Source organism: Maridesulfovibrio ferrireducens, from assembly GCF_016342405.1.
Classification (GTDB): domain Bacteria; phylum Desulfobacterota; class Desulfovibrionia; order Desulfovibrionales; family Desulfovibrionaceae; genus Maridesulfovibrio; species Maridesulfovibrio ferrireducens_A.
The window spans coordinates 173,014-371,403 of record NZ_JAEINN010000003.1 but is presented as its reverse complement, the minus strand read 5'-3'; the positions used below and the strand labels follow the sequence as shown (position 1 = coordinate 371,403).

Sequence of the window (198,390 nt, the reverse complement as noted above, 5' to 3'; positions counted from 1 at the left end):
GGAGCGTTAGCAGTAGAGTACAAAGACCGATGTTACATCTTTGGTTCTTATTCCAATACAGCAGCAGGGGAAATCGGGAAATTTAATTATTCTGATAACTCCGTTTCAATCCTGACTACTGCGGCAATACCTAACGGTACAGTTGGTATGGCTGGTTGTTTGGGGAATGATGGAAAAATATATCTATTTGGCGGCAGGACTTCACTTGATGTAGTCACAGTACGTCAAGATATATTGAGATTTGACCCCGAGACTGAAACAATTGAAACAATAAAAACAGGTGTAGCCGATTTTAGGGATTATTCGTCGGCATGCACGCATAAGGCCACCGGAGATATATACATATTTGGTAAAGATAATAAACTGTTAAGATATATACTATCATCTAATACATTAACTACAGCAAGCGTCGTAACTGTTGGGGGGTACGGGCAACCTGTTTGTGTTGGTGACACTGTTTATTACTTTGACATGAATACTGTCACTAAAAAAGTTGTTCCAGACGGGGCAAGCGAAACAATAACACTTGTAGGGTTGGACTCTACTAAGGTTTCTTCGGCAGGTATCTCTGAGAAGGGCGATATCTATGTAGTAAACACAACAAAGGTATTTAAGTTTGATCCAAGTGCCGATACGGTTGAAGATACTGGACTTGTTTTTGGAATTGCTCCTCAGTACGGAAAATTATCATCGGGTAAAAGACTCTGCATGTTCGGTCATTACGGTGGGGATACTCTGGATGATATCTCATATATATCCAGTGGAAACAGCATCGTAGACATAACCGCTCTTAATCTTACCGAAGCTCCGCAAAATATCTCACGTAAGAATAATATTAGTCTTGTATTAGCGGCTGGGGCTGTAGATCAAGTTTTCACAGAGGTAGATTTTAACATATCTCCTACTGATTGCTCGTTCGTAACACCCGACGGCAAGTTGATATGTTCTGCGGCTAAAATAGATCTCGAAGAAGACGCAAATCTAAAGCAGCTCGCAATGGCTGTGCGCGGGCCGGAAGATATGCGCTTTATTGGCGGTAAAATTTATATTCAGGAGAAAACATCGTGAGTAATATTAAACATAAAGTTGAACAGCAACCGGGCGTGTCTGTGCATCGTGAAATTCCCGCTGCGCGGCCTGCTGATGAATTTGACGTTAGCAAAATGAGTGTTGAAACCCGTGCGGCATGGAAAAGGGTATGTGTTGACGGCAATGCAACTGCGGACGATTTTAAACATGTTTTTTCATCAATTATGAGTAGTCGCGTTGTTGATGATGTGTTGAAATAATACAATAATTTTATTTTACGGGGCACTTATTTAAGTGTCCCGTTTTTTTATGATAAAAACAGGGTTGCCATTCTACGCTATGAAATATATTTTTCTTTTCCCAGTTCGACTTTTTTGAAGAGAATCGACTTATTTCCTTACCCTGTCCGAGTGGTCGGAGTCCGGTTTTTTTATGACATCAAAATGGTTTTATCATCAAATTAAGACAGAGCTTGCAGAACTTGAAGAAGCTTCTCTCCTCAGACGGATTCCTGCTGTTGATAACGGGGCAGAGAAAGAACTCCTGTTTAAGGGACAAAAATTCTTAAATCTTGCCTCTAATGATTATCTTGGGCTTGCCTGCGACGAGCGGCTTAAACTCGCCTCGATTCAGGCTGTTCGGGATTACGGAACAGGTTCTGCTGCTTCACGTCTTGTAACTGGTAATTTCAAATTGTATGATACTTTGGAACAGGAGTTTGCAGCGTTCAAAGAGCAGGAAGATGCTATGCTCTTTTCATCCGGCTATGCCGCAAATCTTGCTATCATGGATTCTTTTGCTGACCGTCATTCCGTCATTTTTTCGGATAAGCTTAATCATGCCAGTATCATCGACGGTATTAAAATGTCAGGCGCTAAGCATGTCCGCTATCAGCATAATGATATTGAACATTTAAAAAAACGTCTGGAATCTTTCAAAAATATTTCTGCTAAGATTTTAATTACTGATACTATTTTCAGCATGGACGGTGATCTTGCTCATATTGAAGAGATTGCTCAGCTTTGTGAATTTTATGATGTTATGCTCGTGGTGGATGAAGCTCATGCGGAAGGAATTTTCGGCGGCGGGAAAGGACTTTGTTTTGAACGTAAGATTTCAAAACTTGTTGATTTGCATATGGGAGCCTTTTCAAAGGGGTTCGGTTCACTTGGTGGAATTGTTTCAGGAAGTTCGGATTTAATATCGTTTCTTAGAAATAAAGGGCGCTCGTTCGTTTTTTCAACAGCTTTGCCTCCTGCTGTCGTCGGGGCAAATCTGGCTTCACTCCGTTTGGTTTTATCTGATCCTTCTATAGGTGAAAAACTTCTCGATAAGAGTCTTGATTTAAAACGGTTTCTTGAAAGTGAAGGGTTTGACTGCGGCAACTCTGAAAGTCAGATTATTCCGGTTATTCTGGGTGAAAATAAGTTAGCGTTGCAGGCGCAGGCTTTTTTATTGGAAGCGGGGATTTATACGGCTGCAATTCGTCCTCCGACTGTTCCTATGAATACGGCCCGCCTTAGACTCTCTTTGCGTGCGGACCTGACGAGCGACGATATTGAAAAAATTAAGCATGCTTTTGCTTTGTTAAAAAAAGAGATTCTGTAGTGAGCTCTGTCTTCATTGGCGGATGGGCAACCGCAAAAGAGCAATATCCTGTCTTTGCTGAATCAGGGGACTTTTTAATACCTTTTATAGATTTCAGTCCTGCAGAATTGTCTGATTACCTTACGGGTGGAAAAATACTTGTGGGATGGTCTACAGGGGCGCATGTTTTATTGAAGGAATGCCGCCATTTATTTTCAAGGTATGATCAAGTTGTTTTAATCGCCCCTTTTTTGTCATTTACTGATTCTTTTCCTGAAAGAACGCTTAGACGTATGATTTCCGGGTTGCGTAAAAAACCAGCTATTGTAGTCACTTCTTTTCATAAAAATTGCGGTGAAAATATAGAAATCCCTTTTAATGCACTTCAGGTGGATGCGCTGGTGGAAGGATTGGAATATCTTATTGCTTCCCGTATCAGTTTTGAAGAAGATCTTTCTTTGGTGAATTTGACTTTGGTGCATGGGGATAACGATAAAATAGTTAGAGAATCCGCTTTTGAGTCCGTTGTGAAGTTAGTCCCGCGGGCGAATATTTTGCGATTAGAAAGTGGTCATAAAATTTCTGAAAATGAAATAATAAATTTGATTAAGGGGCTTTAAGAGCGTGAAAAAGAGGATTCGACAATGTTTCGGTAAAGCCGCGACCTGTTATAGTGATGCTGCATCTGTTCAAAAGAAGGTTGCTTTTCAATGCGCTCAGTATTGCCCGAAGGGACACTATAAAAAGGTGTTGGATGTCGGTTCGGGGGTAGGTTTTTTATTCAACGAACTGGAAAAACGAATTACATATGATAACTATGTTTCGCTGGATTTAGTTCACCCCATGCTGATGGAACAGAAAGAATTGTCCGTGCCATTATTGGTTGCGGCTGACGGTGAAAATATTCCTTTCAAAGAAGGGCAGTTTGATTTGCTTGTCAGTTCATCCGCAATGCAGTGGTATGCAAATCCTGAAGAATCTATTCCTGAAAGTTTTAAAATGTTGAAACGGGGAGGGAAGTTTACAATTGCGATTTTTGTTAAGGGAACGCTTTGTGAGCTTGCAGATGTCAGTTCAAGAACAGGGTTCGGGTCGGTTAAGGATTTGAAAGATTCTAAATTTTATATAGATGTTCTTTCGGGAATTTCAAATGTCCGGGTAAACTTCAATAACCAGCGGCACGAAGTCTATTTTCCTTCTGTCGCGGGTTTTTTAAAAAATCATAAAATGACTGGAGCAGTGGCTTCAAGCGGGAATATTTCCTGGGGGAAGGAAAAATATTTACGTTTTGTTAAAGAGTATGAAAATTTATATGGTGGAGATCAGGGAATAAGAGTTTCTTATGAAGTTTTATTTGCTTCGGGGGAAGTTTTATAATTCCGGAGTAATAAAGATTAAGAGCTGTTTTTTTTGACTTTTTAGTCGCTTAGGAAGAGTATTTATCAAGTTTGAGGGTAATGAATTTTTAGGAGTTACATATGCTAGTAGGGGATTGGATGACGGAAGAGGTTTTAACCCTCTTTCCTGGTGCGCCTATAAGTGACGCAGTTGAAATGATGCGAGAAGCCGGGATTAGGCAAATACCTGTAACTGAAGCTTCCGGTCTTGTTATCGGGATAGTTTCAGATAGAGATATCCGTGATGCTATGCCTTCAAAGTATCTGGCAGGAGACGGAGCTTCTGTTAAAAGTGTTGGTTTGAAGGGGCTTAAGATTAAAGACATAATGACTCATGATCCATTCATTGTTGCTCCTGATACATGTATGGAAATCGCAGCCGAAACTCTGCTTGAAAATAAAATCGGAGGACTGCCGGTTGTCGACGAGTTCGGGCTTGTCGGTATTATTACCGATGTTGATATTTATAGATTTTTGACAACTGTTACCGGGGTAAATCGCGGAAGTTCACAATTCGCATTTTTGTTGGAAGATTCAGCTCCCGCTCTGGAAGAATTGCTGAGTGACTTGTGGGCAAGAGGCGTTAGACTTTCAACCGTGTTTACATCTTATGAAGGAGTTGAGCACGGGCTTAGAAGAGTTTTTGTTTGGGTTCAACGGCTTGATGACGGGACAATTGATTCGTTAGTCACACACCTAAAAAAAAATTACGGGTTAAAGTATCATGTGCATAAAGGTGAAACCTTTAAAACTGAATTTTAATGTTTACGATTTAAGATGTTTAACAAAGCCGGCTTTTATAAAAGCCGGCTTTGTTTTTTTTGAGCAGAGAATAAGTACTGATTAAAAAGTTTTTGAGCCGGTTGAACAAATCAAGGCGGTGGGGTAAGTAAATTTTTATAATTAGATTAATTAACTTGTGAGGTTTGAGGTCTATGGATACTTCAGAGTTAATACGTATTATGCAGGGGTCGATTGCTCCGGTTATTTTGATTTCCGGTGTGGGTTTAATTTTATTGTCCATGACTAATCGTTTGGCTCGCCCATTGGATCAAATTAGAAAAATTCTTCTACTTTTAAATAGTCATTCTGATGTAGAGGTTGATTATCTTCATCGTGAACTTAAAATTCTTTATAAAAGGTGTAGAATATTACGAAGCGCAATTGCTATGTGCGTCATTAGTATATTTTTTGTCAGTCTTGTTATTTTGATGTTGTTTTCTACTTTTCTTTTCGAGCTTGGAATAGGTTTGGTAATTAAGATATGCTTTGCGCTCTGCATAGTCAGTCTCATCAGTTCTTTGATGTTATTTTTGTGGGATATCAGTTTGACTCTGCATGGAGTGAGAATTGAGATACGTGAACATTATTTAAGAGATCAAAGAAATTAAAGGCTGATAATTAAAAACGTCCGCATCAGGGTTATCTGATGCGGACGTTTTAATTGTGATTTATTAAGAAAAGTTAAGCTTTTAATTTTAGTTTTTTAGCTTCTTCATAAGTTTCTACACTTATTATGTTCAGAGTCAGCATTGCAGATAAAAGGTTCATGTTTTTTTCATCTGCAAATTGTGATGCTGTTGAATATTGGTTGGAATCTAAAGATTGTCTTTTTTCAAGCCAGTCTTTTAAATTTAATGATGTTGGTGTATTAGAAGGTTCTTTTTCATCTGATTTAACTTCTTTAGCACTTTTTTTCAATTCTGCCAGTTGTCTTTTGATATTTCGTCTTTTTTTTCTAAGTTCTTCTTGTTCAGAATATAATTTTTTTTCTTTTTCAACTAAAATTTCATTTCTTTTATCGAAATTAGCAGCAACAGTTTTACATAGAAATATTGTAACTATTGTAGCTAGAACAAGAAGTATTGCGGTTATAATCATCATGATGGGTACCGTGCTAAGACTTTTTGGGTGCAGACAACTTACTTAATGTCATCAAAAGATTCAGTTATTTGAAATTCTGTTTTTTTGATTTCATCTTCAATTAAAGATATCTCAGATCTTAAGCGATCCATTGATCTGTTCATGTGTGCTTCTTTAAGTTCAAAAGCTCTTTTTCTCTGAGAGTATTTTGCAGTACGTCCCGCATAAACAGAGTAGACAATGAAAGCGAAAATTATGAGAGCAATAAGAATTATTAGCATTTCCATTTGGTTCATCCTTCAGGGAGATTAACTTTTGGGACCTTAGTGGATATGGTTTGTATTTACAAGGTAAATCAGTTTGTACATATGAAATAGTCTGTGACGACAGGTAAAATTTTTAAATATTAAATCTTGTTATTTTTGCAACAAAATATTTAAATTTAGTGTGAAGTGAGTTATCTTATAAGAACGGTGGGAAAAAATGCAGTTGTTGTCTTATGAGGTTCAGGATGCAGGATACTGAGTTATTTGCTGATGACGAGCTTCTTTTTACGGGAGAAGAGGTTGAAGAACGTCCGGTCAAAAAGGCGAAGCCTTGGCGTGTCCTTGTTGTTGATGATGAGCCGGATATTCACACTATGACTCAAATGGTACTTGGGGATTATTCTTTCGAGGGGCGTAAGCTTGAATTTATTAGTGCTTTTACAGGGGAAGAGTCTTTAAATATTCTTAAAAAAGATCATGATATAGCTGTAGTCCTTTTAGATGTTGTAATGGAGACGAGTACTGCCGGTCTTGATGTTGCCAGACGCATAAGGACTTTTGTAAATAATCAGTTTGTAAGAATAATTTTAAGAACAGGACAGCCGGGAGTTGCGCCGGAGCATAAAGTTATTACTGAACTTGATATCAACGATTACTGGCAGAAAGCTGAACTTACATCACAACGGCTGACAACTTCTATTACGACTGCTTTGAGGTCCTATAGGGATTTACGCAAGATTGAGCAAAACCGCGTTAGTCTTGCCCAGCTCGCAATGTCTGTTGCGCATCAGATCAGAAATAGAACAATGACAATTACCGGTTTTGCCAATTTGGCAACGCGTAAACTTGATCAAGAGTCTGACATCGCAAAGTATCTGGAAACTATTTCTGAGGAATCCGGCAGACTGGAAGAAGTTGTCGGTAGTGTTTCCGATTATGCTTCCATTGATAATTGCGATCATCAAAATTCTGAAATTTTTCCGCTTCTGGAAGAAGTTGTTATTGAGATTAAAAAATTTGCAGCAAACCTTGATAAGAATGTCGAGTTTGATATCAGTCTGAAGCATGCTGTTATAGATGGAAGGCCAGACCTTTTTAAGAAGGCTATTGAAGAATTGATGAAGAATGCTGTTATATTCAGTGATGAGTCTTCACCTCGGGTCGAGCTTAGCGTTCAGGTTGATTCTGAATTGTGTCAGATAAAAGTTATCGATAACGGTTCAGGAATTGATGATGCGGATCTTCCATATATTTATGATCCTTTTTTTACCAAGAGACCTGAAGCGGTAGGTATGGGGTTAAGCATCGTCAGGAGAGTTATTGACGGTTATAACTGGATTTTGGATTATTCAAAGGAAGGTCGTAACGGGGCTGTTTTTACGTTGATAATTCCTATTTGATTTAGTCAGATAAGTCATAAGTGAGGTTGCAATGGTTGTTGGCAAAGGTTCTGTTGATAATGATGAACTTCTTTTTGCGGAAGAATCAGCTGAAGAACGTTGTGACCATTTTTGTGATCACGGTAGAAAGTGGAAAATACTTATTGTTGACGATGAAGAGGATGTGCACAGCACCACACGTCTTGTTCTTGATGATGTTACTTTTGAAGGTGGACAGCTTGAATTTATAAGTGCCTATACTGGTGATGAAGCTTTGCAAATAATGCGCGAGCAGTCCGATATCGCAGTTATTCTTCTCGATGTTGTGATGGAAACTACTCATGCGGGACTTGATGTTGCCCGGATAATCCGGGAAGAAATGAAAAATAAAATGGTCCGCATAATTCTTCGGACCGGACAACCGGGGCAAGCTCCTGAGCGTAAAGTTATTATCGAATATGATATTAATGACTATAAGCATAAAGGGGAACTTACAGCCCAGCGTCTTTTTACTTCTGTGCTCTCCGCCTTGCGTTCCTATAGAGATATACTTGTAATTGATCAGAATAGAAAAGGTTTGAAGTATATAATTGAAGCTTCAGGAAGTCTTTTTCAGCAGCAATCCATAAGCCGTCTTGCTCAGGGCGTGCTTACACAGGTTATTTCACTTCTGGGTCTTCGTGACTCTGTATATATGGAAGGAAGCGGTATGGCTGTTTCCAGTTCTGATTCGGAAAATATGCGTATAATAGCTTCAACCGGTCGATATGCGGAGTGTCATGATATTGTGGAAAATTGTCAGGAAATATCAGATGATACTAAGAAAAAATTTGATAAAATATGTTGTATCGGTCATGGCCGTTTTATCGGTGACGACTATGTCGGCTATCTTCCTACACGGCAGTATGGTTCACATTTGTTGTATGTTGAAGGTTGCGGTGTAAAGCACAGTGAGCAGGATGAAGATTTATTGCGAATTTATTCCGATAATGTCGGCGTAGCTTTCGATAATATTTATTTGAATCAGGAAATACTGGATACTCAGAAAGAGATTGTGCGTATGCTTGGAGAGGTTGTTGAAAACCGCTCAAAAGAGACAGCTTGTCACGTTGTACGCGTTTCAGAGATGACTAAAATTTTAGGAGCTGCCCTTGCACTTGATTCTGAATATGTAGATGAATTGTATTATGCTTCACCTATGCACGATGTCGGCAAAATCGGGATACCGGATTCTATTTTATTAAAACCCGGTAAACTTACACCTGAAGAATTTGAGATTGTGAAGACTCATACCGACATAGGGTATAAAATATTGGCCGCAAGCAACAGGAAGCTTTTAAAGACGGCAGCGATTATTGCGTATCAGCACCATGAATATTGGAACGGTTCCGGTTATCCCAGAGGGCTTAAAGCGGAAAATATTGATATTGCCGGAAGAATAACCTGCATAACCGATGTATTTGATGCTCTTTGTAGTCGCCGTACATATAAAGAACCATGGGATGTGGACAAGGCTCTCGAATTTATTAAAAAGAATCGGGAGATTATGTTTGATCCTGCTTTGGTTGATGTCTTTTTTGAAAAGTTGGAATTTGTTTTGGCTATTCAAGAAAAATATAAAGATTAATTTTATATTATTTTTTAAGTAAAAACAGCAAAGAAGAAGCCCGAAATCATTCGTCATCAATAGTGGATGATTTCGGGCTTTAAATTTTTAGTGACTTATCGACTTTTTTTGTCTGGAATAATTTCAGGTTATTTTTTCTTCCATGAATTTTCATCGCCTGTTGCAAGGCGCCGAATGTTTTCTCTATGTGTCCAGAACAGAATTATTGTTAAAACACATCCTAGAAGGACCGCTCCGAAGCTTCCGGTAAACAAAGCCAGAACAGGTAGAGCAACTGCAAGAGTCAATGATCCCATTGATACATATCCTGACAGCATAATTACAGCTACACAGAAAATTACAGCCCAGAGAGTTGCAGCAGGTGCAAGGACTAGAAAAGCTCCAATTGTTGTTGCAACCGCTTTGCCGCCGCGCATATCCAAAAAGATGGAAAATACATGACCGAGGACTGCGGAGAGTGCAACCAGAGATAAAAACATCCAGTTATGACTGTATTGAGAAGCCATGAGGACCGGGATAAATCCTTTAGCTATATCTAATAACAGAGCCGCGACTCCATATTTAAATCCACATAGTCGTGCAACATTTGTAGCACCTGTGTTTTTGCTTCCTTCTGTGCGTGGGTCAATTCCACAACCGATTTTAGCAATAAAAAGTCCGAAGGGGAGTGATCCCAGAAAATAGGCGAATACTAACCAGAAGATCCAAAGCATGGACAAACTCCTTTAAGTCTTATTTGTTAAAAAAAACTATTCTTCCAGGGCTTCGACAACTCTGATCTCGTTTGTAAGCGGATCAATTTTGTTGAATCTGATTTGAAATAATTGTCCGGGGTAAAGTTTATCACCAAGCATGGGGCGTGGAACTCTTACGTTAATCTGAATCTCAGGCATTGCAAGAGAAGTCAACGGGCCGTTGTCATCAACAACTGTCGCGGACTGCCATTGTTTTTTGTTTTGTGCGAGATAAAGAAGTTTCCAATATCTAGGCCGGAATCTCTGAATTTTAATTACCGCTTGCAGTCTGGTTTGAAGTGTTGCCGCCAGAGTAGTAAGCTCATCGCTGGTCCAGAGAGGTTGTTCTGTTTGTAAATAGTGGCAAAGCTGAGCCATATTTATGAAATCCGCATATCTTCTAAGCGGAGACGAAATAGGGCTGTACCCCTTAACCGCAAGAGTCGCGTGTTTTTTGGGAGTGGTCTCCATTTGCGGAGGAACCATCTGTCTGACCCTCTGAAAAATTTCATGAGGTTTGGTTACAATCCCGCTTGAATCAGAGGGCAGAGCTATATCCTGAGTTCTATAAAGAAGCGGGAATCCCTGTTCATCTGCGAATTTCCCCAGTCCTGAATTTGCGAGAATCATAAATTCACTTATAATCTGGTCAGCTCGTGTTGTATCATCTTTGGAACTGATACTTACTGAAACTTTTTCAGGCCATCCTGTCAGCGAAATTTCAGGTTCGGGTCTGCGGATTACTACCGCGCCGTTTTTTATTCTGCGGGTGATAAGTTTTTCCGACAGCTCGAAAGCTAAAGCCATCTCATCATCTGTGCCATCTTCAAGCATTTGTTCAACGGCTACATATGTGCTGTTATCGGTTAATTTTACCCATCCGGTTTTCGGAGAAATGGATATCAACTCACCGCAGGTATCGAGCTCAAAAGTGGTAATCAGCGCAGGTCTTAATTCTCCTGAAAATAAGCTGAAAGCACCGATACCGAGCTTTTCAGGAAGCATGTGGCTGGTTCCTTCGGGAAGATATATGCTGGTTCCTCTGTCAAGGACTGCGAGGTCAAGCTTGCCGCCGAAATTCCAGTCCATGCAGGGACGGGCAAGGGCTATCGTAAGAGTGTAGCCGCCATCGCTGTTTTTTTTCAGATTAAAAGCATCGTCAATGTCGCGGGTTGTTGCCGCGTCAATGCTTCGCATAGGCAGAGGGTATGGGGCTGTAGCTTTTGTTTCTACAGCAGTGACCAGTCTGTCTATTTCTTCTGTATGATCTGCGGTCCAGCTGTCGTCCGGTGAATAGTCGGCTTCATTAAACAGAAAATTGTGATGTGGATAAACAATTCCCCAGCCTTGAGCCAGCAGCAGGGCTAAATGAGGATGGTCAGGTAGTCCTTTTTTTAATGCAATCCACATTTTGTGAGATTTTTCATCGTTAACTCCTGCAATGCGATCAATCAGGAACGATTTTAAATAATCAGCTGTTTCATCGGACATGACCGGAATTTGGTCTGTATTAATTTTGCTGCCGGATTCCCGTGCAACCCAGATCTTTTTGAAAAGATCTTGACCGGCTGTCATTGCTTCTTCTTGCCGCTTCTCTTCCGATTGTTGATTCAGGCGCTGTTCAACTTTGTCTTCGGTGTAAATTATGAATTCAGGCGGCTGAAATTTGAAATGAGTTTTGGCCGCAAGCATAGCGCGTCCCATCGCAGATATCTGGTCAGCATCTGGAGCTTCCCATAACAATCCTGCAAACCATGTCAGGGGGGCTTTTTCCAGTTCTCCCTGCGCAAGGTCCCAGATGTCCATGACATTGAGTCCAGCTTGGATTTCACCGCGTTTTTCTTGATGACTGAGCATCAAATCAAGCATTTCCTGACGAGTTGACTCGGCAGAATATTGAGGCCCGACCCAAGGTAGAACTCGGACCGCAGGCATTTTAGTTTCTCTTTTATTGATGGTGTAGAGTTTTAGTTTACCAGCTTGTTCTTCCATTACAAATGCAAGCTGAGGCTGGTTTCCGTGCATAAACTCTACGATATTTCCGGGCGCGACATAACGCCCATCCTTGAATAGGGACATGTAATTCCTTATTTAATATGAAATCCCGGAACCCTCTGACAAGGGTTCCGGGATATTTTATAAAGTATATTCTAGTGCTTGAAGGAACGCTGTCCAGTGAAGACCATGGCAACCTGAGGGCTTGCTTCGTTTACAGCCTGAATGATTTCATTATCTCTAATGGAACCGCCGGGCTGAGCGATTGCTGTTATTCCTTGCGCCATGCAGAGGTCCACGCCGTCGCGGAACGGGAAGAAACCGTCGGAAACCAGTACGGAGCCAGTGAGTCCGCCTTTGTCTTCAGCCGCTTTCTTTTCGATTGCTGCAAGGTTTGCTGCTGCCTCTTCGTCTTTCAGAGCTTTCAACTTGAGCTCAAAAATAGACATCTTGAACTGGTCGAATGCCAGAAGATCTGCATATTTTGTGCGGGCTTTGGTCACAGCCAGCTCAACACAGCCAACGCGGTCCTGCTCGCCTGTTCCGATGGCGGTTGTTACACCGTCGCGTGCGAAAATGACAGAGTTTGAAGTTACGCCTGCTTCAACAGCCCATGCGAAGAGCAGATCGTCTGCTTCTTTTGTTGTGGGGGTACGAGCGGTGTAGCTTGATCCGTCTTTATCTGCCACAGCAGGAATGAAATCGTCCGCGCTGAGAATTCTGTTACGGAATGAGAACTGAACAACCATGCCGCCGTCCATCAGTGATTTGATATCAAGGAAGGGCTGGCCGATGAGTTTTTCAAGATCCATGATTCCAGGAATCTGGAGAATACGCAGATTTTTGCGTTTCTTGAGAATTTCGAGTGTGCCTTCTTCGAAAGCCGGAGCGGCAACAACTTCAAAATATGCGCTGTCGATTACTTCCACAGCTTCCATTGTCAAAGGGCGGTTAACAACGATAGCTCCACCGAAGGCGGCTATGCGGTCAGCTTGAAATGCGTTGCTGAGCGCGGTTCCTACACCTTCTTCGGACCATGATGCGCCGCATGGATTGTTATGTTTTAAAATAACAGCTGCGGGTTTTGCATAAAGATATTGCAGAATGTTCAGTGCATTATCAACATCAGTGAGATTTGTTTTTCCCGGATGTTTGCCTGCCTGTAACATATGTTCTTCGGTCAGAGCAGAAACAAGTCCTTGTCCTTCTCCACGAAATTTAACACCGTCGAATTCGAGTCCGCCGGAAACAAGTTCATATAGGGCTGCAGGCTGGTCGGGGTTTTCGCCGTAACGCAGTCCTTTAGTTTCGCCTTCGATTTCCCAGGTTCTTTTTTTGAAGGTTAATTCCTGTTCACCTAAACGAACAGTCATGTCTGCTGGAAAAGGGTCCTGCGAAAGGGTATTGTACATTTTTTTGAGATCGCTCATGGGTATTCTCCTGAATAATTGCCTTGTGGATGAACGCTAATAGCACAGCCTTACCCGACGGGCAATTTTGAATTGCGGTATTACCCCGGTTTTTGTTAGGCTTGCCTAGCCGCAAGAGATTAAAACTCTATATTTTTTTAATAACTTCGGTCACTACTTTAATCTGGAGAGAATATGTCTGAAGGTTATATGGAAAAAGCTCTGCTAAAACTTGCAAAGCAGCTTAACGCTTATGATGAAGCTTCTTTGACAGGGCTTTGGAACAAATATGAAGCCATTGTTGCTGAGTTCGAACCTACTCGAAAGTGGGAAGAAGCAGCAGTTGTTTTTGGCATGATACAGGCTATCCGGCTTAAAAATCAGCTTTTTAATTATCATTGGGCAGAATCTTGCGGGCCGGAATCTATGTCGCCGAGGCCGGATTTCATCCCCATGAAGCAAGAAGAAGATAAAGGTTTAAAGTCTGAATCAGGGGCCGACAGCGGGGGAGGCGACAGTAAAAGGCGCAAGGTACTCAGCTTCGAGCCCAGGAAGGATAGCTAGTCCTTTCATTGTATAATAATAGTAGCGGATGCTGTCTACGTAATCGACGCCTTCGTACCCGCGGGTGTATCCGTAGCGGGTTTGCGAGTGATATTTAGGCATGGTCAGTAATGGGAATATCTGTTTCAAAGACCGCCATGTCCCAGATGATTTGCCTAGGTAGCCGGATATTTCAATTGCATCATAAACGTGTCCTAATCCTTGATTATATGCCGCAAGAGTGAATAACCAACGGTTCCACCCATCAACATCGCGGCTGCTCAGTTTATCCCATAGAAATCTTAAATATTTGGCCCCGCCAGTAATTGACTGTTCGGGGTCAAGTCTGCTTGTAAGCCCCATAAGGTCCGCTGTATTTTCAGTTAACTGCATAAGACCTCTGACTCCTGTTTTACTTCGGGCAAGAGGGTCAAAACGCGATTCCTGATACATAACGGCAGCTAAAAGTAGTGGATCTATATTATACTTTTTTGCGGCTTTAAGTATATATTTACGATAGAAAGGGAGTTTTTCCCGGATATCTTTACGTAAAGAGTAAAGGTCATAGAAATCTGTTTCGTCGGGAAGGAACCCGAAATATATTTCCCGTTTATTTTCAAGAGTGCCGTTTGTTGAAATTAAGTGCCAGTAATCTTCAGTTACTTCGGTCAAACCTTGAATGTCATCTCGCCAATACCATCGGTATTCAAGATCGTCTCCGAAGTTGTCGGTGACCCTTAGTTTATGTAAAAAAGGCTGTAAGGGCTTGAATGCTCCGGCTTCAACCAGATGAAATCTGAAGTTTTTATCTTCATTTAATTCAAGTAGAGGGTCTAAGTGGTTTGAATCGTTGCTTGTAATAAGGGTTGGAGCACAGACTAAATAGTCTGAAAGGTCTTTGAAAGTTTTTATAAGTCCGGAATGTTTGGGTGCAAAAATAGTTTGATCACAAAGCTCGAAAGGAGTTCTAAGTTCGAATCTTCGTATATTATGTAATAACAGTGCTGGGCTTTGCTCGTAGACAGGGCCGGCTTTAATCGAAGTAAATTTTTTAAAATTTTCTGGATTATACCCGCTTGCAAGCATCAGGTCAGCTTTTCCTTTTTGGAGAGCCTCAAAAGCCTTGTTGTGTGTAGGGTAGGGTGTTATTAAAAGCTTTACATCTGTGTAATTACCGAATTCATCAAGGATTTCACGGTCAAAGCCCGGTCCCCACGGTGAAAGCTTGGGAAAATTACGCTCGATGTCGACCGCTGCAACGCGTATGATGTGCGGAAGCGGGATTTCATATTTAAATGAATATAAATTAATTATTGCGTAAAAGCATGCTAAGTATACAATAATATTGGATATATGTTGTGAAAAAAGTGTCAGAGTGCCCTTTTCTGGGCGATTTAATTTGCTTAAGTGTATTGACATTGTCCTAAAAGATTTTTTACGCAAAAAACCCGTCTGCCGTTCAAAATACTTTATTTTCCTTTTCAAGGGGAGAAATAAGATGACGGTAAAACGAATTGTTTTTATATCTATACGTCAGACGCAGTGTCACTATCAAGTCATCAAATTGCAGAAAAATTCTCACGGGCCGGATTTCCGTTTGAGAAAACTGCCCAAGGAGTACTTTAGGAATGTCGAATACGGTAATTGTTGGAACCCAATGGGGCGATGAAGGTAAGGGTAAAATCGTGGATATGCTCGCTCAAGAAGCTGGCGCGATTGTTCGTTTTCAGGGCGGAAACAACGCGGGTCATACTCTCGTGGTCGCTGGCGAACAATGTATCCTGCACCTTATTCCTTCCGGAGTTTTACATCCCGGAAAGAAATGCCTCATCGGGAACGGAGTCGTTTTAGACCCCGAAGTTTTCCTTAAGGAGATCGACGGCCTTAACGCAAAGGGCATTGATGTTTCTCCTGAACGCATGATGATCAGTAAAAAAACACAGATTATCATGTCTTACCACAGAATGATGGACAACTGTAGAGAATCTGTCAAATCTGATGAAAGTAAAATCGGAACAACCGGTCGCGGTATCGGTCCTTGTTATGAAGACAAGATGAACCGTATAGGTATTCGTGCCGCAGATTTAGCTGATCCTGAACTGCTTCGTGCCAAGATAGTTGAAGCTCTTATTGAAAAAAATGTTTTATTTGAAAAACTTTTCAATGTTGAAGCCCTTGATCCTGAAAAAGTATATCAGGACATTCTTCCTGTCGCTGAGAGAATTAAACCTTTTCTCGGAGATGTTTCTTCCGTTATTCAGGAAGTTAACAAAGAAGGCGGAATGGTCCTTTTTGAAGGTGCACAGGGTATTCATCTCGATATCGATCACGGAACATATCCTTTTGTTACTTCCTCCAACACTGTTGCAGGTAATGCTGCCGCCGGCGCAGGGTGCGGACCCCGCTGTCTTGAACGTATCATCGGTATCCTGAAAGCTTATACAACCAGAGTCGGTAGCGGTCCTTTTGCTACAGAACTGCTTGATGAAACCGGCGATACTTTGCAGGCAAACGGACATGAGTTCGGTGCAACTACCGGCAGAAAACGCCGTTGCGGATGGCTCGATCTGGTTATCATTCGTGAAACTGCACGTCTGTGTGACCTCACTGAATTTGCTCTTACTAAACTGGATGTTTTGTCCGGTCTCAAAGAACTCAAAATTTGTGTTTCTTATGAGTACCGCGGTGAAAAGATTTCTTATCCTCCGCAGGAGCAGAACGGTATGGCATTTGTCAAACCTGTTTATGAAACCATGCCCGGCTGGGATGAAGACATCACCGGCGCACGTACTTATGATGAGCTTCCTGAAGCTGCTAAAAATTATATTGCCCGTATTGAAGAATTATCCGGTGTTAAAGTCGGAATCGTTTCCGTCGGTCCTGACAGAGCTCAGACCATAGTACGATAATTATGTTTACAGGTATTCAAGAGACTGTTTCGCGGCAGAAAATAGTTCTGCCCAGATTTGCCAAGCTGGCTTTGCAGCCTCCTCAGTGCCTGTTGATTGAAGGCGGATCCGCCGAAGACAGACGCGATATGGCCCGTTATTGGGCTTGCCTGCTTAATTGTGAAAGCGGGGGAACTCCCTGCGGCACTTGCAAGCCATGTTTGCAGATTGCGGATAACGCTTTTAACGATTTCTTGATAATTGACCGTGTCGATGAAGACGGTGTCGAAAAACAGGATATTCCAGTAGATAATGTTCGCAAGTATTTCTCGGTCTGGGGCCAACCGCCCCATGGCCGGGGTACTCGCGTAACCGTTATTGAAGAAGCTCAGCACTTAAACGGTAATTCTGCGAATGCTCTCCTTAAGACTCTCGAAGAACCACGTCCCGGAAATGTCTTTGTTCTCACCGCTCCTCAGCGGGAGAGACTGCTCGGAACTTTAGTCTCGCGCAGTTGGGTTATCACTCTTGCGTGGCCTACGGAAACACAGAACAGTCCTGAAGTTGCCGACTGGGTAAGTGGCATGCTGGGTTTTTGGCGTTCTGGACAGGGCTGGTTTGCAAGAACTTCCGCAAAAGGTGCTCTTAATAAAGAGCAAGCCCTGAAAGTCGTTTTAGGCTGTCAGCGTGAACTTCGTAATACTCTCATGAATCCGCAACTGACTCCTGCTGCAAATGCTCTTTCTGGTCTTTTCGACCCCAAGGGGTTGCGCAGGCTTGATCTTGTTTTGAGCAAGGCTCAGGAATCTCTGAACTACAACGTAAATCCCGCATTAGTTCTCGACTGGGTTTGCACCGCCGCAATGCCTCGCAAAAGAAGATAATTCAGGCTTGATTGCCCTTCGGGCTTTTTAATAGAAATTTTGCCTTCGGCTGGACCAGAAGGCCGGCGGCCCTCTGGACTTCCGTTTATCCTCCAAGATTGTTGCAATTGATTCGTGGCTTGAATCTTTTATCAGATTTATGTCATGGTATTGCTATGTCCTTTTTATGGGGGCTAACGGTTGCAAATGAGCGGGGATAATCATGGATTTACTCAGTAAAGATTTTTGGAGCAAAACTTCTAATTCGGTTTTACATGACTTAAAAACTTGCACCGCCGGACTCAGTCAGGAAGAAGCTGAACTGAGGCTTAAGCAATTCGGGCCGAATACTCTAAAAAAAGAAGCTCATCATACCTCTTTTGCGTTATTTCTGGATCAGTTCAAGAGCCCGATTATAATTATACTTATTTGTGCCGCAATCCTTTCTATCGCTCTTGGTGACAGTTCCGATGCGATTATTATTATGGTGATTGTTTTTGTCAGTGGTTTCCTTGGGTTTTGGCAGGAAAAAGGGGCCGCAGGTGCTGTCGAGTCTTTGCTTGAAACCGTTGAAACAAAGGTTGATGTTTTGCGGGGCGGAAAGCAGGTTCAAATCCCTGTTGATGAAATCGTTCCCGGTGATATTATAACACTTCATGCTGGCAAGGGTATACCCGGAGACTGCCGCATCCTTGAATCACGAGACTTGTTTGTTAATGAAGCTGCTCTGACAGGTGAAACTTTCCCGGTTGAAAAAGATATTGAGTCTCATGCTGTTGATGCCCCCCTTGCCGCAAGGTCGAACAGCCTTTTTATGGGAACGCATGTTATGAGCGGCGAAGGGAAAGCTATTGTCGCTGCAACTGCTCTCAATACTGAATTCGGTAAAATTTCAAAACGGCTCAAACTGCGCCCGGCAGAAACTGAGTTTGAAAGGGGAATCAAAAAATTCGGTTATCTTCTGATGGAAGTCACATTGGTTCTGGTTGTTTTGATTTTTGCTTTTAACGTCTATTTTGCAAAGCCCATTCTGGATTCACTTCTTTTTTCATTAGCTCTCGCTGTTGGACTTACTCCACAACTTCTACCCGTTATTATCAGCGTGAACCTTGCCAATGGAGCCAAGCGCATGGCTCAGCATAAGGTGATTGTACGCAGACTCTCGTCTATTGAGAATTTCGGGAGCATGAATGTCTTATGTTCGGATAAGACAGGGACTCTCACTGATGGAACCGTAAGGCTCAAGGGAGCATATGATCTTTACGGTGAAGAAAGTGAAGAAGTCCTTCATCAGGCTTATATGAATTCTTATTTTGAAACAGGTTTTATCAGTCCGATTGATGAAGCTATTCGTGGGATGGAGTCTTTTGATGTCTCTGATTTTACTAAAACGGATGAAGTTCCTTATGATTTTATTCGTAAAAGGCTGAGTGTACTGGTCCGGCGCGAAAAAGAATCGCACGCAATGATGATCACTAAAGGAGCTTTGAGTAATATTCTGGATTCATGCACCAAGGCTGTTACTTCTGACGGTAGTATTGTGAATGTGGCGGATGTTGTAAATGATGTTCAGGCAAAATTTGAGGAATTCAGCGGGCAGGGATTTCGTGTTTTGGGTGTTTCAAAGCGGGAATTTCCAGTTGATGCTGAAATAAATAAAGATGATGAAGTTGATATGACCTTTATCGGATTTCTTGCTTTCTGGGATCCTCCGAAGGAAGGGATAGTAGAAAATATAGCTAAATTGAAGGCGCTGGGTGTGAGTCTAAAAGTTATCACCGGGGATAACAGACATATTGCCGCAAAAGTGGGGCATGAAATAGGGCTTACCGAGCCTGTGATCCTGACGGGGGCGGAAATTAATCAAATGCGGGATGAAGCCCTTGTTCAGCGAGTGCGAGGAGTAAATATTTTTGCTGAAATTGAGCCGAATCAGAAAGAAGATATCGTGCTTGCTTTAAAACAGGCTGGACAGGTTGTCGGATACATGGGCGACGGAATTAATGATGCGTCCGCACTCAGGGCCGCAGATGTGGGTATTTCCGTTGATAGTGCTGTTGATGTAGCCAAGGAAACCGCTGATATAGTGCTTCTTGAAAAAGATCTCGGTGTGCTTGAACACGGGGTGATAGAAGGGCGTAAAACTTTTGCCAATACGCTTAAATATGTATTCATGGCTACCAGCGCCAATTTCGGGAATATGTTTTCCATGGCCGGAGCAAGTTTGTTTTTACCATTTCTGCCTTTGCTGCCTAAGCAAGTCCTGCTTACCAATCTATTTACTGATTTACCGGAAATGACCATTGCCACCGATAATGTTGATCAGAGCAACATTGATAGACCTAAGCGTTGGGATATTAAATTTATCAAAAAATTTATGATTGTTTTCGGAATCGTTAGCTCTGTCTTTGATTTTATGACGTTCGGAGTGTTGCTTTATATTCTTGATGCGTCACCTGAGGAATTCAGAACAGGCTGGTTTTTGGAATCAATTGTTTCCGCAACAATGATTGTGCTGGTTATCCGCACGAGACTTCCGTTTTATAAAAGTAAGCCGGGCAAATATCTTGTCTTTGCGACTCTGGCTGTAATTGCGTTTGTTCATGTGCTTCCTTACAGTCCTATTGCTCTTATTTTAGGGTTTAAACCCCTTCCAATAAGTTTCTTGGTGGCAATGTGGATAATAGTGGCCTTGTATGTCGTGGGCGCAGAATATGCGAAGAAGCTGTTTTATAGAAATATAAGTGAGTAGAAGTGGAAGAATGGAAAAGTTAAACTTGCGCAAAATAAAACCCCGATCCGGCAAATGGGCCTGATCGGGGGTTAACAAAACGTTCTTTTTAAAGTTACTTAATTACGCGTTTTAAACTCTTAAATCGTTTTAAATCTGTTGTTTTCCGAGTTATTCAGAATCCGATTTTCAACCACTTAAACTGTTTAAATCTGTTGTTTTTCTAGTTATCCAGATACGCGCTATAACCGTTTTGAGGGGTTCCATTTCAATCGCTGTGCCGGATTGCCCGGCCGTTTCCAGTCTCTCCGTGGGCCCGAAGAGGAGATTCTAACAGAACTCTCGCAGTAAGGATTACCCCTCAGCTTGAGCCTCTAATAAAGGCTTGTTATGGGAATGTGATTTCAACGCTAGGTTCACTCCCGTTGGGGTTAAGTAGAAATGCCTTCTTTAAGGGCCTTTCCTACCGTTGATTAAAAAATACTCTTGTTGAGGGATGTCGTCAACAAATAATATGTTATTTGTTGATTATTTGTTGATTATTTTAGGTGGTAATTAAAAAAACATTTAATATAAGTATGTTAAGATTTTAATTGAAACTGTGATTAATAGCTGAAGTTGGTTTTTACCGTGCTAAAAAATCCAAAACAAAACCCCGACCGAAATATAAAATTTCGATCGGGGGTTTAAAATCTGTTTTTCCAAGTTGACTCAGAAGACGCGTTTTTTACCGTTTTTGAGGGGTTCCGTTTCAGCTAGGCCGGATACCCGGCAGTTTCCAATCTCTCCACGGGCCCACAAAAGGAGAGATTAACAGAACTCTCGCGCTTGGTTTTACCCCTCAAGTTGAGCCTCTACGTCAGGCTCGTTATGGGATTGTGATATCAACGCTAAGTTCACTCCCGTTGGGGGTTGGATAAAAAGCCATTTTTGATGGCTGCCTTTACCTTTGATTTAAATATACCCCTCTGAAAAGGTGGCGTCAATACATTCTGAATTTTTAATACAGTACTTTTTGTAATAATTTAAGTTAGATAATTGTTAATAATATAACGCTGATAAATTTACAGAATCAGCTCTTGCTGTGCCGGTAAGAACCATTGCCTGAGTGAATTCAGATTTCAGCTGATCAATATATTTTTCAGCTCCGTCTTGTAATCCGCCTATGGTGGCAATGGAGAACGGGCGTCCGATCATTACTGCGTCGGCACCGAGAGCCAGCATTTTAAGAACATCGATTCCGGTTCTGACTCCGCCGTCAACCATGATGGCGCATTGTCCTGCAACAGCTTTTGATATTTCGCGCAAAACTTCGGCAGTACCGGGGCAGGAGTCGAGAACGCGTCCTCCATGATTGGAAACGACAATTCCTTTTGCTCCGGCATCAATAGCCATTTTAGCTTCATCGGGGGTCATGATTCCTTTAAGGATGAAGTCCGCATTTACTGATTCAATTATGGAGCGCAGTTTGCTGATAGGTTTCGGTGTAACCGGGCGGCCCATTTTTTTCAGTGTAATGAGTCCTGCCGCGTCGATGTCCATGCCTATGATTTTAGCGCCTGTTTTTTCTGCTTTTTCAAGCTTCATATACAGTTCAGATTCTTCCCACGGTTTGATAAATGGAATTCCGTGTCCTTTAACTTCTTCAATGGCAGTAAATCCGCTTTGATGAATGAAGTCCGGCACGCCGTCTCCGGTGCAACCGATAATCCCTTTTGCGGCGCAAGCTTTAAGTTTAGCTGAAATGTAATCAATTTCTTCTATTTTTCCGCCCATATTGAATGAAACTCCGCCGATAGGTGCGGCTATTACTGGAATATCAAGCTTCATGCCCATGATGTTTAGGCTGGTATCGGGTTCGCAAAAATCGTGAATGGTGCGCATATTCAGTTTAATATCTGCCAGAGCTTTAAAGTTATTTTTAAAGCTTGATCCAGTGCCTAATCCGCCCATTCCCGGAACTTCACCTACACAACCGTTTCCGTTGCAGACAGGACAGACTTTGCAATATCCTTTCATTAATTCTCTGGCGTTGTCGCGAGTTGATTTCATGGTAATTACTCCTGAATTTGAGTGTAATAAATAGATTAAAGTAATTTAAAAAAGGCTGATCAGCATTTTTGTTGCGACTACTAGAAGAAGAATCGCAAAAATCATTTTCAGTTTTGCAACAGGCAGGCTGTGAGCGAGTTTTGCACCAAAAGGAGCTGTCAGCATGCTTGTTGAAACAATTCCGATAAGTGCGGGAAGATATATAAAACCTATAGTCCAGTCCGGTAGCCCTTGTACTCCGATTCCTGTCCAGATGAATCCGGCAGTTCCTGCCAATGCGATAGGAAGTCCTATGGCCGCAGCAGTGCCGATTGCGGTATGAATCGGGATGTTGCACATGGTCAGAAAAGGAACTGAAAGTGTTCCGCCGCCGATGCCAACAAGGCTGGACATTGCACCGATAGCATTGCCTGCTCCGAACATTCCCCATGTTCCCGGAACTTGACGCGAAGCTTTAGGTTTGAGTCCAAGCAGCATCTGTGAAGCAACATAGTAGAGAAAAATAACAAAGATGATTTTCAGGATGGTCGTGTTTAAATATGCTGCAAAGCATGATCCAAGAAACGTTCCTATTAATATACCGGGGGTGATAGTCTTAAATATGTCCCAGCGGATGGCTCCGCGTGAGTTGTGAGCACGCATGCTGGAGATGGACGTGAAGATAATAGTCGCCAGTGATGTTCCGAGAGCTACATGCATTAATTGAGCTTCAGTTATGCCGAGCTGGGGAAGTGCAAAATATAAAATTGGAACAATGACCAGTCCTCCGCCAATACCAAGGAGTCCGGCAAGTATTCCGGCAATAACCCCTAGAACTACAAAAATCAGCAATGTTGAAATCATGTTTAAATCCTCTTTTTAGGTCTTTTTATAGTGAATCAGATCCGGTTGCCGCAGATTCAATTTCTTCAATATGTTGTCTCATTATTTTCTGCGCCAAGGCCGAATCATGGTTTTCAAATGCTTTTAGAAGATCAAAGTGTGCTGTTATAGATTTTTGCTTTCGCGTTGTGTTTTGCAACGATTGCGAACGGCTTTCCTTTATAATTTTACTGAGAGCTTCCATCATATCCGGAAAGATGCTGTTACCGCTGGCTTTTGCAATTTCAAGATGAAACTCGGCATCAAGGTCACCAGTGTCTTTGCCTGACCTGATCCGTATCTCTTGATTACATACGATTATTTTCATGCGGTTTAAAGTTTCATCATCTATTGAAATTGCAGCTAACCCCGCAATTTGAGGTTCGATTACTTTTCTGAATTGAAAAATGTCACTCAGTCGTTTTTTTTGATCAGCGAAGGCTTCGGTGAATGCTTCAATAATGTCGGCATCGATGTGAGCACAGATGTAGGTTCCATCTCCTCGTTTACTTTCAACTAAATTTTTATGGATCAGTGCTTTGATGGCTTCCCGCACGGAACTGCGCGAAACTTTAAATTTTTCAGCTAAGTTACGCTCCGAAGGAAGCTTGTCACCTTGCTGTAATTCACCGGATTTAATCAATTCGGTGATCTGTTTTGCAACAGCTTCATAAACAGGATTTTGCGGCTTTTTTATATCCATAAGAGGTCCTACCAATTTTATTATTAAGCAATTGGTCAGACCAATATCATTGTTTCACTGATCAATCAATAAAAACCCCCCGCAGAATCAATATTCTACGGGGGGTCAAAAGCTAATTAGTTAGCTAGTATAGCGTGTGATGTTTTCTAGGGCTGGACTGTCAGCGTATATTTTTTGTTCCAGTCCAGATATTTGTTAATAAGGATTCTGACATCTGCCGCATTCATTTTTCCGGCTTTTTCAATGAGCTTGAGATCAAGGTCAGGTTCGAATCCTTTTACAATTAAGCTTGCAGATTCTCTGCTTCGTGAAAGTAGACTTTGATGTTCCTGATAGTACTCACCGTTCAGAATGTTTTTAGCTCTCTGGATTTCTTTTTCCGGTAGATCATCTTTTTGCAGCATGGCGACTGTTTTTTCAAATCCCGCCATTGCCTGTTCCACCTGTTCCGGCTTGGTGCCAATGTAGAAGGCCATGAATCCGGTTTTGGGAGCCTGCCATAGGAATGCGGTTACTGTGTAGCCGAGGCCCTGCTTATCGCGTAGATCGCGGAACAGAAGTCCGCTCTGTCCGGCAAGGGCGGCTCTGAGTAGAGACAGTCCTGCTGTCGCTTCTTCGTCTTCCATACCCGGGATAGGGAAAATGGCCATGAGATGCGCCTGATTCCGGTCGGGCAGGGTGAGTTTTAGCTTGTTTTCAGTTCCCCAGTCAGGGACGGGAATTTCGACAGGCTTGTCTTTGAGAACGAGTTTTGCGTCAAGTTCTTTGGCGAAATTCATGAGAGCTTCGCGGTCATAATCTCCGCACACTGCGATGACAAATGGACGGGATGATTGCTTGGCCCAGAAATCACGGATATTCTCTTCAGTGAAGTTCTCAACGTTTGCAGGCACACCGAGGTGGTAATATGAGTAGGTTCCGTTTTTAAACAGGAAGGGAAAGATGTTTCTGAAAGCTAAGCTTACAGGTCGATCTTCTTTGCGTTTAATGGACGAAATCTGATCTTGTTTAGCGCGGTCTATTTCTTCGGCTGCAAAGCGTGGAGCAGTCAGAATTTCTTTGATGAGCGGGAACATGTCGGCAGTGAAACGGGAAGGGAACTTGGACGTTATGGCGAAAACTTCGCGTCCGGCAGAGGCTCCTATGGAGGCGGCTCTGTCAGAAACATAATCTTCAAGTTCAGTTGCGTTCATGCTTGCGGTTCCGCGAGTCAAACTCTGGGAAACCAGCGCGGACAGCCCCTGATCTTCTACTGTCAAATCTGCATCACCGCCGGACCAGTACATGGACATTGCAGTGTAGGGCAGTGTCGTATCAGGAATGAAAACCAGTTTGCTACCGTTCGCAAGCTCAATGGTGGAAGCTTCACCGGGACCGGATACGCTGCTTTCATTGGCGGTCACTTTCTTTGCAGGCCAGTTGTCCGCTACAATTTTTTCAAGATCTTGTTCTGTCGTTTTGAACCCTTCGGGCGTGAGCATGCATGATGCAAGCTTTTCAGGCACAAAGTATTCATCATAAAGCTTTTGAAGCTGCTGACGGGTAATGTTTTTTACATCGTAAAGGTAGTTTTCTTCGGCCTGCTGTCCATTTTCAAAGAACTGAAAATAGCCGAGCTTTGAAGCGAGTCCCGAAAGGGTTTCCTTGGTCAGGAATAATGAATCTTCAAGATTCAGGGAAACTCGCTCCATTTCACGGTCGGTAAACTGATTGAAATCAATGGAAGACAATTCAATTATAAGTTCTTTCCAGAACTCTTCTACCTTGTCCGCATCAAGAGTTGCAAAGATATATAGCATGCCGGAGCGCTGAAGTGTCAGCGACGAAACGGAAATGCTGTCGACCATTCTTTTTTCATATTTAAATTTGCGGTAGAGTTTGGAAGTTTCTCCGCCGCCGAGCAATTCACATAGAGTCTCAAGCCCTGCAACTTTCGCTGAGGTGATACCGGGAATAGGGAAAGCTGCTCCGATGTAAACTTTGTTCCACTTACCGGGAATTATCTTAATAGTAGTTTTTCCGTTCTCAGGAGTAGCAAATTTTACGGGAGGCACTACCGGCTGGGTAGCTTCTAATGATCCGCAAAGTTTTTCAGCTTCAAGAGCAACCTGCTGCGGATCAATTTTACCGACAACGCTCAGCAGCATTGATTGAGGCTGATACAGCCTGTCTATGTATGCGTGGATGTCTTCGGAAGAAATTTTTTCGACAGTTTCGCGGTAGCCGATAATAGGCCACTGATAGCTGCTATCTTTCCAGACAATTGATTGCAGCGTTTTGAATATCCTGCTTCCGGGATTGTCTTCGCCTCTTTCAAGTTCGGAAAGCACAACATCGCGTTCAGATTTGAGTTCTTCGGGATCTATTTTGGCGTTGAAAGCCATATCCGTGACGATATCCATGCCGAGCTTCCACTCATTTTCAGGCACTTCAACGTAGTAGACTGTATAGTCAAAGCTTGTCGCGGCGTTCATGTCACCGCCGACAGATTCGATTTCAAGAGCTGTCTGCCCGGGAGCGCGTTTGTCGGTTCCTTTAAAAACCATATGCTCCAGAAGGTGACTTATACCTGCTTGATCAGGAGTTTCATATGATGAACCGGCATGAACAAACAGACGGACATTAACCAGAGGAAATCTGGTGTCTTCCTTAATAAGAAGATTCATTCCGTTTTTGAGTTTTATAATGTGCGGACCGTCACCTGAAGACAAGGCTTCTGAAATTTCTTTTTTCAGTTCCTTGATGGCGGAATCTTCAGCAGAGGTTTTCTGTGAAACTTTCAGTTTATCGCTTTGTTCTGTTCTCTCTATCTTGCATCCGGCAGTCATTAGGAGTGCTCCGAGAAGAAGGAGAATGATGGGTAGCTTTTCAATTCTGAATCCTTTTGCGGCTGATACCGCCGCGTTTTTTTGATGTGGGAACATGTCTTTAAAACTCCCGTGTGTCAATCCGTTTTGCATATAAGCTAAACCCAAAATGTAGGGCTAACCCCGTTTGTAATAATTGGTAAAAATGTAAGTAAGCACGAGAGAGAAATAGGTCAACGGAAGTTTAGCCGGGTGAATTTTTAAATTAGAATTTTAATTTTACTCAGGCGTTGATCTTACTGAGATTTAACATATTTTCAGTTTAATTAGAAAAAAAATAAAATGCAGTTATTGCTCAATGAGCAGTTGTTTTGCCTATTCAGAGGGTAAAACAAGGCTGATAAATGTGTAGTTTTACGAAATACGTAAAAAAGAAGCTTTGCAGGGAGAAAAAAAGCTAGAAAATTAATTAGTTGTCAATATTGATTGATTGACAAAACAGTTGATGAGAGACATTATCGCTCTCCCAAAATACCAGTTGCGAGGTATCTTTTTTTCTTTAATTAAACGGAGGTGCTGATGTCTTTCGATTCTAAAGTCACGACTGCCAAGTCGGGCAAAAGTGATGCAATTTTGGATTGGCTCCAGATGTGTTCCGGTGTGGCTCTTATCATTTTTGTATTTATGCATATGAGTCTTGTTTCAAGCGTAATTATCAATACGAGTATTATGGATACTATTGCGCACACGTATGAAAAAAACTACATGGCTCAGATCGGCGGGCCGATTCTTTTTCTGCTTTTTCTCTTCCATTTTTATCTTGCTGCACGCAAAATTCCATTCAGGTTTGAAGGTCAGAAAACAATCTGGGCACATGCTAAAATGATGCATCACAGGGACACCTGGCTTTGGATTGTTCAGGTTATTTCCGCAATGCTCATTCTTGTCATGGGTTCAATTCACATGTGGGCTGTCTTAAGTGATCTTCCTATCACAGCAGCTCGTTCAGCGGCCCGGGTTCAGTCCGGTCCATGGTTGTATTTCTATCTCGTACTTGCTCCGCTTGTTGTTCTGCATGTTGTTGCAGGGCTTTATCGTATTGCGGTTAAGTGGGGATTTATCAGAGATTATCAGCGCAGCAAACTTAACAGGTTTGCAACAGGTCTTGCAGTTGTTTTCATCTGTATAGGTCTGGCTACTCTTGTCCGTTTCATGACCCTGACTGCGTAAGGGGGATTGATGCAGACTATATATAAGGACGTACTGATTATCGGTGCCGGACTTGCGGGGGAACGTGCAGCTGCTGAAGCTGCGGGTGCTGGACTTTCTGCTGTCTGTTTAAGTATTGTTCCAGCCAGACGTTCTCACTCTGCTGCGGCAATGGGTGGAATGCAGGCGGCACTTGCCAATAGCATAATGGGCGAAGGTGACAGCACTGATGTTCACTTTTCAGATACCGTAAAAGGTTCTGACTGGGGATGTGATCAGGAAGTTGCACGCTTATTTGCAGACACTGCTCCTGTAGAAATGCGCCGTCTCTGTGATTGGGGAGTGCCATGGAACCGTGTTGTTCCCGGTAAGTCAAAATACTTCAAGGGCGGAAAACAGTTCGACAAAGAAGAAAAAGAAGAGAAGCGCGGTCTGATTACTGCCAGAAACTTCGGTGGTACAGCCAAATGGCGTACTTGTTATGTTTCTGATGGAACAGGTCATTCTGTTCTTTATACTATGGACAACCGCTGTGCTCAGCTTGGTGTGGAAGTTCATGATAAAGTTGAAGCAATTGCCCTGATTCAGGACGGCGAAACCTGTTATGGCGCAATTGCCCGTTCTTTGCGTACCGGTGAGCTTGTAGCCTATATTGCTAAAGCTACTATGGTTGCTTCCGGCGGTTTCGGTAAAATCTACAAAGCTTCCACAAACGCTGTCATCTGTGACGGCGGGGTGCATGGCGCTGTGCTTGATACCGGCGTTGTTCCTCTCGGAAACATGGAAGCTGTACAGTTTCATCCCACAGGGATCGTTCCTACCGATATCCTCGTAACTGAAGGATGTCGCGGTGACGGCGGAACTCTGCTTGATGTGAACGAAGAACGTTTCATGCATATTTATGAGCCTGAAAAAGCCGAACTTGCCTCCCGTGATGTTGTCGCCCGCTGGATGACTCATCATATGCGTGAAGGTAAGGGCGTTCCTTCTCCTTATGGTGAACATCTCTGGCTTGATATCCGTCACCTCGGCGAAAAGCACATAACTGGAAAACTTCGTGAAGTTTACGAAATCTGTACTTCATTCCTCGGAGTTGATCCGATTCACCAGTTGATTCCTGTTCGTCCTACACAGCATTACAGCATGGGTGGAGTCCGTACTAATAAAGACGGAGCTGCTTACGGACTTAAGGGACTTTTTTCAGCCGGAGAATCTGCTTGTTGGGATATGCATGGGTTTAACCGTCTTGGCGGTAACTCTCTTGCAGAAACCGTAGTAGCCGGCGGAATTGTCGGTCATAAGATTGTTGAGTTTCTCGAAAATTATGAATGTTCTATTCCGACTGCCGTTATATCACGCACTGCCGCTAAACAGCAGCAGCGCATTGATGATATTATCAGCGGAGCGAACGGTAAAGAGAATGTCTACAGAGTACGTGAAGCAATGCAGGACGCACTTGATAAAGGCGCGCATGTCTTCCGTACCGAAGAAGGATTGACCAAGTGTGTTGAAACACTTCAGGAAACCTTGCAGCGGGCCAGAAAAGTCGGTCTTCAGACTGATGGATATGGCGCAAGTCCTGAACTTTCAGCAGCACTTAAGATTGAAGGACAGGTTAAACTTGCCCTTTGTGTTGCCTACGGAGCATTGCAGCGTAAGGAATCTCGCGGAAGTCATAACCGTGAAGATTATCCTGCACGTAATGACCGTGACTGGCTCACCCGTACTCTTGCTTACTGGAAGAACCCTGATGATGATCTTCCTACTCTTGAATATGAAGATGCAACTCCTAGCTACGAGATTCCTCCGGGAGATCGCGGATATGGTAAAATGCAGATTATCAGCGCAGACAGCAAGGAGGAAAGCTAGCCGTGGCAAGACAGCTTAAATTTAATATATTCAGATTTAATCCTCAGAATCCTGAATCCATACCTCATATGGAATCATACATTCTGGAAGAAACTGACAGCATGACCCTTTTTATTGCTCTGAATCGTATCCGTGAAGAACAGGACGGTTCATTGCAGTTTGATTTCTGTTGCCGTGCAGGTATTTGCGGTTCCTGTGCAATGGTTATCAACGGTAGACCGGGACTTGCTTGTCATACCAAGACTAAAGACCTTCCTCTGGAAATAACTCTTACACCTCTTCCGGTTTTTAAATTGGTCGGAGATTTGTCAGTTGATACCGGAACCTGGTTCAGGTCTATGTATAATAAGGTTGAATCATGGATTCATACAGATAAAGTTTTTGATGCCAACGCAATTGAAGATCCTATGGAAAATGATATTGCGGAAGATGTTTATGAACTTGATCGTTGTATCGAATGCGGATGTTGTGTTGCTGCTTGCGGTACCGCCCGTCTGCGTGATGACTTTATGGGGGCGGCGGCTCTCAATCGTTTAGGACGTTTTGTTGTAGATCCCCGCGATAAGCGTACGGATAAACAATACTTTGATGTTATCGGTTCCGACGAAGGTATTTTCGGATGTATGGGGCTGCTTGCCTGTGAAGATGTCTGCCCGAAAAATCTGCCACTTATGAATCAGCTTAGCTATCTCCGTCGTAAGATGGGGATTGTAGCAATTAAGCAGATGTTTAAAAAATAGAAGTAAGCGCTACAATTTGAATGAAAAAACTCCCGGCAGGTTGCTCCTGTCGGGAGTTTTTTCATTTTTTAAAAAAAATAAATTTGCAAAAATCGGCTCTTGACCTGATCTGATAAGTCTATTAGGTGGTTCTCGAAATAGAAGTTTTTATAAGTAACTTTCAAGTTACGGGAGTTCATTATGGAAAATCTAGCTACGGCAGATATGCAGAAAAATAAAGATGAGAGCGACGGCACCGTGTACGTTCCTTATCCCGGTGCAGATACCAAATATAAAGATAATCACCGCGACTGGCGTATTTATAATCCAGACAAATACCTTGATCCTAACTGGTCACCGGACAAAGAATAGCAGTCTATAGTTTGATTTGGATATATAGGCCGTGGGAGTAACCTCATGCGGTCTTTTTTTTTAATGACTATTTTTGCCAGATGTAAAAATTATCTCTATGTTCTATCCAGTGTTGTAATCCGAATTCTTGTATTTTCTTGATATTGTTCTTTGGCATCTGACCGCATCGGGGTGCCAGAAAATCAAATTTATCACATCCTTCCACTTCAGGACAATTCCAGCATCCTTCGTATTTATTAGAAAAACAGCATTCCATTATTTTACACGGAACGCCGGAACATCCACCGCCTACTCGGCAAGCCCAATTGCATTCTGTGCCGGCAAGCGCATTCAAAACTTCTTCAAATTCATCATATTTTTGGAATTGTTCACCGAAGGGGCTTTTTATTTTTGCGTATTTATCGAAGTTAATCTCTATAAGGTGCTCTTTCAGCAGAAGGGCATATACGCTGTATTTGTTTTTGTAATGAATACAGTCAGGGCAGTATATCCCGCAGCAAGCAGTATTTTTTTTGGATTTCATTTTATATATTGAGCCTATTTAATGACGCATATTTTGTTGAATCTGTGATGTCTGCTTATGAACGTAATCATAAAATCGTGTTAGAGTAAAGAATGAGGCTCTTTCAGGGTAAATTAAATCCAAATATCTTCATCTTCGATTAAAAGCTCAGCAGTTCCGTTTGTTTCTTCAATGATAGTTTTTGCAAATTCTTCCACCCGGTTTGATGGCATAATTAAAGTAAAAGTAATGTCTGTTCCGAAGGTTTGTTCCTCTATTTTTGCTGTAAAGCCGTCAAGCATGCGGCGCAGCATTCCTTCCTGCGCATAACTTATTTCAAGTGTTACAATCCGCATGGGGACTTTCATCACAATTTCGAGTGATTCAAGTCCTTGTTGTACTGCTCCTGAATAAGCCCTGACCAGACCTCCTGTGCCCAGCAGGATTCCTCCGAAGTACCTTGTCACAACAGTGGCAATATCTCCGATTCCGCTGCCTTGCAGAACTTGCAGCATCGGTTTTCCTGCTGTTCCCTGCGGTTCTCCGTCATCGCTCATACCCATGTCTCCGGTTTGCGAGGGGCCGGCGATAAAAGCGGAGCAGTGATGTCTGGCATCCGGGAATTCTTTTTTTACGGCAGCAATGAACGCTTTTGCTTCATCTTTATTTTGTACGCGGCAGATATCGCAAATGAATTTACTCTTCTTAATTATACTTTCAGTTCTTTGTGCCTCTTTAGGTACGGGGTAAGCTTTATTTTTCATAATTTGAGATAAGTCTGGTTTATTCATTAATTATAAGTGGTAAACACAATATTTATACTGTTTCCCAGCTGTTACTTTAAGAAAGCTTTAAACTAAAGTTCTTTTTATTCTTGACTTACTAATAGTAATTGTTACTATTTAATCAAGGTTGATGGAAAAAGAGCTAACAGTTTAATAAGGAGACGGTTATGGGAAGCCTAAGAGAATACAGAAATTGGGACATTGATTGGGACATGACTCCGGAAGATGCCGTGATGTTATATTTGGAGTGGGGTAACCACCCATGGGATAGCAAGTTTCCTCCGGTAACTTCAAAGAACGATTACACAAATTATTTCACAGTTTATATGTGGGATGACAAGCCGAGAGTGCTTTTTGTCCGCAGAAATTCGGAAGAAGCACGCGAGTTGCTTAGTATTGATCTGCCTAAGGATATCGCAGAACGATTCAGAAAGTCAGTGGGCGGACTAAAGGGAAATTATCCCGTAAATGAAGAAGTCAGAGAATGGATTGAAACTCAAATGGATAATTAGCTCCCATCTCCTTATTACTCAGCCTTTGAAAGGGAGGGCGGTTCTGCCGCTCTCCCTTTCCTTTTGTAATATTACTATTTTTATAATGCTAAAGTTTTTTCTTCCGGGGATTGCCTGTGGTTATAATAAGCCTGTCTAATTATCATAAATGCTTGACTTTTCAGACTGCTTAGTTTTCAACACTGTCATATTATAAAAATAAAAATCATTAACAATAAAGTAATTTATGTCAGACACTGTTGATCCCCTAATTAATAAGCCTTATTACCACCTAATTACAGCCGTATTAAGTTTTCAGCATGTGATTGTTCTTTTTGTTGGAATTATAATCGCGCCTGCGATGGTAGCCCAGCTTTATGGGCTAGATTCTGGTGAAACACACTATCTCATATTCATGACAACAATCGGGGCTGGAATTTCGACACTTCTTCAGCCTTATAAATTCAAATATTTCGGACTTGGAATGCCCATGTTCATGGGGACATCCGGTGTGTTCATGTCATGCTCCGGCGCTGCTATAGGCTTGGGTGGGTTATCACTTTTTTCGTCATTGGCTCTTATGTCTGTTCCGTTTCAGATTCTGTTCAGTTATGGGATAAGATTCATGCGTCATATCCTTACTCCTACTGTCGGTGGTGTAATAATCATGCTCGCTATGGCCGGGTTGTTGAAAGATTCAGTGATGATATGGATAGGTTCAGGCATGGCAGAAGGAGAGACTGGCCTTTTGAGTATTATGGTAGGTGTGATGATCATAGTAATAATGATTTTTGTTGAGTGGTTCGGCAAAGACAAACTAAGGCCTTGGGGACTGTTTATGGGCCTTTCGGCAGGCATTCTTGTTGAAGTTTTAATAGACGGTATTGATTTTTCACAGGTTCAGGCTGTCCCTTGGATTGGTTTTCCTCCTATGCATTGGCCTAAATTCAGTTTTGATATTTCCAATCTAGGACATTGGGCTACATACTTTACTTTTATAGTTTCAGTGCAGGTTGCAAGTATCAAGTATGTGGGGGATGCTATGGCACTCCAAAGAGTGATTGATCAAAGACAGAGAAGAACTAATTTTAATGCCATTCAAGGTGGTCTATATTCACATAGCTTAGGTATAACTTTAACTTCTATTCTTGGCGGCATGCCATCCTCATCACATTCTTCTAATATACCGCTTATGGAAATTACCGGAATTGCCAGCAGAAAAGTTGCAACAGTATCAGCACTGATGCTTATAACCTTAATTCTATCGCCTAAAACCGCATACCTTTTTAATTCAATTCCCGGCGAAGTTATGGGGCCGGTAGGTGTTGTATTGGTGGCTCATCTTTTTTCAACAGGTATACGCATACTTGCTACAGATCTTGATTACCGAAATGGTGTAATAGCCGGACTGTCACTCTGCTTTGGTCTCATAGCCGAAAATGATTTGTTTTATCCTGAGGCTTTTCCGATATTTTTACGTCCTCTGACTACAAATGGTTTTGCTGTAGGTGGGTTGACTGCAATTGGATTAACAATACTTACACTCTTTAGTGTAAAACATTTTATCGTTTTTTTTGTAAAACCATCCTTTGAAGAAGTTGTGACCATGCGTAATAAAATTACATCATTTTCTGCGCGTGTCGGAATGAGTATTAAGCGTTCAAATTACCTTGAAATTGCCTGTGAAGAAATATTTGTCTATGCTCTTTCAGAGCTGGAACAGCTAGAAAATCAAGGTCTGATCAGATATAGAGTCCGTAACTTAAATACGAAAATAAGCGTAGAAATCTCTTTTGGAACTCGACTAGATGTTAATCTAGGACAACCGCAAAAAGCTACTTGCAACATTTATAAGATGAATGAAGAAGAACTTAAAAGTCTTGGCCTTATACTGCTCAGCAAAGTCGTAAATAATATAACTCATCAAAATATGGGTAATTATACATATATATGTTTTGACATACCAATAAAGTAGTTTGTTTTTACAAGCACAAAAGTGGGTACTTGTTGATATATATAAACCCTTAAAAAGGGAGAGCGGATATACCGCTCTCCCTTTTTTTTATGTAAGAGAGTGTCTTTTTTTATTATGGGTAGCCGTATGTGTTGTATTTGGGTTATAACCCTTGAGTCGGTTGTTATATCGCTGAAATTTCCCTCTATTTAAAGGAGAAGTATTATGCCTCGTGATAAAAGCTGGTATTGTAGCAGATTAGTTTTAATCGCTGTTATGTTTTGTTTTTTATTTGTAGCAGGTTGTTCAAAAAATGAAGTAACGATTCAAGATTCGATCTCAGTTGCGGAAGTTGAAAATGCGCAAAAGCAATGGGCGGATATGCTGATAAATGTCGGAGCGGTTCACTCTGATGGCGGAGATTATAAAAAAGCTGCGCAAAATCTGATTAATCAACTTTATGCGTATAATTATGAAGATGGAGTGGTGCTATTTAAGCCGACTAAGGCCAAAAAAAATCCATTTCGTAATTCAAAGGAAAGTGCTCTTTCCTATTTTGTAGGTGATAATTCAGAATATCTGGAAGATAAGGGATTTGCCTTGGCACCTTGGGTTGATATTAAATTTCATAATGATGAAATGTATATGCACGGTGATATGGCTATTGCCATGGGGGAATATATTTTTACTGACACAAAAGGGAATAGCGCAAAGGTTGAGTATACTTTTGGATATGTAAGGGATGAATCCGGGGTCTTAAAGATTGTTTTACATCACTCATCACTTCCGTATCAGGGCTGATTTTTTTTTAATAAGCTGATTATAAGTCGTATTTGAAGCTTGTAACTATTTATTATCATGGGTTAATAAGAAAAATGCACCTGTATTCTATATATAGGTGCATTTTGTTGCTTGTGTTCCCTAAAAAAATAAGTAGGATGTTCTTTCTTTTGATTGTTAAATCGAAATGTCCCTTTAAATGCACCAACTTGCTGACAATTCTTTCGGGAACAGTTTCTGAAAGGCATGAACTGGATTTCTGGAATACATGCTTTAGATTGTGGCGTTATGGTTTTCAAGGAGGCTCGGATGCCTGTTAAGTTTGCCGATCGGATGTCTACTGTCCACAGATCTTTCATTCGTGAAATACTCAAAGTCACTGAAGATACATCTATTATTTCTTTTGCTGGCGGTTTACCTAATCCGGAATTATTTCCTGTTGCTGATCTTGAAGCTGCCGCAGTTGGTGTTTTTCAAGATTCAGGACCACAGTCTCTACAGTACTCAACGACTGAAGGTTATCTTCCGCTGCGTGAATATATCGCTGCTCGCTATAAAGAAAAGAAGGGAATTGATGTCAGCCCTGATGAAATTCTCATTACTTCCGGTTCACAGCAGTGTCTAGATTTGCTTGGTAAAGTTCTTCTTAATGCCGGAGACAAGGTCATTATTGAGCGTCCCGGTTATCTTGGAGCAATTCAGTCTTTTTCAATGTTTCAGGCAGATTTTATTACTGTCAGCCTTGAAGAGGACGGCCCTGATCTTGCGGAACTGGAAGCTGCTTTAGATCAAGATAAGGTTAAAATGTTTTATGCTGTAACAAATTTCCAGAATCCTTCGGGATTGACCTATAGCGCCGAGAAAAGAGCAGGCGTCGCTAAGCTTATGAAAGGACGCGATACTCTGTTTATTGAAGATGATCCATACGGTGAACTCCGATTCAGGGGAGAATCTCATCCTCCTGTTGTTAGAGGGTACCTTGACGAAGGTGGAGTTTTACTTGGATCTTTCTCTAAGGTCGCGGCCCCCGGATTCAGGCTCGGCTGGATGGTTTGCGGCGGCGAAATGCGTGATAAACTGATTATTGCCAAGCAGGCTTCGGACTTGCACACCAGCACCTTTGCTCAGCGTGTAATGCATCGCTATCTTACTGATAATGTTTTGGATGATCATATAGAAAAGATCAAAGAACGTTATGGTAAACAGAGAGATGTTATGGTTGATAGTATCAAAAAATACTTTCCTGCCGAGGTTAAAATAACCGAGCCTGAAGGCGGAATGTTTTTGTGGGCGACTCTACCGGAATCTCTGTCTGCTATGGACTTTTTTGATGAGGCCATAAAAAATAAAGTTGCTTTTGTTCCCGGTCGTCCTTTCTATGTTGATGACAGCGGTGAAAATACTCTACGTCTTAATTTTTCAAATTCAGATGAAGAACGAATAGTTGAAGGAATTAAACGTTTAGGCGCAGGTTTAAAGGATTTTATTGCCAGAGCCTAATATGATGCTTAGTTTATTGGGGTAGTTATTAATGAGGTACAGGTTTTATAGTCTGTACCTCTTTTTTCAAGCAAGAAATAAAGTGATTACCCCCTTATTTTGAAAGTAATACCATTCTTCTAATTCTTTTTAGAAGTTAATTGCAAATCAGAGGTACGATCATGTCAGAACATGTAGTTGTCATAGGTGCTGTAGCCCTTGGGCCTAAAGCGGCTTGCCGTTTTAAACGACTCAGACAGGATGCCAAAGTAACACTCATCGATAGAGATGATGTTTTTTCTTACGGCGGTTGCGGAATTCCTTACTTTGTCTCAGGTGATGTTTCGGAAGCAAGTGCTCTCCGTGCCACTGCCTTTCATATGGTGAGGGATGAACCATTTTTCAGAGATATCAAAGGTGTTGATGTTCTTTCCAGCACGGAAGCCACCAAAATTGATCGCGATAAAAAGCAGGTTCATATCACGAACTTGAAAACGGGCGATAAGAGTGTGCTTGATTATGATCAATTAGTAATCGGTACCGGAGCTACTCCCCGTAAATTAAATCTTCCGGGTGAAAATCTGGAAAATGTATATTACGTCGGTAATATGCACGATGCCGAAATGATTAAACAAGGCATCACTCAGGGCAAGTTCGGTAAAGCCGTTGTTGTCGGTGCTGGATTTATCGGCCTTGAGATGGCGGATGCTTTTTCTGATATGTGGGGAATTGAAACAACCGTTGTTGAAATTTTCGATCAAATTCTACCCCGCATGGTCAGTCCTGTGCTTGCTAAGATGGGTCAGAATCATATGCAGGAGCAGGGCGTTGAATTTAAACTCGGACAGACAGTAACCCGTATTGAGGGTGACGGCAAAGTTGAGCGGGTTGTAACTTCTGACGGTACGATAGAAGCTGATATAGTAATTATTTCAGCCGGCGTTCTTCCTAATGACAAACTTGCACGCGAGTGTGGACTTGATTGCAGCGAGCGCGGTGGAATTCTTGTTGATGAAACTATGCGCACTTCCGATCCTGATATTTTTTCAGGCGGTGACTGTGTTATAATTAAAAATGCTGTTGATGATTCTCCTTTCTATCTGCCCATGGGGTCCATGGCTAACAGACAGGGACGTGTTATCGGTGGTAATCTTGCGGGACGCAATGAAGCTTTTCCTGCCGCTGCCGGATCGTTTGTTGTTAAACTTTTCGAAAAATCTATCGCGGGTACCGGTTTAAGTCTTGCTTCTGCTAAACAGGCTGGCTTTGATGCTGTCAGTGTAATGCTGATCATGGCTGACAGAGCTCATTTTTATCCTGTTAAGGATATGATGATTCTGGAAATGACAGTTGATAAATCCACTCGCCGGGTACTTGGATTGCAAGGTTATGCCTCCAGCGGAGATGCAATGGTCGGACGTATCAATGCTGTGGCCGGTATGATGAAATTTAAGCCTACCATCGAAGATGTAAGCAATCTTGAAGTAGCTTATTCTCCGCCTTTCGCTTCAGCAATGGACGTGCTTAACGCCATCGCAAATATGGCGGATAACGCTCTTGCCGGCATGAATTACGGACATGGCCCTGATGTTTTTGCTAAGTACTGGGCTGAACGAGAATGCAGTGATTACTGTTTCCTTGATGTTCGCGAACACGCAGACGCGGAACCGTTTCTCGAGAAGTATCCCGAGTATTGGCACAATATCCCTCAGGGTGAAATTCCTGCCCGCTTCAAAGAACTTCCAAAAGATAAGAAGATTGTTCTTGTCTGTAATACGGGTGGTCGCTCATACGAAGCTCAAGTTATGCTTCATGGGCTGGGTTTTGATGAAGTTCTGAATACTCAGGGCGGCATGGCTGTAATTAAAGCTTGGGGTGTCGATATCTAGTTGTCTTCTTGAATTAAATTCTATCAAAAAAAAATTAATTCGTTATTAATCAGGTTCAAGGCTTAAGTGTCACTATTTGACGCTTCTGTCTTGAACCTTTTTTATATTAAAAATTAAAATCGCTCAATTAATGAGTGCCTTGAAAAGTATTGTACAGTTGTTTGTTTAGGATTCATTATTGCTATACAAATCTATTTGCTATAATATAAGAAAAATTTAAGTGATTTTTGGTATTTTTTATAAATTAATTCAAAAACGGGAACGGTTGAAGCGAGGGGTTATGAGGTTTCTTATTATTGATGACGATGAAACCGTCCATATGTATCTGACGCAACTTTTGTCACCATATGCTCGTTGTGAAGCTGTGTTTAACGGAACAGAAGCTCTGGATATCTTTAAGAAAGCTGTTGAGGATAATGATCCGTTTGATACGGTTTTTATGGATATCCTGATGCCGGAAATGGATGGACACGCTGCGACAAAAAAACTTCGCGATTTTGAGGTCCAACTGGGGATTGAAGGGCCTGATGAATTCAAACTTGTTATGATTACTTGTCTTAACGATACTAAAAATGTGAGTCAGGCCTTTTTTAAGGGTTACGCAAGCTGTTATATAGTGAAGCCTTTCAGCAAGGTTAGAGTTTTAAATGAACTACGCGAAAATAATATTTTATAATTTAAAATGTATTTAATATATAAGTGCGGTCGGTATTTTTGATCGTATTTTTTTTGTGTTGATTATAGTTGTTTTTGTTAAGCCTTCGGCACATTGTCTATCTGCGGATGACTGGAACAATGTCGTAATACATATTTGTTCTTAAGTTGATTGTAATAAAAAATATGAATTCAAAATTAGGAGATTAATAATGATTGCAAAGAAGATCACCACATTTTTTCTGTGTACCTTGATGGCCTTGTCTCTTTCAGGTTGCGGCGCGGTTTTACTCGGCGGAGCAGCAGCAGGTGGAACTTACGCCTATGTAGCAGGTCAGGCAAAACGCCAATATAATGCCAATTTAAGCTCTACTTATCAGGCGACATTGAAAGCTTGTCAGGGACTCGGTTTAAAAATTGAGAGTAATGAAAAGAGGATAAGTGACGCATCTATTAAAGCTATTGATGTTGACACTACAATATACATTGACATGAAGAGCATTTCTTCCAGAGTTACTGAAGTTTCAGTCAGGTATGGTATGTTAGGTGATGAGCAGGCTTCATCAAGAATTCTTTCAAGGATTAAGAGTAATTTGTAGGTTTATTTATTTTTTGTAATAATTAAAGCACACTTGAGTACATCAAGTGTGCTTTTTTTTATGTAGATCGAATAATATTGGCAAAAGAAATCCCCCTTCTTGATCAGCAAATTCAAAAGGGGGGACTTTTTATCAGCTCTAATAGCTTAATGTTTTTTTGTTGTCGATTTTTTTTCATGCTGATTTAGTGTTCCTTGCAGATTCCATCTGATGAAAATCAGCATTCATAATATTTGCCCTGTCATCCTGATGAACATTCCAGTTTTCATTTGTGAGTACGAATATTTCACATTTTTTCTGAATTGTTTTGACCTTTGGGTCAACCTTGGTGCTAATCTTTTTCTGTGGAGTTGGGATTAGTGTTGTTTTTTTCATAAGTCCTCCCTTTGCTGAATGGTTATATCTTTATATTTAGAATATAACTCTTCTGAGGTTGCAAGACAATGCCTATTTAAAATAAAATAGCATGAAAGCAAAATCTATCTGTAATACTTAGCAATATAATAATTTAGTTAATGTGCTAAAATAATGTGATAAATTTAAAAACAGATAATAAAGATTAGTAATTACAACGAGTTTTAATTGTCATTTTTAGCATTATCTTTACTAATGGCTGCATAGGACTTGTTATTTGTTTTTCGGATTTTTTTAAGCTGTTGGGGTACTCTAAGGTATTAGGATGGCTATTGCGGTATAGTTTTTGTATGGTAGTAAAAGTTGAAATTAATTTTCAGCTGCTTCTAATATTTAAATAAACCGGAGAGCAATACAAGTGAGATATTTAGTCACTGCATTTGCACTATTTATACTGATTTTTTCAGCGACGTTATCCATAGCGGAAAGTGAGAAAAGAAATGTTCTTTTTCTCAATTCTTATCAGAATGGCTACGCATGGTCAGATGATATTCTGGATGGTGTCAGAGAAGTTTTAAATGATAGCAATCTGAATATTGATCTGCATATTGAATATATGGATACAAAGCGGTTTAAGGGTGAAGAATTTATGGAAATTCTGCATTCTTATTATGCTTTCAAGTATAAAGGTTACAATTTGTCGGCGATTATTGTTTCGGATAATGCGGCGTTGAATTTTATGCTTAAATATCAGGATACTTTTTTTTCTGATGTTCCGGTTCTTTTTTGCGGTATTAATGATTTTAAACCCGATCTTATCAAAGGAAAGAATAACTATGGCGGAGTTCTCGAAAATCCGGATATTGAAGCCAATGTAAACCTTGCTCTGACGTTTAATCATGACATTAAGAAAGTTACAGTTGTCGGAGATAATTCCGTAACATCACGGGCAATAGTTCATCAGATAGAAACAGCTGCACCGCTGTTCGCCGGCCGGTTAACCTTTGAATATTGGAATGATCTCACCTTGGCTGAACTGCTCAAAAGGTCTCGTGGCATGGATCGCAATGAGATTCTTCTTTTTACTCCTTTTTATAAAGGAGCTCACGGTGAATTATACACAGCGGAAGAAGTCCTTCAAATTATATCAGATAACTCTCCGGTTATGGTTTTCAGCGTATGGGAGTTTCTTCTTGGACATGGCATAGTGGGGGGGAAACTTCTTTCGGGGCAGGATCAAGGACGGCAGGCCGCTAAAATGGCTGTCGAGGTCTTGCAGACAGGTCAGATGCCTGGACAGAAAGTTGTTTTGGGTACGAATGAATATTATATGTTCGATTATAATGTCCTGAAAAAGTTCAATATAGATCAAAAACTTTTGCCCGAAGACAGCATTATTATTAATGGGCCAGACTATTTCTATAAGCTGAACAAACAGGTGTTCTGGACAATTATAGTTTCCTTGTTTGTGCTCAGTATTATTTTAATTTTTCTGGTTATTTCTATTTTACAGCGCAGAAGGGTTGAAAAAAGAATTAAGGCACAGTTGTCTTTTCAGGAAATTCTTATGGATACCATACCTCTACAAATTTGCTGGAAAGATAAAAGTCAGCGGTATCTCGGGGCAAACAGCTCCTTTACTGATTTCTTTGAAATGGGTTCTCCCTCGGCAATCATCGGTTTGGATGATTCCGTACTCAAGCCTGACAAAGAGTTTGCAGAGGAAGCCGCGAAATGGGATAAGCAAGTTATTGAAACAGGGAAACAGCGTTTACGCATCAGCTGGGCAATGATGCGTGAAGGTGGTGATGCTGTTTGGTTGGATATTAATAAGGTTCCACTTTATAATGAAAAAGGGGATGTTGTAGGAACTCTTTCAACGGCTCAGGATGTTACGCGCAGAGTTAATCTTGAAAAGCAACTTCTTCAATCGCAAAAGATGGAAGCAATCGGGACTCTTGCCGGTGGTATTGCTCATGATTTCAATAACATCCTTACCTCCATCATAAATTCGGTTGAACTTGCGATGAATGACGTGAAAGAAGGCACCATCACTTGGAAAGATTTAGATCGAGCTGTAAAAGCCGCTCAGCGCGGAAGCCGTGTTGTTAAGCAGATTTTGACGTTCAGCCGTCCTTCACAGGAAGGCTTTAAACCTACAGATATTAGCGATGTAGTTCGCGAAACTGTCGATTTTATTAAAGCTTCCCTGCCAAGAAATATTCGTGTCACCGCGAATGTTTCTGAGGATGTCCCGTTAATCATGGCTGATCCTACTCAGATTCATCAGGTAATAATGAATCTGTGTACCAATTCCTTTCAGTCTATCAGGGATAGTGGGGGGCAAATTGAGGTTTCTCTTAAAACTGTAGATGTTGATGATGAACAGGGACAGTTTATGCGAGTTAAATCAGGTAAATATCTTAAACTCGCAATTTCAGATAATGGTCCGGGAATTCCTGTGGAAATACTGGATAAGATTTTTGATCCATTTTTTACGACCAAAGGTAAAGCTGAGGGAACCGGGCTTGGACTCGCAGTTGTTCACGGGTTAATAAAGGGACATGGTGGCGGTACAAGTGTACACAGTTCTCCTAATGTTAAAACAAGTTTCGAAATATATCTGCCTGTTACAAGTCAAATTAGAAATTTGGATAATAAAAGTTATGGCCCTTTGCACTTAGGGCAGGAAAGTATACTTTTTGTTGAAGATGATGAAGATCAGCTCGAAACGACACCTAGGATATTGGAAAGTCTCGGATATACCGTTAAAGCTCTATCTTCACCTGCTGAGGCGTTCAAACTAATCAGTGCTGATCCTCATAAATTTGATTTGGTCATAACTGATTATGATATGCCGGAAACTAACGGTTTGGAGCTTGCCAAAGATATTCAGAATGTTGCACCGTTTGTTCCGGTTCTCATTGTCTCAGGGAGAAGGAACTTCTTAAACTTCGCGTCTGAAGTAAAAAATGTCAGGAAAGTTCTAATGAAACCATACAGTAAGAACATAATTGCGGATGCTATTAGAGAAGTTCTATTGTCCACGGAGAAAAATGATGGGTAGAATTCTTATAATAGATGACGATGTGCAGGTTTGCGAAACAATTGAAAGTCTTATTGTCCGATCGGGTCACGAAGGAAATTATGCTCATACTTTGTCCAGCGGTATGGATAAAGTTGAGAGAGTTGCCTTTGATCTCGTTTTTTTAGATATTTCTTTACCGGATGGAAACGGGCTGGATTTTCTGCCGCGCATAAAGGGCTCATCAGGTTCTCCGGAAGTTATTATTCTTACCGGAAAGGGTGATGATGACGGTGCGGAACTCGCTATACAGGGCGGGGCATGGGATTTCCTTGTTAAACCCTCATCAATTAAGCAGATATCTCTTTCCATGAGCAGGGCTTTGGCTTTTCACAACGAGAAGAAAAATAAAGCTCAACGGGTCGCCCTTAATTTAGACAATATTGTCGGTAAAAGTCCCGAAATAAAAAGTTGTTATGACCTTGTAGCCCATGCGGCAGGCTCTGATGCAAACGTGCTGGTAACGGGTGAAACCGGTACAGGTAAAGAGCTTTTCGCCCGTACAATTCATGATAACTCCAGACGCGCACAAAATAATTTTATTGTTGTGGATTGTGCTTCGCTTACCGAAAATCTTGTTGAAAGCACTTTGTTTGGACATAAGCGGGGATCGTTCACAGGAGCGCAGGCAGACCGTAAAGGGCTAGTTCCTTTAGCAGATAAAGGCACTCTGGTTCTTGACGAAGTAGGGGAGATGTCTCTTTCCGTGCAGAAATCTTTTTTGAGGGTTTTGCAGGAAAGAACGTATCGTCCAGTCGGAGAAAATAGAGAATTTAAAAGTGATTTCAGGTTGATAGCTGCTACCAATAGAGATCTTGAGGCGATGGTTGCCAAGGGCGAATTTCGTCAGGATCTTTTATACCGCATCCAGACTATTCATATCACTTTGCCGCCGTTAAGGGATAGAAGCGGTGACATACTGGAACTTACTGATTTTCATTTGAGAAGGCTCCGCACTCAGTATGGAGTCCCTCCCAAAGTTGCCAATTCTGATTTTTATGATGTTTTAGAAAATTATGATTGGCCCGGTAACGTCCGCCAATTGTTCAATGTGGTAGAGCAGGCTTTTATTGCATGTGGTAGTGGGAATACTATTTATGCCATGCATTTATCAGATAATTTACGAATTAAAATGGCAAAATCTAATCTGAAAAAAATTGAATCCGTTGTAACTAGTGATCAAGGACGACTGGATTACGAAACAATGGAAGAGTCTGAAAAAGTGGACAAGTCAATTGATTCTGCTGTTTCAGCGACGGTTTCAGATCTTTTTTTGAGTGAATTGCCATCTTTAAAAGTTTTTAAGGGACTTGCGGAGAAAAGGTATCTTGAAGAACTATTAACTAGATATAGTGGAGAAACGTCTGTTATATTGGGTGTTTCTGGTCTTTCTCGTTCGCATTTTTATGCTTTGCTTAAAAAATATGAGATTAGTTATTAGTTAATAAAATATAATGTGAGCATTGGTCCGTTTTTTAGGACAAGCCCTGTCTGGTTTTTAAGACAGGGCTTTTTTTGTTTCTTTATAGGTGGTTACAGATTTATTAGGTAGATAGATGTGATTATATGGCAGTTTATAAATGTTTTTTTTCGTTATTAATCATTTTCTTGTCTTGTTTTTAGGACTGAGAACGGGTGGCTATTCTCGGTATAAGCTAATTTGTATTTTAACTATCTGTTTATATTGACTTTTGTTGAATATTTCATATTTGGCATAAAATTTGAGTAGGGGTTAGTTGAGTATTCAATCTTATGCCTGCATTCAGGCTCAAAACAAAGTCTAAACTCGATGAGGTTGTTTCATCAAATCTCTAAGGAGCGAAATTAATGGCTAAAATTATGAAGACAATGGATGGAAACACTGCAACTGCACACGTAGCATATGCTATGAGTGATACCGCAGCCATCTATCCCATTACCCCATCATCCACCATGGGTGAAGTTGCTGAAGAATGGGCAGCACAGGGCCGCAAAAACATTTTCGGTCAGGTTTTAAATGTAAAGCAGCTTCAGTCTGAAGCAGGTGCCGCCGGAGCTGTTCATGGCGCTCTTGCTGCAGGGGCTCTTACATCAACTTACACAGCGTCGCAGGGTCTCCTGCTGATGATTCCTAACATGTACAAGATTTCCGGTGAGCTTCTCCCCGGTGTTTTTCATGTTTCTGCCCGTGCTCTTGCAGCGCAGGCCCTTTCTATTTTCGGGGATCATCAAGACGTAATGGCTTGTCGTCAGACAGGTTTTGCAATGTTGGCATCAAGTTCTGTACAGGAATGTATGGACATTGCACTTATTTCTCATCTTGCTTCAATTGAGTCCAGTGTACCTTTCATGCATTTCTTTGACGGATTCCGTACTTCTCATGAAATCCAGAAGGTTGAAGTCATTGATTATGAAGATATGGCAGCACTCATGGACTGGGAAGCTGTTGCGAATTTCCGCGCCAGAGGTATGAGTCCTGAGAATCCGTCTATTCGCGGAACAGCTCAGAACCCGGATATTTATTACCAGACACGTGAAGCTTGTAATCCTTACTACGAGCAGGTTCCTTCAGTAGTCGTTAAGTGCATGAAGAGAGTCGGTGATCTCACCGGTCGTTACTACAAGCCTTTCGATTATGTAGGACATCCTGAAGCTGAAAGAGTTATTGTTGCAATGGGTTCCGGTTGTGAAGCAATCGAAGAAGTCATCAACCACCTGATTGCTCAGGGCGAAAGAATCGGACTTGTTAAAGTTCGCATGTATCGTCCTTTCATTTCTGAATACTTCATGCAGGTTCTTCCTGCTACTACCACAAATATCACTGTTCTTGATCGTACAAAAGAGCCTGGCGCTCTTGGTGATCCTTTGTATCAGGATATTTGTACTGCTTTCATGGAACGCGGTGAAGCTCCTGTTATTACTGCCGGTCGTTACGGTCTCGGTTCTAAGGAATTCACTCCTAGCATGGTCAAGGCTGTTTTCGACAACATGAAAGCAACCGGTCCTAAGAACCACTTCAACGTTGGAATCGAAGATGACGTAGCTCACACATCACTTGATATGGGTGCTTCTCTCGATACAACTCCTGAAGGAACTGTACAGTGTAAGTTCTGGGGACTCGGAGCTGACGGAACTGTCGGTGCTAATAAGCAGGCTATTAAAATCATCGGTGACAACACTGATATGTACGCACAGGGATACTTCGCTTACGACTCTAAGAAGTCCGGCGGTATCACCATGTCTCACTTGCGTTTCGGTGACAAACCGATTCAGTCCACCTACTTGGTAACAAGCGCGGACTTCATTGCTTGTCATAACTCAAGCTATGTTCACCTTTATGACCTTCTTGAAGGCATTAAAGATGGCGGAACTTTCCTTATCAACTCACCTTGGTCCGCAGAAGATATGGAAAAAGAACTTCCAGCTTCCATGCGCCGCACCATTGCTGAAAAGAACCTTAAGTTCTTCACAATAGACGCTGTTAAAATCGCTGCGGCTGCAGGTCTTGGTGGTCGTATTAATATGATCATGCAGACTGCATTCTTCAAGCTTTCCAGCGTAATTCCTTTTGAGCAGGCTGTTGCTTTGCTTAAGGAATCCATCAAAAAAGCTTACGGTAAGAAAGGCGACAAGATTGTTAATATGAACAATGCCGCAGTCGATCAGGCTGTCGCAAACCTTGTCGAAGTTACCTATCCTGATTCTTGGAAAGACCTCACTGATACAGAAGAGACCGTCACAGATGAACCAGACTTCATTACTGATGTTGTTCGTCCTATATTGGGCCAAAAAGGGGATAACCTGCCTGTTTCCGCTTTTGAGCCAGACGGTCTCTTCCCTCTTTCCACTTCTCAGTTTGAAAAACGCGGCGTAGCAGTTAATGTTCCGCAGTGGCTTCCTGAAAACTGTATTCAGTGTAACCAGTGTGCATTTGTTTGTCCGCACGCTGCAATCCGTCCTGTTCTTGCTGCTGAGGAAGAGCTGGAAGGAGCACCTGAAAGTTTTGTAACTATTGCTGCCAAAGGTAAAGAACTCAGCGGCCTTAAGTATCGCATGCAGATTTATTCTCAGGATTGTCTGGGTTGCGGTAACTGTGTTGATATCTGTCCTGCAAAGGAAACAGCATTGGTTATGAAACCTCTTGCAACTCAGACTCCGACTGAAATTCCTAACCTTACTTTTGCTCAGACTATTCCTGAAAAAGATGACCTGGTCAGCAGATCTTCCGTTAAAGGAAGTCAGTTCCAGCGTCCTCTTATGGAATTCTCCGGTGCATGCGCCGGTTGTGGTGAGACTCCCTACGTTAAAGCTCTCACCCAGCTGTTCGGCGAACGTATGATCATTGCAAACGCAACAGGTTGTTCTTCAATCTGGGGTGCATCTGCTCCGACTACTCCTTACTGCACAAACAAGAACGGTCATGGTCCTGCATGGGGCAACTCACTGTTTGAAGATGCTGCAGAGTTCGGTTTCGGTATCGAAATGGGTATTTCGCATCGCCGCGAAAAACTTGCAGACCTCGTAACTGAAGCTATCAGCGAAGGAGTTCCTGCCGAGCTGGAAGAAGCAATGCAGGGATGGTTGGACAACCGCAAGAACGCTGCTCTCTCAGAAGAGTTCGGTAAAAAGGTTCTTCAAAATCTTTTCGCTGCTCCTCAGACAGATCTTCTATTCGAAATTGCTGACATGGAAGAATTGTTCACTAAGAAGTCCTTCTGGGTCTTCGGTGGTGACGGTTGGGCATATGACATCGGTTTCGGCGGCGTGGATCACGTCCTTGCATCCGGTGAAGATATCAATATCTTCGTAATGGATACCGAAGTTTACTCAAACACCGGTGGTCAGGCTTCTAAAGCAACACCGCTCGGATCCATCGCTAAGTTTGCCGCTTCCGGTAAAAGCACAGGTAAAAAAGACCTTGGTCGCATCGCGATGACCTACGGTTATGTATATGTTGCCTGCGTTTCCATGGGAGCTAACAAACAGCAGTTCCTGAAAGCTGTTCAGGAAGCTGAAGCATACCCTGGTCCTTCTTTGATCATCGCGTACGCGCCTTGTATCAACCAGGGAATCAGAAAGGGTATGGGTAAAACTCAGCTTGAAATGAAGTTGGCTGTAGATAGCGGTTACTGGCCTCTATATCGCTACAATCCGCTTCTTGCTGATGAAGGTAAGAATCCTTTTATACTTGAATCTAAAGCTCCTGACGGAACAATGCAGGAATTCATGGCTGGTGAAAACCGTTACGGATTGTTGGAACGTACCAACCCAGAAGCATCAAAAGAATATCGTGCGAAAATTGAGAAAGATTACAACGAACGCTACGGTATTTTAAAATATATGGCTGACGCTGGTTCCAGCGAAAGCAAATAAAAACCCTACCGTTTGCAGGCGGGCAACTCTTAGTCCGCCTGCAAACACCCCTTTTTCTGAGTCATTGAAGGTGTTTCGTAGAAGGTTGGGGGGAGTCATTTAAAAGACTTTAAAAAAATGAGATTTTATTATGCATATGTGGTACGATGAAGCTGTTTCATCAAAGCATAGTAACAAACTTCGATTTTTTCTGCTTAAGGAGGAAACATGACTGTAGGAATTCTAGCTCTTGTAGCACTCGTTCCGATTGCTCTTGCCTTGGTTTTAATGGTTGGTATGCGTTGGCCTGCAACTAAAGCAATGCCGGTTGCATGGTTATCCTGTGCTGTTGGCGCAATCGCTGTCTGGAATCTTCCAGCTGCTTATGTTGCTGCGCTTACTTTGCAAGGTTTTGTAACTGCAACTGGTATTTTGATCATTGTTTTCGGTGCTATTATCATTCTGTATACGCTGAAATATAGTGGTGGTATGGAAACCATTCAGTATGGTTTTCAGGGAATCACTCGTGACCCGCGTATTCAGGTTTTGATTATCGGTTACATGTTTGCCGCATTTATTGAAGGCGCAGCAGGGTTCGGTACTCCGGCAGCTCTCGCCGCACCGCTCCTTTTAAGTCTCGGCTTCCCGCCACTCGCAGCTGTTGTTATGTGTCTGGTTTTCAACTCCTTCCCGGTAACGTTCGGAGCTGTTGGAACACCTGTTATCATTGGTTTCAAGTACCTCACCGGACTTGTAGACACAGCAGTCGCTACCGGCGCTCCCGGTGTTAATTTCAGCTCAATGGAAATGTTTGATAAGTTGGTCAGTCAGTGGGCAACTTTGATGCATCTTCCTATGATCTACATCCTGCCTATCTTTATGCTCGGTTTTATGACCAGATACTTCGGTAAGAATCGTTGCTGGAGTGAAGGTTTCGGAGCATGGAAATTCTGTTTGTTCTCTTCAACTGCATTCTCAGTTCCCTACCTTTTGACTGCATGGCTTGTAGGACCAGAATTCCCATCTCTCATCGGTGGTCTTGTCGGTCTTGGTGTTATCATTGTCGGAGCTAAAAACGGTTTCTGTATGCCTTCCACTTCATGGTCTTTCGGACCGATGTCTGAGTGGGATGCTGAATGGACCGGTTCTGTTTCTGCTGAAAACGGCGGAGAATTCAAAGCTCACATGAGCCAGTTCCGTGCATGGATTCCGTATGTTCTTATCGGTTTGATCCTTGTTGTTACCCGTATTCCTGAACTCGGTCTTAAGGGCATGCTTGCCGGTGTATCTATTCCTTTCAAAAACATTCTTGGTTTTGAAAGTGTAAATGCTTCTATTAAATATCTATATCTCCCAGGTACTATTCCTTTTGCTCTTGTAGCTATCCTTACTATCTTCATTCACAGAATTCCCGGTGATAAAGCTGCTCTTGCTTGGAAAGAAGCTATCGCTAAGATGAAGAGCCCTACAATTGCATTGTTCTTCGCTGTCTCAATCGTTTCCATCTTTAAGGGTTCCGGTATTGTTGATGCGGCTCTTAATCCTAACAACTACTTGTCCATGCCTCTTGCATTGGCAGAAACTGTTTCCGGTCTTGCCGGTCAGACATGGCCTATGTTTGCATCCTTTGTTGGTGGACTCGGTTCTTTCATCACAGGTTCAAACACTGTTTCCGATCTTCTGTTTGCAGAATTCCAGTGGGGCGTAGCTTCAACTCTGAATCTGCCTCATCAGATTATCGTTGCAGCACAGGGCGTCGGTGGAGCAATGGGTAACATGATTTGTATCCATAACATCGTTGCCGGTTGTGCGGTTGTCGGATTGTCCGGCATGGAAGGCGCTATTCTTAGACGTACTGTATGGCCTTTCCTGCTTTACGGTCTTGTTGTCGGCATCGTTGCATGTCTCATGTCCTTCGTGTTTTTACCTCACCTGTTCTAGTTTGATTTAATATCCCGGCCGGAGCCATCGCCGGCCGGGATATTAAAAAAGTGTAGAAGGGTGTTAAATATATATTCATAATGAGTTCATTTTTAAGACAGGAGTAAATATAATGTCCAATGCAAAACTGGCAAAAGAATTTGAAAAAATAGTCGGAGCTGAAGGTGTTCTGCATACAGAAGCAGACCTGCATTCATACTCCTACGATTCAGCTGTTCTTGATCCTGCTGTTCCATCTCTTGTGATTAAGCCTACTACCACTGCACAGCTTGGACCGATTACAAAGCTTTGTAATGAAAACGGTCTTCCTTTAACTGTTCGCGGTGCTGGGACCAATCTTTCCGGTGGAACTATTCCTCATCCCGGTGGAATTGTAGTTTTGACCAACGGCCTTAATAAAATTTTAGAAATCAACGAAGAAGATCTTTATGCAGTAGTTGAGCCGGGTGTTGTTACAGCTCAATTTGCAGCAGAAGTCGCAAAACGCGGCCTTTTTTATCCTCCAGATCCAGGCAGTCAGGCTGTTTCCACACTCGGTGGTAACGTTGCTGAAAATGCTGGCGGTCTTCGCGGCCTTAAATACGGCGTTACTAAAGATTACGTTATGGGAATTGATTTCTTTGACGTTAACGGTGACCTCATCAAGGCCGGTTCACGCACAGTTAAATGTGTAACAGGTTACAACCTTGGCGGACTCATGGTTGCTTCTGAAGGCACTCTCGGTGTTTTCAGTAATATTATTTTCAAGCTTGTTCCTCCTCCTAAAGCTTCGAAAGCTATGATGGCTGTCTTTGACAATATTGATAAAGCCTCTGAAACAGTTTCTGCTATTATCGCAAATCATATCGTTCCCTGTACTCTCGAATTGCTTGATCATGTTACCATTAAATATGTTGAAGCTTTCACTAAAGCGGGTCTTCCAACCGAAGCTCAAGCTATTCTTTTGATCGAAGTTGATGGTCATCCTGCTGAAGTTGCTGATGATGCTCAAAAAATTGTTGATATTTGTAATAAAATAGGTGCTACCTCTGTTCGCGCGGCTGAAACAGCAGCAGAACGTGAAAGCCTCTGGTTTGCTCGTCGTAACGCACTTCCTGCTCTTGCACGCGCACGGCCTACAACAGTTCTTGAAGATGCAACTGTTCCCCGCAGTCAGATTCCTGCAATGATTCGCGGAGTTAATAAGATTGCTGAGAAGTATAACATTTCTATCGGAACTTTCGGACATGCCGGTGACGGTAATCTTCATCCGACAATTCTTTGTGATAAAAGAGATGAAGCTGAGTTCCATCGCGTAGAAGAAGCAGTTAATGAGATCTTTGATGTGGCGCTTTCTCTTAAAGGAACACTCTCCGGTGAACACGGAATCGGAATGGCCAAATCCAAATGGATGATAAAGGAAACTAATCAGGCAACTCTTGATTATTCTCTCCGTATGAAGAAAGCCATTGACCCTAAGGGTATTCTTAATCCCGGCAAAATCATTGAGGCTAGCTAAATGTCTGACGTCAAAAAATTAGCTCAACAACTTATGGAGCTGGACGACCAGATGGTCGCCTGTATGAAGTGCGGTATGTGTCAGGCTGTTTGTCCTGTCTTTGCCGAAACTATGCAGGAAGCTGATGTTACTCGCGGTAAGATTGCTCTTCTTGAGAAGCTTGCTCATGAATTAGTTAAAGATCCTGATCAGGTTAACGAGAAGCTTAATAGATGTCTGCTTTGCGGGTCATGCGCTGCGAACTGTCCAAGTGGTGTTAATATCATGGACATCTTCATTAAGGCTCGTGTTATTGTAACAACCTATAAGGGGTTGTCTTCTGCTAAAAAGTTTATTTTTAAGGGACTTCTGACTCGTCCGAAATTGTTTAACTTTCTGACTGACATGAGCGCCAAGTTTCAGGGGCCTTTTGAGAAAGTCGCTGATGAAGCCGCCGGAACAGCAAGCTGTGCTCTTTTGAATCCGTTGCTTGGTGAGCGTCATTTTATGCCGCTTGCAAAGCGTCCGTTCAGAAAAGATTATCCCAGCGCTGATACTCCTCGCGGCACAAGCGGCCTTAAAGTTGCTTTTTTCCCGGGATGTGTCGTTGATAAAATGTATCCTCATGTAGGACATGCCGCAATGGATGTTCTAAAGTATCATGGTGTGGGTGTTTTTCTGCCTAAGGGACAGGCATGTTGCGGAATCCCGACTCTGGCTTCCGGAGATCAGGAATCATTCATCACGCTCATGAAACAGAATATAAAAGCTTTTGAAGAAGGCAACTTTGATTATCTTGTTACTCCATGTGCAACTTGTACTTCAACTATTAAAGAAACATGGATTAAGATGATCGAGGATGAGAATCTTGTCTTTATAGAAAAAGTTAAAGATCTAGCTGACAAGACTATGGATATCACTGAATTTTTAGTTGATGTTGTGGGAGTGACCTTACCTGCAGAACCTAAGAAAAGTGACAGGATTGTGACGTATCACGATCCTTGTCATCTTGCAAAATCTCTTGGAGTTACTGAGCAGCCCCGTGCATTGCTTAAAAAAAGTGATAAATATGAGTTTAAAGAGATGAATGAAGCCAACCGTTGCTGTGGTTGCGGTGGTAGTTTCAATCTATTCCATTACGATTTATCGAAAAGTATAGGTCAGCGTAAAGCTGATAATGTAAGAGCCGTCGGTGCAGAAGTTGTTGCCACCTCATGTCCTGCATGTATGATGCAACTTGGTGACATGCTTTCGCAGTCCGGTGGTGGAATTGAAGTACGGCATGTGTTAGAAATTTATGCCGATGCAATAAAAAAATAGTGTAAAATGGTCCAGATCGTAATTACGGTCTGGACTACTTTACGAAAAACCGCTTTTATGTAAGCGGTTGGTTTTTTAGCGGGTAGTAGGAAAGTAAAGTTACTTCCGGCCCGTTTGGTTATCAATTTGAACAGCGTGGGATTTGTCTGATCCGGAAACCAGATATCCAACCTCCCCGCACGTCAAACAGGAGTTTTTTAGTGTCTATAAATTTGTATATTACAGCCACCGAAGAGAAAAGCGGAAAATCTGCAATCGCTTTGGGCGTAATGCAATTGTTACTTAGAGACATACAGAATGTCGCTATTTTCAGGCCTATTATTAATGATAATCAGACAGGTTCCCGCGACCATGATATCAATCTTTTAATGAATTATTTTAATCTTGATATCAGTTATGAAGATACTTACGCTTACACTCTTAAAGAGGCTAGAGAGCTTATCAACAACGGCAAGCACTCACTGTTACTCGAAAATATTCTGAATAAATACAGTAAGCTTGAAGAAAAATTTGATTTTGTTCTCTGTGAAGGAACCGATTTTCAGGGTAAAGACCAGAATTTTGAATTTGATATCAATGCGGAGATCGCCGCCAACCTCAGTTGTCCTGTTTTGCTTGTTGCAAACGGCAGAGGAAAAACAACAGAAGATATCATTGCTTCGACTCAGCTCGTAATTGATGCTTTGGAAGACAAGGGTGTAGACACCGTGGCTGCTGTAATCAATAGAATTACAGCTCCGCCTTCTGAAATGGCTGAAATTCTTTCCAGCATCAAATGTAAAACAAGATGTGCACAAGAGTTGCTCGTTTACGGTATTGCAGAAGATGAAAGTCTCGGTAACCCCAGCATGAATGATGTGCGCAAATGGCTCGACGCTTCTGTTCTTTATGGACACGGAAGACTTGATACTCTCGTAGACGACTATGTAATCGCCGCAATGCGCATTGGTAACTTCCTTGAGTATATTGAAGCCGGAAGCTTGATTATCACTCCCGGTGACCGTTCAGATATCATTTTGAGCAGTCTTGCATCCAGATTATCCACTTCTTTCCCTGATATTTCCGGGATTCTTCTTACCGGTGGGTTGCAGCCAAGTGCCAGCGTGCACAGGTTGATTGAAGGGTGGACCGGTGTACCGATTCCTATTCTGTCGGTAGATACCAATACTTATCGTACTACTCAGGTTCTTAGCGAACTCTACGGACGCATTGACCCTGAAGATCAGCGTAAAACTGCTTCCGCTCTGGGAACTTTTGAATCGCATGTTAATATTGATGAACTCAGACAGCGTCTTGTTTCTACAAAATCTGACAAAGTTACTCCTAAGATGTTTGAGTATAAGCTGGTTCAGAAGGCAAAAGCTAATAAGCAAATTATTGTCCTTCCTGAAGGAACAGCTGAAAGAGTTCTTCGTGCCGCTGATATGCTTACCCGTCGCGGTGTAGCTGATATCGTTCTGCTTGGTAAAGCTGATGAAGTCGGTTCCAAGATTTCTGCACTCGGTCTTGATATGCACAATGTCAGAATACTTGATCCTGAATCTTCTCCGCAGTTTGAAAGCTATTGCGAAATTTATTTTAAGCTTCGCGAACACAAAGGTATCCGCATGTCGGATGCCAGAGACAGAATGCTGGACCCAACTTACTTCGGTTCCATGATGGTCTATACGGGTGATGCAGATGGAATGGTTTCAGGCTCTGTTACTACAACTGCGCAGACAATTCGTCCCGCATTTGAGTTTATCAAGACAAAGCCCGGAGCTTCTATTGTATCCAGTGTTTTCCTGATGTGCCTGAAGGACCGCGTTCTTGTATTCGGAGACTGCGCGGTTAACCCTAATCCTAATGCAGAACAGCTTGCAGAAATTGCTCTCAGTTCCGCTCAGACCGCTCGTATTTTCGGTGTAGAGCCGAGAATTGCGTTACTTTCATACTCAACAGGACAGTCTGGTAAAGGTGCTGATGTTGAAAAAGTTAAGGAAGCCGTCCGTATTGCAAAAGAGCGTGCTCCTGACCTGCTGATTGAAGGGCCTTTGCAGTATGATGCTGCAATTGATCCTTCGGTAGCTAAAACAAAACTTCCGGACAGTCAGGTGGCAGGACGAGCAACAGTGTTCATCTTCCCTGATCTAAATACCGGAAATAATACTTATAAAGCAGTGCAGCGTTCAGCTGAACAGTCCGTTGCAATCGGACCTATTCTGCAGGGACTTAACAAACCGGTAAACGACCTTTCCAGAGGTTGTACGGTTCCCGATATTGTAAACACCGTAGCGATAACCGCAATTCAAGCACAGGCAGAAAAGGGACTTATTTAATGAAAATATTAGTAATCAACGCTGGAAGCTCATCAATTAAATATCAACTTCTTGATATGACTTCAGGCAATCCTCTTGCTTCCGGCATTGTCGAACGTATCGGCGAAGAGATGGGCAGTCTTACTCACAAAGCATTTCTTGGAACTCCTAAAGAGTTTAAAGAAGCTATTGAATGTGCATTTCCTACACATAAAGAAGGAATGCATGAGGTAGTTCGCCTTTTAACCGACCCTGAAAAAGGTGTTATTAAAGATAGTTCAGAAATAGCCGGTATCGGTCATAGAATCGTGCACGGCGGAGAACTTTTTTCTAAGCCTGTTGAAGTCGATGCAGATGTACTTCAGGGAATCAGAGACGTTATTCCTTTGGCTCCTTTGCACAATCCAGGACATGTTATCGGGATTGAAGTTGCAACGGAATTGTTCCCCGGAGTAAGACAGGTTGTAGTGTTTGACACTGCTTTCCATCAGACAATGGAACCTAAAGCATTCATGTACGGTATCCCTTACGAATATTACGAAGAGTTTGGTCTTCGTCGTTACGGAGCACATGGAACTTCACATAAATATGTAGCTCGCGAAGCTGCTAAAGTTCTCGGTAAACCTCTTGAAGAGTGCAATCTTGTTACTGTTCATTTGGGTAACGGAGCTTCTCTTTCCGCTGTTAAAAACGGAAAATGTATCGATACTTCAATGGGACTGACACCTCTTGGCGGGATCATAATGGGAACCCGTTGTGGAGATCTTGATCCAGCTATTGTCGGTTTTATTTCTGAGAAAAAGGGCATGAGTGCAGCTGAAGTTGTAACAATGTTTACCAATGAAAGCGGCTTGAAGGGTATTTGCGGTTCCAATGATCTTCGCGATATCCATTCCCGTATTGAAAAGGGTGATGAGCGTGCAGAATTGGCTCTTGAAATGGCAACTCTTAGAGTACGTCAGTTTATAGGTTCTTATTTCTTCGAACTTGGCAAAGTTGATGCTATCGTCTTCACTGCCGGAATCGGTGAGAATGATCCTGAATACAGAGCTAGAACCTGTTCAGATCTCGAAAATTTCGGAATTATCATGGATTCTGACAAAAACTGGAACTGGGATAGAACTCCATCAGCAATCAGTGCCGATGATAGTCCTGTAAAAGTTTTTGTTATAGCGACAAATGAAGAGCTTGAAATTGCTAACGACACTGTTGCAGTTCTTGGATTGTAGCAGATAGTTACTAGGATAAATTCGGTTCGGGGAGTGGAAGTTTCCGTGCCGGAATAAAAGGATGGTTTGGGTCGTTCCTGTTATGGAACGACCCGAAGAAATGTACCCAGATCAGACTGTGTAAGGGCTGAAGTAACTGTATTCGAGTGGAAGTCGAAGCGGTATTACACTGGGAATTACCAACGAATATTGCATTAAAGAGTTTACCCCTTTGACCGTGGAGAAAAAATGGCAGTCAATAGCGAAAATGTCAAACTTTTCACTGAAAAGGCCGGATTAGTGTCGGCCATAGTTTCAGAAGTGTCTTCTTTAGACGAAGCTTTCCAGTACACAATAGACCTTTGCGGCAAAAAAGAAGCTTGTAAATTACTTGTTTCCGGTTGTGAAGAAGGTCTTTCCGCTAAAGCCGGTGCTCTTTGTGAGACCAAGACCGGAAAAACTATAGCCGCGCCCGCCCTCAATAAAAAACAGTTTTCATCATTAGGCAAATTCTGTTCTGAGAATGGTTTTGACCTTTTGAAAGATGGTCTTCGTAATTATCTAGGTGGAATTGATATCGGTTTTACCGTTGTCGACCATGGAATTGCGGAAACCGGAACTCTTGTACTTAAGTCCCGCAGTGAAGAATTAAGAATTGCTACAATGATCAGTGAAGTTCATGTCGCTGTACTTCCAAAGTCTAAGATCGTCGGTACTTCTTATGAACTGGAATCATTCTTGGAAGAGTGTATGCGCGCTGCTGATTATACAGCGTTTATCACTGGTGCCAGCCGAACTGCTGATATTGAGCGAGTGCTTGCTATTGGAGTGCACGGCCCACTCGAACTTCATATTCTTCTTCTGGAGGACAAATAATGCAGGATGCCAAAAATTTTAAAGAGTACAAAGGCCAAGTTAGAGAAGCTTTAGGTAATGATTTCCTGCGGACTGCTATGGATAATTTCGCCATTGCTTACCGCACAAGCAGAGCGAATGCTTTTAAAGAAATTGATGATAAAGCTTTGATAAAAGATATTGCAAAAGCGAAAGCTTGTTCTACTGCAAATATAGACGAACTTTTTGTTAAGTTTAAAGAAGAAGCTGAAAAAAATGGTGCAGTTGTTCATTTGGCTGCAACAGCTAAAGAAGCGAATGAAATTATCGGTCGTATTGCTCAGGAAGAAAAATGTACAAAGATTGTTAAGTCTAAATCCATGACGGCTGAGGAAACACTTCTCAATCATCATTTGGAAGATCTCAATCTGGATGTTGTTGAAACTGACCTCGGTGAGTGGATTATTCAGTTGCGTCATGAAGGCCCGAGTCACATGGTTATGCCTGCGATTCATCTTTCCCGCCATCAGGTCAGCGAGACTTTTACTGAAGCTACTGGCAAAAAGCAGGATGATGATATTCAGAAGCTTGTTAAAGTTGCCCGCCGAGAACTTCGCCAGAAATTTACTGAAGCTGATATGGGTATTTCCGGTTGTAACTTTGCAATTGCAGAGACTGGAACCATTGGTATTGTAACCAATGAAGGTAACGCCAGATTGGTTACCACTTTACCTAGAGTTCATGTTGCTCTGATGGGGCTTGATAAGCTTACACCTAATTTACATGACGCATTACGCGTTCTCAGAGCTTTGCCTCGGAATGCTACAGGGCAGGCGATCACTTCTTATGTTACCTGGATCACCGGGTCTAACGAGTGTGCCGTGGCTGAGGATGACAGGAAGAAAGTGCACTTCGTGTTTTTGGACAATGGAAGACGCGCTCTCGCTAAAGACCCGGTGTTCGCTGAAGTTCTTCAATGCGTTCGTTGCGGAGCATGTGCCAATGTCTGTCCTGTTTATCGCATGGTCGGCGGCCACAAGATGGGCCATATTTATATAGGGGCTATCGGCCTCATTCTCACTTACTTCTTCCACGGAACGGATAAAGCTAAAAACCTTGTTCAGAACTGTATCAACTGTGGTGCATGTAAGGAAATCTGTGCAGGCGGTATTGATCTTCCTGCTCTGATTAAAGAAATTCATGCCCGAATTCAGGACGAAGAAGGGCATCCGCTTACTTCTGCTCTGCTGGGCAAGATGATGAAAAACCGTAAACTGTTTCACAAATTTCTGCGTATAGCAAAATATGCTCAGAAACCTGTGGCAGGCAATGACGGTTTCCTTCGCCATCTGCCTATGATTTTTGCTCCTGATCATGACTTCAGATCATTACCGGTGGTTGCTGAAGTTCCTTTCCGCGATATGTGGTCTAAAGTTAAGCCTGCGAAGATTGCAAATCCAAAACACAAAGTCGCGATTTTCTCCGGCTGTGTTCAAGATTTCGTTTACCCTGAGCAGTCTGTAGCCACCGTGGAAAGTATGCGCGGTAAGGATATTGCTCTTGAATTCCCTATGGATCAGTCTTGTTGCGGTCTTCCATTGCAGATGATGGGAGAAAAACAAGCGTGCAGAGACGTAGCAATTCAGAATATGGAAGCTTTTGAAAATTCAGATTGTGAATATATTCTGACCATGTGTGCTTCTTGTGCGTCACATCTCAAACATAATTATCCGAAAATGCTTGGCCATGATCCTAAATATGCAATTCGTGTTCAAGAATTTGCAGACAAGGTTATCGATTACAGTTCCTTTATGAACGATGTGGTCGGAATTAAAGAAGAAGACTTCCTTGATTCAAAGGGTAAAAAAGTTACTTATCATGCTCCTTGTCACCTTTGCAGAGGATTGGACGTAAAAGCCGCTCCTCGTGAGTTGATGGTTAAAGCAGGACTCGACTACGTAGAATGTGCTGAAGAAGAAGTATGTTGCGGATTCGGAGGAACTTACTCAGTTAAGTTCCCTAAAATATCTGAACAGTTGCTTTCTAAGAAAATGCACAACGTAGAAGAAACTGGTGCAGCTGTTCTGCTTACCGATTGCCCCGGTTGTGTTATGCAGCTTCGCGGCGGTGCTAAGAAGAAAGGCCTTGATATAGAAGTCCGTCATGTTGCGGAACTTTTATCCGAGCGCAGAAAATAGTTAAATGGTAGAATCAGCTGTCTCGCATAAGGCGTGACAGCTGATTCTGTTTAAATATTTATCGTCGCGGCATGTAAACAGCATTGCCTCCATGTCCGGTACCTTCACCTCGCAACTGAAAATATATCGGTTACTTGCCGCACAATCCAGGCTTTTCCATTCGCTCGCCCGGTGGAAAAGCCTTTTTTTGAATCTAATTTTTTAGAATGATTGTCTATATAGTTTAATTCTTGCTTGTGAAAGGAGAGTGCTATGTTTAAAAATTTATCGATTGGCGGCAGATTTTTTGTACTGTTGCTGGTGATGTTTTTGTTTCTAATTCTTAGTGGAACGATGTTTATGATGCAAAATCAGGAACTTGCTGACTACGGAATGAGTGAGATTCAAAAAGTCATGTTCCAAGAGGAGAAAGGCAAAATTGAGGTTGCGACTAAAACGATTGCACTTTCTCTCGGAGAAGAACTGAAAGACGTTCATGATCAGGATGATAAAGTTGAATTTATAAGAAAAGCAGTTGATAAAATCAGGTTCGAAAAAGACAAGTCAGGATATTTCTTTGTATACAGGGGTACTGTTAACGTTGCACTGCCTACGAAAAAAGCTGTTCAGGGTAAAGATTTAAAGAACGCCAAGGATAAAAATGGTGTATATTTTGTTCAGGATCTTGCACGTGCAGCTCTAAGTGGCGGCGGATTTGTTTCTTACGTTTTTGATAAGCCTGGTAAAGGGATTCAGCCTAAACTCGGCTACGCAGAAATGATACCCGGCACGGATATGTGGATTGGAACAGGGGTTTACATTGATAATATCGATGAAGTTAAAGCCCGGATCAATGGTGAGATGATAAGCAATGCTAAGTCCGGTACTATTAAGATTGGGATAATAGTCGGGGCTGTTTTAATTTTTTTAGTTTTACCACTTTGTCTGTATATGATCCGGACGATTGTTCGTCCTTTGCATGAATCGACTGAAGCTGCCAGTAAAGTTGCTTCAGGTGATCTTGATGTAAAGCTTAATCCGCAGGGACGAAATGAAATTTCTACTTTGCAAAGTGCTTTAAATTCAATGGTTGTCACTTTGTCGTCTAATCTTGAAAATATAAAAGCGAAAAGTGCGGAGGCTGAAGAGCAGACCCGTGTTGCCAAGTTGGCCGCTAAGCAAGCAGATGAAGCGCTTCGTCAGGCCGAAGGGGCTAAGAAAGAAGGTATGCAGACTGCTGCGGATAAACTTGAGTCTGTTTTAAAAAATATAGTTGATATTTCTAAAAATGTTGAACAGAGCACTGAAGAAATAATGACCGGAAGTGATTTTCAGAAACAGCGCATAGCAGAAACTGCCACAGCAATGGAAGAGATGACAGCGACTGTTCTTGAAGTTGCTCAGAATGCTTCTGAAACGAACAAAGACACGGAACAAACAAGAAATAAAGCTACCGAAGGACATCAAGTTGTTCAAAGGACCATTGAGTCGATGCTGGGTATTCAAAAGCAGACTAATGATCTTGAAGAACTTATGGATAAGCTTAATACTCAATCAACTGATATCGGAAAGGTTATCGGCGTAATTAATGACATTGCCGATCAGACAAATCTATTGGCTCTTAATGCTGCAATTGAAGCTGCCAGAGCAGGGGAAGCCGGTCGAGGTTTTGCGGTTGTTGCTGATGAAGTCCGCAAGCTCGCAGAAAAAACAATCGGTGCAACAGATGAAGTTGAAAAGAGCATTGCTTTGATTCAGAGCCTCGCAAAACAGAATATATCGGGTATGCAGAGCGCTGTTAAAGCGATTAGCGGTGCTACCGAGTATTCAAGGACGTCTGGTGATGTTCTTGCTGAAATTGTTGAGCTTGCAGGAAATGCTGCGGGGCAGGTTCAGTCCATTGCCACAGCCGCAGAGGAGCAGTCGGCAACATCGGAAGAGATTAATCGCAGTATCGCCGAAATAGATTCTATGACTGAAGATAATGCGAAAAACAGTATGCGTGCTGCAGAGGGCGCAAAAGATCTCTCCGGTGAGGTTGATGCGCTTGTTGCTCTGGTTGAAGAACTACGTAGATAATAAATTTATTAATGATTGTGTGTTATTGGGGTTTTATGCCGATTTAACCGGCATTACAAATAATTAGGCAAAGGAGAAAGTAATGATTAAGCATATCGTTATGTGGACGTTGAAGGATGAAGCTGAAGGTGGAACTGCTGTTCAAAATGGGCTGAAAATTAAAGAAATTCTTGAAAATCTGGCTGGAAAGATCGAAACCCTTAAACATATTGAAGTAAGTGTAGACGTTTTCGAAGCATCTCCGGCCTGCAATGTTGTACTTTATTCCGAATTTGATACAAAAGAAGATCTTGATGGTTATCAGATTCATCCTTTGCATCAGGAATGTGTTGCTTTTGTCAAACAGGTCGCATCATCCCGAAGTGTTATTGATTACGTGATATAGTAACTCCATAATTATTATTTTTAGAGAGCTGGAAGTTTAACTACTTCCAGCTCTTTTTTTTGTTTCAACTTTTTTTACAAAATACTTTTATTAAAATTATATGTCGTGTATATTGGGATTAGGTTTTAGTAACTGGTTCAGGAATTGTCTTCTGAATTGATGCGTTCAATGTGTGTAATATCTTATAGGGGAGGATCCTATGTTTAAAAATTTATCAATCGGATCCAGATTTTTCTTTTTGTTAGCTCTGATGGTTCTATTTTTGATTGTAACCGGAGTGCTTTTTTTAGGAGCTATCCGCGATATTACGGCATATGGCGTAAGCGAGACTGAAAAGGTCATGCTTGCAGATCAGAAAGATAAGATACATGTAGCTACTAAGAGCATGGCCCTTTCTATTGGTGAAGAGTTAAAGGCTATTACGGGTGAAGACGCGAAGCTAAAGTTTATACGTAATGCTTTGGACCCGATCAGATATGAAAAGGACAATTCCGGGTACTTTTTTGTATATAAGGGTACTGTAAATATGGTTATGCCTACCAAGAAGTCCTTACAAGGACAGGATCTTGGCGGGCTCAAGGATGATAAGGGTCTTTTGTTTGTTCAGGAACTAGATAATGTTGCACACGATGGTGGTGGTTTTGTTACCTATGATTTTGATAAACCTGGAGCTGGGATTCAGCCGAAGGTTAGTTATGCACAGATGATTCCCGGAACTGATATGTGGATAGGAACCGGTGTTTATATTGATAATATTGATCGTGAAAAGGCTCGTATCAGTGGTGCTATGAATGAAAGTGCAGATTCTATTACTATGAAGATTCTGCTCGGAGCCGGCGGAGTTTTTCTCATTTTCATATTACCTTTAAGTCTCTATCTTATAAGAACAATTGTAACACCTTTACGTGAATCAACCGAAGCTGCAACATCTGTAGCTGAAGGTAACCTTGATGTAAGTCTTGATCCGCAGGGTAGAAATGAAATTTCCACGCTGCAACAAGCTTTGAATTCAATGGTTTCTACTTTGTCTCAGAATATTGAGAGTATTAAGCTAAAGGAAGCAGAAGCTCAGGAAGCAACTAAGATTGCTCAGAAGGCTGCAGCTGAAGCTCAGGAAGCAACTAAGCGTGCGGAAGGGGCAAAGAAGGAAGGTATGCTGGCTGCTGCTGAAAAGTTGCAGGCCGTTATTGATCGTGTTTCTACAATTACTGATGAAGTTACCGCCAGCGCTGAAGAAATTCTGAGGGGAAGTGAATTCCAGAAGCAGAGAGTGGCCGAGACTGCAACAGCAATGGAAGAAATGAATGTTACTGTTCTTGAAGTTGCCCGAAATGCTTCCGAAACAAGTGAAAGCTCTGAGATGTCTATGGAAAAGGCCGGTGAAGGCGCTGAAATGGTTCAAGATACTATTGTTGCTATGACGGACATTCAGGATAGAACAGCTAATCTCAAGGAAACAATGGAACAACTCGGCAGGCAGTCTGTTGAAATCGGAAATGTACTTGGTGTCATTAATGATATTGCCGATCAGACAAACCTTCTTGCTCTGAATGCTGCTATCGAAGCAGCAAGGGCCGGAGATGCCGGAAGGGGATTCGCAGTTGTCGCCGATGAAGTACGTAAGCTTGCAGAAAAGACAATTGGTGCAACAGAAGAAGTTGAAAGCAGCATCAATTCTATTCAGCAGTTGGCGCGCGAAAATGTTAAGGGCATGGATGCAACAGTCAGTGCTGTTGAAAAGGCCACTGACCTTTCTCGCACTTCAGGAAATATGCTTACTGAAATTGTTGAATTGGCTAGGAATTCAGCGGATCAGGTTCGCTCTATTGCAACAGCCGCGGAGGAGCAGTCTGCAACTTCTGAAGAGATTAATCGTAGCGTCGGAGAAATTGATTCCATGACTGAAGAAAATTCCAGAAACAGTCAAAAGGCATCTGATGGAACCCGTAATTTGTCGGAAGAAGTTCGAGAATTGCTTGATCTGGTTGAAGAATTAAGGCGTGGCGACTAATACGTTTTTGCTGAAAGCATTATTTAATCAGCTTCTACAAAAAAAATCAAGGCCGGGACCGTAAAAGGCTCGGCCCTTTTTTATTATTTACAGGCCATTTGGGCGGAGGTTTTTGTGAGTTACAAACAATTGTCAATTGCTCGAGAGTTTCTGTCAAAAGAATTGAATTTACATCCTGATAAATTGGATGAATTTATAAAAGAAGTAGCTGATTCTTTGCGTTTGCAACTGGATAAACTGGATGAATCAATTGATAATGGCGATTTCGAGTCAATAATTATCCATGCGGATACGCTTAAAGAAAGTCTTGGCAAATTAGGGCTGGTAGATATGAGTTTGGTTGCTGATAATATCGGAAAAGACGCTAAAAGTACTACGCCTCTATATTTAGGATGTTCTTTTATGCGGCTTAAAAAAGAGTTGTCATGTCTATTTTAATTATAAAATTTAATCGTAAAAATAAGGCCCGGCAGAAATATCTGTCGGGCCTTATTTTTTTATGTGTTTAAAAACCTTACAGCTCGGCTTTCCGACCAGAGCTGTTTTTCTTGCGGTAAGTCTGTGAAACCGACATGCCCGCCATATTGGGGTATTTGAAGGGAAAGGTAACTGTTGTTCTGAGCTTCTTCAATGGGGTAGCATTCAGGCGCTAAAAAAGGATCATCTTGCGCGTTTATAATAAGCGTAGGGATTTTAATCCGATGTAAAAACTGTTTGCATGATGCTTTGCTGTAGTAATCGGAAGCGTCTTTAAAGTCATTAAGCGGTGCGGTATATTTGTTGTCGAAATCTATAAGATTTTTAACGGATGACAGTGCTTCAAGCGGAAAGAGAGTCGGAAATAGTCTGTTTTTGGTGATGACCTTTTTTTTGAGCGATCGTAAAAAATACTGGCTGTAAATGAAGTTTGATTTTTTACAAAGTTGTTGTGCTGCTGAAGTAAGATCGCATGGAACGGATATTCCTATTGCCCGTGTAACATTTTCAGGAACTTGTTCGGGATTTTCACCTAAGTACTTTAGAACCTGATTTCCACCCATACTGAATCCGATAAGAGCCGCGTCATCATAGATGCCGTGGTTTAATCCGTATTGCAGAACTGTGTTGATGTCTTGGGTGTCGCCGCTGTGGTACATTTGCGGCCTTCTGTTCATTTCTTTGCTGCATCCTCGAAAATTGTAGGTGATGCAATCCCATCCGGAAAGAACCATGGCTCGTGCCATTCCAAGCACATAGTGTCGTCTTGAATTGCCTTCAAGCCCGTGCGCAATTACAGCCAGTCTTGTGCTGCCGGCCAGATGCCAGTCGATGTCCAGAAAATCTCCGTCAGGAGTGTTGATTCTTCTTCTTATAACAGGAGGGAGATTAACTTTTCGGAAAAGTCTCGGGAAAATTGTTTGAAGATGGCCGGACTGGAGAGGAAATTTAGGTTTATAGGGTGGGGGCTGCAATAAGGGCATTTGGTAAAAATATCCGTCCTTGGCTTACGTTTGCAAACCGGATTTTGATGTTTGTTAAATAATAAACGACACTATTCAAATCAGAGTATACCTTGGATTGTTTACTGTCAAAACTAGAAATGAGGATTTCGTGATTATTTATGCTTAATTTTTTTTATTGAAGCAAAAGCTTAAGCCCGATGAGGATCAGAATAATGCCGCCAACCAGTTCTGCGATATGACTGTAGCGCGAAGCTTTGGAGAATTTTTTGCCAATTTGCATCCCTATTGCTGTTAATACAAAGGCTGTAATACCAATTAAAACAGATGGCATGGCAATGGGATAGTTCATAATCGAAAAGGACAACCCGACAGCAAGAGCATCAAGGCTTGTAGCAATTGACAGGAAAATAAGTGAAAATCCTTTCGTCGGGTCTTTTTTTGTGTCGCACGATTCGTCCTGCTGAAACGAGTCATAAATCATTTTCCCGCCCACAAATGAGAGCAGAACAAATGAAATCCAGGGAGCGTATGTCTCCACCATGGCTTTTACAGTAAGACCTGCAGCCCAGCCTATCACCGGCATGAGGGCTTGAAAAAGGCCAAAATGAAACGCGAGTCTGAAAGTATGGCGTTTTGTAACTTCAGGCATGCAGAGACCGCATGCAACCGCTATGGTAAAGGCATCCATGGCAAGAGCTATGGATATGATTATTATTTCATATAAGGTCATAAGTCTTTTTTGTTTTTAAGATTCGAGTTTATGATTGTCACTTCTGAAAAGGTCTACATAGGAAGGCTTGATTTGTTAAGTAAATATTAAACGATTTTGTGGCGGATATGGATTAATTTTGATTTATAAAAATGATATTTTATTTAAAATATTGAGGATATATTATTAGTAGGTTATTAAAAAATAATAATTTTAAGATTCTGTTAGCCAACTTTTGTGTTGTGTATTTATTATATAGTAGGCTATTGAAGTGCCCTTCGTTATTATAAAATATTTTTTTTATGGGGGAAAATAAATGTCTGACTGGATGAAATATATTACAGATAGAGATCATTGCAAGAAACGTTTGTACGAACGGTTTGGAAATTATTTAAGTTATTTAAAAAAGCCTACTAGTTTATATTATAGATATATTGCTGGGGAAAAATCTGTAGAGTTGTGCAAAACTCCGGAAATTAAAAGAATTGCAGAAACCGTTAGTAGTTATTCTGGTGATTATGAAAAGTATAAAGACTTCAATAGATATTTCAAAATAAATTTACGACGAATTTATTCATTGGGTCTGCATAAGGGAGAAAAATTAGAGATATTAGATATAGGCTCCGGGGCGGGTTTTTTTTCTTATTTAGCTAAATCTTTCGGGCATAATCCGCAGGGATTAGACCTTGATTCTGTTGGTATTTTTAATATTTTGATTAAGGAATTTAATATTCCCCGATGGATATATAGAATTGAGCCTCAAACTCATATTCCTTATGAAACAAAGAAATTTGATTTAATCGTTTGTTATGCAATTTGTTTTCATAATGCTGGAACATACAATTGGTCGTCAGAAGATTGGAATTTCTTTTTAAACGATATCAAAAAATATTATGCAAAGCCCGGTGCCCGGATGCATTTATGGTTTAATAATTATCCACACGGAGATTATGAGGATATCAAACAAAAGGTTGCACAAACAGATTTTAAGATGAAGTTAGGACACAAAACGATTGATATCTTTTTTTAATATAAGTTAATTTTGTAGGATTTTTATGAATATCCGTAACTCTCAAGGTAAGAGACTTACGGATATTCTTTTGTGTTTTAATAAATTTTAAATTCCAGGAACCGGAAAATTTGAGCAGAAAGATTCAATCTCGTGTTTAGTATGTCTCGCCAGTTCTAATTTATCTGGATTTTTCAGAGTCTTTATCATCCAGCCTGCAAGTTGAACCATATCCTTTTCTTTCATACCGCGAGTTGTGGCGGCGGGGGTTCCGATTCTGATCCCACTCGGTTTCAGCGGAGGATTTGGGTCGTCTGGGATAATTTGTTTATTGGTTGTGATAGACACCGAATCAAGAAGTTCTTCTGCTACTTTACCGTTTATACCAAAGCTTTTTTCCGTATCAATAACCATCATGTGGTTATCAGTGCCACCCGTGACAAGGCTTACTCCGGATTTTGTGAGTTCTGTTGCAAGTGTTTTTGCATTATTAAGGATTTGCAATCCATATTTATGAAAATCAAGTTCTGCTGCTTTTTTCAAAGTGATAGCTATTCCGGCAATAGTGTTCATATGCGGGCCACCTTGTAAACCGGGGAAAACTGCTTTATCGATTTTCGACGCAAACTCTTTTTTACACAAAATGATTCCGCCGCGCGGCCCCCTGAGCGACTTGTGGGAAGTGGTTGTAACTATGTCGAAGCCGAAATCAAAAGGGTTCAGCATGACATCAGCTGCAACCAGTCCTCCATAATGTGAGGCGTCGGTCATCGTTATGGCACCGACTTCATCCGCGATTTTTTTGAATGAAGCATAATCAAGATCTCGTGGATATGAAGTATAACCGCATAAAATCATTTTAGGTTTATGCTTTAGAGCTGTCTTGCGGAGTTCTTCGAAATCAATGCTTCCATCGACAGGATCGGTTTTATAGCGGATAAAATTGAACAATTTACCCATAAAGGAAACAGGCGCACCGTGAGTCAGGTGCCCACCGTGGGAAAGGTCCATTGCCAGAATGGTATCGCCGGGTTCGAGAAGGCCGAGGTATACAGCCTGATTCATGGGCGAACCGGAGAGCGGCTGTACATTGGCGTGTTCACATCTGAAAACTTCTTTGGCTCTTTCGCGGGCAATATTCTCGATTTTATCGGTAAATTCTTGACCGCCGTAGTAGCGTTTACTTGGATAACCCTCAGAATATTTGTTGGTAAAAACACTACCTAATGCACAAAGAACTTCGGGATAAGTATAGTTTTCGGAAGGAATAAGTTCGATGCCGACTCGTTGTCTGCGTTCTTCACCCTCGAGGGCGGAAAAAATGTCGGGGTCGGAATTTTTGAGAAGGTCACGGTAATAATTCATGGGCAACTCCTTTGTTTGTTCCCTTGTTAAGGGGAAAGGATGCACGTCGTGTGACGTGGCCCAGGCGAGCGGCAGAAAGCAGATTCCGTGTTTCCTCGTGGTTTATTCCACTTAAGATCGCCAGTTGCACGGAATGATATAATTAAACAGCAGGCTTAAAAACTATCAACAGAATTTTATCCTGTAAACAATTTTTAAGCCTGCAATTTATTATGCTTCGCCTAATTTGTATCTGATGCGTAAAACGCCATCGTCAAAACTGTGTGAAACCATCTTGAATTCGCCAATTTCGCTGGTGTTATCAACATGTTCACCAATACAAGGGCAGGTGTCAAAGTCTCCGATTTTAATGACTCTTACGCTGTCCACTCCGTCAGGGAGTCTTTCCAGATTATATTTTTCTTCAGCTTCTTCAAGGGTGATCAGGTCGTCGGTGACAGGAAGTTTAGCAGAAATTGCTGCATTAACAGTCATTTCAATTTCTCTGGCTTCTTCGTCAGTCATGCCGCGTTTGTATTTATAATCACATTTAGATTTTTTTTTATTAATATGTGCGCTGAAACAACGACCGCAGTTGAATTTGCGATCCATTGCTGAATTCAGCATATGTTCCGCAGAGTGCATTCTTGGCTGATAATCTTTTGCCATGATAAAATCCTTCTACTAACTAGCTGTTAGTTTGTACTTTTTATGTGATGAGTAAATATTCATTAATGATGGAGAGATAAAGCAAGTGTGATTTTTTTGCTTTCACCGGATATTCAACAGGTCAAGATACTATTTAAAATAGGGTGGTATTACAAGTTGAATTATTTTTATTTTTTAAATTAGATTCGCGTGGGATCAGAAGGCTGGGCAAAGAGAAATCGGAGGCGCTGACAGCGTGTGCGCCTCCGTATTCTCTTTTACAGGGAGGAAGAAAACAGATCTTCTGCAATGTTTATGGGCATTGCAGAGGGAGGTAGAACCCGTCTCTTCATGTTCATTTAAGGGGATGCCCTTTTAGAAATATAAAATCTTATTAAAATGACTGAGTTTGTTCGAAAGAAGGAATCTGTATGTTCGAACTAAGAAGATGTGTATACGAATTTAAAAAAAGTGTCAAAAAAAAGATAATAATAAAATTAAGATGTACTCTTGAAGTGGTCAACAAGCGCCTTGCTAAGCCCATTCAGCAAAGGAGTATCCACACTCCAGGACTGCCAATACATTGGAACTAATACACGTACGTCGGGAAGCAGATCTATAAGCTTTCCGGATTTTAGGTCGTCGTAAACCTGAGCCTCGGCAACCATGCCGTATGCAAATTCGCGGCGGATGGCTTCCACAAACGGTTCTGATGAGGGTACATAAAAAATGGGATGGGTGACGGTTGTTTTAGGGAAAACGATATTCAGTAGCCGGCCATGTGCCTCATCTTTGCGATTGAATATGGCAGCCGGAGCTTTGGAAGCATTCTTCAAAGTAAATCCGTCCTTAAACCACTTGTCCCGGAATGAAGGAGTGCAAACGCATAAATATTCTAAGGTTGCGAGGTATTCTTTCTTACAGCTTTTCAGTGTCTTAGAACCGGTACCGATACATCCGACTACTTCCCCTCGTTTAAGTAATTCATGAGTCTGGTTTTCGTCGTCAATATAGATATCAAGAAGCACCCGATTTTCATGTAAAAAATCATCCAGCGCGTCAAATAGCCATGTTGCCAGACTGTCCGCATTCACACCAAGCGGTATTATAATAAAATCATCGGGATGATTAAGTCCTGTTTCATCCGCCAATTCATGTTCCATAAGCCGTACTTGCCGCAAATGTTTTATCAGTTTGCGTCCTGCTTCCGTGGGTTCCGGTGGAACTGAGCGAACTATCAGCACTTGGCCTGATTGTTCTTCAAGGTTTCTTATGCGCTGAGATACCGCCGATTGAGTAAGGTTCAGCTTGGCGGATGCTTTATCGAATCCGCCTTCCTCTATTACCGCAGTGAGAGCTTCCAGAAATTTATAATCGAGCATGTCATCAATATAAGCAAAATTAATAACAAATGAAAATATTTAATTTTACTAATTCAGATTGAATGTTTAAGATCGCTTCAACTTAAACAACGGAGATAATAAATGTCTATGATTCTACCATATATGCAGGGATTCGGGACCGGGGCAGGGCTGATTGTTGCTATTGGTGCTCAGAATGCCTTTGTACTGACTCAGAGCATCAAAAAGAATCATCATCTCAAAGTTTGTTTGGTGTGTGCGCTGTGCGACGCGGTGTTGATTACACTTGGTGTGCTTGGAACAGGGGATATTGTCGCTTCTCATCCTATGCTGCTTAAACCGGCCGCGTGGGGCGGGGCTGCATTTCTTGTGTGGTACGGCTTTGGATCTTTCCGGTCAGCAATAAAGGGCGGCAAACTTGAAAGTGAGGAGGAGACTGTCTCGGGAGTCCGCCCAATTATTATGCTGACTCTTGCGATAACCTTACTCAACCCGCATGTATACTTGGATACGGTCGTCATGCTTGGTTCCATCAGCGGCCAGTATTCAGGCGAAGCTCGATATTTCTTCGGTTTTGGAGCAGTGACAGCATCATTTATCTGGTTTTACACCCTTGGATTTGGAGGCCGCGCATTAGCTCCTCTATTTAAAAAGCCTGTGACTTGGCGCATACTGGATAGTGTTGTAGGTGTGACTATGTGGGCGATAGCGTTTAGTCTCGGTGCAAAAGCGATGAGTGTGTAGGGACAATAAACAATTATAAGATAATTCATTTCCACATTCCGTAAAATGAGCTAAAACAAAAAGAATATTCATAGTGCGGATGCTCCGTCATGAACATTAGTGATGACTAACAAAAAGGAGTTCATATGAAAAAACTTTTGTTTAAAATCGGCATTTTTGCAGTTTTTCTAGCAACTTTGTTTATTTTTTCGGCGCAGCCTTCTTTTGCTGATGTGTCGAAAAAGACAGCTCCTTACCGGGTGGGCAAGTGGCTGCCTTCTGATCAGCAAATATTGAATGACTGGCGGGCTGATATTATCAGTCAGACGGATGGTTCGGGCAAAGTTGCTTTGCTTCCTGTTATTCAGGAATTTAAAGATTTGATTGAGAGCGACCCGGAACTTTTCATGCTCTTTACTGAAATGTTCAAGCAGGTTCCCCTTAAGCCGCCTTATGACAAAGATCCTACCGGCAAACCGCAGGTCAGAGATTATAACCATATGCTGCAACTTATAAACGCCATTATGACGCGTGCTCCTGAATTTAACAAAACAGGGCTGGTTGGATTCCCGATCAATGCTATTTTAGACTGGCCTATGGGAACTTCTGCCGGGACTGCTGCTTTTTTGAATGATAAGGTCAACCGGCAGCTTAAGAAAATTTTGACTCAGTGGGCTGTATTTCTTGGTTCACCGGATTCACGTTACGTTTTGAGTGCTGATTCTAAAAATGGCTGGTTCGGACGTGATGCAAAAAAAGCTATGCCGACTTTTGTAAAGGACTTTATTTGCGATCCGAAGAAACCGTATTACGGTTTTACTTCATGGGATGATTTTTTTACACGTGTTTTTCGTGAAGGCCGCCGTCCAGTGGCAGACCCTGACGATGATAATGTCATAAGTAATTCCTGTGAATCCGCACCGTATAGACTTGTTGAAAATGTGAAGTTGCGCGATAATTTCTGGATTAAAGCGCAGCCTTATTCCCTTACACATATGATGGGGGATGAGGAACTTGCCAAGCAGTTTGCCGGAGGAACAGTCTATCAGGCTTTTTTGAGTGCTCTCAGCTACCACCGCTGGCATAGCCCTGTGAGTGGTAAAATCGTGAAAGTTCAGAATATAGACGGTTCATATTACGCAGAAGCTCAGAGTCTGGGTTTTGATCCTTCCGGTCCTAATGAATCTCAAGGATATATTACGCAGGTTGCTGCCAGAGCTTTGCTCCTGATAGAAGCTGACAATCCGGATATCGGCTTGATGGGAGTAATGTTTGTCGGCATGGCAGAGGTCTCATCTAATGAAGTTACTGTCTATGAAGGGCAGCATGTGAAAAAGGGTGATGAGCTGGGTATGTTCCATTTTGGAGGTTCAACTCATACTCTTATTTTCAGGCCGGGTGTGAAACTTGATTTTGATTTGCACGGTCAGAAACCGGGACTGCATTCTAGTAATATTCCTGTAAGATCAAAAATTGCGACGGTTAAGAAGACGAAGAAGTAATACATAATAAAAAAGGGTTTACATCGTACTTGATGTAAACCCTTTTTTTTTAGTGGTGTTCTTTGAATTCTTGGATTCTTTATCTTCTAATAGTTTCCGACACGTCGAGCAGTCGCTCTCTGACTGTGAACATATAGCGAGCCATCTTGCCCCGGTGGTCAGCGAACATAGAATCTTCTTTGCCGCGCAAGACAACCGCAGGGTTGAATGTGCAGATCTTGTTCATGGCTGCCATAGCTTCCTCAAGGTTCTGAGTTCCGCCCTTGTCCACATTGGTAATCTTTTCAGGATACAGTTCTTGCAGCACGGTGATTACATCACGAAGAACCAACGTCATGCCTTGCGCGAAGTACACACGGTCATCCAGTTCAGACCCCGTCAGAGAATCTCCAGGTGCAGAGAGCCAGCCCAGTGGAACATCAATAAAGTTTTTGGAAAGGATGAAGGTCAACATTTCATAAATCTCGCTGGCCTTGATGTTGACGATAGCACGGGTATCTTTCTTTTGCTTGCCGGCCACTTTCATACCAATCAGCTTATCGGCGTATTTGTGGACGTTAGCCACACCGTCATCATATGCGGAAGAGGAAGACCTCTCGAAGAATCCCCACGTCCGGGGACCGTAGGTGAAGTCACGCTCACGAGCTTCTTGCATCCATGGATTTTCAGGGTCCATGGAACCGTACTTTGCCATGGTGGTGGAGAAAAATTTCTGCAAAAGAGTTGTAGCTGTGAGAACTCCAAGCTTACGATTGACCGCATTATCGAAATGAGATTTGGGATTCACAAACAAATACTGGGGGGTCCACCCATCAGCCAGTTCGGCTTCCAATCGGGAAACAATTGCTAGAACAAGAACCCGGCCTTTCAAATTCTCAAGCTCTTCTTTGCTCGAATCAGAGGCATCCGGGTTGTTGAAGGCAGGATGAGCCTTAACCTCTACGATCTCCGTACGGACAGGGGAGGATATTTCAGGCCACTCAGTAGTGGAGAACATATATCCCATTCCAGAATATGCCCACCAAAGTCCCCACAGGACCAAGGGAATAAAGAAGGCCAACACTTTGCCACTAGTCGGGACCATTTTATGTAATTTTTTTATAATGCTCATAATAATACCTATTTTTTTTGTTATTCATACGTTCATCTTTTCTTTAATCATTCTAACTATCTTGAATTCAAATCGCAAGTGTAACTGAAACAAACTTTGCATATAAGATAAGCGGCGTTACCTAGAGCTTCTCCCAGCAGTTAAGTTAGAGGAGTATAAATGAGTTATTATACAATGCATACTGGAGAAGAAAGATATCAGAATTATGCATTAAAGACAGCAGATCATGTTTAAGTAAAAAACCTTAAATTACTGATGCTTATAAAACACTGTAAAGTTAGCAAGAAGTTGTATGTTTGTTTTGTAGATAGAGATAATGGTTGGTTACTTAAACAAGAAAAGGCTTAATCTTACGATTAAGCCTTTTCTATTAAACTATATGGTTGCGGGGGCAGGATTTGAACCTACGACCTTCGGGTTATGAGCCCGACGAGCTACCAAACTGCTCCACCCCGCGTCACTGAGAATGCTTCTACACATTCTGGTATTTGCTGTCAACTGAAATTTTGACATTTGCAAATTATTTCAAATATTATCAGGTCCTTAAATAATAACGTCCATGTTAGAAGTGGACTTAACCCTGAAAAAAAAGAACCCGTCATAAGATCAGGTTCATCTCAGAATATATGTGGTTGCGGGGGCAGGATTTGAACCTACGACCTTCGGGTTATGAGCCCGACGAGCTACCAAACTGCTCCACCCCGCGTCACTGTGAAAAGGGAACTACATGCTCAGGTATAAGGTGTCAACTAAAAGAATGACGGTCTTAAATGATTTCTTATAACATATGTCTGCCTATGGCGACAACAAGTACACCTGCCAGCATCGCAATAAAAACATTTTTGGTTTTGAATGCGACTGCAATGGTTATCAAACCGCCCGTAAACCCTACAATTCCTTCTGAAAAAAAACCGGGAGCAGCAAGAGATATGAGTATAGTTCCGGGGAGGGCGGTTAAGGCTCTTCCTGTGCGTCCTCCGGTGGGTAGATACCCGGCAAGAAGCAATCCTCCGGCGCGCATTAAATATGTTGCCAGCGAGGCGAGTCCTATTGCGAGAAAAGCATTTTCAGAGGTTAAAGAGATCAAGCTTTCTCCCTTTGTGGAGCTGTGAAAGCAGCACATGCTGCTCCTGATATGCCGCCCACCAGTATGTACCATTTGCCGGGCACGAAGTGTTCGGTGAGAACTGAGGCTGTTATGGCAACTATCCATGGGAGTACATCCTGTCTACCTTGCCAGAGGGAAACAGCCAGAGCGGTGAATACTGCTGTGAATGCGAAATCCAGAGCAAGTACTTGCGGGTCGGGTATAATTCCTCCCAGAGACATGCCCGCCATGGTTCCGCAGCTCCAGACCAGCATCAGAAACATTCCGCCTCCGAGGAGGTGGAAAATGTCAGCTTGGCCTTTGCGCGCTGCAACCATGGTCATAGCCCAGTTTTCGTCGGCCACAAAATGCATGATGCTCATCCGGCGCAGCAATCCTTGTCCGGCAAATAAATCTTTAAGCGAGGCTGCAATGAGTATGTAGCGCATGTTTACAATTGTTGCTGCGATAGCCATTTCCGTTAGGGGGAGCGGGTCCGCCCACATGTCCACCATTACGAATTGGGCAGATCCAGCAAACATGAAAACATTAAGTGCCATTATATAGGTCCAGGCAATGGATTTTTGTGCAGCTAGAACGCCGAGTACACAGCTGTATGCAATAACGCTGGGTGTAAGAGGTATATTCGCTCGGACTCCCTTAATAAAGCCGTTCATTCTTATCTCCCTTTTTCGAAAAAAAATTGATCGGCTGGGGCAAGGTGGTGCTTATCTCACATTTATGATGAGTTCAAATTTTGTGGTGTGTCGTTTTTATCAGAAAGAAGTATAATGATTTGTCTGTCAGAGTCAGGTCTTTTTTTATTAGGCAAAAAAATAACCCATTTAAAAAAAATGGGTTATTTAAATAATCTATGTGGTTGCGGGGGCAGGATTTGAACCTACGACCTTCGGGTTATGAGCCCGACGAGCTACCAAACTGCTCCACCCCGCGTCACTGAGAGCATGTCTACAGTTGGACCCTTTCATTGTCAACAGCTATTTACAAAATTATTAATTTTTCTTATCTCATCTCTCGATATGACAAAAAACTATGACCTATCCCTCGTAATCCCCGTTTATAACGAACAGGATAACTTACGAAAACTAATGCAGGAAATTGATTCGGCCCTAGAGCCGCTTAATATTCCATATGAAGTTGTGTTTGTGGATGACGGCAGTAAAGACGCAAGTCTCTCTGTTTTGAATGAAATTTCCAAGACCTATCAAGCTGCCAGATATATTTCATTTGAAGAAAACAGAGGGCAGTCAGCTGCATTTTGTGCAGGTTTTGATGAAGCTCTTGCACCGCGCGTCGCCACTATGGACGCTGACCTTCAAAATGATCCCGCAGATCTTCCGGCCATGTTAGCCCTTTATAACGAAGGATATGACATGGTTATCGGTTGGCGCATGAAGCGTAAGGATGTGTGGATTAAAAGAGTCGGCTCTAAAATTGCTAACGCTATAAGAAATAAACTGACCAAGGAATCGGTCAAAGATACCGGATGTTCCTTAAAAATTATGCGTACCGAAATGGTTCGTTCAATTCCCCGTTTTAACGGAATGCACCGTTTTCTGCCTACACTTATGAAGATGCGGGGCGCGAGTGTTTCTGAAATTAAAGTGAATCATCGTCCGCGTCATCAAGGTGAATCCAAGTATGGAACTTTGGATCGTGCCATGGCCGGAGGTTATGATCTTTTAGGTGTGCGTTGGTTGCAAAGCCGCCATTTTTCTTATTCTGTTAAAGAACGCAGCGGCGAAAAAGATAATTTATGACATCTCCTCGAAGTGATTCAAAAGTAAAAGCCAAAGCCCTGATTAAAGGGCTTGCAATGCTCGGTGTGCTTGCTTTAGCTGTTTATTTAGTCAGATATGCAGGGCTTTCTGAAGCGTTGGATACTAAGTGGATAGATGAGCATGTCAGCTCGCGCGGAATGACTGGCGTAATTTTATATGTCGGTATAGCTGCATTCTTTTCTGCTATCGGGTTTCCGCGTCAGTTAATTTGTTTCATGGGTGGATACGCTTACGGATTTGCGTTTGGAGCCTTGCTCGGGACTATCGGAACAGGGCTTGGGTGCGCTTGTGCATTTATTTATGCACGGCTTGTGGCCCGTTCATTTATTCAAAATAAATTTGGAGCCCGCATTCAAAAAGTGGATAATTTCTTAAGTCGCAGTCCGTTTAATATGGCTCTGACAATTCGCTTTTTCCCGTTGGGGAGCAATGTTATTACAAACCTCCTTGCCGGAGTAACCGGGATTCCCGCGATTCCTTTTATTCTCGGTTCCACAATTGGTTATCTGCCGCAGAATATAGTTTTCGCACTTTTTGGTAGCGGAGTGAATGTTTCTTCTACCACTCAAATGGCTATGGCGGTAATTTTGTTTATTGTTTCAACTTTATTAGGTTTTAAACTTTATAAAAAATATCGTAATCAGGCCGAAGCTATGGTTGAATAAAAATAAACCCCGTCGATTTTATCTGACGGGGTTTATTTTTTTATAATTATTTATTTTAATTTTAAATTAGATTCTTAATTTGTCGGGAATTTTATTTTTGATAAAATTACTCCAGATCAGCCAGACTGAAATTGCGACACATATTCCGACAATCCACCCGGCTAACACATCGGTCGGGAAGTGTTTTCCCAGATATAAACGTGAATAGCCCACTGCAAGCGGCAGCAAGATCATCCAAGGTCTCAGCTTACGGAAAAAGAACATACACATCAGCGCAAAGGCCATAGAATTGGCGGCATGTGCTGAAGGGTAGGAGTTGCCTTTTTCTTTGAGCGGTTTAAAATCAAGCGGTCTGCGTTGCCACTGTCCGTCTTCTCTAAAATAAGTGAGAGGGAGTGAATTTACAGGGCGAACTCTGCCGATGGTTTTTTTTATCAGTCCTGTGGAGAAATCGGCGATTCCCATAGAGGCAATGATGACAAGCATTACAATTAGAATTTTCGGCCCTTTTTTATAAATGCCGTATGCTGTAGCAGCGAGAATAATCACCCATAAAAGAGCTGCGGATGAAATCAGCGGCATTATTTGATCCAGCCAGCTTTTTCTGAAAATCTGGTTGGCAAAAATAAATAATTTCATATCTAAAGGCTGTGTTGCGAAAAACACGTATTTCTCCTGATTGACCGTTTATCTTGGCAAATGAGCTGTTTCCGACTAACATCTTCGCGCGGTAGTTTGTACGTATCGCTTCAGTTGGCAGGTATCAATTAAAACGACAGCCCGCAAGGGTACAGTTTTATTGCTGATTGAACATGATATTAACGTTTTTATGTTTACTTGTTATATTCCTTAAGGTTATAGATTAAAAATATGATTAAAATTGCAATAATGCTACCGCGTTTCAGTCGATACGGGGGAGTAGAGCGCTTTGGATATAATCTCAGTAAGGGGTTGGCTGAGCAAGGGTACAGTGTCGATTTTATCTGTTCCCGGGCTGAGGAAAAACCTCCGCAGGATGTAACTGTTATTGGTGTAGGGCGATATGGTTTGTGCCGCGCCGGAAAGTTGTTGTGGTTTATCCTTGCTGCCGAAAAGGTGCGTAAAGATGGAGACTATGATCTTTGTATAAGTCTCGGCAAATCTCTCAATCAGGATATATTGCGCGTTGGTGGCGGTCCTCTTGAATCATTCTGGAAACTTTCACGTCGGGCATGGCCTGCGGGATTCGCTCGTTTATTTAAGATGTTTCGCAGGCGTACCGCACTCGTAAATATACTTATTAAATATATTGAGAAGCGTCAGGTTCGTTCAGGTTGCCGCATGGTCTGTGTTTCACACCGTGTTAAGGAATGGATGATTGAATCGCATCCTGCCATGAGTGAACGCGAAATAGACGTGGTTTACAACAAGCCGGACTTATCTCTTTTCTTTAAACCAACCGAAGATGATAGAATTAAGAGTCGCGCTGAATTTTATTTGACTGATAATGATGTCGTAATATCAACCGCCACTACGAATTTTGCCTTAAAAGGTGTTTCAAGTCTGATTAAGGTCTTGGCAGAATTACCGGATAATTATTATCTGCACGTAGCGGGGGGCCGTAACCCTGCAAAATATCAGGCGCTGGCAGAAAAACTCGGTGTAGCAAAGCGTGTCCGGTTCTTAGGTAAGGTCACAGATATGCCTGATTTTTACGGAAGATCAGATATTTTTGTTCTTCCTTCATACTATGATGCGTGTTCAAATTCAGTGCTTGAAGCTCTGGCTTGCGGCTTACCTGTATTAAGTTCCCGCGATAATGGAAGCAGTTATTTTCTGCCATCCGATAGAGTTTTTGATGATCCGTCAGATTTTATGAAGATTAAAGAGATGATTGTGACGGCATTAGAAGAGCGTGATGAGACTCCATTTGAATGGCCTGAAAAAATTTCATGCGGAATTGAACCATATTTGAAAATGGTAAAGGAAATGGTTTTACAAAAATAAAGAAAGGCCCTCAAAATAAATTTTGAGGGCCTTTCTAATTAACAAATATCAGCTATAAATCTGCTACCAAGTGGAGCGGGTTTTAACCCCTTTTGAAGCCATGTGCTCTTTCAGCTGAGGAATAGTATACTCACCGTAATGAACGATGGAAGCTATAAGAGCTGCGGTTGCGCGGCCTTCAGTAACGGCATCAACCATGTGCTGAGGGTGTCCTGCTCCGCCTGATGCGATGACAGGAACGGTTACGCTTTCAGCTATCAGTTTGGTCAGTTCAAGGTCGTATCCGTCTTTTGTTCCGTCTGCGTCAATTGAGTTGAGGCAGATTTCACCGGCTCCGAGAGCTTCACAGGTTTTGGCCCAGTCGAGAGCATCGATGCCCATGAACTTGCGTCCGCCGTTGATGACTATTTCAAAACCCGAAGGGATTTGTTCAGATTTAGGTACTCTTTTAACGTCCATTCCTAAAACAATGCACTGTGATCCGAAAGCTGCCGCGCCCTGACTGATAATGTCGGGATTTTTAACAGCGCCGGAGTTCACGGATACTTTTTCTGCACCAGCCATAAGTACTGCGCGCATATCTTCGACAGAGTTTATTCCTCCGCCGACAGAGAAGGGAATGAATATTTCAGAAGCAACACGTTCTACAACATCCAGAAAAATTCCGCGTCCTTCAGACGAAGCTGTGATGTCGTAAAATACGATTTCATCAGCACCTTGTTCGTAATACATCTTTGCTGTTGCAACGGGGTCACCGATATCAACGTTGTCTTTAAATTTAACACCCTTAGTAAGGATTCCGTTGCGCACGTCCAGACAGGGTATGACTCGTTTGCTAAGCATCGGAAGCCTCCTTGCAGTATTCGTAGAAATTGGAAAGCATTTTCAGGCCGGGGTTACCGCTTTTTTCCGGATGGAATTGAACGGCCCAGAGTCCTTCGCGTCCGTGAAGGGAGCAGAAAGGGCGGCCATAAATTGTTTCGCCGATAATAAATTTTTCTTCGGGAGCTGGATAATAGCTGTGGACAAAATAAAAGTATGCTTCAGGATCAATATCTTTAAAAAGAATACAGTCCTGTTTCAGCTCAATCTGGTTCCAGCCCATATGAGGCACGCGGATAGGAACTCCTTCATAATCTACCCATGAAGGATTGAAGAGTCTGCATTCTCCGGGGATAACTGAAAGAGCTTTGGTGTCATTTTCTTCGCTGTAGTCCAGTAGAATCTGACAACCTACGCAAATGCCGAGCAGAGGCTTTTTCTGCGAAACTAAGTCTTTTAATAGTGCGTCAAGACCGCCGGCTATAAGCTCGTCCATAGCCTGACCCGCAGCTCCGACGCCTGGAAAAATTATGCCGGTTGCTTTGGATAGCACGTCCGGATCAGATGTGATTACGTTTGGAATGTCTAATTTGTTCAGAGCGCGCTGAACACTGGTTTGATTCCCAGCCTTGTAGTCAAGAATGGCCAGCATGAGTTGAACTCCCTTATTTTTTTATGTATCTTTTGGTCCGCTTGAAAGTCACAGTCAATATATCTGAGCGTGAAAACATCCTAAAAGGGATAAAACGGTTCTTCCTTATCTTAGGGGCTAGTAAAAAAAGCGAAGGAAAACAAGAAAAAAGATGAATAGAATATATATTTTTAAAATTCTATTTAGCAAGAATTCGTAAATAAAGGTCACCTTTCAGCGGGCCGAGTTTTCTGCCTTGGCCTTTAAGACGTATCGGTCTGCCGATGATAAAATCTCGCGGTAGCGTAATATCGAGAATTTTTGAACTTTTTTTGAAACCTTGCTGGATGGTTATGCGAATGTTTCGACCGGGGATAAGTGTTGAAGCAGGAAAGAAGACGGTCTGTTCATCGTCCATCTGTCCGCTCACCCACGACTTAATTCCTCCGAAAATTCCACGCGAAACATCAACTGATACGGATTTATCACCCCAGTTCATGTTTATTTTACGCTCTTTAGCCGAGCCGGAAGTCGTATAAGGTTTATCTTTGCTTATCTGGCGGTAAATATCTTCGAATACCTGTTTTGCAAACGGATCATTAAGAATATCTTTGAGGACATCTTCCTCTTTTTGATAAAAAGATCTGCTTTGCTGGGCAGAAGCTGAACGGTTATTGTTCTGGGCATCCGTTCGTGCGGTTTTTTGTTGTTGCTGGTAAGCTTTTGCACCTTGAGATGCTGTTTTCTGATCGGCTCGAGAAGTGAATGTTGCTTTTCTTTTGGTATACGAGGCTCTTCCGGCTGAGGTCGGTTTTTCAGAATCGTTACGCATTTCGTTTCTAAGAAAAACGTACGCTTCATTCACTTCTCTGAATTTACGGGCAGCATCAGGGCTGGGATTAAGGTCAGGGTGCATGGTAAAGGCCAGTTTACGAAATGCCTTTTTCACATCTGCAATTTTTGCATCTGAATCTATCTTTAATATTCGCCGTGCGTCCTGAAAATTCATATAACTAGTCGTCTTCGGTAATGAGTGCGTTGGGACCCACTTCAGGATCGTGCTGACGCAATCCTTCCGCGCGAATGTATTCTTTGCCTTGAATTACAAATTGTTCATGTCCGGCTTCGTTGTTAATACCCGGACAGTAATCCTGAACCATTTCCCAGCTCAGTTTGTCAACGAGATTTCCTCTGAAAAATGGCCATGCTCTGCAAACGTCAGGTCTGCCGGGGTGAACTCCGCAGCCTTCGTTGAAAAATACGCAGTATCCGTCTTCTCTGCTTTGGAGACGGATTTTACCGTTTACAGTCTCGCTGTATTTTAAAATCATTTCTTCTTCTGGCAAGCCGAGATGTTCAGCCAGTCTTTTTCTATCTTTTTTGGTCATTATGATGCCGCCTTCGCCTTGACAGCAGTGGCCGCATCTTTGACATTCAAAAGCTTTAATCATAATTTTTTGCCTACGAGTCTTTTATGGTCAACCATTATACATCGGTCTTCAATGACAGTAATTTTTTTTACGCTTAGAATTTCCCGGGATTCAGGGCTGTATATGCCTTGCTGCATCCAGAAAACTTTTGGAATTGTATTCAGTTTTAAACATTCTTCAGCATGGTCCGGGCAAAATCCCGGTGCTCTGAAAACATCTACAAGGTCAATATGTTCAGGGATATCAAGAATGGACTTATAGGTTTTCAGTCCCCATACATCCTGTCTTTTAGGATGAACAGGAATAACTTTAAATCCGGCTTCAATCAGATAGCGGCCCACCATATCAACGGGTCTGCCCGGTTTATCGACAGCACCGATTACGGCTATGACCTTGACCTCATTCAGAAGTGCGGCTAACTTTTTTTCATCAAGCAACAACATATTACTTTTCTCCTCGTGGTGCACAAACTCGTGCATGCTACAGTAAAGCACTATGACTTGCAAAGAGCTCTTTTTATGTATTTTGATTAAGATTAATATTTTATTTAAATTACTCATTCAGTTTAAAAAAGTATATATTTTTCAAAGTAATTTGGAATTTAATTAAGAATAGCAAGGAGATTTTAACACATGAGCAACATAGAACAAAATATAGCCGTTCCCAGAGAGGAACTTGAAATGCGCTGGGCTAAGGTAAGAAGATTTTTAGCTGAAACAGCTCCTGAAGCAGGGGGATTGCTGGCTTTTTCAAGATTGCAGGTTTTTTATTTATCAGGAACGTTTGTGAACGGAGCGTTGTGGCTGCCGGTTGAAGGGGAGCCTGTTCTTTTCGTTCGTAAGTCTGTTGAAAGGGCGCGTCTTGAAAGCTCAATAAAAAATATATGTTCATTCAAGTCTTTTAAAGATCTTGCTCCGCTGGCTAAAAATGTATGTCAGCCCTTATCGGCTATTATCGGCGCTGAAACCGCCGGACTTACCTGGCAACTTGGAGAAATGCTTGCTGCCCGTATGCCGGATACTAAATTTGTCCCTTGTGATAAAGCACTGGCTCTTTCCCGTGCAGTGAAGTCGGAATGGGAACTTAAAAGAATGCGCAAGGCCGGAGAACTTCATAACCTCGCGCTTGTTGATATTCTGCCCGAGATATTAATGGCCGGAATGACTGAACGTGAGATTTCGCACTTTATCTGGAATATCTTTTTTGAATTAGGCCATCAAGGAAACATGCGGATGCAGGCATTCGGTGAAGAAATTTTTCTGGGTCATGTCTCTGCCGGTGATTCCGGTATATATCCGAGTTCGTTTAATGGTCCTTTGGGAATGCGCGGTGAGCATCCGGCATCTCCGTTTATGGGTAACGCATGTAAAAAATGGCAGAAAGAAAGCTTGCTTGCTGCGGATGTTGGGTTTGTTCTTGAGGGATATCATACTGATAAAACACAGGTTTACTGGTCTGGTGCAAAAGAATCAGTGCCCTGCAGTATTATGAATGCACAAGCTTTCTGTAAAGATATGCAGGATCTGGCGGCTGATAATTTAAAACCCGGTACACTTCCGAGCGATATCTACGCAATGCTGGTTAACGAAGCTGAAAAGAGTGGATATTCAGAAGGTTTTATGGGGCTTGGTGAAAGCAAAGTTCCGTTTATCGGGCATGGAATCGGCCTGACTGTGGATGGATTTCCGCCTATTGCAAAAGGTTTTAATAATCCAATCGAAGAAGGGATGGTCTTCGCTCTTGAACCCAAAATAGGTATTCCGGGAGTGGGCATGGTCGGCGTGGAAAATACTTTTGAAGTCACAAAAGACGGAGCAAAATCCATCACCGGTGATGTTTTTGATATGATTTATATCGGCTGATTTAAGTTTTTACATCTAAAGAATAATCCCCTGAAACGGACATTCAATGTCCGTTTCAGGGGATTTGTTTTGATTAATATCTATAAAACTTTATTTGCTATTTTACATCAATATTTAGACCCGTGTCAGTCTTCATAATTGTCGGAGCCGGAGTGTCACCTTTGAGGTCCATTACCATGCGTAATTTATTCTCATAAATTCCGATTCTGAATTTGGAAAAAATCGGATTTTCAGGTTTCAAAGTGGTCGGTCCGAAATATTCCCAGCTGCCGTGAATATCGACAACCAGTCTGTCCGGAGTACGCAGGAAAAAGGAAGTGTAGGAGAGCGGAGAACCACCCATATCAAGGTTGATCCGCGTTTTCCCTCCGATATTTTTGAAGTATATCGAATTAAGTCTTCCGCCTTGTAAGGCTGTTTTGGCTGTAATTTTGGGTACAGTCGCATTCTGTTCTGTTGCATTGAAACTTACTTCAGAAGTGTCAACATCTACTTGCATTGTCTCGACAGTGTCGTTTGATGTACCATTATATACATCCAGAACCGTGGCGTTATCTAACTTTTTTGGTTTGTAGGCCAGAGTTGCGTTAAATTTCCCTGTCGCATTTGCCGTAGCTGCAATTCCGTTGTCTGTGAATTGATCTTCGGGCAAAGTTTCAGCGCTTTGTGGTTTCAACTGAATAGGTTTTTCAGGCTGAGTAACTTGTTCCTGCATCAACCAGTTTCCGGGATTAATCAGGCTGGGGCGGGTAAAAGCGACGAGAGCAAGTATTATCAGAATGTGAACAAGAGCCTGTTTGCTGGTAAAGTAGTTGTTGTATTTTCTGAAACTTCGGCTGCACGAACCACAGGTAAATGATTTTACTGGTGTCAGTAGTGAAATGAATGCGTCAGAAACTAATCCGCGTCTGAGATAGAGACGGTTACTGTTGCAAAAAGGGCACTGAATAATTTTTTTATTTTTGACGGGCATACTGCACTATATTTTCGGTTACGTTAAACTGCTCAAAGCCTATGCGAAATAAACACCTTTTGCCAAGGGGATTCGGTTATTTGTTCAGAATCGATTCGACTAGCCTGCAATAGCTTCCGAGACAATACATTCAAGGTCATCCTGATCCATTTCTGTCGGGGTGAATTCGAAAAGTTTGCCCATTGTGGCCATAGCTATTTCTACAAGTTGTGGAACATCTTCTTCTTTTGCACCATAATTTTTCAGTGATTCCTGAGCTAGCCCTGTGCGATCGAGCAGGACACGTAATCCTTCCAGAAAAACTGACGCGCGCTGATTTTCATCAAAGCTTGAAGTGTCGTAGCCCATTGCCATCGCAAGATCTTCAAAACGGTCAGGGCTGCCGGGGATAAGGCGTTTAAAGTATGGAAGTGAAAGTTTAGCAAGTCCCAGACCGTGCGGGAGTTCGGGGTACATTGCGCTTAAGGCATGTTCCAAAGAATGGTGAGATATGCAGCGTGAAAGTGTTTCGCACATTCCGGCTGCTGTGCTGGCCCATGCCATTACAGTGCGGGCTTCAATATTGTCGCCCTGCTCAATCGCCATAGGCAGATAGTTGGTGATGAGATGTACTGATTCAAGTGCCAGCATATCACTCATGGGCTGATGCTCGGTTGAAACAAAAGTTTCAACAGCGTGGAAAAACGCATCAATGCCGGTGTATGCAGTCGTGCGCGGAGGGACGGACAGCATTAACTCGGGGTCAATGATCGACATGTACGGGAATGTTGAATCTGAGCCGAGGCTGATTTTTTCAGTACCGCCGCTTTTGCTGATAACTGCCCACGGGTCAGCTTCTGTGCCTGTTCCTGCTGTGGTCGGGATGGCAATCAGGGGCGCGGAAGGATTTTCAGCAACAATGCCTCCGCCTGAACCGGCCTGAATGAAATCCCAGCATTTACCAACATTTGTGGTCAGCAGGGCAATTGCTTTAGCTGCGTCGATAGTGGAACCTCCACCAAGTGCGACGATAAAATCTATATTTTTTTCACGGGCAAGTTTCGCCGCTTCATCAATTTGATCAGATTTCGGATTGGGAGATATATTATCAAAAACCATCGTGGCAACATTTTGTTTGCCGAGGGCAGCTTGAACTTTATCAAGATAGCCGTTGGTGATCATCGCCCCGGATTCACCTATAATTATAAGGGCTTTATCTCCTTTAGGAAGATTTGGAGTAGTGCCAAGTTCAGCAAGTTTGCCGGGGCCGAAAATGAGTCGTGTCGGGATGAAGAATTGAAAGTTTAGCATGTTGATCCTTAATTATTTATCATTATGAAATAATAAGCGTGTTAGTTCAGCCAAGGTATTTAACTGACACAGACCCTCTCGTAAAGGGGCAGAGTGCAATAATAAAACAGTCCGTGAACCGAGGCCTTATTACTTAGTCGCCGATGAGTGTCCGGCTTAGTGCTTCTTCCAGTTGTCCGGTGGTATAAAGATCACGGATGACTGTTGGCGAAGTGCTGTTGTTCCCTTTTCGGAAAATAGCCGCAAGCGGGATTGATCTGCTGCCCATAGCGCGCAGAAAGTCGTCCGCTGTTTTATCCGGCGCGGTCAGATCGACTTTGATATAACGCAGGTTATATTTTTTCTGCCAGCGATTGAGGTTGCTGGAGGTCAGTACTGTCTGTTCAAGGATTTTGCAGGATGGGCACCAGTCCGCAGTGAACTCAACAAACATGGGTTCTTTTCCGATTCGTGAAGCGAAATCAGCCTGTTTAAAGCTTATCCAGTGAGCAGTCGGCACGGATGGAGTTTCGGCCCAGAATCCGGCGGCAATACATATGGTAAGAGCTGCGGCCCTTAAAGCTATCATACTCGTTTTAGTATCACAGCCGGATGACAGCCCCCACATCCATGCTGCAACTCCTGTGAACCATAAGAAAATCAGCGTCGGTATAAGCATGTCTTCCGGTAGAATGCTTATTAAATAGATGCACGTTGCCGCGAGGAAGAATCCTGCCGCACGCTCTACCCAGACTGTCCATGCTCCCGGTTTCGGGAATTTTTTTACAAGGCCGGGAAATATCGACATTGCAATATATGGAAGGGCCATCCCGGCTCCAACACTCATAAAGACACTGCCGATTACATAATGCGGTTGAATCATGGCCCAGCCGAGAACTCCGCCTAGAAACGGTCCACTGCATGGGGTTGCCAGAAGAGTTGCAAGTATGCCTGTAAATAAAGCCTGCCTGCGTGGTCCTGAATTTTCCGTGTTTATCTTAAGGTCTACGATCGGGAGATTGTACAATCCGAACAGGCTCAAACTGAGGGCGAATACGATTCCGGTCAGTACTATGACAACAGATGGTTTTTGAAAAATCTGTCCCCACGCCAGTCCAGTGAATCCTAAAATACCACTGAGCACACCGAAGTAGAGCATTATCCCGAGAGCAAAATATAGGTTGTGTTCTCTGAAACTTCTTCTGCGTTCTCTTTCCTCGACATGCTGTGAACCGGCCAGCAGAGCTGAAAGTTTCAAGCTGATCACTGGAAGGACGCAAGGCATAAAATTCAGCAGAAATCCGGCAAGAATCCCGAAAAGAATGGCTGTGGTCAGGTCTGCCACTTCGAGGCCGGGTGTAAAAGATTGCGGTTTTAAAGATTCAAACGAAAAAGCTGCCTCTGCATCCTTTTGCACAGGAGCGGATTTCAGTTTCGTAGTTTCTGAAATTTTGTCCGCAACAGGGGCTGGTTTAAGTAGTGTTTCTGGTTCGGCAGATATGTCTTTAAGAGAAATATTACCCTTGTTTGCGGTCTGAGTCGCTTTCAAAAAAAGAGGCCACCATGGTTCTCCGTTGGCAGAAGGAAGCTTTTCTGGAACAACTCCTATGCCGAAGAAATTTAAATCCGTTTTAAATGGCAGGCATGCTGTCTTTGAACACATAAGAAGAGAAAGCCGTGCTTGCAGAGTGAAAGATTTTGACTCTGACGTAACAGGCACAAGTATTGGGGTGGGGGAGGGATAAATTTCTATTTTGCTCCTTTTATTGAAGGGATCGTCTTTAAGTTTACCGGCAAGGTAAATAGGCGAAAGTTCTGCTTTACGCGGAAGAAGTGTCACCTTTAGTTTCGTCGGCTGCCCCATTTTGCCGGGGTTATGCGAATATGTGTACCAGCCGTTCTTGGTTTCAAGAATAAGGGCGGCTAAAATTTTAGTCTGCAGTCCCGTTTTGGCTTGGTCTTCAGTACTCAGTTTGTAGAGTTTCCATTTGGTGCTCAGATTGGGATTTTGATTTTGAGCGCTGTAAGCCTGATTAGGGCAGGTAGCGCCCATCAGAAATAAAATGCTGATAAATATCACGAAATAGGTCTTAAAACTCATTAATTAGCCTTTTTTAGAAAAAAATATAAAAATATTATTGACAACTTGCGCTATCCACTCTAAATCACTTTTCACACGCGGGTCACTAGCTCAATTGGTAGAGCACCGGACTCTTAATCCGTTGGTTGAAGGTTCAAGTCCTTCGTGGCCTACCACGCAAGTTCAGGGGTTTAGACAAATAGTCTAAGCCCCTTTTTCTTTTCAATAAATTCTTCCCCATACTCTTCCCCGTAAAATTACAAAAGTTTGTGTAAGCCCATCTTTTTAACTTTGTTTTATTGTTATGCCCTAATTTTGCTTGATTAAACCCAATTTAACCAAGTTGTAGAATAGGCATGCCTAACTCCAAAAAGTATAAATCCGTAGGGGTTCAAAGTACAGAAGTAAAGCCCGTTAAGAGTGAAATAAATAAAAATGATAAGGATAAAACCAAAGTAGAACGAGAAGTTATTATTCAGTCCTTTTTTTAATAAAAGAGCTTTGAAGATAGGTTGATAGAGGTTCCAGTTTTGTTTTTAAGTATGTTGGTTCCTGTAATACTTGTTAATTGTTTGTCTCGTCGTGTTTGTGATAATTTAATTAAAATAGTATGTTGCAACTTATTTCACTGGGATTCACGTGGAAATGTTTTGACAATTTTCGTTAGTGTAATGCTATATCAAATAGTATTTTATGCTTGAGAGTATGTACTCCAGACTATTCGAATAATTATTCAAATACCTATGATAAGGCAAATTTATGTTCCATCGTTCAGTTATCTCCGCTGTCTTGATAGAGTATTTTTTCTGTAGGCTATTGATTCCGCTTGGTGTGTCGTTTGTGTTTCTTTTTATTTGCCCTCTCTCCAGTGCCGATGCTGCCGATATTTTTGTCACCAATCTGAATGATTCAGGTGCAGGATCTCTTCGGCAGGCCATTCTTGACTCCAGTGACGCGGATAGAATCGTCTTCAATTCTGGAGCTTCCGGCACCATTACTTTGGCGTCCGTCTTGCCTGAGCTTAATTCTATTACATTTGTAAATGCTAAAGGCATTACTCTATCCCATAGTGATGCAGCTCTAGCTACAGCTATACTTAATATTGGTTCCGGGAAAACTATCGGTGGAATACTCCCGGGTGCTTTGCTCGTTGATGGAGTTAATCAACCCATGGGAGTCACGGGGCGAGGCTCCATCACTTTTGATGAAGACTTATCAGGTTCTATTGTTTCCGTTGCTGACAAGGCTGCTTTGGGATTTTTGGTGTCCGGGATTAGACTCAATAAAGGAATATCCGGTTCCATTTCCAGCACAGCAAGCAGCGGCGTAGCTAGCGGGATAATCTCACGGGATATTCTAGAATTAAATGGAGATTTGTCTGGATCAATTGATGTGCGCGGCGCAACCAGTGTTACAGGGCTGGATTGTGAAGAAGACATTAATTTAAATGGAGGCTTGTCTGGCTTGGTTAGTAGCGTCGCTGGTGGGGATAGGGCCTACGGATTGAATAGCGATTGGGGGGAGATCTTTATTAATGGATTGTCCGGTTCTGTTGTCGCAACAGCAGGAGGGAATGATGCCTGGGGGGTGTACACCCGCTCTGGTAGCATGATCCTTAATGGATTGTCCGGTTCTGTTGTTGCAACCGCAGGAGGGGATGATGCTTGGGGGGTGTACTCCAGTTTGCGTGGAATGACCATTGGTGGCTTGTCCGGTTCGGTGAAAGTTAAAGCGGGGGGAGCCAGAGGGGGGGGATTATTCTCAGGTAATGGCATGACTATCAATGGAGATTTGTCTGGCTCAGTCATTGTTACCGCAGGGGGGATTGTGGCTGTGGGACTTTATGCAGGCGATAATTTTGTTCTTAATGGAGATATGTCTGGCTTGATCCAAGTCTCTGGGGGAGGTGGTTTTGTCAAAGGGATAGAGGTCGGAGACACATTGTCGCTCAACGGGAAGCTTTCCGGTTCCGTCACTGCTACTGGAGGAGGGTCGAAGGTGTACGGGTTATTGGCAGGTGATAGCTTAATTGTTCGTGATGACCTGTCCGGCTCGGTTTCCGCCATTGGGGGCGGAGATAAAGTTTATGGATTGATGAGTGAAGAAGATAATATTTCTCTCAATGATGTTTCCGGTAGCATTACCGCCAAAGCCGGTGGGAACACTGCATATGGAATTTATTCTTATAAAAATGGACTCGATATCACTGGCGATTTGTCTGGAACCGTCTCAGCTATTGCAGGTGGTAACACCGCCATGGGGTTGTATTCTCTAGAAGGCGGCATAAGCAATGGGGCGGGAGGGGCTGCAAATATTTCGGGTTCCGTGTTGGCAGAAGCTAATGGTTTGGCTGTGGGGGCGGGCGGCGATGGCGGAATCAATCTCAATGTTACTGGAACACTTCAGGCTGTTGATTCGTCCGGGGACGATGAAGCGTATGCTGTAAGAGCAGGAATGATAGACTGGAGAACCGGTAACTGGATTGACGGCGGAGCTGATGACTCCATTACGCTGGGAAATGGTGCGAGTGTAACCGGACGGATTGAGCTTGGAGGCGGGACCAACCTGTTGACTTTGGATGGGGCAGGAAACTTGAATGGAGCGGTGAACAACATCACCACCATGACTAAGACCGGGGCCGGTGTATGGAATATTTCCGGTGGTATCAATACCAAGGATCTCACGGTTCAGGATGGAACTTTAAATATTCAAATAACGCAATTCTCCACACCTGCCGTAGAGGTTGCCAATACCTTTACTAACAATGGTGAAGTTTCATTCTCAGTGAGTGGACTCATTGCAAGTGGTACGACATTTACAGCCCTGACCAGCAATAATCTAACAGGGACCGGGACATACACATCCAACTCGGCATTGATGGCTGCCAATATAGTTGGTGACAATATTAATCTCACTAAGAAAAGTTATATGGATCTGGTAGATAATAAAAATCCTAATGGTTATGCAACTGCGCTATATTTGGACCCATTCACTGCAACGGCCACTGGAGATTTGGCGGCCGTTCTGGAAAAGCTCGATAGCTCATCTTCAAAGACAGAATTTAACGAATGCCTGAATCAACTTGGTGGATCGGGGCTTATGGGAATAACGGCCATGAGTGTGGATACTTCTCACATTGTGTCCCATGCTACCCAGACCCGCATGGCAGAAATGCGTGACTATCAGATCTTGATGGCTAAAAAAGATAAGACTCCCACTCCTGATGACCCTGCATCCTGGCCTATGGTGGCTTCCAATGGTGATTTGGCTGGAATTATGGGGCGTAAGCCTGATGTTAAGTCAAACGGCATGCATCTTCGGGTGCTGGGCCGCACAGGCAGTATGGACACTCATGGCGGATATGACGGTTATGATTACGATAGTATCATTATGTCAGGCGGATATGACAAGGTTATCAACGATGGTTTTTTGATCGGGATTAGTGGCGGTTATGCAAAGACCGACGCGGATTACAAGGACACAGGTAGCAGTAGCTCCGATATGAAAAGCTATACTATGGGGCTGTATGGAACCTTGTTCACAGACGCTTGGTATGTAGATACAACTATTGCCGGGGCATACAACAAGTATGAGCTGAACAGGCGTATCTCGTTTCTGGGGCGAACAGCCACAGCTGACCCGAACGGGTATACTATGACTGCCAAGAGTTCTGGCGGCTATAAATATGAGCTCGATGGATATGGCATAACTCCCATGGTTTCCATGGAATATACTCGGTTTCATCAGGATGGATACACTGAGTCCGGAGCCGGATCAGCTAATCTTGTCATGGAAAATATTGACAGTAATTTTCTAGAGAGCGGGCTAGGAGTCAAATTCGATCGCGCATGGGACACCGATTTTGGTCAGATTATCCCCGAAATTTCGGCTATGTGGATTCACGAATGGCTCAGTCAGGACCGGAATATTACAACGTCAATGACTGGAATGCCGGGGACAGGTTTTTCTCAACTCACAGCTGAAACAGCAAAGGATTCCTGTCGGTTCGGGGTTGGTGTTCGAGCTGTTCATGAAAAGGGCATGAGTCTCACCTTGCGTTATCAAGGTGATGTTGAGGAACATGCTGTCAGTCAGAGTTTGATGTGTGAAGCACAGTTGGCCTTTTGATTCAGGTAGGCGCGTTGACTTCTCTATTACAAGCTTAGTGAATCCTTACAAGGTTTTTTTACCAATCCCTCCTCTTATGGCTTTTATTGCTGTGAGAGGGTTTTTGTTTTTCAAGCTTGGAATCTTTTTTGAGTTGCGGGGAATTCCTAATTATAGCTGACGAATAGGCATGTCTTACGGCTAAAATTATAAATGCTTATGACATTAAAGCTTCATAAATAAGGGCACTTAAGAACAATGTGATTAATTATTTTTTTTATCACATTTTTTTAATTTATAGCTAAACACAGACAAAAATGTGTGTTATGGAAAGGTAAGATCCTCTTCGGTATGTGATTGTCGAGTGGCCGGTCAATACATGCAAGCGCATTGTTTTTCCTATTTTAAGACAAAGGAGAGCTGAATATGTCTACTGAAAAAGAATTCCGCGAAGTTGAAAAGAAGTTGCAGGATATTATTGGTGGCAGTATTTCGGCGCGCGTGTTGGCAGATCAGTTTATGCGTTTAAAAAAAGGATTTCCGGCAACAAATCTGGAACGTTCCTGTACCTTGCAAGATGGAATTTCAATTATTCCTGAAGAAGATAAAGATGGTTTGATTAATATATTTAATGACGCTGTTGATATCGGGCGCATAACTAAATTTGTGCCTGCATCCGGCGCTGCGACACGTATGTTTAAATTTTTGCTTGAGTTTCTGAAAACTGATCATAAAAATTTTGAATCAAACGATGATTGCGATGAAGCCTCTCTTCAAATGGCTCGTACTTTTATAAATTCACTTTCTAAGTTTGCTTTTTATGGAGATCTTAAAGAATCCATGAAGCAGGGTGGTGAAGATTTGGATGAATGTCTGGCACAAAATGATTGCCGGACAATTTTAGAATATTTGCTTACCGAAAAAGGATTGAACTATTCACAGTATCCGAAGGGATTGATTCCGTTTCATGTTTATGGGGATGGTTTTCGCACACCTTTTGAGGAACACATCTTAGAAGCAATAGAATATGCGAAAGATGAAGAGGGAAAGATTCGTCTGCATTTCACTATTGCTCCCGATAATGAAAAGAAGGCGAAAAAACATATAGCTGAAGCTCTCAGTAAATTTCCGGAGTTTGACTTTGATATTTCTTATTCTGAGCAGAGTCGCAAGACAGACACTATTGCTGTTGATTTAAATAATGAAATATTCCGCACTGATGATAATAAGGTTCTTTTCAGGCCGGCCGGTCATGGTGCATTGCTTGTTAATTTAAATGAAATAAAGGGTGATATTGTTTTCCTTAAAAACATCGATAACGTAGTTCCCGATGGCCTTAAGGCGGATACTATTGAATATAAAAAATTGCTCGGCGGTCTTTTAGTTTTGCTTCAAAGTCAGATTTTTGATTGTATAAAAATGCTGAAGAAGCCTTCTCTGACAGAGTTTGAAGTAGCGGTTACTTCTCTTTTTGTTGTGACAAGGCTGCATATGACCTTACCTGTTGATTTCGGTAACATGCCTTTGGTACTAAAAGCTGAGATACTTATTTCCAAGCTTAATAAACCGATTCGTGTTTGTGGTATGGTAAAAAATCAAGGTGAACCGGGTGGCGGACCGTTTTGGGTAGTCGGTTCTGATGGGATTATTTCACCACAAATTGTTGAGAAAAGTCAGGTTGATATGGATAGTCCTAAGCAGATGGAGATTTTAAACTCTTCAACTCACTTTAATCCGGTTGATATTGTTTGCGGATTGCGTGATTACCGGGGAAGATCGTTTGATCTGATGAAGTATACTGATCCTGAAACAGGTTTTATTTCTCATAAGTCCGAGCAAGGCCGGAAACTTAAGGCTTTGGAATTACCCGGGCTTTGGAACGGGGCGATGGCAGAATGGCTTACTGTTTTTGTAGAGGTTCCGCTGAGTACTTTTTCACCTGTTAAAACAGTTAACGACCTTTTAAAGGATGAACATCAAGTTTAGTTAATTCTTCTTGTTCTTGAGATGTTATGTATAGATGTTTATAGCGTTGGTCGTATTGGAGTCTGGCACTAAATCTGTTTCGTAGATTTTATACGCTAAGATAACATTTGTACTGTTTATATTGGAAAAGCCCGTCACGACTCTGACGGGCTTTTCTCTTTTTTATAAAAAATAAATTTGTTTTCATGTTAAACGAATGTCGATACACTTCAATAAGTACATATTTAATTGGAGTTAGCTAGAATAATATTAATTTTTTGAATGATATTTAGTTTTTATCTTTTTCGGAGGCAGGAATGAAAGAGGTTATGGCGATGCGCAAATTCGTTGCACCCGAACTGGTTTTTGGTGCCGGTTCTGCTCTACTTGCCGGGCAATATGCTGAAAATTTCGGAGCTAGAAGAGCGCTGATGGTTACTGATCCCGGAGTGCTTCATTGCCGTTGGATTGCTGATGTAAAAGATAGTTTGAATAGGGCGGGAATTGAAACCTTTGTGTTTAGTGATGTCTCGGAAAATCCAAGAGATGTTGAAGTCATGAAGGGTGCTGAATTTTACAAGGAAAATAATTGTGATTGTATTGTAGCAGTTGGGGGTGGAAGCCCTATGGACTGTGCGAAAGCTATCGGCATAGTCACAACTAACAACGCTCATATTCTTTCTTTCGAGGGAGTCGACATGGTTGATTCTCCCGGACCTCCGTTAATTTGTATACCTTCCACAGCTGGCAGTTCTGCCGATGTTTCGCAGTTTGCAATAATAACTGACACTGTTCGTCATGTTAAAATCAGTATTGTCAGCAAGGCTATGGTTCCTGATGCCGCCCTTGTTGATCCTAGTCTCACAACAACAATGGGCTCGCAACTGACTGCGGCTACAGGGCTCGATGCTTTGACTCATGCTATTGAGGCATACGTATCCAATGCAAATTCCGCTTTGACCGATCTTTTTGCTCTTGACGCTATAAAATTGGTCAGTAAAAATCTGGTTTCAGCCATTAAAAATCCTGATAATATTGAACTTCGCGGCTTTGTTATGCTGGGTAGCATGGAGGCTGGGCTTGCTTTTTCGAACGCAATACTCGGAGCTGTTCATGCAATGGCTCATAGTCTCGGCGGGCATTTGAATCTTCCGCATGGTGAGTGCAACGCCATACTTCTCCCTTATGTTATTAAAACTAATTTTTCTTCTGCGGAAGACAGGTATACGGATATTGCTAAAGCGATGTCCGTTGATGTTGAAGGTAAAACTGCTGATCAGATATGCGGATCCCTTATAGATGTTATTGTTGCGCTTAGAAAGGATGCAGGAATAACAAAGACCCTTAAAGATTTCGGTCTAAAAAGAGAAGATATTCCTAAGTTGGCAGAACTGGCTTTGAAAGATGCGTGTATGGTCACCAATCCTGTCGAATTAAACAGCGAAGATGTAGAGAAGATTTATGAAGCGGCGTTCTAGATCAGATAGTAATGATAATGTTCGCAACAAGCTTATCGGGCTTGGTGAGAACTCAATGCGCAAAAGCTATTATCCTGAACTGCGTGACCGGATCAATGAGCTTGAGCGGTTTAGAGCTTTGGTCGAGCATGCGAATGACGCTCTGTTTGTTCTGGATGCTTTTTCGTGGAGTTTTGCAGATGTTAACGCAACTGCTTTGAAAAAAACTAATTATTCTCGTGAAGAACTGGTCGAAAGCCCTCCCGAATCCATATTTCCTAAAAAGACATGTATCCTTATGCGCACTGTGATTGCTAACAGTGATGCAGGTCCTTCTCATGATGATGAAGATATTTCTATCACTGAGCTTTTAGGGAAAGACGGAGTAAGTGTTCCTGTAGAGATCACTGTACGAGTTCATTTTGTCGCAGGCAGGCTTTATCTCGTAATGGTTGCCCGTGATGTCACTCGCAGGCTTGCTGATCAGAGGGAATTGCAAAAAACGCGCAACTACCTTGGTAACGTAATTGATTCTATGCAGTCTATTCTTGTCGGAGTGAATGAGGATTCGAGTGTTGTTCTTTGGAATGCTTATGCTGTCGCTGAAACAGGCGTTGTTGAGAAAGATGCGTTAGGAAATTATCTTTTTGATGTGATGCCTGAAGTTAGAAAATTTAAGAATTTAATTGAGCGGACTATTCGAAATGAAGAAGCTGGGGGAACAGAAATTTTTACGGTTGACCACTCCGGAGAAACCGTTTTCTTTGAGATAGTAGTTTTTCCCTTTGAAGGTGAAGGGGAGTCCGGAGCTGTTATTCGTATTGATGACATTACAGCTAGAACCAGAATGGAAGAAGTTATGGTTCAAACTGAAAAAATGATGACTGTTGGCGGGTTGGCTGCCGGTATGGCTCATGAAATAAATAATCCTCTGGGGGGAATTCTTCAGGGCAGTCAAAATATTTTGCGCAGGCTTTCAACAGAATTTCAAAAGAATCATGAAGTTGCCCGTGAGTGCGGGGTAACATTTGAAGCCGTTCATGCCTATTGTGAACGGAGAGGAATCATCTCTAAAGTTGAATCTATCCAGCAGCTTGGGAAGCGTTCGGCTAAAATTGTTGCGAATATGCTTCAATTTAGCAGGCAGACGGGAGGACAGCAATTTTGCACAAGTCTTGTTGAAATTATGAATACAGCGATTGAACTTTCTTCAAGCGGATATGATCTTTACCAAAAGCAAGGACGTGCCGGTTTAGAGGTTATTCGAGAGTTTGAGGAGAGTGTCCCTGATATTTTTTGTGCTCCGTCTGAAATTGAGCAGGTTTTAATTAATCTGATTAAAAATTCTGTGCAGGCGATCACATCTGTAAGAAAAGAAGACCCAAATAAAGTAGGTAAAATTTATGTCAGAATCGGGAGAGAAGGGAATAATGTAAGGCTTGAGATTGAAGACAATGGGCCGGGAATGGATGCAGATACTAAAAAGAAAGCTTTGGAGCCTTTTTTCACAACAAAAGGAATCGGCGAGGGAACCGGCCTCGGTCTTTTTGTTTCGTACTTTATTATCACCCAAAAGCATAAAGGAAGTTTTGTAATTGAAACCAGCCCGATGTTAGGAACAAAGATTGTAATTAAACTCCCTGTTGCTCCCGATTGTATCGGGCTGGATTAGGTCGTTACATATTATTTTTGATAGCTTCAGCTCTGTCTTCCATTTGTTTTGCAAGCTTAGAAAGAAGTTTGCTGCCTGATAAAATTGATTCTATTCTGTTGTGATCCGCTTTTACCCGTCTGAAAACCCACTGAGCTATATAGAACGCGTCATTTGGAGTGTCACATGGGCCAGTGCAGAAGGTTTTAATCTTGTCAGAAATGCCATTCTTGATTTTTTCTCTGACGATGATTGCATCTTTTAAAATTTTACCTGCATGGGAAGCCTTGTTTTTTGCTATTACGGATTGAGAATAATTAGAATCAGTCAGTTCTTTCTGAAAGACGGCGTTAGCTCTTTCAACTCTTTTTTCGGCTTTAATATACCCGTCCATAGCTTGAACAAGATCAGGATTTTCTGCAATTGAAGTAAGAACAGCTGCTACGTGCCGTAAAGGTGCTGCGCTGACTTTAAACATATCCGCCCGTTCTTTAGCTGTGAACGCGCGAATCTCGGATGCATCTCCCTTCACCGCGAATTTCTTTTCCGCAGTAATACCTTTTTCTTCAACCAGATCAAGGAATGAGCTGTAGTATTTTTCATATGCCTTCGAAAGTGTTCCGGGATAAAGAAGATTTTCCCATATGGATTTTCTAGCTGAAATAATGTTTTCGGCTTCCGGCATAAGGCCCATTAAATTTAAACCGAAATATGTATTTATACCCTTAAAGGAAGCGGAACTATATCCACTTTTAGGTTTAAAAGGAAGAGAGCCAGCCGGCTGATAGTTATCAGCTACATATCCTGCAAGGTTTTCAAGAAAAACATCTGTTACTATATCATTTTTAAATTTGTTTACGGTTTCAGCGATATTCGAGGTTGCTGTCTCAGCTGATTTATTCGAACCAGATTTCGCTTTTTTTACGGCAATTTTTTCAGATGCAGTTTTCTTTGCTGTTTCATTTCTTTCTGTGGCTGAAGGAGACTTTGCAACCTTTGATGTAATAGGAAGTCTGCCGCTCGATCCGGTTTCATGAATCCATGAGGGAGCTTCAACTCGTTTAGTTGTGTCTTTTTCAGTGTCTTTGTTAATAAAGAATATTAATGCAGCAGCGGAAATAATAAAAACTACAGCGAAAATGATAATAGGAAGTTTGAATTTATTCATTAATATGCTCCATGATCTTACCAGTGACGGTTCCATGCAAATTTTATTGAGCCGGTTCCGGGGCAGCACGCGCCTGAACCGGGTTTCATAGCCATAAGGTAAATTGACCCTTTGGCTGATTGTTTAGCTATTCTTCTGATTTTTGAAAAAAGTTCCAACTGATCGACCATGTCTGGAACTTGTATAATACCCCGGCCTCCTGCTGAAAGCAGTTTTGCCTTAAGGTCGTGATAGGCTGATAGCATGTCTGCTATCATGTTGTCGATTTGACAAAATTCCGCGGAGCATGGGTTATCAGCAGTATTTAGCACGCCGAGGCATGAGTTGATGAACACCGTAATAAGATCGGAATCAGGCCCCAAAGATGCCGTGTCAGGTGCTATTCCCTTTTTTGCAAGAGAGGCTGACAGAGTTCCGGCTGTGCGGTAATATTGCAGTATTCGCAATGCCGTAGCTATCTGCTGTCCTTGAATTTCGGTTAGGGGTTGTGATTGCATTTTGGCGCAGAAAGTTCTTGATGCCTCTATTAAATTTTCAAGCGAATCTTTGTCTGAATTCAGGGCTGCATAGTTAAAGTTTGAATTCAGTCCTTTTCTCATAATTGATCTGGTTTCAATCCCGATACGCTCCAGTTCAAGATTCAGAGCGTCAACAGCCAGCGAGGGGGAGTTTACAACATTTTTGTCAAGATATTTAGGTCTATCTTTTTCATAACCTTTTCGGCCGATACTCCGTTCAAGAAATGTTACAAGGCGTTTTGTAAAGGGCCACAGTATTACTACTCCCAGAATATTAAAGAGCGTATGGAAAATTGCTAAAACAAATGCAGGTTCGTTTGTCAGGCCCAGACTTTGAGTTGTAAATATAATTGCATTTAATAAAATCGGAAGAATCAGCAGTGCAACAAGCGCAGTGACTGTGTTGAAAATGATATGTCCGATTGCAACTCTTTTGGCGTTGATGGTTGCACCGATTACTGAAAGGGCTGCTGTAGAGGTCGTTCCGATATTCGTTCCGATTACAGCTGCGGCCCCTTGATTCAAGTCCATCAGGCCGGAAATTGTTGCTGTCAAAACCAGAGCCATCGCAGCGCTTGAACTTTGCATAAGCAGGGTGAGTATAATTCCTATGCCGAGAAATATCGGGAGGGAAATAAATCCGGAGCTGGCAAAAGTTGATAAATCAAGAGTTGATTCAATGCCTTTAAAGGATTGTTGAAGTGTAGAAATTCCGAGAAAAAAAAGACCGAATCCTGCTAACGCATCTCCGAAGTAAGCTCTTTTGGAAATCGAGCCTGTGAGTCTCAAAATGGCACCGCAGGCAATCAGCGGCAGCGCCAGTCCTTTAATATTAACATTGAAACCCGCAGTTGCAACAATCCAGCCTGTTACTGTTGTTCCTATGTTGCTGCCGTAAATGACTCCGATGGATTGAGTAAGTGTAAGCAGACCGGCGTTTACAAATCCAATTACAGCAACAGTGACCGCGCTGGAAGATTGAACAAGGGCTGTAATAAAGAAACCGGAGATTAGTCCCCGTCCCGGATTTTTGGTCCATTCTCCAAGAAGCCGACGGAGTGAGTGCCCGGCGGCGTGCCTGAGTCCCTGAGTCATAAGGCGCATTCCGATAAGGAAAAGCCCCAATCCACCTAGAAGATTTGCAAGAAGTGTAAATGTCATATTTTTTTAATGTATGGGATTGAATTTAAGTGCTTTTATTATTCAAGATAATTGCCTGAGACAATTTAAAAAGCAAGCGTCAGGTCTGAAAAGTAACAGAATAGTTTGAAATAAGAAAACCCCCCTCACAATTTTTGCGAGGGAGGTCTTTCTAATTAAATAAGCGGGGTAGTTGTTTAAACTATTCAGCTTTAACTTTAATATCCATTTTATCCATTGCTTCGATGATTGCAGAGCTGATGTCTGAACCTTCGTCATAGCTTACAGCTGACTCTACTGAGAAGACAGCGGACATGCCGTTTGCTTTGCGATATTCGTCAACAGCTTTAGTGAAACCGGCGTTAAGAGTTTCAACTATGCGATTCTGTTCAGCTCCCATTTTGGTCTGGTATTCGCTGAGAGCTTCCTGGAATTTGCGTGCATTGTCTTCAGTCTGGTTGCCTGCAAGTTCTTTCTGCATATCTGTGAAGGTAGACTGGAAGCTTTCGCTTGCATCTTTGAGGTATGCCATGCCTTCAGCACCAGCTTTGCATTCTTTAAATACTTTGTTTGTATCAACAAAACCAACCTTTGCTCCAGCTGTTTCCTGCTGTTGACAGCCTGCAATAAAAGCTGAGATGACAATAAGTGCAATTAATGTAAGTATTTTTTTAGACATCGAATTCTCCACTGTTAGATTTTAATTTTTAAGCTCTGTATAAACAGGCAAATGCTCCTTTAAACTAAAAAAAGTGACATTGGCAAGAAATCGAAGCAAAAAATTAACCTGGTAGACATTTTTTTATTATGGTTTAAGATACTAAGTATTCATGTTGACGAAATTAATGTCTTATTGTTTGATTTAAAAAAGACAAAATATATCGTGATATAAGCAGTTTTTGCTTTGAAATATATAAACTCGTGAGGACAGGAATATGAGAACCAAAGTTATTGCCACATTAGGTCCGGCCTCTGGAAGTGTTGAAATTATACGCAAAATGGTTCTTAACGGAGTAAGAATTTTGCGTTTAAATTTTTCTCATTCTGATGCCGAAAGCTTTCGTCCGGTTGTCAAAATGATTCGAGAAGTTGAAAAAGACCTTGGAATTCCTCTGACTATTATGGGGGATTTGTGTGGTCCTAAAATCAGAGTCGGTGTAATTGCCGGCGCACCTCTTAATATCGGACAGGACGCGGATGTTTATTTGGGAATGTCTGAGGAAAGCGGTAAGCATTCGGATTGTCCGTTTATTCCGCTTGATCAGCCTGAATTGTTTCATGGTCTTGAAACGGGAATGCTTGTTTCTTTAAGTGACGGAATTCTGCAGTTTTTAGTTACTGAAACTATTATTAAAGATAAGCTTTACAAACTTCAGGCTCAGAATGCAGGTATTTTGTCTTCCCGTAAGGGAATTGCATTTCCGGGCAAAAATCTCGCACTGGCCGCTTTTACTGAAAAGGACAAAGTTGATCTTATCGGTGCAATTGAAATCGGCCTTGATGCTATAGCGATGTCTTTTGTTCAGACACCTAAAGATGTCGAAGACGTTAAAGCGGAAATGCATAAGCTTGGAGCTTGGCTGCCGGTTGTTGCTAAAATTGAACGGCAAAACGCTGTTGATAACATAGAAGATATTCTAAAAGTTGCCGATGCGATTATGGTTGCACGCGGAGATTTAGGCCTTGAGTGTAAATTGTCTTCCGTTCCTGTAATTCAGAAAAAATTGATCAGGGCGTGTCGTCATGCTCAGAAGCCTGTAATCGTCGCAACTCAGATGCTTCTTTCAATGGTAAAGAATCCTATTCCAACACGTGCAGAAGCTAATGACGTGGCAAATGCGATTATGGACGGTGCTGATTGCTGCATGCTTTCCGAAGAAACAGCTATCGGTGATTATCCCGCAGAGACTGTTGGTTTTATCCGTGAAATTGCAGAGGCTACCGAGCCTTATTATCTTGAAAGAATTGACGGACCTTATAAGCCTACAAAAGAAGTCAATCCTATCAAATATCTGAGTTACTCTGCTTGTCTGCTTGCAGATAACATTGATAGCCCTGCTATACTTTGTCATTCAAGCAGCGGTGCATCTGCTAAGATTATTTGTAGCCGTAGACCCAGACAGCCTATTCATTGCCTGACTCCCGATAAGAGTGTTCCGGCTTATTTGAATTTCTTCTGGGGTATGACTCCGGTTATAACTGATGCGACAATTCCTGTTCACCGAGCGCGTCTCGAAAGATATCTGGAAGGGAATAAAGGTTTCCCTAGAGGAAAAGGTTACATCCTTGTTTCCGGTCAGCCTACACCGGGGCAGACTGAATCAAAAACTAATGAAATTAAATTGTATTATAAATAGATTTAGTAATTAGAAATTAAGAATTAAGCCATCCTGAACTATATTAAGTTCAGGATGGCTTTTTTATTTGGTTGAGTTTTTAATTTTATCTTTGATGAGAGCGAAAAAAGAATTGGAATCAGAAGTGAATTTCCATCCAAGATGGGAAAAACATTTTCCGCATAACGTAATTTGCCATGAGTAGCCTGAAAACCAGGTGAATTCAGAAGAAGGGAGCCCGTCCGTCAAACAGCCGCTTGCATTTGAAAAACATCTAAGCTGAAAGACATAGCCGTGCGGATTGAAGAATGAATGCTCGTGGTTGTTGTTTACTTGAATGGCAAAGGTTGGCTTGGTTAACTTATGTTCGCATTCTTTACAGACAATGAATTGTTTAAACTTCGACTCATTAAGCTCTGAATCGTTCTGTAGGTCATTGCGAACGGAAGAGTCGGTTTCTCTTACTGTTTTAAGTAGAAACGTTGCTGTGGGGTGCGAGAAGTTGTTCATAGCTGATTGTAGCGCGTGAAAGAAGATCTGAAAAGAAGGGTGTTGCTGTATTGTCAGCTTGCGGGGCGGAAATTTCAAAAAACGATAAAAAACAAAAAAGGCTGTTTTCTTTCGAAAACAGCCTTGTTGTAATCTGGCTCCCCGGGAGGGACTTGAACCCCCAACCTAGTGATTAACAGTCACCCGCTCTGCCGATTGAGCCACCGAGGAATATTCACTGCAACAGTTTCCCGTTGCGACGAAGAGATATCTACGGATTTGACGTGAAGTTGTCAAACATTATCTGCATTTAAATTGATTTTTTTTAAAATAACTTTAGTGCATCTATATATAATAGCAGTGATAAACGGAGTAATGTCAAATTTTAAAAAATAGAATTGCATAGAAAACAGAAAAGGCTGTTTTCTTTCGAAAACAGCCTTATTTTAATCTGGCTCCCCGGGAGGGACTTGAACCCCCAACCTAGTGATTAACAGTCACCCGCTCTGCCGATTGAGCCACCGAGGAATATACGCGCTGTGCATTTCACTGCAGCAACGAAGATGGGTTTTACGTATTTGGTTGCCACATGTCAAACCTTTTTTTAAAAAATATTTGTCGGGGGTGGAGGGCTATAAAATATGTACTTTCTTGACGACAGAGGGTATTTAGCTTAGGCAAACAACGGATCTCGTATTTTTCTAGACTTTATTCGGTTACGGAGAATTAATAAGTTGAGCGGCAACAAAAAGAAGCAAATAAAGCTAGCAACCAAATCAGAGCACGTGGCATCATTTATGCCTCTGCTTGAGGCTCTGCAAGCTCAGAACGAACTCAATCAGGTTCTGAAGAATCGTGTGGAAAAGGCTTGTACTCTTCTCGACGAAGGTGTGAAACTTTACCCCAACGACTTCAGTAAAGATACAGATGTCTCATTTATTTGGGACAATTACGACAAAACTGCTACTGAGGAGTTAGATACTCTCGGTAAAAAGTTTAAGATGGCAGGCAGGGTTCTTACTCTGCGTTCCTTCGGTAAAGTCGCATTTTTTCACCTTCAGGATCCTACAGGTAGGATCCAGGTTTATGCTGCAAGGGACGACCTTGGTGCGGATCTGTACAAAATTTTTAAGAAATTCGATATCGGTGATATTGTAGGCGTTGAGGGGGAACTCTTCAGAACTAAAACTGACGAGTTAACTCTGAAAGCTTGCGCAGTCACTCTTATCACTAAATCCATGCGTCCACTTCCTGAGAAGTATCACGGACTTAAAGATGTAGAGACCAGATATCGCCAGCGTTATGTCGATCTGATCGTTACTCCTAGAGCTCGTGAGATTTTCCAGAAGCGGACGAAAATTGTCGGGGCTCTGCGGAACTATCTTGATAATATGGGCTTTATGGAAGTGGAAACTCCCATGATGCAGTCTATTCCCGGTGGTGCTGCGGCAAAACCTTTTGAAACATACCATAATGCACTTGATATGAAGCTTTATCTGCGTATTGCACCAGAGCTTTATCTTAAACGTCTTTTGGTTGGTGGTTTTGAAAAAGTTTATGAGATTAATCGTAACTTCCGTAATGAGGGTATCGACACTCAGCATAACCCGGAATTTACAATGCTTGAATTCTATTGGGCGTATGCCAACTATGTGGACCTCATGGATCTTACCGAAGATATGATTTCTAAGGTATGTCATGCCGTTAACGGCGATACTAAAGTTAACTATCAGGACGAAGTTATTGATTTGACTCCCGGAGCGTGGCATCGCGTAACGTTCCATGATTCTTTAGAAACAATCGGTGATGTTTCTCCTGAAATATACAATGATTATGATAAGTGTAAGGATTTGGTCAAAAAACTTGGCGAAAAAGCTGTTGAAGGTGAAAAACTCGGTAAGCTTCAAGCTAAACTGTTTGACCTTCTCGTTGAGCCTAAGTTGATTCAGCCTCACTTTATTTATCTTTATCCTACGGATATATCTCCTCTTTCCAGAAGAAATGAAGAGAATCCTGAACTTACCGATCGCTTTGAGCTTTTCGTCTGTGGACGTGAGCTTGCCAATGCGTTTTCTGAACTCAACGACCCAGTTGATCAGCGTTGCAGGTTCTTGGAGCAGGTTGAAGAAAAAGAAGCCGGTGACGATGAAGCGCATCATATGGATGAGGATTATGTTCGTGCTCTTGAGTACGGAATGCCTCCGGCAGCAGGTCAGGGTATCGGTATCGATAGACTGGTTATGCTGCTGACAGACAGTTCCTCTATCAGAGAGGTTATTTTGTTCCCGCTTCTGAGAAGTGAAACAACTTCCGGCACTGGTGGCGCATGAAATTTGAGTTGTTCGTCGCATTAAGATATTTGTTTACCCTGAGGAAGAATTCCTTCATCTCAGTAATATCACTTTTTGCAGTATGCGGCGTAGCAATTGGAGTTGCGGCACTGATTGTTGTTCTTGGAGTGATGAATGGCTTTTCTACAGATCTGAGAGATAAAATTCTCGGGGTTAATGCTCATATAATTGTGACAGCATATGATGGTACTTTAGATAATTATCATCATATGGTAGAAAAAATAGAAAAATTAAAGGGTGTTACAGGCGTAACGCCCTTTATCTATTCTGAAGTGATGCTTTCCAGCAATGGCGGAGTTAAAGGTGTTGTTTTACGAGGCCTTGATTCTTCTACAGCTAAAGGGGTTCTGAGTTTACCCGGAAATATTATTTCCGGTAGTGTTGACTCGTTATCTAAAGAAAGCAAAATGCCTGAAATTGTTATCGGAACACAGTTGGCTAAAAGGCTTGGACTTGTTATTGGAGATTCAGTTAACCTGCTTTCTCCGACAGGAAAGCAAAGTGCAGCCGGTTTTACTCCGAAAGTGCGCATATTTAAGGTAGGGGGAATCTTTAGAACAGGCATGTTTGAATACGATTCTTCTTTGGCTTACATAAGTAACAAAGCTGCGCAGAATCTACTTGGTTTTAAAAGAGATTTTGTGTCCGGACTCGAAATACGCGTTGACGATGTTTACGCTGTGGATCAGATCGGTAAGCATTTAGCTAAAGAACTTTCTGGATATCCAGTGCAGATAAGAAATTGGCAGCAGATGAATGCCAACTTGTTTGCCGCTTTGAAGCTGGAAAAAACAGCAATGTTTATCATTCTGGCAATGATTGTTCTGGTCGGATCATTCAGTATCATAACTACACTAGTTATGTTGGTTATGCAGAAAACCAGAGATATTGCGGTGTTGATGTCCATGGGGGCAACAACCGGAAGTATCAGACGAATTTTTATGTGGCAGGGAACATTAATAGGATTGATCGGAACAAGTTTAGGGTATCTGATCGGGGTGCCTGTTGCGCTTCTTCTTAAGAAGTATCAATTTATTAAATTACCAAGCAATGTTTATCCTGTTGATTATCTACCCGTAAGGATGGACATGTTGGACTTGACCATAATTGGTGTTTCGGCATTTTTGCTTTGTTTTCTGGCTACTTTGTATCCGGCAAAACAGGCCGCAGCTCTTGAACCTGCGAAGGCTCTGAGATATGAGTAGTTTACTTTATGAACTGACTGGTATCGGGAAAGAATTCGAAGGTCCGACTGAGATTGTTCAAGTACTTAATAATATAAATTTGAATGTTGAATCCGGTGAATCCCTTGCGATTATGGGGTCGTCAGGTTCAGGAAAAACTACTCTTCTTCATATTTTAGGGACACTTGATACCGCCAGTAGGGGTAATATTGATTTTGCAGGAATGAATTTTAATGATATGCCTGCTGAGAAGCGGGCACAAGTCAGGAATCGGGAAATAGGTTTTATTTTCCAGTTTCATCACTTACTTCCAGAGTTTACTACTTTGGAAAATGTTGCACTGCCAGCCATGGTGGCAGGTATCAGTCAGAAAAAAGCATCTGCAATGGCTCGTGAAGCTCTTGTACTGGTCGGGCTTGAAAATCGGCTTGATCATAGAGTTACTACACTTTCCGGAGGGGAAAGGCAGAGGGCCGCAATAGCGCGAGCCGTTTTGCTTAAGCCGAAAGTTTTACTGGCCGACGAACCTACTGGTAATTTGGATGAAAAAACAGGGAAGATGGTTGGTGAAATGCTGGTTTCCCTTAATGAAGAACTAGGAATGACTCTTATAGTTGTGACACATAATATAGAATTGGCCGGTATTATGAAACGCCGGCTTGAGTTGCGTTCCGGAGAACTTTATGCCCAGAATTAGATTTCTGTTTTTGCTGATTGCGGCAACTCTAGCGTTTTTGCTCAATTCAGGAACTGAAAAAGCACAAGCTGAAGATGCCTCCAGTATTGTGCTTGCTGTACTTCCTTTTGAAGTAAATGCTAATGCGGATACTCAGTATCTTAAGGATAGTCTGCCCACTCTTGTTTCAGATAGATTGCGTGAGGCTGGTTTTAGAGTTGTTGATCAGAAAAAAGTGATGCAGCTTGTTGATGAACAGGGTTACGAATTTTTGAACTTACAGTCGGCAAAGGACATGGCTCTTCTCGCCGGTTCGGGCTACTCCATATATGGTAGTTTCAGTCAGATCGGTGAAGATCTCAGCCTTGATGTCCGTTTAGTTGAAGCCTTTGGCATGAAGCCGGCTGTTCCGTTATTTGTGAGCAAAAAAGGATTGATTAATCTTTTGCCTGCTGTTGATGAGCTTGTTGCAAAAGTTAAACTTGAATTGCTTAGTCAGGATAAAATTGCAGATGTCGAAGTTGTAGGAACCAGAGTTCTTGATAAAGACGTCGTTATGATGCGGACTAATATTAAAGTCGGCGATATATACACTCCATATAAAATCAATACAGACCTCAAAAATATTTACGCTCTTGGTTATTTTGAAGACGTAAAAGTTAAAGTCAGTGATGTGCCCGGTGGAAAGAAAATTGTTTTCGAAGTTGTGGAAAAACCACGTATTCAAGCAATTACCGTACAGGGTGCTGACGCAATAGATTCAGAAGATATTCTTTCGGCCGTCAATACTAAAAAGGGTGCAGTTCTTAACCCTAAAGTCCTTTCTGATGACCTTAATACCTTGCGCGAAATGTATCGTAAAGAAGGTTATTATAAGGCCAAAGTAGATTATAATGTAGACGGAGAAGGCGCTCAGGCCCGTCTTAATTTAAAAGTTGATGAAGGCAAGAAGCTTTATATTGAAGGCATTATTATTCAGGGAGCTGAAAAGTTGGACCCTGAAGAAGTTAAAGCTCAGCTTGCTCTTACTGAGAGAGGGTGGCTTTCATGGTTTACTAAAACCGGAGTACTCAAAGAAGAGTTGCTTGAACGAGATGCAGCTGCGATTTTAGCGTATTACGGTAACCGTGGATTCATCGACGCAAAAGTCGGTGAACCGGAAGTTGAAATAAAAGATGACGGTATATATGTGACTTTTCAAGTTTCTGAGGGGAATCGCTACAAAGTCGGTAGTGTTGAACTCAGAGGTGACTTGATTGTTAAGAAATCTAAGTTGAAAGAAATTATTGCTGCCGATGATATGGCGGATGGCGGCGAATATCTTGATAGATCTGTCCTGCGTGAGGACATGAAAGCTCTTTCAGATTTCTATGCGAATTTTGGTTATGCATACGCTGATGCCAAAATTCAATTTGATCAGAATGCCGAAGATAAGACAGTTGCAATTACTTTCTTGATCTCTAAGCGTCAGAAAGTTCATATCCGAAGGGTTATTATCGAGGGGAATTCAAAAACTCGTAATAATGTAATACTTCGCGAAATGCGTCTTGCTGATGGCGATCAGTTCAGTGGGTTTAAGCTTCAGCGTTCAATTGTCAGATTAAATAAGCTGGACTACTTCAGTGAAGTTGATATTGAGCCGATTCCGACTGGTGACCCCAGTGAGATGGATTTGAAAGTTAAGGTTAAAGATAAAAATACCGGTATGGTCAGTGGTGGTATCGGGTATTCTACTTCAGACAGTGTTTTCATTTCAGCCAAAATTACTGAACGGAACTTGTTTGGGCGCGGTTGGGACTTCGGTCTTAACGGCGGTTGGAGTTCAAAGAGTATCAGTTATGGTCTAAACTTCTATAACCCGCGTGTAGGTGATACTTTGTGGGGAGCAGGAGCTCAGACTTACTGGCGTAATGAAGATTTTGACGATTATGATAAGCAGACAATCGGTGCTGGTATTGAAGCTTCTTATCCTGTCGGAGAGTATACAAACTTCTTCACTAACTATCGTCTGGATAACTATTATGTCTCAAAAATTTCAGAGACAGCTGCTAAGGCAATTAAAGATATTGAAGGATATAATTGGTCGAGTATTGTCACTGCCGGTTTTAAGAGAGATACCACTAATAAGGCGTTTAACCCTTCAACGGGTACTCTTAATACTGCAACAGTTGCTATGGGTGGCGGTATTTTGATGGGAGATGACTCTTACGTCAAGTACACCTTAGATTCTAACTATTTCACTCCTGTGTTCTGGGATTTGATTTTCCATTGGAGAGGTAAAGTTGGATTTGTTCATGACAACTTAGGTGATGGAGATATTCCAGTCTTTGAAAAGTTCTACTTAGGTGGAATTAATAATGTCCGAGGTTATTCCTCAAGAGAAATCTCTCCTCGTGACAGTGTTTCCGGCGATCGAGTCGGTGGTAATAAGATGATGTTCATGAACTTTGAGCTCTTATTCCCAATTAATGAGGAATTCGGGCTTGTTGGTGTAACCTTCTTTGATATTGGTAACACATGGGGAGAAGGGGACAGTTTCTTCACTGATACTAAACAAGCGGATGGAAAAGATCTAACACTCGGACTGTACAAAAGTATAGGAGCTGGTATACGGTGGTTCTCTCCAATGGGGCCGATCAGGGTTGAATATGGTTACGGTCTGGATAACCTTGAAGACAGCAGCCGTCATAAGATCGAGTTCTCAATGGGACAGTTCTTTTAACATAGTTTGATAATAATTATTGAAGAGTAAGGGCATGTCTGGGGTTACCCGACATGCCTTTTCGACTAATTCGAGTCGTTAGATAATAAAGGAGTAGAGAGTAATGCGTAAAATTTTATTTTTGGTTCTGGTTTTAGTTCTAGCTTTTCAGGCACATGCTTTTGCTGGTACTCAGAAAATCGGTGTTGCCGCAATGGGCAAACTGATAAAAGATTCTGAGGCTGGACAAGCTGCTCAAAAGCAAATGGAAAAGAAGTTTGTATCTGCTAAAAAGAATCTTGAATCTAAACAGAAAGAACTTGAAGGGCTTAAGCAGTCTTTGCAGAAACAGAGCCTTGTTCTTTCTCTTGAAGCTAAACAGGATAAGGAATTAGAGTTTAAACGCAAAGTTCGTGATTATCAGGATCTCGCTCAGGCTACTCAGAGAAAAATGCAGGCTGAAGAGCAGAAAGTTGGAACTCCTGTTTTAGAAAATATAAAAGCAGCGGTTAATACTTATGCTAAGAAAAATTCATTTACAGCTATTTTTGATAAAGGATCTTCCGGATTTCTTTATGTAGATGACGCTGTTGATGTAACAAATGAAATTCTTCTCGAAATGAACCGTGCTTACAGAGCAGGTAAAAAGTAGGGATATATGCTTTTATCAGAACTTGCAGCCCTGCTGGGGCTTACTATATCAGGTAAAGACACTGAAATTACCGGAGTTAATACTCTTGAAAATGCCGGATCATGCGAACTGTCATTTTTAGCTAATTCTAAATATGAAGCTCAGCTCGCAACGACGAAGGCTGCTGCTGTTGTGCTTAATGCAAAATATGCGGATCAAGTTGAGTCAGCTATATTGAGCGAAAATCCTTATATGGATTTAGCTAAGGCTATGCACGTGTTTTCTAAGCCTCAAGGATGTGTCGAAGGCATTCATGAACTTGCCTTTATTCATCCTGAAGCTGAAGTTGATGAAACAGTTACAGTTTATCCTTTTGCTTTTGTGGGAAAAGGGGCAAAAATTGGCCCTAACTCAAAGATTTTTGCCGGTGTTTATGTTGGCGAAGACTGTGAGATAGGTGCCGGATGTTGCCTTTATCCGAATTGTTCTATTATGGCCGGTATCGTTCTCGGTTCCGGGGTTATTATTCAACCCGGGGCTGTTATCGGCGGTGACGGTTTTGGTTATGCACAGGTTTCTGGAAAGCATATGAAGATTCCTCAAATCGGTACTGTCAAAATCGGTGATCATGTAGAAATCGGATCAAACACCACAATTGATAGAGCTGCGCTTGATGTTACAAAAATCGGTTCAGGAACGAAAATAGATAATCTCGTCCAGATTGCTCATAATGTTGTAACTGGCGATGATTGTTTAATTATTTCTCAGTCTGGTATAGCGGGAAGCACAAAGCTCGGTAATAATGTCATTTTGGCTGCTCAAGCCGGATTGGTAGATAATATTAAAATTGGAGACGGGGCAATTATTGGTGCTCAATCCGGAGTTACCAATGATGTACCGGCGGGTTTCGTCGGAGCAGGTTCTCCTCTTCTTGAAAAAGGTAGATATTTGAGAAGTTCAATCTCAATTAAAAAGCTTCCGGATATGGGGCGAAAGTTTTCAGCTCTGGAAAAGCGTATTGTAGCTCTCGAGGCTGAGCTGGCAAAAGGAAAATAAAATGAGTAAAAAAGAAATAGATTATCTCGACATACAGAAAATTATGTCGATGCTTCCTCATCGTTATCCTTTTCTTTTAGTCGATAGGGTAGAAGAATTGGTTTCCGGTGAGTCTATTAAAGCTTTTAAAAATATCACCATGAATGAGCCTTTTTTTCAGGGACATTTTCCGGGACTACCAGTTATGCCCGGAGTTTTGATAATTGAAGCTCTTGCTCAGGCTGGCGGAATGATAGTTCTCAGTATTGACGGCATAGACGTTGCTGATAAAGTCTTTCTGTTCACCGGGATTGATAAGGTCAAATTTCGCAGACCTGTTGTCCCGGGCGATAAATTGGAACTTAATGTTACCAAAATTCGCAGTAAGATGAATATTTGGAAAATGAAATGTGTTGCTACTGTTGATGGCGAAATTGCTGCTCAAGGCGAAGTTTCCGCTGCTATTGTAGACAGGGAGTCTTTATAGTGTCGACTGGCATTCATCCTACCGCAATCGTTGATCCTGGCGCTGTTATCGGAACCAACGTTACCATTGGCCCGTTTTGTGTGGTTGAGGGTAATACTGTTATCGGTGATAATTGTTATTTGGATTCTTACGTTCAAATTAAGTCTTTCACTCGTATGGGGAAAGGCAATTCTATTCATTCAAATGCTGTCCTCGGAGATGCGCCTCAGTACCTTGGTTTTAAGGAAGAGGAGACAACTTTAGAGATCGGTGATGATAACATTTTTCGTGAGTTCGTTACTGTTAACCGTGGTACGGTTGAAGGTGGCGGATGCACTCGTATAGGCAACAATTGTATGCTTATGGCATATGTTCACGTTGCTCATGACTGTAAACTTGGAAATAATGTAATTATTGCTAATTCGTCCAATTTAGCAGGCCATGTTGAAGTCGGCGATCATGTCACAATAAGTGGTATGTCCGGAATTCATCAGTTTGTCAGAATTGGAGAATATGCTTTTCTCGGCGGTATGTCAGGATTTGCTAAGGATTTACCTCCTTATATGCTGGCGACAGGTATTCGCGGAGTTTTGCACGGTCCGAACTCAATTGGTCTTAGAAGACATGGATTTAACTCTAAAACCTGCATGGCAATTAAGAAAGCATATAGAATTATTTTCCGTTCAGGTCTTACCCGCGATGAATCTCTAGAAATGGCTGAAAAGGAAATGTCAGAAATTCCTGAGGTCATGAAGCTAATAACCTTTGTTAGAGATAGTGAACGTGGAGTTTGTCCTGCGGACCGCAGCCCTGAATAATTTATGAATAATGCATCTGAAACAATTGGACTTATTGCCGGAGGGGGACAATTCCCCCTCTTGGTTGCTAAAGGAGCCGCAGCGCAGGGAAACCGTGTTGTGGCTGTATCTTTTAAAGGGCATTCAAACGATGAAGTTCATCGCATCGTTGATGTCTGGAAAGAACTTAAGTTAGGTCAATTCTCTAAATTGATAAATTTTTTCCTAGAAAACGGCGTGACAAAAGTAGTTATGGCCGGGACTATCAATAAACCTAAAGCTTTTGATATACGTCCAGATTTTAGAGCCGCTAAATTGCTTTTTAAGCTTGCGACAAAAGGTGATGATGTTTTGCTTAGAGCTATCACCGACGAGTTTGAATCCGAAGGATTTCAGGTTGTTGGACCGCATGTTTATGCACCGCAACTTCTTACTCCGGCCGGATTGCTGACAAAGCGTAAGCCCTCAGATATGGAAAAAAAGGATTTAGTTGTCGGGTGGAAAATCGCACGTGAATTAGGACGGATGGATATTGGGCAGTGCGTCGTTGTTCGTGAAGGCGTAATTACTGCTGTTGAAGCTATTGAAGGGACTGATGCTGCTGTTAAGCGCGGTTGTTCACTTGGGGGAAAGGGCTGTTCTATTGTTAAGGTTTTTAAGCCTGGTCAGGAAGATCGAGTTGATATGCCTTCAATCGGTTTTAAAACCGTTCAAGGGATGAAAGAGCTTGGTGCTACCTGTTTAGGGGTTGAAGCTGGCAAAAGTCTCTTTTTTGATTTAGATAAATCAATAGAGTTTGCTGATAATAATGGGATTTGCATTGTCGGATTAACTTCCGACTGGGTGGATAATTAGTATTGTTTTAATTTTTTTTAAGAGCTACAAAATTTTAAGCTCTAGCAAAAAGGGAATGTCCTTTTTGCTAGAGCTTTTTTTGTTCTGCTTAAATTAGGTTCTTCCGCAGCAAGAGCCTGGAATACATCCTTTTGCTGAAGGACTTGAGCCACAGCATCCTTTACCGCCATGCGGTTTAGTAACGGGAGCTTCTTTTCCAGTCAGAGTTGAAGTTGAAGAAATCAGTTTTTCTCGAGTTGTTTTTCCGCAAGAAGGACATTCGCCTTCGTTCGCATCACTACTCGATATTTCTTCATAAATCTTTCCACATTCAAGGCATATGTATTCAAAAATAGGCATTTTATAAATTCCTAAGCAAAAATTTGATCAGGGAAGAAGTGATGTGTTCCTTCGACGACTTCACAACCTGCTTTTGCTTTAATTTTTTCAATTAAGATGTCTTTATGTGGACAGTAATTTGTGATGCATGGTGCAATGTGTACTATAGTAGGTACTTCATCCAAAGCAGTATTCCAAAGCTTTAGGTGAGCCATACGTGTGACAACTCCAACTCCGGGACAACCTCCGCAACCAATGATTGCAGTAAGTTCAGCGGATTCATCATAGCGTTCAAATTCACCCTTGCGGCGATTGAAAGCGACCATGCAGCGAGAGCATCCGATACACATGGTATCCATTGCTGTGGTACAACCAATGATGACAATTTTCTCTTTTGACATGTTTTTCCCTTTAAAAGTTTTTTTCCATTTTTTCCCAAATTGATTTTATATTTTTCCCTAAACCATCAGGGTCAAATTCTACTGCGGAAAGACCAGCTAATTGAGCTTTTGTGAAACCCATATCGTATGGTAATTCACCTACAATAAGGATTTCTTTTTCAAGGCAGAATCTTCTAATCTCGTTTTCCTGATCTTCATTAATTCCACATTTATTGATGATGGTCATTGAGGGTATTTTGAAGTGTTCTGTCAGCTTGTGGACTCTCTTAAGGTCGTGCACTGCTGAGATTGTGGGTTCGGCAACAAAGACAGCAAGATCAGCGTTTGTGAGTGATGCAATAACAGGACATCCAACTCCGGGAGAGCCGTCGACCAATACTATTTCAGCGCCGTTTTCTTCACCGGCAGCAGTCGAAGCATTACGGACAGTTGTGACTAGTTTGCCGGAATTTTCTTCGCCTATTCCAAGAGCAGCATGAATCATGGTGCCGAAACGGGTTTCAGATTTAAACCACTTACCACAATTGCGCGGGTGTTCCGTTACTGCTTTTGCAGGACAAACAAAAGCGCAGACACCACATCCTTCACATTTTTCAGGTATAATTGAAAAATTTTCTGAAATAGCTTCGAATTTGCAATGTTCAACGCAAAGTCCGCATTGAACACATAATTCGGGATCAATTGTTGGATGGACTCCGCTTACAAAATCATTAGTTTCAAGAATTGTAGGATTAAGTATTAAGTGAAGATCTGCTGCATCCACATCGCAATCTGCGAGAACTTTTTTAGGGCCGACTGAAGCTAGAGCAGCAACTACGCTGGTTTTACCTGTGCCGCCTTTGCCGCTTATTACAACTAATTGTTTCATTTATTTGGCCTCGCCTGTGAAAGTTTGGATAGATGACCAAATCTTAGCGAATTCATCTTTAAATCCAGATATTGAATCATAAAGAAGTCCACCGCCTGAGTATATTGAGGCGGCTTCGCGGCTGTGGGGTAATGTACCCAGCAGAGGAATATTCTTTTCTGATAAGTAGTGTTCGACTCGATCATCGCCCATACCGGAACGGTTGATAATTACTCCGTACGGCTGTTTTAATGTGTCCAGAAGCTGAACTGCCAGATCAAGATCATGAAGTCCAAAGGGGGTAGGCTCAGTTACGAGCGCAACAAAATCAGCGCCTACAAGTGATTCTACTACGGGGCATGATGTTCCGGGAGGGCAGTCGAAAATGTTTATTTCAGCTTTTGGGGAGATTTCTTTTACAACTTTAATTAAAGGTGGAGACATTGCTTCTCCAATTCGAAGCAGTCCACGGGTAAAATCAATATTTCCGGCTTTCCCGTGTGAAGTTGTTCCGATAAGTCTCTGTCCTTCGCCTATTGCGTCAGCGGGACAGGCAAGTTCACAGAGTCCGCACCCGTGGCACAATTCATCAAAAACCATGACTGAGTTTACCATCCATATAAGTGCTTTAAAGTGGCAGATCTCAACACATTTTCTGCACGATTCACCTATGCATTTATCTTCATCAATTTTAGGAACTGGAATAAATTCATCTTTTTCAGCACTTAATTCTGGATTCAGAAAAAAATGGGCGTTAGGTTCTTCTACGTCACAATCTGTAAAGCTTACTTTTACTCCTAGGGAGTCGAGATAGGCTGCAAAATTGACAGCAACAGTTGTTTTTCCTGTGCCGCCTTTACCGCTGGCGATAGCTATCCGCATATGTATATCCTGTTTACTGGTATAAAATTAAAGGCGCGATGGTTATCGCGCCTTATTCTAAAAGGTGAATTTATTTTTCTATCTCTGACCTGAGTCTTTCGTTTTCGGCTTCAAGGTCGGCAATGCGTTTTTCTAAATCAGGGGCATTCTGCGGGGCTGCATTTGAATAATTTGGGTTGATGGAACGACAAGATCCGTCTCTTAGTCCGCGTCCCATTCCACGACCCTGGCCCATCCCACGACCCTGGCCCATCCCACGGCCTTGGCCTATTCCTTGACCTTGGCCCATTCCCTGACCTAAACCTTGACCTCCGGATTGTCCCTGAGACGTTCCAGCTTTAGATGGACTTCCTTGTCCATTTGAGTTGGAGCCATTTTGATTTCTGTTTAATATGGGCATTGTTTTGCTCCTTTAATTTGGTTATTGATACCTATGGTATAGCAACTGCTGTGCCTTTGATGAAAGAAGATAAAAAACAGTGAGTTGTCTAAGTGTGCTGTAGTGTTTTAGAATATTAAAGACGCAATATTAGCCCGTTTTATGGAAGATATGAATCAAAAATAGTCCTGTATCTTGGAAGGTTATTATAATGAGAACTCAGCTTGATTGTTTACCTTGTTTTTTGAATATGGCTTTAACCGGAATTCGGAAAGCATGTCCTGGGCAGGAAGATGTTCACGAAGCCGTTATACGCGCATGGGCAAAAGGGTTTGCCGAGGCTGACCTTAGTGAATCTCCACCATCACTTGCCGGAAGACTTTTCAGGATGACTTCAAATCATATTGGTGATGTGGATATTTATAAAGTTCAGAAAGATGAAGCTAATAAGCGTGTAATGGAATTGCTTCCAAGTATAACTGAAACTGTATATGGAAGTGCTGACCCGTTGCTTGCTGCGATGGGAGTATCAATTATCGGTAATTATATGGATTGCGCTCTGATGGAACAGTTCGACTGGGAGGCTGAATTAGGGCACCTCGAGCAAGGGCTGGATCGTTCTTTGTTTGCTTCTTTTGTCGAGAAGGTCAGAGTTGATAAATCTCTCTTAATTCTTGGGGATAATGCCGGTGAAATCGGACTGGATACTATTTTTACCGGATTATTACAGGCGGAAGGGGTCAAGGTCACCTATGTTGTCAGAGGTAAGAATATTCTTAATGATGCTACACTTGAGGATGCAAAGTTTGTAGGTATGACCGATGTATGCGAAGTTGTTACTTCCGGTGTGGATACTCCGGGGACTGTGCTTGAAAGATGCAGTCTTGAATTTAATGAAAGGTTAAAAAAATCTCCCGTTGTACTCAGTAAAGGACAAGGTAATTTTGAATCTTTATGGGGTGTTATGCCCGATGTTTACTATGCTTTTAAAGTAAAATGTCCGGTTGTCGCCGGGATTACAGGTCATCCCATGAAAACTTCATTGTTTTGTCGCGAAAGTTAACTAGCGTGATATAATTCATAAAATGGAATTTATTAGATTTTTTTATTGATATTTATGCTTATGAGTTGTGGCAAGGTGTGCAGTATAGTTTTTAATTTTGTTAAGTCGAAATAGAGTGTTGCTTGTGCTGCTTAGAGTGAAAAAAATATTTTGGATTCTTTTTTTATTATTCGATTTATGTCTGCTTGCCGCAGTCATGGGTGGAATTTATTATATTGAATCAGAGAGCCCTCGAAGCGAACTTGAAGCTTATCTAAGTGAAATATCAGGTCGGAATGTTGTTTTCGAGAAAAATTTAGATTTCGTTTTTTTCCCGTGGATTGGATTTCATACAGGAGCCATATCTGTCAGCGGGGTTCCGTCAGAAGATTCTCCTCCTCAGATTACTGTTAGTGATATAGATTTTAAAGTTCGTCTTTTACCTCTTCTTCTTGGGCGAATCGAAATTGATACAATAATAGTCGATTCTCCCGTGGTCAGAGTTGATAGAGGAAAAGACGGTAAATTGAATTTACCGTTTGAAAATTTAACCTCTGATGATCAACAAGGCGGAGGATTTGTTCTATGTAAATCTATATCCGTTCGGGGCGTAAGCGTAGAGAATGCTACTTGTGTTTATCGAGATATTGCAACAGGGAATGCGTTCAATCTTTCCGGTGTAAATGTCAGAACCGGGGCTCTTATTAAAGACAGTCCTATTGCTTTTGTCGTCAATGCAAATGTTGATAGTGATTTATTTGGTATTGAGGCTGCTACCGGAGTTAAAGGGCTGCTTCATGTTTCCCTTGCAGACAAGTCGGTAGCTTTTTCGGAAACATCTCTTTCGCTACATGTAGAGAGTGACGAATTTTTGGGTTCTGATGGTACTATCGAAGGAATAGCTTCGCTTAATTTTGATTTAGTTCAAGGTAAAATTGATGTTCAGAATCTTGTTTTGCAAGGTATGGGGGTTCGTCTTACCGGTTCGGCAATATGTAGTAATATCTACGAATCTCCTAGTTTTATAGGTGAGCTTAAATCTACCCAATTTGATCCTAAAGCTCTTTTTGCCAGATTCATTCCTGAAAAAATACCTCCTGAAATGGACAAGGTGCTTAATTCTGCATCCTTTTCTGTTGCATTTCATTCTACTTTGAAAAAAACAGAACTTAAAAATTTAGTTTTAGCGATTGATGATACTGTTCTTCGCGGCGAATTTTCTTTGCGTGATTATGCAAACCCGTGGGCAGAGTTTGATGTTTGTGCGGATAGTATTGTTCTCGATAATTATACCAAACTTTTTGCGCTTAAGAAGTCTGTTCAACCTGCTAATTCAAATATCGGCACAGGTAAAAATAAGTTTAAAGATATGATCATTGCGGATCTTGTCCGGCGTATTCCCTGCAATGGAAAAGTCGAAATCGGTAAATTTGTTTATGACGGTTTGCGTATGGATAATTGCCGTTTGTCTGTTTCCCCCGGGCCCAAGGTTGCAAGTATCAGTGTTAAAGATGGTGCTTATTTAGATGGAAAATTTGCTGTCAAAGCTGATTTGTCTTTTGATAAGCAAAAAGAAAAAGATACGCTGTTTCTTTTAGGGGCGGGGTCAGTTTCGTCAGTGTCTTTGTCTCAGTTACCTCTCAAGTTTGAAGGATTTAAACTTACTTCCGGGAAGGTTGATTTTACTCTTGGTTCTTTGAGGTCAAGTGGTAAAACTTTCGGTGAAATTGTTAAAAATCTTAAAGCAGATATTTGTGTGGATGGGAAAAGTGTTAAAGCTTCTTTTAATTCCAAGGATATTCCTGCTCAGTATAAACAACTGCATGCTCAGACAATTCATATGGGCCTTAGCGCTGTTCCTCTTACTACCTCCGTAAGAAAGGGCGTGGTCGGACGTAATTTGAAAGTAAAACTTTCATGTGTCTTATTGAATCCTTCGGTCACGGTAGGCGGTGATTTTTCAGGTAATGTTTTCGGATCGCGAAATAGTACGAACGACTTTCTGGTTAATGACAGTAAATTGGTCTTATCTTTAGAAGGTAAATCCTTACCGATTAGAAAGAAGATTACCCTTACTTGTAATGGAGGCGCAGCTTTAAAAAATCAAAGTATTAAGTTTGATAGTTTTGTTATAAATAGCGGCAAAGTTAAAATTGCCGGAGATTTTAACGCGAAACGGTTAGGTTCTGAAACTGCCGCAGTGACGGGACGTCTTTTACTTAAAGAAACGAGTTGTTCAGATATTTTTGCTCTTTTGGGTTTAGATAAACCTGCGACTACCGATCCTGAAGCTTTCCGTTCGGTTGCTTTTGATAGTTCCTATCAGGTTAATGGCGATAATCTTAAAATGCATATTAATCGCTGCACTCTTGATAATTCAAATGCAAAGGGAACACTGGAGCTTACTAATTTTAAAAAGCCTGTTCTTAATTTTGTTTTGCAGGCTGATAAAGTCAATGTGGATAGGTTTTTGCCTCCGGATGAGCCTGTTGTCACAGAAAGACCGATTGGAGCGAGAAAGGCTGTAGCTCCTAAAGTTGCGGAATGGAAGTTCCCGCAAACTTTTCTAGAATCAATTAATGCAACGGGGAAAATTCAGTGTGACGCCTTTCGTATTTTTGATTTTGGTGGAAGTAGATTGAGTGCAGATGTTGATATGCGACAATCAGTAATCAACATTAAAAATGTCAAGGGTATTTTTCACCAAGGAAATATTGCAGGAAAGCTGTCCATAGGATTTAAAAACAGTACTGTTGCTTTAGCCACTGATCTGGAAGCTAGAGGATTTCAAGCGGGTCTGTTTTTTGCTGATTACGTCGGTAGAGCCTATGTCAAGGGCACAGCTGATTCTTCAGTTAAGCTTAATGGTCATTCCAGCGCGAATATAGATTTTATTGATACTTTGAGCGGGCGGTATGCTTTTAAGGTCGTCAAAGGATCATACCTTTTTGCTGCTAAAGTTGATAAAGAAGGTAAAGAAAAGCAAATTCCTCAGCCTACATCTTTTTCAGTTTTGAAAGGAGTAATTAAAGGAAAAGATGGTGTTTTTGTTGTTAAAGATTTCTTGTTGAATACAAACTATATGAGGGCAACAGCTAAAGGGGGATTTAATATCCCCGCTGATTCAATTAACCTGCATGTTAATGCAGACATTATTGAGTTGCCTAATTTATATTTGAAAATTGTAAATGCCTTTTTGGATGCTATTTCAGGAGTTGACGTTCATGTTTCCGGCAGGCTGAGTGATCCTCAGGTTAATGTTTTGGGGCTTCAGCGCTGGAACGATGTTTTCAGTGATGTTTTAGGTTTGCCGCAACAGTCATTTAGATTTTTCAGAAACTTTTTATTCTGATATAGTTATTTAAGTTGGAGAAGAGAGGAGGTTCTTGATGACTACGGGAAAAATTGGAGATAAAGTTTCAGATTTTTTTCTGAATGAAATTTGGAACTGGGATTCCCAGAAAGCGGGATTTGTGCGTAGAATTTTTTATACATTTTCACGCGTTCTTTATCTTGTCTTTTACGGATTTTGGAAAGATCAGTGTATGATCAGAGCCTCCGCTTTAACTTTTACCACTATGCTTTCAATTGTTCCTTTTATCGCTGTTGCTTTTTCCATTTTAAAAGGAATTGGTTTTCAGGATTCTTCATATATACACGAGATATTACTTAAGATTTCAGCCGGTAGGGAAGAAGTCGTGACGAAGATGCTTGAATATGTGGATAATACAAATGTAAAAACCTTAGGTGTGATCGGTATTGCGACTTTGCTTTTTACTGTTTTGTCTACAGTTGGAACTATTGAAAAGGCTTTTAATGTGATCTGGAAAGTGAAGAAAGGCCGGACGTTCTGGCGGAAGTTTACAGATTTCTTTTCAGTAATATTTATCTGCCCGATAGCCGTTATTGCAGCAACGAGTGTCAGTGTTTCAATACGTAAACAGGCAGTTCTTTCTTCTTTTGAAAATATTTACGGTGTTTCAGAAGTTGAAAGTTTTTTTATTAAGCTGGCTCCGTTAGTTTTAATCTGGGTGGCATTTACGTTTATTTATGCCTTTATGCCTAATACGCGGGTCCGCCTTTTCAGCGCGGCTGTTGGCGGTGTTGTTGCCGGAACAGTTTGGCAAATGGCGCAGTGGGCGTATATTAATTGGCAGGTAGGCGTAAGCAAGTACAATGCAATTTACGGAAGTTTCGCACAACTTCCCCTCTTTTTGCTTTGGTTGTATCTAAGCTGGATTATAGTTCTGCTGGGTTCCGAAATAAGTTATGCTGTTCAAAATGTTATGCTTTATCGCCAGCAGCGTTTTATGCCGGATGCCAGCATGGAAGATTTGCAAAAAATATCTTTGCTGGCTTTGAGTCTAATGAGTGTCAGGTTTAATAACGCTGAATCAGCTTATTATGTTGAGGATCTGGCAACGGAAATGGGTGTTCCCGTCAGCTTTTTAAGCTCTATGCTGGATAAATTTGTAGTAGGCGGTATTCTGGTTAAAGCAAGTGATGAGGATACTGAAAAGGATATATATACGTTTGCTGTATCACCTGAAAAAATTTCATTATTGCGAATCATTTCAATTCTGACCGGGCATGGTGATGAGGTTACACAAAAAGTCAGCAGTTCGTGCATGGTTTATATTTCAAATGTTATTGATGATATGCGGCAGGCGCTTGTAGACAGCGGCAAAGATATTTCACTTGCTTTGTGTGCTGATCAAATGATTCAGAATACTTTGTGCTCGGAAAAAGTTGATGAGTTGGTAGAGCCTTCTACAGAATAAAAACGGGAGCCTTATGAAGTTTTCCGGCATAAACCTTCTTGATGAATTACAAAGGTCCGAGCTCGCAGATCTTCGTGATGTGTTTAATTCGCGCCGTGTTAAGAAAGGCGCGATTATTTTTAGCCCCGATCAGGAAGAAAATCTGGTTTTTATTGTCGAAAAAATGAGAGTGCGGATTTATCTTGGGTATGAGGATAAAGAGTTTACACTCGGTATTTTGGAATCGGGAGATCTTTATTCTACTCATGCCGGATGTTTTGTTCAGGCTCTCGAGGATAGTTCTCTTTTGACAACAGATGTTCAGTCTGTAAAACGGTGTATGGTCGAAATTCCTCTTTTCAATCGAACTATGGTTCGTGTGCTCGGTAAAATTCTGCAAAATTCATTTTCAGTCATCGGCGGTCTGGCCTTTAAAGATATTTATGCCCGCTTGACAGCTTACCTTCTCAAAGAAGCTCAGGTTTCAGGAATTCCCGTTGATGGCGGTTTTGAGCTTGAGCTTGATTTGACTATTGAACAACTCTCTCAAATTCTTGGTGCAACTCGTCAGACCGTTTCTACTTTGATCAATAATATGGTTCGCGAAGGACTTGTTGTAAAACGCGCTCGCTCAAAATGGTTTGTTCCTGATTTGAAAGCGCTTGAAGATGTAGTTAACTCGTAAGGTTTTTTGTTAGAATCTCTCCTAATAATGTTTTTGTCTGTTTTTATATAAATTTTATACCTGTTTTGTCGGGTATCCGACAAACAAATTGTTCTGAACTGTTTACATTGGAATCACGAATCTGAATGCAGGTTTTATTTTGAGACAAATATTTTGTCTTTATCCGTTTAAAACAGGGAGGATGAAAGCATGGCAAAGGAACCACGTCCGGCAGAAGAACTTTCTTTATGGGATGATGCGCAGGCGATGATAACCAAGGCCAGAGCTGAGGGAATCGACACCGTTTACGAAAGGCTCCAGTATCAAACTCCTCATTGCAGAATTTGCGAACAAGGTCTCAGCTGTCGCAATTGCACCATGGGCCCTTGTAAAATAACAGCTAAAGCTCCTCGCGGAGTTTGCGGCGCAGATGCAGACGTAGTTGTTGCCCGCAACTTCGGTCGTTTTGTGGCTGGTGGTTCAGCCGGTCATTCTGATCATGGTCGTGATTTGATTGAAGTCCTTGAAGCTATTGTAACTGGCGAAACTACTGATTATAAAATTACTGACGAACCTAAGCTTAGACGGATTGCTGAAGAGGTCGGAGTCGAAGTTGCTGAACGTGATGTTAAAGCTGTTGCAACAGATCTTTTAGAAGTCTTTTTCGGAGATTTCGGCAGTCGTAAAAAGCAGATTTCATTCCTTTCACGTGTACCTCAAAAACGTAAAGATATTTGGAAGAAGCTCGGCATGACTCCTCGCGGTGTTGATCGCGAAATAGCAGAAATGATGCATCGCACGCATATGGGATGCGATAATGATGCTCCTAATACAATGATTCATGCGGCTCGAACTTCGCTTTCTGACGGTTGGGGCGGTTCTATGATCGGAACCGAGCTTTCAGATGTCATTTTCGGGACTCCGTCTCCTTCTATGTCTGAAGCTAATTTAGGCGTTATCAAAGAAGATAAAGTTAATATTCTAGTACACGGGCATAACCCAGTTGTTTCCGAAATGATTCTTGCCGCAGCGCGCGATCCGCAGATTATAGCCGAAGCAAAAGCCCTTGGTGCTACCGGGATTAACGTTGCCGGACTTTGCTGCACCGGTAATGAACTGCTGATGCGTCAGGGAATTCCCATGGCAGGAAATCATCTTATGACAGAACTGGCAATTATCACCGGAGCCGTTGAAGCTGTGGTTGTAGATTACCAGTGTATTATGCCTAGTCTCGTTCAGATCTCCGGTTGCTATCACACCAGATTTATCGATACCGCGCAAAAAGCCCGTTTCACCGGAGCTATTCATTTTGATATTCATCCGAGCAACGCTCTTGAACAGGCTCGTGAAATAGTCCGTCTGGCAGTTAAAGCTTATTCCGAACGTGATGCTTCCCGTGTAGATATTCCATGTGACCCCGTAAAAATTATGACTGGTTTTTCAAACGAAGCTGTCATTTCTGCGCTAGGCGGAACCCTTGATCCTCTGATTCAGGCGATTGTTACCGGAGATGTACGTGGGGCAGTTGGTATCGTTGGGTGTAATAATCCAAAAATTAAACAGGATTCCATGAATGTCACCCTTGCAAAGGAGTTGATCAAGAAGGATATTCTTGTTCTGGTCACAGGATGCGTAACAACCGCAGCAGGCAAGGCCGGACTTCTTGTGCCGGAAGCTATTGAAATGGCCGGACCGGGGCTTAAAAAAGTTTGCGGAGCACTGGGTATTCCACCTGTACTGCATTATGGTTCGTGCGTAGATAATGCACGTATCCTGCAACTTTGCGCTGCACTGGCCAACGCGTTGAATGTTGATATCAGTGATCTTCCAGTCGGAGCATCGTCCCCTGAATGGTATTCTGAAAAAGCCGCTGCTATCGGTCTTTATGCCGTTGCAAGTGGAATTTATACTCATCTTGGCCATCCTCCGAATATCCTCGGTTCTGAAACGGTCACGAACCTTGCTGTTTCAGGTCTTGAAGGTTTGGTAGGTGCTTCTTTTGTTATTGAACCTGATCCTGTTAAGGCCGCTGAGCTTTTTGATATACGTATCAAGGCTAAGCGTAAGGGACTTGGACTTAGCGAATAGGAACATCAGGAGCAGCTTATGAAACTGGCTTTTGCAGGAAAAGGTGGAGTCGGAAAGACCTCTGTTACATCATGGATGGCGGACTGGCTGGCTAGGAACGGGCATAATGTCTGGATGATTGACGCGGATACGGCTCTTTCACTCGGACAGGCATCAGGGCTTGATCCTGAGTTATTGCCACTGCCGATAATCAGCAGAAAAGATCTTGTGCATGAACGTATCCATGAGGGCGGTTTTTTAAATCTCAACCCGGATGTCGGCGATTTGTCGGATGATTTGGCTGTTGATATTCCCTTATCCTCAAAACCTTTGCCGGGGGTAATTCCCGGGCGCAAACGTCTTCTTGTCATGGGTGGACTCACGAATGCGGGAGGCGGGTGTGCATGTGATGCCAACGCGCTGTTAAAAGCTATTCTTGCGCATGTTGTGATGGATAGTGATGATTGCGTTCTGGTTGATCTTGAAGCTGGTGTGGAGCACTTGGGAAGAGGAACAGTTACCGCCGTTGACGGTCTTGTTGTTGTAACTGAACCAAGTTTGCGGAGTTTTCAGACTGCATCCGATGTAGGGCGCATGGGCCTGGAGTTGGGGCTTGATAATCAGGCTATGGTTATCAATCGCTATATGGGCGGCATTCCCCCCGAGCTTCCGCATCTTCCAAAGTGGTATACGACGATTCCACCTCTGGCAGGTCTCGTAGAACGGCAAATGACGGACGGCAATGTTCTGAGCCTTCCTGAGTCTGATGAGATTGATATTATTCTTGAGCAGCTTGTCAAACAAATGGGGCTGTGAAAAATAAAGTAAGTCATTTAACTTAATATGTTTTGCGACCTTCCGAAATGATGATATTAATCTGATTTCCGGGAGGTCGGTTATTCTTTAATGCTGTTTAGAACTTCTGAAGGCTCCGCCCAAATAATAATAAATGTTCTTGGTCGTTTCTAAAATTATATATGGAGCCGTGCGAAAGTTGGTCCACCATTTTTCGGAAACCGGTTCGTATGGCGTGGCAACTACAATAAATTCTTTGTCAGGAAGCGCATCTCGAAAGATTTTACCGGCGCGTCCTGTATGAAGTGGTGATGTAACAAGGATGATCTTTTTTATGCCTGCATCAGGACCATTTTTACTGAGCAATTTTTCCAGTTGTTCAGCTTCATCAATAGTGCTCATACTATCTTCACCGAAATAATTAATATTACTTTCCGGCACACCTTTTTTAAGCAAAATTTCTCGATAAATTTCCCATTGAAATTTGCGGTTAATACCTAGGTCACGAAGAGCTTTTATTTCAGTATATACAACAGGTTTACTGACTAATATTTGAGGAGCGTAGCCCTCATTGTAAAGTTCTGCTGCATAAATGGGGCGGAAATATTGACCGCCCAGTACTACAATTGCATCAGCTTTTTCGAGCTTATCCGTTTGTTGCAAAATATCAGGAGCGTAAAAGAAAAGTATGGCAGAAGCCACAATTCCTAAAAAGGTGATCGCCCCTAAAAGCGCAAACAAATTTCGAATAAGTTTTAAAATGTCAGCCCCTTATAAAAGCCTCAAGTTTTTAATTTTGAAAGATAAAACCATTAAAAAAGGGTTTAATTCGCCATAGGCATTTTCTTTCTTTATACAACGGGCTCGTATACAGCTTCGTATTTCTTACGCAGATCCGCAAAGGTACCATTCTTGATAGCTTCTCGTGCCTGTTCGGTCAGATTCAAGAAGAATCTTAAATTGTGAATTGAGTTAAGCTGAGATGAAAGTAGTTCTTTAGCTGTGTAAATATGGCGCAGATATGCTTTGCTGAAATTTCTGCATGTGTAGCAATCGCAATTAGGATCAAGAGGGGAATCGTCTTCGCGATACTGAGCGCGTTTGATGTTAACTTTGCCTTGGCTGGTGTAAAGGGTGCCATTGCGTGCATTCCTTGTGGGCAATACGCAATCGAACATGTCTACGCCGTTCGCGATTCCTTCGAGAATATCAAGTGGAGTTCCGACACCCATCAGGTATCTTGGTTTATCCTGTGGAAGTTTAGGTCCGATGTGCCTGAGGATATCGTACATATCAGGGATAGGCTCACCGACACTTAAACCGCCGATTGCATAGCCTTCGAATGGGATCTCAGTTAGTTGCTCAAGGCTTTTTTCGCGCAGATCTTTGTGGAACCCGCCCTGAATAATTCCGAACATTAACTGATCGCCGGAACCTACGGGATAAGCATCGCGGCATCTTTGTGCCCAGCGCGTAGTCATTTCAAGAGAACGTTCTGTGTATTCACGGTCATTTCCGTATCCAACGCATTCGTCAAGAACCATCATTATATCTGAGCCTAGATTTTTTTGAATGGAAATAACTTTTTCAGGTGAAAAGAAATGTTTAGAGCCGTCTAAGTACGAACGGAATTCGACTCCCTGTTCGGTAATTTTGCGGATTGATTCAAGACTGAAAACCTGAAAACCGCCGCTGTCTGTGAGAATAGGACGATCCCAGTTGGAAAATTTATGCAGACCGCCTCTACGGGCGATTAATTCATCTCCGGGTCTGAGATAGAGATGGTATGTGTTGCCCAGAATAATTTGTGATTTGATTTCTTTTAGATCGCGCGGAGAAACACCTTTAACAGTTCCTTGTGTACCGACAGGCATGTAGACAGGTGTTTCAATGTCGCCATGGGCTGTGGTCAGGGTTCCGAGACGTGCGTTTCCATCGGTTGCGTGAATTTTAAAAGTGCCGGGTTTTTTTTTGTTTTCAGTCATTATTTTTTCTCAATTCCGTTTTTAGGACATATATCGTTTAGTGGACAAATATTGCATTTAGGGCTTCTGGCGGGGCATATATCGCGTCCGAAGAGTACCAGCAAATGGTTTGCAATTCCCCAGTTTTCTCTTTTAAAAAGCGGCATCAGATCTCTTTCAATAACAATAGGATTGGTGCTTACTGTTAACCCCATTCTGAACGAAAGACGTTTTACATGAGTATCGACGGCAACGCCTTCGTGCACATTCATTGCATTGGACAGCACTATGTTGGCTGTTTTGCGTGCGACTCCGGGTAGCAGTGTCATTTCCTGCATGTTGCGTGGCAACTCGCCGTTAAAATCATCCATTAAAAGGATAGCGGCGGCTTTGAGATTTTTGGCTTTATTTCTAAATAATCCCGTTGAGCGAATCACACTTTCAATATCTGTAGCGTCCGCTTTGCAAAGCTCTGCGGGGCCGGGCCATTTTGCGAAAAGTGCGGGAGTTATTTTGTTGACCCTCACGTCAGTACATTGCGCAGCAAGAACGGTAGAAACTAAAAGTTCCCATGCGTTTTTCCAGTCAAGTTCAGGCGTTGGATCAGGGTATCGCTTCAGCAGACGAGAATATATTTCTTTTGCTCTTTTAGCGACTTCCTTTTCGGGCAAACTATTCTTTATAACCATATCAGGACGGGCTATCATTTCTTTTTATAACTTACAATCTTCATAGTCAGTATTTGAAAGTTATAACTGTTGCACGGTGTACCAAATCATGTATTGTTAAATCATAAATTATTCGGAGGAAAGATCATGAAATTATTAGTAAGTTTATTGGTGGCCGGAACTCTCCTATTATCCGGATCTTTTGTAATTTTGGCACAGACTGACGATTGTTCAGGGCTGATTGTTGCAAAGTGTGCGTCATGTCACAGTCTCAAAAGAGTATGCCGTGCTCTGGGTAAAAAAGATCTTGCTCAGTGGCAGAAGACCAACGAAAGAATGGTTAAAAAAGGCATGACAGTAACTGACGAAGAGCTTGTTCGTATTAACAAGTATCTTTCTGGAGCAACGTCTGACGATGCTATCTGTCAGTAGGTAAAATCGGTGGAAAAAGATCTGCGCATAGTGCTGGTGTATGTTACTGTAGGAGACGTGGAAGAAGCTCGGGAAATTGGCAGCGAGCTTCTTATGCGTCACCTTGCCGCGTGTGTTAATATTTTTGATAAAATGGAATCGATGTACTGGTGGGAAGGGCGTCTGGAAAGCTCTTCTGAAACTGTTCTGTTGGCAAAAACGATTCCATCTCTTGTGGAAAAATTAACTGAAACAGTCAAAAATCTGCACAGTTATGATTGTCCCTGCATTGTTGCTGTTGAATCAAAAGAAGGTAATTCAGAGTTTTTTGAGTGGGTAAATAGTCATACCTCATGACCACTTTATTGACTTTATCGGGTGTGAAAGCATAATGTCCGATTTTAAATCATGCCGGAAAACGGTATTTTGATTTATTTTACGTTTTCTACCCGATGCTTTTGGAACAGTCTGTTTGATCTGTAAAGCGGGCTGTAAAAAATACACAACTCGATATGACTTTAAAATTTATCTTTTTTTTAACAGTTTAAGGAGCGTTATTAATGCAGATTTTAGTTTCCGGTTCAATTGCTTATGACAGAATTATGAGTTTTCCAGGTAGTTTTTCTGACCATATTATTCCTGAAAAAATCCACATGTTGAATATAAGTTTGCTTGTAGACGGACTTGATGAAAAGTTCGGTGGAACCGCTGGGAATATTGCATACGCACTGTCTTTGTTCGGTGAAAAGCCTGCTGTTCTTGGAACTGTAGGTAAAGATTTTGATGTTTACGAGCAGTGGCTTACCAAACATGGTGTTGCACTTGACGGCGTAAAGCGTATTGACTCAGATTTTACCGCAGGTGCTTATATTACTACTGATAAATCTAATAACCAGATCACGTGGTTTAACCTCGGGGCTATGAAATATTCTTGCGATTACGATTTTTCAGCAGTTGATACTGAAAACACTCTCGCAATCGTTTCGCCCGGTAACCTTGATGATATGCAGAATTTCCCTGAAACATATAGACAGAAGGGTATTTCTTTCATTTTTGATCCAGGTCAAAATATCCCTGCATTCAGCGGCGAGCAGCTTCTCGGCATGATCAAAGGTTGTAAAATTCTTGTAGCTAATGACTATGAGCTTGAAATGATCATGAAATCTACCGGAAAAACCAGAGCCGAGTTAATGGAACTTTGTGATTCCATTATTGTTACTCTTGGTGAAAATGGATGTCTTGTTGTTGAAAAAGAGGGGGAAACAGCCGTGCCTGCTGCCAAGGCAAGCGTAGTTGAAGATCCCACCGGTGCAGGAGATGCTTTCAGAGCAGGCCTTATCAAAGGATTGTCTCTTGGAAAAAATCTGGTTGAATCTGCTCATATCGGCGCTGTCAGTGCTGTTTATTGCGTTGAAAAGCTTGGAACTCAGGAACATTCCTATACTGAGGATGAATTCTGGGCCCGTTACAAATCCAGTTTCGGAGAAATTTAGCGCACACGGATAACTTTTATTGCAGGTAATCTGTCGGCAGGTAACTTTCTTCGTCTGGCTTACTTAATTTTAATTAAGTGGGAGGATAGTGAAGTGATTGAGTTAACTGCCGGTATGATTGAAAAATATTTGAAAGAGGCTTTCGGTACCGAAACGTCCCTTGTTGATTATGGTGACATAGGCTCACTTGATAAACAGGGTATGAAAAAGTTCGGCTACGGGAAGCCTCTTCTTGTTCGCTTCAAGGTAAAAGGTAAAATTAAAGAAACTGTAATTTCCACCATGAAAGGTGATAATTACGGACATCAGTTTTACTGGGATCGTGCTGCTATTTTAATGTTTCAATATGAAACGTCAGGTAAGCTTAAACGGCATGTTAAACCTATGGGCCTGGGGTATGTTGATAAATCCGGGAAAATGATTCCTCTACAGGAACCGGATGAATTTTTTATTTTAAATGAAAAGCTTGAAGGGTATGACTATTTTCAGGATCTTGACCGTATTCGCAGGGGCGGATTTTTAGATGCGGATAATGACCGTGCAGGTGAACTGGCAGATTGGCTTGCAGATATTCATTCTCTAAAAAAAGATGATTCACATCTTTATACGCGAAGAGTCAGAGATCTTATCGGAAGCAGCGAATGTATTATGGGGCTTGTGGATGAGGCGTACAGTCATCCATGTGAACATTTTTCGCGTGATAGATTTATAAGTCTTGAAAAGCGGCTTATCGACTGGAGATGGAAGCTTTCGCATTATACACACAGGCTTTGTGCTGTTCATGGGGATTTTCACCCGTGGAATGTGCTTGTCGGTGGTCCTGACAGGTTCAGTGTTCTTGATAGAAGTCGCGGAGAATGGGGAGAGGCCGCCGGAGATCTCTGCTGCATGGCGGCAAACTATATTCTTTTCGGTTTGTACGAAGGGAATTTATTCTCGGAAAATTTCAGAAAGATGTATATGACTTATTTTGATCGATATCTTGAGAGAACCGGAGACATGGAAATTCTGGAAGTTATAGCCCCGTTTTTCGTTTTCAGGGGGCTGGTGATAGCTTCTCCGGTGTGGTATCCAGATCACCCTGAAACAGTAAGATCTTCGCTTTTAAGATTTATCGAGAATGTGCTTGAGGAGGAGGTTTTTGATTATGCCGGATTCGAAAGGTATATGCGTTAATAAAATTTGGGCGGTTTGGTTTACAGGTCTTCCCGGCTGCGGAAAAAGTACCATTGCTGACGGTGTGTTAAAAAAAATGCGTGAAGAAGGCTTTAATCCTGTCCTTTTGCGATTGGATGAAAGGCGTAAGCTGTATATTCCTAATCCCGAATATACACATGATGAGCGGACAAGGGTATATAGTCTTTTTGTGCAGGACGCGATTTCAATTATGCAGTCCGGGCGATGCGTTATTATGGATGGTACTGGAAATGAACTTTGCTTTCGTCAAGAAGCCCGTGATAAAATAGAATTTTTTGCCGAGGTCCATCTGAAATGTCCGGTTAATGTTGCCATGAAGCGTGAAGCCGGAAGGCAGCAGGGGCTGGTTATGGCTGGGCTTTATGAAAAAGCTCTGGAACGGCAGAAAACCGGAAAAGTTTTTAAGGAACTCGGGGAGGTTATCGGTATTGACGTGAAGTTTGAAACAGATCCTGATGCGGAATGTACAATCGAGACAGAAGATAAAACCCCGGAGCAGGTTCTTCAGAGTGTTATTTCCTGTTTGCAAAAATGGCGAAATCTGAACGGGTTATGCTGATTTTTTTCCCAAAATATTATATAGCTATTGAAATTGTAATAAAATATTATCTACAGGTGATCATGTGAAGAAAATTTCATTTATTTTAATTTCGGTTTTATTGTTGATGTCCGTTGCCGCTTTTGCTTTTGCCTCTGATGAAACAGAGGCTGTCCGTGACAGAATCAAAGATGTTCTTTTTGATTATAAAGATGCATATAATCTCAGAGATTTTCATGCTGTTAAGGCTCTTTATACCAAGGATGCATTAATTATGTCATTTCCTTGCAACTCTAAAGAAGAGTTGTTTTTTGATAAGTTCAGTGAAGATCTTCCCCGGTGTTCTTCATATTGGGTTGAGCAGGCATTTAAGCTTAGATTGTTTAAGATTACTTCGTTTGAGTTGTCCGGTAAAAAATGTACAGCCAGAGTGCTTTGGGATTATCGCGACAACAGTGAACGCGGTAAATTTACCCCGACTTTTGAATTTGTACTCGATGGCAATCAGTGGAAAATCGCTAAAGAGGTTTACGGACGCAATCCTTCCTGATTTTTTTTAGAAATTTTTGTATTTCAGCCGGGATTGTCTTTATGACTTTTCCGGCTTTATCTGTTTGTAAAGATTATCTTTTTTAGATAATTTTATTTTTTATATTCGGCCTGATTCTGGTGGTTGATTTATCTTATTGGTTTTTTTAGGTTTTTATCGGGTTTACCCTTACCTTCATATAGAGTATGTCCGGCTCATGAAGTTTAATGTACTAACATACGGCTGTCAGATGAACGTCCACGATTCCGATTGGCTTATCCGCGCGATGGAAAGTCGAGGCTGGAAAGCAGTGGAAGAATCAGAAGCAAATATATTTATTTTGAACACGTGTTCTGTAAGGGATAAACCTGAACAGAAAGTATACAATGTTCTTAGGCGGCTCGGGTATTTATGTACATCTCCGGGTGATTTTGTAGCTGTCGGTGGATGTGTTGCTCAGCAGATTGGGGAAGGCTTTCTCGAAAGATTTCCTTATGTGAGGCTGGTTTTCGGAAGTGATGGTATTGTCCAGGCTCCTCAATATTTGGAGGAATTGGCGGTTGATCATGAAAAAAGACTGGTTTTAAACGATTTTCTAGCACAATATCCCGAACGTGAAGGCGGGCTTGTAAATCCTAATGAAGAACTTTTGCCTCCCGGAATAGGAACAATTCCCGGACAGGCATTTGTAAACATTATGCAGGGCTGCGATAATTTTTGTGCCTATTGCATTGTTCCTTACACTCGCGGTCGTCAGAAATCGCGTTTGTCTTCGGCAATAATTGATGAATGTCGCGCTCTTGTTAAGGCCGGGGTTCGTGAAATTACCTTGCTGGGGCAAAATGTAAACAGCTTTGGAATGGATAAAAACGGTAGCGACTTAAGCTTTGCGCAGCTGTTATACAAGATTGCTGAAATTGAAGGTTTGGAACGGGTCAGATTTACTACATCTCATCCTAAGGATATCGCCCCCGAAGTCATTAAGGCTTTCGGAGAGTTGCCTAATCTTTGTCCTCACTTACATCTGCCTGTACAGTCCGGTTCAGATAACATATTAAAGAAGATGGGCCGTAAATATGATCGCGCCCGCTATTTGGGAATTGTTGAAGGGCTGAAAGAAGTGTGTCCTGAGATTGCTTTAACAACTGATATCATTGTCGGTTTTCCCGGTGAAACGGATGAAGATTTCGAGCAGACAATGGACATTATGGAACGTGTCAGATTTGAAAGCAGTTTTTCCTTCAAGTATTCTGATCGTCCGGGCGTAGCAGCTTTAAAGATGATGCCTAAAGTTCCTGAGGATGTTGCTCAAAAACGACTTACTCGCTTGCAGGAAAGGCAAAAGCATATTACTAGAGAATGTCTAGAAGAGTTGTACGGCAATGATATGATCGTTTTGCTGGAAAGAAACAGCAAGTGGCAGGAAGAAGGCGGAGTGGCGTGGCGGGGCAAAGATCCCGGCGGACGAGTCGTTAACATCTTTATTGAAGGGATTGAAGGGCATCTTCCGCTTGGTGGCAAGTTGGTCAAAGCCAAGATTATAGAAGCTAAGAATCACTCTCTTGTCGGTGTTAAGGTGGGGGATTTATGGTAGAAATGAAGGTTTACGGATTGGCGGTTGATAATGACTCCGACGCTCCGGTACTTGTTCTTAAAAATGAAGAACAGGAAATCGTTCTACCTATCTGGATAGGCGCAATTGAAGCTATGGCTATTTCACTTGTGCTTGATGAAGTGGCTTTCCCCAGGCCTATGACACATGACTTGCTTCTGGATGCAATCCATGCCCTTGGCGGAAAAGTTGTCTCTGTTGATATCGTTGATATTGAAAAGGGAACTTTTTACGCTGAAATAATTATTGACAGTAACGGTGAGGTCAAAGCAATTGATTCCCGCCCATCTGATGCAATAGCTCTTGCGGTAAGAGCCGGATGCCCTGTGCGGGTGTCTCAGAAAGTGGTTGATATTGCCGGAACAAAAGAGACTGAATCGAAACTTGTTAAAGATACTGGTCATAGTGATGAATTTGAAGAGCTTTCGCCTGACGACTTCAAGTATAAAATGTAGATATTTTTTAATATAAATATAGAGAAAATTAAATGATAGATTTTCATACACATACAGTATTCAGTGACGGTGAATTGATTCCCGCGGAGCTGGCTCGCAGAGCTAGAATTGCGGGATATCGTGCGCTTGCTATGACCGATCATGCCGATTCCAGTAATATTGAGATCATTCTTGAAAATATTCACCGTTTCGCCAAGAAGCACGGCCACTTTTTTGATATAGATGTTTTCAGTGGCGTGGAACTTACTCACGTTCCTCCCGGATTGATTGGTGAAATGGTTGATCAGGCGAGAGATCTGGGCGCGCAGATAGTTGTCGTTCACGGTGAAACAATAGTTGAACCTGTTGCAGAAGGAACGAATCTTTCAGCGATTGAAGCGAAGGTTGATATTCTTGCTCATCCGGGTCTGGTTACTGAAGTAGAGGTTAAGCTTGCAGCAGAATACGGTGTCCATCTTGAAATCACTACCCGTAAGGGACACAGTCTGACTAATGGTCATGTTGTAGCGTTAGCACGCAAGTTCGGTGCAAAGCTTGTAATTAACAATGACGCACACGCGCCGGGCGATTTAGTCAGCCGTGAAATACGTCGTAAGATTGCGCTTGGTGCAGGTATGACTCCGCAGGAATATGAACAATCTGAAGAAAACTCTCGCCAACTTGTACAGCAGATGATGAAACGCGGCAGCTAAATTGGATTATTACAGCAGGGAACATGTCGTCTGAGCAGATTAAATTAGACCGGACTGCATTGGAAAATGCTATTAAGTTGATAGCGAATGCGCGATGCGCTGTGGCAATGACAGGTGCGGGATTCTCTGTAGCAAGCGGTATTCCTGATTTTCGCAGTCCCGGCGGTATCTGGTCCAAGCATGATCCTGAAAAAGTAGCATCAATCAGAGCCTTGAAGTCTGATCCTGTAACGGTTTGGAAATTCCTTTTGGAACTTGTTCGCATGACTCAGAAATGCGAACCTAATCCAGCACATTTTGCCTTATCTGAGCTTGAAGCCTCGGGGAATATTAAAGGCGTTATTACACAAAATATCGATGGCCTGCATCAGCGGGCAGGTTCTGTTAATGTCATAGAATTTCACGGCAATTGCAGTCATTTTTTCTGTTCAGAGTGTTTCGCAGTTTATGAGGCGAAAGACGTCTTTAAATTTGATGCTAAAAAACTTCCGATCAAATGCGCGGAGTGTTCAGGGATTGTTCGTCCAGATCTTGTTTTTTACGGTGAACAGATTCCGCCGCAGGCATATCAAGACGCTTTTGATTTAGCTGATCAGGCTGATCTTGTACTTGTTGCCGGAACCTCCGGTGAAGTTGTTCCAGCAAGCTTAATTCCGCCTCGAATTAAAAGTAATGGCGGAAAGATAATAGAAATTAATAAAGTTCCATCCGCTTATCACGCGATGAGTGATGTTTTTATTGAAGGTACTGTTGAAGATGTTTTGCCTGTAATAGTGCAGAATATAATTAAATAAAGGTATGGTGCTGTATGGATTTTTTACCTCAGGGCGGAATTTTCGCCATGCTCGGGTCCGCTTCAATCGTGGTAAAAGTGGTGCTTTGTCTCCTTGCAGGCATGTCTCTCTGGAGCTGGACAATTATTTTCTGGAAACTTATTTCTCTTGGCAAAGCAAGGTCTCTTGTTCTTAAAGGAAATCAAATTATGGAAGATGCAGATTCGTTATCTTCCGGTTTGACGGCAATTAATAAAACAAAATCATCTCCGTTGAACCGTATTGGTTCCGCCGCGGTTAAAGAGTACCGTATTCTTGAAAAATCCGCAGTCAGTCCGAGTCATAAACGTAGGTTGATTAAAGATACTTTGCGCAGAATTTTGAGGCAGAGAGTCAGTTCAGAAATGAAAAGATTGTCAACTTCTCTTTCCTTTCTAGCTACTTGCGCAAACGGTGCCCCGTTTATCGGTCTTTTCGGCACTGTCTGGGGAATTATGAATTCCTTCCATGCCATCGGAACAGCAAAGTCCGCAGCTCTTTCAGCAGTTGCTCCCGGTATCTCTGAAGCTCTGGTTGCAACAGCAATCGGTCTTGTTGTCGCGATACCGGCAACAATATCTTATAACTTTTTCCTTGGAGTTCTCGGCGGAATTGAAACTGAAATGGTCAATTTTGCAGGAGTGTTCCTTAATAGAGTAGAAAGAGAAGTTTCATGGGTTGAGCCTGCATCCAAACATGGTAGCGATAGCGAAGATGATTCTTCCGCAGAGGTGTAGATAATGGGAATGTACACTAACAACCGGGGAATGCTGGCTGAAATAAACGTTACTCCCTTTGTTGATGTTATGCTGGTGCTCTTGATCATTTTTATGGTTACAGCCCCGTTAATGACTCAGGGCGTTGAAGTTGATTTACCGCAAACCCGCACAGTCCGTTCCCTTCCACAGGACAATGAGCATCTTGTTTTATCGATAAATGATAAGGGCGAGATCTTTCTTGATGAATATAAAGTCGACTTTAATGAATTGCAGGGGCATCTTGAAAAGCTGGTGAAGAAGCAGAATAAAATGCTTTTTCTAAGGGCCGATAAAAGTGTTCCTTACGGTGAAGTTGTCCGAGTTATGGGCGAGATTAAAGCTGCGGGTATCGACAGAATGGGAGTTGTGGCTGAGCCAGCAGAACAGAATCGTAAAAAATAAAAAGGGTAATGACGGCTTGTTGTATACATTTAAGATGATCGGGAACTCTTTTGAAGGGCGTATTTATTGATGAGAATTATCGGTCTCTTAATCTCATTACTGCTACACGCGGGTATAATTATTCTGGCTATGACATGGTCGGCTTCTTCGCCTGTGAAAATTTCTCTTGATATGCCTGTTTATCAGGTTGATCTTGTTTCTCTTGCTCCAGCTCCTCAGGCTCCCAAAGTTGCAACTGCTCCGGTCAGTAAACCTTCTGCACATCTTTCAAAACCTGAAGCGATTCCTCTTCCTGAAGATGCTGCACTTAAAAAGATACCCAAAGCTCCGGCAAATCCAATAAAAGCTCCTGAATCAAAACCGATTCCGAAACCGATAGCTAAACCTGTACCTAAGCCGGAGCTTAAAGTTGAAAAAATTTCTTCAAAGAAAATAAAAACGACCAATCCTCCTAAAAAGAAAGTAGAGAAACCTGAAGTTAAAAAGCAGGAGAAGAAGGTTGCTCCGGTTAAGAAAGCTTCGAAAGAGAAAGTGGTTCCTAAAAAGCCGGTCAAGCCAAAAATGACGGCTGAAGAAGCTTTGGCTGCGGACCTTGCCTCAATTGGGCAGTTGGTGGAAAAGAAAGAAAAGGCGAAGCAAAGGGCTGTTGCTAAGGATTTAGCTTCTCTTACAGGCACAGCGCAGTCAACGGCTGTGCAGGCTTCTGCTGACGGGACTGCCGGAGCGTCCGGTCTTGTTCAGGTTTACGGAGCCATTGTAATGCAGGAAGTTAAAAAGCATTGGCGATATCCGGTTTTTGGACAGAAAGATAATCTATCTGCGCGCGTACAAGTTTCATTAAAAGCTTCAGGTGAAATCATTGATATTAAACTTCTTGATTCTTCGGGAAATGTAGATTTTGATGATTCAGTTTTGACTGCTTTGAGAGACACCGAGGTTCTACCTGAACCACCGGGAAGTTCAATTCGAACTATCATTGTTAACTTTAACCTGCATGACCTTGATCAGTAGGTTCGGTTTTATATTATGAGCAAAAGAAATTATTCTTATTTGCAGACTGGTGTCGTTGTTTTTGTCACGGCATTAATGCTTTTCGTGTTTTCTACGGTTAATACCAAAGCCGCAGATACTCTCTCCGTAGATATCTACGGGCCGGGGCAACGTAAAATTAATATTATTCTGCTGCCTCCGCAGACTTTGCCGGAAGGCAAGTATAGTGGAGCAAAAGGCAATAATTTGCCTTTGCCGTCTGAAGCTGGAACTTTTGAAGGGGATATTCAGAAGAATCTGGCATATCTTCCTTTTTTAAATTTTGTACCGCTTTCCAGTATCTTGGGGGGTAATCCTGCACACGGAGTAACTCCCGGAGACGTTGATCTAAAGCCTCTCCGCCTTTCAAAGGTGGATCTTGTTTTGACAACAGGATGGGAAATTCAGCCTAACGAGGAAAAAGTTCTTAAAATTAGAGTTATCGGAACGTATAATGGGCGTACAATTTTAGGGAAGCAGTATTCAAGAGTGACTGAAGAGATGCTTCCGCTGATTGCGGATAAGTTCAGTTCTTATTTGATGAAAATACTGACCGGGCGTGATGGCTTTTTTGATTCAAAGATAGCTTTTGTGAGGAAGACTGGAAAAAATAAAGAAATTTTTACGGTAAGTCCACAAGGCAGAAATCTACGTCAGCTTAGTTCCTTAGGTGGTGTAAATCTTAGTCCCAATTGGGCGCCGGACGGTAAGAAACTTGTATTCACAAGGCTTGGTTCAAGGCAGCATTTACTTTGCATATGGGATAAGAGTACAGGAAAGATTGATCAAAAAGCGTTCCCCGGAAATACTGTTATCGGGCCGGCTTTTTTGCCTGATGGAAATTTAGCGGTAACTCTGACCATGAACGGGGATTCAGATATTTTTCTGGTTAACGGCAGTTATAAGCCGCAAAAAGCTTTAGCAAAAAGCTGGGCGATTGAAGTTTCTCCAGATTTTGACCGAACTGGAAGTAAGATGGTTTTTACTTCGGGAAGATTTGGTAATCCGCATATCTTCATTTTGGATATGGTGACAGGGCAGGTTGACCGCGTAACGCGTGAAGGAAAGTATAATACTAATCCGACAATCAGTCCTGATGGACGGTTTGTAGCTTTTTCGCGTCAGACTCCTTTGGGACACAGGATTTTTGTTCATGATATGAATTCCGGACAGGAGAGACAGCTTACATTCGGGCCCGGTAATGATGAAGATCCTGCATTTGGTCCTGATGGGTATTTCTTAGCTTTTTCGTCAAGCCGGAGTGGAGATTATAAAATATATTTAACCACCCGCCATGGTGATTCTGCTATGGAGGTTCCGACTGGAGTCGGCATTGCGACTGCTCCTGCGTGGGGTAAGGCTGATAAATCATAGTTTTGTTATAGATTTTAGCACTTCTGTTTCCGTGATGACTTGATTTTTTTACAAAACACTTTAGTGTCTAAATATTGGAAGTTAAAATAAGAGTGCGTTTTCCACTTTGCGTGGGCAATCTCCTGTCCTTTAAAGTTCCTTATCAGGAGGGCAAATGAAAGCTAGAGCTATAATTTTGTGTGTGGCGTTCATGTTGATCGTCAGTTTGGGTGCCGGGTGTTCTAAGAAGCGTGTTGAGTCTTCAACTGCATCTCCTGCTGTTGAGGAAAGAATGAATAACCAGCAGGAAAACGAAAGACTCAGACAGGAAGAGGCGGCTAGGCAGGAAAGAGAAAAAGAACTTCAGGAACAGGCTCTTGAAGATGAGCGTAAGGCTGTTGAAGTTAAAAAAGAATTTGAAGTCGCGGTTGTTGAGTTGGGAAATATAGTCCATTTTGATTTTGATTCTTTTGAAATCAAACAAGAATATCGTCCTTTACTACAAGCTAAGGCTGAATTGCTAAAGAAATTTTCCAATGTAACAATTGTTATTGAAGGGTTCTGCGATGAACGCGGAACGGAAGAATACAATCTTGCACTGGGTGAGCGTCGTGCGCGTGCTGCTTATGAATTTTTGATTTTGCTTGGAGTCGCTCCGGAAAGACTTAGCATTGTAAGTTTCGGAGAAGAAAATCCCATTGATCCTGCTCATAATGAGACAGCTTGGGAAATGAACCGCAGGGCTCAATTCAGATTGGCTTACTAAGATTTTAAATTATATGTTTCAAGAATTTGATAATTAAATACCCCCGCTTTCGAAAGAAAGCGGGGGTTAATTTTTTGAGTATGAGTTTTGAATTTAGATCATTCTGAAAAGCCAGAGTGCTATAGCTGCGTAGATACCTGCAAACAGGTCATCAATCATAACGCCCCAGCCGGATTTTAACCATTTTTCAGATTGCTTAATGGGCCATGGTTTGAGGATGTCGAAAAATCTGAAAAAAATAAATCCTGCGATAATCTGCGATCCCGTCATTAGTCCGAAGGGCAGATATGTTACCCACTGTCCAAGAACCTCATCAATTATAACGCATCCTGGATCTTTTTTGCCCAGCTGAATTTCCGCTTCAGAGCTGGCTATTGCCCCAAATACGAAAAGTAAAATCAAGATGAAAATTTTGATTGAAATGGGAAATGGATAAAAACAGAACGGCGCCGTAATCGCTGCAGCAGCAGATCCCCACGTTCCGGGAGCTTTTGGCAGGTAGCCTACAGGACCGAGGGTGGCAGCATTGACGAGTATTTTGCTATACATTTTTTTCATAAAGTAAGTATCAACCTAAAATTGCTAAAAGTCCAGAATGGCAAAAGCCTGAACAGCAGACACTGTTCAGGCTCATACTAACTATTTTGGAAATGTAGTTAAGCTGGATGGACTTTATTCGGCTTAACTGTATACCCAATGCTTTTTGCCATATGTTCAAGTAGCCTTACTTCATTCGTTGCTTTTAGAATATCAAGTAATGTTCCGGCTCCAAGTTTGGCGTTCTGATCAAAAGGATTAATTTCTCTCAGGAGTGTTGAATATGGTTTGCCAATTTTTTGAGCGACTTCCTTAGCAGGACTGGTGCCTTCAAGTACTACATCTTGTGTCATTTTGGTGATTGATTCAATCATTGCAACTCTCCTTCATTAAATTCAAATCCAAAAGCTATAAAATTATAAGCCGTTAGATTTATTAATATCAGAAGGAGAGGGTCTGTAAACGTTTGAAAATGTGTATTTTAAATGTATCAGGTAGTATTTAATGGTAGGGTTTTTAAAATAGGTAGGGGGTGTGGTGGGGTTTATGCCGGGGGAACCAAAATGGATTACGCGTGTCCTTCCAAAAACTTTATAAAATCTACCTTTGGTAATGGTTTTGAGTAGTAGAACCCTTGTATCAGGTTACATCCTTCATTTTTAAGTAGTTCTATTTGGCCAGCATGCTCCACCCCTTCTGCAATAACATCAAGTCCCATTTTCCCGGCCATGCTGATTATCGCTGAAACAATAGCCATATCATTTGGATCTGTTAAAATGTCTCTTATAAATGATATGTCAATTTTAAGCGTGTTGATGGGGAGTTTTTTAAGGTAGCTGAGCGAGGAATACCCTGTTCCGAAATCGTCAATAGAAATTCTAATTCCGGTTTCACTCAAAGTTTTTAAAAGTTGAATTTTTTGTTCAACATTTTTCATAATCAAAGATTCGGTTATTTCAATTTCCAACTGTTTTTTATTTAATTTATATTTATCTAAGGCATTGATAACATTGCTTGAAAAAGATGGATCTTCAAGTTCTTTTGATGAAACATTTACGGAAACTATTAGGTCTTTATGACCTGCTTTTTCCCAGTCAGCCATATCTTTAATAGAAATTTTCATAATCTGACTGTCTATGTTTCCGATCAGATTAAGTGATTCTGCAAATTCTATAAATTGTCCGGGAGGAATAATTGTGCCGTCCTCTTTTACCCAGCGGGCAAGAGCTTCCATTCCAATTACTTTTCCTGTTTCAGAATTGATTTTGGCCTGATAGAAAGGAACAAATTCATTGGATGACAATCCCTTTCGGATAGCAGATTCCATATCAATTTTATTTTGAGCACGTATCAGCATTTGAGATGTATAAAATCTTACTTCGCTTCCAACCCCGTTCTCACCCTTCATTTGATGCATAGCTGTAGCAGCATGTTGCAGAAGCGTTTCTGCTGTTTGAGAATCATCCGGGTAGGTAGAAATTCCGATGCTTACTGTTATGAAAATTTCATATCCTTCAATTTTAAATGGATCTCGAAGCAAGCTTCTGATTTTTCTAGAAAAAAGCATGAGTGAATTGATATTTTTAAAGTCGACTAAAGCAATGGCGAACTCATCACTTCCAATTCTAGCGAAAAGGTCAGAACCTTTTATGAGTTTTTTAACTTTTTCAGCGAAAGCTTTCAGAAGTTTATCTCCAACACGGTAACCTAGAGAATCATTAACTTTTTTAAAATCGTCAAAGTCTATATAAAGTAAGGCAATTTGACATTTTTTTATTGAGCATTTTTTTATTTCTGTTCGTAACCGATCAGAGAACAGTCTGAAATTCGGGAGATTGGTGAGTACATCGTGATAGGCGTAAAAGTTAATTTTTTGTTCTTTACGCTTAAGTTCGCTCACATCATTGTTAACGCCTAAATAGTGGGTTACGTTGTGATTGGAATCATAAATAGCACTGATGCTGAGTCGTTGAGGGTATATTTCACCGTTTTTACGACGATTCCACAGTTCTCCATCCCATTTTCCGATGGTTTTTAAGGAAGCCCACATCTCTTTGTAGAATTCAGCGTTATGGTTGTCCGATTTTAATATCCGCGGATTTTTACCTTTAATATCATCAAGGGTGTAGCCCGTAATTTCAGTGAAAGCCGGGTTTATCTGCAGAGCGTGACCGGCGGCATCTGTGATTATAATTCCGTCCAGTGTGTTTTTAAAAACATTGCTCATAAACTGAATGTTTTCATTGGCCTCATGCAGTGTTTGTTCTTGGGTTTTAATATGGTTATTGAGTTTTTGACGGATTGTCAGAAGTTCGTTTTCTGTGGTCTTTATTTCAGTTATGTCGGCAGTAAGCGTTCCTACTCCCATCAAATCATTGTTCTGGTCCCATATGGGAAATTTTTTAGCGCGAAAAGTGGATTCAATACCATTTTGATCGTAGAAGGATACTTCTAACGTGACATGTTCGCCTTTGGGGAGATTAAGCGCAATCCGGTCATATTTTTCGATCTGTGCAATCTGTTCTTTTGTGGTCAGGTGTTTAAGTATCTCTTGATCTATCTTACCAATGATATCTTTACTGCTTTTGTGGCTGATTTGATTCATAAAGGCATTGTTTACAGCCAGATATTTGAGTGAAGAGTCTTTGATAATTGCAGCATGTCCAGCACAATTTAAAAAAGACTCAAGAATTTCAGAACTTTCAGGAATACTGTCAGCGAGTTTTATAGTATTGTTTTTTTTGCTGGGTAAGTTTGTAATGTTATTATTTTGCGACATGATTTCTTTAGATAAAGTGTTAGCTCTGGTTAATAAAAGTCTATTATGAGACGGCAATTGCAATATAATTTGAAAAAAGTTTAGTCTGCTATTAATTTATTAGCGTGCTATAAATATTATTCGCTTTCAACAGGGGATACAGCACCAATTGAAATTAACGATTCCATTATACGTGCCAGAGGTAATCCTACGACGTTTGTGTATGAACCGCATATTCCTTTGACTAAAAAGGCCCCCTGTCCCTGAATAGCATAAGATCCAGCTTTATCATCCGGTTCTCCGGTTGCAACGTAAGCTTTTAATGCAGCTTCGTCACAATTGATAAATTCAACTTCGGTTGTAACTGCATAACTTGTTTCTTCGCCGTTCTCGGAAATTATAGCGCAACCTGTAATTACTTTATGAGATCGTCCACATAGGCTTTTCAGCGTTTCAATGGCGTTTGTTTTGTCGGACGGTTTGCCGAGAATATCCATATCGCATGCAACAATAGTATCCGCCCCTATAACTATAGTCTGCGGGTTTGAAATAGCTACATTTCTTGCTTTCATTAAAGCCATTTCAATAGCATAATCTTCCGGCAATTGTCCTGCACGGGCTGGCGGTTCATCACAAGTTGCAGGATCAATTTTAAAATTTAGTCCAATAGATGAGAGCAGTTCCTCTCTCCGAGGTGACCCGGAACCGAGTACTAATGATTTTAATGTATTATATATCTTCATGTAGGTGAAATCTTGTTTGTGTTAAGTAAAAACTATATTGAACCAAAAAATAAATTTGTTCTTTAATAAACCTAGTCTGTCAAGGGGCAGCTTTAATAATCAGAAAAATAATATGAAAAAAATTGATTTAATAGAATACTACTTTATGAGTTGTGCCTGTTGCTCTTTCTTTAGTCTAAAGGTAATGGGGTGAAGAATATTAGATTAGGAGTTGTTGAATGAAAGTTTGCATCTGGGGAGCAAGAGGTTCTCTACCTGCTACATATAATGCCGATAGGGCCAGAGCAAAGGTAAAAGCTGCTTTGGAAATTGCGGTTGCGCGTGGAATTGATTCCACGACTGATTTAGATTCATTTATTGATAATGAACTTCCTTTTCCCGTTCGTGGGTCTTACGGAACCAATACTCCGTGTATCCAGATCGGTACAACGGGTGATGACTATCTAATCTGCGATTGCGGAACAGGTCTTCGTGATTTAGGAAATGTAATCATGGCTGAGCGGTTTGGCAAACCCGGGGCTCATTTTCACATCCTTATTTCTCATCTTCACTGGGATCATCTGCAAGGTTTTCCTTTTTTTATTCCAGCATATGTGAAGGGCAATAAACTTTCTTTTTATGGCGGGCATCCAGGTATTGAGAATGTCTTCCGTACCCAGCAAAGTGAGCCGTTTTTCCCTGTAAAATTTGATAACCTTGCAGCTGAATTTGAATTCACGCGTCTTTCTACCGGACAGGAATTAGAAATTGCCGGTATTAATGTTAAGGTTAAAGCTCAATATCATCCGGGCGGATCATTCGGTTATCGTTTTGAAAAAAATGGGAAAGTGGTTGTTTATTCTACAGATTGTGAACATAAAAGCGCGACGGCTCTGTCTGATATAGAATTTGTAGAATTTTTTAAAGACGCTGATCTTTTGATTATGGATGCTCAGTATTCTTTTGCCGAGGCCAATTCAATTAAAGAGGATTGGGGCCATTCAAACAATATTATAGCTGTTGAACTCTCAGGACATGCCGGAGTTAAGACTTTATGCCTGTTCCATCAGGAACCTGTTCTCGATGATTTTGAATTGGAAAAATTTCTCGAAGATACAAGATCTTACGCCGAGTTTGCTGAGCGTAAACCTGATAAAATAATTATGGCTCAGGATGGTCTTTGTATTGATCTTTAGGTCTTTTTTGTAATTTAACGGTTGTTCTTTTTTTGACACTTTTTGTTTCTATCTTCTTTAATTTCTTTTTTATGACTCATAACATGATAAAATTATTGCATTAATTAGTTTGGCATTACCCTTGCTGTAGAGATGGTGAAACGTTCGGGCGTGGCCCGTATTTTTTGATCATGGAGCAATGGTATGAAAAACGATGAATTCAAATGTGATTTAGATCTGATGGAATTCGGTTCTTCGGACTCTGATACATCCGGTATGGGCGGGTGGTCTGTTCCGTGGGCTGATCTTATGATGGTAATGTTTGTCCTTTTCGTCGTGCTGTTTATTTACAGTCAGTCCAAAGAAAATATTAAAGTTATTTTCAGCGGCAATGCTCAGTCACAAGTATCCCCCAATCCTGTCGACAATCTGATTGATATGCTTTCAGTTCATCGCGAAGCAATGAGTGGAAGCACTAAGGTTGTTTTGACTCCTCAAGATGTACTTTATCGCAGCAATGACGGTGCAATAAGTATGGCAAGCGAGGATGACGGGCAGCTTAAAATTATTATGCGCGGAGATGCTTTTTTTGCTCCGGGTAGAAGTAGTTTTGAGCCGAAAACTTTGCAATATCTTGCTGAGGTCGCTGAAATTTTGCGAACCAGCAATCATGCCATACATATCGTAGGACATACCGATCATAGTGATGTCGCTAAATCCGGAAAGATTTCCGCCTTTGAATTATCTGCCCGCCGTGCTGCGCAGGTTGCACAATATTTTATCAGTGAAAAGTCTATCGATCCCGCTCGTATTCTTGTAAGCGGACGCGGTGGAACTGTTCCTGAACTTCCTGATTCCATGGAAAAGGTTTCGGGGAACAATCGCCGTGTTGAGATCGTTGTCATCAACACTGACTTCAATGCCGAGTAAGGAGGTAATGTCATGAACAGAAAGAACCTTGTAGGTGTTTCATTTGCCGCATTAATTTTTATAGCAAGTTTCTGGCTCAGCGGTGGGTTAGGGCTTTATTGGAATGCTGCTGCATTTGCTATTGTCATGTCCGGTTTAGCTGTTGCTGTCATGCTCAGTTATCCTGTTGAACAACTGGTTGAAGCTTTCCGAGTTGTTCGCAATACTTACTCCAGCAGGCTCACCACACATGAAGAAATAGTAGATACATTGCTTGATCTAAGTGTCCGTTCACGTATGGACGGTATGCTTTCTCTCGAAAAAGCGGGCGAGCAGACAACCATGTCCTTTTTGAAAAACGGATTGATGCTTCTTGTTGATAATTTTAATGAAGAAGAGATTAAAGATTGTCTCAAGACAGAAATGTCTTTCTTTAATATGCGCAGAAATGAATCTGAGCGAGTTTTTCAGTCAATGGCTCGTTTTGCACCGGCATTCGGTGTTGCCGGGTCTGTCATCGGTCTGATCGGTCTTCTCATGGGTATTGATAACCCGGCTATGATTCTGAAACATATTCCGGTAGCATTTATTTCAACGCTTTACGGGGTAGTTCTCAGTAATATGATATTTGCTCCTATGGCTGAAACTGTGCGTTGCAGAACTAGAAATGAATTGATTAATCAGAAAATGATTATGGACGGTATTATTGCCATTAAGAATGAGCAAAATCCTTATAAACTTGAAAGAAAGCTGGTTGCTTTTCTCTGTCCCAACAACAGAGAAGGTAAGACCGAAGCTCTTAGAAATATTACCAGAAAGTATATCAAGATGCGCAAAGAAGAGAAGGACGGTAAGACAAAAATATTGCACGAAATTCCTTTAGTGAAAGCTTCCTGATTATTTTAAACGGCATTGAATCTTAAAAGCCTGGAATCTAGCTCGTATTGAGTTTATGTTCCGGGCTTTTTTACGTCTGAATTTTGACATATTTAGGTTGAATTTTAAAAAAGCTGTTATCTTGATTTACTTTTTTTAACTGACTGTATTAGAGTCAGGCATCGTGTTTACAGATAATAAGGAATTCACAGGATAAAAATAATAAGAAGGTGTATCAGAATGGGGTTGATTCTTGCCATTGATATAGGTGGAACAAATAGTAGGTTTGCTGCGTTTCAGGTTCGCTCGGAAAGCAGTCTTGTCATGAAAGAGAAAGTCTGGATTCCCAGTACGGATGCGGAAAGTTTTGAGCATCTTCTTGAGCTGTTGAAGGAAAGTGACTTTCAATATTTACCGCAGGATTTTGATATGGCGGTGATTGCCGTAGCAGGGCCGGTTGTAGGAGGGAATTATTGCCATCCCACCAATTTGAAATGGGCGGTGGATATTTCGAAAGGTCCCTCTGTTTACGGTTTTAAAAAAGCATCCTTAATAAATGACTTTGTAGCTCAGGCTTACGCCTGTAGAACTCCGGCTGTTGTAGAGTGCAAAGTTTTGCAACAGGGAACTTTTTCTCCGCAGGGTACTGTCGGAGTCCTCGGTGCAGGAACGGGTTTGGGGCATTGCGCTTTAGTTCCGGTTCCATCTGTAGGATTTGTTCCTGTCCCGTCTGAAGCCGGGCATATTACTTTTCCGTTTGAAACGGCTGAAGAGCTTGATTTTTGTGCTTTCGTGAAGGATCGAATCGGAATTTCATATTGCTACGGTGATGAAGTTCTTACTGGTAAGGGGCTTAACCATTTGCATTTATATCTGACGGGTGAAGATTTAAAACCTTATGAAGTGGCTAAGAAAATGGCTGACGGAGGGCTTACTCTTGACTGGTACAGAAAGTTCACAGCCAGATGCTGTCGTAATTATGCACTAAGTGTTCTGGCTACGGGTGGCTTATATATTTCTGGAGGAATTCTGGCGAAAAATCCTTTTGTTGTTGAGCATCCTGATTTCATGGAAGAATTTCGAAGGTCCAGCTCAATGGTTGAAGTGCTTAGCCGTATTCCTGTTTTTTTGAACGATAATCAAGATAGCGGCCTTTACGGTTCTGCTTTGTTCGGTGCGCTTGCCATGTAACTGTAAAAGTTAACAGGAAGGTTTATATGCCGATTTGTGATTACGATTTAGGGATAATCGGCGGCGGCGCTGCCGGACTTACTGTGGCTGCGGGAGCTGCGCAGCTTGGAGTTAAGGTTTTATTGATTGAAAAGGAAAACAGTTTAGGCGGTGACTGTCTTCATTATGGCTGTGTTCCAAGTAAAACTTTAATTCGAACAGCCAGAGTGCGCCACTTGATGGGTAAAGCGCAGGATTTCGGCCTGCCTTCTGTCGATCTTCCTCCTGTTGATTATTCCAAAGTTGCTGATCGTATTTCATCGGTTGTATCCGAGATTCAAAAACATGATTCTGTTGAACGTTTTAATTCGCTGGGGGTCTCGGTAAAATTCGGTTCTCCTTCGTTTGTCGAAAAACATTCAGTATTGCTGGAAGGTAAAAGCGTTTCTGCCCGTTCATGGGTAATAGCGACAGGGTCGTCTCCTGCCGCACCGCCTATTCCCGGTCTGAAGGATGTGCCTTGTCTTACTAATATGGACCTCTTTTCATTGCGGGAGCTTCCTACATCACTTTTGGTGCTTGGGGGTGGTCCCATTGCAATTGAGATGGCTCAGGCCTTCCAGAGGTTAGGGTGTGCGGTGACGGTTATTCAACGCAGTAATCATATTTTGAGCAAAGAAGATGCAGATATGGCTCAGTATGTGATGGATGCCATGATGCAGGACGGTGTAAAATTTATTTTAGGCGCGAAGGTTGAACAGGTCCGCAAAGGTTCAAGCGGAATTGAAGTTATTCTGGAAGATACCTTTGAAGGGATTGGTCCGCGAAAGGTTATAAACGGGCAGAAGCTTCTTGTTGCATTAGGCCGCAAAGCAAACACTTCCGGTCTGGAACTTGATGAGATCGGCATAAATCATAATTCGAATGGTATTGATGTTGATTCCAGAATGCGTACTTCGGTTAAGAATATTTATGCGGCAGGAGATGTTACAGGCAAGCATCGTTTTACACATGCCGCAGGATACGAAGGCGGGATAATCGTTGCCAATGCCGTTATGCATCTGCCGCGCAAAGCAAATTACAAATGGTTGCCATGGTGTACATATTCCGATCCGGAGCTTGCCAGTGTGGGGCTTAATGAAGTGAGGGCAAAAGCTCTGGGTATTAAGTACAGCATTGTTGTTGAAGAATTTTCAGGAAATGACCGTGCTTTGGCGGAAGGTGAAGGGTGCGGACGGATTAAATTGCTGCTTGATACTAAAGGCAAGCCTCTAGGCGTTCAGGTTGCGGCAGTACATGCCGGGGAATTGCTCGGAGAATGGGTGGCGGCAGTCAATGGAAGTGTCGGATTGGCAACCCTTGCCGGAGCAATTCATCCATATCCGACACTGATGGAAATTAATAAGCGGGTAGCAGGTAAGCTTCTCGGTGAAAAAATATTTTCCGATAAAGTCAGGAAGATTCTGCGGATGCTTTTTTCATATCGTGGGTGATCGTTACTGCAATAAATGTTTATTCAAAAACGTTTCCATTGCTTCATAGAATTCAAATTTGTTTTCCTGATTCATAAAACCATGCCCTTCGTTATCTTTCACCATGTATTCTACGGCGATTCCGCGCTTTTGAAGGGCTTCAACAATCTGGTCTGATTCAGCTTTTTTTACGCGTGGATCATTTGCTCCTTGGGCTACAAAAAGGGGGGCGGTTATTTGGTCAACGTGGAAAGCAGGTGATATTTCTTCAAGCAGTTTTTTATCTCGAACAGGGTCGCCGACCATCGTATAAAAACGATCTTTTTCTGACTCCCAGTATGGGGGGAAGGAATTCATTAAAGTAAAAAGATTTGACGGCCCTACATAATCAATACCGCAAGCATACAGGTCGGGTGTATAAGTCAGACCTGCAAGAGTTGCATACCCACCATAGGATGCGCCGTATATGGCCACTTTTTCAGGGTCTGCAATATTTTGATCTATAGCCCATTTTACCGCATCGGTCAGATCATTCTGCATTGTGCGGCCCCATTGTTTGAACCCTTTTTCCCAGAACTCTCTGCCGTATCCTGTAGAACCTCGAAAATTAACTTGCAGAACCGCGACCCCTCTATTGTTCAGGAATTGCGTTTCAGGATTAAATCCCCAATGATCTCTGGCCCATGGACCGCCATGCGGGTTAAGTACCATCGGTAGATTCGTGGCAGGGATTCCGACGGGAAGGCTCAGGTAACCGTTAATAGTAAGTCCGTCACGCGACGTGAAGGTGATAGGCTTAGTTTCCGCCATGCGGGATTCATCAAACCAAGGGCTGACATCGGCAATTTTCTCAAGCTTTTTATTCGGAATGTCGTAAATGTATCCAGCTCCGAGGCTTCGGTCGGAATAAGTCCTGACTACCATTTGGGTTTCATCTTTATTGAGACCGGTAACAACTACTTCATAGCCGGGCAGCAGGGCTTCAAGCTCGTTCTGAACTTCTTCTCTTTCGTCATCAAAGAACACATAGTGATGTTTATCAGAGTAGTATCCTGCACCTGTTATGACTTTGCGTTTCTTAGATCTTATGAGGTTTTCGGCATCAACATCGGGATGTTCGAAGATCATTTCTTCAAGTTTTTTGCTTTCGGGATTGAACAGATAAATTGCGGATTTATCGCGATCAATGTTTGTGGAAACATAAATTTTGTTGTCATCAAAACTGAAAAACAGCGGTGAAAATGAGGTTCGGAAATCGAGAGTCTTGATGGGAGTAAATTCATCTTCAATGTTTTTACGGTAGAGAATTATATTGTTACCGCCCTGAGTTGCAATGGCAACTCTCAGATTTCCGGCATTGTCAGTCATCCAGCCTGTAATATTTCCGGGATTTTGCGCTACAAGGGTCAGTTCTCCTGTAATGACGTTTAGTTTAAATACGTCAAAAAAACGGGCATCCCGCTTATTCATTGTGATTAAAATATTTTCGTCGTCGTTTTCAAGCTCGTCTACAAGACCTGTTCTAGTATTTTCAAAAGGAGTTAAATCCACCGCTCCGCTTCCGTCTACAGGAGCGCAGTAGGTGTGGAAATTCTCATCTCCGCCGAGGTCCTGACCATAAAGGATGCGTTCATTTCCAACCCAGTAATAACCTGAAATGTCACGGTTGGTACTGGAGGTTATGCGGTTTACCGCCCCGGATGGTAGATCTTTTACGAAAATATTCATGCGGTTCTGCCACGGGGCTTTCCACGCAACTTTATTTCCGTTCGGAGAGATGCTGAACTCGCTCGCAACAGGATTTTTAAAGAAATCCCGTAGTGGAATAAGTTCGGTTTTGTCGACTCTTCCGCCACTGCTTTCTATTTTCGACTTAACTTCAATCTTAGTTTTTGCACATGCGGTAAAGCTCAAGAGCAGAGCGGATATTGCGATAAGAGTAAGTAGTGATTTGTATTTTATCATGACGGAAAATGTATTCGGCTAGTTTTCTGACTTTTCATAAACAGCAACTTTACCGGCTCCTCGTATTTTAGATGATTTTAATGCTGAAGACGCTTCTTTCATCAGCGTTTCGGATGAACAACCTTTGACGCATGGGGCAATTCCGGTATTTATTTTAAGTGAAATGGAACTTGTTGTCTTATCTTTTTTAACCAGTAAGTTGATTTTTTCAGCAAGTTTTTGAGCGTTTTCACTTGAAGTGTGGGGTGCAAGTATTACAAATTTATCTCCGCCTACGCGGAAAAAACTGTCCGGTCGTCTTAAATTTTTTCGAACCATTCTAGCAAATCTGGCTAAGATTTTATCACCGGCCTTCTGTCCGTATTTTTGATTTATTCCTTTAAAATCATGAATATCCATTTTGATGAGTACCAGATCTGAGCTGTATCTGGTAGCGGTTGCAATTTCTCTGTCCGCTTCCTCATAGAATTTTTTCCTGCCGGGAAGATTAGTAAGAGTGTCTCTTTCGGACAGTTTTTTGATAATGCTTTCAGATTCTTGATGTTCCAATTCCTGCTGAATTAATCTTCGTTTCATGTAGGCGTCAGCTATAAAATATTGAAGAACGATAAAGATACATATCAAAATAATAATGCTGTATTCCATTTTGATTGTATCACGAAGTGAAGCTTTGTATTCTTTATCGATATTTACCAGAGTGTTGATTATTACTTCATCCAAGGAATTTGTTAGGTATAAAATTGATTGTTCAGGTTGGATATCCTGTGGATTTATAGAAGCTTTCAAAAAATTTTCAGCCAAGTTTATCAGTTTTTTGTTGTTGGCATTTATGACAGTGTAAAAAGAATTGTCTTTTTTAATATCTTTAAGCTTTTTGATAAGATTTGATAATCGTTCAGCCTCATAGGATGTGCGTGTTGTAATATTTTTACCTGCTATTCTGTACGCATCGGAGCGGATGTCTTCGAGGCATTGTTTCACATTGTTCAGTCGTTGCTGCTCAACTATAATAGTATGAAAAAGGAATATTGCTGAAACAGTCAATATGAAAATAATGGGTAAAATCACGAGACGAGGGAAACCGATGGATGAATTGTTTTTCATTTTTTAACAGTACCTTGGTGTGACTTTTAAGTATGGTATATTTGATTCTCAGCAATTCTATTAACCTTGCAGACGCTTTATGTAAAATTAAAATATTGCTATTTATAGGATGTTAACGTTGTTCAGAGTAAGGCGTATTGATTGAAGGATTAAGATAATAAAGTAAGTCCGTAATTTTTTTATGTTGCCCTGAACCCTTCCATGGGCTAGGGAAAACCGCGTGGCTGATGGAAAAATCTATTGAGCCGATTGGCGGATATTAATTTCAGTATGTTTATATCGAAAATTTAAGGGTGAACTGCCGTGGCAGATAATTATAGAAAAACTTTTCTGATTTCATGGGATAAGTTGCATAGAGATTCCAGAGAATTGTCGAGACGGCTTCTGGAACTTGGTCCTTTTAAAGGCATTTTAGCTATTACCCGTGGCGGGCTTGTTCCGGCTGCAATTTTAGCCCGCGAAATGGACATAAGACTTATCGACACGGTTTGCATTTCAACTTATGACTGGAAAGTGCAGGAAAAGAAATCTACTGTACTCAAAGGTTTTGAAGGGGATGGCGAAGGCTGGCTTCTGGTTGACGACCTTGTTGATACCGGCAAGACAGCCAAACTGGTCAGAGAAATGGTGCCTAAAGCTCATTTTGCCACCGTTTATGCCAAGCCTGAAGGTAGAGCTCTGGTTGATACTTTTATAACTGAGGTCAGTCAGGATACATGGATTTTATTTCCATGGGACAGCGAAACTCAGTTTGTACAGCCTATTGTAAAGAGTTCGCAGGGTGAATAAAATCTATTAAGATTTATTTTTAATAAATCTTAATTATATTTAAAGGTTGTAACAAGCCGATTAAATAATACTGGTCAACTGCCGGGTATGTAATGCCGGGGAGTTGCTTTAGTATTTTCTTTTTTGGTTGTTTTTTTGTTGTTGAAGGGAGGGAGCCGTTAAACACGGACTTTCAGGATCAAAAATCGTTTTGTATTTTTAAGGAGTGGATAATGCGTAAGTTAATGATCATGGTCATCGTTGCTGCAATGTCTGTAATGATGGCAACTGTTGCTTTTGCCGATGCCAAGAAAAAAGTCAAAGTTGGCTTTGTCTACATTTCTCCTGTTGCTGATGCAGGCTATTCATATGCTCAGGATCAGGGCCGTCTTGCTATTGATAAACTTCCTTATGTTGAATCTTCTTTTGTTGAGTCCGTTGCTGAAGGCACAGACTCCGAGCGCGTAGTTCTTAACTTCGCACGCAAAGGATACGACGTCATTTTCGGAACAAGCTTCGGTTACATGGACCCTATGGTCAAAGTTTCCAAGAAGTTCCCTAACGTTGCATTCATGCATTGCTCAGGATTCAAGACTACTCCTAATATGACCAACTATTTCGGCCGCATGTATCAGGCTCGTTACCTCACAGGTATGGTTGCCGGTATGATGAGCAAAAGCAACATCATCGGTTATGTTGCGGCTTTCCCGATTCCCGAAGTAATTCGCGGAATCAACGCATTCACCCTCGGTGCTCGCGCTGTGAATCCTAAAGCTACTGTTCGTGTTGTATGGACAAAGACTTGGTATGACCCTGCTCTTGAAAAAGACGCAGCTATCAGCCTTCTCGACATGGGGGCTGATGTTATTACTCAGCATCAGGATTCACCCGGTCCTCAGGAAGCTGCACAGGAACGCGGAAAATACTCCATCGGTTACAACTCCGATATGGCTAGACTTGCTCCTAAATCTCACCTTACTGCCGCAGTCTGGAACTGGGCACCTCTCTTCACAAATGTTGTTGAGCAGGTTCGTGACGGTGTTTGGCAGGGTAATGAGTCTCTGTGGTGGGGCATGGATCAGGGCGTAGTTGATATCGCTCCTTTCGGTTCTATGGTTCCGCAGAATGTTCAGGACAAAGTTAATGCTGCCAAAGCTGAAATTGTTGCAGGCAACAATGCAATCTTTGTCGGTCCTCTTAAAAATCAGGCTGGCAAAGTAATTATTCCTGCCGGTCAGACTCTTGACGATCCTAAACTTCTCGGCATGTCTTGGTTTGTCGAAGGCGTCGTCGGAAACACAGAGTAATATAATTTATGTTGGGTTATCGGTTACAAAAGCGCGATGAACCCTGGAACTGGGGCGCCCCGTTTATTGTCGTGGGTGCTCTGGTTCTTTCTTTAGGAGCGAGTGCGCTTCTACTTGAATTGCAGGGAAAATCAGCTGTGGAAGGACTTCTTGTGCTTTGGCAGGGGTCTTTTGGTGCGTCTTGGGCTTTGGAAGATGCCCTGTTAAAATCTATCCCTATTTTTCTTTGCGCACTTGGTGTTGCAACTGCTTTCAGAATGCAGGTCTGGAATATCGGAGCAGAAGGACAGTTTGCCTTGGGAGCCATCGGGGCGACTTGGGCGGCCTTGAATTTTCCTGATCTTCCGGGTTATCTGCTCATGCCTTTAATGTTTATCATGGCTGCAATTTTTGGTGGATTCTGGGCCTATATCCCTGCCATTTTGCGTCTTAAGTTAAAGGTTAATGAAATAATTTCAACCTTGATGCTCAATTATATTGCCATACTCCTTCTGGAATATCTGGTTTTCGGAGTCTGGAAAGATCCTAAAAGTTTCGGTTTTCCGATTACCCCCGAGTTTACCTCGAATGCTATTATCGGTCAGATTGGAACCAGTCGGCTGCATTGGGGATTCGCCGTATGTGTGGCGGCCGGGATCGGTATGTGGGCCTTTATGCGGTATACCCGTTTAGGCTTTGAGATAAAGGTTGCGGGGGAAGGTGAGCGCGTTTCCATGTATTCACGCCTTCCTTACGGGATGCTCACTATTCTTGTTATGGCTGTTTCCGGCGGGCTTGCCGGATGGGCCGGGTGTATTGAAACTTCCGCTGTCGTCAACAGGCTTCAGCCGAGTATCATGGTCGGGTACGGTTATACCGCAATTGTTGTGGCGTGGCTTGCCAGACTGCATCCTCTCTATATTGCTATTTCTGCTTATTTGCTTGCGGCTCTCAGGGTGGGAGTGGAAAATTTGCAGCTTGAACTTCAAGTGCCTGCCGCCTTCGGGTCGATCATGGAAGGACTTATTCTTATGTCGGTGCTTGCTGGACAAATGCTGGTTACATACAAGATAACACGGAAGAAATAGACGGCTGTGCATCAGCTCAGTTTGAAATCTAATCGGGTGATATAAATGCTGGAAAGTTTTATTGTTCCTCTGCTGGCTGCGACAGTTCAGTCCGGTACCCCTATTTTGTACGCAACTCTTGGTGAGATTCTCACTGAGAAGGGCGGCGTGCTTAATCTCGGAGTTGAGGGGATGATGAGTATGGCGGCTTTTGTTGCATTCTTTGTCAGCTATACAACCGGAAATCCATGGCTGGGATTTGTGTGCGGAGGTCTTGCCGGATCTATGATGGCAATGCTGCATGGTTTCGTTTGTATTACCTGTCTTGGTAATCAGGTAGTTTCAGGCCTTGCCTTAACGATACTCGGCGTAGGCCTTTGTCATTTTCTCGGGACTCCTTATATAGGGATGTCAGCAGCCGGATTCCATAAGTTTTCTATCCCGTTTATTTCCTCTATTCCTTACATAGGAAAAATCTTTTTTAGACAGGATACTCTTGTATATGTGTCCTATTTCATTCCACTTCTGTTAATGCTTTTTATTAACAGAACCAGTATGGGGTTAGCTATAACAGCTGTCGGCGAAAAGCCTGCTGCCGCCGCCGCTGCCGGACTTAAAGCCGTAAGACTGCGCTGGATGGCGCTGCTCGGCGGTGGTTTTTTGATTGGTCTTGGCGGAGCATATCTTTCACTTGCATACACCCATCTATGGGCGAACGGTCTTGCAGGCGGCAGAGGCTGGATTGCGGTTGCCTTGGTTATTTTTGCATTCTGGCGTCCGGGAAGAGCTGTTTTCGGAGCTTATCTTTTCGGCGGTGTAATGGCTTTTCAGCTTAGACTTCAAGCTATAGGTACACATATTCCTTCTTCACTTCTGTTGATGCTGCCATATGCTCTTACTATTCTGGTGTTGGTTTTTTCCGCTGTCAGAGGGCGCGGAGGGAATTCTCCAGCACATCTCGGAATTAACATTGAACCGGAAGGGTAGGTAGGATCGACATGAATGGACAACAGGATTTAACCCGTCCGGACTCTCAAAAAGCAACAGGATTTACTGACGCTTCTCCGTTGATATCCTTAAAAGGTCTCACCAAGCGGTTTGGTAAAGTCGTTGCGAATGATAATATTTCACTTGATCTGTATCCCGGTCGTATCAAGGCATTACTTGGTGAAAACGGAGCAGGTAAAAGTACTTTGATGAGTATGCTTGCCGGACGCTTTAAGCCTGACGAAGGTTATATTGAAGTCGATGGGGTGCGTGCAGATTTCACCTCTTCAAAGGATGCTATTAAAGCCGGAATCGGTATGGTTTATCAGCATTTTATGCTGGTTGATACCATGACGGTTGCTGAGAATGTACTTCTTGGTCAGGAAGGTTCTTTTTTTGTTAATCCCCGTGAAATGAATGATAGAGTCCGTAAGCTTGCAGAAGATTACGAGCTTGAAATTGATCCTACTGCCAGAATTTCTGATCTTTCCATGGGTGAGAAACAGCGCGTTGAAATTTTAAAATTACTCTATAGAGAAAGTCGGGTTCTTATTTTTGATGAACCTACGGCTGTGCTCACTCCCCGCGAAGCATTTCGTCTTTTCGAGGCTCTCTGGGCTATGACTAGACTTGGCAAATCTGTTGTTTTCATCAGTCATAAGCTTGAAGAAGTTATGGCAATCGCCGATGACGTAGCTATTTTACGCCGCGGGAAAATTGATGCGGAAGTTCCAAGAGATAAAATTACATCAAAAGCAGATCTAGCTTGTCGGATGGTCGGTAAAGAGATTTTGCTTGAAGTAAATAAAGAAGAAGTTGAAATCGGTGATAAGGTTCTTGAAGTAAAGAACATGACCGGGATAGGGCTTCGTGATATCAGCCTTGATGTACATAAGGGTGAAATTGTCGCCATCGTCGGTGTTGCCGGAAATGGTCAGCAAGAATTGGTAGAGGGCGTAAGCGGACTTCGCAAGCCTCCCAAGGATACAATTTTTATAATGAACAAGCCTTGGCGCAAGTTTTTTGCGGAAATGACGTGGAATAATTCTATGTCATATATTCCCGAGGACAGGCTTGATCTTGCTACTGCCCGAAATCTGGATCTGGTTGATAATTTGCTCTTAACAACCCGTCAGGGGTTCTCTGCCGGTCCCATACTTCAACGCGATAAAGCTGCAAAAATAGCTGAGGAGCTCGTCAAAGATTATGACGTTCGCCCCGGCAGAATTCAGGCTCTGGCTTGGCAGCTTTCAGGTGGAAATTTGCAAAAGATGGTATTGGCCCGTGAGCTTTATCGTCAGCCGCATCTTATAGTCGCTGAACAGCCTACTCAGGGACTTGATATCTCTGCCACTGAGGAAGTTTGGAATAAACTTTTGGAAGCCCGTAAAATGGCCGGAATATTGCTTATAACCGGAGATCTGGGTGAAGCCATTCAGTTGGCTGATCGTATCGCTGTGATGTATTGTGGGCAAATTATGGATGAATTTCATGTGTCTGATACTGCTAAGCTTGATAATATCGGGTTGTTGATGGCAGGTGTCAGGGAATAAGACCTTATAATAATATTATAAAAGCCTCTTTTTACATTGTAAGGAGAGGCTTTTTGTTTTTTCTAAGTAATTGAATTTTTCTTGAGTCTTTTTAGAAAATTTTATGTAAATAAAAAGCATTAAATAGAGATTAATTAAATGTTGTTTGTATATTTTTATTCATAAATTCTAAGGTGAAATTTCAAATTTTACTATGCCTTCATATAACTTTGCAGTGTTGAGTGTTAAATATTTATAGATAATTTATTTACTGCATTAATATTACAATTAACTTGGTGGCATATCGTTATGTTAATGTGTGTGAATTTTTTCTCAATATCTTTGTGTAGTCTGCTTTGATGTCGTCTGAGCATGTTACAGGCGTTATGCATCCCCTCATTTTTATTGAAATAATCGTTGATTTTGAGTAGGAAGTTACGACTTTCTTGAGGAGGAATAGAATGAAGAGTAATTTTTTGTATGTAGGAGTGGCAGTTGTGTTTGCCATCCTAGTTATTATTTATGCGACCACCACTAGTCATTTAAGTGAAGAGATCGCCAGTATCTCTTCCGATAAAGCCGATATCACCAACCCTACGTTGACTGTCAGCTTCCCTGTAACATTTGAATTTAAACGCCCTGCCGAGTTGAACAAAACTCGTTTTTCACAGGTTAAATTCTCTCATTTCAATCATCAGGATGTCTCTTGTGTGAAGTGCCATCACACTTGGGACGGCAAAGCTCCTGTGAAGAGCTGTGCTACCGATGGTTGTCATAACGAGTTGAAGGCTAAGGGTGAAACTGAGTCTTACTTCAAGGCGTTCCATACTCTGCATAGTGACCGCAGTTGCCGCGGATGCCATGCTGGTATGAACAAAGCCGGTAAGACAGAATTGAAGCTTGCTCCTTGTGCCAACAATGCTTGTCATGTAATAGTGCCAAGAGTTGCTGCTACGAATTAGGAGATCTTCGACTCACTAATCGAAATTGATTTTTAACAAGAAAACGCCTGCCGGATTATCCGGTAGGCGTTTTCTTGTTTGTTGCAGTATTTATTTTTTATGCTTGACTCAGTTTTTTATATCTTTTAAACATACCATACCGTATGGTATTAAAAATGAGGTGCAGATCATTGACTCTATTAAAAGTTGAAGAAAATAAGAAGATTCGCCGCAACGCAACTGATTTGCTTGATGCGGGGCTTCATTTGTTAGCAGAAAACAGCATTCAGCAGCTGACTATTGATGCTTTATGTAAGCAATTGGATGTAACTAAGGGGTCCTTTTATCACCATTTTAAAGGACGAGATGATTATCTTGAGCGGATGCTTGAACATTGGGTGGAGGAATGGACAATTGGAAGCATGCAAAATGCTTCAGCCGGTTCTGTTAGTGCTGCAGAGCGTTTTGATGCAATTGTAGATAAATCCAATGATCTGCCGCACGGCCCTGAAACAAGTATTCGCGCTTGGGCTCAAATTGATCCATTGGCGCGAAGTTATCTCGAAAAGGTCGATTCAACTCGTATGAATTATTTGTATGAAATATTTAATGAAGTCTCAGGGGATCATGATCGTGCGTTGCTTTTGTCACGGATCAGTTATTCCCTTTTTGTTGGGACAAGAATGGTTGCACCTGCAATTTTGGGTGAAGAGCGTGATAATATAATAAAATTAATGAAAAATGAATTGTACGGCATGCCAGATGCTAAAAAAGATTAAGGGAGAAAATTATGCAATCTGAAATTCCATGGGACGAAGTGATAGACCTGTTCGGCAAAGTTCCTAGTATGTCAATTGCAACGGTGGATGAAGATGGTAGTCCGCGTGTATCGCCTATTGGGTCAGTTCTTTTTAGTGGTGAAGGGCGAGGATATTATTTCGAGAAATTTCCGAAAAGTATGCGGTCTAACCTCGATCGTGATTCAAGGATGAGCATTATGGCTGTGCATCCGGGAATTGGATTTTGGGTAGGCGCATTGTGGCGGGGGCGGTTTAAGGAACAGTCTGCAATACGTTTGGTGTGTGAAGCTGGAGCACGTCGTAAGGCAACGCAGGAAGAGCGCAACGCTTGGCTTACCAAAGTACGTCCTTTTCGGTTCTTTAAGGGACATGATTTGCTTTGGAAAGATATGAGCGATTTGCGCGAATTTAAAGTTATACGCGTTGAGCCTGTTGAACTTGGGAGGATGAACCCAAGTCGGAGTTCTAAGCAAGTTGTAAATTCAATTCCTGCTCTGAGAAAATTGGTGAAAGATGCTGAGTGTTTTGAATCAAAAGCCTTTATCGGTGAATGTTCTATGAATAAGTTTTTGGTTCGGATGCTAAGCTATAAACCTTTATGGTTGCGCATGCTTTATAGCATAAGAGGATTTGTTGTAAAAATAATGGGAGTTAATGATGTTGTTGATCATACAAACATCGAAATAGAAGATATCAATTTTGCAATCGGTAGAAAAGTAGATTTTTTTACTACCATAGACTATAAAGCCGATCATTATTGGATTGGAAAAGCCAGTGATAAACATTTAACTTGTTATTTAGGAGTTGTCGCAGAGCCGCTTGATTCTAAAAAAGTTAAATTTCATACGTTTATAATCGTCAATTTCCTCTATTGGACTGGTCCAATATATTTCAAATTGATTGGTCCTTTTCATCATATTGTTATGCATTGCATGGGGAGATATGGTGTAAAAGAATGATTTAACAGTGTAGTGGGTGTCTATCCGTTTAACAGATTGTCGGCAGCGCTTAGGTGAACTTCAAGTTCGCTGTCTTTCAATTTTAGTTTATATTGCAGTTCCTTCATCGATTCACCCGGATCGTAAAGAGGATAGTCACTGCCGAAAAGGATTTTTTCGCGCGGGTGTTTTCTCATTATTTCTTGAAGCAGACTTTTATCCATAAATGGCAACGCGCTTGATGTGTCCATATAAACATCGCTTCCGGCTAAATAATCCACCACCCATTTCCAGTGATATAATCCACCCATATGGGCCGCAATGGCCGTCAATTTCGGGAAATTTTGCAGAATATTTTTGAGCTTAACGGGGCATGAAGGATTCTGTTCAGGAGGAAGTTTATCTCCGATATGAAACATGGCTATAAATCTGCCTTCAATCATTTCAAGCAATCTATAAAATTTAGGGTCATCCATGAAAAAGGACTGAAAGTCGGGGTGAAACTTAAGTCCCTTGATTCCATTCCTTTCAAGGCGTGCAAATTCCTTTTCCGGGTCATCATAATCAGGGTGCATAGTTCCGAAAGATATTATGCGCGGGTCGCTCTTTTGCAGTTCTAAAGACCAGTTGTTGGCAGGAACAACCTGTGCCGGTTCAGTTGCAGCTGTATGGATTATTACTTTATCCAGTCCAGCTCTATCGGCCCGCATAAGCAGGTCTTCAACTAAACCTGTGCCGATGGCAGTTATACCGTAATGGCTGTTCAGTTGTGATAGAACTTTTTGAGATATTTTGGGATGAAAAGCGTGGGTGTGAACGTCGTAGTACATTTGATATTGTCTTTTATATTTTGAGTATAATAATATTGTTTATTTGTTTTTGAAAAGAAACACCTGCATAAATAGGAATTCCATTCATACGGAGTGCTGTTCTTTTCTTAGATGGCTTTTTTTTGCTGAGATCAGGCAGAATTAATTATTGTTTAGAATATTTCTCTAAGCCATTCGGGGATTCTGACTGGGCGACCTTCCGGATTTACGCAGGCATGTTCTGTAAAACCGTTGGCGACATGTATGGTTCGGTCGTTTTTGTATATGTCGTAGACAAAAATAACAGAGGCTCTTTTCCATTCGCCTATACCGACACGTATATTCAACATGTCATCGTAATGAGCCGGGGTGCGATACCTGCAGGAGGCTTCCCTGACAGGTAAAAAGATGCCTCTTTCTTCAACAACGGAATAACTCATTCCTCTTTCGCGAATAAGGTGACTGCGCGATCTTTCGAAAAAGTGAAGGTATTCAGCATAGTATACAACTCCCATTGCGTCTGTTTCACCATAAGAAACACTGTGGTTGAACCATGCGTCAGGAGTTGGAAAATCTTTATTAATAGTCATATAATTTAATTGGTAAGGTTAAGCACCCATTGCATAAGTTCATGCCCTTTTTCCAGAATCAGGCCTGTGGATTTAGCATTCTTTTCAGAAAAAGACTTTAAATCGGACCCGTCGCATTTATCACTTACTAAAATAAAGGGAACGGGGGCCGCATCATGAGTTTTTGTTTCAATGGGCGTAAAGTGATCACAGGTGACCAGATAAGAAGCTGTGCCCAAAGGATATTTTTCCATTAAAGGTCCGATGATCTGAGCATCAAATCTTTCGATGGAAGCGATTTTATCTTTGATGCTGCCCATGTGGCCTGACTCATCCGGTCCTTCGAGGTGAACGAATGCGAAGTCACCATGTTCCAGAAATTTAAGTGTCGCGTCAACCTTGCCGGCATAGTTAGTATCAACAAGGCCGGTAGCGCCTTCAATATCAATTACTTCCAGCCCGGAAGCTCTGCCGAGTCCTTTAATCAGGTCAACAGCCGAAATGACAGCGCCTTTCATTGAATATTTTTCACGAAAATCCGGTAGAATAAGCGGATTACCCTGTCCCCACGCCCAGATACTGACAACTTTGGTTCCGTTGTCTTTAAGCACTTTAGCTGCGTCGCGTAAAAGCTTATCCATTAAAGGGCTTTTGGCGAATTCTTCGATATCATCAGCAATGGACTTATCTGTAAGATCATGAGGCGGTCTGATCGCAAGTTTGCTCTCAAGTTTTTTTGCACCACCCTTATGGACCAGCAGATGTCTGTACTGAATGCCGGGGTAGAAGGTGAACTCATCATTTCCAAGTTCTTTTTGAAGCAGCTCAACCAATGGTACAGATTTGTCGGTGGAAATATGCCCTGACGAATAGTCGTGCATAATTCCATCACTGGATAATTCTGAAAGGTTAACCAGATTCATACGCCAAACCAGATCATCCGGGTCTAGTTTCAGCCCTTGCGCAGCCGCTTCAATGGGGCCTCGACCAGTGTGATACTTAGTCGGATCGAACCCGAGCAGAGACATATTTGCAATGTCTGATCCTGGGGGCATACTGGACGGAACAGTTCTGCAACGGCCAACAATCCCTTTGTTTGCTAGCATATCCATATTCGGAGTAAATGCGGCTTCCATGGTTGTTTTATTACCAAGTTCCTTAATGGGCCATCCGCCCATGCCGTCAGCAATCAGAAAAAGCAGTTTCATTCTGTTCTCCATCAACCTTAAAGAATTCTCATGCTTACGGTTGGTCTTGTAATGAAAGACATACGGTCGATTTCACGCAGCGCTGCATTAACGTTTTTAGTGCTGGCTTTGTGGGTCGTAAAAACAATGGGAACATTCGTTTCAGAAGCTGCGCCTTTCTGGACAGCCTGAGCGATTGATATATTGTGTTCCGCAAGAATTTTTGAAAGCGAAGCCATTACCCCTGCTTTGTCTGCAACAGTGAATCTGAAATAGTATTCAGATGTTGCCAACTCGGGAGCAAGAATTTCTGCTTTTGTAATGGGGCTGTTGTTAAATCCGGTATTGTCAGGAGTTTTCGATCCTGAAAGGGCCATAATGTCGGCCATTACGGCGCTGCCTGTTGGAAGGGAGCCTGCGCCCTGTCCGTGAAAAAATGATGGTCCTACTGCATTTCCTTCAACTCTGACGGCGTTGTAGTTTCCGCCGACTCTTGCCAGCAGCAGAGTGTATTTAACCAGTGCCGGAAATACTCCCGCTTCCAGTTTACCGCCTACATCGCGAACCTGTCCGATCAGTTTGATTCGATAGCCTAAATCTCTGGCGAAAAGAATATCCTGCCCTTCGATGCGGGTGATACCTTCTACCGGAAGCTTTGCAAGGGGGTAGTCTTTTCCATATGCGAGGCGGATAAGCACGACAAGTTTGTGAGCAGTATCAATGCCTTCAATATCAAAAGTGGGATCGGCTTCGGCGTATCCAAGGTCTTTTGCCTGAGAAAGAGCCGTATCGAATTCCAGCCCGTTAGTGCTCATCTCTGAGAGAATGTAGTTGGCTGTTCCGTTCATGATTCCGACGATGGACTTAATGCGGTTGGCGGCAAGGCTTTCTTTTATCGCTTGGATAATAGGAATTCCTCCGGCCACGCTTGCTTCATAATATAAGCCCACACCGTTTTTGCGCGCTATTTCAAATAATTCAATTCCGTGTTCAGCTAAGAGGTGCTTGTTGGCAGTAACTACATGCTTGCCGGATTTAAGAGATTTTTTGACAATGTCGAAGGCCGCAGTAATCCCGCCCATAAGTTCTACGACGATGTCAACATCAGGACATGAAGTGAATTCTTCGATGTTGTCCGTGAGTTGTGCTCCCGGGCCGAGAAGGAAATCTCTCTGTTTTTTGAGATCTCGAACGAGAACTGACGCTATTTTGAATTTTTTCCCGCAACGGGCGAGAATGACATCTTCGTTCTCTTCGATAATCCGGGCAAGCCCGGTTCCGACTGTACCGAACCCTGCAATGGCTAGCTTGACTGTCTGCATTAATACCTCTTCATGAAGTTCTCTGGAATTATAAACAATATTTCCGGATATTTTTTCAAATAACCGGAAATATTGTGATTTACTACTTAATTAGGAAGAACAGCCGAATAAATCTTTCATGCCACGAATAGCCTGATTAATTCTCTGCCTGTTTTCTACTAAAGCCATGCGCACATGGTCGTCTCCATAGCTACCGAAACCAAGGCCCGGAGCTACAGCAACTTTACACTCACGCAGAAGCAGTTTTGAGAATTCAACTGAACCTAAGTGTTTAAACTGTTCAGGAATCTTGGCCCAAATGAACTGTGTAGCCTTCGGAGGAGTAACATCCCAACCGATGCGCTGCATCCCTTCGCAGAGTGCATCACGGCGATCTTGATAGATGTCCATCATTTCTCTGACACATTCCTGCGGTCCGCTTAAAGCGGCGCAAGCAGCAATCTGGATAGGCTGAAAAAGTCCGTAATCCAGATAACTTTTAATGCGGGTCAGAGCCTGTACCATTTCTCTGTTACCGCAGCAGAATCCAACGCGCCAGCCGGGCATTGAATAGCTTTTGGACAGGGAGAAGAATTCAACTCCAACGTCTCTTGCGCCTCTGGCCTGAAGAAAACTCGGAGCTTCGTATCCGTCAAAAGTAAAGTCCGCATATGCAAAATCATGTATAACCAGCAGATCATTTTCTTTGGCAAAATCAACAATTTTTTCAAAGAACGGAATGTCTGCCGTGATACCTGTTGGGTTGTGCGGAAAATTGATTATTAAAACTTTCGGCTTAGGCCATGTCTGGCGCATTGCCATTTCAAGGTCTTCAAAGAAGTCCCTGTCGTGAGCCATTGGTATAGTTCTAACATCTGCGCCTGCGATAATACTGGCGTAGGGATGAATAGGATATGATGGATCCGGGGCGAATACAACATCACCAGGGGAAAGCATGACCAGTGCTAAATGCGCCAGCCCTTCTTTGGCGCCCATGGTAACGACGATTTCCTGATCGACATCCAGTTCAACGTCGAATCTTCTCTTGTACCATTTGCCCATTTCATTACGAAGACCTTTGATTCCCTTTGACGCACTATATCTATGGTTGACCGGCTTCTGCGCCGCCTCAACTAATTTATCGACAATGTGTTGGGGGGTAGGAAGGTCCGGGTTCCCCATACCCAGATCAATGATATCTTCGCCTTGGTGGCGTAGCTGCATCTTCAACTCGTTCACTTTGGCAAATACATAGGGGGGCAGCCTGTGAACTCTTGGAAATTTATCCATGGTCATTACTCCTGAAAATAATATATAAAACTCGAAAAACATTTGTAACCGTGCCACTTACTACTGTCAAAGCTAATATGTGCACATAGTTATTGAGCTGATTGTGCTGTGATTATTAATTTTTTCTAAATTTATGGAGGTATATTTTCGTTAAAAGCGATAATTTGCGAAGATAAATTGGTAAAACTGTTATTTGGTTGAACTTTTGATTGTGAAACAAGAGGGAGTTTAGGAGTAAAAAGTGATATTTAAATGTATTTTTTAGTGAGAGTGTTGACATAGAAAAAAAATCAGGATTAATTACATTATAAATAAATTTATTTTAAAAAAATAATTTTATGGTATTATTATCTGGCATCAAAGTAAGTCCAAGGAGGTCTCGGTGGCAATTTCAAAGAAGTTTTTGAAAAGTAAACCTGTCTGCAAGGTTCGATTCGAAGTTCCTAAGGCTCAGATTGAAAATGGTGAGTCCATTTATCTGGTGGGCGATTTTAACGACTGGGATATAAGCTCAATGCCCATGAAGAGGCTTAAGAGCGGCAATTATGCTGTGACAGTTGATTTGGAAGTAGGGCACGATTATAAATTCCGCTATCTGGCCGGCGAGAGTATCTGGTTTAATGATTCAGAAGCTGATGGATTTGAAACTACTCCTTATGGAGATGGGGAAAATTCAATACTCAGTCTTTAAACTTTGTTTTTAGTTTTTCCGGCGGGGATTTGATTGATCCTCCTTGACCTTGGACCCTCTTTTTTTTAGCTTCACTCTTTCCGGTATTCCAAAAGTGATTATTATTGCTTCAGGGGATTTAAGTCTACTGCCGGGAACTGTCATGAAGTAAAAAAAGGGGGACACATGGTACAGAAAGCTGAGAAAATTTGGTTTGATGGCGAACTGGTCAACTGGGATGATGCTCAGGTCCATGTGCTGACTCATACTTTGCATTACGGTGCAGGCGTTTTTGAAGGCATTCGTTCCTATGTTTGCGTTGATGGAAAATCCGCTGTCTTCAGGCTTAAAGCCCATGTTGTAAGACTTTTTGATTCCGCTAAAATTATCGGGATTAAGATTCCTTTTACTATTGAAGAAATTACAGATGCTATTCTTGAGACTTTGAAAGTTAACGGTCTCAAGGAAGGATATATCCGCCCTCTGGTGTTTATCGGAGACGGAGTCATGGGAGTGCATCCCGGTTCAAATCCCATCAGAGTTGCCATTGCGACTTGGCCTTGGGGAGCTTATCTTGGTGATGACGCTCTTGAAAAGGGTATCAGGGTAAAAACTTCTTCGTTTAACCGGCACCATGTTAATGTAATGATGACCAAAGCTAAAGCCTGCGGTAATTATGTTAATTCTATTCTTGCCAAAGTCGAAGCTGTTACCGATGGGTATGATGAAGCTCTTATGCTTGATACTCAGGGCTATGTTTCTGAAGCTACCGGTGAAAATATTTTTATAGTCAAAGATAATATCATTAAAACAACTCCCCTTACTTCTGTGCTTCCGGGCATAACCCGCGCAAGTCTGATGCAGGTCGCTCGCGATCTTGGCTATGAGGTTGTGGAACAGCTATTCACCCGTGATGAATTATATATTGCTGATGAGGCTTTCTTCTGCGGTACGGCTGCTGAAGTAACTCCTATCCGCGAAGTTGATAATAGAATTATCGGCGAAGGCAAATGCGGTGAAGTGGCTAAGTTGCTTCAAAAAGAATATTTCAATGTCGTTAAAGGCGGAAACGAAAAGTACGCTGACTGGCTTAATTACTACGAAATTTAGTATATATTAGATGTCCGGGACTGTCGGTCCCGAGTCCCGGACATCTGATAATCTATAGGGACCACATACGGACTTGCCTGCATAATGAGTACATCTAATCTGACAGCAAAATATCGCCCTCAAACCTTTGCGGAGGTTGCGGGGCAGAACGCCGTCAAAACTATTCTTTCCCGTGCCGCGGCACAGGATAAAATTGCCCCTGCTTATCTTTTAAGTGGAACGCGCGGGGTCGGCAAGACTACTATTGCCCGAATTTTTGCCAAGGCGCTTAATTGCGTCAATGCACCAACAGCAGAGCCTTGCAACGTCTGTGAGAACTGCCGCCAGATTACAGCGGGCATCGGTGTTGATGTTATTGAGATAGATGCCGCTTCTCATGGTAAAGTCGATGATGCCCGCCGTCTTAAAGAAGATATCGGTTATGCTCCAATCGAGTTTCGTTATAAAGTTTTCATAATAGATGAAGCACATATGCTTACTACTCAGGCATTCAATGCGTTGCTTAAAACTTTGGAAGAACCTCCAGGACATGCGACCTTTATTATGGCGACAACGGAAACTCATAAGTTTCCTGCAACTATTATAAGCCGCTGTCAGCATTATGTATTTAAAATGCTTACAAGCTCGGAACTTACTGCGCATCTTTCGAAAATTTTGCAGAAAGAAAAAATCGAATTTGAAAGCGGTGCGGTTGATCTTATTGCCAAAAGAGGGGCAGGCAGTGTTCGTGACTCCATGTCTCTGCTCGGACAGGTTCTTGCTCTCGGCAGTGAGAAACTGCTTGAGTCTGATGTTCGATCAATACTCGGACTTGCTGGACGGGATGTCTTTTTCTCGCTGATGCAGGCTATTCATTCCCGTGATCTTGTTTCAGTCGGTGAAGTTGTTAAGCAGGTGCTTGACCGCGGGCTGGATTTAGGATTTTTTATTCGCGAACTGGGTTCTTGCTGGCGTAATATGTTTCTGCTCGGGCAGTCCGGTGAAAGAGCTGTTCCGCTTCTCGATCTTTCGTCTGAGGAAGCTAAGGAATTTATGCATTGGGCAACAACCTTTGACCGCTCTTTTGTCCATGCCTGCTGGCAGATGACTGTGGACGGTCAGCGTAAAGTTATGACCAGTCTCGAGCCTGCAATGGCGCTTGAACTTTTATTGCTTAATATGGCGAGCCTGTCTGATCTTATTTCGGTTGAAAGAGCGGGCGCTCTGGCTGCTGCCGGTTCCGCATCCAGTAAGATGGCAGCTCCTCCGGCCCCCAAAACAGTTCAGCCTGCCGGCGAAGTTCCTCCTTGGCAGAACGCGCCGCAGCAACCGGTGCAAGCTGCTCAGCCCAGACAGTCTCAGGGAACATTGCAGGGCGGTCCTCCACCTCATCAGCAAAATGGTACGCAGGGTAGAGGCACAGTACAGGGGAATCCCGTTCCTGCGTCCAGCAGACCTATGGGGCGCAGTGAGTCCGGCAGTCCCGCAGGGCATGGAGCTTCAAGTGAAATGGGATCAGAAGATTCCTCTCTTCCTGACGATGTTCATCAACCTGATGTTAATAAATTTCATGAACCGGAATTTGAAGTTAATTCAGACGTAATATCTGATTCTCATATTGAGACAGAATCTGAAAATCCGGCTCACGGTGAGATTGAAATTACTGCCTCTCCTGCTGTGAACGGGCCGCGTGACTTTGAAGGATTTCTAAAGTACGTGAGCGAAAGCGGTGCAAATGGTTCCGTTACAGGTCTTGCCAATTGTAAAGGTCTGATAAATGGCAATAAGCTTGTGCTTACCTGTGCGAATCCATTTCATCATAGTCAGGTCGGATCACGTGAGTGCAAGGTGGTCATTAACAGGCTGGCAGCGGAATATTTCGGTTCGGATATGGAAGTTGAAATTGTAGTAAACAGCAAGGGTGTGCGTAAAAGCAGACAGCAACTTCGTGCTGAAGTTGAAGTTCATCCTGTTGTTGTACGTGTGGTAGATGCATTTGGCGCATCAATTATTTCTGTGGACCCTCGTAGAGATGTTTAGATTAAGGAGAATATAATGAAAGGTATGAATGATTTAGTTCGTCAGGCTCAGGTTATGCAGCGTAAAATGACTCAGCTTCAGGAAGAACTTAAAGAACGCGAAGTTGAAAGTTCTGCCGGTGGCGGAATGGTAACAGTTAAAGTCAACGGTTCTTCTGAAGTATTATCCATTACTATTGATCCTGCTGTTGTAGAATCCGGTGATGTTGAAATGATTCAGGATCTCGTTTTGTCTGCAGTAAATGATGCTAACAAAAAAGCAAAAGCAATGATGGATTCTGAAATGGCTAAGATTACTGGCGGAATGAATATCCCCGGCATGATGTAGTCCAGCGCTTTTTTTAGTCGAGTATAAAACAACCGTGTCTTTCTTTTTTAGAAGGGCACGGTTTTAATCATAGAGGTTTATGTGGATAATTTGCCGGCCCCTTTGCGGGCTGTGGCTCAGGAGTTGGCTAAACTTCCGGGGCTTGGTCCTAAATCTGCTTTGCGAATTGCCTTGACTATGCTCAAAATGCCGCGGGAAAAAGTTGCAGGAATAGGGCAGAGCATAATCGATCTGCGCGAAAAACTCTGCGTTTGCGAGCATTGTGCAAGCATTACCGAAACTTGTCCCTGCCGTATTTGTTCTGATCCCGGCAGAGAGAGCGATAAGCTTTGTCTGGTTTCCGAATGGGATTCATTACTGGCTATAGAAGAAATGGGGCTTTACAGAGGGTATTATTTAGTGCTCGGCGGTCTTCTTTCGCCTCTTGATGGAATTACTCCGCAGAATCTCGAATTTAATAAGCTTGAAGCACGTCTTGCAAAAGGTGAAGTTAAAGAGTTGATTCTCGCTCTGGGGGCCACTGTGGAAGCTGAAGGAACTGCGTCATATATAAAAAATATGGTACAGAATCGTTTCCCTCATATCGCACTGAGTCGCCTTGCTCAGGGTATTCCAATCGGGTCTGAGGTTAAACACACGGATAAAGAGACTCTCCGTCAGTCTCTTGAATATCGCCAGAAGTTATAGATTTTTATTTAAATTTTTTTCCAAGCTACTAAACTAATAGTTTCAATACTATTCACCCTGATAATAATCCCGGTGATCAGCATAAATTAATATGAATAATCTTGATATGAATACTCTTGATAAGGAAATCTGATGTCGGACATTTTGATTGGTGAAGTTCGAACAGTTGTCTATCATAATGAAGAGAACGGTTATATTGTTGCGCGCATTTCTTCAAAAGATGAGCCTTCACAGATTACTGTTGTCGGCTGTTTAGGACAACTTACTCCCGGTGAATCCGCAGAATTTCAGGGACGCTGGAAGCAGCATCCTAAATTTGGCCGCCAGTTTGAAGCTGACTTTCATGAACGCATTCGTCCGGCTACTGAGGCTGGAGTTATTAGATTTCTTAAGTCTTCATCCATCAAAGGGATCGGGGAAGCCATTGCAACAGAGATGGTTGCTAAGTTCGGTGTAGAAGTTCTTGATGTTCTAGACGAAGAGCCTGACAAGCTTTTGAAGATTAAGGGTATATCCAAGAAGAAGCTGGAAGGTATTGTTGAATCGTGGCAATCACAGCGCGAAATTAAAAATTTGATTATTTTTCTGCATACTCATGAAGTTCCGCCCACCTATGCCACGCGTATATTTAATCTTTACGGCGCACAGTCTGTTAAAAGAATCAGTGATAATCCTTATGAGCTGGCTTACGATATTCGCGGCATCGGTTTTAAAACAGCAGATACCATGGCCCTTAAGCTTGGGTTTGCCCCGGATTCTCCTCAAAGAATAGAAGCCGCTATTGTTTATTCACTTTTTTCTGTGAGCGAGCGGGGCGGGCATATGTTCAGTCCTCGTGAGAAGTTGGTTGAAGATGTTTCCAAAATGCTCGGCGGGGTTGATCTTTCTTTGATTTCTGACGGAATAAGTGCGCTTGAGGAGAGGAAAAGAATCAGGGTGGAAAGCCTTCCTGAGCAGAATATCGATCAGGCAATTTTCTTGATGCACTTTTACAGATTTGAAAGTGAAATTTGTAAAAGGTTGCACGGACTGGTCAGTCATCCATCCCCTGTAAGTAAAGAAAAGGTTGAGAAAACTTTGCCTGAAGTTGAAAAGGAACTTGGATTCAATCTTTCAGACGAACAAAGGCAGGCAGTCTTTGACGCGTGCGTAAATAAATTTTTCATTATCACAGGCGGACCGGGAACAGGTAAAACTACAATTACCCGCGCTGTTGTTCTGACTCTCAGTGAACTCGGACTTAAAGTTAAACTTGCAGCACCAACCGGACGAGCCGCAAAAAGGCTTTCTGAAGCGACAGGAAGATCCGCATCTACTATTCATAGAATGTTGCAATATACCCCGGATAATGGCGGTTTTTATTACAATGAAGATCAAAAGCTCAAGGCTGATGTTCTCGTTGTCGATGAAGCTTCAATGCTGGATTCGCAGTTATGTCTTTCCGTGTTGAGGGCCGTTCCGTTAACTTGCAGAGTAATTTTTGTTGGTGACGTGAACCAGCTTCCGTCAGTCGGTCCGGGTAACGTTCTTTCCGATTTGTTGCAAAGCGGAGAAGTTCCGAGCGCGGTTCTGAATCATATTTTCAGACAGGCCCAAGAGAGCTACATCGTCGTAAACGCTCATAGAATCAATGACGGATTGTTTCCTCTTGGACATCCGGCAGATGCTCCTGAAGCAGATTTTTTCTGGATTCCGCAGGATTCTCCGCTCAAAGTGCAGGAAATGATAGCGCAAACTGTTTGTGAGAGAATCCCGGAAAGATACGATCTCGATCCGATGACTGACATTCAGGTGCTTACGCCTATGCACAAAGGTGATGTCGGGACTCAAAAACTTAATGCGTTGTTGCAGGAAAGACTCAATCCTTCAAAGGGTAAAGTTCTCAAAAGAGGATTTGTAGAATACAGGGTTGGCGACAGAATTTTACAGTTACGCAATAATTATGAAAAAGAAGTCTTCAACGGTGATCTCGGGCGAGTCATGTATATTGATGCCGAGGCAAACGAGCTTACAGCTGAATTTGACGGAAACATCGTTCATTATGAGTTGTCAGAACTTGATGAATTGTCTTTGGCGTACGCAGTCAGTGTGCATAAATCTCAAGGCAGTGAATATCCTGCTATTGTTATGCCGATAGTCTCGCAGCATTATCTATTACTACAGCGGAATTTACTCTATACTGCCTTAACCAGAGCACGTACTCTGGCTGTTTTAGTAGGCAGTAAAAGAGCTTTCCACATCGGTCTAAATAACATCACAGCCGGTAAAAGATTTACCAATCTGCGTTATCGGATCAAACAAATCTTTGACGAGAATTTATTATAGCTGGCGTCTTTCGCGCACCCAGCAGTTTCCTTCGATTGACTTAGCCCATTTCTTGAGAGATGCGGCTTGTTCACCTATTTCGAAAAGAGACTGTTCTGGGGTGCAATCCAATATTGCGAGTGAAACTGAAACCAGAGGAAATTTTGAAGTAGTTCCGTCTCGTCCTTTTCCTTCCATCCAGCCGTTTGTATTATCTTTTGCGTTGTAACTGGTTTTGACTAATCTTTTGAAACATCGGGTGATCGCCAGACATATTCTTTCCGCTTGATCCGGTGAGATAACCTGAACAAAATCATCACCGCCGATATGGCCGATAAAATCTGTGTCAGAGCCGTGCCGCGCTGTTGCCCATGTGATAATTCGACTGATGAGCAGTATGATTTTGTCGCCGTTTTTAAACCCGTATGTATCGTTGTAGACTTTGAAGTTGTCGAGGTCCGCATAAATAATGCTATATGGTTGAGAAACTTTCATGCGGCGCTCAATTTCTTGTTCAATCCCCAGATTACCCGGTAAACCTGTCAGCGGGTTTGTCCCTTTCGCCATTTCAACCTGAGCATGTGCAAGAGTATCTAACAGCTTCCGGACAGATACAACGCCGAATAATTTACCGTTTTTTGTTACGATAATATCGTCATAGGCTTTGTTTCTCTCTCTCGCCATGGCTTGTGTGGAAACCATTTCTACGGTGGTTTCCAGATCTACTAAAAGTGGAGAATCGTCCATAACTGAAGTGATCGGTTTGTTGGTGTATAGTGCTACTCCGAACTTGCCAGACAGATGTTTGTTTAGATTGTATTCCATAATCAATCCGCAGGGCGCTCCGTTTTTGACAACTGTAACGCTGCTGAGAGATTGTGCTTGTTCAAAAAAATCTTGAATGACAGGAACAGGGGTATCTATTTCAACTGAATCAACTGGAGTTGCCAGATTTTTTACGGGTATTCCACAGATATTATGATCATTTTTTAGATCAGGTGTTTTTTTTACATTAAGAGCTTCTAAACTTAACTCAGGTTTTATTTTGGCAGGTTTTGCGAAAAAGTAACCTTGTCCGAGGTGAACCCCCATGTCCATCATTGCTACGGCTTGGGATTGGGTTTCGATTCCTTCTACGATAAGTTTTCCACCTATTTTTTCAGCGAAATCTGTGAAAGTTTCTACTATTGCCCGGTTGACCCGACTCGTTTCGATGTTGTCGACAAAGGATTTATCCAGTTTGATATAGTCCGGCTTAATTTCAGCAATTGACGAAAGACCTGAATAACCCGTCCCCGCGTCATCAATCGCGACCATATATCCTTGATTTCTGTAGTGATCCAAAGTCTTACGGAATGTTATGAAATCTTTTACGCTGTGGCGTTCTGTTATTTCAAAGACTATATTTTCCGGTCTAAGACCCCATCTATCAAGTAAAATTTTTGTTTCACCTGATGAAAAATTAGGATCAACAATTGTGCGGGGGTGAATGTTGAGGAATAATTTTTGATGGAGATTAATTTCACCGAAGGAGCTGATTGCGGCTTCACGGCATATTTTTTCCAGCTGGAAAAGTTTACCGAGCTTTTCGGCCATATCAAATAAGGTCAGAGGAGATCGGAAGGGTGAGTTTTGCGGTCCTCTTGCAAGGGCCTCCCAGCCGTGTATTTTTTTGGCAGCCAGATTTACGATTGGTTGGTAGTGGCTGTTTACTTTGCTTTGAGCAATGATATCACAAAATTCTTTACTCAGTTCCATGTTGGAAATGTCAGCATTGTTTTGCGCTTCAAGCCTTGCTTTACCAATTGCTGAGAGAAATCCTGACCATAATTTATTATTGGTCTGGGAAGCATGAAAGGATGAATGACCGCTGTTTATGGTAATTGTATTACCTGTCCGGCTGATCTGGTCGCTCTTTACTAGGTTTTCTATGTTGACTTTGAATTGATAGGCTAATTCTTCAAGAGATAAGCCTGCTTTACATTCTGTGGGATCAAGTAAGAAAAATTCTCCGGTATTGAAGGAAAAAATGTGGAACTCATTATGCTGTAAATGTTCATACCCTTCACTTTCAATTCCTGTACGGATTTGAGCTTCAAGATTTTCGGACCATTCGTTGCCGTACATTTCAGTCAAAGTCGGAAGGTCTTGAATTGCGAAATATAAAATATTAAGTCTGCCGACATTCTGGATTAAACTTCCAATTCCCGGACCTTCAAAAAAATCGTTATTTCGGTCGGATGGAAAGTTAAATGCGTTAGCTCTTTTTTTGATAAGTTGTAGCATGGCAACATAAGCTCCATTATATATAATTAATTTAATTCATCGCAGTGGATGAACGGACATTACATCTATAATGGATTAGGTTGTTACCGTTAGGTTACATTTTGTTTAAGAAATGTTTGAGCTATTTCTTAAAAGAAGTCGCTGGAGTGTTAACTCTGTTTAATGTAGGTGAATTTTAGGAACAGATTAGTATATGTGGTTGGTTTCCGACTGAGATAAATTAAAGGGTCATGGGTAGAATGCAACAACGTTCAGATATTGCATATTATATAGAAGTATTCCGGCGCAGAAAAAATCATTTTATTGCATCGGTTGTGATTGTTTTTTTGATGGCAGTTCTTTTAGCTGTTTTTTGTACTCCGGTGTACAAATCCGCAGTTAATATTCTGTTGGCTTTTGTTGTTTCGCTTGGAGTGGGGGGCGTAGTTGTAATTGTTCTTGAAGTTCTGGATCGTTCTATTCGACGTCCTGAACATTTATCGAAAATTATTAATATCCCCATTCTTGCGAGTGTTCCATATTGGGAAACATCAGCCGAGGTAAAAGACGTTGAACACCGTAAGTTATTATCATTACTTGTTATTATTGTATTTGTTATGTTTGGAATTGTGATGATTCATTTTTTGTATAAGCCGCTGGATGTCATTGCAATAGAATTTGTTCGTAAAATAGTCTCGAATTTTTAATTGAAATACGGAGTCACCATGAGCAAGTTGCTCAAGGCTGTTGAGAAAGCCAAGCGGAATATAAGAATTGAAGAAGAGCAGAGTTGGATTATAAAAGGTGATTCTCATATAGAACCTCTTGAACCGGAAACAGATTCGAATATAGCCGGGTCGGGTTGCGTTGCTGCCGGAGGCTCCGAAAAGGATGATTCACCTTGTTCAGTTCCTCCTTCTTCATTTTTTAAAGATGACCTAGTTCTTGATGAGCTTAATCTTGCTAAAAATAGAATTTTAACTAGAAACAGCAGTCCTCTGTTTACAAATAATTATAATCTTCTACGAACTCAGATTTTACAAAGAACGAAGGAAAAAGGACATAACGTGCTGATGGTGACCAGCGCTATGCCCGGAGAAGGGAAAACGATTACTTCAATCAATTTAGCAATCAGTATAGCTCGTAAAATTGATCAGTTTGCACTTTTGGTTGATATAGATATGAGAAATCCTTCTATTCATAAATATTTAGGAATAGAAGTAGAACATGGGCTGACAGACTATCTTTTACATGATGTTTCAATTCCTGATCTTTTGATTAAGCCGGGGGTTAATAAATTGTCATTTCTTCCAGCAGGTGAGCCTCTCAGTGATCCTGCTGAGGTTCTTGGTGCCTCCAGACTTCAGGAACTGATTGTAGAAATGAAGGAACGTTATCCTGACCGGTATATTATTTTAGATTGTCCGGACTTACTGAATGCTCAGGATGCTCTTGTCTTATCTAGTTATGTTGACGGGATTATTTTTGTGGTCGAGGCGGGAAAAAACTCTCGTGAGCAGATTCAAAAGTCCATGACTCTTTTAGAAGGACGTAATGTTGTCGGGGTTGTTTTGAATAAAAAAGGCAAAGAAAGTCTTGATGTTAACTAGGTGAAGAGTAGCCAGAATGTATAATGAAATATGAGATGTTTTTTTTGAGCCGGAAGATTTTAATCTTCCGGCTTTTTTATATTGAATCAGCCTGAATGCAATTGTTTATTATTTGCAGGCGTACGATTTTTTTTACTTCGACAAGCTTGCGAAGCAGATGGCCATATATTTAGAGGGTAATGTTAGGTCAAAAAAAGAATAAAAAAAAGCAGCAGAGAACTGCTGCATTAAAGTAAGCGAAGAATTCTTGCTTTTAATAAATGATTGTCTACTGAGTGATTCTATCAGCTTTCTTTAACACTCTATCAATTTTATTATCTAAGTCGGTAACCTTTACACGGTTATAGAATAAGTCTTCAGGCTGTGCTTTTTCAAATAATTCTTTGAGAAGAACATTAAGAAACAAGCTTTTGTTAACATCAAGTCTTCCACAGGCAGTTTCGATTTGTTCTATTATTTCCGGATGTAAGTAAACGTTTGAAAGTATTTTATGCATTTTTCTCCTAATAATTAGTTATTAGTTTTTTGTAATTGTCTTTATGATCTTGATTAACCGTTCAAACAAATTAATTTAATTTATACCTATTATATAATGCATAAGTTGTAAAAAGTACAGGGAAGATAACGATTTTAACTCTTTTGTCACAAAAGTATTTTTTTGAGAGGATAAAAAACTGAACGGTTGTGCAGTCTCTTTTGACGTCTTTTGCACATAAGTGCAAACTTTGTGTGCAAATCATGTGTGCACATAATTGGGCTTCTTTATAACATACTTAATTAGTTGATTATATTGTTTGGCACGCTTGATGCTATATGCTTAGTAACCTGAGCGAGGCAGCCTGCATCCCCCAAGTTGTTTGCCTCAAGCTCGATAATATACAGTCTTCATTCCTTATCATCACTCCTTAAGCACGTAAGACCGGGATTCCTCCATCCCGGTCTTTCGTGCGTTTAGAGCTTTTTAATTATTTTTTCCCGGTTTGTTGAATAATATTTCCGCCAACTATAAAAAGAAGTCCCACCAGAGTGGAAGGCAAAATTTCTTCGCCCAAAATAAAATGAATAAGTATTAAAGATAGAAAAGGGGAGAGGAATATTAAGTTGCTGATTTTAGCTGTTTTTTCAGTAAGCTTGAGAGCTTTCAGCCATAGCGCGAAAGTTATGCCCATTTCAAAGAGTCCAACATAGGCGGCAGAAAGTACGGCAGGCAGCTCAAATGGCGGTGGCCCGGAAAATATCAGCATCGCAATTGTTACAAGCGGTAATCCGAGGCAAAAATTTAGGAAAAGCTCAATTAGAGGATCGGTTTTACTCTTAGTGTTGTAAATCCAGTATAAAGCCCAGATGATGGTGCTGAAAAGAGCCAGAAATACACCGAATCCATTACTGAACTGAATGTCCAGCAGGTTGCCGTGCGTAGAGATGACGACAACACCCAGATAGCTTGTGAAGATGGCGATAAATTCACGGGCATTAAGTTTTTGACCAAGTAAAGGGATAGAAAGCAGAGATAAGGTAATAGCCCAAGTGTAGTTGAGGGGTTGTGCCTCCTGAGCGGGAAGCAGATCATAAGCTTTGAAGAGGACAATATAATAAAGGAACGGATTTAATATTCCGGGCAGAGCACATTTAAGTATGTTTGGCATACTCATCTGTGCGACCTGCCCGATTTTTCCTTGTACTATCAGCAGAATCAGCAAGGTCAATGTGGAAAATACAACTGCGTAGAAAAGCAGTTGCAACGGGTCCATGTATGAAAGAGCAATTTTAAAAGCGGATGCAACCGTAGACCAGATCAGTACTGCGGCAAGTCCGTAAATATATGCTTTTTTCTGATCTTTGCTTTCCAATGGATACGCATTCCTTGCAGATCACTCAGCTAGATTATTACATGTTTTTTGATATAAGCAACAGCTTCTTCCGGTGAATCTGTTACCTGAAAAAGATCAAGATTTTCTTCGCTGCAGAAGCCGTCAGCTACTAATCTTGTTTTAAACCAGTCTATGAGTCCTCCCCAGAATTCAGTTCCGATAAGGATGATCGGGAAAGGTTTGATCCGTTTTGTCTGGATAAGGACCAGAGCTTCGCTTAGTTCGTCAAGGGTTCCATAACCGCCGGGCATGGCGATGTAGGCCATTGCATATTTGATAAACATAACTTTACGGATGAAAAAGTAATTATAGTCGCTTTTTATAGATAGGTATGGGTTTGAATGCTGTTCAAAAGGCAGATGAATATGCAAGCCTACTGACTCTCCGCCGGATTCAAAGCAGCCTTTGTTTCCTGCTTCCATCAGTCCGGGGCCGCCGCCTGTGATAACTGAATATCCGGCTTCGCAGAGAAGTTTGGATAGCTGTTCAGTTTGTGCATATAAAGGGTGGTCGTTCGCCACGCGGGCTGAACCGAAGATTGAAACCGCAGGACCTATTTCGCTCATGGTTTCAAATCCATCAACCAGTTCAGCCATTATTTTAAAAAGTCTCCAAGATTCCTGCATGGAGAGATCGTCGATAACGTATTGTTTTGATTTGTGCATGGTGCCCTCGTAGCGATGTTATTAAATATAGGTGGAGAGTTGCTAACTATTGCCTGAAATCCAATATTGGTGCATGTAACAGTGCATCCGAATTACCAAAAAAAGAATGATAATGATAGTAAGAAAAGTTGAAACTTAACGGTTGGTTCATACTGGAGGATTGATGAAAATTACTTTTATGGGCGCAGCAAGAACAGTTACCGGTTCTTGCTATATTGTTGAGACTGAAAGTGTCAGATTTGCAGTTGATTGCGGGTTGCATCAGGGTAATGCTGAAATAGAAAAACGTAACCGTGCAATAAGTGACTATAGAGCTAAGGATCTAGATTTTATATTGATTACACATGCTCATATTGATCATACCGGATTATTGCCTGCGGCAGTCAGAGCAGGTTTTGATGGGCCGATTTATATGACTCAGCCCACTCGTGATCTTCTTGATATCATGCTGCTCGACAGTGCTCATATTCAGGAAATGGAAGCTGAATGGGAAAACAGAAAGAGACTTCGTAAGGGTATTGCTCCGGTAAATCCTCTTTATGACCAAACTGATGCTGTAGCGACAAATCCACTAATGAGAACTATTCAATATGGTTCTTCTTTTGAACCAGCCTCTGGAATTACAGTCAACTTTAAAGATGCAGGGCATATTCTGGGCTCTGCTTTTATTGAGATTTGGGTTAAAGAAGGTGATGATACTACAAAAGTTGTTTTCTCCGGAGATATTGGACATAAGGATCAGTTGATTGTTCGGAATCCATCCATTATTGAAAAAGCTGATTATCTTTTGATGGAATCCACTTATGGTGATCGTAATCACAAGGACTCCACGAACAGTTTAGATGAACTTGCTGAGGCAATTGCCTGGAGTTATTCCAACGGTGAAAAAGTTGTTATACCTTCTTTTGCCGTAGAGCGTTCACAGCAGCTAATTTATTCACTTTTTCTACTATATAAAGCTGGCAAGCTTCCCGAAGATATGCCGGTTTACCTTGATAGTCCTCTTGCTATCCGGGCTACTGAAATTTTTAGAAATCATCCTGAGTATTTTGATCTTGATACAAAAGAACTTCTTCATAACGGAGATAATCCTCTCTCTTTGCCTAACTTAAAATTCACACTTGATACTGAAGCATCTCAAGCTATCAATAATACTTCCGGCCCTGCTGTTGTTATTTCTGCAAGCGGTATGGCAAATGCCGGACGTATCAAGCATCACCTCAGACATAATATATGGAAAAAGGGTGCCAGTATTGTTTTTGTCGGATATCAAGGGGTTGGAACTCCCGGCCGCAGGATCGTAAACGGTGCAGATGATATTACCATTTTTGGTGAAAAACTTAAAGTTGAAGCTAAAATTTTCACTATTAATGGTTTTTCCGGGCATGCCGGTCAGGATGAAATGATTGATTGGCTTAAACATTTTGATAGTCCATCCATGAAAATAATTCTGACTCACGGTGAAATAAAAAGTCAGAAGGTTCTTTCGGGTAGAATTACTCAGGAATTGGGTTATGAAGTACATATTGCGGACTACCGTGAAGAATTGATGCTTGCTCCCCGTGGTGAAATGCAGCCCATTCTTAAGGGTAAGGCTCTTCAGGAGATTGATTGGGAATTTCTCTTACAGGATTCTGAAAAATTGTTTGGAGAGTTCAGAACCAGACTGGACAAGGTTAAGTCTCAGCCTTTTATTGGGCAGACTGAGCTTAGAGATAAACTTCTTGAAATTAACCGTCAGGTCATTGAACTGATATCGGAATTATAGGGTAATGAGATTAACCAGTGGTAAATATGGCGGTAGAGTTATAAAAACTGCCAGCGGACCCGGATATCGTCCGGCTACATCAAAAGTTCGGCAGGCTGTTTTTTCAATGCTGGAATCGCGAGGCATTGAATGGGACGGTTTGCGCGTTGCGGATATGTTTGCCGGAAGCGGAAGTCTGGCTATAGAAGCTCTCAGCCGCGGGGCGGAATTTTCTCTTTTTATTGAGAAAAACGGACGCGCTGCGGCTCTTATTAAGACAAACTTAAAAGAACTAGGCGTGTCCGCAGCAGAATATAAAGTTTTAGCGGCTGATTTATTTAAAGTGCTTTCAAGGCCGCCTGATAAAACATTTGATTTAATTTTTATTGATCCTCCTTACGGTTATGACCTTTTGCCTAAAGCTCTTGATTCTGCCTTGAAAAAAGGGTGGCTGGCTGACGGAGGATTTGTTCTTGCAGAGGTTGAGGCTCAAGCTGAGCCGCCGCATTCAGCATTAATTGATGAGCTTACTCTGCTTTCAGACAAGCTCTACGGTCAGACGAGGATATTGTTATGGCGGAAGTAAAACAACTTACTGCAGTTTTTCCCGGAACATTTGATCCGTTTACTCGCGGACATTTCAGTCTTGTGACTCGGGGACTTAAAACCTTTCATAAAGTTATTGTGGCTGTTGCAGGGAGTACCTCAAAAAATTGCCGCTTTTCATTGGATGAGCGGGTCGATATGGCAACCAGAATTTTTGGAGGAGAGCCACGGGTTCACGTAGAACCATTTGACGGTTTGCTGGTGCATTATGTGCAGAGAAGTCCGGCAAATGTTATTATGCGTGGACTGCGGGCTGTTTCTGATTTTGAGTACGAATTCCAGATGGCTCTGATGAATCGCCGTCTTGATAATGATATCCAGACTGTCTTTCTTATGACTGACTATAAGTGGATGTATCTCAGCTCTACTATTATAAAAGATGTAGCTGTAAATGGCGGAGATATTAAAGGATTGATTCCAAAACAGATTTATGAAGAAGTTTTGGAAAGGCTTGCTCCGGCCGGTAAATAAGTTATGGATAAGCGTAAACCGGTTGTTTGCATATTAGGCCCTACAGGCGCAGGAAAGACTGCAACTTCGTTGGGAATGGCGAAACGTTTTCCTGCTCGTATCCTTAACTTTGATTCTCGTCAGGTTTATAAAGATTTTCCAATTATTACAGCTCAGCCCAGTCCGGAAGAAAGGGCGGTTTGTCCACATGAACTTTATGGATTTATGCCGACTACCGGAATTATTACTGTCGCGGATTTTATAGAACTTGCTCATGAAAAAATAGAGCATTCAGTTGATGAACTGCCGATACTTGTGGGTGGTACAGGTCTTTATTTAAAAGCTCTTACTTCGGGGCTTGCTCCTATTCCGGATATTCCGGACGAAATTCGTGCCAGAGTTCGAAAAAGAGCCGAAGAAGAAGGTTCGGCCGCTCTATTTGAGGAACTTCAGAAAGTTGACCCTGAATATGCCAAACGTACGCATCCTAATAATAAACAGCGTAATTCCCGCGCCATAGAAGTCTATGAAGGAACCGGTAAAAATTTTACGTGGTGGCATAATAGAGAAGTTCCACCGTCATCTTATCGCTTTCTTAAGATTGGTATAAAGGTAAATCTTGATGATTTAACTCCTTTACTTAATCGCCGGATTGATCAGATGATTGCAGCCGGGGCAATTGATGAAGCTCGCCGGGCATGGGATATTTGTCCTGATGAGAGTGCTCCGGGGTGGACCGGAATAGGGTGCAGTGAGCTGCTGGCGTTTATCAAGGGTGATATTGATATAGATGAAGCCAAGCTTCTTTGGGCAAAAAATACAAGAGCTTACGCAAAACGACAGTTGACCTGGTTTAACCGGGAAAAAGATATCCATTGGTTTTCACCTGATGAGCCAAGTAAAATCGTGGAGTTTGCCGCAGCGTGGCTTGCGAAAAGTGATGTGGAAGGATAAGCCCTTTTGATACAGATTAAACGGTAATCCTTAATATAAAAATTGGAAAAAATATGAGATTATATTCATTTTTAGCTTTTGTTTTTTTGCTTGCCGCTCCGTCAGCGATTTATGCCGGAGGATTCGGTAACGACCTTGGGTATGTTGTTGATACTCCAGATAGCAAGATCAATTGGGGCAGCGGGTTAATTTCTGCTTCTGCTGAAATTCTTCCAATGCAGGACACTATTGATCCTATGCGGACAAAAGCTCTTGCCGTTAGGCAAAGCGGGATTAAGGCCCGTAAAAATTTACTGGACTCAATTCTCGGGTTGTCTTTAAGCAGCCGGGAGACTGTAGAACAAGTATTTAGTGATGATATAAAAACCGCGACGATGCTTCGGGGGCTTGTTCAGAATTCACTTTTACGCACCGAAGATACACTTGACGGAAAAGTTAAAGTTACGGCTTCTATGAATATTATGGGAGAACTTGCTTCGATCATTATCCCGCCAACATTACCGTTTCTTTCAGGAATTGCGCCGATGCTGTCTGAGGGCAGGGGCGAGGCTGTTGTTCAGGCTCCATTATTTACAGATGAAAACGGCGTTGAAGCTTCATACAGTGGAGTTGTCATAGATGCCCGGGGACTTACTTTGACTCCAATATTGCTGCCTGTTATTTATGACGGTAAAGGCGTGGGCGTGTACGGACCTTTCATCGTAAGCAGAGAGTCTGTTATTAAAAACGGTTTGGTTTCCTATGTAGTGGGTTCTTCTATAGGAAATTTCAGAGAGCGGGTTGGTAATTATCCTCTTGTTGTTAAACCTGTAAGTTCTCATGGAACCGTGCGTGGGAATCTGATTTTGACACTTGAAGAATCTGCTAAATTCAGGGCGGCACTCAAAAGAAAATCTGTTATTGATAATTGCGCAGTAGTTATAATGATGGATGCTCCGGCAGGCGAAGAATCTGTACAGATTTCGAATGATAACGGAACCGTTGGTATTGGTTTGGTTCCTGTAAAAAATGATTCTCCTGTAAAGGATTCTAGATTGCAGGAAGAAACAATAGTTGATGAAGGCGCATCTCCTGCCTTGCAGCAGTAATTTATAGATCGGAGTAATCACTTGATCTTTACAGAATATATTAAAAAAAGTTTTTTTGTCTTTTGTGTGTTGATGATCGCAACAGCCGCCTCTGTGCCTGCTTTTGCTGTCAAAGTTCAGATTTTTAAGCCAACCGAAGAGAACGTTTCAAGTAAAGATTTACGAAGTGAAGCTGTTTCGCAGGCTTTCGCACAGGCTCTTTTTGCTGAATCCGTGCGTATGATGCCTTCAACGTTGTCTGCTGAGCGCAGTAATGCTTTAAAAGATATGTTTGGTAATCATTATGAGGAATTTATAACTGGTTACCGCGATATGGATGTTAAATTTCAAGAGGATGGCGTTGCTGTCCGTATTGATGTTAATGTCAATCGAAGCGCATTACGTGCTGTTCTGAAGAAGATGGGGCTTTTTTCAAATGCAGAGATAAGCGTTAAAGCAGATATTTCAGTTTCAAGCGGTAAAACCAAACTGAATGAAACACAGCAGTTGGACCTTGATACGGAAGTGCAGAATCTGATGGTTCTTTATGGAGTGCAAAAAACTGCTTCAACTGACTTATCTGCTCCTGAATTAAGTATTACTAAAGTCGGAAAGAATAGGTGGGCGGGTGAACTCACTTCTGCTCACGGCAACTGGAAAGCCTCCGGCCATACAGTCGAAAGAGTTTGGCAGAATTTGTGGGCTAAATTTTTTGATTCTGAAAATGTTGAAAGCATGATGAATCCGAAGGCCGTTCTAGTTGTGAATGGCTGGTTCAATCCTGATGGAGTCAGAGAGTTCGATAGGTTGTTGAAATCTTGGGATTCAGCTGTACAGGAAGTTCAACTGCTTGATGTAGAAATGAAACCGACTGCTGTTTCCGCAAGCTGGTCTCTAGAAGTCTCTGATCAGTGGGTTTTAAAAAGCTATCTTAATGATTATTTGCCTTCACGAGGTTTATCATTCAATATTGACGGGCTTAGCGGAGATAAATAAAATAGGATAAAGAGTGACGAGGCAAAAAAACTGGAATATTCCTAACCTGATAACCATTTTCAGGATTCTGTTAACTCTGGGATTTGTGTTCGTATATCTTGATCACAACTTCTTTTGGGCATGGATTCTTTTTCTGGTGGCAGGATTTTCAGATGCTCTTGATGGTTTTCTAGCGCGAATTCTCAATCAGCGCACGTCGCTAGGGGCGATGCTCGACCCGCTTGCTGATAAATTCCTTATTATTACATCTTTCCTGTGTCTCGCCATTCAAGGGCTAATTCCAAGCTGGCTGGCATTACTTGTGATTTTAAGGGATACAATAATTGTCGGAGGCTTATTCTTTTTGAAATCCTACGGAGTAGATGTTCAGAAGAAAATTAATCCTTTGATAATCAGCAAGTTAACCACTGCTTTGCAATTGCTACTTATATTCTCTGTTTTAAGCAGACTTTCTTTTGCTCTTGATTTCTTTGAGGTAGAGTTCGTCCTTGAATGGGCAACTGCTTTGTTTACGTTTGTTTCTGGAGTTGTTTACATAAAACAGGGATTCGCTATGTTTTTTGCTAAAAAGCAAGAATGTAAAAACCCCGGCTCACATTAAGTAAACCGGGGTTTTTACAGGCAAGTCAAAGAAAACTGTTAAGCTTCCTTATCCTTGTCTTTGTCTTTTGAGGGAGTTACGTCAATTTCATCAGACTCACTACTGGCCCTTTTGAAATTTTGAATTGCACGGCCTAGCCCACTTCCCACTTCAGGAAGTTTTTTGGCACCGAATATCAGGATAATAATACCCAAAATCAAAAGAATTTCTGTTATTCCTAATCCAAACATTTTTTCCTCCAATGCTAGACGGTAGGGAACTTTTACACGGGCCGGGCATTAAGGTCAAGAATGACTTTTCCTCTTAAAAACGCTTGTAAAAACTATCTTTTTGGTCTTTACAAATTTTAAATGCGTAAATAGGTCTTCAGTGAAGTTTGTTTGTTGTTTTAAACTGTAAATCTAATCACTGTTCAGGAGATTTTTTTTGGCAACTATTTCCAAAATGCCGGGACATATGTGTCGTTTTTATAAAAAAGGCAGATGTCTTTACGATGAATTATTAAATCCCGGGTACAATGCGGAATTGCGGTGTAAAATTTTAGTTGGCCTTGAGGATGAGTATGATAAATTACTCAGGCAGGCTGAAACTTTCAAGCTTAGCGCAGAGGTTGTTTCCGAGTTATGGGATCTCCGGATTGCAGAGCATCGGGCTTCTACGGGCGGATGCCATAAAAACGCCTTGCAGGGAGAGGACACATATCCTTTGTGTTCCGATGGTTACGAAGATATATGTTTATTGGAGTTTCCTCGCTGTGAAGGTATTTGCGATAAATTTATGCCTACTGAGGATTAGATTTTATTCGCAGAATGATTTTAAATTATGTGCGGTTGTTCTAAATTTTAAAGTGACATCTTTAACCGATGGAGAATTGCCATGTTGATATACTTCCCGCAGTTGCACGAAGAGTTGATAACTGAAAAGGTTGAAGGTGCGTTGCTTTTTGATCCAGGAGTTGACAGAGCACAGACAGAAGATGTTCTTGTTTTCAGGCCTGAAAACCTGCCTGTGGAACCTGATGTGTGTCGCCGTATGATAGCAGATTTCGTTAGTTATGGTGAAAGTCTTGGCAAAATGTTTAAAATGTTGTCCATGCCTACTTCAAACCAGAAAGATCAATTCGGTGAAAGAACTTCTGCAATTGAAAATGAGCTGAATGCTCTTATTCGTGACACTCCTGCTGAAAAAAAGTCTGAGACTGATCGCGTTCAAAATCAGGTAGTATTGGCTTTGGTATACGCTTACGAAGAGAAGCATCTTGAGCTTGCAGAAATTGAGCATAAATTGAATGATAAGTGGTCCGGTTTCGGTACAAGTCTCGGGCTTGATGATGAAGATGCAGCAGATCAGCAGGCTAGAGCCCTTGGGGGACTGTTTTCCAATGCTCCGGTTCAAGCTGGTTCAAGAGTTATTCTGCCATGGCAGAAAGTTCTTGAAGGGTTTGCTGTTCTTTTGCCTGAAAATTCTGCATTAGTCACAAGTGATATTGATGCAGTTTCATTCTGGCGTGATCTGGAACTGGATTTTTATGAAAAAGAAGGCGTTTTGCCTGAGAAGGCAACTGTAGTAAGAGATAAGGCATGGAAGCTTTTAGGGCTTTCAAGTGTACCTGAAGAAAAGCCGTGGTTGGACCGGGAGTTTCTTATCGCTCTGGCCGTCCCCGAAACAGAATAAATGAGGTTTTATTAATGGAAGGAATACATTTAAGCGATATAACTCCGCCTGAAGCTCTTAAAGAAGTTAAGGGAATTATTTTTGATTGTGACGGAGTTTTGATCAGTTCATTTGAAGCAAACAGGTGGTATTACAATTGGTTCAAAAATAGATTTAATCTTCCGCCTATGAGTAAGGAAGAAGAAAAGTTTGCGCATGCGCATACTGTTTTTGAGTCCCTGGCACATGTTCTTCCTGAAAAAAATTACGAAGAAGCTCTTGAACTCAGAAAGTTGCCTGAGCTTAGTGAAGCGCTGTCCTATATTCAAATAGAAGAGGGACTCCGCGAAGTCCTAGTGTGGCTTAGAGATAATAATATCCGTATGGCCATTAATACGAATAGAACTGATTCTCTGCCTACTGTTTTGGAAAATTTAGATATAGAAGGTTTCTTTTCTCCAACTGTTACGTCTACGCTTTTACCTAATTCAAAGCCCCATCCTGAAGGTGTTCATTATATTCTGGATAAGTGGTCTATGAAGCCGGAAGACGTCGTCTATATTGGAGATACATGGATAGATGAAGCATGCGCTTCCCGCGCAGGTGTTGAGTTCTGGGCTTATTGCAGTCCGTTGCTTAGTGCTTCGTTACATATTTCAGATTATTGGGTTCTTCGTAGTTTGTTTGAAAAAGCCAAAAATAATGTTTGGCGCAAGTCTGAATAAGTCATGGTTTTAGTCTTGGATTTTTAATAATAAGTTCATTTTGTTAATATGCCCTAAAAAGTGTTGATTCTTAGGGCTTGCTGTGACAATTTGTAAACAAGAATGGAAGCGTATACTGCTTTTTCAATTCTATGCCTGTCAGGAGTATGTTAAATGGATTATGTGATTCTTGCCGTAGCTAAAGTTCTTCAGATTGTCCTCAATCTTTATATGTGGGTGGTTATTATTTCCGCTCTTATTACCTGGGTAAACCCTGATCCTTACAATCCCGTTGTTCGTTTTCTGCGTAAAGCAACCGAGCCTGTTTTTGCAAAGGTCAGGCAGTATATTCCATTCGTTAATATCGGTGGTTTCGACCTGTCTCCGATAGTTGTTATTCTGATTATTCAGATGCTTGATATTGCCTTGGTGGGCAACCTTACAAGACTTGCATATGGAATGTAGCCTCTGGAGGTAGTGGATGACCCTTTCGAAGATTGATTTACTTAATAAAAAGTTTTCAAAATCTCTTTTCGGGTATTCTAAAAGTGAAGTGGATCAGCTTATGATTGAGCTTGCTGAAGTTCTCGGTGCAACCGCCGATGACAAGAAGCAGCTTATGAAGAAGATTGAACGCCGCGATTCCTCTATTCGAGAGTTTCGTCAGCGCGAAGAAACACTTCGTGATACTTTGATGACAACTCAAAGAATGATTGATGACCTCAAAGCAACTGCCAGAAAGGAAGCTGAGCTCATAATTAATGAGGCCCATTCAAGGGCTGAAGTTATTTTGCAGCAGGCACACAACCGTTTGGCTCAAATTCATGAAGATATTAACGAACTCAAACGCCAAAGAACTAGGTTTGAAGTTGAGCTCAAAGCTGTTCTTGAGTCCCATTTAAAGACACTTGAGATCAGTAATCCTGAACTTGAAAAAGTTGAAGCCATTGAAGCCAAGCTTAAATTTTTCAAAAAAGCCAAATAAATTGAGAGAGAAGATTAAAAAGTTGTACTGCGTTAGGATGGAATATTTTCCACTGACGCTTGAATATGCAAACCTCTGCAAAGGAGTTTCAAATGGAAGCTAAAGACGTCGATCTGATTAAAACTCTAGTTGGTCAGGATGCGGAAATTAAAGGGCTATGGGATCAGCATAAAGATCTAAAAAAGATTATTGATAGATTTGAAAAGAAAGGTCTTCTAAACGAGACAGAAGTCCTTGAATTGAAAGAACTGAAGAAAAAGAAATTGGCCGGAAAAACGAAATTGCATTTGTTAATAGAAAAATACAAATAATAGGGAGAGAGCCATGGAGCTCACCGGAGCTCAGATATTTCTTGAATGTCTGAAAAAAGAGGGAGTTGAAGTTGTTTTCGGCTATCCCGGCGGCGCGATAATCGATATATATGATCAACTCCCGAATTATCCTTTTAAGCATATACTGGTCAGACACGAGCAGGGTGCGGTCCATGCGGCTGATGGTTATGCCCGGGCAACAGGTGAAGCAGGCGTATGCTTGGTTACATCCGGTCCCGGAGCAACAAATGCTGTTACCGGTATTGCAACTGCATACATGGATTCAATTCCGGTAGTAATTTTTACAGGACAGGTTCCGACTCCTTTAATCGGAAATGATGCCTTTCAAGAGGTTGATATTGTCGGAATTACCCGGCCCTGTACAAAACATAACTACTTGGTCAAAGATATTAACGAGTTAGCCTTCACTGTAAGGCAGGCGTTTTATCTCGCACGCTCAGGACGACCCGGGCCTGTATTGGTCGATCTTCCTAAAGATATTATGCAGGCTAAGGCTGAATTTGTCTGGCCTGAAGATGTGTCATTGCGAAGCTATAATCCGAATCTGACACCTCATATCGGTCAGATTAAAAAAGTTGCCAAGCTTATTGAAAAGGCCGAAAGACCGGTTATTTACGCTGGCGGCGGGGTTATCAGTTCCGGAGCTGAGGATGAATTGACATGGCTCGCCAAGAGTCTGAATATTCCGGTGACAGCCACTCTCATGGGGCTTGGCGCCTTTCCCGGAGATGATCCCTTATGGCTTGGGATGCTGGGAATGCATGGCACCTATGCCGCAAACATGGCAATTAATAATTCGGACCTCGTTCTGGCAATCGGAGCGAGGTTCGATGACCGTGTGACTGGAAAGGTTGATACTTTTGCCCCTAAAGCCACACTCGTTCATATAGATATTGATCCTACTTCAATTCAAAAAAATGTTGCTGTTCATGTGCCTCTTGTTGCTGACTGCAAAAGTGCATTGTCTTCACTTAAATCAGTAATTGAGCCTATTCTCGACCAGACTTATTCCGAAGATTCTCATGCTGTCTGGGTTCGTCAGGTTCAGCAATGGTCTGAAACTCATCCTTTGCGGTATAATAAAGGTGGGTCGTTCATTAAACCTCAGTATGTTGTTGAAAAGGTTTATGAAATCAGCAACGGTGACGCTATTGTCGCTACTGAGGTCGGTCAGAATCAGATGTGGGCCGCACAATTTTATAAGTTTAAAAAGTCAAAATCTTTTCTGTCTTCGGGGGGTTTAGGAACGATGGGGTATGGGCTTCCTGCTGCCATCGGCGCGCAAATGGCGTTTCCTGACCGGCTTGTTGTGAATATTGCCGGAGACGGTTCTATTCAGATGAATATTCAGGAATTGATGACTGCTGTCTGCAATGACCTTCCGGTCAAGATTGTTATTTTAAACAATGGTTATCTTGGCATGGTTCGTCAGTGGCAGGAACTTTTTTACAATCGTAATTACTGTGAAACCTGTATGGATGCTCAGCCGGATTTTGTAAAACTAGCTGAAGCCTACGGAGCTGTCGGGTTCAGAGTAACCGAAGAGAAAGATGTCGTGCCTGTGCTTACGGAGGCGTTTGCTCTCCCTAAGGTTTGTATTATCGATGTTCGGGTTGATCCAGAGGAGAATGTTTATCCTATGGTTCCTGCCGGAGCTTCATTAGCCGACATGTTGCTCGTTTAGGAGGATAGAATAATGAGACATACTCTGTCCGTCATGGTTGAAAATGAGCCCGGCGTTCTTTCCAGAGTTGTAGGATTGTTCAGCGGACGCGGATTTAATATTGAATCCCTTAACGTTGCCCCGACTCTGGAAGAAGGAGTTTCGCTGATGACCATAACCACTGTAGGTGATGAGCAGATCATTGAACAAATCGTTAAACAGCTGAGAAAGCTTGTTACGGTTATTAAAGTTGTCGATCTCACAGAGCTTAAATCTGTTGAGAGAGAAATGGTTCTGCTTAAGGTTAATGCTGAAGACGCTAAACGGGCTGAAATTCTTCGAATAGTAGATATATTCAGATGTAAAGTTGTTGATGTCAGCGTGGACGAGCTGACTCTTGAGGTTACCGGAGATCACGGTAAAATCGATGCCTTGATTAATCTGCTATCCAGATTCGGTATTAAGGAAGTTGCCCGTACCGGTACGGTCGCAATGAAGCGTGCTTTGCAAGTATAATTAAATTTCAATCAATATTTCGGCATAGAAAAGATCTCTGACAGATTCTAATCATGTGATTAAATTTGCCGGGAAACTGTTATGGTTTCGTGTCCGATTGAAAGTGAAAATCAGGAGAATTCAATGAAAGTTTATTACGAAAATGATGCAGATTTAGGACTTTTGAAAGACAAAACTGTAGCCATCATCGGTTATGGTAGCCAGGGCCATGCTCACGCTCAGAATCTACGTGATTCAGGTGTTAAGGTTGTTGTCGGTCAGCGTCCCGGAGGTCCTAACTACGACCTCGCAAAAGAACATGGCTTTGAGCCTGTAAGCGCAGCTGAAGCTACTGCCGCTGCAGACCTAATTATGATTCTCCTACCTGATCAGGTTCAGGCAGCTATTTATAAAAGTGAGATTCTTCCGAACCTTAAGTCCGGTGATATTCTTGCTTTTGGTCATGGTTTCAATATCCATTTTGACCAGATTGTTCCTAATGCAGACAATGATGTAATCATGATTGCTCCAAAAGGACCAGGTCATCTTGTGCGCCGCACATACACTGAAGGTGGAGCTGTTCCGGCTATTGCTGCAGTTTACCAGAATGTATGCGGTAATGCTTTTGAGATCGCTCTTGCTTACGCAAAGGGTATCGGAGCAACTCGTTCCGGTGTTATTGAAACAAACTTCCGTGAAGAAACTGAAACCGACCTTTTCGGTGAGCAGGCTGTTCTTTGCGGAGGTGTAAGCGAACTTATCAAGGCTGGCTTTGAAACTTTGGTTGAAGCCGGATATCAGCCTGAAATTGCATACTTCGAATGTTTGCATGAACTTAAATTGACCATCGACCTCATTTATGAAGGCGGTCTTTCTAACATGCGTGCGTCAATCAGTGATACTGCTGAATATGGCGATTTGACTCGCGGACCTAGAGTTATCAATGCTGAAAGCCGTAAAGAAATGAAGAAAATCCTCAAGGAAATTCAGCAGGGTGAGTTCGCTAAAGAATTTATCGTTGAAAATATGTCCGGAAAGGCTCATTTCAATGCAATGCGTCGTCTGAATGCAGAGCATCAGGTTGAAACAGTCGGAACTGATCTTCGTAAGATGATGAGCTGGCTCAAGAAATAGTCTAGTTCTTTAAGTTTATTTATATATAGCCTGCATGGAAAGGATGACGTGTTCATCTTTTTTGTGCAGGCTATTGCTTTTTTTTGTAGAAGATTATAAGGGGCTAATTAGGATGCCAGATTTCAGCGTAATATCATAGATCGTTTTTATAGGTATTTAGTTGAATTGATTTCATGGCTTGGTAGGTTCCAAAGCCAAAATCTAAGGGTCGGATCGAGCAAAATGAATCGGGAACGGCTGTCTGGTCTAGTGTTAAAAGATGCAACGTTTTATGGAGTTTTGAGAAATGTCTAAAAACATTTACGTGGGTAATCTTCCTTGGAGTGCTTCCGAGGAAGACATTAAATCAGCTTTTGAAGAGTTTGGTGAAGTTATTTCTGTCAACTTGATAACAGATCGCGAAACAGGACGTCCGCGTGGGTTCTGTTTTGTTGAAATGGATGATCAGGGTGCTTTGCAGGCAATAGAATCACTTGATGGAAAAGATTTTGGTGGACGTAATCTTAAAGTAAATGAGGCCCGCCCACGGGAGGAGCGTCCAAAACGCTGGTAATTCGTTCCGTTTTGGTATAAAGCCCCTTTGGGCTGGTGAGATTTTTTAGTTTCATCAATTCCAAATTATACCTGAAGACAGTCTTGTTACAAAATTTCCGATCATCGGGAATATCAAAAATAAAGCCTGCTGTCGCTTAAGCGTTAGTAGGCTTTTCTAATTTAAATTTAAAAAATCGAGAAATTATTTTGGCAAAAGAAGAAGGAATTGCAGTTAATGGAACCGTTGAGGAAGCTCTCCCTAATGCTATGTTCAGAGTTGAGCTTGAAAACGGCCACGTAGTCTTGGCTCATATTTCTGGAAAAATGCGCAAATTCCGTATTAGAGTAATGCCTGGCGATAAAGTTACAGTTGAACTTTCTCCATACGATTTGACTCGCGGTAGAATTACTTATCGTCCCCGCTAAATTATAGTAGGTTGGTTTTAGCGGTTATTTTATCGCTGAAATATTCCCCACGCGGGGTCGGTCTTTATTGACGACCCCGTGGGAAGAGTAGTGAAAATTTCTCTTCCGTTTTTTTGCGTGCTTTTTTCGATTGCTTCTTATGCGTTCTTTATATCCAGAAGAGGCGTTCCGTCTATAGCTTCAAGCGGATAAACTCTGATTTCAAGTCCATTTACGCTTTTTATGGTGACAGGATGGAGTCCTATCGGATTTGGACGGTCAGGTGAGCGTGTAGAAAAAACTCCCCTCATAGGGGTTGCTTTGTTTCCGCGTGGATGAACTCTCAAATAGTTTCGATCGCCTTCATGCAGCCATGAAAGCAATAAAATTTCCATGCCCGGTTTCAGTCCGTCCATAGCTTCGGAAAATTCTTCTTTGATGTGAAGGACAGCTTCAACGCCACCTTCATCACCTTGTTTAGGTGTATCTTCTCTTTTTTTAAATTCTGACTTTATAAAACCTATTATTTTTAGATCAGTATCCATTTTTTCTCCTTAAGAGCCCTCCAGGCGGCAAAATTATCAAGATTTTAAATCTTGCAACTAACCTGAAAAATGATCAAATCCTTTTTCTGAATATTTTTTGCCGTTGAGTAAAATTTCAGATCTATCAGTAAGCACTCCGATCGGGACAATTCCTTCTACTGTATTTATCAGCTCATCAAATCCATCAGCGGATGCGGCTCCGAAAAGGGCGTAATCTTCACCGCCTTGAAAAGCATGTTCTTCGGGTGGAATTCCGTTTGTTTTGGCAAATCGTATAACTTCACTGTGAAGAAGATCTTCAGGTAAAGATATTTCAGCTCCGAATGCTGTTTCGCAGCAATTAATAAAACGTGGCAGATCCCGTGCCAGTCCGTCAGATAAATCCATCAGTCCTGTTACGGATGGGAATGTTGAAAGAGTGTTACCTATTTCTATTCGTGTTTGAGGCCGTAAATGAGCCTGTACGCTCTTTGGGAAGGTGTCGCGGCTGCACGGTTCATCTTTTTCCAACAGGAGCATTCCGGTGCGCGCAAGCCCCAATGAGCCGTGTATGAAAAGTATGTCTCCCGGCTTTGCATTACCACGGGTTAAAAATTTACCCTTAGAGCCTGAATTTTGTTTCGGGTTCTGAAATGGCTCACCCCAGACCGTTACGGATATGCCAAGCGATGTACCTTTGCACAAATCTCCTCCGGCAAGGATAAGTCTGTGTCTGTTTGCAAGTTTAGCCATTTCTTTCAGGAGTGAGTCCCAGTAACTTTCATCCAGTTCCGGAGGAACGATAAGGCCTAGGGCAAAACCTTTTGGAACTCCGCCCATTGCTGCAATGTCACTGATGTTTACGGCAAGCGATTTGTATCCGATGTCTGCAGGCGAGAAGTATGAGCGCCGGAAATGCACATCTTCAAGGAAAAGATCCTTACTTATACAGAGTTCTTTGTTTGTCCGTAAAATGGAGCAGTCGTCACCTCTGCCTAAAGTTACGTGTCCGTTTATGGACGGAAAGTAAGTGTCTATGAGTGCTAGGAAATCTTGTTCGGAGTTTAAATTTTTCATTTTTTTACCTACAGAAGCTCAACGAAGTCTTCTACGATTACCTTAACTCCGAATCCCGGGAAATTAATCTTAAGTTTATTAGGATCAACTTTATCGATAATTTTACCGCGTCCGAAAATCTTATGTGTGCAATGGCCTAGTTTTTGTGCGGAACTGTTTTTTTTGTTTTCGATAGAATCCGTACTACGGGGTTTTGTGTCAAAAGACGGGACAGCCGCAATCCGCTGTTTATTCATTCCGCCGGAATATGATTCATGCAATTCGTCAAACAAGTAATTATCAAGTTCCCGTATAAAAGGACTCGGGACCGCTGGTTCATTGAAGTCAGAATTTTTACGGTAAAGTGATGCCGGGGCCGATAGAATAAGTTCTTCTTTTGCGCGGGTGCAGGCAACGTACAGCAGTCTGCGTTCCTCTTCATATTCAAGAGGTTTGTGCATTGATTTGCGGGAAGGGAATCTGTCTTCCACCAGATCTATTATGATTACGGCGTTCCATTCAAGTCCTTTTGCCGAGTGAATGGTTGAAAGCGTAAGAACATTTTCCTGTGCAGCTTCTTCACGATGCTGATCAGGATCAAGACACATGTCAGCAAGAAAACTATCGAGATCTGTATAGTTGTTTGCAATTTGTAAAAGCTGATCAAGTCCCGCTTCACGTCTTGGATAATCGTCAGGATAAGTTGCAACAAGTATCGGTGTATAAAGAGGAATAACAACTTCAAGGGACGTTGCAGGGGATGATCTTTTTTCTCGCAATCCGTCGATATCAGCAAGAATATCTTTAAGCAGGGAGTATTTTTGAGTGTATTTGTTGATAGCGTTTATATCGCCGGAAATGACGGTATTCGCAATTTTTTGAGCTGTTTTAGGACCGACCCCTTTGATGTGACCGAGGCAGCGTTGCCAAGCAATAATATCAGCAGGATTAGAAACAAGACGCAAAAAGGAAAGAACATCCTTAATATGTGCGGCTTCGTTAAATTTAAGACCGCCATATTTTTTATAGCCTACACCTAACCTTTTGAGTGCAACTTCCAGCCCGTAACTCTGATATCCCGCTCTGAAAAGAACAGCGACTTCTTCGGGACCGTGTTTTTTCTGTAATTCGATAATACGGTCCAGAATTCTTGTAGACTGGCTGAAATCACTTAGCGGAATCATCAACTGCGGCTTTTTGCCCCATGTTTTTTCAGTGAACAGTTTTTTATCAAATTTATTTGCAGCGCCATCCAGAATTGCGTTGGTAATATCGAGTATCGGTTGAGTTGATCGGTAATTTTGTTCAAGGCGAACTATTTTTACGTCATTAAAAATTTCAGGAAATTTAAGGATGTTGGTGACATCAGCGCCTCTGAAAGAATAGATGGATTGCGCATCATCGCCGACAGCCATTACATTGCCGTTTTTACCGGCCAGAT

The 198,390-nt window shown here is 42.0% G+C and carries 180 protein-coding genes, 6 tRNA genes and 1 riboswitch (1 of these 187 only partly in view); of the genes, 120 read left to right on the top strand and 66 right to left on the bottom strand.

Annotation, left to right across the window (positions count from 1 at the left end):
* From JEY82_RS05530 to JEY82_RS05500, 7 genes are all read left to right on the top strand, one after another.
* Positions 1-1,068 (top strand): hypothetical protein (locus tag JEY82_RS05530; RefSeq protein WP_304083509.1); only part of this gene is annotated, 1,068 nt, incomplete at its 5' end.
* Complete coding sequence (locus tag JEY82_RS05525; RefSeq protein WP_304083506.1) at positions 1,065-1,289, top strand: hypothetical protein; 225 nt, start codon at positions 1,065-1,067, stop codon at positions 1,287-1,289. The genes JEY82_RS05530 and JEY82_RS05525, both read left to right, overlap by 4 nt.
* A 172-nt stretch (positions 1,290-1,461) precedes the next feature.
* Positions 1,462-2,637: an 8-amino-7-oxononanoate synthase gene (locus tag JEY82_RS05520; protein ID WP_304083503.1), complete on the top strand. Its 1,176-nt coding sequence runs from the start codon at positions 1,462-1,464 to the stop codon at positions 2,635-2,637.
* The gene (locus tag JEY82_RS05515; protein WP_304083501.1) at positions 2,637-3,236 is read left to right on the top strand and encodes a hypothetical protein; all 600 of its coding nucleotides are present in this window, start codon (positions 2,637-2,639) and stop codon (positions 3,234-3,236) included. Before JEY82_RS05520 ends, JEY82_RS05515 begins: the two co-directional genes overlap by 1 nt.
* 4 nt (positions 3,237-3,240) lie before the next feature.
* The gene (locus tag JEY82_RS05510; RefSeq protein WP_304083498.1) at positions 3,241-3,993 is read left to right on the top strand and encodes a methyltransferase domain-containing protein; all 753 of its coding nucleotides are present in this window, start codon (positions 3,241-3,243) and stop codon (positions 3,991-3,993) included.
* A 101-nt stretch (positions 3,994-4,094) separates the two neighbouring features.
* The gene (locus JEY82_RS05505) at positions 4,095-4,775 is read left to right on the top strand and encodes a CBS and ACT domain-containing protein (RefSeq protein ID WP_304083494.1); all 681 of its coding nucleotides are present in this window, start codon (positions 4,095-4,097) and stop codon (positions 4,773-4,775) included.
* 173 nt (positions 4,776-4,948) lie between these two features.
* A complete protein-coding gene (locus tag JEY82_RS05500; RefSeq protein ID WP_304083493.1) occupies positions 4,949-5,404 on the top strand; it encodes a DUF2721 domain-containing protein in 456 nt (151 codons plus the stop codon).
* Positions 5,405-5,477: 73 nt separating this feature from the next.
* On the opposite strand, the gene JEY82_RS05495 is transcribed toward JEY82_RS05500, so the two are convergent.
* Together JEY82_RS05495 and JEY82_RS05490 are read right to left on the bottom strand one after the other, a co-directional pair.
* The gene (locus JEY82_RS05495) at positions 5,478-5,897 is read right to left on the bottom strand and encodes a hypothetical protein (RefSeq protein WP_304083491.1); all 420 of its coding nucleotides are present in this window, start codon (positions 5,895-5,897) and stop codon (positions 5,478-5,480) included.
* A gap of 38 nt (positions 5,898-5,935) precedes the next feature.
* On the bottom strand, positions 5,936-6,163 hold the full coding sequence (locus JEY82_RS05490) for a hypothetical protein (RefSeq protein WP_304083489.1): 228 nt from the start codon (positions 6,161-6,163) through the stop codon (positions 5,936-5,938).
* A 224-nt stretch (positions 6,164-6,387) separates the two neighbouring features.
* Here JEY82_RS05490 and JEY82_RS05485 point away from each other — a divergent pair, with 224 nt between their 5' ends.
* Entirely contained in the window at positions 6,388-7,542 is a 1,155-nt protein-coding gene (locus tag JEY82_RS05485; RefSeq protein ID WP_304083488.1) for a HAMP domain-containing sensor histidine kinase, read from the top strand.
* Between the two features lie 31 nt (positions 7,543-7,573).
* On the top strand, positions 7,574-9,148 hold the full coding sequence (locus tag JEY82_RS05480) for a response regulator (protein ID WP_304083486.1): 1,575 nt from the start codon (positions 7,574-7,576) through the stop codon (positions 9,146-9,148).
* 128 nt (positions 9,149-9,276) lie between these two features.
* Here the strand turns inward: JEY82_RS05480 and plsY are convergent, their stop codons facing one another.
* From plsY to JEY82_RS05465, 3 genes are all read right to left on the bottom strand, one after another.
* Positions 9,277-9,861, bottom strand: a complete 585-nt coding sequence (plsY, locus tag JEY82_RS05475) for a glycerol-3-phosphate 1-O-acyltransferase PlsY (RefSeq protein WP_304083483.1) — start codon at positions 9,859-9,861, stop codon at positions 9,277-9,279.
* A gap of 36 nt (positions 9,862-9,897) precedes the next feature.
* A complete protein-coding gene (locus tag JEY82_RS05470) occupies positions 9,898-11,961 on the bottom strand; it encodes a ribonuclease catalytic domain-containing protein (RefSeq protein ID WP_304083481.1) in 2,064 nt (687 codons plus the stop codon).
* 71 nt (positions 11,962-12,032) lie between these two features.
* Positions 12,033-13,307, bottom strand: coding sequence for an IMP cyclohydrolase (locus tag JEY82_RS05465; RefSeq protein ID WP_304083479.1), 1,275 nt, complete (start codon positions 13,305-13,307; stop codon positions 12,033-12,035).
* A gap of 174 nt (positions 13,308-13,481) precedes the next feature.
* On the opposite strand from JEY82_RS05465, the gene JEY82_RS05460 reads away from it, so the two are divergent.
* Positions 13,482-13,850: a hypothetical protein gene (locus tag JEY82_RS05460; protein WP_304083478.1), complete on the top strand. Its 369-nt coding sequence runs from the start codon at positions 13,482-13,484 to the stop codon at positions 13,848-13,850.
* Here the strand turns inward: JEY82_RS05460 and JEY82_RS05455 are convergent.
* Positions 13,776-15,248, bottom strand: coding sequence for a transglycosylase SLT domain-containing protein (locus JEY82_RS05455; protein WP_304083477.1), 1,473 nt, complete (start codon positions 15,246-15,248; stop codon positions 13,776-13,778). The two genes, JEY82_RS05460 and JEY82_RS05455, sit on opposite strands and share 75 nt — an antisense overlap.
* A 209-nt stretch (positions 15,249-15,457) precedes the next feature.
* On the opposite strand from JEY82_RS05455, the gene JEY82_RS05450 reads away from it, so the two are divergent.
* The 3 genes from JEY82_RS05450 to mgtA all read left to right on the top strand — a co-directional run bounded on the left by JEY82_RS05450 (position 15,458) and on the right by mgtA (position 20,332).
* Positions 15,458-16,738 (top strand): adenylosuccinate synthase, encoded by a 1,281-nt coding sequence (locus tag JEY82_RS05450; protein ID WP_304083475.1) that lies wholly within the window; start codon positions 15,458-15,460, stop codon positions 16,736-16,738.
* Between the two features lie 2 nt (positions 16,739-16,740).
* Positions 16,741-17,601: a DNA polymerase III subunit delta' gene (locus tag JEY82_RS05445; RefSeq protein WP_304083473.1), complete on the top strand. Its 861-nt coding sequence runs from the start codon at positions 16,741-16,743 to the stop codon at positions 17,599-17,601.
* Between the two features lie 202 nt (positions 17,602-17,803).
* Positions 17,804-20,332: a magnesium-translocating P-type ATPase gene (mgtA, locus tag JEY82_RS05440; protein WP_304083471.1), complete on the top strand. Its 2,529-nt coding sequence runs from the start codon at positions 17,804-17,806 to the stop codon at positions 20,330-20,332.
* Between the two features lie 1,020 nt (positions 20,333-21,352).
* Here the strand turns inward: mgtA and JEY82_RS05435 are convergent.
* The 4 genes from JEY82_RS05435 to JEY82_RS05420 all read right to left on the bottom strand — a co-directional run bounded on the left by JEY82_RS05435 (position 21,353) and on the right by JEY82_RS05420 (position 26,851).
* The gene (locus tag JEY82_RS05435) at positions 21,353-22,363 is read right to left on the bottom strand and encodes an alpha-hydroxy-acid oxidizing protein (RefSeq protein ID WP_304083470.1); all 1,011 of its coding nucleotides are present in this window, start codon (positions 22,361-22,363) and stop codon (positions 21,353-21,355) included.
* A gap of 45 nt (positions 22,364-22,408) precedes the next feature.
* The gene (locus JEY82_RS05430) at positions 22,409-23,206 is read right to left on the bottom strand and encodes a sulfite exporter TauE/SafE family protein (protein ID WP_304083469.1); all 798 of its coding nucleotides are present in this window, start codon (positions 23,204-23,206) and stop codon (positions 22,409-22,411) included.
* Between the two features lie 25 nt (positions 23,207-23,231).
* A complete protein-coding gene (locus JEY82_RS05425; protein WP_304083465.1) occupies positions 23,232-23,927 on the bottom strand; it encodes a FadR/GntR family transcriptional regulator in 696 nt (231 codons plus the stop codon).
* Positions 23,928-24,073: 146 nt separating this feature from the next.
* Positions 24,074-26,851, bottom strand: coding sequence for a pitrilysin family protein (locus tag JEY82_RS05420; protein WP_304083463.1), 2,778 nt, complete (start codon positions 26,849-26,851; stop codon positions 24,074-24,076).
* 462 nt (positions 26,852-27,313) lie between these two features.
* Here JEY82_RS05420 and JEY82_RS05415 point away from each other — a divergent pair, with 462 nt between their 5' ends.
* The 4 genes from JEY82_RS05415 (at position 27,314) to JEY82_RS05400 (ending at position 30,903) form a co-directional block, all read left to right on the top strand.
* Complete coding sequence (locus tag JEY82_RS05415) at positions 27,314-27,964, top strand: succinate dehydrogenase/fumarate reductase cytochrome b subunit (protein ID WP_304083460.1); 651 nt, start codon at positions 27,314-27,316, stop codon at positions 27,962-27,964.
* Between the two features lie 9 nt (positions 27,965-27,973).
* On the top strand, positions 27,974-29,812 hold the full coding sequence (locus JEY82_RS05410; protein WP_304083457.1) for a fumarate reductase flavoprotein subunit: 1,839 nt from the start codon (positions 27,974-27,976) through the stop codon (positions 29,810-29,812).
* A 2-nt stretch (positions 29,813-29,814) separates the two neighbouring features.
* Positions 29,815-30,552 carry a fumarate reductase iron-sulfur subunit gene (locus JEY82_RS05405; protein ID WP_304083454.1) on the top strand — a complete coding sequence of 246 codons (738 nt, stop codon included), beginning with the start codon at positions 29,815-29,817 and terminating at the stop codon, positions 30,550-30,552.
* 180 nt (positions 30,553-30,732) lie between these two features.
* The gene (locus JEY82_RS05400) at positions 30,733-30,903 is read left to right on the top strand and encodes a hypothetical protein (protein WP_170830358.1); all 171 of its coding nucleotides are present in this window, start codon (positions 30,733-30,735) and stop codon (positions 30,901-30,903) included.
* A gap of 67 nt (positions 30,904-30,970) precedes the next feature.
* Here JEY82_RS05400 and JEY82_RS05395 read toward each other — a convergent pair whose 3' ends face one another.
* On the bottom strand, positions 30,971-31,426 hold the full coding sequence (locus JEY82_RS05395; RefSeq protein ID WP_304083451.1) for a DUF3795 domain-containing protein: 456 nt from the start codon (positions 31,424-31,426) through the stop codon (positions 30,971-30,973).
* 113 nt (positions 31,427-31,539) lie between these two features.
* A complete protein-coding gene (locus JEY82_RS05390; RefSeq protein ID WP_304083449.1) occupies positions 31,540-32,169 on the bottom strand; it encodes a YigZ family protein in 630 nt (209 codons plus the stop codon).
* Positions 32,170-32,357: 188 nt separating this feature from the next.
* Between JEY82_RS05390 and JEY82_RS05385 the strand changes: the two genes are divergently transcribed.
* The 7 genes from JEY82_RS05385 (at position 32,358) to JEY82_RS05355 (ending at position 40,036) form a co-directional block, all read left to right on the top strand.
* The gene (locus JEY82_RS05385) at positions 32,358-32,702 is read left to right on the top strand and encodes a DVU0772 family protein (RefSeq protein ID WP_304083446.1); all 345 of its coding nucleotides are present in this window, start codon (positions 32,358-32,360) and stop codon (positions 32,700-32,702) included.
* Positions 32,703-32,928: 226 nt separating this feature from the next.
* On the top strand, positions 32,929-34,656 hold the full coding sequence (locus JEY82_RS05380) for a uracil-xanthine permease family protein (protein ID WP_304083443.1): 1,728 nt from the start codon (positions 32,929-32,931) through the stop codon (positions 34,654-34,656).
* Positions 34,657-34,860: 204 nt separating this feature from the next.
* Complete coding sequence (locus JEY82_RS05375; protein ID WP_304083440.1) at positions 34,861-35,436, top strand: hypothetical protein; 576 nt, start codon at positions 34,861-34,863, stop codon at positions 35,434-35,436.
* A gap of 288 nt (positions 35,437-35,724) precedes the next feature.
* Positions 35,725-36,915, top strand: coding sequence for a PLP-dependent aminotransferase family protein (locus tag JEY82_RS05370; RefSeq protein ID WP_304083437.1), 1,191 nt, complete (start codon positions 35,725-35,727; stop codon positions 36,913-36,915).
* 161 nt (positions 36,916-37,076) lie between these two features.
* Positions 37,077-38,783: an FAD-dependent oxidoreductase gene (locus JEY82_RS05365; protein WP_304083434.1), complete on the top strand. Its 1,707-nt coding sequence runs from the start codon at positions 37,077-37,079 to the stop codon at positions 38,781-38,783.
* A 280-nt stretch (positions 38,784-39,063) separates the two neighbouring features.
* Positions 39,064-39,459 (top strand): response regulator, encoded by a 396-nt coding sequence (locus JEY82_RS05360; RefSeq protein WP_304083431.1) that lies wholly within the window; start codon positions 39,064-39,066, stop codon positions 39,457-39,459.
* A 190-nt stretch (positions 39,460-39,649) separates the two neighbouring features.
* Positions 39,650-40,036 carry a DUF3568 family protein gene (locus JEY82_RS05355; RefSeq protein WP_092160769.1) on the top strand — a complete coding sequence of 129 codons (387 nt, stop codon included), beginning with the start codon at positions 39,650-39,652 and terminating at the stop codon, positions 40,034-40,036.
* Between the two features lie 174 nt (positions 40,037-40,210).
* Here the strand turns inward: JEY82_RS05355 and JEY82_RS05350 are convergent, their stop codons facing one another.
* Positions 40,211-40,411, bottom strand: coding sequence for a hypothetical protein (locus JEY82_RS05350; RefSeq protein ID WP_304083427.1), 201 nt, complete (start codon positions 40,409-40,411; stop codon positions 40,211-40,213).
* Between the two features lie 397 nt (positions 40,412-40,808).
* Here JEY82_RS05350 and JEY82_RS05345 point away from each other — a divergent pair, with 397 nt between their 5' ends.
* From JEY82_RS05345 to JEY82_RS05280, 14 genes are all read left to right on the top strand, one after another.
* Complete coding sequence (locus tag JEY82_RS05345) at positions 40,809-43,457, top strand: ATP-binding protein (protein WP_304083425.1); 2,649 nt, start codon at positions 40,809-40,811, stop codon at positions 43,455-43,457.
* Positions 43,450-44,916 (top strand): sigma-54 dependent transcriptional regulator, encoded by a 1,467-nt coding sequence (locus tag JEY82_RS05340; RefSeq protein ID WP_304083422.1) that lies wholly within the window; start codon positions 43,450-43,452, stop codon positions 44,914-44,916. Before JEY82_RS05345 ends, JEY82_RS05340 begins: the two co-directional genes overlap by 8 nt.
* A gap of 386 nt (positions 44,917-45,302) precedes the next feature.
* Complete coding sequence (nifJ, locus tag JEY82_RS05335; protein ID WP_304083420.1) at positions 45,303-48,827, top strand: pyruvate:ferredoxin (flavodoxin) oxidoreductase; 3,525 nt, start codon at positions 45,303-45,305, stop codon at positions 48,825-48,827.
* A gap of 207 nt (positions 48,828-49,034) precedes the next feature.
* Complete coding sequence (locus tag JEY82_RS05330) at positions 49,035-50,747, top strand: L-lactate permease (RefSeq protein WP_304083417.1); 1,713 nt, start codon at positions 49,035-49,037, stop codon at positions 50,745-50,747.
* Between the two features lie 112 nt (positions 50,748-50,859).
* Positions 50,860-52,245, top strand: coding sequence for an FAD-linked oxidase C-terminal domain-containing protein (locus JEY82_RS05325; protein ID WP_304083414.1), 1,386 nt, complete (start codon positions 50,860-50,862; stop codon positions 52,243-52,245).
* Positions 52,246-53,544, top strand: coding sequence for a (Fe-S)-binding protein (locus tag JEY82_RS05320; RefSeq protein WP_304083411.1), 1,299 nt, complete (start codon positions 52,246-52,248; stop codon positions 53,542-53,544).
* 200 nt (positions 53,545-53,744) lie between these two features.
* A complete protein-coding gene (gene pta, locus JEY82_RS05315) occupies positions 53,745-55,862 on the top strand; it encodes a phosphate acetyltransferase (RefSeq protein ID WP_304083409.1) in 2,118 nt (705 codons plus the stop codon).
* Complete coding sequence (locus JEY82_RS05310) at positions 55,862-57,070, top strand: acetate kinase (RefSeq protein WP_304083406.1); 1,209 nt, start codon at positions 55,862-55,864, stop codon at positions 57,068-57,070. Before pta ends, JEY82_RS05310 begins: the two co-directional genes overlap by 1 nt.
* Before the next feature lie 228 nt (positions 57,071-57,298).
* The gene (locus JEY82_RS05305) at positions 57,299-57,925 is read left to right on the top strand and encodes a lactate utilization protein (RefSeq protein WP_304083404.1); all 627 of its coding nucleotides are present in this window, start codon (positions 57,299-57,301) and stop codon (positions 57,923-57,925) included.
* Entirely contained in the window at positions 57,925-60,081 is a 2,157-nt protein-coding gene (gene ldhH / locus JEY82_RS05300) for an L-lactate dehydrogenase (quinone) large subunit LdhH (RefSeq protein WP_304083402.1), read from the top strand. The genes JEY82_RS05305 and ldhH overlap by 1 nt, the downstream gene beginning before the upstream one ends.
* A gap of 252 nt (positions 60,082-60,333) precedes the next feature.
* Complete coding sequence (locus tag JEY82_RS05295) at positions 60,334-62,139, top strand: methyl-accepting chemotaxis protein (RefSeq protein WP_304083399.1); 1,806 nt, start codon at positions 60,334-60,336, stop codon at positions 62,137-62,139.
* Positions 62,140-62,221: 82 nt separating this feature from the next.
* Entirely contained in the window at positions 62,222-62,524 is a 303-nt protein-coding gene (locus JEY82_RS05290) for a Dabb family protein (RefSeq protein ID WP_304083396.1), read from the top strand.
* Between the two features lie 199 nt (positions 62,525-62,723).
* Positions 62,724-64,535 (top strand): methyl-accepting chemotaxis protein, encoded by a 1,812-nt coding sequence (locus tag JEY82_RS05285; RefSeq protein ID WP_304083393.1) that lies wholly within the window; start codon positions 62,724-62,726, stop codon positions 64,533-64,535.
* Between the two features lie 114 nt (positions 64,536-64,649).
* Positions 64,650-64,973, top strand: coding sequence for a phosphotransferase (locus tag JEY82_RS05280; RefSeq protein ID WP_304083392.1), 324 nt, complete (start codon positions 64,650-64,652; stop codon positions 64,971-64,973).
* Between the two features lie 59 nt (positions 64,974-65,032).
* Here the strand turns inward: JEY82_RS05280 and JEY82_RS05275 are convergent, their stop codons facing one another.
* Positions 65,033-65,995 carry a YheT family hydrolase gene (locus JEY82_RS05275; protein ID WP_304083389.1) on the bottom strand — a complete coding sequence of 321 codons (963 nt, stop codon included), beginning with the start codon at positions 65,993-65,995 and terminating at the stop codon, positions 65,033-65,035.
* Between the two features lie 154 nt (positions 65,996-66,149).
* The gene (locus JEY82_RS05270; RefSeq protein ID WP_304083386.1) at positions 66,150-66,707 is read right to left on the bottom strand and encodes a manganese efflux pump MntP family protein; all 558 of its coding nucleotides are present in this window, start codon (positions 66,705-66,707) and stop codon (positions 66,150-66,152) included.
* Positions 66,708-67,002: 295 nt separating this feature from the next.
* Between JEY82_RS05270 and JEY82_RS05265 the strand changes: the two genes are divergently transcribed.
* A complete protein-coding gene (locus JEY82_RS05265; protein ID WP_304083384.1) occupies positions 67,003-67,716 on the top strand; it encodes a class I SAM-dependent methyltransferase in 714 nt (237 codons plus the stop codon).
* 87 nt (positions 67,717-67,803) lie between these two features.
* On the opposite strand, the gene glyA is transcribed toward JEY82_RS05265, so the two are convergent.
* From glyA to JEY82_RS05250, 3 genes are all read right to left on the bottom strand, one after another.
* Entirely contained in the window at positions 67,804-69,060 is a 1,257-nt protein-coding gene (glyA, locus tag JEY82_RS05260; RefSeq protein ID WP_304083381.1) for a serine hydroxymethyltransferase, read from the bottom strand.
* A 51-nt stretch (positions 69,061-69,111) separates the two neighbouring features.
* Positions 69,112-69,198: riboswitch (ZMP/ZTP riboswitch) on the bottom strand.
* A 72-nt stretch (positions 69,199-69,270) separates the two neighbouring features.
* The gene (locus JEY82_RS05255; RefSeq protein ID WP_304083378.1) at positions 69,271-69,708 is read right to left on the bottom strand and encodes a hypothetical protein; all 438 of its coding nucleotides are present in this window, start codon (positions 69,706-69,708) and stop codon (positions 69,271-69,273) included.
* 476 nt (positions 69,709-70,184) lie between these two features.
* The gene (locus JEY82_RS05250) at positions 70,185-71,069 is read right to left on the bottom strand and encodes a LysR family transcriptional regulator ArgP (RefSeq protein WP_304083375.1); all 885 of its coding nucleotides are present in this window, start codon (positions 71,067-71,069) and stop codon (positions 70,185-70,187) included.
* Positions 71,070-71,171: 102 nt separating this feature from the next.
* On the opposite strand from JEY82_RS05250, the gene JEY82_RS05245 reads away from it, so the two are divergent.
* Complete coding sequence (locus tag JEY82_RS05245) at positions 71,172-71,792, top strand: LysE/ArgO family amino acid transporter (RefSeq protein WP_304083372.1); 621 nt, start codon at positions 71,172-71,174, stop codon at positions 71,790-71,792.
* A gap of 125 nt (positions 71,793-71,917) precedes the next feature.
* Positions 71,918-73,273 carry a phosphatidylserine decarboxylase family protein gene (locus JEY82_RS05240; RefSeq protein WP_304083368.1) on the top strand — a complete coding sequence of 452 codons (1,356 nt, stop codon included), beginning with the start codon at positions 71,918-71,920 and terminating at the stop codon, positions 73,271-73,273.
* A gap of 79 nt (positions 73,274-73,352) precedes the next feature.
* On the opposite strand, the gene JEY82_RS05235 is transcribed toward JEY82_RS05240, so the two are convergent.
* The 6 genes from JEY82_RS05235 to JEY82_RS05210 form a co-directional block, all read right to left on the bottom strand.
* A complete protein-coding gene (locus JEY82_RS05235; protein ID WP_304083366.1) occupies positions 73,353-74,384 on the bottom strand; it encodes a hypothetical protein in 1,032 nt (343 codons plus the stop codon).
* 380 nt (positions 74,385-74,764) lie between these two features.
* Positions 74,765-74,841: transfer RNA gene (locus JEY82_RS05230), tRNA-Met, on the bottom strand.
* 172 nt (positions 74,842-75,013) lie between these two features.
* A tRNA-Met gene (locus JEY82_RS05225) sits at positions 75,014-75,090 on the bottom strand.
* A 72-nt stretch (positions 75,091-75,162) separates the two neighbouring features.
* Positions 75,163-75,471, bottom strand: coding sequence for an AzlD family protein (locus JEY82_RS05220; RefSeq protein WP_304083363.1), 309 nt, complete (start codon positions 75,469-75,471; stop codon positions 75,163-75,165).
* Positions 75,468-76,148: an AzlC family ABC transporter permease gene (locus tag JEY82_RS05215; protein WP_304083361.1), complete on the bottom strand. Its 681-nt coding sequence runs from the start codon at positions 76,146-76,148 to the stop codon at positions 75,468-75,470. Before JEY82_RS05215 ends, JEY82_RS05220 begins: the two co-directional genes overlap by 4 nt.
* Positions 76,149-76,348: 200 nt before the next feature.
* A tRNA-Met gene (locus tag JEY82_RS05210) sits at positions 76,349-76,425 on the bottom strand.
* A gap of 86 nt (positions 76,426-76,511) precedes the next feature.
* On the opposite strand from JEY82_RS05210, the gene JEY82_RS05205 reads away from it, so the two are divergent.
* Complete coding sequence (locus tag JEY82_RS05205; RefSeq protein ID WP_304083359.1) at positions 76,512-77,252, top strand: glycosyltransferase family 2 protein; 741 nt, start codon at positions 76,512-76,514, stop codon at positions 77,250-77,252.
* A complete protein-coding gene (locus JEY82_RS05200) occupies positions 77,249-77,938 on the top strand; it encodes a TVP38/TMEM64 family protein (protein ID WP_304083357.1) in 690 nt (229 codons plus the stop codon). Before JEY82_RS05205 ends, JEY82_RS05200 begins: the two co-directional genes overlap by 4 nt.
* A 66-nt stretch (positions 77,939-78,004) precedes the next feature.
* Here the strand turns inward: JEY82_RS05200 and JEY82_RS05195 are convergent, their stop codons facing one another.
* Complete coding sequence (locus JEY82_RS05195; protein WP_304083354.1) at positions 78,005-78,604, bottom strand: phosphatase PAP2 family protein; 600 nt, start codon at positions 78,602-78,604, stop codon at positions 78,005-78,007.
* 204 nt (positions 78,605-78,808) lie between these two features.
* Between JEY82_RS05195 and JEY82_RS05190 the strand changes: the two genes are divergently transcribed.
* A complete protein-coding gene (locus JEY82_RS05190; RefSeq protein WP_304083351.1) occupies positions 78,809-79,924 on the top strand; it encodes a glycosyltransferase family 4 protein in 1,116 nt (371 codons plus the stop codon).
* Positions 79,925-79,987: 63 nt separating this feature from the next.
* Here JEY82_RS05190 and hisF read toward each other — a convergent pair whose 3' ends face one another.
* From hisF to JEY82_RS05165, 5 genes are all read right to left on the bottom strand, one after another.
* Positions 79,988-80,767, bottom strand: a complete 780-nt coding sequence (gene hisF, locus JEY82_RS05185) for an imidazole glycerol phosphate synthase subunit HisF (protein ID WP_304083348.1) — start codon at positions 80,765-80,767, stop codon at positions 79,988-79,990.
* Positions 80,760-81,398 carry an imidazole glycerol phosphate synthase subunit HisH gene (gene hisH, locus JEY82_RS05180; RefSeq protein ID WP_304083347.1) on the bottom strand — a complete coding sequence of 213 codons (639 nt, stop codon included), beginning with the start codon at positions 81,396-81,398 and terminating at the stop codon, positions 80,760-80,762. The genes hisF and hisH overlap by 8 nt, the downstream gene beginning before the upstream one ends.
* Before the next feature lie 178 nt (positions 81,399-81,576).
* The gene (locus JEY82_RS05175) at positions 81,577-82,386 is read right to left on the bottom strand and encodes a J domain-containing protein (RefSeq protein WP_304083344.1); all 810 of its coding nucleotides are present in this window, start codon (positions 82,384-82,386) and stop codon (positions 81,577-81,579) included.
* A gap of 4 nt (positions 82,387-82,390) precedes the next feature.
* On the bottom strand, positions 82,391-82,828 hold the full coding sequence (locus JEY82_RS05170; protein ID WP_304083340.1) for a YkgJ family cysteine cluster protein: 438 nt from the start codon (positions 82,826-82,828) through the stop codon (positions 82,391-82,393).
* Positions 82,825-83,250: a CoA-binding protein gene (locus JEY82_RS05165; RefSeq protein WP_304083338.1), complete on the bottom strand. Its 426-nt coding sequence runs from the start codon at positions 83,248-83,250 to the stop codon at positions 82,825-82,827. Before JEY82_RS05165 ends, JEY82_RS05170 begins: the two co-directional genes overlap by 4 nt.
* Before the next feature lie 189 nt (positions 83,251-83,439).
* Here JEY82_RS05165 and JEY82_RS05160 point away from each other — a divergent pair, with 189 nt between their 5' ends.
* Positions 83,440-84,669, top strand: a complete 1,230-nt coding sequence (locus JEY82_RS05160) for a Xaa-Pro peptidase family protein (protein WP_304083336.1) — start codon at positions 83,440-83,442, stop codon at positions 84,667-84,669.
* Between the two features lie 97 nt (positions 84,670-84,766).
* Here the strand turns inward: JEY82_RS05160 and JEY82_RS05155 are convergent, their stop codons facing one another.
* The 3 genes from JEY82_RS05155 to JEY82_RS05145 form a co-directional block, all read right to left on the bottom strand.
* Positions 84,767-85,642: an AMIN domain-containing protein gene (locus tag JEY82_RS05155; RefSeq protein WP_304083333.1), complete on the bottom strand. Its 876-nt coding sequence runs from the start codon at positions 85,640-85,642 to the stop codon at positions 84,767-84,769.
* A gap of 99 nt (positions 85,643-85,741) precedes the next feature.
* Positions 85,742-86,932 carry an iron-containing alcohol dehydrogenase gene (locus JEY82_RS05150; RefSeq protein ID WP_304083330.1) on the bottom strand — a complete coding sequence of 397 codons (1,191 nt, stop codon included), beginning with the start codon at positions 86,930-86,932 and terminating at the stop codon, positions 85,742-85,744.
* Between the two features lie 133 nt (positions 86,933-87,065).
* A complete protein-coding gene (locus tag JEY82_RS05145; RefSeq protein WP_304083326.1) occupies positions 87,066-89,012 on the bottom strand; it encodes a cytochrome c biogenesis protein CcdA in 1,947 nt (648 codons plus the stop codon).
* Positions 89,013-89,091: 79 nt separating this feature from the next.
* Here JEY82_RS05145 and JEY82_RS05140 point away from each other — a divergent pair.
* The 5 genes from JEY82_RS05140 to JEY82_RS05120 all read left to right on the top strand — a co-directional run bounded on the left by JEY82_RS05140 (position 89,092) and on the right by JEY82_RS05120 (position 98,192).
* Positions 89,092-89,167 (top strand) — tRNA-Lys (locus JEY82_RS05140).
* 664 nt (positions 89,168-89,831) lie between these two features.
* Positions 89,832-93,119 carry an autotransporter outer membrane beta-barrel domain-containing protein gene (locus JEY82_RS05135; RefSeq protein ID WP_304083323.1) on the top strand — a complete coding sequence of 1,096 codons (3,288 nt, stop codon included), beginning with the start codon at positions 89,832-89,834 and terminating at the stop codon, positions 93,117-93,119.
* 405 nt (positions 93,120-93,524) lie between these two features.
* Positions 93,525-95,084: a DUF4301 family protein gene (locus JEY82_RS05130; RefSeq protein ID WP_304083321.1), complete on the top strand. Its 1,560-nt coding sequence runs from the start codon at positions 93,525-93,527 to the stop codon at positions 95,082-95,084.
* Positions 95,085-95,380: 296 nt separating this feature from the next.
* On the top strand, positions 95,381-96,541 hold the full coding sequence (ercA, locus tag JEY82_RS05125; RefSeq protein WP_304083319.1) for an alcohol dehydrogenase-like regulatory protein ErcA: 1,161 nt from the start codon (positions 95,381-95,383) through the stop codon (positions 96,539-96,541).
* Positions 96,525-98,192: a PAS domain S-box protein gene (locus JEY82_RS05120; RefSeq protein ID WP_304083316.1), complete on the top strand. Its 1,668-nt coding sequence runs from the start codon at positions 96,525-96,527 to the stop codon at positions 98,190-98,192. The genes ercA and JEY82_RS05120 overlap by 17 nt, the downstream gene beginning before the upstream one ends.
* 4 nt (positions 98,193-98,196) lie before the next feature.
* Here JEY82_RS05120 and JEY82_RS05115 read toward each other — a convergent pair whose 3' ends face one another.
* The 3 genes from JEY82_RS05115 to JEY82_RS05105 all read right to left on the bottom strand — a co-directional run bounded on the left by JEY82_RS05115 (position 98,197) and on the right by JEY82_RS05105 (position 101,676).
* On the bottom strand, positions 98,197-99,339 hold the full coding sequence (locus tag JEY82_RS05115) for a hypothetical protein (protein ID WP_304083313.1): 1,143 nt from the start codon (positions 99,337-99,339) through the stop codon (positions 98,197-98,199).
* Between the two features lie 17 nt (positions 99,340-99,356).
* Complete coding sequence (locus JEY82_RS05110) at positions 99,357-101,018, bottom strand: Na/Pi cotransporter family protein (protein ID WP_304083310.1); 1,662 nt, start codon at positions 101,016-101,018, stop codon at positions 99,357-99,359.
* Between the two features lie 181 nt (positions 101,019-101,199).
* Entirely contained in the window at positions 101,200-101,676 is a 477-nt protein-coding gene (locus tag JEY82_RS05105) for an OmpH family outer membrane protein (protein ID WP_304083308.1), read from the bottom strand.
* Between the two features lie 256 nt (positions 101,677-101,932).
* On the opposite strand from JEY82_RS05105, the gene pyk reads away from it, so the two are divergent.
* Positions 101,933-103,354: a pyruvate kinase gene (pyk, locus tag JEY82_RS05100; protein WP_304083305.1), complete on the top strand. Its 1,422-nt coding sequence runs from the start codon at positions 101,933-101,935 to the stop codon at positions 103,352-103,354.
* 63 nt (positions 103,355-103,417) lie between these two features.
* Here the strand turns inward: pyk and JEY82_RS05095 are convergent, their stop codons facing one another.
* The 3 genes from JEY82_RS05095 to JEY82_RS05085 form a co-directional block, all read right to left on the bottom strand.
* Positions 103,418-103,843, bottom strand: coding sequence for a cereblon family protein (locus tag JEY82_RS05095; RefSeq protein ID WP_304083302.1), 426 nt, complete (start codon positions 103,841-103,843; stop codon positions 103,418-103,420).
* Between the two features lie 134 nt (positions 103,844-103,977).
* Positions 103,978-104,053, bottom strand: a tRNA-Asn gene (locus JEY82_RS05090).
* Positions 104,054-104,274: 221 nt separating this feature from the next.
* Positions 104,275-104,350: transfer RNA gene (locus tag JEY82_RS05085), tRNA-Asn, on the bottom strand.
* A 269-nt stretch (positions 104,351-104,619) separates the two neighbouring features.
* On the opposite strand from JEY82_RS05085, the gene lysS reads away from it, so the two are divergent.
* The 9 genes from lysS to JEY82_RS05040 all read left to right on the top strand — a co-directional run bounded on the left by lysS (position 104,620) and on the right by JEY82_RS05040 (position 114,518).
* Positions 104,620-106,152: a lysine--tRNA ligase gene (lysS, locus tag JEY82_RS05080; RefSeq protein ID WP_304083517.1), complete on the top strand. Its 1,533-nt coding sequence runs from the start codon at positions 104,620-104,622 to the stop codon at positions 106,150-106,152.
* The gene (locus JEY82_RS05075; RefSeq protein ID WP_304083299.1) at positions 106,149-107,378 is read left to right on the top strand and encodes a lipoprotein-releasing ABC transporter permease subunit; all 1,230 of its coding nucleotides are present in this window, start codon (positions 106,149-106,151) and stop codon (positions 107,376-107,378) included. The genes lysS and JEY82_RS05075 overlap by 4 nt, the downstream gene beginning before the upstream one ends.
* Entirely contained in the window at positions 107,371-108,054 is a 684-nt protein-coding gene (locus tag JEY82_RS05070; RefSeq protein ID WP_092160871.1) for an ABC transporter ATP-binding protein, read from the top strand. The genes JEY82_RS05075 and JEY82_RS05070 overlap by 8 nt, the downstream gene beginning before the upstream one ends.
* Positions 108,041-110,755, top strand: a complete 2,715-nt coding sequence (bamA, locus tag JEY82_RS05065; protein WP_304083295.1) for an outer membrane protein assembly factor BamA — start codon at positions 108,041-108,043, stop codon at positions 110,753-110,755. Before JEY82_RS05070 ends, bamA begins: the two co-directional genes overlap by 14 nt.
* A 103-nt stretch (positions 110,756-110,858) precedes the next feature.
* A complete protein-coding gene (locus tag JEY82_RS05060; RefSeq protein WP_304083293.1) occupies positions 110,859-111,386 on the top strand; it encodes an OmpH family outer membrane protein in 528 nt (175 codons plus the stop codon).
* Between the two features lie 6 nt (positions 111,387-111,392).
* A complete protein-coding gene (gene lpxD, locus JEY82_RS05055; RefSeq protein ID WP_304083291.1) occupies positions 111,393-112,421 on the top strand; it encodes a UDP-3-O-(3-hydroxymyristoyl)glucosamine N-acyltransferase in 1,029 nt (342 codons plus the stop codon).
* Between the two features lies 1 nt (position 112,422).
* The gene (gene fabZ / locus JEY82_RS05050) at positions 112,423-112,887 is read left to right on the top strand and encodes a 3-hydroxyacyl-ACP dehydratase FabZ (protein ID WP_304083288.1); all 465 of its coding nucleotides are present in this window, start codon (positions 112,423-112,425) and stop codon (positions 112,885-112,887) included.
* A complete protein-coding gene (gene lpxA, locus JEY82_RS05045) occupies positions 112,887-113,684 on the top strand; it encodes an acyl-ACP--UDP-N-acetylglucosamine O-acyltransferase (RefSeq protein ID WP_304083285.1) in 798 nt (265 codons plus the stop codon). Before fabZ ends, lpxA begins: the two co-directional genes overlap by 1 nt.
* A gap of 3 nt (positions 113,685-113,687) precedes the next feature.
* Complete coding sequence (locus JEY82_RS05040) at positions 113,688-114,518, top strand: LpxI family protein (RefSeq protein ID WP_304083283.1); 831 nt, start codon at positions 113,688-113,690, stop codon at positions 114,516-114,518.
* A gap of 93 nt (positions 114,519-114,611) precedes the next feature.
* Here the strand turns inward: JEY82_RS05040 and JEY82_RS05035 are convergent, their stop codons facing one another.
* The 5 genes from JEY82_RS05035 to JEY82_RS05015 form a co-directional block, all read right to left on the bottom strand.
* Positions 114,612-114,857, bottom strand: coding sequence for an FmdB family zinc ribbon protein (locus JEY82_RS05035; protein WP_092160878.1), 246 nt, complete (start codon positions 114,855-114,857; stop codon positions 114,612-114,614).
* Positions 114,858-114,868: 11 nt separating this feature from the next.
* Positions 114,869-115,237, bottom strand: a complete 369-nt coding sequence (locus tag JEY82_RS05030; RefSeq protein WP_304083280.1) for a CGGC domain-containing protein — start codon at positions 115,235-115,237, stop codon at positions 114,869-114,871.
* Between the two features lie 10 nt (positions 115,238-115,247).
* The gene (locus JEY82_RS05025) at positions 115,248-116,105 is read right to left on the bottom strand and encodes an ATP-binding protein (RefSeq protein ID WP_304083277.1); all 858 of its coding nucleotides are present in this window, start codon (positions 116,103-116,105) and stop codon (positions 115,248-115,250) included.
* Complete coding sequence (locus tag JEY82_RS05020) at positions 116,106-116,966, bottom strand: ATP-binding protein (protein WP_304083274.1); 861 nt, start codon at positions 116,964-116,966, stop codon at positions 116,106-116,108.
* Positions 116,967-117,036: 70 nt separating this feature from the next.
* Entirely contained in the window at positions 117,037-117,366 is a 330-nt protein-coding gene (locus JEY82_RS05015; protein ID WP_304083272.1) for a hypothetical protein, read from the bottom strand.
* A 190-nt stretch (positions 117,367-117,556) separates the two neighbouring features.
* On the opposite strand from JEY82_RS05015, the gene JEY82_RS05010 reads away from it, so the two are divergent.
* From JEY82_RS05010 to JEY82_RS04985, 6 genes are all read left to right on the top strand, one after another.
* Entirely contained in the window at positions 117,557-118,408 is an 852-nt protein-coding gene (locus JEY82_RS05010) for a DUF89 domain-containing protein (protein ID WP_304083270.1), read from the top strand.
* Between the two features lie 136 nt (positions 118,409-118,544).
* Positions 118,545-121,739 carry an AsmA family protein gene (locus JEY82_RS05005; protein ID WP_304083268.1) on the top strand — a complete coding sequence of 1,065 codons (3,195 nt, stop codon included), beginning with the start codon at positions 118,545-118,547 and terminating at the stop codon, positions 121,737-121,739.
* A 37-nt stretch (positions 121,740-121,776) separates the two neighbouring features.
* Positions 121,777-123,168 carry a YihY/virulence factor BrkB family protein gene (locus JEY82_RS05000; RefSeq protein WP_304083265.1) on the top strand — a complete coding sequence of 464 codons (1,392 nt, stop codon included), beginning with the start codon at positions 121,777-121,779 and terminating at the stop codon, positions 123,166-123,168.
* A 13-nt stretch (positions 123,169-123,181) separates the two neighbouring features.
* Positions 123,182-123,832 carry a Crp/Fnr family transcriptional regulator gene (locus tag JEY82_RS04995; RefSeq protein ID WP_304083262.1) on the top strand — a complete coding sequence of 217 codons (651 nt, stop codon included), beginning with the start codon at positions 123,182-123,184 and terminating at the stop codon, positions 123,830-123,832.
* A gap of 189 nt (positions 123,833-124,021) precedes the next feature.
* On the top strand, positions 124,022-125,899 hold the full coding sequence (gene cooS / locus JEY82_RS04990) for an anaerobic carbon-monoxide dehydrogenase catalytic subunit (RefSeq protein WP_304083259.1): 1,878 nt from the start codon (positions 124,022-124,024) through the stop codon (positions 125,897-125,899).
* Positions 125,900-125,917: 18 nt separating this feature from the next.
* Positions 125,918-126,694 (top strand): ArsA-related P-loop ATPase, encoded by a 777-nt coding sequence (locus JEY82_RS04985; protein ID WP_304083257.1) that lies wholly within the window; start codon positions 125,918-125,920, stop codon positions 126,692-126,694.
* An 87-nt stretch (positions 126,695-126,781) separates the two neighbouring features.
* On the opposite strand, the gene JEY82_RS04980 is transcribed toward JEY82_RS04985, so the two are convergent.
* The 3 genes from JEY82_RS04980 to nth all read right to left on the bottom strand — a co-directional run bounded on the left by JEY82_RS04980 (position 126,782) and on the right by nth (position 129,326).
* A complete protein-coding gene (locus JEY82_RS04980; RefSeq protein ID WP_304083254.1) occupies positions 126,782-127,375 on the bottom strand; it encodes a YdcF family protein in 594 nt (197 codons plus the stop codon).
* 149 nt (positions 127,376-127,524) lie between these two features.
* Complete coding sequence (tgt, locus tag JEY82_RS04975) at positions 127,525-128,658, bottom strand: tRNA guanosine(34) transglycosylase Tgt (protein WP_304083252.1); 1,134 nt, start codon at positions 128,656-128,658, stop codon at positions 127,525-127,527.
* The gene (gene nth, locus JEY82_RS04970; protein WP_304083249.1) at positions 128,658-129,326 is read right to left on the bottom strand and encodes an endonuclease III; all 669 of its coding nucleotides are present in this window, start codon (positions 129,324-129,326) and stop codon (positions 128,658-128,660) included. Before nth ends, tgt begins: the two co-directional genes overlap by 1 nt.
* A gap of 126 nt (positions 129,327-129,452) precedes the next feature.
* Between nth and JEY82_RS04965 the strand changes: the two genes are divergently transcribed.
* From JEY82_RS04965 to pal, 15 genes are all read left to right on the top strand, one after another.
* The gene (locus JEY82_RS04965) at positions 129,453-129,737 is read left to right on the top strand and encodes a hypothetical protein (RefSeq protein ID WP_304083246.1); all 285 of its coding nucleotides are present in this window, start codon (positions 129,453-129,455) and stop codon (positions 129,735-129,737) included.
* A gap of 9 nt (positions 129,738-129,746) precedes the next feature.
* A complete protein-coding gene (cutA, locus tag JEY82_RS04960) occupies positions 129,747-130,073 on the top strand; it encodes a divalent-cation tolerance protein CutA (RefSeq protein ID WP_304083243.1) in 327 nt (108 codons plus the stop codon).
* 203 nt (positions 130,074-130,276) lie between these two features.
* Positions 130,277-131,209: a carbohydrate kinase family protein gene (locus tag JEY82_RS04955; RefSeq protein ID WP_304083241.1), complete on the top strand. Its 933-nt coding sequence runs from the start codon at positions 130,277-130,279 to the stop codon at positions 131,207-131,209.
* Between the two features lie 93 nt (positions 131,210-131,302).
* Positions 131,303-132,385 carry a phosphotransferase family protein gene (locus JEY82_RS04950; protein ID WP_304083240.1) on the top strand — a complete coding sequence of 361 codons (1,083 nt, stop codon included), beginning with the start codon at positions 131,303-131,305 and terminating at the stop codon, positions 132,383-132,385.
* The gene (locus JEY82_RS04945; RefSeq protein WP_304083239.1) at positions 132,357-132,965 is read left to right on the top strand and encodes an adenylyl-sulfate kinase; all 609 of its coding nucleotides are present in this window, start codon (positions 132,357-132,359) and stop codon (positions 132,963-132,965) included. Before JEY82_RS04950 ends, JEY82_RS04945 begins: the two co-directional genes overlap by 29 nt.
* A gap of 64 nt (positions 132,966-133,029) precedes the next feature.
* A complete protein-coding gene (locus JEY82_RS04940; RefSeq protein ID WP_304083237.1) occupies positions 133,030-133,494 on the top strand; it encodes a nuclear transport factor 2 family protein in 465 nt (154 codons plus the stop codon).
* A gap of 196 nt (positions 133,495-133,690) precedes the next feature.
* On the top strand, positions 133,691-135,067 hold the full coding sequence (gene miaB, locus JEY82_RS04935) for a tRNA (N6-isopentenyl adenosine(37)-C2)-methylthiotransferase MiaB (protein ID WP_304083234.1): 1,377 nt from the start codon (positions 133,691-133,693) through the stop codon (positions 135,065-135,067).
* Entirely contained in the window at positions 135,061-135,540 is a 480-nt protein-coding gene (locus tag JEY82_RS04930) for a bifunctional nuclease family protein (RefSeq protein ID WP_092160921.1), read from the top strand. Before miaB ends, JEY82_RS04930 begins: the two co-directional genes overlap by 7 nt.
* Positions 135,541-135,572: 32 nt before the next feature.
* The gene (locus JEY82_RS04925) at positions 135,573-136,232 is read left to right on the top strand and encodes a histidinol phosphate phosphatase domain-containing protein (RefSeq protein ID WP_304083229.1); all 660 of its coding nucleotides are present in this window, start codon (positions 135,573-135,575) and stop codon (positions 136,230-136,232) included.
* A 23-nt stretch (positions 136,233-136,255) separates the two neighbouring features.
* A complete protein-coding gene (locus JEY82_RS04920; protein ID WP_304083226.1) occupies positions 136,256-137,026 on the top strand; it encodes an NAD-dependent deacylase in 771 nt (256 codons plus the stop codon).
* 14 nt (positions 137,027-137,040) lie between these two features.
* Positions 137,041-137,781, top strand: coding sequence for a MotA/TolQ/ExbB proton channel family protein (locus JEY82_RS04915; protein WP_304083224.1), 741 nt, complete (start codon positions 137,041-137,043; stop codon positions 137,779-137,781).
* A gap of 3 nt (positions 137,782-137,784) precedes the next feature.
* Positions 137,785-138,204 carry a protein TolR gene (gene tolR / locus JEY82_RS04910; RefSeq protein WP_304083221.1) on the top strand — a complete coding sequence of 140 codons (420 nt, stop codon included), beginning with the start codon at positions 137,785-137,787 and terminating at the stop codon, positions 138,202-138,204.
* A gap of 69 nt (positions 138,205-138,273) precedes the next feature.
* A complete protein-coding gene (locus JEY82_RS04905; RefSeq protein ID WP_304083219.1) occupies positions 138,274-139,215 on the top strand; it encodes a TonB family protein in 942 nt (313 codons plus the stop codon).
* A gap of 15 nt (positions 139,216-139,230) precedes the next feature.
* Positions 139,231-140,607: a protein tolB gene (locus tag JEY82_RS04900; protein ID WP_304083217.1), complete on the top strand. Its 1,377-nt coding sequence runs from the start codon at positions 139,231-139,233 to the stop codon at positions 140,605-140,607.
* A gap of 154 nt (positions 140,608-140,761) precedes the next feature.
* Positions 140,762-141,352 carry a peptidoglycan-associated lipoprotein Pal gene (gene pal, locus JEY82_RS04895; RefSeq protein WP_304083214.1) on the top strand — a complete coding sequence of 197 codons (591 nt, stop codon included), beginning with the start codon at positions 140,762-140,764 and terminating at the stop codon, positions 141,350-141,352.
* Positions 141,353-141,445: 93 nt separating this feature from the next.
* Here pal and JEY82_RS04890 read toward each other — a convergent pair whose 3' ends face one another.
* The 4 genes from JEY82_RS04890 to JEY82_RS04875 form a co-directional block, all read right to left on the bottom strand.
* A complete protein-coding gene (locus tag JEY82_RS04890; protein WP_304083211.1) occupies positions 141,446-141,910 on the bottom strand; it encodes a phosphatidylglycerophosphatase A in 465 nt (154 codons plus the stop codon).
* 98 nt (positions 141,911-142,008) lie between these two features.
* Entirely contained in the window at positions 142,009-142,263 is a 255-nt protein-coding gene (locus JEY82_RS04885) for a phage regulatory CII family protein (protein ID WP_304083209.1), read from the bottom strand.
* Between the two features lie 194 nt (positions 142,264-142,457).
* Positions 142,458-144,668 carry an EAL domain-containing protein gene (locus JEY82_RS04880; RefSeq protein WP_304083206.1) on the bottom strand — a complete coding sequence of 737 codons (2,211 nt, stop codon included), beginning with the start codon at positions 144,666-144,668 and terminating at the stop codon, positions 142,458-142,460.
* 116 nt (positions 144,669-144,784) lie between these two features.
* On the bottom strand, positions 144,785-145,390 hold the full coding sequence (locus tag JEY82_RS04875; RefSeq protein ID WP_304083204.1) for a nucleoside triphosphate pyrophosphatase: 606 nt from the start codon (positions 145,388-145,390) through the stop codon (positions 144,785-144,787).
* Between the two features lie 218 nt (positions 145,391-145,608).
* Here JEY82_RS04875 and JEY82_RS04870 point away from each other — a divergent pair, with 218 nt between their 5' ends.
* The 5 genes from JEY82_RS04870 to JEY82_RS04850 all read left to right on the top strand — a co-directional run bounded on the left by JEY82_RS04870 (position 145,609) and on the right by JEY82_RS04850 (position 150,992).
* Positions 145,609-146,565, top strand: coding sequence for an MBL fold metallo-hydrolase (locus tag JEY82_RS04870; RefSeq protein WP_304083203.1), 957 nt, complete (start codon positions 145,609-145,611; stop codon positions 146,563-146,565).
* 183 nt (positions 146,566-146,748) lie between these two features.
* Complete coding sequence (locus JEY82_RS04865) at positions 146,749-147,474, top strand: OmpA family protein (RefSeq protein ID WP_304083202.1); 726 nt, start codon at positions 146,749-146,751, stop codon at positions 147,472-147,474.
* Between the two features lie 12 nt (positions 147,475-147,486).
* On the top strand, positions 147,487-148,350 hold the full coding sequence (locus JEY82_RS04860; protein ID WP_092160946.1) for a motility protein A: 864 nt from the start codon (positions 147,487-147,489) through the stop codon (positions 148,348-148,350).
* 219 nt (positions 148,351-148,569) lie between these two features.
* Positions 148,570-149,520 carry a glucokinase gene (locus JEY82_RS04855; protein WP_304083197.1) on the top strand — a complete coding sequence of 317 codons (951 nt, stop codon included), beginning with the start codon at positions 148,570-148,572 and terminating at the stop codon, positions 149,518-149,520.
* 26 nt (positions 149,521-149,546) lie between these two features.
* Complete coding sequence (locus JEY82_RS04850) at positions 149,547-150,992, top strand: NAD(P)/FAD-dependent oxidoreductase (protein ID WP_304083195.1); 1,446 nt, start codon at positions 149,547-149,549, stop codon at positions 150,990-150,992.
* A gap of 3 nt (positions 150,993-150,995) precedes the next feature.
* Here the strand turns inward: JEY82_RS04850 and JEY82_RS04845 are convergent, their stop codons facing one another.
* Together JEY82_RS04845 and JEY82_RS04840 are read right to left on the bottom strand one after the other, a co-directional pair.
* Entirely contained in the window at positions 150,996-152,936 is a 1,941-nt protein-coding gene (locus tag JEY82_RS04845; protein ID WP_304083193.1) for a S9 family peptidase, read from the bottom strand.
* Positions 152,937-152,954: 18 nt separating this feature from the next.
* Positions 152,955-154,040, bottom strand: coding sequence for a GGDEF domain-containing protein (locus JEY82_RS04840; RefSeq protein WP_304083191.1), 1,086 nt, complete (start codon positions 154,038-154,040; stop codon positions 152,955-152,957).
* Between the two features lie 303 nt (positions 154,041-154,343).
* Here JEY82_RS04840 and gpt point away from each other — a divergent pair, with 303 nt between their 5' ends.
* From gpt to JEY82_RS04800, 8 genes are all read left to right on the top strand, one after another.
* Positions 154,344-154,829 (top strand): xanthine phosphoribosyltransferase, encoded by a 486-nt coding sequence (gene gpt / locus JEY82_RS04835; protein ID WP_092160956.1) that lies wholly within the window; start codon positions 154,344-154,346, stop codon positions 154,827-154,829.
* A gap of 212 nt (positions 154,830-155,041) precedes the next feature.
* Positions 155,042-156,115, top strand: coding sequence for a BMP family ABC transporter substrate-binding protein (locus JEY82_RS04830; protein ID WP_092160959.1), 1,074 nt, complete (start codon positions 155,042-155,044; stop codon positions 156,113-156,115).
* A gap of 8 nt (positions 156,116-156,123) precedes the next feature.
* A complete protein-coding gene (locus tag JEY82_RS04825) occupies positions 156,124-157,182 on the top strand; it encodes an ABC transporter permease (RefSeq protein ID WP_304083187.1) in 1,059 nt (352 codons plus the stop codon).
* Between the two features lie 45 nt (positions 157,183-157,227).
* Entirely contained in the window at positions 157,228-158,148 is a 921-nt protein-coding gene (locus JEY82_RS04820) for an ABC transporter permease (RefSeq protein ID WP_304083184.1), read from the top strand.
* Positions 158,149-158,159: 11 nt separating this feature from the next.
* Complete coding sequence (locus tag JEY82_RS04815; protein WP_304083181.1) at positions 158,160-159,701, top strand: ABC transporter ATP-binding protein; 1,542 nt, start codon at positions 158,160-158,162, stop codon at positions 159,699-159,701.
* Between the two features lie 440 nt (positions 159,702-160,141).
* Positions 160,142-160,642, top strand: a complete 501-nt coding sequence (locus JEY82_RS04810; RefSeq protein WP_304083179.1) for a cytochrome c3 family protein — start codon at positions 160,142-160,144, stop codon at positions 160,640-160,642.
* Between the two features lie 170 nt (positions 160,643-160,812).
* On the top strand, positions 160,813-161,400 hold the full coding sequence (locus tag JEY82_RS04805) for a TetR/AcrR family transcriptional regulator (RefSeq protein WP_304083176.1): 588 nt from the start codon (positions 160,813-160,815) through the stop codon (positions 161,398-161,400).
* An 11-nt stretch (positions 161,401-161,411) separates the two neighbouring features.
* Positions 161,412-162,380 carry a DUF2867 domain-containing protein gene (locus tag JEY82_RS04800; protein ID WP_304083173.1) on the top strand — a complete coding sequence of 323 codons (969 nt, stop codon included), beginning with the start codon at positions 161,412-161,414 and terminating at the stop codon, positions 162,378-162,380.
* A gap of 20 nt (positions 162,381-162,400) precedes the next feature.
* On the opposite strand, the gene JEY82_RS04795 is transcribed toward JEY82_RS04800, so the two are convergent.
* From JEY82_RS04795 to JEY82_RS04775, 5 genes are all read right to left on the bottom strand, one after another.
* A complete protein-coding gene (locus tag JEY82_RS04795; RefSeq protein WP_304083170.1) occupies positions 162,401-163,189 on the bottom strand; it encodes an amidohydrolase family protein in 789 nt (262 codons plus the stop codon).
* A 152-nt stretch (positions 163,190-163,341) separates the two neighbouring features.
* Positions 163,342-163,758 carry a thioesterase family protein gene (locus tag JEY82_RS04790; RefSeq protein WP_304083167.1) on the bottom strand — a complete coding sequence of 139 codons (417 nt, stop codon included), beginning with the start codon at positions 163,756-163,758 and terminating at the stop codon, positions 163,342-163,344.
* A 5-nt stretch (positions 163,759-163,763) separates the two neighbouring features.
* Complete coding sequence (locus JEY82_RS04785; RefSeq protein ID WP_304083165.1) at positions 163,764-164,945, bottom strand: cofactor-independent phosphoglycerate mutase; 1,182 nt, start codon at positions 164,943-164,945, stop codon at positions 163,764-163,766.
* Between the two features lie 17 nt (positions 164,946-164,962).
* Positions 164,963-166,246: a homoserine dehydrogenase gene (locus JEY82_RS04780; RefSeq protein WP_304083161.1), complete on the bottom strand. Its 1,284-nt coding sequence runs from the start codon at positions 166,244-166,246 to the stop codon at positions 164,963-164,965.
* A 90-nt stretch (positions 166,247-166,336) separates the two neighbouring features.
* Complete coding sequence (locus tag JEY82_RS04775; RefSeq protein ID WP_304083158.1) at positions 166,337-167,515, bottom strand: aminotransferase class I/II-fold pyridoxal phosphate-dependent enzyme; 1,179 nt, start codon at positions 167,513-167,515, stop codon at positions 166,337-166,339.
* Between the two features lie 382 nt (positions 167,516-167,897).
* On the opposite strand from JEY82_RS04775, the gene JEY82_RS04770 reads away from it, so the two are divergent.
* The 6 genes from JEY82_RS04770 to JEY82_RS04745 all read left to right on the top strand — a co-directional run bounded on the left by JEY82_RS04770 (position 167,898) and on the right by JEY82_RS04745 (position 174,653).
* Positions 167,898-168,206 (top strand): isoamylase early set domain-containing protein, encoded by a 309-nt coding sequence (locus tag JEY82_RS04770; protein WP_304083156.1) that lies wholly within the window; start codon positions 167,898-167,900, stop codon positions 168,204-168,206.
* Between the two features lie 165 nt (positions 168,207-168,371).
* A complete protein-coding gene (locus JEY82_RS04765) occupies positions 168,372-169,295 on the top strand; it encodes a branched-chain amino acid transaminase (protein WP_304083153.1) in 924 nt (307 codons plus the stop codon).
* Between the two features lie 84 nt (positions 169,296-169,379).
* Positions 169,380-171,314, top strand: a complete 1,935-nt coding sequence (gene dnaX, locus JEY82_RS04760; protein ID WP_304083150.1) for a DNA polymerase III subunit gamma/tau — start codon at positions 169,380-169,382, stop codon at positions 171,312-171,314.
* A 15-nt stretch (positions 171,315-171,329) separates the two neighbouring features.
* Positions 171,330-171,641, top strand: coding sequence for a YbaB/EbfC family nucleoid-associated protein (locus JEY82_RS04755; RefSeq protein WP_304083148.1), 312 nt, complete (start codon positions 171,330-171,332; stop codon positions 171,639-171,641).
* A gap of 81 nt (positions 171,642-171,722) precedes the next feature.
* Positions 171,723-172,328: a recombination mediator RecR gene (gene recR / locus JEY82_RS04750; RefSeq protein ID WP_304083145.1), complete on the top strand. Its 606-nt coding sequence runs from the start codon at positions 171,723-171,725 to the stop codon at positions 172,326-172,328.
* A gap of 132 nt (positions 172,329-172,460) precedes the next feature.
* A complete protein-coding gene (locus JEY82_RS04745; RefSeq protein ID WP_304083142.1) occupies positions 172,461-174,653 on the top strand; it encodes an ATP-dependent RecD-like DNA helicase in 2,193 nt (730 codons plus the stop codon).
* Here the strand turns inward: JEY82_RS04745 and JEY82_RS04740 are convergent.
* On the bottom strand, positions 174,648-176,918 hold the full coding sequence (locus tag JEY82_RS04740; protein ID WP_304083139.1) for a GGDEF domain-containing protein: 2,271 nt from the start codon (positions 176,916-176,918) through the stop codon (positions 174,648-174,650). The two genes, JEY82_RS04745 and JEY82_RS04740, sit on opposite strands and share 6 nt — an antisense overlap.
* 239 nt (positions 176,919-177,157) lie before the next feature.
* Between JEY82_RS04740 and JEY82_RS04735 the strand changes: the two genes are divergently transcribed.
* Positions 177,158-177,604, top strand: coding sequence for a hypothetical protein (locus tag JEY82_RS04735; RefSeq protein ID WP_304083136.1), 447 nt, complete (start codon positions 177,158-177,160; stop codon positions 177,602-177,604).
* Between the two features lie 18 nt (positions 177,605-177,622).
* Entirely contained in the window at positions 177,623-178,507 is an 885-nt protein-coding gene (locus tag JEY82_RS04730; protein WP_304083133.1) for a polysaccharide biosynthesis tyrosine autokinase, read from the top strand.
* Between the two features lie 268 nt (positions 178,508-178,775).
* Here the strand turns inward: JEY82_RS04730 and JEY82_RS04725 are convergent, their stop codons facing one another.
* The 3 genes from JEY82_RS04725 to JEY82_RS04715 form a co-directional block, all read right to left on the bottom strand.
* A complete protein-coding gene (locus JEY82_RS04725) occupies positions 178,776-179,003 on the bottom strand; it encodes a hypothetical protein (RefSeq protein WP_304083130.1) in 228 nt (75 codons plus the stop codon).
* Between the two features lie 469 nt (positions 179,004-179,472).
* A complete protein-coding gene (locus tag JEY82_RS04720; RefSeq protein ID WP_304083128.1) occupies positions 179,473-180,357 on the bottom strand; it encodes a DMT family transporter in 885 nt (294 codons plus the stop codon).
* 29 nt (positions 180,358-180,386) lie between these two features.
* Positions 180,387-181,043, bottom strand: a complete 657-nt coding sequence (locus JEY82_RS04715; protein ID WP_304083125.1) for a TIGR00730 family Rossman fold protein — start codon at positions 181,041-181,043, stop codon at positions 180,387-180,389.
* A gap of 163 nt (positions 181,044-181,206) precedes the next feature.
* Here JEY82_RS04715 and JEY82_RS04710 point away from each other — a divergent pair, with 163 nt between their 5' ends.
* The 7 genes from JEY82_RS04710 to JEY82_RS04680 are packed head-to-tail and all read left to right on the top strand — an operon-like array spanning position 181,207 to position 187,464.
* A complete protein-coding gene (locus tag JEY82_RS04710; RefSeq protein ID WP_304083122.1) occupies positions 181,207-182,811 on the top strand; it encodes an MBL fold metallo-hydrolase RNA specificity domain-containing protein in 1,605 nt (534 codons plus the stop codon).
* A gap of 4 nt (positions 182,812-182,815) precedes the next feature.
* Positions 182,816-183,376 (top strand): 16S rRNA (guanine(966)-N(2))-methyltransferase RsmD, encoded by a 561-nt coding sequence (rsmD, locus tag JEY82_RS04705; RefSeq protein WP_304083120.1) that lies wholly within the window; start codon positions 182,816-182,818, stop codon positions 183,374-183,376.
* The gene (gene coaD / locus JEY82_RS04700; protein WP_092161015.1) at positions 183,364-183,867 is read left to right on the top strand and encodes a pantetheine-phosphate adenylyltransferase; all 504 of its coding nucleotides are present in this window, start codon (positions 183,364-183,366) and stop codon (positions 183,865-183,867) included. Before rsmD ends, coaD begins: the two co-directional genes overlap by 13 nt.
* 3 nt (positions 183,868-183,870) lie before the next feature.
* On the top strand, positions 183,871-184,800 hold the full coding sequence (miaA, locus tag JEY82_RS04695; protein WP_304083118.1) for a tRNA (adenosine(37)-N6)-dimethylallyltransferase MiaA: 930 nt from the start codon (positions 183,871-183,873) through the stop codon (positions 184,798-184,800).
* Between the two features lie 53 nt (positions 184,801-184,853).
* On the top strand, positions 184,854-185,888 hold the full coding sequence (locus JEY82_RS04690) for a hypothetical protein (protein ID WP_304083116.1): 1,035 nt from the start codon (positions 184,854-184,856) through the stop codon (positions 185,886-185,888).
* 21 nt (positions 185,889-185,909) lie between these two features.
* Complete coding sequence (locus tag JEY82_RS04685; RefSeq protein ID WP_304083114.1) at positions 185,910-186,863, top strand: hypothetical protein; 954 nt, start codon at positions 185,910-185,912, stop codon at positions 186,861-186,863.
* Positions 186,864-186,876: 13 nt separating this feature from the next.
* Positions 186,877-187,464: a CDP-alcohol phosphatidyltransferase family protein gene (locus tag JEY82_RS04680; protein ID WP_304083111.1), complete on the top strand. Its 588-nt coding sequence runs from the start codon at positions 186,877-186,879 to the stop codon at positions 187,462-187,464.
* A gap of 38 nt (positions 187,465-187,502) precedes the next feature.
* Here JEY82_RS04680 and JEY82_RS04675 read toward each other — a convergent pair whose 3' ends face one another.
* Complete coding sequence (locus JEY82_RS04675) at positions 187,503-187,694, bottom strand: twin-arginine translocase TatA/TatE family subunit (protein ID WP_092161020.1); 192 nt, start codon at positions 187,692-187,694, stop codon at positions 187,503-187,505.
* Between the two features lie 196 nt (positions 187,695-187,890).
* On the opposite strand from JEY82_RS04675, the gene JEY82_RS04670 reads away from it, so the two are divergent.
* From JEY82_RS04670 to infA, 11 genes are all read left to right on the top strand, one after another.
* Complete coding sequence (locus JEY82_RS04670) at positions 187,891-188,259, top strand: hypothetical protein (protein ID WP_304083110.1); 369 nt, start codon at positions 187,891-187,893, stop codon at positions 188,257-188,259.
* Between the two features lie 81 nt (positions 188,260-188,340).
* Positions 188,341-189,138 (top strand): hypothetical protein, encoded by a 798-nt coding sequence (locus JEY82_RS04665; RefSeq protein WP_304083107.1) that lies wholly within the window; start codon positions 188,341-188,343, stop codon positions 189,136-189,138.
* 14 nt (positions 189,139-189,152) lie between these two features.
* Positions 189,153-189,842 carry an HAD family hydrolase gene (locus tag JEY82_RS04660; RefSeq protein WP_304083104.1) on the top strand — a complete coding sequence of 230 codons (690 nt, stop codon included), beginning with the start codon at positions 189,153-189,155 and terminating at the stop codon, positions 189,840-189,842.
* 153 nt (positions 189,843-189,995) lie between these two features.
* Positions 189,996-190,286: a YggT family protein gene (locus tag JEY82_RS04655; protein WP_092161023.1), complete on the top strand. Its 291-nt coding sequence runs from the start codon at positions 189,996-189,998 to the stop codon at positions 190,284-190,286.
* Positions 190,287-190,302: 16 nt separating this feature from the next.
* Complete coding sequence (locus JEY82_RS04650; protein WP_092161024.1) at positions 190,303-190,806, top strand: DivIVA domain-containing protein; 504 nt, start codon at positions 190,303-190,305, stop codon at positions 190,804-190,806.
* 92 nt (positions 190,807-190,898) lie between these two features.
* A complete protein-coding gene (locus JEY82_RS04645; protein ID WP_304083101.1) occupies positions 190,899-191,117 on the top strand; it encodes a DUF465 domain-containing protein in 219 nt (72 codons plus the stop codon).
* Between the two features lie 13 nt (positions 191,118-191,130).
* Complete coding sequence (ilvB, locus tag JEY82_RS04640; RefSeq protein ID WP_304083098.1) at positions 191,131-192,822, top strand: biosynthetic-type acetolactate synthase large subunit; 1,692 nt, start codon at positions 191,131-191,133, stop codon at positions 192,820-192,822.
* Between the two features lie 12 nt (positions 192,823-192,834).
* Entirely contained in the window at positions 192,835-193,317 is a 483-nt protein-coding gene (gene ilvN / locus JEY82_RS04635; protein WP_092161028.1) for an acetolactate synthase small subunit, read from the top strand.
* A gap of 123 nt (positions 193,318-193,440) precedes the next feature.
* Positions 193,441-194,430 (top strand): ketol-acid reductoisomerase, encoded by a 990-nt coding sequence (gene ilvC, locus JEY82_RS04630; protein ID WP_304083094.1) that lies wholly within the window; start codon positions 193,441-193,443, stop codon positions 194,428-194,430.
* A gap of 286 nt (positions 194,431-194,716) precedes the next feature.
* Positions 194,717-194,983: an RNA-binding protein gene (locus JEY82_RS04625; protein WP_304083091.1), complete on the top strand. Its 267-nt coding sequence runs from the start codon at positions 194,717-194,719 to the stop codon at positions 194,981-194,983.
* A 188-nt stretch (positions 194,984-195,171) separates the two neighbouring features.
* Positions 195,172-195,390 carry a translation initiation factor IF-1 gene (gene infA / locus JEY82_RS04620; RefSeq protein ID WP_015337399.1) on the top strand — a complete coding sequence of 73 codons (219 nt, stop codon included), beginning with the start codon at positions 195,172-195,174 and terminating at the stop codon, positions 195,388-195,390.
* 137 nt (positions 195,391-195,527) lie between these two features.
* Here infA and tsaA read toward each other — a convergent pair whose 3' ends face one another.
* The 3 genes in view from tsaA to JEY82_RS04605 are tightly spaced (at most 57 nt apart) and all read right to left on the bottom strand, a layout consistent with a single transcriptional unit that may run on beyond the window.
* Entirely contained in the window at positions 195,528-195,914 is a 387-nt protein-coding gene (gene tsaA, locus JEY82_RS04615; RefSeq protein WP_304083084.1) for a tRNA (N6-threonylcarbamoyladenosine(37)-N6)-methyltransferase TrmO, read from the bottom strand.
* Positions 195,915-195,971: 57 nt separating this feature from the next.
* A complete protein-coding gene (gene thiL / locus JEY82_RS04610) occupies positions 195,972-196,970 on the bottom strand; it encodes a thiamine-phosphate kinase (RefSeq protein WP_304083082.1) in 999 nt (332 codons plus the stop codon).
* Between the two features lie 8 nt (positions 196,971-196,978).
* On the bottom strand, positions 196,979-198,390 hold the 3' portion of the coding sequence (locus tag JEY82_RS04605; protein WP_304083080.1) for an ATP-dependent helicase. It continues 715 nt past the right edge of the window; only the last 1,412 of its 2,127 coding nucleotides appear in the window; the start codon falls outside the window, past its right edge; its stop codon occupies positions 196,979-196,981.

Coding starts and splice junctions, on each gene's coding strand:
- JEY82_RS05520 (WP_304083503.1), top strand. CDS start 1,462: ATGACATCAAAATGGTTTTATCATCAAATTAAGACAGAGCTTGCAGAA.
- JEY82_RS05505 (WP_304083494.1), top strand. CDS start 4,095: ATGCTAGTAGGGGATTGGATGACGGAAGAGGTTTTAACCCTCTTTCCT.
- JEY82_RS05500 (WP_304083493.1), top strand. CDS start 4,949: ATGGATACTTCAGAGTTAATACGTATTATGCAGGGGTCGATTGCTCCG.
- JEY82_RS05495 (WP_304083491.1), bottom strand. CDS start 5,897: ATGATGATTATAACCGCAATACTTCTTGTTCTAGCTACAATAGTTACA.
- JEY82_RS05490 (WP_304083489.1), bottom strand. CDS start 6,163: ATGGAAATGCTAATAATTCTTATTGCTCTCATAATTTTCGCTTTCATT.
- JEY82_RS05485 (WP_304083488.1), top strand. CDS start 6,388: ATGCAGGATACTGAGTTATTTGCTGATGACGAGCTTCTTTTTACGGGA.
- JEY82_RS05480 (WP_304083486.1), top strand. CDS start 7,574: ATGGTTGTTGGCAAAGGTTCTGTTGATAATGATGAACTTCTTTTTGCG.
- plsY (WP_304083483.1), bottom strand. CDS start 9,861: ATGCTTTGGATCTTCTGGTTAGTATTCGCCTATTTTCTGGGATCACTC.
- JEY82_RS05470 (WP_304083481.1), bottom strand. CDS start 11,961: ATGTCCCTATTCAAGGATGGGCGTTATGTCGCGCCCGGAAATATCGTA.
- JEY82_RS05465 (WP_304083479.1), bottom strand. CDS start 13,307: ATGAGCGATCTCAAAAAAATGTACAATACCCTTTCGCAGGACCCTTTT.
- JEY82_RS05460 (WP_304083478.1), top strand. CDS start 13,482: ATGTCTGAAGGTTATATGGAAAAAGCTCTGCTAAAACTTGCAAAGCAG.
- JEY82_RS05455 (WP_304083477.1), bottom strand. CDS start 15,248: ATGTCAATACACTTAAGCAAATTAAATCGCCCAGAAAAGGGCACTCTG.
- JEY82_RS05450 (WP_304083475.1), top strand. CDS start 15,458: ATGTCGAATACGGTAATTGTTGGAACCCAATGGGGCGATGAAGGTAAG.
- JEY82_RS05445 (WP_304083473.1), top strand. CDS start 16,741: ATGTTTACAGGTATTCAAGAGACTGTTTCGCGGCAGAAAATAGTTCTG.
- mgtA (WP_304083471.1), top strand. CDS start 17,804: ATGGATTTACTCAGTAAAGATTTTTGGAGCAAAACTTCTAATTCGGTT.
- JEY82_RS05435 (WP_304083470.1), bottom strand. CDS start 22,363: ATGAAATCAACTCGCGACAACGCCAGAGAATTAATGAAAGGATATTGC.
- JEY82_RS05430 (WP_304083469.1), bottom strand. CDS start 23,206: ATGATTTCAACATTGCTGATTTTTGTAGTTCTAGGGGTTATTGCCGGA.
- JEY82_RS05425 (WP_304083465.1), bottom strand. CDS start 23,927: ATGGATATAAAAAAGCCGCAAAATCCTGTTTATGAAGCTGTTGCAAAA.
- JEY82_RS05420 (WP_304083463.1), bottom strand. CDS start 26,851: ATGTTCCCACATCAAAAAAACGCGGCGGTATCAGCCGCAAAAGGATTC.
- JEY82_RS05415 (WP_304083460.1), top strand. CDS start 27,314: ATGTCTTTCGATTCTAAAGTCACGACTGCCAAGTCGGGCAAAAGTGAT.
- JEY82_RS05410 (WP_304083457.1), top strand. CDS start 27,974: ATGCAGACTATATATAAGGACGTACTGATTATCGGTGCCGGACTTGCG.
- JEY82_RS05400 (WP_170830358.1), top strand. CDS start 30,733: ATGGAAAATCTAGCTACGGCAGATATGCAGAAAAATAAAGATGAGAGC.
- JEY82_RS05395 (WP_304083451.1), bottom strand. CDS start 31,426: ATGAAATCCAAAAAAAATACTGCTTGCTGCGGGATATACTGCCCTGAC.
- JEY82_RS05390 (WP_304083449.1), bottom strand. CDS start 32,169: ATGAAAAATAAAGCTTACCCCGTACCTAAAGAGGCACAAAGAACTGAA.
- JEY82_RS05385 (WP_304083446.1), top strand. CDS start 32,358: ATGGGAAGCCTAAGAGAATACAGAAATTGGGACATTGATTGGGACATG.
- JEY82_RS05380 (WP_304083443.1), top strand. CDS start 32,929: ATGTCAGACACTGTTGATCCCCTAATTAATAAGCCTTATTACCACCTA.
- JEY82_RS05375 (WP_304083440.1), top strand. CDS start 34,861: ATGCCTCGTGATAAAAGCTGGTATTGTAGCAGATTAGTTTTAATCGCT.
- JEY82_RS05370 (WP_304083437.1), top strand. CDS start 35,725: ATGCCTGTTAAGTTTGCCGATCGGATGTCTACTGTCCACAGATCTTTC.
- JEY82_RS05365 (WP_304083434.1), top strand. CDS start 37,077: ATGTCAGAACATGTAGTTGTCATAGGTGCTGTAGCCCTTGGGCCTAAA.
- JEY82_RS05360 (WP_304083431.1), top strand. CDS start 39,064: ATGAGGTTTCTTATTATTGATGACGATGAAACCGTCCATATGTATCTG.
- JEY82_RS05355 (WP_092160769.1), top strand. CDS start 39,650: ATGATTGCAAAGAAGATCACCACATTTTTTCTGTGTACCTTGATGGCC.
- JEY82_RS05350 (WP_304083427.1), bottom strand. CDS start 40,411: ATGAAAAAAACAACACTAATCCCAACTCCACAGAAAAAGATTAGCACC.
- JEY82_RS05340 (WP_304083422.1), top strand. CDS start 43,450: ATGGGTAGAATTCTTATAATAGATGACGATGTGCAGGTTTGCGAAACA.
- nifJ (WP_304083420.1), top strand. CDS start 45,303: ATGGCTAAAATTATGAAGACAATGGATGGAAACACTGCAACTGCACAC.
- JEY82_RS05330 (WP_304083417.1), top strand. CDS start 49,035: ATGACTGTAGGAATTCTAGCTCTTGTAGCACTCGTTCCGATTGCTCTT.
- JEY82_RS05325 (WP_304083414.1), top strand. CDS start 50,860: ATGTCCAATGCAAAACTGGCAAAAGAATTTGAAAAAATAGTCGGAGCT.
- JEY82_RS05320 (WP_304083411.1), top strand. CDS start 52,246: ATGTCTGACGTCAAAAAATTAGCTCAACAACTTATGGAGCTGGACGAC.
- JEY82_RS05310 (WP_304083406.1), top strand. CDS start 55,862: ATGAAAATATTAGTAATCAACGCTGGAAGCTCATCAATTAAATATCAA.
- JEY82_RS05305 (WP_304083404.1), top strand. CDS start 57,299: ATGGCAGTCAATAGCGAAAATGTCAAACTTTTCACTGAAAAGGCCGGA.
- ldhH (WP_304083402.1), top strand. CDS start 57,925: ATGCAGGATGCCAAAAATTTTAAAGAGTACAAAGGCCAAGTTAGAGAA.
- JEY82_RS05295 (WP_304083399.1), top strand. CDS start 60,334: ATGTTTAAAAATTTATCGATTGGCGGCAGATTTTTTGTACTGTTGCTG.
- JEY82_RS05290 (WP_304083396.1), top strand. CDS start 62,222: ATGATTAAGCATATCGTTATGTGGACGTTGAAGGATGAAGCTGAAGGT.
- JEY82_RS05285 (WP_304083393.1), top strand. CDS start 62,724: ATGTTTAAAAATTTATCAATCGGATCCAGATTTTTCTTTTTGTTAGCT.
- JEY82_RS05275 (WP_304083389.1), bottom strand. CDS start 65,995: ATGCCCTTATTGCAGCCCCCACCCTATAAACCTAAATTTCCTCTCCAG.
- JEY82_RS05270 (WP_304083386.1), bottom strand. CDS start 66,707: ATGACCTTATATGAAATAATAATCATATCCATAGCTCTTGCCATGGAT.
- JEY82_RS05265 (WP_304083384.1), top strand. CDS start 67,003: ATGTCTGACTGGATGAAATATATTACAGATAGAGATCATTGCAAGAAA.
- glyA (WP_304083381.1), bottom strand. CDS start 69,060: ATGAATTATTACCGTGACCTTCTCAAAAATTCCGACCCCGACATTTTT.
- JEY82_RS05255 (WP_304083378.1), bottom strand. CDS start 69,708: ATGGCAAAAGATTATCAGCCAAGAATGCACTCTGCGGAACATATGCTG.
- JEY82_RS05250 (WP_304083375.1), bottom strand. CDS start 71,069: ATGCTCGATTATAAATTTCTGGAAGCTCTCACTGCGGTAATAGAGGAA.
- JEY82_RS05245 (WP_304083372.1), top strand. CDS start 71,172: ATGTCTATGATTCTACCATATATGCAGGGATTCGGGACCGGGGCAGGG.
- JEY82_RS05240 (WP_304083368.1), top strand. CDS start 71,918: ATGAAAAAACTTTTGTTTAAAATCGGCATTTTTGCAGTTTTTCTAGCA.
- JEY82_RS05235 (WP_304083366.1), bottom strand. CDS start 74,384: ATGAGCATTATAAAAAAATTACATAAAATGGTCCCGACTAGTGGCAAA.
- JEY82_RS05215 (WP_304083361.1), bottom strand. CDS start 76,148: ATGAACGGCTTTATTAAGGGAGTCCGAGCGAATATACCTCTTACACCC.
- JEY82_RS05205 (WP_304083359.1), top strand. CDS start 76,512: ATGACAAAAAACTATGACCTATCCCTCGTAATCCCCGTTTATAACGAA.
- JEY82_RS05200 (WP_304083357.1), top strand. CDS start 77,249: ATGACATCTCCTCGAAGTGATTCAAAAGTAAAAGCCAAAGCCCTGATT.
- JEY82_RS05190 (WP_304083351.1), top strand. CDS start 78,809: ATGATTAAAATTGCAATAATGCTACCGCGTTTCAGTCGATACGGGGGA.
- hisF (WP_304083348.1), bottom strand. CDS start 80,767: ATGCTTAGCAAACGAGTCATACCCTGTCTGGACGTGCGCAACGGAATC.
- hisH (WP_304083347.1), bottom strand. CDS start 81,398: ATGCTGGCCATTCTTGACTACAAGGCTGGGAATCAAACCAGTGTTCAG.
- JEY82_RS05175 (WP_304083344.1), bottom strand. CDS start 82,386: ATGAATTTTCAGGACGCACGGCGAATATTAAAGATAGATTCAGATGCA.
- JEY82_RS05170 (WP_304083340.1), bottom strand. CDS start 82,828: ATGATTAAAGCTTTTGAATGTCAAAGATGCGGCCACTGCTGTCAAGGC.
- JEY82_RS05165 (WP_304083338.1), bottom strand. CDS start 83,250: ATGTTGTTGCTTGATGAAAAAAAGTTAGCCGCACTTCTGAATGAGGTC.
- JEY82_RS05160 (WP_304083336.1), top strand. CDS start 83,440: ATGAGCAACATAGAACAAAATATAGCCGTTCCCAGAGAGGAACTTGAA.
- JEY82_RS05155 (WP_304083333.1), bottom strand. CDS start 85,642: ATGCCCGTCAAAAATAAAAAAATTATTCAGTGCCCTTTTTGCAACAGT.
- JEY82_RS05150 (WP_304083330.1), bottom strand. CDS start 86,932: ATGCTAAACTTTCAATTCTTCATCCCGACACGACTCATTTTCGGCCCC.
- JEY82_RS05145 (WP_304083326.1), bottom strand. CDS start 89,012: ATGAGTTTTAAGACCTATTTCGTGATATTTATCAGCATTTTATTTCTG.
- JEY82_RS05130 (WP_304083321.1), top strand. CDS start 93,525: ATGTCTACTGAAAAAGAATTCCGCGAAGTTGAAAAGAAGTTGCAGGAT.
- ercA (WP_304083319.1), top strand. CDS start 95,381: ATGAAAGAGGTTATGGCGATGCGCAAATTCGTTGCACCCGAACTGGTT.
- JEY82_RS05120 (WP_304083316.1), top strand. CDS start 96,525: ATGAAGCGGCGTTCTAGATCAGATAGTAATGATAATGTTCGCAACAAG.
- JEY82_RS05115 (WP_304083313.1), bottom strand. CDS start 99,339: ATGAATAAATTCAAACTTCCTATTATCATTTTCGCTGTAGTTTTTATT.
- JEY82_RS05110 (WP_304083310.1), bottom strand. CDS start 101,018: ATGACATTTACACTTCTTGCAAATCTTCTAGGTGGATTGGGGCTTTTC.
- JEY82_RS05105 (WP_304083308.1), bottom strand. CDS start 101,676: ATGTCTAAAAAAATACTTACATTAATTGCACTTATTGTCATCTCAGCT.
- pyk (WP_304083305.1), top strand. CDS start 101,933: ATGAGAACCAAAGTTATTGCCACATTAGGTCCGGCCTCTGGAAGTGTT.
- JEY82_RS05095 (WP_304083302.1), bottom strand. CDS start 103,843: ATGAACAACTTCTCGCACCCCACAGCAACGTTTCTACTTAAAACAGTA.
- lysS (WP_304083517.1), top strand. CDS start 104,620: ATGCCTCTGCTTGAGGCTCTGCAAGCTCAGAACGAACTCAATCAGGTT.
- JEY82_RS05075 (WP_304083299.1), top strand. CDS start 106,149: ATGAAATTTGAGTTGTTCGTCGCATTAAGATATTTGTTTACCCTGAGG.
- JEY82_RS05070 (WP_092160871.1), top strand. CDS start 107,371: ATGAGTAGTTTACTTTATGAACTGACTGGTATCGGGAAAGAATTCGAA.
- bamA (WP_304083295.1), top strand. CDS start 108,041: ATGCCCAGAATTAGATTTCTGTTTTTGCTGATTGCGGCAACTCTAGCG.
- JEY82_RS05060 (WP_304083293.1), top strand. CDS start 110,859: ATGCGTAAAATTTTATTTTTGGTTCTGGTTTTAGTTCTAGCTTTTCAG.
- lpxD (WP_304083291.1), top strand. CDS start 111,393: ATGCTTTTATCAGAACTTGCAGCCCTGCTGGGGCTTACTATATCAGGT.
- fabZ (WP_304083288.1), top strand. CDS start 112,423: ATGAGTAAAAAAGAAATAGATTATCTCGACATACAGAAAATTATGTCG.
- JEY82_RS05040 (WP_304083283.1), top strand. CDS start 113,688: ATGAATAATGCATCTGAAACAATTGGACTTATTGCCGGAGGGGGACAA.
- JEY82_RS05035 (WP_092160878.1), bottom strand. CDS start 114,857: ATGCCTATTTTTGAATACATATGCCTTGAATGTGGAAAGATTTATGAA.
- JEY82_RS05030 (WP_304083280.1), bottom strand. CDS start 115,237: ATGTCAAAAGAGAAAATTGTCATCATTGGTTGTACCACAGCAATGGAT.
- JEY82_RS05025 (WP_304083277.1), bottom strand. CDS start 116,105: ATGAAACAATTAGTTGTAATAAGCGGCAAAGGCGGCACAGGTAAAACC.
- JEY82_RS05020 (WP_304083274.1), bottom strand. CDS start 116,966: ATGCGGATAGCTATCGCCAGCGGTAAAGGCGGCACAGGAAAAACAACT.
- JEY82_RS05015 (WP_304083272.1), bottom strand. CDS start 117,366: ATGCCCATATTAAACAGAAATCAAAATGGCTCCAACTCAAATGGACAA.
- JEY82_RS05010 (WP_304083270.1), top strand. CDS start 117,557: ATGAGAACTCAGCTTGATTGTTTACCTTGTTTTTTGAATATGGCTTTA.
- JEY82_RS05000 (WP_304083265.1), top strand. CDS start 121,777: ATGACTACGGGAAAAATTGGAGATAAAGTTTCAGATTTTTTTCTGAAT.
- JEY82_RS04995 (WP_304083262.1), top strand. CDS start 123,182: ATGAAGTTTTCCGGCATAAACCTTCTTGATGAATTACAAAGGTCCGAG.
- cooS (WP_304083259.1), top strand. CDS start 124,022: ATGGCAAAGGAACCACGTCCGGCAGAAGAACTTTCTTTATGGGATGAT.
- JEY82_RS04985 (WP_304083257.1), top strand. CDS start 125,918: ATGAAACTGGCTTTTGCAGGAAAAGGTGGAGTCGGAAAGACCTCTGTT.
- tgt (WP_304083252.1), bottom strand. CDS start 128,658: ATGACTGAAAACAAAAAAAAACCCGGCACTTTTAAAATTCACGCAACC.
- nth (WP_304083249.1), bottom strand. CDS start 129,326: ATGGTTATAAAGAATAGTTTGCCCGAAAAGGAAGTCGCTAAAAGAGCA.
- JEY82_RS04965 (WP_304083246.1), top strand. CDS start 129,453: ATGAAATTATTAGTAAGTTTATTGGTGGCCGGAACTCTCCTATTATCC.
- JEY82_RS04955 (WP_304083241.1), top strand. CDS start 130,277: ATGCAGATTTTAGTTTCCGGTTCAATTGCTTATGACAGAATTATGAGT.
- JEY82_RS04945 (WP_304083239.1), top strand. CDS start 132,357: ATGCCGGATTCGAAAGGTATATGCGTTAATAAAATTTGGGCGGTTTGG.
- miaB (WP_304083234.1), top strand. CDS start 133,691: ATGAAGTTTAATGTACTAACATACGGCTGTCAGATGAACGTCCACGAT.
- JEY82_RS04930 (WP_092160921.1), top strand. CDS start 135,061: ATGGTAGAAATGAAGGTTTACGGATTGGCGGTTGATAATGACTCCGAC.
- JEY82_RS04925 (WP_304083229.1), top strand. CDS start 135,573: ATGATAGATTTTCATACACATACAGTATTCAGTGACGGTGAATTGATT.
- JEY82_RS04920 (WP_304083226.1), top strand. CDS start 136,256: ATGTCGTCTGAGCAGATTAAATTAGACCGGACTGCATTGGAAAATGCT.
- JEY82_RS04915 (WP_304083224.1), top strand. CDS start 137,041: ATGGATTTTTTACCTCAGGGCGGAATTTTCGCCATGCTCGGGTCCGCT.
- tolR (WP_304083221.1), top strand. CDS start 137,785: ATGGGAATGTACACTAACAACCGGGGAATGCTGGCTGAAATAAACGTT.
- JEY82_RS04905 (WP_304083219.1), top strand. CDS start 138,274: ATGAGAATTATCGGTCTCTTAATCTCATTACTGCTACACGCGGGTATA.
- JEY82_RS04900 (WP_304083217.1), top strand. CDS start 139,231: ATGAGCAAAAGAAATTATTCTTATTTGCAGACTGGTGTCGTTGTTTTT.
- pal (WP_304083214.1), top strand. CDS start 140,762: ATGAAAGCTAGAGCTATAATTTTGTGTGTGGCGTTCATGTTGATCGTC.
- JEY82_RS04890 (WP_304083211.1), bottom strand. CDS start 141,910: ATGAAAAAAATGTATAGCAAAATACTCGTCAATGCTGCCACCCTCGGT.
- JEY82_RS04885 (WP_304083209.1), bottom strand. CDS start 142,263: ATGATTGAATCAATCACCAAAATGACACAAGATGTAGTACTTGAAGGC.
- JEY82_RS04880 (WP_304083206.1), bottom strand. CDS start 144,668: ATGTCGCAAAATAATAACATTACAAACTTACCCAGCAAAAAAAACAAT.
- JEY82_RS04875 (WP_304083204.1), bottom strand. CDS start 145,390: ATGAAGATATATAATACATTAAAATCATTAGTACTCGGTTCCGGGTCA.
- JEY82_RS04870 (WP_304083203.1), top strand. CDS start 145,609: ATGAAAGTTTGCATCTGGGGAGCAAGAGGTTCTCTACCTGCTACATAT.
- JEY82_RS04865 (WP_304083202.1), top strand. CDS start 146,749: ATGAAAAACGATGAATTCAAATGTGATTTAGATCTGATGGAATTCGGT.
- JEY82_RS04860 (WP_092160946.1), top strand. CDS start 147,487: ATGAACAGAAAGAACCTTGTAGGTGTTTCATTTGCCGCATTAATTTTT.
- JEY82_RS04855 (WP_304083197.1), top strand. CDS start 148,570: ATGGGGTTGATTCTTGCCATTGATATAGGTGGAACAAATAGTAGGTTT.
- JEY82_RS04850 (WP_304083195.1), top strand. CDS start 149,547: ATGCCGATTTGTGATTACGATTTAGGGATAATCGGCGGCGGCGCTGCC.
- JEY82_RS04845 (WP_304083193.1), bottom strand. CDS start 152,936: ATGATAAAATACAAATCACTACTTACTCTTATCGCAATATCCGCTCTG.
- JEY82_RS04840 (WP_304083191.1), bottom strand. CDS start 154,040: ATGAAAAACAATTCATCCATCGGTTTCCCTCGTCTCGTGATTTTACCC.
- JEY82_RS04830 (WP_092160959.1), top strand. CDS start 155,042: ATGCGTAAGTTAATGATCATGGTCATCGTTGCTGCAATGTCTGTAATG.
- JEY82_RS04825 (WP_304083187.1), top strand. CDS start 156,124: ATGTTGGGTTATCGGTTACAAAAGCGCGATGAACCCTGGAACTGGGGC.
- JEY82_RS04820 (WP_304083184.1), top strand. CDS start 157,228: ATGCTGGAAAGTTTTATTGTTCCTCTGCTGGCTGCGACAGTTCAGTCC.
- JEY82_RS04815 (WP_304083181.1), top strand. CDS start 158,160: ATGAATGGACAACAGGATTTAACCCGTCCGGACTCTCAAAAAGCAACA.
- JEY82_RS04810 (WP_304083179.1), top strand. CDS start 160,142: ATGAAGAGTAATTTTTTGTATGTAGGAGTGGCAGTTGTGTTTGCCATC.
- JEY82_RS04800 (WP_304083173.1), top strand. CDS start 161,412: ATGCAATCTGAAATTCCATGGGACGAAGTGATAGACCTGTTCGGCAAA.
- JEY82_RS04795 (WP_304083170.1), bottom strand. CDS start 163,189: ATGTACTACGACGTTCACACCCACGCTTTTCATCCCAAAATATCTCAA.
- JEY82_RS04790 (WP_304083167.1), bottom strand. CDS start 163,758: ATGACTATTAATAAAGATTTTCCAACTCCTGACGCATGGTTCAACCAC.
- JEY82_RS04785 (WP_304083165.1), bottom strand. CDS start 164,945: ATGAAACTGCTTTTTCTGATTGCTGACGGCATGGGCGGATGGCCCATT.
- JEY82_RS04780 (WP_304083161.1), bottom strand. CDS start 166,246: ATGCAGACAGTCAAGCTAGCCATTGCAGGGTTCGGTACAGTCGGAACC.
- JEY82_RS04775 (WP_304083158.1), bottom strand. CDS start 167,515: ATGGATAAATTTCCAAGAGTTCACAGGCTGCCCCCCTATGTATTTGCC.
- JEY82_RS04765 (WP_304083153.1), top strand. CDS start 168,372: ATGGTACAGAAAGCTGAGAAAATTTGGTTTGATGGCGAACTGGTCAAC.
- dnaX (WP_304083150.1), top strand. CDS start 169,380: ATGAGTACATCTAATCTGACAGCAAAATATCGCCCTCAAACCTTTGCG.
- JEY82_RS04755 (WP_304083148.1), top strand. CDS start 171,330: ATGAAAGGTATGAATGATTTAGTTCGTCAGGCTCAGGTTATGCAGCGT.
- JEY82_RS04745 (WP_304083142.1), top strand. CDS start 172,461: ATGTCGGACATTTTGATTGGTGAAGTTCGAACAGTTGTCTATCATAAT.
- JEY82_RS04740 (WP_304083139.1), bottom strand. CDS start 176,918: ATGCTACAACTTATCAAAAAAAGAGCTAACGCATTTAACTTTCCATCC.
- JEY82_RS04735 (WP_304083136.1), top strand. CDS start 177,158: ATGCAACAACGTTCAGATATTGCATATTATATAGAAGTATTCCGGCGC.
- JEY82_RS04730 (WP_304083133.1), top strand. CDS start 177,623: ATGAGCAAGTTGCTCAAGGCTGTTGAGAAAGCCAAGCGGAATATAAGA.
- JEY82_RS04725 (WP_304083130.1), bottom strand. CDS start 179,003: ATGCATAAAATACTTTCAAACGTTTACTTACATCCGGAAATAATAGAA.
- JEY82_RS04715 (WP_304083125.1), bottom strand. CDS start 181,043: ATGCACAAATCAAAACAATACGTTATCGACGATCTCTCCATGCAGGAA.
- JEY82_RS04710 (WP_304083122.1), top strand. CDS start 181,207: ATGAAAATTACTTTTATGGGCGCAGCAAGAACAGTTACCGGTTCTTGC.
- rsmD (WP_304083120.1), top strand. CDS start 182,816: ATGAGATTAACCAGTGGTAAATATGGCGGTAGAGTTATAAAAACTGCC.
- coaD (WP_092161015.1), top strand. CDS start 183,364: ATGGCGGAAGTAAAACAACTTACTGCAGTTTTTCCCGGAACATTTGAT.
- miaA (WP_304083118.1), top strand. CDS start 183,871: ATGGATAAGCGTAAACCGGTTGTTTGCATATTAGGCCCTACAGGCGCA.
- JEY82_RS04690 (WP_304083116.1), top strand. CDS start 184,854: ATGAGATTATATTCATTTTTAGCTTTTGTTTTTTTGCTTGCCGCTCCG.
- JEY82_RS04675 (WP_092161020.1), bottom strand. CDS start 187,694: ATGTTTGGATTAGGAATAACAGAAATTCTTTTGATTTTGGGTATTATT.
- JEY82_RS04665 (WP_304083107.1), top strand. CDS start 188,341: ATGTTGATATACTTCCCGCAGTTGCACGAAGAGTTGATAACTGAAAAG.
- JEY82_RS04660 (WP_304083104.1), top strand. CDS start 189,153: ATGGAAGGAATACATTTAAGCGATATAACTCCGCCTGAAGCTCTTAAA.
- JEY82_RS04655 (WP_092161023.1), top strand. CDS start 189,996: ATGGATTATGTGATTCTTGCCGTAGCTAAAGTTCTTCAGATTGTCCTC.
- JEY82_RS04650 (WP_092161024.1), top strand. CDS start 190,303: ATGACCCTTTCGAAGATTGATTTACTTAATAAAAAGTTTTCAAAATCT.
- JEY82_RS04645 (WP_304083101.1), top strand. CDS start 190,899: ATGGAAGCTAAAGACGTCGATCTGATTAAAACTCTAGTTGGTCAGGAT.
- ilvB (WP_304083098.1), top strand. CDS start 191,131: ATGGAGCTCACCGGAGCTCAGATATTTCTTGAATGTCTGAAAAAAGAG.
- ilvN (WP_092161028.1), top strand. CDS start 192,835: ATGAGACATACTCTGTCCGTCATGGTTGAAAATGAGCCCGGCGTTCTT.
- ilvC (WP_304083094.1), top strand. CDS start 193,441: ATGAAAGTTTATTACGAAAATGATGCAGATTTAGGACTTTTGAAAGAC.
- JEY82_RS04625 (WP_304083091.1), top strand. CDS start 194,717: ATGTCTAAAAACATTTACGTGGGTAATCTTCCTTGGAGTGCTTCCGAG.
- tsaA (WP_304083084.1), bottom strand. CDS start 195,914: ATGGATACTGATCTAAAAATAATAGGTTTTATAAAGTCAGAATTTAAA.
- thiL (WP_304083082.1), bottom strand. CDS start 196,970: ATGAAAAATTTAAACTCCGAACAAGATTTCCTAGCACTCATAGACACT.